Below are 230,686 nucleotides of genomic sequence, written 5' to 3' on the forward strand. Positions count from 1 at the left end.
ATATGATGTGATCTTATTTATATTTTTCATCTTAAAATTTTTAAATACTGTATTGTAGGATTGGGTATTTACTTTAATTAAAGTTTAACCTGTAAACCTAAACTGAAGGTTCTTGGAATTGGAACTGATCCAAAATCGATACCCCTCAAAATGGTGCTTTGGCCTCCTGAGTTCAGTTCAGGATCATATCCTTTGTAATTATCCCATGAAACCAGATTTCGTCCACTTACATTTATGGTCAGATCTTTAAAGAATTTTACACTTCCAATATTGTATCTCAATGATACTTCTCTAAGTTTTACGAAAGAGCCATCATCAATCCGCCACTCTTCAATAGCATATACTCCGGCAACATAACCTCTTGGCAATTCCCCGTTATGCTCCTGTTCTGCTACCTTTCCGTTACCTACTCCCTGACGAGTTCTCCAGTCGGCGTTCCACACATCTACTCCCTGAACTCCATCTAGCTGCAAATGCAATGAAAGTTTTTTGTAGCTGAAGTCATTTATTACAGAAAATGAATAATCAGGATTAGGATCACCGATCACTTTACGTAATGGAGTACCAGTCGGAAGCGGCAAACCATCTGCACCTCTTTGAATAGTGTAATTGGTACCGTTTTGAATACCTCTTTCAATCAAAGGAATACCTGCTGCATTTTTCAATAACTCACCGTTAGCATCTCTTGCGAAAAATGTTCCGTAAAATACACCAATTGGTTCGCCATCAATAATTGCTACCGGAGCTCCTGGATTTGTACTAAATAATCTTAAACCTCCTACGCTTAAAGCTTCATTCTTATTACGATTGTATATTACTGAAGCATTCCAGCTGAATTGTTCACTGCGTACCGGAGTACCGCTTAAAACGATTTCAATTCCTTTGTTTCTTAATGAGCCAACATTATCGAGTAAACTTGAATAACCGGTTGTTGGTGCAACTACTCTCGAAATTAATAAATCAGAAACCTTTTTGTTATACCAGTTAAATTGAAGGCCAAGTCTGTTTTTCAGGAAAGAAAGATCTGTACCAATTTCTAATTCTTCCTGACGTTCGGGCTTTACATTTTCGTTAGCAAGCGTGGCACTTGAAAATAAAGAACTCCGCCCTAAGTATGCCTGTGTAAAATATGCGTTAAAACGATCGTATGGACCGATTCCTGTTAAATTACCTGATTGGCCATACGCCATTCTTAATTTCAAAACATCCCACCACGATGAAAGTCCTGTATTGTTCCAAAAATCTGTTGATGAGATCACATAACTTCCGCTTCCTTTAAGATACGTTTGAGTACGCTGATCTTCCCCAAAAACTGATGACTGATCTACCCGAACCGCTCCCGTTAAAAAGAAATGATCTTTATATTTAAAGTTTTGCTGAAAGTAAGCTCCATTAATCGAATATTCGCTCCGTCCGTCAACACTTGGTAATGCCGTGCTGGCACCGTTTACCGTTTCTACTAATGGGCCCAAACCCTGACCGTTCAGCAATCCATAACGGCCTTTTTCATATTGAAATGAATAACCTAACTGACTTGTTGAAGATATCTGGTCATTAATATTGGCCTGATATGTAGCATTTAACTCATTATTAATTAAAAAAGAAGTATTGCTGGCAGCACTTGCATATCCATTCAAAGCAGGATCTAATGATGGACCACCTCCAAAAAAGCCTGTACTTACATTATATGCAAAAGGCGGAATGTAAGTAGTTCCGTTCTGAGTCGAATTATCAACACCCACTGTATAATCTACAATCAGATTTTTAACAGGGAATAGCTTGAGTGTTGTATTTGCCAGAATACGGTTGGTTTCCTGGCGCTGCTTAATATCTTCGATTACGGAAACCGGATTAACCCGACCTCTTTCTCCTACCGCCCTGATATTACCTAAGGCATCTCTGGTAAATAAGTCATGGAAATTACCAAGTATAGTTACAGAGTTCATTGGTGAAAAGAACGAGTTACCATCGGGTTTTTCATTTGCTGCACTATTTATGTAATTTAAACCAGCACTGAACGAAGCCCACTTAGACACCTGCTGATCTAAATTAGCCCGGAAACTAAATCTTCGGAAATCAGTATTCTTGATAATACCCTCGTTTGAGAAGTATGAAAGAGAGGTGAAATACTTCGTATTATCCTTACCGCCTGAAACCGATATATTATTGTCTGTACCTGTAGCCGACTGGAAAATATAATCCTGATAATCATACCTTGTAACAGGAGTAGTGGTAGTTAAAGATGGCGTTAGAATATCCTGAGTTACTGCATCAACAGAACCTCCAAATTTTACAGGAGATTGGTTCACTTCAACTTTCTTACGTAATTCCCCTAAGGTTAGGTTAGTTGAAAAATTAACAACCGGTGCTCCTGAACTTCCTCTTTTTGTAAAGATTTGTACCACCCCTGAATTGGCTCTTGAACCGTAAATGGCTGCAGCTGCTGCACCGTTCAATACTTCAACCCGGTCAATATCAGCTGGATTTATATCCACCAGTCTATTTTGACCAATGCTTCCTACAAAATTTCCTCCATCATAGTTAGAGGAGGTGTTGGTTACCCTTGTAGTAGAGTTATTAACAATAACTCCATCAATAATATAAAGAGGTTCAGATGATGAGTTTACAGAACTAATACCACGTAACCTGACAGACATTCCCCCTGCCGGATCTCCGTTGTTCTGCGTAATCTGGGCACCTGCGGCTTTTCCCTGTAATGAAGAAAGCACATTTCCGCTGCCACTTCGATTTAAGTCTTCACCTTTTACTGTGCTTACATAATTACCCAATTGCTTTCGGGTAGTTCCCTGAGATGTACCGGTTACAATAACCTCATCCAGGCCAACCATACTTTCAGACAACTCGGCATTTACTACAACCTGCGAGCCTGAGCCAAGTTCTACAGTTTTGGTTTGTGAACTATAACCTAAAAATGAAAAAACAACCTGAATCCTACCGGGATTGAGAGAGGCATTCAAATTAAAATTCCCCTCACTGTTTGATGAGGTTGCGAAAGAAGCATTTTGAATTTTAATTACCACACCAGGCAATGCTTCCTTTGTACGGGCATCTGTTACCCTTCCGGTAATAACATAATTGGTTGTTTGTGAAATGGCCTCTCCGGATAATACAAAAAGGAAGAGAGCAGAAAGTAAAGCTAAATTGAGCTTATACCGTCCAATAGAGTAAATTTTCTTCATAGACTATTTTTGATTTTTATTAAAATTAATGAAACTTACTAATTCGGCAAACATATTTTGCCCATGCAAACTGAGGGAACCTGTAATCTTCCTCCAAAATCAATCGGTCCACCCGCAACAGTTTCATTTGCTAAAATGGCAAACAGGGCCGCTTCCTTGGCATCAGGATTTATATTTAACTCTTCGGTATTGGCGAAACGTGCAAACGGCACCCCATTTTTAAGGTGTTCCACCATTAACGGGTTATGCATTCCTCCACCACTCATATAAATTACAGGCGAATCTTTTTCTGAAAAACTTTCCAGAATAGATTTAACTATACAATCTGCAGAAAATTTACAAAGTGTGGCTAAAATATCTTCATTAGGAAGATGCGGCTGAACTGATTTTTCCATTGCATTTTCAAGGTATTGCAAATTGAATAATTCAGGACCTGTAGATTTTGGAAACCCTGCCCTAAGAAACTCGTGATCTAGCAGTGAAGCTAGTAACCCGAAATTTACTTTTCCGGTACGGGCCAGTTTTGAATCTTCATCATAATACATACCTGGATAATGTTTTTGAATAAACTGATCCATCATGGTATTTCCCGGGCCAATGTCGGTAGAAAAAATATTGGAGGCATCCAAATCAGCCGGAAGGTAAGTAAAATTAGAAATCCCTCCTATATTGAGCATAATTCTGTTTTCTCCTTCTTTAGAGAAAATAAGATAATCGCCATAAACAGCAAGAGGTGCGCCTTCACCACCCGCAGCCAAATGCTTCTGGCGAAAATCGCAAATGGTAATGATTCCAGTCTTTACCGCGATGTGATCTCCGTCCGCAATCTGCAGCGTGGCATTTGGGTAATTTTCAAGGCCGTGAAGTTGCTTTGGGGCATGAAAAATGGTTTGCCCGTGGCTGGCAATCAGATCGAAATCAGAGGGAGAAACGTTCCATTCTTTTAATGTATCAAGAATCATTTCTGCATGCGTAATAGCTATTTGTTCATTTAACAAACAAACTTTCTGCAGATCTGCATCCCTTCTTGAAAAAACACTTTTAATTTCTTCCTTAAATTCTGAGGAAAAAGGAACAGTAGTAAAATTTTGAATTTTTATGCGGCTTGAAGTTCCTGAGCCGGAACAGCTGCACCAGGCAATATCAAGTCCGTCCATTGAAGTGCCAGACATCAGACCAATTATTTGGCGTTCTGATTTTGAGGCAATGGAGAACAATTTTTTAATATTAACATTCATATATGTTATAAATATAACCCGTAATAAATATAGGGGCATTTTATTCAAACCTGCATAAAACTGCAAATTTATTTTTTATCGTGATGATTAACGCATGCTTTCTTTTTTGTAATTATATTTGCCTTTCACCCTAACGATTGACTATCAGATGGCCAGATTAAATTTATTGGAAGAAACACGCTTCGAAAAATTACCTGTAACGGTCTACCCAAATCAGCAAATAGCCGCAAAAAATGTGGCCCGCCGAATTGCAGACCTGATTATCAGAAAACAGAAATCTAATGAAATTGCAGTTCTGGGACTGGCTACCGGGGTAACTCCCATCGGCGTATATGAAGAACTGGTGCGCCTTCACAAAGAAGAAGGTTTGAGTTTTAAAAATGTTATTACATTCAATCTGGATGAATATTTCCCGATGAGGCCAACATCTTCTCAAAGCTATGTAGCTTTTATGAAGGAAAATTTATTCGATCATATCGATATCAATATGGACAATGTGCATGTTCCTGATGGTACGTTGTCAATTGAACAAATCCCTGCCTATTGCCTGGAATACGAAAAAAAGATTAGTAGTTATGGTGGTTTGGATCTGCAGATTCTTGGAATTGGCCGTACCGGACACATTGGTTTTAACGAGCCTGGTTCTGCACCAAATTCGGGTACACGTCTGGTGACTCTGGATGATCTGACCCGTCGGGATGCTTCACGCGATTTTGGAGGAAAAGAAAATGTACCAACCAAGGCTATCACCATGGGAATAGGCACTATCTTCAAAGCCCGTGAAATTATATTAATGGCCTGGAACCGTAAAAAAGCTCAGATCATTAAAAAAGCGGTGGAGGGTGAAATGTCATCAGATGTTCCGGCCACTTACCTTCAGTTATCCGAGAATGTTGAATTCGTTCTGGATCAGGATGCGGCAGCTGAACTTACCCGTTTTGATACTCCGTGGCTGGTTAAAGACTGTGTTTGGGATGATAAACTAATTAAAAAAGCAGTGATCTGGTTATCCAATATCCTTGGAAAACCTATTCTTAAACTTACAGAAGAAGATTATAACAATCACGGAATGGCAGAACTGGCTACTGAAAAGGGCCCGGTTTACAACATAAACATTCATATTTTTAATAAGATACAGCATACCATTACCGGCTGGCCCGGTGGAAAAGCCAATGCGGATGACAGTCAGCGGCCAGAACGTGCGGTACCTGATAAAAAGCGGATCGTCATTTTTTCTCCGCACCCGGATGATGATGTTATTTCGATGGGCGGAACATTTATCCGCCTGGTAGATCAGGGACATGATGTGCATGTGGCCTATCAAACCTCAGGTAATACAGCGGTATGGGATGATGATGCGTTGCGTTTTGTTGAATTTATCCGAGATTTTGGAAAATCCGTTGATATGGATATCACTAAAATTGAAGAGATTTATTCGGATATGCGCTCTTTTATAGAAAGCAAACAACCAAACCAGGTAGACACTAAAGAAATTCAAACTGTTAAAGGACTCATCCGTAAGGGTGAGGCAATTTCAGGAGCCCGTTTTGCCGGACTTACGGATGATCATATTCATTTTATGGCCCTTCCTTTTTATGAAAAAGGAAAAACTCAAAAAAATCCGGTTTCGGAAGATGACATTTTGCAAACGATGGACTTGCTTCGCTCAATCAAACCTCATCAGATTTTTGCAGCAGGTGATTTTGCCGATCCGCATGGAACACATAAAGTATGTTTTGATATCATCATTGCGGCGCTTGATCGTTTAAAAAATGAAGAGTGGATTAAAGACTGCTGGCTTTGGATGTACCGCGGAGCCTGGCATGAATTTGAAACGCATGAAATTGAGATGGCTGTGCCTCTTTCTCCGCAGGAAGTGGAACGCAAACGATATGCAATATTTAAGCACCAGTCACAAAAAGATCACCCTGTTTTTCCCGGAGACGACTCCAGAGAATTTTGGCTTCGGGCTGAAGATCGCACCCGCGAAACTGCTATTGCCTACGATAAATTAGGCATGGCTGAATATGAAGCCATGGAAGCATTTGTGAGATATCGATTTATTTAGAATTTAATCTTTTCTGAATAAATTTAATAAATGAGAAGGCTTTGATTTCCCTCGCGGAAGTTCAAAGCCTTTTTTATTAAAATAAAAAAGCGCAGTTTTATAATTCTTATAGCCATCAAATGTCCGAAGCTTCTATTTTACAAAAGTCCTCTCCCCGTTTATTATCACTGGATGTTTTTCGAGGTTTTACCGTTGCCGCCATGATCCTGGTTAATAATCCAGGCGACTGGGGCCACATTTATGCCCCGTTGAAACATGCAGAATGGCATGGCGCTACACCTACCGATCTGATTTTCCCATTTTTTCTATTCATTGTAGGCGTTTCCATCAGTTATGCATTAGGCACAAAAAAAGAAAACAGCGCAAATCATTCTGATCTGATCTTAACAGCTTTTAAAAGAGCCCTGATATTATTTGGATTGGGTTTATTTCTGTCGCTGTTCCCAAAAATATTTACAGATCCCATAGATGCTTTAAAAAATGTTCGAATTCCGGGAGTGCTGCAACGCATCGCAATTGTCTTTTTTGTTTCAGCAGTCATATTTATAAAGACAAGCGGCAGAACCCAGTTGCGGATTCTGATAGGCCTGTTAGCCGGATATTGGATCTTAATGACATTAATTCCTGTTCCCGGGGTTGGCTACCCCAATCTGGAAAAAGAAACTAACCTTGCCGCATGGTTAGACCGAACCATTTTAACTGAAGCACATGTTTGGAAATCCGCTAAAACATGGGATCCGGAAGGAATATTAAGCACTTTACCTGCAATTGGCAGCGGGCTTTTTGGTGTTTTGATAGGCTCATGGCTTCGAAGAAAAGATCGGGAAGATAGTGTAAAGGTATCCTGGATGTTTTCCGTCGGGGTAATTACAGTACTACTCGGATTACTTTGGGACTTGTGTTTTCCAATAAATAAATCACTGTGGACCAGTTCCTACGTTTTATACTGCGGAGGACTTGCAACTATCGGACTAGCAATATGCTATTGGCTGATCGATGTGCAGGGTTATAAAAAATTAACCACACCATTTGTTGTATATGGCGTGAACGCGATTACTGTCTTTTTCCTATCGGGTTTAATTCCGAGAATATTAAATTTGATTCAGGTAAAAATGTCCGACGGCCGCGAAGTTGGTGCAAAGGTTTGGATGTACGAGACTTTTTATACCCCCTATTTCACTCCGGTAAATGCTTCTTTGGCGGGCGCTGTAACATTTATACTGATTTGGCTTCTAATTTTATGGATCATGTACTCTAAAAAAATTATCATCAAAGTTTAAGCCTATTAAGCAGCAATACTTTATAACTAAAATTAACATCTTAAAAACTATATGAAATCAAATTCAAAATCATTTATTTGGGCCGGCGTTATTGCGCTGGCTGTTTCTGGTTGTGCATCTGTTCAAAAAAACACAACAAATGAAACTACCCAGGTAAGTTCTTCGGTTACAGCATTGCCCCTGGATACCAATATCCGGATTGGAAAACTGTCAAACGGCTTTACTTATTACATCCGCAGGAACACAGAACCCAAAGAACGGGCTCAATTATACCTGGCTAATAAAGTTGGTTCTATTCTGGAAACTGATGAACAGCAAGGATTGGCTCACTTTTTAGAGCACATGAGTTTTAACGGAACCAAAAATTTTCCGAAAAATGACTTGGTTAATTATCTTCAAAAAGCCGGTGTTCGCTTTGGCGCAGATTTGAATGCATATACCAGTTTTGATGAAACAGTTTACCAGTTGCCTATCCCGACGGATGATCCGGAAGTATTTAAGAATGGGCTTCAAATAATGCGTGACTGGGCACAGGACGTTACTTTAGAAGAATCTGAAATTGATAAAGAACGCGGAGTTGTTATAGAAGAAAAACGCTTAGGAAAAGGCGCTCAGCAACGAATGCAGGATAAATATCTACCCATGTTATTTAATAATTCACGCTATTCGAGCCGTTTACCAATTGGTACCGAGGATGTATTAAAGAACTTCAAGTATGAGACGCTTCGCAAGTTTTATACAGATTGGTATCGTCCGGATTTGCAGTCTCTGATTGTAGTTGGAGATGTAAATATTGCAGAGGTTGAGCAGATGATAAAAAATAAGTTCTCGGATTTAAAAAATCCGGATAAGCCAACACCACGCACCCAATACAGCATTCCGTTGACAGGTAAAAATCAATTTGTTGCAGTTACTGATAAGGAATTTCCGGTTACTGTTGCACAGATTATTATTAAACACCCGGAAACTGTTGTTAAAACCACTGCTGATCTTCGCAACAACATGATTCGCTCCCTTTATAACCAAATGACGGCGGCTCGTTTCAGCGAATTAACCAAACAAGCCAATCCGCCTTACTTACAGGGAGGTAGCAGCATTGGCGGCTTTCTCGCAGGCTTAGATGCGGCAACTTCATACGTTGTGGCCAAACCGGGCGAGCTGGAAAAAGGCTTTAAAACAGTATTGACCGAAACAGAACGTATCAAGCGTTTTGGTTTCACCCAAAGCGAACTTGAGCGTGCTAAAACTGCGTTTATGACTGCTCAGGAATCTGCTTATAAAGAAAAAGACAAAACTTCTTCAGAAAGATTTGTGAATGAATATCTTCAGCACTTTTTAAAGGGAGAAGCCAGTCCGGGTATTCAGTACGAATTTGATTTCTATAAAAATAATATTGAAGGCATTGCCGTTGCGGAGATTAACAACATCGCAAAAAAATATATTAGTGATGTTAACCGCGATGTCATCATCATGGGTCCTGAAAAGGATAAAGATAATATGCCCGATGAAGCCACTGTTAACAGCTGGATTACAAGCGTAACAACAGAAAATATTACTGCGTATGTTGATCAGGTATCTGATAAGCCGCTATTATCTTCAAAATTAGTTGCCGGAAAGGTTACAGGTGAAACTAAGACAGAAAGCTTGGGAATTACCGAATTAAAGCTAAGCAATGGAGTTAAAGTAATTTTAAAACCAACCGATTTTAAAAATGATGAAATCAGCTTCAGTGCAATTAGTCCGGGTGGAACTTCTCTTTACAGTAACGCTGATTTTCAATCAGCATCTAATGCAGCAACAATTGTTAGCAGAAGTGGATTAGGAGATTTCAACTCAATTCAGTTAAGCAAATTATTGACCGGTAAGCAGGTTCAGGTTCAGCCAAGCATTAATGAGCGTAACGAAAGTTTGGTTGGTTTCACAAATCCAAAAGATTTAGAAACTGCTTTACAAATGGTACATCTTTATTTTACTCAGCCTCGTAAAGATGCGGAGATATTTGAGGGATACATTACCCAGTTAAAAGGTAGTTTAGCCAACAGAAGCAATGATCCAAACAATGTTTTTGCTGATACTGCTGCTGCCGTTTTAGGTAATTACAATGTTCGCAGAACCGGACCAACTTTGGAGAAAGTTGAGCAGATTAATTTAGATCGTGCATATGCAATTTTCAAAGAGCGTTTTGCAGATGCAAGTGATTTCACTTTTACTTTTGTAGGAAACTTTGATCCTCAGCAAATTAAGCCATTATTAGAGCAATATATTGCAAGCTTGCCTGCATTAAACAGAAATGAGCAGCCAAAGGATTTAGACATTAAAACTCCGGCAGGTAAAATTCAGAAATCTGTATTTAAAGGTCAGGAGCCAAAGGCAAATGTAAGATTGGTATTTAGTGGTGATTATACTTACAATGAAAGCAATAACAATCAATTAGACGCTTTGGCGGAAGTATTAACTATTAAACTTATTGAACGCTTACGCGAAGATGAAGGCGGAGTATATGGAGCCGGCGCTCGTGCCAGTTACAGCAAATACCCGCAGGGCCGTTACAGCATGAATATTTCGTTTGCATGCGCACCCGAAAATGTTGAAAAACTAATTGCCTCTACACTGGATGAAATAAGTAAGGTTAAGAAAAGCGGAGCTCAGTCTGTTGATATTGAAAAGTTTCTTGCAGAGGAACGTCGCAGTACAGAAACTCAGTTGAAAGATAATGGATTCTGGCTTGGATATTTAACCAATGCAGTTCAAAACAATGAAGATCCGAAACAAATATTAAGCTATATGGAATCCCTGCAAAAAATAAAGCCGGAAACTTTAAAAGCTTCTGCCAATCAGTATTTAAGCGGAACAAATTTAGTACGGCTGGTATTATTGCCAGAGAGCAAATAAATTAAAAAATGAATTTAATGCCGTTAAGAGAAATCTTAGCGGCATTTTTATTTGTTCAGATTACCAAAATACATTTCCGGACATCGCAACTTTAACCTAAATGCAAATAACTGCAAATCAATAATTTGTCGCTTTGATAAATATCTTTTTAGAAATCTCACAAAATCAAAAAACTGTTGTTTACTATTAAAATTGATCAAATTGATTTGAATAAAATTGAAACCTAATTAAAAGGTCATCCGTAAAATGTCAATATCTAATTGAAAAACTTTATGTTAGAAAATAACCAGGTTAAAACGAATAAAAATATTCAAAATTCAATTCTGTCATTTTCGAATTTGGCTACTACGGCCTATAGAATGTTTTCGCAAGAGGATTTTTTGAACATGATGTCGGAGATGAGTACAGAGGAAATACAACTCGATATTGAGCGGTTTAAAAATTTAAAGGAAGATGCAATTTGTAAAAAATTAGAATTCGTACTTAAGGAAAAGAAAAATACAGAATTGGTAGACCTCAGTTCATTACTTAAAGTAAATATATAATTAAACTAATATTCGATATTTGAAGCCGGTGATATTTATTACCGGCTTTTTTGTGTTTATAATTTTCAAATCATGGAAAACTATTTCCCCATTTAACCCCAATCTTAAAATGAAAACATACATAATTAGCGGAGCAGGCAGCGGAATTGGCAGAGCAATTGCCACAAATTTAGCATCTCAGGGTAATATATGCATACTGCTTGGTCGTGATCAGAAAAAACTGGAGTTAGCGGCTTCAGCCATCAGCGGAGAGCCTATTATTCTACCAGCAGATATTCGTTCTGCCGAAAGCCTTAGCGTAGCTTCGAAATTTATTTCAGATATTAAAATTGACGGCATTATTGCCAATGCGGGTATAGGCGGCGAAAATCAATGGGGTTTATCAGACAGATGGGAGGATATTATTTCTACCAACTTAACAGGAACTTACAATTTTGTGAACACCTTTTTGCCTCATCTACGCCATTCTGAATCAGCATTTAAACATATCATTCTGACTTCCTCTGTACTTGCCCGCTTAGGAGTTGCCAATTATTCAGCCTATTGTGCGAGCAAGGCAGGCTTATTAGGACTTATGCGCTCATGGGCCGTTCAGTTCGCAGCAGAAAATATACTTGTAAATGCTATTTGCCCGGGTTGGGTAGATACAGAAATGTCGCAGGATGGATTACAGGGAATAGCTGATGGTTTGGGAATCAGCAAAAATGAATTTCATGCAATTGCAATGGAGAGTGTTCCGCTTAGAAAAATGAGCCAGCCAGAAGAAATAGCCAATCTTGTTTCTTACCTGCTTGGACAAAGCTCTATGACCGGCCAAACATTGGATATTAACAATGGAGCTGTAATGAACAGCTAAAAAAAAACCGGCTAACAGAATTAGCCGGTTTTTTAATATTTATTTACCGCCGGTTGTAGAAGTAGAAACTTCAGTAGTTTGAATTCCAACTTTAGCAGAATGATCACTTTCATTTTTTAAGCGATCAATAGCCGTTACAATATAGGTATACCTTTTATTTGGTAAAACCGAATTGTCTTTGAAAGAAGTCTGTTTTGAATCAAATGAAAGTTGCAGAATATTCTTCGGGTCGCTTGTATTAATATCATCGCCTTCATTAAAACGATAAACCACGTAACCGTAAGCTGTTTCACCATCCGATGCTTTAAGTGGTGCCTGCCAGTTCAGATCAACACAATTATCAAATGCTTTTACCTGAACTTCGCGGGGAACATTTGGTGCAATTGGATCCAGCCAAAGCATAGCGGGCTGCAATGCAGGATAGCGGTAAAACTCTGTTCTTAATGAATCATTAACACCTGCCAGATTATCAGTAAGGGATTTAGAACTAAAAAATACACTTCCCTGCACACGGGCATTATTGCGTAAATAACGAATCTGATCAGGAATTTGCTGACGATTTCTCCAGCCTTCCCTATTTTCTGCCGCCCGGTAAGCAGCCTGTCCGATATATAAATGCTTCCCGTATGTATTATTGCTCCACCAATCTACCAGTTTTTCATAAGGCGCAGCAGCATAAAAAAACGGAAAATAGATTTGCGGATTGATATAATCTATCCAGCCTTCTTTGGTCCATTTTCTTGCATCGGCATACAATTTTCCATATCCGTCAAAACCATTACTTTGAGATCCTTCGGGATCCTGAGAAAGATTTCTCCAAATTCCAAATGGACTGATTCCAAATTTCACATAGCTTTTAGAAGCATGAATACTGTCTGATAAAGTTTGAATCAGCGTATCTACATTATTCCGGCGCCAATCAGAGATATCCTGAAATTCAGAACCATATTTCTGATAAGTATCTGTATCGCGGATAACCTGATTTTTTTCAGGATAAGGGTAAAAATAATCATCGAAATGAACACCATCGATATCGTAATTTTTTACCACATCCATAATTACCTGAACGATATATTCTCTAACTTCAGGGATTCCGGGATTAAAAAGCTTCTTACCCGAGAAGGTAAAAAACCATTCGGGTTTTTGTTTAGTAATGTGATTAGGGTTGGTGTGCGAATCTAATAAATCAAAAGTAGCACGGTAAGGATTAAACCATGCATGCAATTCCATACCTCTTTTATGCGCTTCGTCGATGGCAAAATCAAGAGGATCATAATACGGATTTGGAGGTAAACCTTGCTTTCCGGTTAAAAACCTGCTCCACATCTCACGACCTTTTCCATAAAAAGCATCTGTTGATGGTCTGACCTGCAGCATAATGGCATTTATACCACTTCGCTGATGATCATCTAAAATACGCAGTAACTCTTTTTTTTGAATCTCGGAAGATAATCCTGGTTTTGAAGGCCAGTCAATATTTACAACCGTAGCCAGCCAGGCTCCCCTAAATTCCCGCTTAGGCGATGATGGCAGCTGCGAAAACAGATTGTAGGAACTGAAAAGGAATATCAGGGAAAGAAAAAATGCTTTTTTATTCATGAATAAGTATTTGGAAAACTAATATGCAAATATAACTAATCCTGTTAAGTACAAGGACAAGTCTTTGCCCAGTCTTCAGAATCAACATAATAACCGATCGCGATGCTTAAATTGAGAACGCCTGAGTATACGTTTTCTTACCTGACAAGTTCATAGAATGAATGAAAAATATTATTTAACAGTTTGAATCAGATTATCGTAAAAGAAAAAATATTATCAAAAAAATATTACACTTGTGATAAATGCAACAAAAAAATCACAATAAAATCTATTAAAAAAAGTTATAGCTGTATCAAAAAATGCTCTGTTTGGTATATAAACAGGTTTTTTATAAATTTAAATCTAATAAAACTAAATCATCAGCAAAATAGTCTTGTATTCTATAAAATAGTAAAACAGAATATAAACATCTTAGAATTCTATTTTACACGCATCAAAATTTTTGTCGAACTAATAAATTGAATAATTAACAGTAATTTAAAGTATGGAAAACGAAAACTCAGAACAGCAACCACGGAAAAACTCTAATAAAATCTATTTTTTGGTAGCCGTTATACTTGCTCTATTAGGAACAAATGCGTACCTCTTTTTTAAAGAACAAAAATCGAGCGAACGAATTGTAACGATTAGCGATGAAAAATCGAGAATGCAAACTGAAATCGACAAGATTGAGGCCGAACTTGATAATTCTAACAGCAGCAACATCAAATTATCTGAGCAAATGCAGAAAGAGCAAGACCTTGCCCGCCAGAAAATTGCTGATTTGCGTACAGCGCTTAAAAAAGGACAATTAACTCAGGGCCAACTTGCCAAAGCACAGGAAGATATCAAGCAGCTAAGATATTTTGTAACCAAGTATACCGCTGATATTGAAGAACTAAAACAGCAGAATGCCGCATTAACAACTGAGCGTAATACCTTGAGAACTACAGTTGATTCGGTAAGTACAAAAGCGAGTAATCTGGAAAAAGTGAATGAAGAGCTTAGCGTGAAAGTAAAAGCTGCCGCAGCTTTAAAAACCGGAAATGTTTCTATCATCCCATTAAGAGTAAGAAACAGTGGCAAAGAATCGGATGTAACACGTGCAAATACTGCCAAAAAATTGCGTGTTAACTTTACTGTTGTAAATAACGCTGTTGCTGAAAAGGGAATGCATGATGTATATATGCGCATTATTGATCCAAGCGGAAATCTGATCGTTTCTGACAATGGCGGAATGTTTACTGCTGACGATGAAGAATTACAGTATACTTATAAAACCGCAGTTGAGTTTGCAAATGACGGTAAAGCGTATGCTATTGACTGGACCAATCCAGGAAGTTTCCAGAAAGGAACTTATACCATTGTTTTATATGCTGATGGCTACACAATGGGCAAAGGAGAAATTTCTCTGAAATAAACGATTTAAAAACTTAAATAAAAAAGCATTCTGAATAATTTCAGGATGCTTTTTTATTTGGATGCTGTTTACAACAGCTACAAGAATTCACCTTTTAGATTAATCAAAAGCTAATGGAATATTTATATAAAACGTAGTACCAATATCCTGTTCTGTTTTGTAGCTGATATTCCCTCCCATATTTACTAATGCCTGTTTAACAAATGCCAATCCAAGGCCCGTTCCGGAACTTTTCGTAGTAAAATTTGGAGTAAATATGCGGGATCGTAAATTATCTGGTATACCTGAACCGTTGTCGTGAATTTCCAGAAATGCATTTTTAGCAGTATTGTAAAGTTTAATTTTAATTACTCCCCGTCGAATTTCCGGCCTCGCTTCAATTGAATTCTTAATTAGGTTATTAAAGCAGCGAAGCAGCTGATCCTTATCTCCTTTAACAAAAGTTCCCGGAGTAATTGAGTCATTAATAATAATAGTGGTGTGCTCAGAATGACGGTACAATTCTACAGATTGCTGAATAATTTCAGACAGATAAACATCTTCCAAAACAGTATCAGGCATTTTGGCAAAATTGGAAAACTCTGAAGCTATATGTGCCAGACTTTCAATTTGCTCGACAAATGATTTGCTGAAACGCTCAAACTTCTTATCAAAATTAGGATCTTTTTCTTTCCATGATTTCTCCAATAACTGAACGCCAAGCTTTAAGGGAGTGAGTGGATTTTTGATTTCGTGAGCCACTTGTTTTGCCATTTCCCGCCAGGCTGTTTCACGTTCTGAGCGGGCTAGTTTTTGCGTGCTGTCGTCAAGCGCCGAAATCATATTATTATATTCACGGATTAAATTTCCTATTTCATCATTTCTCTTCCAGATAATTGGTTCATTTCTGCGACCTATTTGAGTTTCGCTTAAACTCTTTTGAATCAGGGTTAAGGGATTTGTTATACGGTTTGCTACAAATACCGCAAAAAAACCAATGGCCATAAATACCAGCGCATAGATATTTAGCAGTGCATTAATAAAAATGCCTATGCGTTCTTCATAGTCGCTTTCATTAGAAAAATAAGGCAAACCGAGGTAAGCAATGGCTTCGTTTTTAGTATTGCGAAGGGGAACATAGGCAGTGATAAAATTAAGCCTCCCGATTTCTTCTTCATTAATAAATTCAGCCTTCTGAAGTTTATTTAAATACACATAGGCCAGCGGATTCAGTTTTCGGGCAATCAGATTATTTTCGTAGATCTTAGGCTGAGTGGTCATCATCAAATTGCCGCTGGTATCAAATAAATTAAGATCTGATCCATTCAGGTCAGCAAAAGTATTTAATGCCATTTCTGCCTGCTCATTAGCCATTAAAACGCCGTTTCTGAATAAAGCCATGTCAAAGCCTCTCGCCATTTTATTCACTTTATCCAGGATACTTTGCTCCTGCTGTTCGCGATACTGATTACTTATATTGTAAAATGTAATGATTCCTGTAATTAGGAGCGTAAGAACAACTGCAGAAACCATGGATACCTGAATTCGTGTTTTATACAGCATTCTGCCGGGGTAGAAAAGCGTGTTCCACCGCAAATTGCTGAATCGGATGTCATAATTAATAAAGCTGAACCATATCCATTTAAACAGAAACACCAGGAAAGCAAATAACAGAAGTATTAAAAATATGAAAGACACCGATGCCAGCTGAGGCAATAAGCCCTTTATTTCTTTACTGATAATTACGAGTTTGCTTTGGGTGGGCCGATAGACCAAATGACTGTACTTTACACCGTTCAGGTTAACTTTATTGACAAATACAAAGTCTCTGATTTTACCCGAAAAATCATAATTAGCCAGGTTGTAAATGTATTTACCATGCTGATTAAGCAATCTGCCGTCATTATAAAAGGCGTATGAATAATTTTTTGACTGTAAATTCTCTTTAATCTTTCCATCTATAAGTAGTTCAGGAAATTCTCCCATTTCATTTAATGGTTTGGATTTTAACTCAATTACCAGAGTACCCAGATTTTTATTATTCTGATTAATGGGCAATAGCGCAAAATATTTCTGAAAACCGAATGTATTGTTAACACGATAAAAATAATCTGATATTTTTACCGATCCGGCGAGTACCAGGCTTTTGAAATTAGATAAGTAAACATTCGAATCTCCCCGAAAAAGGTTCTCTCCCCTGTTAAATTCATAACATTTAAATTCATAGCGAGATAAATACCCTGAAAAATAGATTTTCTGCAATCTGTTTAATAAAGGAGCGTGATTTGCAATCGGATTATTGTAATAATCTACTACGGCGCTATCTTTTGAAATCTTCTTTTCTAAATCTAAAAAGAGGAGAACGGCATTCGGATCATCAGAAGAAATGATTTTTGAAACTAATAATTTTCGCGATTCATGCTCCTTTAAATAGTCATATTCAGATAGTTTTAAGGAGGCTATTATCGAAAAAATCAGAATAGCGCCAATAAACATTCCCGCATTAAACAACTTTTTATTATGATAATAAGCCCATCCTGAAATAAACAGAATTGCTCCAAATAACAGAAAATAAATGCTGAATTTACCGGGAAGGGTATTGTATAATGCCGCAATCAATAAAGCGGATAAAAACAAAATTAATCGTTCCGTATGATTAATGTTCAACGTATCGGCAAGTACAAAAACTGAATTTATAAGTAAATAAAGACTAAGTGATGCGAAGCAAAAAATGAGAATCCCCAGCCAGCTTACCCAGTTAAGATTGAGAACATTACTTACATCAAAATTTATTTTCGAATTGCTGACGAGGCCGTAAAATAAATTATCGACTAGAACAGCATAGCCGCAGAGAAGAATGGCGACGATAATAATTATTACAAAGCTTAAAATTCTCCCGGCAGGTTCACGGCTGAAAATTATCCGGAAACGGTAGCTATAGATATAGGCGATCAACCAGGTAAATGACAATACATTTAAAAGCAAGCCACCTATAGACGGAGAGAGATAACTGGCTGCATAATACTTCGGGTTAAATATTTCAATATCAAAATGATTTTGAAACCAGGGACTGGAAAGATCCAGCAACCGAAATCCCAGTAAAAAAAATGCAAGAAATGCGATTGAGGTTTTTACATGTCCGCGACCTGCAATCCAGTTACTCAGATGATTGATAAATATTAACCCAAATACAACTGTCAAAATCCACATCCACAATTCGAACGATGAATAATATACATTTAAGGCTGAAGGCTTCAGCTTAACGGAAAACAAGTATTTGCCTTCCAAATTGCGAATATTATATACTCCTCGATCATTGATAGAAGCTATATCAAGATTGTTTTCTTTGATCAGATCATCTGAAAAAGTATTTTGCAGATATTGATTTTGATACGGATAATCTGATTTGATAGGTATGCAGGCAAGTACAGAAAATTCACCTTCCGTTTTCTTTATAATTTCATACTCACCGTTTTCCCAGGATAAAAATGTGCTGCCCTCCCGTATTGAACTGTCAGAATCAAACAGAATACGGTTTCCGCCCCAGAATAGTAACTTTCCGTTTTTGTAAGTGTGAATGTAAATTTTATGCCGGCCGGCAAATTCAGGTATTAGTTTTTGAGCCCATTCTTCATTTCTATGAATGTTCTTTAGTGAATCAAAAACTGCAGGATCATTCAGAAAATTCTTTATGAATTTTTCTTTTTGCTGAAGACGTTGTTGAATTTGCTGACCATCCAGGCTTAATATCTCTTCTTTTTTAAAAGTATAGTTGAGGGTTAGAGCCGTGAAAGCAAAACCAAGGGTAAGCACGAAAAGAAAAATCCGAATTTTTAAAGCTTCGCTCAACCGCATATTATTTTGGTAAAAATACTAAAAACAACAGGGGCTCAAAAATTGAGCCCCTGCGAAACTAATATTAAAAATAGATTTTAATTTAAAACTGCACTATTTGTTTCCACAGATCTGCTAACCTTTTTTACAAGTCCCTGCAACACAGAACCCGGACCAACTTCTGTGAATGAAATTGCACCATCCTCAAGCATATGGAGGATAGTTTGCGTCCATCTAACCGGACCGGTAAGCTGCGCTATTAAATTATGTTTTATAGATACCACATCGGTATACGCTTTGGCATCAATATTCTGATATATCGGACAGATGGGTTCATTAATTGTTGTAGCTTCTATGGCGGCCTGTAATTCTACCCGTGCAGCTTCCATTAAAGGCGAATGAAATGCTCCGCCTACATTTAATTTAAGAACTCTTTTTGCACCTGCTTCGGTAAGAAGTTCACAAGCTTTATCAATTCCTGCAATAGAACCAGAAATTACAAGCTGTCCGGGGCAATTATAATTTGCCGGAACCACTACATCACTTACCCGCTGGCAAATATCTTCTACTGTAAAATCATCAAGACCTAAAACTGCCGCCATAGTGGATGGTTGTATCTCACAAGCTTTTTGCATTGCATTGGCACGGGCAGCAACCAAACGCAAACCATCTTCAAAAGATAAGGCACCTGCTGCTACCAATGCAGAAAATTCTCCAAGAGAATGACCGGCAACCATATCAGGCTTAAAATCACTACCTAGTTCTTTGGCCAAAATTACCGAATGTAGAAAAATAGCGGGCTGGGTAACGTTTGTTTTTTTAAGATCTTCATCTGTTCCATTGAACATTACATCCGTAATACGGAAACCCAGAATTTCATTCGCCTTTTCAAATAATTCTTTGGCTTTCGCCGAATGTTCGTAGAGATCTTTGCCCATTCCTACAAACTGTGCCCCCTGTCCTGGAAAAATATATGCTTTCATATCTTTAATCTCTGAAAAGAGATCTTAAATGTTTTAATTTATTAACTAAGATTTGCTGTAATTAATCGGAGAAATTCTGCACGTGTTTTTTCATTTACAAATTCGCCTGTAAATGCTGAAGTTGTGGTTACAGAATTTTGCTTTTGAGCACCCCGCATTGACATGCACAAATGGCGGCATTCAATGACCACTGCCACGCCGGCCGGATCTAAAGTATTGTGAATGCAATCCCGTATTTCATTTGTTAAACGCTCCTGAACCTGCAAGCGGCGGGAAAATGCATCAACAACTCTTGGAATTTTACTTAAACCAACAATATGACCATTTGGAATATATGCTATGTGAGCTTTGCCAAAAAATGGCAACATATGATGCTCGCACATAGAATAAACTTCTATGTCTTTTACCACAACCATTTGGCTGTAATCTTCCTTAAACATAGCGCTCCGCAAAATCTCGTCAGGTTTCATATCGTAGCCATGAGTTAAAAACTGCAGGGCTTTGGCAACCCTTTCCGGAGTTTTGAGTAATCCTTCGCGGGAAGGATCTTCGCCCATCTCGGAAAGTATATCTGAATAATGACTGGCTATACGTTGGATCTTACCCGAATTGTATCTGTCAATTTTTTGATAGCCGTCGATTTCGTCCTCGTCCATCAGTTGATTTGTTGCATCAATTTTCATCTGGCTTTATTAGCCCGGGATCAATCGCCCAGGTATTCTACAAAATTATTTTCGGTTTCATAAAGTTTAACCGAGTGCAATTTAGCACCCTGTGCCTCAATATGTGTCTTTAATTGGTCAAATATTTCTACCGCCAGAACCTCTGTAGAAGCCATTTTTCCTTTCATGAAATTTACATCCAGGTTAATATTTTTATGATCCAGTGCGTCTGTAATATGTGTTTGAATGATAGCTTTCAACTCTTTCAAATCAATTACAAAACCGGTGGTAGGGTTTATTTCCCCCTTTACCGTTACAAACAAATCATAATTATGACCATGCCAGTTTGGATTTGAACATTTACCAAAAACTTCACGGTTTTGCTCGTCTGTCCATTCTTCACGAAACAGCTTATGTGCTGCATTAAACCTTTCTCTTCGTGTAATATAAATCATTGAATATTAAAATTAACGGACAAATATACTTAAAGTCCACGCAAGCACTTAATACAAATGACCCGTTTTAATTATCTTCGCCTAATAAGTAATACCTAAAGCTAATTTATTCGCGATGTAAAGCTCTGTTTGATGATGACCACTAATATAAAATTCGCTTTCCTTTAATCAGAATCCTCACATAATAAATTATTTCTAATGAAAATACTGGTGGTTGCCGCAACACATTCTGAAATTGAGCCCCTACATTCCTATTTAGAAAAGTCGGGCTCAAAAACTTCATTTGAAATAAACGGCCATCAGATTGACATCCTGATGAGCGGAGTGGGCATGGTTGCTACAGCATTTTGTATGGGCAGGCATTTAGCTAAAAATTCGTATGATCTGGCAATTAATCTGGGTATTTGCGGCAGCTTTGATTTTGACCTTAATCTGGGTGAGGTGGTTCTCATTACAGAAGATGTTTTTGCTGAACAAGGTGCTGAAGATGGCGATGAATTTATTTCTATTGACAAATTAGGATTTGGTAAAGCGAGCCAGATTTCTCAAACCGAAATTAAGCTGATTTTGCCTACGCTCGAGAAATTGAAAAAAGTTAAGGCAATCACCGTAAACAAAGTTCATGGAAATGAGCTGAGTATTTCAAAAACGCTTTCACACATTAATGCTTCTGTAGAAAGCATGGAGGGCGCAGCATTTTTTTACGCCTGCAATCAAAACCAACTTCCTTCTTTGCAAATCAGGGCAATTTCTAATTTTGTAGAAAGACGCAACCGCGAAAAATGGAATATTGGAAAGGCTATTAAAAATCTTAATAGCTTTGCCTTCGAATTATTTGAATCGATACCCAAATAGAAATATGAAATTATCCCTTGGCTTTTCTCCCTGCCCTAACGATACCTTCATTTTTGATGCGATGATCCATCATAAAATTGATACTGAAGGTCTGGAATTCGATTTTTTTTTTGATGATGTAGAAACTCTGAATCAGAAAGCCTTACGCCGGGAACTTGATATCACCAAATTAAGTTTTCATGCTTATTCTTATGTAACAGATCACTACGTGCTGCTGAATTCGGGCAGTGCATTGGGATTTGGCGTTGGGCCGCTGCTAATATCCAAAAAAGAGATCCTCAATCCATCGGCAGAAATGGAAAAGTTTCATATCGGCATCCCCGGAAAATACACAACTGCTAATTTCCTTTTGTCTCTGGCGTATCCGGAAGCGATAAATAAAACTGAAATGGTATTTTCGGAAATTGAAAATGCTTTAAATCAGGACAAAATAGACGTTGGATTGATCATTCACGAAAACCGATTTACTTATCTTGAAAAGGGATATAAAAAGGTGAAGGATCTGGGTGAATTTTGGGAGGATCTAACAAGCTGCCCGATTCCTTTGGGCGGAATCATGATCAGAAGAGATTTACCTGAAGAAATTAAACAAAAAGTTAACCGGATTATTCGCCGGAGTGTTGAATTTGCTTTTGAAAACCCCAAATCGGGTCTGGATTTTATCCGCTCTCATGCCCAGGAAATGAGCGAAGAAGTAATGTACAAACACATTGAATTATATGTGAATAAATATTCTATAGACCTGGGAGATGAAGGACGCAAAGCCGTAACTGTACTTTTTGAAGCAGCAACAACCCTGGATATTATTCCTAAATCAACAAAAAATTTATTCTTATAAGTCAACCGATATGATCATAATTACAGGCGCCGCAGGCTTTATTGGAAGTTGTCTGGTTCAAAAGCTAAACGATGAGGGATTTACAGATCTGGTATTGGTAGATGACTTTTCAAATCCTGAAAAGAACAAAAACTTTGAAGGAAAGAAATTCTCAAAACTGGTTAACCGCGATGAGTTTGCAGAGTGGTTAAAAGCTGAGCACCTGCATGTTCAGTTTGTATTTCATATTGGCGCCAGAACAGATACTACAGAATTTGACCGCGAATTATTTAACAGATTGAACCTGAATTATACACAGCAGATATGGAATATTTGCATTGAGTATGGTTTGCCGTTTGTGTATGCATCATCTGCGGCCACCTATGGCTTGGGAGAAAATGGGTATGATGATGACGAATCAATAATTCCGCATTTAAAACCTCTTAATCCTTACGGCGATTCTAAAAACGACTTTGATAAATGGGCTCTTCTTCAGGAGAGGAAACCGTATTTCTGGGCGGGCCTTAAATTTTTTAATGTTTACGGACCTAATGAATATCATAAAGGCCGGATGGCTTCTGTTATATATCACACTTTTAACCAGATTAAGGAAACCGGATCGATGAAATTATTTCAATCTCACCATCCCGATTTTGAAGATGGCGGGCAAATGCGTGATTTTGTTTATGTAAAAGATTTACTGAATGTGCTCTATTTCTTTCTGCATCACCGCAAAGATTCGGGTATTTATAATCTGGGCTCTGCCCGTGCAAGAACTTTCAAAGATCTGGCAGAAAATACGTTTAAAGCCTTGGATCTGGATCCCCAAATTTCTTTCATTCCAACACCTGCTGACATACGCGGTACGTATCAATATTTCACAGAAGCAAAAATGGAAAAATTACGGTCAATAGGATACACATTACCATTTCATAGTCTGGAAGAAGGAATCAAAGATTATGTTCAGAATTATTTAAAAGACCATAAATATCTATAAATCGTCTCGCAGGTTTTCAATATGCTTTACGCTTAAACGCGATGAGATTGAGGATGCCATCAGAGATACCAGAATGACCGTACCAAAAACCAATATAAAATCCATCCATTTTAATGTAATCGGATAGGACGTGGTGATGAGATTTGTAGAACCCATTTCAATAAAACCATAGTGCTGCTGCAGCAAACAGAAAGTATATCCAACCAGTAAACCAATAAGGCATCCAATCATGGAAATCATCATTCCTTCGGTGAAAAATATGCCTCTGATTAGTTGTTTGTCGGCGCCCAGACTACTTAAGACTGCTATGTCTTTCTGCTTATCAATAACCAGCATGGTTAGTGAACCTATAATATTAAAAATGGCGATGATGAGCACAAATGTCAGAATCAGAAAAATAGCCCATTTTTCTGACTGAAGAATTTTATATAAGAGCTGATTTTGCTGGCTGCGGTTTTTAACGATAAAGTTACTGCCCAGTTTTTTACTTATTTCTTTCTGATATTCGTCAACAGCATCCGGTGATTTTAAATTTAATTCGATAAAAGAAACCATCTTTTCTTCATTCAGCAGCTCACGGGCAAAACCAATCGGTACAATTACAATGTCATTCATATCCTGCTGCGACTGAATAACGCCTGCCGGATGAATTGCCTTGATATTGAACTCTTCGGCGGGGTTAATTGAATTCTGTGCTCCTTTTTTGGGGGAATAGATTTCGATGTCCCTGAAATCGTCCTTTATATTTACCGATAAATAACTTTGAACAGCAGCTCCAATCACCGCATAATTTTCCTTTTTATCCTGAAGCACAAAATTGCCGTCAAGCATCATACTATCTAAGCTTTTCCCTTTTATGTAGTCGGCCGAAACGCCTTTCACCAAGCCTATAAACTGTCCGGAATCATACCTTAACAATGCTTTCTCCTGTAATATCTCCGTATAATTAGCTACCCGGGAATCTTTTTTAATGCTATTAAAATAGGCTGGCGAAGGATCAAAGGTTTTTCCTTTTGCAGGCTCAATTCTCAGTTCAGGAGTAAACGTATTGTACATTGACAATACCAGAGTTTCAAATCCATTAAAAACAGAAAGAATAATAATCAGCGCCGCACTGCCAACAAAAACACCAAGCATGGAAATTCCTGATATAAAATTAATAGCATTCACCGACTTTTTGGAGAACAGATACCGGCTGGCTATGTAATAGGAAACTTTCATTAATTGGATTTAGATGGAAGTACTAATTTAAAAATGGATTGTTTTCTTTCTCAAACCCAATTGTTGTGGACGGACCGTGGCCGGGATATACTTTACAATCATCCGGAAGGATAAAAAGATTTTCGCGAATGCTTTTTAAAAGCTGCGCATGATTTCCTCCGGGAAGATCTGTACGCCCGATGCTTTGATAAAACAGCACATCGCCGCCAATTACAAACTGATCTGGCGCACTGTAAAAACATAAATGAGCCGGTGAATGGCCCGGAGCAAAAATCAGTTCAAGCTCGCTGTTTCCAAATTTCAGCGTACCGCTTTCTCCTAAATAAATTTCGGGTAGCGGTGAAACTTCATAGCGAATACCCATTTGCGGGGCATATGAAACAACTGCAGACAGCACCATTTTTTCTCCTTCATGAAACTGAGGCAATAAACCGTAGGTTTCATAAATAAACTTATTTCCTAATACATGATCAATATGACAATGTGTATTAAGAAGCAGAACAGGTTTCAATTTATTTTCAGCAATAAATTTAAGTACTGCGTTTTGTTCATCTCCTGAGTACATTCCCGGATCAATAATTACGCATTCATGCGTCTCATCATAAAGAAGATAGGTATTCTCCTGATACGGATTGCAGGTAAAGGATTTCACTTGGATCATAATTGCCGTAAATTTAACAGTATTAAGCAATGAACAATAATGTAAATGTTGTTCAAATGGTTTTAATGCGATGCTTTATATTTGACTGATGATAAAAACCATTGTTTTTTATGACGGAAGCTGCTCCATGTGCATTGGCGTAACTGGTTGGTTAAGCAGAATTGACCATAAAAAACAATTCAGGCTGGAACCTTATCAAAACTCAGAACTCATTTCACAATACCCTCAAATAAATCCGGAGGATTGCAGGAACGAGCTTCACATCATCTCAGAAAGTGGTGAAATATTAAAAGGAGCCGATGCCATTTTAGAAATTTGGAATAAAGCAGAACATTGGAGCAGTTTCATGGCTTTCATCTTTCGTCTTCGGCCTTTTATCTGGATAGCAAGACCGCTATATCGATTAGTTGCCCGCAACCGGAGATGGATTTATAATTGATTTAGAAAAAATCAATTTTCCCATTTAAAGGATTTGATCATTACATCAATATCTTTCTTAACAAAATCAAGAACCGGCTGTATAGAATCCAGGCGTGGCTGCTCGTTAAAATAAAGCGCCCCACGCAAATAATGATTTGTACTGTCTGTTAGAAAAAACTGCACTGAAGAAGCTGTATTACCATCTATTGAATAATAAACTCCATAAACTTTCTTTTCAGGATACGAAATCAGCGCTTCATCTATGGCGGTAGCTTTTACAGTATGTTTAAAAGCAAAGCTACGGGCATCTTCTACAAGCTCATCGAATATTTTCTTTGAACCTATGGTTTGATAACTTAAATGAATGCGACCATTAAATTGGGGATAAGCAATATCAACCCAGCAGGGCTTTGCATCCGCAGCTTTATCTGGCAAAATCTGTGCATACACCGGATAATCAAAACTATAGGCGCAGTCTGACTGATAGGTTTTATAAGCTTTAGCAGGAAGATCTATTTTAAAAAAACCACGGGGTTTTGGGGCATAGTCATTAGAGCAGGATGCTAACAAATTCAGACAAAAAAATATCAGTAAGCATTTTATAAATTTCATTAACTATTCCATATCTCCCAGGCTTTTTCGGCCTGAATGTGTAACATTTCTAAACCGTTTTTGGTAATTGCGCCATGCTCACGGCCACGTTTTAAAAATTCTGTTTCCTCCGGATTATACACCAGATCATACAGAATATGCTTCGATGTCAACGCATCATAAGGGATTTCCGGCGCCTGAGTAATATTGGGATACGTACCAACCGGAGTGGTATTTATGATCAGCAAACGCTCCTTTATCATATCGGGAGTTATCTGTTCATAACTCAACTGCTTTTTTATTGATCTTCTGGAAACACTTTTAAAGCTGATTCCTAATTTGTTAAGTACATATGCTACAGCACGGGCAGCACCGCCTGCACCCAATATAAGTGCTTTGGGATGGTGATTTTTTAACAATGGCTTCAATGACATTTCAAAACCGTAAGCATCAGTGTTATATCCTTCAAGTCTAACCTGCAGGGAAGAAAGCTCGCCCGAAAAAAATGCTTCGACAGGATGTGAGTTTACGATTTTAATGCAGTTAACCGCATCAATTTCTTTGGCCGCCGGATCAATCTTATCCAGGTAATACATCACGCCAATTTTGTGTGGCACCGTAACATTTAAACCGCACAGATCAGGATTTCTTTTTATTAGCTCCGGTAATTCACTTAGATTAGGCATAGGAAAAGCCTCATAGCTAAACTCTTCTTCCAGGCCTTCCTTTTTAAACTTCTCGGTAAAATATTTTTCAGAAAAGGAATGCGTTAAGGGATATCCTATAAGTCCGAATTTTTTCATAAATAATTTATAAAAAGCAATAAATCTGTATGCTTAACCTGTTCAGAATGGTTTTCAAACTGATAAATTAAAGCAAACAGATTTAATGTAATGTAAGACAGCAACAGCTTCGGGGCTATACTTGTTTTAAATCCAGAAAATGAGAGAAAGTATCTCCCCTTAAGCCAATACGCAACGTTTCAACCGGAATTACTTCTGCCGGAGCAATATTTCCAAGGTTTACATTTGTACCCAAAAGTTTGATGAACCAAACCTGCTGAGCTTTCTGTGGAGCTTCAAAAATTATTCTTTCCTGCGGAATTTGAGTCAAAATTTCATCAATTAATCCTTCTCTAACTTCACCAGAATCCCGGTAAATACCGACGTTTCCACCTTCGCGGGCTTCGGCAATTACTTTCCATGATCCTGCTTCAATTTCTGCCTGCATTAATGCGATCCATTTATATGGAGCAAATATTTTAGCCGCATCTTTTGATCCCACCTCAGAGATCACAGTCACCTGCTCGCTTAATTTCCTAATATATTCGCACTTTTCATCATGCGGAATTTCAATAGATCCATCTGAAACCTCGGCGAATTTCATATCGTACTTATCCAGAATTTTACGGTAATCATCAAATTGATCACGAATTACAAATGCTTCAAATAATGTTCCGCCAAAATAAACCGGAATATTGGCATCGCGGTAAATCTTTAGTTTTTCCTCCAGATTTGGTGTTACAAAAGATGTAGACCAGCCCAGCTTAACTATATCAGTATGAGCGCCGGCAACTTCAAGGAAATCATCAACCTGACGCATGCTCAGGCCTTTATCCATAACCATAGTTAAACCATTCTGACGTGGTTTTTCGGTACGTTCAGGAATATTCTTAAGGGTATAATTCATAATAGTGCAAATCTCAAAAAAAAATCCAAAACAGAAAGCTTTGGATTAAGAGTTTTTAGTGGTATAACGGTTTATAATATCAACGATGATCTTATTATCATGCAATTGGGGAAGGTATTCAAATAAGATATAATGTTTTTCGGCGTCTGCATTCAGAGCAGTTTCCAGATATGTTAAAGCTTCATTGTATTGCCCGTCGGCAAAAAGATAAGCCACCATACGATAATACAGTTCGGCAGCATCCGGGTTATTTTTAATCGCATCAGAAATGGTTTCGATAGCCTGGGCAAGTTTATCCTGCTCAAATAATATCGAAGAATAATCCAACCACGCTTCTACATCAATGGGGTTTAATTCAACCACCATCTCGTAAGCCTTTTCAGATTCGTCAAGCTGTTTAAGCTTATATTGAGCATCGGCAATAGCAAACCAGTAATCTGCATTTTTATCATCAATGTCCAGTGCTTTCCTGTAAAAATGCAAAGATTCGAAATAACGCTCTTCAAAATCAAGGGTAACCCCTATTCCGTACCACGCATCAGATTGTTTTGGATCAATTTTAACCGCTTTTTTGTAGAAAGAGCGGGCTTCATCCATATGCTCCAGTTTTTCGTAACATTCGCCGATGGCACAATAGGTTTCGCCATTTGGCGGTTCGTATTCAAAGGTTTGTTTATAAACCTGAATAGCATCTTCGAACCGGTCTAAATGAACCAGTGCATTCCCTTTGTTGAAATAAGCTGAAGCAAAATTATCTTTTATCAGGATGGCATAGTCGTAAGCATCAATGGCCTTTTCAAACATTTCCATCTTATTGAATGCATTGCCTAAATTATACCATGCTGCATATGAATAAGGTTCGTTATCAATATATTGCTCGTAAAAACTGATGCTTTCCTCCTGCTTATCCATTACATCATAACAGAAAGCAAGTTCATATAAAGCATCCTGATTTTCCATATTCTGCTGTAAGCAAAGTTTGAGATACGTTACAGAACTTTCATAATCGCCCAGACTTTGATAAACATAAGAAATATGAAGTAAGATCTCATCAGTAGCTTCAGCGTTTGCAAGAGCCTTTTCATAATTTTCCAAGGCCTCCTGATGGCGCTCCATTCCCTCAAATATATTTCCGCGAATAGTATAAATATCCGCATTTGAAGGTTCCAGAGTTTCTGCTTTGCTTAAAGATTCAAATGCAGTATCCAGCTGATTTGTGGCAACGTATAACTGGGCTTGTTTTATAGGAAATACTGCGGCAAAGGGATGTTGATTAAGGGCATATTCTGCCACCTGTAGTGCCTTGATCGGATCATTTTTCTCTACGTAATAATCTATTATATTTTCAAATGCCGAAGCATCAAAAAAATACTGATCCTGATTACGGATCATCTCCTCATATCGCTCTACCGAAAATCTGGGATCTTCGGAGAAGTCAAATTCAAAATCTTCTTCCATCCTAAAATTACGATCAAGAACGTTCGCCTGGCGCTGTATTAAGCAATCAAATTGCCTGCCAAACTGCAGTTTCAATCAATTTAACCCAAAAAGTCAATTTATCAACTTTTATTTTTCCACATACCAACCTCAGTATAGGTAATTGCCTGAGAATAAATTAAATAAAGTTTTAAAAATTTTAAAGCTCCTTTTCGAGTTTACGTGTTGACCCGCCTTTGTGGAAATGATTAACTTTGGCAAAAATACTAAATATTATGCAAATAGATATTGATCCGATATTACAGCGTTTAGGAATAAAAGCTATAAATGAAGCTAGCAGTACAGGTAAAAACTGGAACAGTGCGGGTACCAATGCCATACATAAAGTTTTTTCGCCGGTAGACGGCAAACAGATTGCTGAAGTAAAATTCGCTTCCGAGGATGATTATGACACTACAATTAAAAAAGCTCAGGAAGCTTTTAAGGTTTGGCGAACATGGCCTTCACCCAAAAGGGGCGAAATTGTTCGTCAGCTGGGAGAAGCTTTACGCGATAATAAAGAAGATTTAGGCAAGCTGGTTTCTTACGAAATGGGTAAGAGTTTGCAGGAAGGTTACGGCGAGGTACAGGAAATGATTGATATCTGTGATTTTGCTGTAGGCTTGTCACGCCAGTTATATGGCTTAACCATGCACTCAGAAAGACCTTTGCACAGAATGTATGAGCAATGGCACCCACTCGGAATTGTAGGAATTATTTCGGCATTTAATTTCCCGGTTGCAGTATGGAGCTGGAACGCGGCATTAGCCATGGTTTGCGGCGATGTTTGTGTATGGAAACCTTCAGAAAAAACACCTTTAACTGCGGTTGCCTGCCAGAATATCATTCAGAAAGTTTTTGAGGCAAATGACGTTCCGGAAGGAGTTTCATGCCTGCTTATTGGAGACCGGACTATCGGAGAGCTGATGAGTAACGATCCCCGGATGGCTCTCATTTCTGCTACCGGTTCAACCCGCATGGGTAAAGCAGTAAGTGCTGCCGTTGGAGCTCGTTTAGGGAAAAGCCTTTTAGAACTTGGCGGAAATAATGCGATTATCATTTCCAAAGATGCCGATCTGGAAACTTCTCTTATCGGAGCCGTTTTTGGAGCTGTAGGCACCGCCGGGCAGCGTTGTACATCTACCAGAAGATTAATTATCCACGAAAGTGTGTACGAAGAATTTAAAAATAAACTGGTAAAGGCTTACGGACAATTAAAAATCGGAAATCCGCTGGATGAGAAAATCCATGTGGGACCGCTGATTGATCAGGATGCGGTTAAATCCTACCTGGAATCTATTGAAAAATGTAAAGCCGAAGGCGGGAACTTTGTTGTTGAAGGCGGCGTACTAGAAGGTGAAGGATATGAATCAGGCTGTTATGTTAAACCATGTATTGCTGAAGCAAAAAATGAATATCAGATTGTGCAGCATGAAACTTTTGCACCGATTTTATATCTGATGAAATACTCCGCACTGGAGGAGGCTATTGCGATGCAGAACGGAGTTCCACAGGGTTTATCATCCGCAATTATGACTTTAAACCTGAGAGAAGCAGAACAGTTTCTTTCTGCAACAGGATCTGATTGCGGAATTGCAAACGTGAACATCGGTACTTCCGGTGCCGAAATTGGCGGCGCATTTGGTGGCGAAAAAGAAACCGGCGGTGGTCGTGAATCTGGCTCTGATGCATGGAAAGTGTACATGCGCCGTCAAACAAATACCATTAATTATTCTGATAAACTACCATTAGCGCAGGGAATTAAGTTTGATTTATAAATAAAATATTCATACATGAAAACCGCCATTCTGAGAAGATGGCGGTTTTTTTATTCTATGAAATTTAAGAGTAGCTATAACTCAATTAATTCTCCAGCAATTTATACCCTTTTCCATGTACATTGATAATCTCTACCCGCGGATCATCTTTTAAATACTTGCGCAGTTTACTTAAAAAAACATCCATGCTTCGGCCGTTAAAATAATTGTCATCATGCCAGATGCTGATGAGGGCTTCTTCCCGGGTTAAAACTTCATTCTTTTTTAAGCATAGCAAACGTAAAAGTTCCGCTTCTTTGGTAGAAACTTTTTGTTGTTTCCCATCATTGGTGATCATTTGTGCGGTATAATCGAAATGATATTTTCCAACATCAAAATTGCTTGGCAGCATTTTACTTTCACCTTTATCCGGATCTGAAACCCGTTTTAAAACGGCATTGATCCGAAGTAATAATTCTTCAATCCTAAATGGTTTGGTAATATAATCATCGCCACCCAGATTAAATGCTTCCGATTTATCTTCGATCATGGTTTTGGCAGTAGCGAAAATAATGGGTACAGTTGGATTAATTTTGCGGATTTCGCGTCCAAGAGTAAAACCATCTTTCTTAGGCATCATCACATCGAGAATGCAAACATCAAATTGGTTTCTAGTAAAGGTTGTTAAACCTTCCTCGCCGTCTTTGCAAAGCACCACAGCAAACTTCCCTTTCAGCTGAAGGTAATCCTGTAACAGCATCCCTAAATTCGGATCATCTTCAACCAATAATATTTTCTTCATATGCTGTTATAAACAAGGTAACACAATCTCAAATTCAGAGCCTTTATCCTTTTCACTTTTTACCCGGATTGTTCCTTTTAATCTCCTGATGATATCATTAACATAACTTAATCCCAGACCAAAGCCTTTTACATCGTGTAAATTACCTGTTGGGATACGATAAAACTGGTCAAATATTTTTGACTGCTGATCGCGGTTCATTCCAATTCCTTTATCGGCTACCCGTATAACCAGATTTTTGCCGGCATTGGAAGTGGTAATTTTTATTTCCGGATCACCTTTGCTGTATTTATTGGCATTATCCAGCAGGTTAAAAATCACATTTGAAAGATGCAATTCATCTCCCAAAACCGTTGCTTTTACAGCATCGAGCTGCAAAACAATGCTTGCATTTCTCTTTTCAAGCTGCAAAGACATGCTGTCTACTATGGCCGAAAGAAGATCGTTCATTTCTACTTCTTTGTATTCAAGCTTTAAATCACCCTTATCTATTTTGGCGATATTTAAAACCCGCTCTATATGGTTGCCCAGACGTACATTTTCATCATAAATAATATTGGCAAGTTTGTCTAAACGGCTTCTGTCTTCCGTTAATTCCGGATCTTTTAAAGCTTCGCTGGCAATCATTATAGTGGCAACCGGAGTTTTAAATTCATGAGTCATGTTATTAATGAAATCGGTTTTCATTTCAGACAACTTCTTTTGCTTTAAGATGGAATGCAGTGTATATCCGAAACAGAAAAGCAGAATCAATAATAACCCACCTGATAAACCCATCATAGCCGTAAGGTTTGATAGAATAATATTGGTTTTTTCAGGAAAAGTAACCGTTAGTAAGCCGGCATCACGAATCATGTCTTTGGGGAACAAAGGCGTTTCGTATGTATTAAAAGGAAGAAACTTAGTTTGGTTAGACGCACTGGTTAATATCAGCGAATCTCTTTTTGCAGATGTTACTTTATATTCAAAATTGCTGCTGATAGCCTGGTTAAGAAATTCGTGACGAAGCATCGAATCTAAAATTAGGGGGTGTATCCGCTGACTTAACGGAACATAAACCTGCTGATATTCTGTGTATAGATCTTTGAATACATCTTTGTTCTGCTCTTTTCCATCGAAATAAGCTTTCACTTTTTTTACATCTTCCACATTTTCTTCCGGTTGCCGCGGAGGTACAGGTCGGGAAATGTTAACCAGCTTTGGTTTTGGAATGGTAATCAGCCGCGGGCCATATTGAGGATCGAAAACCACATATTGCCTTACACTATCGGGCTTAAAGGGACTCATTGCATTCGCTGCAGAATTTCTTCTTTCTCCAAATGCCTTTGTCAATGTTTGCTGCGTTTTCTGATGAATCTGGCCCAGATCATCCTCAAACTGAATAACATCTACCTGAAGTTTATATTCCAGATTTTTAAGGTCAGCGGCAGTAATAGCATCATTAAAAGAGACTGCATTGGGATATCGGATTCGCAGGAGACTATCCCTTAAAGAAAAAATACTGTCCGCCTGTTGCTGCTCCGCTTTTAAAATGGAAGCAAACGTTTCAACCGGTCTTCTTTTTTTCCTTGGCAGGCGATTTCTGTTCTGGACTATCTTAGGGTTTTCATTGACTTTGCTTTCAACTTTTTGAGGAACTTCCACCTTGGTTCTTAAAAACCTGTTGGCATCCAGTTTTTCGAGCTTACTTACAACATTACCTAACGCTTCATTTACATTCTGATCAAACAGTTGCGATTTTAGCTGGTAGGATTGCTTTAAAAAATACAATTGCATCCCCATAACGCCCAGCAATGCCAGGGTCATCAAGCTAATGATCAAAATGATGCTTTTTCTATTCATCCCTCACAAAAATAACGCAACGCCTTGTTAATCAATTTGCATTTAACATATTTTAACAAAGAATTAATTCTACCAAATAGATGAAGAATAATCTAACCCCTTAAAGTACATGTTAAAGAATCTCTCCCACATGCTTGTTAATATTTTCAGCCATTTTCTGCATTGGTAAATCATTGGCATCATTACCAAACGGATCCTCAATTTCTTCGGCTACAAGTTCCATACTGGCCAAAACATAAAATACAAACATGACCATTGGAGCAACATAATAACCAAGTGAAAAAACATATCCAAAAGGAAGTGTCATTACATAAACAAAAATAAATTTTTTAATAAATGCACTGTAAGAGTATGGAATAGGAGTATTTTTTATCCGTTCGCAGGCTCCGCAAATATCTGTAAATGCACTGAGTTCAGCGTTTAAAAAAAGAAGCTGTTCTCCCGTAATCTTTTTTTGCCTGTACAGGTTGTGTATACGCTGCATCATCAGTTTAGCTATCTGATTGGGTACATGTTTCTGCAGGTCTATATCAGCAAGTTCTGGATGAGCCTTTTCATCAAGCATAAATCGTGTACCCTCCGATTGGAGATGCTCTTGCAGGGCGTTAGCATAAAGTGGAATCGTTTTACGAAAAAACAAACGGCTATTTTCATCTTCCAGTATCACATTCAGTTTCATTGCCAGGTTGCGGCTGTTGTTTACCAGGCTTCCCCAGAGTTTGCGGCCTTCCCACCAGCGGTCATAAGCGGTATTGGTACGAAATACCAGTAAGATGGAAATGGCAAAACCAAGAAGACTATGCATTACAGGAATATTTTTCACCCAACTTTTATCGCTTAAATGCAAATATTCGATTTCCCAGTAAGCTACTCCCAGAGAATAGGCGACTACAAAAATCAATAATGGAAATAACTTGCGCAGAGTATCTGATTTGTGAATTCTAAACAGAAAGTGCAGCCAGTCTTTGGAATTATAAATGAGCATGAGAAATAACGATGAGTAGCAAATTTAAGATTTTTGTTCAGGTTACAGTCAGGCTGTAAATGGCTGACAAACCTTTTCTACAATCCTATTTTTTTTAACAGCACATCAAACCTTGGATCGTTTCTTAGGGCATCGAATTTAGGATCTACTTTCAGGCTGCAGAGAGATTCTTCATGCATCTCCCAGCTTTTTTCAAGCCATTCAAAAGCTTTTTCGCTTTCAGCCAATGCCGCATAAACTACCGCCATGCCACGATAGTCATTTCCACTAAGATCAACATCTGTTAAATTTTGAATTATTTTTCTTGCTTCTTCTTTCTTTCCTGCGGCAGCATAAATAGAGGCTAAAGCAACATCAGTTTTGACTTTGTTCCCGGTGAGTTCTCCCCAGCACTCATTTTCTGAAATTGCTTTCTCAAACAAACCTTTGGCCTGATAACTTAAAGAAAGGAGCCGGTGAACCGGTGCAAAATCGGGATCAAGATCAATGGTTTGCATTGCAATATCAATAGCCTCATCATACTGCCTGTTATAATAATAACATATTCCTTTGTCTTTCAGGATGCCCTGAGAAACCGGATCAAGCTCCACCGCTATAGATATTTCCCTGATTGCTTCATTGAAATTTCCTGTAAAAAGCAACCACTCGGCATACCAGTGGTGTCCGGTAGCATAATTGGGGCTCATTTTAATTCCAATCTTAAATTCCTTTTCCGAATTCTCCCAATCCCAATCATTGAGCATTAAGGAAGTAGCCATCGAAATATGCGCTTCCCCCAAATTGGGGTCAATCTTCAATGCCCGGTTTACAGCATCCATTTGCTTTGGAAAAAGTTCTCTTCGCGAAATATTGGTATACTCACCCATCAGGCTGTATGTATCAGCAAGACCCGCCCAGGCCAATGCGTAATCGGGATCTTTTTGAAGGGCTTTTTCAAAAAACCGGCTTGCTGCTTTCAATCCCTCCTCGTTCCTCCGGTTCCAGAAATAACGACCCTGTAAATAGAGATGGTACGCTTCCGTATTTTGCGTATGGGTTTTTGTGATCAGTTCCCTGTCATTCTCCAATAATGTTACTTTTAATTTTTCTGTAATGGCAAAGGCTATTTCATCCTGAATGGCAAATATATCCTCCATTTCCCGGTCATATCTTTCACTCCAGATATGAAATCCGTCTTCTACATTTATTAACTGCGTGATAATTCGGAGACGGTTGCCTTGTCTTCGTATACTTCCTTCCAGAACCGTGCTTACCCCTAATTTCTCTCCCACCTCACGCAAATCCATATTTTTGCCTTTAAACTGAAATGAAGATGTTCGCCCTGCTACTTTTAAATCTTTTAAATGGGATAGTGAATTGAGAATTTCTTCTGCCATTCCATCACTGAAGTATTCCTGCCCCGGATCATTACTCATATTTACAAAGGGCAGAACAGCAATACTCTTTCCGGGTCCACTTTTAAGTTGCTCTTTTGAATTAGAAATTTCCGAATCGGTTATAACTTTATAAATTCTTACCGGTTCTTTTACATTCTTTAAAATCTCCTGCTCCACAAACTGAGTAGCAATATTTTGTTTGTTAAAAACATTATTGCGAACAGATTCAGAAATATAGATTCCACCGGGCATGGCAATAGCTTGTATTCGTGAAGCGATATTTACAGCATCGCCAAATACATCTTCATTTTCAAATACTACTTCTCCCTGGTGGATACCGATTCTCAATAAAAAATCATTTGTTTGCTTGCAGATCTCCTGAATTTTAATCGCGGCATGTACTGCATCGGTCACCGTATTAAAACTGGCCAGTATCCCATCTCCCAATTCTTTTATCCAGCGACCATTAAATTGCTCGATTATGGGTTTTTGAATATCCCTGTTCTTTTTGAGAAGTTCAAACGCCTTTTGTTCGTCATTGCCCATTAATGCCGTATAACCGACAATGTCAGTGAACATAATAGCGGCAAGTTGACGGGACTGTTGCATAAAATTTTATTCATATTAAATTTATCGATTAATAATGTAATCAGGGAGGTTGTGTATATAAATTTCCAGGATCCTAATTGAAATACCTTTAACATATTTTAACAAAGCCTTAACAATAATTGCCTTTCGGCGGATTTAACTTTGATAGAACAAAATTTCAGAGATATGAAAAAGACTATACTTTATGCGTCCACAATTGCCTTTGCGTTGGTGATAATTTTAGGGCCCGGCCGGGTAAGATCTCAGGAGAGAAAAGAAATTCGCAAAACCATTATAATTAATGATGGAGACACAATTATTAACGGAAAAAAAATAAGCGAAGCTTCAAAATCAGAACGTAAAGAACTGATGAAAGAATTTGAAGAGATGAACCAGGATGTTAAAGATCGTGTCATTATTCGCAAGGGCGGAGAAGGAAATAATAAAGAAGTTGTGATCCGCAAAAAGGGAGATAAGAAACCTCACACCTTACGCTGGGAATCATGGGATAGCGGAGACGTTGAATTGAAGAGAGAAGGTCCCGGAAGAATATTTAGATTTAACACCGATAGCCTGGTTATTGCTTTTGAAGGAGATTCATCCATGAAAAGATTTCACTTCAAAATGGATGGTCTGGATAGTAATATGCGCAGCAAGGTCATTACTCTAGACAGGAATATTTCCGGCTTGCCCCGAATGATGGAAAGAATGCAGCCCCGGATTTTTATGGACGGAACAGATCTCTCAGAAAGCCGGATGAGCAACCGGAAAAACTCTCAGAATTTCAGTTATTCAAACACTGATAAAAATGGAATTACAACCCGCATGGATATTCGATTGAGTGAATTAAACAAAGAAGAATCTAAAAAAATATCAGGATCAGAAATAGTTAAAAATGAATTACAGGTAACGGATCTAACTCTATTTCCAAATTTTTCTTCCGGAAAGCTGAGCTTATCATTCAATCTGCCATTCAAAGGAACCGTAGAAGTTAAAATCATGAACAGCGATATGGAACCTGTATTTACCGATAAAGCCATTAATTCAAATGGAAATTATTATAAGCAGATCAGTCTTCCAATGAACGGACTTTATTATATATCCATTCATCAGGGAGGAAAGTCATATAGCAAAAAGCTGATTAAGGAATAGCTCTCAAATAAAAAAGCCGGCAAAACTTTAAAAAGTTTACCGGCTTTTTTTTGATTTTTAAATTTTAGAAAGGCAAATCATCATCATCTGCAGATGAAGTAATATCAACCGGTTTTGCGTATTCAGGCGTTGCAGCCGCAGCAGCCTCGGCACCCAATACATTTACTCTCCAAACAATCATATTATTGAAGTAGGATGTAACTCCATCCTTATTAGTCCATGGACGACCGCGAAGATTGAAAAACACTTCCACGTTGTCACCAACTTTCAGATTATCAAGCATAGAAACTTTATCCTGCTGAGCTTCAAACTTCAGAAACTCCGGATATGTTGGGTTTTCAGCATATTCTACGATCAGTTCACGTTTCTTAAACTTTTCATTCACCTCAATCACCGGTGAAATCTCATGTACTTTTCCTTTTATTTCCATGGCTTTTATATTTTTTTAAATGATCAAACTCAAATCAGCAGGGCCTGAATGCAAATTATTCGGTCCGGGCAGAAAGAAAAATTCCTGCTGCATACAATTTGTAAAAGTATAAAATTAAGGCAGGTTTTAATTGTTAACTTCGCAAATTATTATGCAAGTTTTCCACACAAAGAGCAAAATCGTTATTACCTGCAACAAACGATTATCGCCATACTTACAGCAGGAAGTTGAAGCCCTTGGCTACAAAATTACCAGAAGTTTTAGCACCGGACTTGAGCTTGAGGGTACACTTAATGATTGCATTCCGCTAAATTTAAATTTGCGCTGCGCCAGTCAGGTTCTGTACCTAATCAAAAGTTTCGAAGCGGAAAATCCCGCCAGGCTATATAAAGAAGTTTTAGAAATTGAATGGGAAAAGCTTCTTGACTTTACAGGATATTTTTCTGTTAGCAGCAACGTCGATAACGAAACCATAACCACACCTCTGTTTGCAAATCTTAAAGTTAAAGATGCCATCGTAGACCGTATTAAAGAAATCAAAGGAATTCGTCCGGACACCGGATCTGACGGAAATAAGGCGGTTGTTCATCTCTACTGGAAAGAAGAAAAAGCAGATATTTTTATAGATACCTCCGGAGAAACGCTTGCCAAACACGGTTATCGCAAAATTCCGGGCAAGGCACCAATGCTTGAAGCACTGGCCTGCGGTACCATCATGGCTACCGGCTGGGATAAAAAAAGTCCCTTTGTAGTGCCCATGTGTGGATCCGGAACCCTGGCTATTGAAGCCGCATTAATGGCCACAGATAAATTCCCGGGCCTGTTTCGAATGAACTATAGTTTTATGCACATTTTGGGTTATCAGGAAGAAGTCTTTTTCGAAGAGCGCAGAAAACTTAAGGAAAAAGCCAAAAAGGACATAGATTTTAAAATCGTTGCCACGGATATTTCTGAAGATGCAATAGATATTTCGAAAAGAAACGCCAAAACTGCCGGAGTAGATCACCTGATTGATTTTGATGTTTGCGATTTTGCCGATACCGAAGTTCCTGAAGGTCCCGGCGTTGTTATATTTAATCCCGAGTATGGAGAGCGTTTAGGAGTTCATACCAAGCTGGAAGCTACATACAAACGCATGGGTGATTTTATGAAATCGAAATGCAAAGGGTATCGCGGATATATTTTCACAGGAAATCCTGATCTGGCTAAAAAAATCGGATTAAAAGCTTCCAGAAGAATAGAATTCTATAATGGAAAACTGGATTGCCGAATGCTTGAATATGAATTGTATGAAGGCAGCAAAAGAGAACCAAAAATCAGTGAATAGCAGCAACATCATTTCTGAAACCGCTCAATTTGTTAAAACCGAATTATCAGGAGCAGAAGCAGGGCATGACTGGTGGCACATAAACCGGGTTTGGAACAATGCCAGATTCATCGGTAAAACCGAAACCGCAGATATGTTTGTTGTAGAACTGGCTGCGCTGTTGCATGATATCGCCGATAGCAAATTTAACGACGGAGATGAAGAGATAGGACCGCAGAAAGCCGGAGATTTTCTTAAATCTGTTCATGTTGACGAATCAGTAATTATTCATGTTCAACAGATTATCCGCAATATGTCTTTTAAAGCTAGTTTGGGCTTGATTACTTTCAACTCAAAAGAGCTTGAAATTGTGCAGGATGCTGATCGTCTGGATGCAATTGGCGCAATAGGCATTGCCAGAGCATTTACTTACGGTGGTTTTAAAAATCGCGAATTATATAATCCTGAAGTTCCGCCCGTATTCAATATGAGCAAGGAAGAGTATAAAAATTCCAGGACTCCCACTATCAATCATTTTTATGAAAAGCTGCTCTTGTTAAAAGAAAAAATGAATACGGATACAGGACGGAGAATTGCCGAAGAACGTCACCTCTTTATGTTAACTTACCTGGAACAATTTAAATCTGAATGGAATGGAGAACGATAATTACTTTTATTATTTCGGATATGCCAGCAACCTGAAAACGTCCATTTTAGAGCAACGAACAGGCAGCAAAATTGAAAATTACATCCAGGGCAGGCTTTTAGATTATGGCTTTCGGTTTAACAAAAAGAACCCGGACGGAAGTGCAAGAGCAAACATTATTTCTTCCGAATCTGAAGATGTATTTGGCGTTGTTTACGAAATCGACCTGAAATATAAAGATCTGCTATTAAAAACTGAGCCCGGATATCGGCTTATTGAAGTTACAGTAGAAACCGGACAGGGAAACGTAATGGCTTTTACTTTTGTCTCTGATGCTGATGACGAGGATATTTATCCGGATAAAGAATATTTAAACAGCATTTTATCCGGAGCAAAAGACCATAAACTTCCACAGGAATACACCGATTTTATCCGCTCATTGGCTATATAAAATTCAGTATTGCAAAATAAATCAGCATCATAAAACCACTTAAAAGAGTCATTCTTGACATATTCTTAAAATTTGCTTCTTTCGGATCGCGGTAAACTTTTACAAACCAGTTTAAAAAAAGTATAAAAACGGGTGCTGCAAAGGTCAGAAAAAGCCAAAAATTATTCATCATTTCCAGGCGATACCAGTAAATGAAAAGTAACAGGGAAGAAAGCAAAAAAAGAATAGCTGCAAACCAGAATGATCCGCGGATACCCAACACAATACTCAACGTTATATCTCCCCTTTTGCGATCTTCTTCGTGCTGATATACCTGGGTAAGCGGGTAAGTGGCCCCAATCAGACATGAACAAACCAATCCTGCAATTGTAAAATTCAAATTCCATCCGGTTAAACTGCCGAGACCTGAAACAGCGGCATAAGAACTCCAATAAACCGCTGCGCCCTGAAAAATAAAGACAATCAGGAAACTGATAACAGGATATTTTTTCCATCTGACGGAGGGATGGCTATATAATTTTGAAAACAAGCCGTACACAAGAACGGCTGCAAACAGTATCCAGCTTACCCAAAGCGAAAGAATTATAGCCAGCAAATCCAATATTAGAGAAAAATTATAAAGACTTTTATCAACAGGGGGCGGATTTTCAATCAAAGCAATGCTGCCTTCATCTTTATCAAAATAGCTGTTATACCCGTTACTTGCTGGATAAACAAGCAAATGCCAGATGATAAATGTTAAAACTGCATTCACCCAAATCAGTTGCGGTGCCTGACTGAGAGCAAACAAAAATACCGGCAACAGGAAAAAAGAAAAGGCAAAACGAAGGTGTAACATCGCCGACCGTGTTGGCCAGAAATTCCTGATAAAATTCATTTTACTAAAGTATGATTAATGCAAATTCTTTATAGAATAGTGTTGTATTTTAAAAGCATCAAAACAGGATGAATTAACAGATGTTCATCATTTTATATTTACCAAGAACCATAAACCTAAATAATTAGTACTTTAACCTTACATGAACAGCTGTATAAGTGCGATTGGTACCGCAAACCCTAAATACCGAATTCCGCAGAATGACATTTACGGTTTCATGGTCAAAGCTTTTGATTTAGATGAAAATAATGCTTCGCGACTAAAAAAAATATATGATCATTCGGGCATCGAGCATCGTTATTCGGTAATCCCGGATTTCGGCGAAGCAAATGGTCGCGATTACAGATTTTTCAATAACAGTCCGAATTTCGAACCTTTTCCAAGCACTCAAAATCGCTTGCAGCTTTATCAGCATGAAGCGGCAGAAATTGCTGCAGCTGCCGCAAAAAACTGTATCGACTCGCTGACTGAAGATCTTACACCAAAAATTACACATCTGATAACCGTTAGCTGCACTGGCATGCACGCCCCGGGAATTGATATTGAACTGGTTGAAATACTCGGCTTAAAAAGGAATATTGAAAGAACCTGCATAAATTTTATGGGCTGTTACGGCGCCCTCAATGCTCTAAAAGTTGCTGATTATATTTGCCGGGCGGATACAAACGCCAAAGTTCTGATAGTTTGTATTGAACTTTGCACACTTCATTTCCAGAAAGAAAACACATTGGATAACTGGGTGGCCAATTCACTTTTTTCGGATGGCGCAGCAGCAGTGATTGTAGAAAATAACGATCATCGTACAGGTAATTCCAATAGCCTGACCCTAGATACTTTTTATTCTGAATTTGTACACGAAGCCCGAAGCGAAATGGGATGGTATGTTGGTAATGCAGGTTTTGAGATGAAGCTTACCTCCAAAGTTTCTAAACTTATTAAAAAACATATTTATTCAATTTCTGATCGCTTGCTTGAAAAGGCCGGGCTTGCATTCTCAGATATCGGGCGATTTGCTGTTCATCCCGGTGGCAGAAAAATTCTGGAAGCAGCAGAAAGTGCTCTCGGCTTTTCATCTGCAGCCAATCAGTTCGGATATGAAACTTTAAGAGATTTCGGTAATATGTCATCTGCAACTGTATTATTCGTCCTTAAAAAACTTTTGGATGAACCCAATAGTCCATCCGGAGAAAATATTCTCGGGTTCGCATTTGGCCCGGGCTTAACCGTAGAATCTATGATCCTGAAAAGAAATTAATATGCCTGATTTTAGTCGCCGGAGCACTGAAGAAGAAATGATGGACGATTTTTCGCTTGGCCACGAAATTATCGACCCGATAATGGACGAGCTGGAAGTTGTAAATAAACTCCTTGGCGGATATAATGTGTTTTTCAACGCTTTTAGAAAACTAAAAATCAGCAATGGTATGATCATCAGCGATTGGGGTTGCGGTGGTGGCGATTCATTAAGAGTTATTGCGAAATGGGCCCGATCTAAAAACCTGAAGCTGAAATTAGTGGGAGTTGACGCTACAGAATCGGCCATAGAATATGCACGGGCCAAATCAAAAGATTATCCCGAAATTTCTTATATCCTGGCGGATGTAATGAGTGCAAAATTATATACAAACCAATTCGACATAGTTATATCAAGCCTGTTTACACATCATTTTGAGGATAAAAGTTGGGTAAAACTCATTCAAAAAATGGCCGATTGCGCAAGTGCCTGCGTGGTTATAAACGATCTGCACAGGCACTGGTTTGCGTATCATTCAATCGGTTTATTAACTTCCGCTTTTTCCCGATCAGAAATGGTGAAGCACGATTCTAAGCTATCTGTTCTAAGAAGTTTTAAACGCACAGAAATTGAAGAAATGTTGCGAAAAGGAAATTTTGACAGCTATTCTATAAAATGGAAATGGGCTTTCAGGTGGCAGGTTTGTATCGATTCAAGTTCTTTTAAAAACAGATTAGCGGAATTTAAGCCCAGAGAACAATTAATGCCTTTAATGATGGCTGAATAATGAAAAATGCAATCATTATTGGCGGAGGTTTAGCCGGTTTAACCTGTTCCATCCTTTTACAAAGCAAGGGCTATCAGGTTACCCTGATCGAAAAGAAGAAATATCCTTTTCATCGCGTTTGCGGCGAATATATTTCTAATGAGGTTCTTCCATTTTTAGAATCCTTAAATATCCGGGTTTCTGAGCTTAACCCCGCCCGACTCATCCATCTTTCCGTTACTTCGGTTTCAGGAAAAATCATGGAAACTCCGCTCCCGCTGGGTGGTTTTGGTTTAAGCCGGTACAAATTTGATTTTTTATTATTTGAGCATGCTCAGAAACTGGGAGTGCAATTCATATTTGAAAAAGTTATTGATATCAACTTTACCGAAAACACCTTTAAAATATCTTTATCAAACAATCAAATTTTAGAATCCGCTATCGCGATAGCTGCTTATGGTAAGCGGTCAAATCTGGACCAAAAACTTAAGCGCCAATTTTTTTACCGCCGAAGTCCATATTTGGGAGTAAAATATCATATTAAAACAGACCTGGCCAACAACCTGATCAGGCTGGATAATTTTACAGGCGGATATTGTGGAGTTTGCAAAATTGAAGACGACAAATACAGTCTTTGCTACCTTTCTGAAACGGCCAATCTAAAAAAGTATTCAGGAATTAGTGAAATGGAAGAGCAGATACTTTTTAAAAATCCGCACCTGAAATATCTTTTTAACAATTCTGAATTTATTTTTGAAAAGCCCGAAGTAATAAATGAAATTTCTTTTGAACGCAAAACTTTGGTTGAAGATCATTTACTTTTTTGTGGAGATGCAGCCGGAATGATAACTCCGCTTTGCGGAAACGGAATGGCTATCGCCATTCACTCCGGAAAAATTTTGGCAGAAAGTATTCTTTCCTATACCCACAAAAACTCCGGTTTAAACCGCTTGCTTCTGGAAAAAGAATATATATACCGATGGGAGAAAGAGTTTTCGATACGATTAAAAAGCGGCAGATTAATCCAGAAATTGTTCGGTAATAAACATGTATCTAATCTTTCGGTTAGCGCTTTAAAATCATTCCCCTCAGTGACCCGATTTTTGGTTAAAAAAACCCATGGCAAAGCGTTTATATAGTAAATTGCATTCATGAAATTACGCGTTTTAGTCTTCTTAAATTCCCTTGCGGTCGCTTTAAGCCTTTCTATAATAAATTATTATTTCCAGCAAAATCTGTTGGATATGCTTATAACATTCGGCATTTCATTGGTTACCAGCTTTGTAGTATTTTATTATCTGATTGAAAAATTCGTATACAGCAAAATTAAACTGATCTACAAACTGATTCATAGCTTAAAATTAGGGGAAGACCTGAAAGATGCCTTAGGAGAATATGTAAGTTCTGATCCTATAAATGATGTAGAGCAGGAGGTAAAAGAATGGGCAAAGGATAAAAAAACAGAGATTGATGCCTTGCGGAAGCAGGAAAAGTTTAGACGGGAATTTTTATCAAATATTTCGCATGAATTTAAAACGCCGTTATTTGCCATACAGGGATATGTAGAAGCATTGCAGGACGGAGAGATTGATGATCCGGAAATGTCTCAAAAGTTTTTAGCCAAAGTTGCCAGAAATGCCGAGCGTCTTACGTTTCTTATAAAAGATCTGGATGCTATTTCTAAACTCGAAACTGGCGATTTACCCATCAATTATGAAAAGTTTGATATGACCAAACTGATCAAAGAAGTGATAGAGTCGATGGAATTAAAGGCTAAAAAAAATAACATCAGCCTGATTTTTAAAAGTAAATATGATTATCCAACCTGGGTTAATGCCGACCGTGAAAAAATAAGGCAGGTGCTGGTAAACCTGATTGACAATTCTTTTAAATATGGTAAAGAAAACGGCCAAACTGCTATCAGTGTTTTCTCTTTGTATGAAGAAATTTTAGTTGAAGTAACAGATAATGGAATTGGCATTGAGGAAAAAAATCTGCCTCGGTTGTTCGAACGGTTTTTCCGTACAGATAAAAGCCGATCCAGAGAAATTGGCGGATCAGGCCTAGGACTGGCGATTGTAAAACATATTATTGAAGCGCATCGTCAAACGATAAACGTTCGGAGTACCGAAGGTTTAGGTTCTACTTTCGGGTTCACGCTTGAAAAATATAAGGAATAATTAATCGGGAAAGTTAAAACGAAATCAACTTGCCTCTACTTCTTTTCCTGTTTTTTGGGAGTATGCTTTAACACCTTGGCTTCGATATAAAAAATGATTTCTTCGGCGATGTTTTTAATCTGGTCGCCTACCCGCTCCAGTTTTAAAATAATGGCCATCATGTAAAATGCCTGTTCTAAATCTTCGGGATGTTTTTGCACGTGTTCTGTTAAGCTTTTAATGGCGTTCTTATTAATTTCATCTAAAAACTCATCCTGCTTAAATACCTTTCTTGATATTTGGGTATCCTCCTTTTCAAAGGCATCCTTTACCTCATGAAGCATTAACAAACATGTTTTGAACATCGGCATAATCGAAGCTCTTTCAATTATACGTTCATCAAAATTTTTATCGTACCGGATCACAAATTTTGCAATACCGGAGGCAATATCTCCTATCCGTTCGAGATTCGAATTAATTTTCAAAACTGCAAGCACAAGCCGTAAATCTATAGCCAGAGGATTATATAAAGCCAATAGGTTTTCGCAGTCCCTGTCCAGCTTTAATTCGAATGAATTAACATGATCTTCTATTACAATCACTTCCCTGGAGAGATCTTTATCAAAATCCAACATGGCCTCCTGGCTTTTTGATACCTGACGGATAAGCAGGTTAAACATTTTAACTGTCTCTGCTTTTAACTGATTGATTTGGGTTTCTATCGGACTCATGATGTAATTTACTTAGATATTAAACAAGAATGACAGCAAATCAACCGAACCTTCCGGTGACATAGCTTTGTGTTTTGTCATGCTTAGGACTTGTGAAAATTATTGAGGTTTCGTCATATTCTATTAGTTCTCCCATATAAAAGAATGCAGTATTATCACTAATTCTGCCCGCCTGCTGCATATTATGGGTTACAATCACAATGCTGTATTTTTCTTTAAGCTGCAGGATAAGCTCTTCTATTTTTGCTGTTGAAATGGGATCAAGAGAAGATGCCGGCTCATCCATCAGAATTATGGATGGTTCTACAGCTAATGCCCGGGCAATACACAAACGCTGCTGCTGACCGCCTGATAATGCTAAAGCTGATTTTTTTAAGCTGTCTTTTACTTCATCCCACAAAACCGCCTGCCTCAGAGAACGCTCTGCAATTTCATTTAATTTCTTTTTGTCCTTCTCGCCCCGAATGGTCAGACCATAAACTACATTTTCGAAAATGGTTTTTGGAAAAGGATTGGGTTTTTGAAAAACCATTCCCACCTGCTTGCGCAGATCCTCTACCCGAACTTGTTTATTATAGATTTCATTCCCTTCGATGATTATTTCGCCCTCTTTACGGAATCCGTCGATATAATCGTTCATGCGATTGAACATTCTCAAAAACGTAGATTTACCGCAGCCCGAGGGTCCGATAAATGCTGTAATTGTATGCGGCTTAATTTGTAAATTAATGTTTTTCAGTACATGATTAGTACCGTAATAAGCATTAATTCCATTGGCTTCGAGTATGTGCATCCTGTTTATTTTATTACCATCTGATTTTTTTCTGCCACCTGTTTCGCAGGTAAACCGCTATTCCATTCATCACAAATGTTATAGCAAGCAAAATTATAATTGCGGCCGCTGCATTAATTGCAAAGCCTTTTTGCGGTCTTGAAATCCAGTTAAAAATTTGCATCGGGAGGACCGAAAATTCATCCATGGGAGATTCTGGGGTAAACGGAACGTATGCAAGGGCGCCAATTACAATTAAAGGCGCTGTTTCACCAATAGCTCTTGAGATTGCTAGTATAATTCCTGTTAAGATTCCACCCGCTGCAGCAGGCAACGTAATCTGCCTGATAGTTTGCCATTTCGTAGCTCCCATTCCAAAAGATGCTTCTTTAATAGATTTGGGAACAGTTTTAATTGCTTCTCTGGTTGCCACAATGATGATCGGCAAAATAAGCAATGAAAGCGTTAATGCGCCAGCTATTAAACTGTTTCCCAAATGCATAATCCTGACAAATATTTCGAGTCCCAGTAAGCCGTAAATGATGGAAGGTATCCCGGCAAGGTTAGAAATATTAATTTCCAGAAGGTTTGCCATGCGGCTTTTCTTACCGTATTCTTCCAGGTAAATACCTGCGGAAATACCGATGGGAATAGCAATTATGGCGGTTAAGATCAAAATCCAGATAGTTCCTACAAAAGCAGTTAAAATTCCGGCCCGTTCAGGTATCCTTGATGGAAGTGAGCTTAGAAATGCCCAATCGATCCTGCCGATTCCTTTTATGAGGATATCAATCAGAAAAATTGCCAAAACAATAATTCCAAACAAAGTACAAAACAGACCGATATATTTAAAGGCTCTGTCTTTAATCCGGTTTATTCTCGTGGCGTTACTCATACTTTTCCTGGAATTTCTTTTTAATCCAATAGCTAACCGAATTTAATGTAAATGTAAATATGAACAAGGTTATGCCTGCTGCAAATATGGTTTGATATTCAATGGATCCCTGCGGAACATCTCCCAAACTTACCTGTACAATGTAGGTAGTAATGGTTTCAATAGGCACCAAGGGATTTGCTGTTAAGCGTGGCTGCTGACCCGCTGCAATTGCTACAATCATGGTTTCTCCGATAGCTCTGGAGATTGCCAGAATTACCGAGACCACAATACCGGATGTTGCTGCCGGAACCATTACCTTAAAAGCTGTTTGGAAACGTGTTGCACCCATTCCATACGATGCTTCCTTTAAAGATTTGGGTATGGCATATAAAGCATCCTCACTTAAAGAAGAAATGAGTGGAATAATCATAATTCCCATAACCAAACCTGCTGAAAGTGAGTTAAATCCTGCTAAACCCGGAATAAAGCTTTGAAGAAACGGAGTGACTACCTGTAAAGCAAAAAATCCATAAACTACTGTTGGTACTGCTGCGAGTAATTCTAAAATAGGTTTTATTGTCTTTCTAAAACCCGGATAGGCATATTCATTAAGATATACTGCAATTGTTAATCCGATAGGTAATGCGAACAGAACTGCTATAAAAGTGGTGAGTAAAGTGCCGGCTACCAGTGGAAGAATTCCGAAATGTTTTTCGTCAAAAAGCGGAGTCCATTGTGTGTCGGTCAAAAAATCGATTATGGATACTTTGCCGAAAAACGAAAAAGCCTCCACTAACAACACCCAAAGAATACCTACAGTGGTAAGTATTGTTATTAGAGCGCTTAGCCCTAAACCAAACTCAATTACTTTTTCTTTCGTTTTCAAGTGAGTCAGCTTTAATATTAGAATACTTTAAACAGAAATCAAAAAAACGCTTTTTATCTTCCTCCGTATCTTTTGGTGTCAGGGCAATATATCCTACTTCACGGGCCAGTGTTTTGGTATTGTCCAGATAATAATTCACAAAGATGCGGACATCTTCCCGCTTTACAGATTCACTGCTTACATATATAAATAGGGGCCTGGCCAAAGGAGCGTAGGTTTTATTCATAACTGTTTCTACCGATGGCAATATGGGTCCCTGTCCATTATCCTCTGTTTCATCATCTATTGGCACTAATTTTAATTTATCTCTGTTCTCTTCAAAATAGGCAAAGCCAAAAAATCCCAATGCCAGTTTATCTGTAGAAATGCCCTGTACCAGTACATTATCGTCTTCGCTGGCTGTAAAATCACCTCTGCTCGAATGACTTTTTCCAACTATTGCTTCCGTAAAATAATCATATGTTCCCGACTCTACACCGGCACCATACAAGTGAATTTCTTCATCCGGCCATTCGGGCCGGATTTGATTCCAGCGCATGATTTTTCCCTGCGCCTCTGGCTCCCATATTTTTTTTAACTCGGCTACGGTGAGATAATCCACCCAGGTATTTTTAGGATTAACAACTACAGATAATCCGTCATAAGCTGCTATGAGGTCAACAAAATCAATGTTATTTTTTTTACTGGATTCGATTTCAGTATCCTTTATTGGACGGGATGCATTACTAATATCTATTTCGCCACGACTGAATTTCTTAAACCCACCACCTGTTCCGGATAATCCGACAGAAACCCGTATCCGCGGATATATTTTATTAAACTCTTCCGCAACCGCTTCGGTTATGGGGAAAACAGTGCTGGAACCGTCAATTTTTATCTTCCCCCGTTTGTCACTTTTTTCATCAAAGCGATTACTATCCAAACAGGAGCTCAGTAAAAAGATTAATAATATATATATACAGCTCTTATTCATATTTCAGAAAAAACAAAATTAAGTAAAACTAAGAGCGTGAAGGTTAAATTAATATTAAGAATATATTACCTCTGAATGAATTATAAATCAATGGATTACCTTTAAACAGCTTTTAAAGCTCCGTCAAAAGATTATTGAAATTATGGAAAGAAAAAATAAAACACAAATACTTAAACACTTAACATTAACTTAACATTGAGATAGTAGCTTTGCGGCTCATTGTAAATTATCATGTCTGTAAATAATATTTTTCAATACTTCATTCCAAAGGATAAAAAATTCTTTCCGCTGTTTGAGCAGGATAGTGCAAACCTTATAAAACTGGGAGAAAAATTAGTAGAAGCTGTTAATACCGAAGATCTTACCCGCCGCGAAGAATTATTTAAAGAAATAGAAGCTTTGGAGCATATTGGAGATGAAATTACACACCAGATTCACCTTGAACTGAGCAAAAATTTTATTACGCCTTTTGATCGCGAAGACATTCACCGTTTAGCAAGTGCAATTGATGATATTGCTGATTACATTCATGGTTCTGCCAGCCGGATGAACCTGTACAATGTTACCTTGATTACCGAGCCGATAAAGGAGCTTTCTAATTTAATTCTTCAAGGTTGTCAGGAGCTTGATAAAGCGATCCGCGAACTTCGTAATCTGAAAAATATCCGCACCATTGCCGATTCATGCGTTCGCATTAACAGTATTGAAAATCAGGCTGATTATGTTTTTGATAAAGCCGTGGGACAATTATTTGATAATGAAAAAGATGCTGTTAACCTGATCAAATACAAAGAAGTTCTTTCTGCACTGGAAACAGCAACCGATATGTGTGAAGATGCAGCCAACGTATTAGAATCCATTTTGGTTAAACACGCATAATTAATACCCGCCAAACATGGTTACAACTCTTCTGATAACTGTCATTATACTGGCAGTTGTTTTCGATTATATTAACGGGTTTCATGATGCAGCAAATTCCATTGCTACCATTGTGTCTACCAAGGTATTATCGCCCTTTCATGCAGTATTGTGGGCCGCAATTTTCAATTTTGCTGCTTACTTTTATTTTACTGACCATAAAGTTGCCAATACAGTTGCTAAAACAGTTTCGGAAAACTTTATCACCTTAGAAGTAATTCTGGCAGGATTGATCGCTGCAATTTCCTGGAACCTATTTACCTGGTATTACGGAATCCCATCCAGCTCTTCTCATACCCTTATAGGAGGATTTGCCGGTGCCGGCTTAGCCAATGCCTTATTCTCTGGCGGTACGCTATCCGAAGCACTAAATTACGGACCACTTTTAAAGGTTATTCTGTTTATAGTACTTGCACCAGTAATTGGAATGATCATTTCTTCGATTACAACGCTGCTTATTATAAATATCTCTAAAAATTCAAAGCCATCTACTGCCGAGAAATGGTTTAAAAGATTACAGTTGCTTTCTTCTGCTGCATTGAGTTTTACGCATGGTGGTAATGACGCTCAAAAAGTAATGGGAATTATTTATGTAGCCCTGGTTGCTTCTAATGTATTAACTCAGGGGGCCGAAATGCCGGAGTGGATACCTCTGATTTGTTATACTGCTATTTCGGTAGGTACGCTGACAGGTGGCTGGAGAATTGTAAAAACAATGGGCTCAAAAATTACAAAGGTTACTCCTTTAGAAGGTGTTGGAGCAGAAACTGCCGGAGCCATTACTTTAGGAATTACCGAGCATTTTGGAATTCCGGTTTCAACCACACACACTATTACCGGATCTATTATTGGTGTTGGTTTAGTTAAAAGAGTATCAGCAGTTCGCTGGGGAGTCACAGTAAGCCTTATCTGGGCATGGGTATTAACTATTCCTGTTTCAGGAATTTTAGCGGCTCTTCTCTTTTCAATAATCCACTACATATTCTAAACTGGAGAATATATCTTATCAAAAATCCGGACAGTTTTAGCTATCCGGATTTTTTGGTTTATGAGGAATTTTAAACTTTAGTTCAATCTTATATTTTTAATTTCTATTCTGGATAACTCTTTTAATTTACCCTTTGTAAACAAGCTATCATACTTTATTAAAGGAGTTAAAGAATCGCCTTCGGGAGCTTCATAATTAATATAATCCTGAAAAGTTACTCCTGAAACTTTATGAGATCCCATCACCTGCCGGAAACGGTTGCCACCCGTGCTGTAAGCAAAATGATCCATGCTGTAATCTTCTTTATCAAACCAGTAATAAAAAACATCATCATGATCCTGGCCTCCTCCCTTTTGTTCAAACCTAACTTCCAGTTTATAGTAACTCTTATTTTTAATGCTGCTCTCTCCCAGATACTTTTTAATAACCGATGGATCATTGAGTTTTAGCGGAAGATATACGAAATAGATAACTGAATTTACAGCTTGAGCATACTTAGCTGCCTGTTCGGCATCAAGCTTTAATTCTTTTCCGTTTACCATCCGCTTAAAGCTGTCATTGCTTAAAATATCATGTATCTGCCCGGTTGAATCACTAAAACTTCGTTCGTACACAAATTTACCATTCAACTGCATGGCCTTAAACTTAAAATTTCTGAAATCAAATTCTAATGTTGCATTCTGTAATTTTTCCATATTATAGAAGGCAACACTTTTATCAACAATGGTTTTTGCATCAGGCTTTGAACAACCCGAAATAAAACACATAAAACAAATGATCAGAAAGGCGTATCTCATTTTAGCAACTCGTCAATTGAATTATAGGATACTGAATGATAATTTGGTCTTGCTTTTTGGTAAATATTTTTAGCCCATTGCTTTCCTTCCGATGTTTTTATCATTTCCTTATACAGAGGAGATAAAAACTTGCGTCGCCCCACATCCGTTAGAAATTTTTCAATGGAAGGATATGCCGGTGTGTATTTTTTACGAATTGCCAGGGTGTACCAGGCTGCCTGAATTTCTGAATTACCAGATGAGGTGAATCCAAATTCTTTATCAATAGCAGTCATTTGACTGATGCTGATATCTTCGGGCAAATGCCTGATCAGATAAAGAAGAACATTCGTTGATCGCTTGGATATATTTAAATCAGAAGTCTTACCCGTTTTTTTCCAGGTAGAAATCAAACTGTCAACGGTAGTAAAGTTTACTGAAGAAACTGCCGGAGAGTTGGATGGCAAACCGGGCTGATAGATCCATTCATCAATTTTAAGTTTATCTCTCAGCTGCTTATCCCCTTTAATAAGATTCTTATCCAGATCTGCTAAAAATTCTTCGGTTGTTACCGACTGAAAAGCATGTGAGTTAAAGTAATTTTTTAAAAAAGCGTCCAGTTTTTCACGGCCCACTTCATTTTCAATAGTTCTCAGAAAGGAAAATCCTTTTTCGTAGGCAATATCAGAAACACCTTCATCCGGATCGCGGTCATTAAAATCAGCTTTTAATCTGGTATCAGGACTTTCTTTTCCAAAATCCTCTAGGGTAGCATTTAAATCCTGGAAGCCCAGAACTTCCTGCATTTTAGCTTCATCCTTGCCATACACAGCTTCAATAATTCTCCGCTCAAAATAAACTGTGAAACCTTCATTCAGCCAGAAATCATTCCAGGTAGCATTTGTTACCAAATTTCCGCTCCAGCTATGAGCAAGTTCATGGGCTATTAAACTCACCAGCGAGCGATCTCCGGCAATAACTGTTGGAGTAGCAAAAGTCAGCATTGGGTTTTCCATTCCTCCGAAAGGAAAGCTTGGAGGCAATACCAGCACATCATATCTTCCCCATTTATAAGGACCATAAATATTTTCGGCGGCAGTAACCATTTTACCCATATCGGCAAATTCATAAGATGCCTTTTGAATAGTTACCGGCTCAGCGTAAACACCTGTTCTGCTATCTATGGGTTTAAATTCAATGTCACCTACGGCAAGGGCCATAAGGTAAGAAGGAATTGGATTAGGTTGCTTAAACTCATACACGCCGGCCGCATTTTTAGCCTGCGGATTTTCTGCGCTCATTAATGCCAGCAGCTCTGCAGGAACGGTTACTTTTGCATTATAGGTAAAACGGATGCCCGGACTATCCTGGCAAGGAATCCAAGTTCGGGCCAATATTGCCTGCGACTGTGTAAATAAAAATGGATGCTTTTTACCGGCAGTTTGCTGAGGGTTTAACCATTGAACAGCGGCTGCATCTTTGGAAGTTGTATAGTAAATATTAACTTTTTTTGTCGAATCATTAATTTTGACCTTTAAAGCCTGACCCAAAATTTTCACATTTTCGGCAAGACTGAAAGTAGTTTCGGTTTCATCATCTCCCAGAGTAATTTTTTGAATCTGAAGCTGCCTGGTATCAAATACAATTTCCTCTGATTTTGCAAGATTTTCGATTAACCAGCTTGCTTTTCCGCTGATGAGCTGACTGGTAAAATCAACTTTAATATCCAGATCCAAATGTTTAACTATTGCTTTATGAGGTTCCGAAAAAGAATGAGCGTCCGATTTATTTTCGGTTGCATCAGTTTTTGTGTCGGCGGTTTTTTGCTGGCAGGAAAAAAGAACCAGGATAGGAAATACAAAAAATAATCTTTTCATATTGATTTTCTAATAACAAATTTAGTTTATGCGCTATTGCGCTGAATGCTATATCCAAACCTAAAGTATTATTTAATTAGATTATAATCCACATAAATAATACATCTGTACTGCAAATACAGGCAATAATTAAGTTTTAGAGATGGCGCTTATTGATTTATAACTTTTAAAAGTCAAGGTCTACATGCACTTCCTGAGGTTTGCCGGAAGTGGAAGGCTTCCATTGCGGACCATTCTGGATAATTTTAACTGCCAAAGCATTGACTTCATCAGTTAATCCTTTTAGTATTTTAAAGTTGCTTAATTTACCGTCAACACCCACAATAAACTCCAGCTTAACCAGGCCGTGTGCGTTCACATCAGCTTTAGCGTTTTTAATATTTTGGGCAATATATTTTTTAAATTCCTTCCAGCCATCAGCAGGTTTTGCGAAGCCTGAATTATCTGGATTGAAGCCGGAAACCACAACTTCAGAAAGAGACCGGTTATCAGGATTTAGTGCTATTCTTAATGAATCCCCGGGCATTGTCTTAATTATTTGTGGCTGATAGCCCATATAAGCAACCTGTAAAGTTTCATCTGCAGTTGAACCGCCAAGTTTAAATTCACCTTTCGAATCTGTTTGTGCCGAAATATCCTTCCCTTTTAATTTAACCAAAACTCCCGGCAATGCCGACTGATCATTTGCTGAAATTATTTTTCCAGTGATAAAATTAGACGGGAAAGCTGATTTTTTAGCTGCGATTGTTGCGCTTCTCTTCAAAACAACAGGCTCTGATTCATTCAAAAGCTCAAACTTTCGGGACCTGGCTGAAATGGGGTTTTTAGTGACAGCAATCAAAGGTTCTGATTTAATCTGCTGTTCTGAATTTTCGGTTTCCGTCGCTTTAACAATTGCTTTTTTGCCGGCAGATTCATTCAGCAAGCTATCCATCGGAGTAAGACTTACTTCTGTTTGCCCTGAATTTGCAGCTATCTTTTGATCTGCCGGATGTGAATTCATCCAGAATAAAACTCCTGCCGAGATGAAAAGAACAGCGGCAGCGGCGGCTACACTTAAACGTTGCCAGCTCAGGTAAAAAACCTTTTTATTTTCCTGCTGATGAACAATGCGTTCCTGAAGCTGTCTTTGTAAAATACTTAAACCATGATCTGCATCCGGAGATTGAGCATAGCCTTCCAGCGCATCGGCTAAAAAAGGATCTTCCAGAGCCTTTTTCTCAAGCTGATGCATCAACTTAGCCTCCAGAGTTCCGTTCAGGTATTGCTGGATTATAAGATTATCTGGCCAATTATTCTTCACTATTTTTTTCTATACAGTTTTTCAGATTTCGCTTACCGTTCTGAATATAACTTTTTACTTTATTAAGATCATATCCCGTTAAATCAGCCACTTCCTTATAGCATTTCTGCTCAAGATAAAATAAACTGATGGTATCTTTCTGCTCGGCAGGAAGTTTGTCAATACATTGTTCCATGATGCTTAGTTTGCGCTCCCGGATATCTTCTATATCCAGATGCGTAAAAGCTTCCTTTTCCATAAAATTTTCTTCTATGGGAACAATTGAATGTTTTCCTGATACTCTCAATGCCATCAGGCAGTAGTTGCGAGCCAGAGTATACAGCCAGCTTTTAAAATTACTTACTTCATGAATTCGGAGTTTATCAATCAGCTGTTCAAAAATCTGCATGACCGCGTCCTTACTTAACTCCTCATCTTTAAGATATTTCAGGCAAACTCCGTACAGCAAATGCATGTAGGGTTCGTACAATTTACCAAGCACCTCCAAATTACCGCTTTCACGGTATTCTTTTAAAAGAAATCCTTCATCAGAATTCTTATGATCAGAAATATTTTTAATAAACTTCAAAATCTATTGTCTGCTTGCAATGCTCAAGTATAAAAAAATTAATTGATTATGAACCAGCATCAATCTTTATATGATTTTTGAGATTTTAATATCATAAAGAAATTTAAAACTTGGATATAAGTTAAAAAAATGAAGATTATGGAAAATGTCCCATTTGATCATCCCACTTAAAAATAAATTTTATGAAATCGATATATCTAATTCTTCTTTCTTCTTTTATGCTAATGATTTCGGGTTTTAATTACAGTGCTGACCGGATTATAAGCGGCACAGTAATCGATAAAACTGATCAAACAGGAATTCCCGGGGTAAAAATAATTCTTAAAGGATCAGCAGAAACGAGTATTACTGATCAATACGGTAAGTTTAAACTAAAAGTCCCTCAGGGAAAGGAAATCTTGCAGATTAATTCCATAGGTTATAAAAGCAAAGAAATTAAGTTAGGTAAATCTGACGTAATCCTCGTTCAACTTGAGCCGCTTAACAATACACTGACTGAAATGATCAGCACATCTATGGATGGGAAATTCAAAGTTCCAAAATCTATTTACGGAATAGTTACACCCATTTCAGGAAGTAATGCTCAATTTAAAAGTAAAGAACAGATTTATAATACAGAATCTTATAACGCTATCAACGAAAATCGTTTCTTAGAAGTAAAACAAAATCCCTTATCAACTTTCGGAATTGATGTAGATGTTGCTTCTTACAGTAATATCAGGCGTTTTATAAATAAAGGTGAGATGCCGCCAATAGATGCAGTCCGGATTGAAGAAATGATTAATTATTTTAATTACGATTACCCTCAGCCGCAAACAAACGATCCTTTAAGCGTACATACAGAAATTTCATCCGCTCCCTGGAACGCAAAACACCGGCTAGTTAAAATCGGCTTACAGGGTAAAACCATAGCTACTGATAAGATTCCCGCCAGCAACCTTGTATTTTTAATAGATGTATCCGGATCTATGGATATGCCTGCCAAATTACCTTTGGTAAAATCTTCCATGAAATTAATGGTAGATCAGCTACGTTCGCAGGATAGAGTAGCCATTGTGGTTTATGCCGATGCAGTAGGTTTGGTTTTAAAATCAACTCCGGGAAACCAGAAAGAAATTATTAAAAAAGCCATAGATGGTTTGGAGGCCGGAGGCTCTACTGCCGGAGGAGCAGGCATTGAGCTGGCATACATAACAGCCACAGAAAATTTCTTAAAACAAGGAAATAACCGGGTGATTCTGGCTACTGACGGTGATTTCAATATGGGTGTTTCCAGCGATGCGGAAATGCACCGAATGATTGAAGAGAAGCGCAAAACCGGCATTTACCTTACAGCACTGGGCTTTGGAATGGGCAATTACAAGGACAGTAAACTCGAAACTCTGGCTGACAAAGGCAACGGAAATTATGCTTACATCGATAATATGAGCGAAGCAAGAAAAACATTGGTAAAGGAATTTGGCGGTACAATTTTCACCATTGCCAATGATGTAAAATTGCAGGTTGAGTTTAACCCCGGAAAAGTGCAGGCTTACCGCTTAATAGGATATGAAAACCGAATGCTCAATAAAGAAGATTTTAATAATGATAAAAAAGATGCCGGGGATCTGGGCTCGGGCCATACAGTTACTGCATTGTATGAAATAATCCCAACTGGTGTAAATAGTGACTTTATTGAAAAAGTAGAAAGTCTGAAATATCAGAAACAAAGTGCTGATAACAGGAATTCTAAAAGCGATGAGCTGCTGACAGTTAAAATCAGATATAAAAAACCTGGCCAGGATGAAAGTAAGCTGATGGAGAAACCCGTTGCAGATCAGCAAATTTCATGGAATAACAGTTCAGAAAATTACCGGTTCGCTTCTGCTGTAGCCGCGTACGGAATGATTCTGCGCAATTCTGAATTTAAAAACAAGCTCACTTTTACGGATGTAATTCAATGGGCCGAAGGAGCTCTGGGTAATGATAGAGAAGGCTATCGTGCCGAATTTATAAAGCTGGTGAAGTCCAGCAATTTAATGGCAAAGGAATTGCTATCTGTTTCACAAAAATAATAACATGAAATTATTCAAAATATTCGCTGTAGCTACTTCTGTTCTTTTTTTAAGCAGTTGTGAAACTTTAAACCAGGCGGGACAAATTCTTAATCAAACAGGACTTGTAAATCCCACATCTTCTGAAATCAGTTTAGGTTTAAAGCAGGCCCTGGAATTTGGAACCAATTATAGTTCAGAACGCTTAGCGGCCAAAGACGGTTATTTTGGAAACATGGCTGTGAAAATCCTATTTCCTCAGGAAGCACAAAAAGTAGAGCGTACGCTCCGATCTCTTGGATTAAATTCTCTGGCCGATAATGTGATTTTAAGCATTAATCGTGCTGCCGAAGACGCAGCTCAGGAAGCTAAACCAATTTTCATTTCTGCTATTAAGCAAATGACCATTTCAGATGCTACTAATATTTTACTTGGCCGCCAGAATGATGCGGCAACCGAATATTTTAAACGAGTTACCAGCGATCAGCTTCGGAGTAAATTCCGGCCGATTATCCAGTCCAGTTTAAATAAGGTTGGGGCTACGCGTTACTGGACAGATGTAATTAACCGCTACAATCAAATTCCTTTGGTTAGCCGGGTTAATCCGGATCTTGAAGCGTACGTTACTCAAAAAGCAATTGATGGTTTGTTTATTGAAATCGCTCAGGAAGAACTAAAGATCAGAAATAATATTTCTGCACGTAATACCACACTTTTGCAAAAGGTTTTTGGATATGCCGATCAAAACAGAAAAACATCCGGAGTTTATTAAGACATTAATAGCATTTCGAAAAAGGGCGAAAGTTCAGGAAGACACCTGATTTCGCCCTTTTTTATTTTCCGGTGGTCTATTTTTGCGTGTTTGCCCACACATCCATTTTTTTCTCAATGATCTCCAAAGGCATGCATCCGTCTTTTAAAAATTCATCATGAAATGCGGCAAGCTTAAATTTATTGCCAAGCTGCTGCTGGTATTTATTACGAAGTTCTCTTATTTTTAAAGACCCGATTTTATAAGATAAAGCTTGTCCGGGAATGGCCATGTAACGTTCAATCTCAGCAGTTGCTCCATCCACACCAATAGCTTCATTATCTGTCATGTATTTAATGGCTTCTTCGCGGCTCATGTTTTTGGTATGCATGGCTACATCCACTACAAGCCTGATTGCCCGGTGCATTTCATCGCCCAGAGCTCCCATATATTGATACGAATCTGTATATAATCCAAGCTCCTTACCTAATGATTCAGTATATAAAGCCCAGCCCTCACCATATGCACCATACCAGCTAAATCGTCTGAATTTGGGAAGCTCCTCATTTTCCTGCTGAAGTGAGATTTGATAATGGTGGCCGGGAATAGCTTCATGCAGGAAAAGCGATTCCATTCCTGACGTTGAATTAAACTTTTTAGCGTCCAGAATGGGAACATAAAATATCCCCGGTCTTGATCCGTCCGGCGAGCCCTGATTATATTCCGCACTGGCGGAGGCTGCTCTGAAAGCTTCCGTTTGCCTGACTTCAAATGGAGTTTTTGGGCTGCGGCCAAATATTTTTGAAAGATTTGGTTCTATCTTTTTTTGAATGGCCCGGAAATCATTTAAAACATCTTCGGCAGTTTGATAAGGCATAAACTTCGAATCGTTTTTCATATAATCAAAAAATGAATTTAAATCGCCTTTAAAACCTGTTTGATTTTTAACTTTCTCCATTTCAGCCTTGATCCGTTTTACTTCTGACAAGCCGGTTTGGTAAATTTCTTCAGAGCTTTTGTTGGTGGTTGTCCAGTATTTAATCAGGTAATTGTATGTTTTCTCCCCATCCGGAATTGCTGAAATTCCGGTTGATGTTCTGGCTTTTGGCAAATACTCATTTTTTAGAAACACAGCCAGCTTCTGATAGCTGGGCACCAGTTCATTAAGAATAGCCTGTTTGTACAGACCAGTGAGACGAGATCGGTCGCTTTCTGAAAGCTGATCAGGAAATTTATTTAAAGGACCATAAAACAAGCTTTTTGATGGGTCAGTTACGATCATAGCTTCCATTTGCGGGATCATTTTCTCTACCAGGGGTTTAGGTAAAACTATTCCTGCGGCAATTCCCTTTCTGAAATTGGAAATGGCAGTATCGGTCCAGGCACTAAACCCTTTTACTCTGCCCAGCCAGTTTTCGTAGTCTTTTACAGTTTTAAAAGGCTGATTACCGTCTCCGGATCCCAGTTGCCCCATTGTTAATGGCAGACCCCAGAACTGCTGTGCAGGTATCATCCATAAATTTAACGCAAGTCCTTCCAGCTTGTCCTCCATCTCATATTTAAAAATGTCCATGCTTATTTTATCGTTCTGGTCCAGCTTTTCGCGGTCAAACTGGTTTATTCGATCAAGGTAAGTTTGATAGAAATTTTTTAAGCTGTCGCGGAAGCTCTGAGTACCATCATTGGGAAGCAGGTGATTATATCGGTTGTCGCCCTGGGTAGTTGCATTTAACGGAAAAAATTTCGCGTTTTCTTCCATATAATCTTCAAATACCTTGTCGATATTCTGATTGCTTGCTTTTTCACCATCGGCTAAGCCCTGATTACAGGCATAGAAACCAAATGCAACGAAAACAACAAATAGCATAATCAATAAATTCTTTTTCATTTAATTCAGGTTTATATATAAATCTAGAAAAATTCAGGTTAAAAATTGAGAGCCTTGAAATACTTCCGGCACATTCAAACTAAAGCGCTTGAGCCCTGTTATCCTGAAAACAATTTTAAAAGCCTAATTATGGAAAATACGAATGAAAAATTAATTGATGATTTGAATCATCTTCTTACAATATGCAATGATGGAAAATATGGTTATGAAACAGCGGCAGAAGATGCAGATTCAGCAGCTTTAAAGGGAATGTTTCTGGCATACAGCTTGCAACGAGCTGATTTTGCAAATGTTTTACGTCAGGAAATTACAAAAGCAGGCGGAGATCCGGATAAAGGGGGCGGGCCATTAGGCGCTATACACCGGGCATGGATAGATGTGAAATCTGCACTATCTTCAAAAGATAACAAAGCAGTTCTCGGGGCTTGTGTAACAGGTGAAAAAGCTGCGGTAAGTGCCTATAATGGTGTATTGGAAAATATAGGACTTCATTCAGAACTGCGTTCGGTTTTAAATGAGCAGCGAAGAAATGTAGAAGAGGCATTAACTAAAGTTGAAGGACTTCACAATACCATTGAATCTTAATAAGATAATCCATAAAAAAACTCCCTTAAAAAATTTAAGGGAGTTTTTTTTTACTCATATATTTAAACAAGCAATCTGACAGGTTCTTCCAGCAGAGCTTTAAACGTTTGTAAAAATGCTGAACCGGTAGCGCCGTCAACAACCCGGTGATCACAACTTAAAGTTACTTTCATTACATTTCCCGGTACAACCGCTCCATTTTTAACTACAGGAACAGACTGAATTCCTCCGATTGCTAAGATACATGCATCAGGCGGATTAATAATTGCTGTAAATTCATCGATTCCAAACATCCCCAGGTTAGAAATAGTAAAGGTAGAACCTTCCCAATCTGATGGCTGCAATTTCTTAGCCTTCGCACGCTGTGCAAAATCTTTTACTTCGGCAGAGATATGAGATAATGATTTGCCGTCGGCAAAGCGAACAACAGGAACTAAAAGTCCGTCTTCTACCGCAACTGCCACGCCAATATTCACATGTTCATTATACCGAATCTTGTCACCCAACCATGAAGAATTCACATTTGGATGTTGTTTTAATGCTATTGCCGCTGCTTTTAAAACCAGATCATTAAAAGATATTTTTACAGTAGAAAAATCATTAATCTTTTTACGGGCCTCCATTGCACTATCCATATCAATAGACATGGTAAGATAAAAGTGCGGGGAAGTAAATAAACTTTCGGCTAAACGCTTTGCAATAACTTTTCGCATTTGCGAAACAGGCTTTTCAGTAAATTTCTCTTCGCCAATAAATTGAGGAATAGCTTGCTTAACCTCAGCAGCTTCTTTGCCTGCTGTTGGCTGTGCTGCCGCAGCCTGCTGAACTTCTTTGGTTGAAGGGGTAAAACCTTCCACATCTTTTTTTACAATGCGGCCACCTTCTGCAGTACCTTTAACTTCATTCAGGTTAATACCTTTATCTTTGGCAATTTTACGTGCCAGTGGAGAGGCTTTTACCCTTGAATCTGAATCTGCAAAAGTTTCCTGCTTTTCTTCTGATTTTACAGGAGCAGCAGATTCTGCCTGACCGGCCTTTTTATCTTCAGATTTAACTTCAGCTTTCTTTTCAGGATTTTTCTTTTTTAACAGAGGGCTGATATCAGTACCGGCTTTGCCGACAATAGCAATAATATCATTTACTTTAGCCGCCTGACCTTTTTCTACACCTATATATAACAAAGTGCCGTCTGCGTACCCGTTAACCTCCATAGTAGCCTTATCGGTTTCTACATCTGCCAGAGCATCATCTCCTTTAACAGTATCCCCAACTTTTTTATGCCATTCTGCAATTACGCCTTCGGTCATGGTATCACTTAGTAAAGGCATCCGGATTACGGTTGCACCAATACTTTCAGGATCAACTTCAGCTTCCTCTGATTCTGCAGATGCTTCCTCTTCAGGTTTATCAGCAGAAGATTTAGATTCTGCCGGTTTATCTTCTTTAACTGCTTCTTCCGGTTTTTCCTCTGTCTTCTCAGGATTTCCGGCAGCCTCCAAAGCTGATTTATAATCTTCTCCCTCTTCACCAACTACGGCAATGATGGAATCAACTGGGACAGATGATCCTTCTTCGGCACCTATGTACAATAATGTACCTTCCTGGAAAGATTCAAAATCCATGGTGGCTTTATCAGTTTCAACCTCGGCAACTAATTCTCCCGAGCTAACCTTATCACCTACTTTTTTATGCCATTTAGCGATAACACCTTCAGTCATGGTATCACTCATTTTGGGCATGCGCACTACTTCGGCCATTTTTTAAAAATTAGTGTTATTAGATTATAAGGTTATTATTAGTCGCGGATGTATGGGTAATCATTTTGAATATATACATCATTATATAATTCTTCAGGCTCCGGATAAGGTGACTCTTCCGAGAATTTTACAGATTCATCTACTATGGCTTTTACCTTCTGAGCTATTTCTTCAAACCATGCCTCATCAGCATATTTTTTTGATTCAATGGCTTTCTTAACTTCCTCTATCGGGTCTTTTGCCTTATATCCTTCAACTTCTTCTTTTGTACGATACTTTGCAGGATCAGACATGGAATGGCCTTTATAACGGTATGTACGGATCTCCAGAAATGTTGGTCCTTCAGCCCGGCGTGCCCGCTGAACCGCTTCATCCATTGCATTGTGGACTGCTACCGGATCCATTCCGTCAACAGGAGCAGAGGGCATATCGAAACCTAATCCGATTTTATAAATATCAACCATATTGGTAGTACGGGCTACCGAAGTACCCATGGCATACCCATTGTTTTCGCAAACAAAAATTACAGGTAATTTCCATAGCATGGCCATATTAAAAGTTTCGTTTAAGGCACCTTGTCTTACAGCTCCATCGCCCATATAACACACACAAACATTATCTGTTCCGTTATATTTTTCCGCGAAAGCAATACCGGCTCCTAATGGAATTTGACCTCCAACGATACCATGTCCGCCAAAAAAGCGATGTTCTTTGCTAAACATGTGCATAGAACCACCTTTGCCTTTTGAGCAGCCGGTTACTTTACCGTACAATTCGGCCATCACTTCATTGGCACCCATTCCTTTAGCTAAGGCGTGAGCATGATCGCGATAAGCGGTTATCATAGAGTCTTCAGGTCTGAGAACAGACATAGCGCCTGCCAATACAGCTTCCTGACCAATATATAAATGGCAAAAGCCTCTGATTTTTTGCTGTCCGTATAATTGGCCTGATTTCTCTTCAAACTTGCGCATCAAAAGCATCGACTCATACCACTGCAAATAGGTATCTTTTGTTATTTCAACTGAACTCATTCGTACTAATGTCTGATAAGGACGACAAATCTAACTATATCTTGCTAAAAAAAGAATTAGGTAAGTGTTTTGTTTACACAATCAGCAGGCTCACAATATCCAATATGTTAAAACAAAGTTAAAAAGGTTGGATACAACCAATAATTATTATAGTTTTGAAACATTCTGAAATAATTTCAGGTATAAGGCGTTAATAGTCTTTGTTGTTTAACTATTAAACCAGTACAGAATGGGGAAAAAAATAATTGTGGCTTTGCTGCTTATCATTTCTTTTGTGTCAGTTGAGGCACAAACAACCAAGAATCAAAATACTTTAAAAATTGAAGATCCGGATAATTTAGCTACAGAATATTTCTCTCAAATAATGGGTGTGGCCCTTTCTGCCACCTCAAACCTAAAGCTTTATCAATTTGTTTATGACTGGATTGGAACACCTTACCGTTTAGGCGGGGGTACCAAAAGAGGAATTGATTGTTCAGGTTTTGCTTTTCAGCTGTATAATAAAGTATTTAATACAGTTATCGGAAGTAATTCCCGTAACATTTTCAGCATGGTAAATCCCGTTAGCAAAGACGATCTGAAAGAAGGTGACTTGGTTTTCTTTAAAATTGGCAGCCGTTCTATAACTCATATGGGTGTTTATATGGGTAATAATAAGTTCGCACATGCTTCCAGTAGTAAAGGCGTTATGATCAGCGATCTTGATGAAGCTTACTGGAGAAGATATTATTATAAAGGCGGCCGATTACTTGCTTCTATTCGAGAAAGCATGAATTAGTATTGCTTAATAAGGCAATAAGATTAAAAGGAAGCGTCATGCTTCCTTTTTTTATGCTCCGCTTATTTAGCCTGATCGGTAGTGTTTCTTACTAAAGAAATGCCGGTAAAAAAGAATATTGCTCCTAATACAGCAAAAACAATCAGAGATTTTGCGGCTTCAGAATTTTGCACAAAGCCGATAGCTGCATAGATTAATCCTACAATACCAAGTATTGTTAAAACAAGACCGAAAGTACGTTTTAAGTTCATAATTTAATTTTTTAGGAGCAGATGCAAATTGCCTGCCAAGCTAAAATAAATTAGGAGCAGATTAATTCTTAAGGATAACAAAAACTCCCAAAACAAGCATTATTGCACCAAAAAATCTCATCACATTAACGGGTGTTGTGTAAAGCCAAGCAAACCAAAATGATCTAAGAACAGGGCAAACAATATTTGCCCGGCTACAATAAATCCGGCGGTATTTGCAGCACCAATCTTTGGAGCCACTAAAATTACTCCGGTAACATACATGGCACCAATAATGCCTCCGGTCCATTTATACCAGGCCATTCCATGCAAATTGGGCAATTGGCTAAAACTTTGACGCTGAAAAAGGAGCACATAAATTAGTAGAACAATGCTTCCTGCAATAAATGAAATTAAAGCCGCAAGCACCGGGTTTCCCAAAACAGTTCGAAGTTGCGAATTTATTCCGGCCTGAACTGCCAATATGATTCCGGCCAGAATTGCCAGAAGATAAAATGAGATATTAGCCATCTGATAAGAATTTAGGCAGCAAATGTAATTAAACAGATTTTATGGAATAATGCTTGCATAAAATGATCACTTGATTTTATATTTTTGTTAAACACATAATTATTTGGAAACTCTTAAAGACATAATACTGGGTGCTGGTTACCTCGTTATTTTAATTACATTAATCCCCTTTATAAGACATGATTTTTGGATTTTTCGGGTATTTGAATATCCCAGAATCCAAAAATTAATTCTAAATGTATTCTTGTTTGTTTCATTTGCAGCATTATTCGGACTCGTTACAATACACGATAAAGTTTTCACTACCCTGTTATTAGGCAACATTGGCTACCTAACATTTCAAATCTGGCCGTTTACAAGGCTTGGAAATAAACAATTATTAAAATTAAAAACGCATACACCTGATAAGCAAATTGGCTTATTTATTGGAAATGTTTATCAATATAATAGAAAAGCTACTGATTATCTGAAATGCATCAATTCAAAAGATCCGGACTTAGTAATGCTTGTAGAGACTGATAAATGGTGGGAAGAGAGCATGCATTCTCTCAAAGAAACCTATCCGCATCATCTCCTGGTACCCTTGGAAAATACCTATGGTATGCTTTTATATTCAAAATTTGAACTTGTAGATCCAAAAGTTAAATATTTAGTTGAAGATGGTATCCCTTCCGTTCATGCCTGTATTAAATTACCTTCCGGCGATTTGATCCGATTTCATGGGCTTCATCCAACACCTCCTGTTCCGACTGAAAATCCACGTTCTACCGAGCGGGATAAAGAAATTTTAATGGTTGGCAAGAGCGCCAAAAATAGCAAGCTGCCTGTAATTGTTGCCGGCGATTTAAATGATGTTGCATGGAGTTACACAACAGAATTATTTTCCAGAACCAGCGGTCTGCTGGATCCTAGAAGAGGCCGCGGATTCTTTAATACTTTCCACGCAAAGTATTTATTTATGCGTTTCCCCCTTGATCATGTGTTTTGTTCCAACGATTTTACGCTTATTCATATAGAACGGATGCCGAATTGTGGTTCAGATCATTTTCCAATGTATATCAAACTGCAATATTCGCCGAAGGCTGCAGCTATACAGGAAGAGCCGCATGCAGATCAGGCAGACCTGGAAACTGCTCAGGAAAAAATCAATAAACCAACCTAACATCCTATAGAATTATAACTCATTCAATCCGATTAACCCATTAGATTATTGAGTTTTATATATTTTTTCTTCAGGAAAAAAACCCTAACTTTCTTATAAGCAAATCGCAAATAGAAAGGAGTATATCAATGGGAAAAGTTAGAAACGTATTAAAAGCTAAAAGTAGTTCTACCATCTCCATCAGCCCGGATAATTCAGTATTTGAAGCCCTTGAATTAATGGTCGAAAAAAATATTGGTGCACTTTTAGTAATAGAACAAACCACATTTACAGGCATTTTTACAGAAAGAGACTATGCCAGGAAAATTATCCTGAAAGGAAAAGCTTCTAAGGATACCCCCATCAGGGAGATAATGACTCCAAATCCCATTACAGTAAATCTTGATACTACCATTGAGGAGTGTATGCACATAATGACCAATAAGTTTATTCGTCATTTACCTGTTATGGAAAAAGAAGAATTAATTGGCATTATTTCTATTGGAGATGTTGTAAAGTACATCATTGATGAGCAAAAATTTATTATTCAAAATTTAGAACATTACATTGCCGGAACTTAATGACAATGTTTAAATGTATACACAGCTGAAATTTTACCAATTTCAAACTAAATTTTAATTTGTAATCCATTCTGATTAAAAGGATTTTTAAATGCTATTTCTGGATATTTCTATTCCAGTTTATGCCTCATTTGGAACAAATAGGAATTAATTAAAATACAACTATCTAGTTCAAGATAATTTCTCATATCGCATACTCATTTTAGCAACCCGTTCCTCCATAGTTTCAGTAATTAGTTTTTCTCTGCTTAAACCATCTACCAGAATTGGAAAAGCAAACGGGGTTGGTTGTTCACTTTCTGTAATCACAACTTTTAAGGTTTGCAAACGCTGTAGTGCCGCTCGTAAACGATATTCCTCAAGCTGAAATTGTAAAGCTTCATGATAGGCCTGACGAACCAAAACGTTATCACTTTCATATTCACTAAAAACTTCAAAGAGAAGAGATGTTGAAGCCTGCAAATGCCTGCTCTTCATAGCTTTTCCGGGGAAACCGGTAAATACTAAACCCGCAATATGAGCGATATCTCTGAATCTTCGCCGGGCCATTTCAGTCGCGTTTAAACTTTGCTGAATATCATCAAGTAAATTATCAATTGAAAATAAGTCAGAATCCAGCGCTTGCTGAAGAACCACCTCGTCGTCTGTTAAGAGTTCAAAGCCGTAATCATTCATGGCGAGAGAGAAATTTGCTTTCTTTATTTTAGAAATTCGATACGCAAATAGAGAAGCCATTCCTTCATGAACCAGTCTTCCCTCAAATGGATAGAAAAATAAATGATGCCCATCTCTCGAGGTAAATTTTTCAATTAAGAACTCAGTGTTTCTGGGAATATGCGATAATTTGGTCTGCAATTGAAATAAGGGCTGCAAAGCCTGTACTTCTATATCTTTTTCAACTCCACGGGCAACTTCATCCAATTTCTCGCGAAGCATAGCAGACAACTGAGATGACAGCGGCATTCTCCCCCCCATCCAGCTGGGTATAATTCCTTTCTTTTTTGTCGATTTGCGGACAAATGCGGTCATTTCTTTAACCTTAACTAGCTCTAAGCTTCGTCCTGCAAAATGAAAATTATCCCCAATTTTTAATTTAGAGATGAAGCCTTCTTCAATAGATCCCAAATATCCGCCTGTTAAAAATTTAACCCGCATACTCACATCACCAACGATAGTTCCCATACTCAGCCTATGGCGCATGGCAACCTTGCGACTGTTCACCTTGTATAAGCCATTTTCAATTTCCACTTTCAAAAACTCGTCATATTGCGAGAGCGTTTTGCCCCCCTTAGTTATGAAATCAAGAATTTGATTGAAATCTTTCTGTTCCAGGTCCGCGTATGCATATGTCGTTTTCAATTCTCTGAAAATGGGTTCGGGCAAAAATCCATCAGAAACTGCTAATGTGACCAGGTATTGCATCAGAACATCCATAGCCAATAAAATAGGGTCTCTGCTTTCGAATACCTCCTCGATAATTGCCTGTTTTAAGGCCGCACCTTCCAGCAATTCTAAGGAATGTGTAGGAACAAACCAGGCTTTAGAAGTTGCTCCTGGATGGTGTCCGCTTCTTCCGGCACGCTGCATAAAACGGGCTACACCTTTTGGACTACCTATTTGTACCACCGAATCTACCGGACGAAAATCTACGCCCAAATCAAGACTGGAAGTACAAACCACTACTTTCAAAAGTTCGTTGTGCAGTGCGTTTTCAACCCAGTTTCTCAATTCATTATCCAGCGAACCGTGATGCATAGCAATTATTCCGGCATACTCCGGATATTTTTCCAGAATGGTCATATACCAGATTTCTGTTTGAGATCTGGTATTTGTGAAAATGAGGGTTGTTTTGCTGTTGGCAACAATCTCCATTACTTGCGGCAACAGCTTAATTCCCAAATGTCCGGCCCAGGAAAACTTTTCAATATTTTCCGGGATCACTGATTCAATCAGTATTTTCTTATTCAGTTTAGCCCGGATAAGTTTAATCCCGACTTTTTTAGTATCCACTCCAAGTAAAACTTCTGCAGCCTGATCCAGATTGCCAATGGTTGCAGAAATGCCCCAAATCTGTAACTGTTTAGCCTGAGACGTGGCGGGGGCGAGATTTTTTACCCTGGATAAACCCAGTTCCAATTGAACTCCCCGTTTGGTGCCCAGCAGTTCATGCCACTCATCAATAACTATGGCTTGTAAATTCTCAAAAATTTTAGGGTAATCTTTTAATGCCAGCATTAAGTGCAAACTTTCCGGAGTGGTTAGCAAAACTTCGGGCTGCCGTTTCTTTAATTCCTGTTTTTCCTTTGCAGAAGTATCTCCGGTGCGTGTTCCAACTTTCCATGGAAGCCCGAGATCATCAACCACGGTTTGCATGGCTTTGCGAATATCATTTGTTAGGGCTCTTAAAGGAGTAATCCACAATAACTGCAAACCATTATTTTTACGTGTTTGATAATCTTCAGGATGCTTGTTGATGTAATCAGCGATAAATGGCAAAAACATTGCAAAAGTTTTTCCGCTTCCGGTTGGGGCATTCAGCAAACCTGAATAACCATCCAAAAAAGCCGCTTCCATTTCTTTTTGAAAAGGGAATTGCTGCCATTTTTTAGATTTAAACCAGTCTGAAATAATTTCTTGTCCTATACCCATATTGTGGATGAATCTATTTTCTGCATCATCTTAGCTGGCCAGAAATTATCCGACTGCTAATGCTGCAACTATTGCAGGAATTCTTTTAACGTTTCAATGGTATCCGCGTCTTCAATCTTTTTGTCCTGACGCCAGCGCATGATCCGGGGAAAGCGAAGTGCCACACCTGATTTATGACGGCTGGATTTATTAATTCCTTCAAAGCCGATTTCAAAAACCAAATGAGGCTTAACGGTTCTAACAGGCCCAAATTTTTCAAGCGTATTTCGTTTTACAAAATGATCAACCTGGTTTATTTCCTTATCGGTTAAACCCGAATAGGCCTTGGCAAAAGGCACCAGTTTATCCTGATCCCATACCGCAAAAGTATAATCAGTATATAGGTCTGCCCGTCGTCCATGGCCCTTTTGGGCGTAAATCATAACTGCATCAATCGATAAAGGATCAACTTTCCACTTCCACCAATCGCCACGTTTACGCCCCACCAAATATGGCGAGTCGAGTTTCTTTAACATGAACCCTTCTGCATATTCTTCGCGGGAGCGCTTTCTCATTTCAAATAACTCATCCCAGGAATTGAAATTAACAACAGGCGATAGCCTGAAAATATGCTGATGGCTGCTATTTTTTTGCAGTAACTCCAATTTAGCTCTTCGCTCTTTCATGGGTAAATGCCTTATATCTTCGCCTTCAAACTCCAGGCAATCATAGGCTATGAATGCCATAGGACTTTCGGCCAGGATCTTTTTTGTGAGATTTTTACGTCCGATTCTTGTTTGCAGCACACTAAATGGCAAGGGACAATTATCCGCAAAGCAAATTGCTTCCCCATCCAGAACGGTGCCTTCGGGTAATTCTGATAAGAAGGGATGCAACTCCGGAAATTTATCAGTCGCTAAATCCTCACCCCGGCTCCATATAAAAATCTCACCCTTTCGCTGAATTGCCTGCGCCCTGATTCCATCCCATTTCCACTCAGCCTGCCAGTCTTCAGTATTGCCAAGGGCACTATTAATTTCTTTAGCCGTTTTTGATTGGGAGGAGGTTTCTTGTATCGCGTAAGCAAGATAAAAAGGATAGGGCCTGGAAATATCTTCAGAACCATCCGTCTCCTGAATTAATTGGGAATAGCTGAATGTTGCAGGATCCCAGTTTCCCATAATGCGATGCGTTAAAACCTGAGTTTCAAGTCCTGAAATTTCGGAAAGCGCCTTTATGATGAGACTTTGAGATACACCTACTCTGAAACTGCCAGTTAAAATCTTGTTAAAAACAAAGCGCTCCTGCTGATCCATAGATTGCCAGGCAGAAATCAGCCATGCTTTTTTCTCTGCCTCTGACAAAGGGCTCAACGCATTAATTTCTGCAATCCAATCGCTTAATGATTTATCCTGAGTTTCAATAGCCTGAGGCAAAAGCAAGGCAATGGTTTCTCCCAGATCGCCAACAACCTGATAACTTTCTTCAAAAAGCCAGGCGGGTATTCCTGCCATTTCCATGGCCCAGTTTTTTACCAAAGTTGAATTAATCTGACGTTTAGGTTTTCTGCCGGTAAATAAGGCCAGTGTCTGAATTTTATCTTCATCAGCAACACTGACAAAATATTCTTTTAGAATCTGAACCTTTTGGGTGGTTTTATTAGTTTCATCCAGAGAGCTGAAAAGTTGGGCGAAAATTCTCATAATGCGCCTCCTGCCTTTTTTGCTTTTTTAAGAGCAATAGATTTTTCGGAATCTGATAATACTTTTTGAGGAGTGCTATCCTCCTCAGGCTTCTCTATTACTTCGCCATCCTGATTAACCAATTTTACAGGATCTTCATCCAGCTCGTTAGCTTCATCACCTCCATACAAGGTGTGCGCCTCGTGCGCATCGTAACCTATTTCTGAAAGATAACGTGAAAATGAGGCGGTATAACCATGGGTAAGATAAACAGTTTCGCATTCTGTAGCCTTAATCGCGGATATCAGGCCATCCCAATCGGCATGATCTGATAATACAAAACCTCTGTCGGCAGCACGGCGCCGTTTTGCACCACGCAAAGCCATCCATCCCGAACAATAACCAAAGCTATAAGGATAAAATTTACGCATCCATGGAGTTCCAACAGACGAAGGTGGACAAAGGATCAAACCTTTGCGCATTTCCTCCCGGTTGGTTTCGGGAGTTACACGAATAGTTGGATTTAGCTGCACACCGTTTCTTCTTAAAGCCTCGTTGGTATTTTCAATAACACCATGCGTATACACATTTCCGATTGACATATCCAGTCCCTGCAAAATGCGCTGCGCTTTGCCTAAAGAGTAGCCCACCAGCACTGTGGTTTTACCTTCTTCCAAATTTTGCCTCCACCATTTATTCATTTCCTCATAAATAAACTCCTGTGATTTCCATTTGTAAACGGGCATGCCAAATGTACATTCAGAAATAAATGAATGGCATTTTACAGGTTCAAATGCTTCGCAAATTCCATCATCTTCGACCTTATAATCTCCTGAAACAACCCAAATTTCTCCTTTATATTCTATTCTTACCTGTGCTGATCCAATAATGTGCCCGGCCGGATGAAAAGAAATCTGAACGCCATTGCGGATACATGTCTGACCATAATCCATAGTTTCGAGGTTTATATCTCCTAAACGATATTTTAAAACTTCCCGCGAAAGCGTATGAGAGAGATAATGACTATGTCCCCATTTGGCGTGATCTGAATGAGCATGTGTAATAATGGCATCTTTTACAGGTCGCCACGGATCAATGTAAAAATTTCCCGCTGCGCAATAGATCCCATTATCGTTAAATTCTAAGAGAGGTTTAGAAAGCATACCAGTTGAACCAAATACCGATAAATTGGTTTCAGCAAAAACCCCGGTTTTGGCCGGGGTTTTTAATTTTAATTTTTCAACTGAATAAAATCGGCTATAATGCGGAGACTGGCATCCTGAACAAAATCACTTTCTTCCTTTGGTTTTGTTTCTCCTTTTTTGAGAGGAGCCAAACCGCGGGCAATCCGAATCTGATTTTCACGGGCGAGGTTTTTAGCTTCCTGGTCTTCACGCTCTTTCTTCAATTTTGCTTCATTTAAAGTAATTGAAGTTTCTGAATCACGCTTTCCGAATTGAATAATATCTTCTTTTAAGAATTTATATTCGGGAGAGGTTTGCATACGTTGCTCGTGATTTACTAATAACTGTTTTTTAATAGCCGTAAGATCTCTAACCTGTACATATTTGCTTGGCGGGATTGTATCCCATGGCAATGCAGAAGGTTCTGAGCTTTCTCCATATTTATCTGATGGGAAAACCATTGGGAACTGGATATCCGGCATTACTCCTTTATGTTGCGTACTGCTTCCGTTAATCCGGTAGAACTTGGCCATTGTTAAGTTAATCTGCCCAAACTGAGGTGCCGCATCACTTACCGGTGCAATAACACCTGTTTCGTTGGTTTTATTGGCAGCTAATAATCTTAACTTCTCGGCAGGACCAATTACCCTTGACATATCAATTCCCTGTTGAACCGTTCCTTTACCATAGGTTTGAGTTCCCATAATAATACCTCGACCGTAATCCTGGATTGCTCCGGCGAAAATTTCGGAAGCCGATGCACTGAAACGATCCACCATGACTCCCATTGGACCATCCCAGGCAATGGAAGGATCAGAATCTTCATCCACATCAATACGATTGCGGGCATCGCGAACCTGAACTACAGGACCGGTTTTAATAAATAAACCAGTTAAGCTGATTGCTTCGGGCAATGAACCACCACCATTACTTCGAAGGTCGATCACAATACCATCTACTTTCTGCTGCTTTAATGTATCAATAAGCAAACGAACATCACGGGTAGTGCTTTTATAATTTTTGTCACCTGATTGCATCGCTTTAAAATCTGCATAAAAGGCAGGAATCTGGATAACTCCGATTTTATAGGATTTGCCGTCTGCGGTAACCGTTTTAATGGTTTTCTTAGCCGACTGATCTTCCAATACCACTTTATCACGAACCAATTCTACAATCCGTGGAGTTGCAGAAAGTTCCTGACCGGCCGGTATAATTTTAAGCCTTACAACTGTTCCTTTCGGGCCTTTAATTTTACTGACCGTAACATCAATTCTCCAGCCTACCACATCCACAAATTCGCCATTTTTACCCTGAGCAACGCCTACAATCCGGTCATTTACACTCAATGTTTTAGCTTTAAATGCAGGACCGCCCGGAATAATCTCCATCACTTTTACAACTTCATTATCAACCTGCAAACGAGCACCAATACCTTCAAATGTTCTGGCTAATTCCTCATTAAATTCCTGAGCCTTGTTAGGTACAAAATAATTTGTGTGCGGATCAACAGCTTCGGTAAATGCGTTCATTATAGTTTGAAACACATCCTGATTATTGATTTTAGAGGATTGCGATAATAAATTTTCATATCGCTGCTTAAGTGTTTTAACGTTTTTAGCATCCTCTGTACCTGCTATCTTAAGATTAAGCAGCTCATATTTAACGCGTTTATTCCACAGATCAAGTGCTTCTTTTTCTGTTGCAAACCAGGGAAGTTTTTCACGGTCATAAGTGTATTGATCGTCTTGTGAGAATTCAAACTTATTGCCGATTTGAGAAAGTGCATATTTTAACCGGTCTGTATATCTTTTTTGATAAACATTGAAAATATAAAACGGAGCGCTTAAATCCCCTTCACGCAGATCGTCATCCAGTTTATTTCTGAATTTTTCGAACTCTGTGATATCGCTCTGCAAAAAATAAGCTTTGCCCGGATCTAATGCTTTTAAATACCGGTCAAAAACATCTGACGAAAAAGAATCATTGATAGTTACTTTTTTATAATGATAATTCTCAATAAGGTTAACCAGTTCTTTTGCTACTATAGATTGCTGGATATCCGGTTTCAAGTTTGGAGAACCTTCAACTTCGGTAGATACACGAGGCTCGGCTTTGCAGGAAAGGGCTGCAACCAGAAATAAAGCCAGATATACTTTCTTTAACATTTCTCTAAAAGATTTTAAACTCATTTGTAATAGTATCGTATCTAAATTAATACCAGAATTCTAAAGTAAATAAAAAAGAGGCGAAATATGTGTTGCCTCCCTGTAACATATTTATACGAGTATAAGCTTACAGTAAGTTCCCCGAAGTTCATTTAAACACCGGCAATAATGAAAATATTCATTTATAAAACTGATTAATCTTCATTTAATTACAATAACCGTAGTTTTTGACATAAAGGTGTTAAAGCCGTTTAAATAAAGGACAATCAAAATTACCTTCCTAAAACATAATTGCTTAGGGGATTTTACCATCTCATAATCCAATTACAACATTTTAACAATATTAATTATGTCTGACGATATGGCGTAACAATAAAAAAACTAAAAGAACCGTCTTGAATATCAGCCTTTAAAATAAAAAAACCACCCCGGTGATGGGTGGTTTTGTGATATAAATATTCAAATGTTAAGGGATGAATATTATCTATATTTTATTATTGAGCTTTAGCTTCTTCTTTCAATCTATCATTTGCAACAATTACAATCTCTACACGACGGTTTTGTGCTTTACCAGCTTCCGTAGTATTATCTGCAATAGGCTCTGATTCACCACGACCCTGAGTAGTTAAACGTGAAGAAGAAATTCCCTGAGCTACAGTGTAAGATTTTACAGCATCTGCACGACGCACAGATAAACTTTTATTATAAGCATCAGTTCCTGTAGCATCAGTATGTCCAATAATCAGAATATTTGTTTCTGAGTTATTTTTCATAGAAGTTGCTAAAGATTCGATATTGCTTTTCGCATTTGCTTTAAGCTGAGATTGATTCACGTCAAATAAAATTCCTGAATCAAATTTCACGATGATACCTTCACCCTCACGGATAACTTCTGCATTTGGTACGGTTTGTTTAATTTCTTCAGCCTGCTGATCCATTCTGCGCCCTATATAAGCACCTGCTGATCCACCAATTGCACCACCAATAATTGCTCCTACAGCTGTATTACCTGCTTTTTTACCAATTATTGCACCGATTGTTCCGCCTGCTGCTGCTCCAATACCTGCACCTTTTTGAGTTTTAGTTAATGAGCTACAACCGCTTATTAGAAATGCTGAAGTTGCGACCGCTATCGTAAACGTAGCTATTTTGTTTCTTGAAATTTTCATCTTTGTATAAGTTTAATCTGTTAACACTAATTCAAACTCAATGCCAACTTTGAATTTGTTTCACCAGAACGTAAATTATATAACATAGTGTATGATTAATAATAAAGCCGTAAGTATTTTAGGCTGTGGATGGCTTGGTTTAGAACTGGCTAAGGTTTTTAACAAATATGGCTTTGAAGTTAAAGGCTCTACAACCAATTCGAATAAACTGCCCATTTTGGAATCTCAATGTATTGCCCCCTTTTTAGTACATTTTACAGAAAAGGAAATTTTCATTCCGCAGGAATTTCTCGATTCGGATACATTAATAATTTCTATCCCTCCCGGGAGAAACAGTCCTAATGGAAATGTTGCTTATCAAAATATGGCAGACACACTTATAAAGGTGTTACCTTCGAGCAGAGTTGGTAAGATAATTCTAATAAGTTCTACTTCAGTTTATGGAGATCCGAATAAAATTGTAAGCGAATCTGACGTTGCCATTCCGGATACTGAATCTGGAAAATTACTTTTAAAAGTAGAGAACCAATTTCTTCAATTAAAAGATAAAGAAATTATTGTAGTCAGGCCCGGTGGCTTAATTAGCGAAGACCGATATCCGGGAAGATTTTTTTCAGGAAAAAAAAATATAGAAAACGGACTTACACCCGTTAACCTGATTCATAAGGCTGATATTACCCAAATTGTATTCGAATTGTGTAAATCAAATCATGCATCCGGAATTTACAACGCCGTTGCTCCCCAGCATCCAGTAAAAAAAGATTTTTACACACTTGCCTCAAGTAAGTCCGGTTTAATTCCTGCTGAATTTTTGCAAGAAAAGACTACCTGGAAGATTGTTTCAGGTAAGCGCTTAGATGAAGAGTTAAATTACCAATTTATTTACCCGGATCTGATGGCCTGGCTTACTGATTACCTTAACAAATTGAAAGAAGAAGATATTTAACGCAACAACTGCTTACAAACTTGGCGTTCTGCCACCGTCAACAGGTAAATTTATTCCATTAATGTATGCAGCAGCCGGACTTGCTAAAAATGCAATTGCTGCTGCAACTTCTTCTGCTTCTCCTATTCGTTTTGCCGGAATACTTTCAATCATCTGTTGTTTTATCTGCTCATAGTTAAGGTCTTCATTTTCGGCCCGGCTATTTATAAGTGATTCGAGCCTGGCCGTCATCGTAAAGCCTGGCAAAACGTTGTTAACAGTAATCCCGAAAGGTGCCAACTCTGTTGCCAATGTTTTTGCCCAGCTGGCAACTGCTCCCCGTATGGTATTGGACACGCCCAAACCGGCAAGTGGTGTTTTAACCGAAGTGGAAATAATATTAATAATACGACCAAAGCCCTGCCTTTTCATTGCCGGAGTTACAGCCTGCACCAGAATCTGATTGCAAATTAAATGGCTGATAAATGCCTTTGTAAATTCCTCTATTTTAGCATCAATTGCCTTACCTGCGGCCGGGCCGCCTGTATTATTAATCAGAATATCAATCGCGTGATCTTTTAGATAGTCATCAAGAACCATTTTTAGCTGTTCGGGATAATTAAAATCTGTAATAAGATAATGATGTGATTCTGTGTCATCTGCAGGCAGATGTTCTACAACCGCCTTCAGAGATTCTTCATTTCGGGCTACAAGGGTAATACTTGCACCTAATAATGCCAGTTCCATTGCAGCAGCCCGGCCAATTCCCTGACTGCTTCCGCAAACCAGAGCTCGTTTACCTGTCAGATCTAAATTCATAGCTTATTTTTAAAAGAAAATAAATAGCAGCTTATTGTAAAACCGAAAAGTATTCCTCCAGTTCTAGAAGTGTGTTTTGATTGGTCTCAATATCTTTAATAATCATGCCTTTCTCCATTAATAAAATCCGTTCGCAAACGTCTGTTACATGATTTAAATCATGACTGGATATTATGGTAGTTAAATGCTTTTCGCGATTAATATCGCGGATCATATTTTTAAGCCTGATCTGTGTGCTGGGATCGATATTGGCAAAAGGTTCATCAAGCATCAGCACTTCGGGGTTTTGCAACAAACAGGACGCTACACCAACTTTGCATTGATTTCCTTTAGACAAATCTCGAATGTATTTTCCCCGATTAAGAATTTCTCCGTTAAAAAAATCAGTAAATTTTATTAATTCGCTGTCAATATGAGCCTTGCTTAAATCATGCAAACCACCGGTAAAATAAAAGTATTCCTCTGGAGTAAGGTAATCAATCAGAAAACCTTCGTCGAGAAAAGAAGCCGTATAATCTTTCCATGAATCAGAATTAGCGACATTCTGATCTTTTGATAAAACCTCCCCTTTTTCAGGCCTGATCAAATCAAGCATCATTCTGAATAAAGTAGTTTTTCCTGCGCCATTATTGCCTATCAATCCTACAGTTTCTCCCTGTCTGATATTCAGCTCCGGAATGTTCACTACAACAACTCCGTTGTATATTTTTTGCAAGCTTTGAATTTGAATCATGTTAATAGTCTAAACTCCAAATTGTGATAAATGATGATCAAGATGTTTGTAAAGCATATTATTCCATTCCTGTTTAGATAAAACTCCGAATGAATGAGATTCTTTACCATCAAAATAGGTTTCTCCCAAATGCTGGGTTTTATTGATGTAATTTATTAAACGACTTTTCTCTGTTGCGAAGTCTTTATCGTCTTTTACCAGAAATACCGGAGCAGTTTGCAGATTATGTTTGTAAGGTTTATCACTAACCACCTTATCTTTTACAAGCAGTTTTAAAATCAATTTCATTAAAAAATTAGGTTTCGGATGCTTATTCTCATAAATAAGTTCATACGAAACATTGCAATGAGCAAGCATCTGTGACACGCTCATTTTCCCCCAATGCGCTACTGAATCCGGACTTAGTTTATCAATTCGATTTAACAGATCCTGGGTATCGGCAGAGTTAAATACACTTTTCATGTTTTATAAATTTACGGCTTAACCTTATTTATTTCGGAAACCTTCGGCAATTTGATAACGCTTATTCTTAAAATTTGAGCTCAGAGTTTCAACCCAAAATTTACGTGTGATGATAAAACCCAGTCCAATAATTCCCACCATTGCTATGGCAAGGCTTTCTAACCCCATCCAGTATAATGGAAGGAAGATAATAAATGGTCCTAAAAACAGGGGAATTGACAAAATCCACTGACTGGCTCCAACTCCCTGCCAGTTAAATGATGCACTTTTGGAAAGGTCAATAGATTTAAAATTTCGGTTAGCAAAATACAGAACAAGGGTTGCATTTACTCCTAAATTCCATAGAAACATAGCGGTGTGCATAATCAAAATTCGCCAGCCAAAATATACATAGGGAATAGTGAGAATTAAATTAACTGTGGCAAATAAAGTGAACAGTAAAAATTTGGATTTGAAAAAATCCGAGACACTAATTTTATTTGCCAGCAATCCATCAAAATGACTGCTTTGCCAGCCGAACATAAACTGCCCGTAGTTAACTATAAAAATTCCCGTCATAAGCAGTCCGCAAAATATTGGAGCAAAAATATTGCTCTGGCTGCCTAGCCGGGGATTTGTATAAAACAGTAATCCGTAAAATATAAACAGGAAGCTTTTTATGACCGCAGATTTTGACCGCTTATTTCTGAAAATCAGTTTAAGTTCTGTGGCAGCAAGATCTCCTACAACTCCAAAGCGGTTTAAAAAAGGAATTTCTGAACTCGATTTTTGATTTTCGGTCGAAGAATGCAATTCATCCAGGTATAGATTCTTTTTCAGATAAAAATAATTTACCAGGAAAATACTTGCAAATGGGATCAGTAACAGAAAACTTAAAAGTGAATTTTTAATTATTCCGGAGAATATAAAGTCGGAAAATCCGGATATCGAAATCAGGTGCAGAGAAAAATCTATATATGCTAAACCGCCAATTGATGCCAGAAATATAAGCATGACCCAGGCATTTCCGTTTTCCTTACGTTTAAGCCACAAGCTGAAAAAATGATTAAAAAAAGTTAAAGCAGCTATCGCGATAATAAAACCGGCAAAAACAGAAACACCATACTGAGGAAGTACAATTTTTGCAAGAAAGGGAACTGTCAGTAAAAAAGGCGCCAGATTAAATCCGGACCACAAGGAAATAAAGGACAGATAGTTAATAATCTGGCTTCGCTTAATGGGTAAATGAAGGTACGGCTTTACCCGAAGGGTGGGAAGTTCCTGAAACTGGTATCGCAATATAAGATCGAACAGAAAGTAATACAATAATAACCCGCTAAAGGATGACAAAATATTTTTTCCCGGAAAAATCTCTCCAAGTATTTTATCTAAGAAGAATGAAACTGCCAGCAGATTTATTAAGATATAGAGAATAAATATTCCGAGTATTACCTGGATAAGTATACTCTGACCTGTGTTTTTAGATCTCCAGAACGCTTTCCACTGCTGGCGGATCAGGGTTAATGTCATGGCTGAATGTAAGTAAAATGATCAGTAAAGCAAATTGAATTAAAGTTAATGAGATAACGTGTTCACTCTGAAAATTCTGAACTTATGAAGATTTTAAAAGGATCCAGGATACCGGGAAAATATCAATACTTATATTTCCCTTTCCAGAGGGATCTTAGATAATCACGGAGCTTATTTTCGGAAGCATTTTTTCCGGGCTCATATAAAACGGTTCCGCTTAATTTTTCGGGCAGATATTCCTGTTCAGAAAAACTGTCATCGAAGTTGTGAGAATACTTATACTCTTTACCGTAGCCAATATTTTTCATCAGTTTGGTGGGAGCATTTCTAAGATGCAGCGGAACAGATTGATCTCCCGTTTGACTGACCAACTCCTGGGCTTTATTAATGGCCTGATAACTGGCATTACTCTTGGCCGAAGAAGCCAGGTAAGTTACAGTTTGGGATAAGATAATTCGTGATTCCGGCCAGCCGATTACATTCACCGCCTGAAAACACGTATTAGCCAGAAGCAACGCATTGGGATTTGCATTTCCAATATCTTCTGAAGCAAGGATAAGCAGGCGGCGGGCAATGAACGAAGGATCTTCACCTCCGGCAATCATACGGGCAAGCCAGTATACGGCTGCGTTAGGGTCGCTTCCGCGGATCGATTTTATAAAAGCAGAAATGATATCGTAATGCTGTTCTCCGGCTTTATCGTAAACAGCCATATTTTGCTGAACACTTTTCAAAACCAGCTCGTTACTCAAAACAAGTTCCTTTTTACCGGAGGCATTTATAACCAGCTCTAAAACATTCAATAATTTTCGGGCATCCCCGCCTGATAATCTTAAAAGTACCTCATGCTCTTTAATGGTGATCTTTTTATTAACCAGATGTTCATCCCTTTTCAGTGCATTCTCAATTAGTGAAAGCAACTCTTCTTCTTCCAGGTTTTTTAAAATATAAACCTGGCATCGCGAAAGCAGGGCCGAAATAACTTCAAACGAAGGATTTTCGGTAGTTGCACCAATTAAAGTAACTAGTCCGCGTTCCACCGCTCCAAGCAGTGAATCTTGTTGAGATTTGGAAAAACGATGAATTTCATCAATAAAAAGAATGGGAAGATCTTTGTTTTCCTCTTTCAGTTTCGCCGCTTTATCTATAACCTCGCGAATATCCTTCACCCCCGAGTTTATTGCGCTTAAGCTAAAAAAAGGTCGCTGAAGCTGGCTGGATATAATGAATGCAAGGGTAGTTTTCCCCACTCCGGGAGGTCCCCACAAAATTATAGATGGAAGATTTCCGCTTTCTATGGTTTTGCGTAAAATAGCACCCTGCCCTACCAGATGTTTCTGTCCTACATATTCATCTAAATTAGCAGGTCGCATCCGTTCTGCTAATGGAGCTAATGTTGCCATTTTATTATACTAATTAGGCTGAGAATATGATTAACCCATATTCTCAGCCTGAATTTAAAAGGTTAAATTCCTATTTCCTTATCCTGATAAGATTGAACAAGTTCAACCGCATCAGAAATTGAATCTCCGATAATGGTTGTAAAGGAGCCGTGCTGCGAAGTTTTTATAACGTGTTTCAGAGCATCTTTACCATTATGGATAAATTCTATGTGCATTTCAGGCTTCACTTCATGAATACCTTCCTGAAGTAAACCGATTATGTTTTCGCGGGTTCGTCCACGCAGGTATTTTTCCTGACAAATAATTATCTCATCAAACATCCGTGCAGAAATACGTCCTATTTCCCGCAGATCGTCATCTCTGCGATCGCCGGTTCCGGAAATAACACCTACATGATTGCTTACGTCCAGGGTCTCTAAAAATTCTTTTATACCGTTTAAGCCATCCGGATTATGAGCAAAATCTACCATAATCTTGAAATCCTTAAACTCAAAAATATTCATTCTGCCTGGAGTCTGCGCTGCTGAAGGAATGAACGTTTCAAGAGATAAACGAATATCCTGAATTTTAAAACCCCAGGAAAAGGTTGCCAAACTTGCTGCAAGTGCATTCTGAACCATGAAACTAACCGTTCCGTTAAACGTGATGGGAATATGAGTTACTTTTGCAATGCGAATTTTCCAGTCCCCCTTTTTTATGGTAATAAAACCGTTTTCGTAAATAGCCGCCACTCCTCCTTTACGACAATGATCTTTTACTACCGGATTTTTTTCATCCATGGTAAAATAAGCTACGTGGCAGCGTGCTTTCTTCCCGATTTTAACGCAATGTTTATCATCTGCATTCAAAATTGCCCAGCCTTCATTTTTTACCGATCCAACTACAACTTCCTTAACCCTTGATAAATCATCCAGATTATGAATATCAGAGATACCTAAATGATCTTCCTGAATATTGGTAATAACTGCAATATCACACGAATTAAAGCCTAAACCAGATCGTAAAATTCCTCCACGGGCCGTCTCCAGAACGGCAAATTCTACCGTAGGATCTTTCATGACAAACTCAGCACTTTTTGGACCGGTTGTATCGCCTTTCAGCATCATTGAGTTTTGAATATATACTCCGTCTGAAGTAGTAAATCCTACTCTGTAACCATTATTTTTAACAATATGAGCTATTAAACGTGTAGTAGTTGTTTTTCCATTGGTGCCGGTAATGGCAATTATGGGAATGCGAGCAGATTTTCCGGGAGGATAAAGCATATCCAAAACGGGTGCGGCCACATTTCTAGGAAGTCCTTCGCTTGGAGCAAGGTGCATCCGGAAACCCGGGGCGGCGTTTACTTCCAGAACTACTCCTCCGTTTTCGGTTAATGGCTGGGTTAAGTTATTGGCCATTATATCAATTCCGCATATGTCTAAACCTATTACCCGGGCGATACGTTCGCAAATAAATACATTTTGGGGATGAACCATATCCGTAACATCAATTGATGTTCCTCCGGTACTTAAATTTGCTGTAGATTTTAAGCAGATAACTTCTTTTGCTTTCGGGATACTTTCTAAGGTATAGCCCCTTTTTTCGAGCAGATCCAATGTATCCCTGTCAACAGTTATTTCTGTCAGCACATTTTCATGACCGTAACCTCTCCGCGGATCATTATTTTCAATATCAATTAATTCCTGAATAGTATGCTGTCCGTCGGCAACAACATTTGCCGGAACCCGCTGTGCGGCGGCTACCATCTGGTTGTCAATAACCAAAACTCTGAAATCATGCCCGGTTATAAATCTCTCCACAATAACGCGGTTAGAATATTTTTGAGCGAAGGCGAAAGCTTCTACGGCTTCTTCTTTTGTTTTAACGTTTATTGTAGCTCCCTTGCCATGGTTTCCGTTTAAGGGTTTAAAAACCAAGGGGAAGCCGACTTTAGAAAGCGCTTCTTCCAGACCTTCCTGATTGCTTATGGTTAAGCCTTTAGCTACCGGGATTGCCTGCTCCTGCAGCATCCGTTTAGTTTCGTCTTTATTTCCGGCAATATCTACGGCGATAGAGCTGGTTTTATCCGTCATGGTGGCTCTGAATCTGACCTGGTTTTTGCCATAACCTAATTGAACCAGAGAACTGGAATTTAAGCGGATATACGGAATGCGGCGGGCAACAGCTTCATCTATAATGGAACCGGTACTTGGGCCGAAACGCTCACGCTCACGCATTTTCTTCATGGCCATAATGTCCTGTTCAAGATCATATTCATGCCCGGCAATCAACGCTTCTGCAATTCGTACTGAAGCTTCGGCCGCATAAACACCTACAGATTCTTCCAGATAATTGAAAACTACATTGTAAATTCCACTGGTTTTTGTTTCGCGGGTACGTCCAAAGCCTGTTTCCATACCCGCAAGGGTTTGTATTTCTAAGGCTATATGCTCAATTACATGACCCATCCAGGTTCCCTGATCAATCCGTTCAAATAATCCGCCTTCATAGCCCGGAGAACAACGGTGTTTGAACAGACTTGGCAAAAGACTTTCAATTCGTTCCCGAAATCCTTCTATTTTATTCGTTGGAAACTGCTCCAGCTCTTCCAGATCGAGCCGCATTTGAATTAATTTTTTTCTGCGGATTGACCAGATATTTGGTCCTTTTAATATTTGAATGCCAAGGATTTTCATTTGACTTTAATTTGAAATGTGCGGATGGAAAAAGAAGGTTTATAATGAAGGAGAAATGCAATTTTATTGTTCAATTTTTGTTCATTTTTTTATTGACCCTATTGCAGGGCGTTTTTGGTATAACCTTATTGTTGCTTAATTTTTCATGGATACTTACTGTCTGATGAACAGAAACCATGGCGGGGTTTATTTGTTTTTCCCGGTTATTTTATCTCCTAATTTTCCTGCAAGAATAGCAATTGATTAAACCTAAAATCTAAAACAAGGTCAATATATAAAGTTTTTTGTGGATAAGTTTTAAAAGTAATGTTTAAACTTACTTTTTGTAATTATATATTTGAAATTATTGAAATAAATACACCCTTATGGTTCCAAAAGGCAAACTCGTTATAATAGGAGGAGCAGTTGATCTGGGAAGTTCATTAAGTTTTAACGAAAATATCAGCCATCCGCATTATATTAAATTTTTTGAAAGAGGAATCTTGAAAAGAGTGATTACCGAATCTGCTAAAGCAGAAGATTCGGTAATTGAAGTAATAACAACTGCTTCGCAAATACCGGATATTGTGGGCCCGGAATACATTAAATCTTTTAATCAGTTACAGGTAAATAACGTAAATGTACTACCTATAAAAACCCGCGAAGAGGCTAACAGTAAAGAATATCTCGATCGGCTGGAAAAAGCTGATGCCGTTATTTTTAGCGGTGGTGATCAGTTGCGGCTCAGTTCAATTTTTGGAGGAACTCAGTTTCTGACCACAATGAAAAGAAAATACCAGGAGGAAGATTTCATGGTTGCCGGTACTTCTGCCGGAGCTGCCGCAGCTTCTACCAATATGATTTATCGCGGAAGCAGCAGCGAAGCTTTAATTAAGGGCGAAGTGCAAATGACCGGTGGCCTGGGTTTTTTAGACGGGGTTATCATTGATACTCATTTTGTACAGCGTGGAAGGATTGGCCGGCTGTTTTATGCAGTGGCCAGTAACCCAGGAATGCTGGGAATTGGCTTGGGCGAAGATGCAGGTTTGTTGGTTACAGATGGAAATTGCATGGAAGCAATTGGTTCGGGATTAACTATTCTGGTTGACGGAAGATACATCAGCGAAACCAGTATTTACGATGTGGAAATGGGATCTCCTGTTTCCATTGATAATTTACGGGTACATGTCATGTCAATTTTTGATAAATACGATCTGCATCTGCACGAGCTAAAAATCAATAAGACGATTAAGGTAGAACCCGGAGTATATTTAAAAGTTAGAGACCAGAGCATTGATTAATGAGAACAAAACTTATAATTCACGGCGGATTTTTCAGCGAATCTCATACCAATCAAAGTGTAAAAAAAGCCAAGCAGGATGCTTTGGGAGCTATTGCTACAAAAGCCTATCAATACTTAAGTAATCATTCTGCGCTGGAAACCGTAGTATATGCCGTTTCCTTATTAGAAGATTGCGACCTTTTTAATGCGGGCTTAGGATCTCAGATACAAAGCGATGGCAAGATCAGGCTAAGTGCATCTTTAATGGATGGCTCTTCTAAAAAATTTTCAGGTGTTATCAATATTCAGGATGTTAAAAATCCCATCCAGATTGCAGAAAAATTAATTGGCTATGATGATAGCGTTTTAAGCGATTTGGGAGCGTTAAATTTTGCCCGCGAAAATGGATTTGAATATTTTAATCCCGAGATAGAACAGCGCCGCAATGAATATATGGCCAAACTGGCCCAGGCTTCAAGACTTGGAACAGTTGGTTGCGTGGCTTTTGATGCTGAAGGAAAACTGGCTGCCGGAACTTCTACGGGTGGCAAAGGTTTTGAAATTCCTTCCAGGGTTAGTGATTCTGCCACCGTTGCCGGCAATTATGCTAACAGCTTTGCCGGCATATCCTGCACAGGTGTTGGAGAAGATATTGTCAGCACTGCTTTGGCGGCTAAAATTGTTACCCGCGTAAGCGATGGATTTTCTTTAAAGGATGCAACTGATAAATCTTTTGCCGAGCTGAAGGAAATAGATGGTTTTGCAGGTATAATTGGAATATCGGCCAACGGAGAAGTCTATCATTCAGATTCACATCCTTATATGGTATGGGCGTCTTATGATGAAGAACTGGCAGTTTTTGATTGATTAAGGCCTACTTTTTAAACAGTAAAAATATAACGGGTTTTTTATGCAAATCAGGGACCTGCTTTTTCCAGGCGGCAATTGTTTTAGTTTGCACCATTTCGTCGTTTGCGGTTAAATTACAGGCAATGCACAATCTGCTTTGAGGATTACAGGTTTTCAGAATCTCTTCCAGCATTGGATTATTACGGAAGGGAGTTTCTATAAATAACTGGGTTTGGTTGTTTTTTTCAGCCAGGTTTTCCAGCTCCTTTATTTTCTGGGAACGCTGTACTTTATCAATAGGTAAATATCCATGAAATGTGAAACTTTGTCCGTTAAATCCGGAAGCCATCAGCGCTAGCAAAATAGAACTCGGACCAACCAGCGGAACAACTTTTATTCCTTTCTGATGTGCCAAAGCCACAATTTCTGCTCCCGGATCGGCAATGCCGGGACACCCTGCTTCACTCATTAAACCCACATCTTTGCCTGCCAGTAGTCCGCCAAAAAATTCGTTAAGGTTACCCTCGCGATTGTGCTTGCCATAATCATGAATAATGAGCTCGCTTTGCGGAATTTTTAAACCGGCTTCTTTTAAAAATCGCCTTGCGGTTTTACTGTTCTCAACAATATATTCGTTAATCTGATTAATTGTTTCAGTTAGATACGGGGTAAAGGATTTGGCAGAAGCGTTTTCGGCCAGAGGCACCGGTATGAGATAAAGGGTTCCAAAAGTCATATTGCAAAAATGCCCATTTTTATTAATAAAAAAAGCCCCGCTTATGGCAGGGCTACATATGTTGTTTTCTGAGAAAATCCTATTTCAACTTTTCAAGTGCTGCTTTTAACCGCGGAAGCATTCCCTGAATATCTGCTAGAGAGCAGCCTCCAACAGAAGCTCTGAACCAGTTCATACTGCTATCAGATCCAAATGCAGAAAACGGAACAAAAGCAATTTTTGCTTCTTTTATCAGATAGAAATTCACATCAGCGCTTGACTGAAGCAGATCGCCGTCGGGAGTAGTTTTTCCGGTGTAATCAATTTTCACCGTAAGGTAAATGGCCCCCATCGGGTCAATAGAATCTACCTCAAAACCTTCTGATTTTAACTGCTTTACACCCTGATATAATGTATCCAGACTAAGCTGAAGCTGATTTTTGAAATTTTTCAGATAGGTGTTCAGGTCGGCGGTTTGAGTTAAAAACTTTGCGGTAGCAATTTGCTCTGCTTTTGGTGCCCATGCGCCCACATGACCAAGAATAGAGCGCATTTTACCAATTATATTCTGAGGACCGAAAGCCCAGCCCACCCTTACTCCGGTTGCGGCAAAGCATTTTGATATACCATCAATATAAATTACGTACTCTCTTAATTCAGGTCGTAAAGTAACCGGGTCATAATGTTTTTTATCTGAAAAAGTTAGAAGTGAATAAATCTGATCATATAAAATATAAAGCGGTTTTTCATCTTCCGAACGACTGCTATTTTCTTCGATAACAAGGTCGCAAATCTCTTCCAGGTCTTTTTTAGCAAACATTGTCCCGGTAGGATTTAGCGGGGAACATAAAGCCAGCATGGTTGCTCCTTTTAAATGCGGACGAATATCTTCAGCTCTGGGCATAAAATTATTATCGGCACTGGTTGGAACCGGAATTCCGTTTGCACCAGACAAATGGCAATAATGATTATTGTTCCAGGATGGTGTTGGGTAAACAACTTTGTCTCCCGGATCAACCAAAGCAAGATAGGTGGCATAAATTAACGGACGTGAACCACCCGCTACCAAAACCTCATTTATTTGATAATCAAGATGAAAACGTTCCTTTAAAAATGTGGATATATTTTCTCTTAAAACAGTTACTCCATCCGCCGGAGGATAGTTGGTATGATTTGCATGATAAGCATCGATAATACCATGTTTTAATCCCATTGGAATGGGGTAAATTGAGGGATCAAAATCCCCGATTGTCAGATTAGCAATCTTTTCACCTTTGCGTTTAAGCTCATTAATCTCCCCGCCTATTTTTATAATTTCAGATCCTTTTAAAGTCTGTGCTAATACAGATACACTCATTCCCATTTCAAATTTAAATATGTAAAAACCACCTTGGCGGCTTTCAAGGTACTAATATTATGCCTGTTTTGCAAGCAATGCTTCCAGGGCCCGGTTAACTTTTTCGAAGTTGAACTCTCGAATTGTTGCAGCAAAAATATGGCTTATCTCCTCATTGCACAAATTACCTATACTTCCCTCATGCGTATGCTCCAGTTTTGCAGGTGCCTTAAATTCTCCTGCCTGTATCAATGAGCCTATTTTTTGATACGCTTCACGGAAGGGAACACCTTTTAGAACTTCGGCATTTACAGCTTCTACACTAAATAAATAAGCGTATTTCTCGTCATTTAAGAGGTTATCGCTTACGCAGATATTCTGAAGCATAAACGCGGTCATCTCCAGGCATTCGTTTAAGGATTGAAAAGCAGGAAACAGATTTTCTTTTAGAAGTTGAAGATCTCGGTGATAACCCGATGGAAGGTTTGTGGTCATCATAGCAATTTCATTGGGCAGGGCCTGAATCTTATTGCATCTCGATCGAATCAGTTCAAAAACATCCGGGTTTTTTTTATGAGGCATAATGCTCGAACCCGTGGTCAGTTCATCAGGAAAACTGATAAAAGCAAAATTCTGATTGATAAACAGGCAAACATCCATAGCCAGTTTTGCCAGCGTGGCCGCCACAGAAGACATAGCCTGAGCCAGAATCCGCTCCGTTTTTCCCCGACCCATCTGGGCATACACAACATTGTAATTCAGCGTTTCAAAGCCGAGCAATTCGGTGGTCATGGTTCTGTTCAAGGGAAAAGACGAACCGTAACCTGCGGCAGAACCCAGCGGATTTTTGTTTACAATCTTCCAGGCTGCACGCATTAATTCCATATCATCTGCCAGGCTTTCGGCGTAGGCGCCAAACCACAGCCCAAATGAAGAAGGCATTGCAATTTGTAAATGAGTGTATCCCGGAAGGAGTTTATCTTTATTTTCTTCGCTTTGGCGGATTAACTGCCGGAAAAGCAAGTCTGAATTATGAACCATCTGTTCTATCCGGCTCCTGAAAAATAATTTCAGATCAACCAGCACCTGATCATTACGAGAGCGGCCGCTATGAATCTTTTTACCAGCTTCTCCAATACGTTGGGTCAGCAAAAACTCTACCTGAGAATGTACATCCTCCACGTTATCATCAATGGAAAATTGACCATCCGCTATTTCACGGTAAATATTTTTAAGCTCCTGCTGAATAAGTTTTAAATCATCTGAACTTAGCAGTCCGATGCTTTCAAGCATTTGAGTATGAGCCAATGAACCCAGCACATCAAATGCAGCCATTTGCAGATCAAGCTCACGGTCTTTGCCAACGGTGAATTTGTCTACTGATTTTTCTATTTCTTTATTTTTTTGCCACATTCTGATTTAGGTTTTTAAAATAATCTGATCAATCATTTTCACATATATCCCAATTCCTTCAGTTATCTCATTGATAAAAATATATTCATCAGCCATATGCGATCGGGCTGAATCGCCGGGGCCCATTTTCAGGGATGGAATATCCAGTAATGCCTGATCACTGGTAGTTGGAGAGCCATAGGTTTTTCGTCCCAAAGAAATTCCGGCCTGTACAATGGGATGTCCGGTATCAATAAAAGATGGCTTTAAGCGCAATGATCTCGGTATTACCTCGCAGGATACATGTGTACGAATAATCTTAAGAATTTCTTCGTTTCGATAGGCATCCGTAACGCGTATGTCGACCGTAAATTTACAAAGTGCAGGTACCACATTATGCTGTGAGCCAGCTTCAATAATGGTGACACACATTTTTACAGGTCCGAATAATTTAGATTCTTTTGAAAAGCGGTAGCTGCGAAACCATTCTATATCCATTAAGGCTTTATAAATTGCATTCTCACCTTCTTCGCGTGCTGCGTGTCCCGCTTTGCCTTTTGCCACACAGTCTAAAACCATTAATCCGCGTTCGGCTATTGCTAAATGCATTTCGGTAGGTTCGCCAACAATGGCAAAATCCAGTTCACCCAAATCCGGAATAATAAGTTCAAGGCCATTTCTGCCTGAAATTTCCTCTTCTGCGGTAGCAGCAATACATAAATTATATTTTAAATCTTCCCTGCTGTAATAATAAATGAAGGTAGCGATAAGGGAAACCAAACATCCTCCTGCATCGTTACTGCCAAGTCCATATAACTTACCATCTTCAATTTTTGCTTCGAACGGATCACAAGAATATCCGGAATTTGGTTTAACCGTATCGTGATGTGAGTTTAATAAAATGGTAGGCTTTTTATCATCGAAATACTGGTTAAACGCCCAGATATTATTCAGTTTTCGCTGCGTTTTTATTCCATGCTTCTGCAAAAAAGACTCAATAATTAAAGCAGTTTCATCCTCTTCCTTACTAAAGGATGGAGTAGAAATTAGATTTTTAAGTAATTCAATACTTTCTGCAGCTAATATTTCAATCATCGCTCTTACTCCTTAATATATAATCCGCCGGCCTTAAGTGCAGAAAGCTTAATACCCTTTATCAGTGATGAACTAAAGCCCTGATGCTCCATTTCATTGAGACCGGCAATGGTACAGCCTTTCGGGGAGGTAACTTTATCTATTTCCTGCTCCGGATGACTGTTATGCTGCAGCAAAAGATCAGCGGCTCCTTTAGCAGTTTGAGCAGCCATCTTAAGGGCCTCATCTGCATGAAAGCCAATTTCAACCCCTCCCTGCGAGGCAGCCCTTATCGCCCTCAGAAAAAATGCTATTCCGCAGGCACACAATGCAGTTGCAGCAGTCATCAACTCCTCGTTAATCTGAATTATAGCTCCAACAGTTTCAAACATAGCCTTTACTTCTTCAAGATTTTCGGCCTCTGAATTATCAGATGCAATGCAAGTCATTGACTGGCGGATGGCGATAGCGGTGTTGGGCATTGCTCTTACCACCTGCACTTTATCTCCCAGCTTTGACCGGATATTTTCGCAGGTAACACCCGAAACCACAGAAATAATTAAATGCCTGAGAGGATCAATAGCCAAAGCAATTTCATCCAGCAAACCATTTAATTGCTGAGGTAACACCGCAATAATTATTACAGAGGATTCTTTAACAGCTTCAAAATTTTGATCTGTTACTTTAAAACCCTGCTCTGCCTGGGCAGAAACTTTTTGAAGATTGCGGCGGGTGAGCGTAATGTGATCAGCGGGACAATAGCCTGATGCGATTAATCCTTTTGCAAGTGAGGTGCCTATATTCCCACTACCTAAAATTGCTATTTTATTCGAGCTCTTATCCATAGCCTTATTGAATTAATCTAGTTCCAAAAGAGAGATTTTTGTTTAAAAAAGAGAGTTCAGCGGCTTTGCCGATATATACTTCCCTGACTCCGTTATTTATAGATTGAAATGCATTGTGCAGCTTGGGAATCATGCCGTCAGCAATTATTTTCTTTTCTTTTAATGATTCAAAATCTGATGACCTGATTTCTCTGATAACAGAATCTTCATTCTCTATATTCTCTAAAACTCCCTTTTTATCAAAACAATATACTAAACTGGTTCCATAGTATGGGGATAATGCTACCGCGATGGCAGAAGCAATGGTATCGGCATTGGTATTAAGTAATTGTCCGTTCCCGTCATGGGTGATAGCGGAGAAAACCGGAATAAAACCAGTTTCCAATAACTTTTTAAGGGAGCCTGCCGCGATGGAGTTATTATCCAGGTCGCCTGCAAAACCATAATCAATAGCTTTTACAGGGCGCTTGCTGGCTTTAATCAGATTACCGTCGGCACCGCAAAGTCCAATTGCATTACAATCTTTTGCCTGAAGCTGAGCCACAATTGATTTATTGACCAAACCGGCATAAACCATTGTCACAACTTTTAAGCTTTCAGCATCAGTAATTCTGCGGCCTTCAACCAGTTTTGCTTCGATACCCAGATCGAGGGAAATTCTGCTTGCAATTTTACCGCCTCCGTGGATCAATATTTTATATCCTTCAATAGCGGCAAAATCCTGTAAGAATTGTTCCATATTTCGGGGATCGTCTATTACATTTCCACCAATTTTCAGGACATTTAGTTTTTCCATTTTCTATCTTGTCATTTTGAACGAGAGTAAAAATCATCCCACAGCGTGCAATTGTTAAAGCTTTTCGAGCATTTTTTTCAAGACTACCTGAGCAGCCCACACCCGGTTTCCGGCCTCTTTTATAACCAGTGAATTTGGTCCGTCGAGTATTTCTGAAGAAAGTTCAAGGTCTCGCCGAACAGGCAAACAATGCATTATTTGTGCGTTATTACTGCTTTCTAATTTTTTGTTATCAATCATCCAGCCTTCACCTTCTGACAATATTTTTCCATATTCCCGGTAGGAAGACCAATTCTTTACATAAATAAAATCAGCATTTTCCAAGGCCTCTTCTTGGTTATAGGTTATTGATGCGCCCGCGGTAAACTCTTCAGCTAGTTCATATCCTTCCGGGTGAGTAATTACAAAATCGACCAAGCCTTCCTGCTGCGCCCGGCACATCCATTCTGAAAAAGAATTGGGAACCGCCTGCGGCAAAGACTTTACATGGGGAGCCCATGATAAGACCACTTTGGGTTTCACTGTTTGCTTCTGCTCTTGAATTGTTATCAAATCTGCCAGGCTTTGCAAAGGGTGAAGGGTTGCACTTTCAAGACTTACTACCGGAACGCCGCAAAATTTAACGAATTTACGGAACAGATTTTCGCTGTAATCTTCTGTTCTATCCTCAAGTTTAGGAAAAGATCGCAGCCCCAAAATATCACAATACTCGCCCATTACGGCTGCAGCTTCGCGAATATGTTCTACTGTTGTACCGTTCATAACCACCCCATCGCGGGTTTCTAATGCCCAGCCATCTTTATCCATGTTCATCACCATTACATTCATGCCCAGATTCAGGGCAGCTTTCTGTGTGCTTAGACGTGTACGAAGACTCGGATTTAAAAAAACCAAACCCAAAGTTTTGTTTTTGCCCAGGTTTTGAAAGCCGTACGGATCTTTTTTTAATTCAAGAGCCTCATTTACTAGTTGCTTTAAATCGTTTATATCTTTTACCGAGGAAAATAATTTCATAATTGTGATTAGTGCGATCCTCTAAATTCAGGATGACAATGTTGAATTAAAAGCCTCCAAAAACTGTTCGGCTTGAGATTTAGATAAATTTAATGCCGGGAGCAATCGAATTACGTTTGGTTTAGCTTCGCCGGTAAAAATATGTTGCTTAAACAGCAGATCTTTTTTTACATGAGAAAGTTCTTCCGGTAGATCAATTCCAATCATTAGTCCGCAACCTCTAACTTCCCGAATCTGAGAAAACTTTTTTAGTTCTTCAATCAGATAGGTACCAATACCGGAAGCATTCTCCATCAGATTATCCTCCTTAATTACCTCCAAAACCGCAAGAGCAGCTGCGCATGCCAAGTGATTACCGCCAAAAGTTGTTCCAAGCATACCATGCCAGGGTTCAAATTGCGGGGCGATAGAAATGGCGCCTATCGGGAATCCATTGCCCATCCCTTTTGCCATACTGTATATATCGGCATTCACTCCGGAGAAGTCATGAGAATAAAATTTGCCGCTTCTTCCGTAGCCGCATTGAACGCTGTCTGCTATAAAAACAGAGTTATACTCCGTACAGAGCAATCGGATTTTTCTAAGAAAGATATCAGAAGCAACCCGGATACCGCCTACACCCTGAATTCCCTCAACAATTACTGAAGATATTTCATTGCCAAATTTTGCAAAAGCATTTTCCAAAGCCTCTACATCATTAAAAGGCAGAAAAGTTACATGATCGGTTTCATTAACCGGAGCAACAATTTTAGGATTATCAGTTGCTGCAACCGCCAGAGATGTTCGTCCATGAAAAGCTCCTTTGAAAGCAATAATCTTTTTACGCTTGTTGTAAAAAGAGGCCAGCTTAAAGGCATTTTCATTTGCTTCTGCACCCGAATTACACAGAAATAACCTGTAATCTTCTTTTCCTGAAATCTTCCCCAGCTTTTCGGCCAGTTGCTGTTGTATTGGAATTTGAATAGAATTTGAATAAAACCCAACCTTACTTAACTGGTCAGTTATTCGTTTCAAATAATGCGGATGAGTATGACCAATTGAAATAACAGCATGGCCGCCATACAGATCCAGATATTCTGTTCCCGCTGCATCCCAAACATTGCTGCCGTACGCTTTAACAATATTTATATCGTTGATCGGATATACGTCGAAGAGTTTCACTTTGTAAGTTTTAAATAGTAAGTTTTAAGTGAGAGGTTTTTACGTTTTTTGATTCCTAACCTTATTTATTAAGGATATAAGCATTGCTTTAACTTCATTAATATTTTTATTAAACTAAAACCCTGTTGCTTTCAGTCTCAAACCTGTTGTTTCTTCTATCCCAAACATCAGATTCATGTTCTGAAGAGCTTGACCGCTTGCACCTTTTAATAAATTATCTATAATGGAAATAATAAAAAGCTTGTTTCCATGCTTTTCAAGATAGATAAAGCATTTGTTGGTATTAACCACCTGCTTTAAATCGATATTATTTTTGCTGATATGTGTGAATGGCTGTTCGGAATAAAAATTTTCAAATAATATATAGGCTTCATCTAAACTCAAATCGCATTCAAGATAAATTGAAGCTAAAATCCCTCTGGGAAAATCTCCGCGTTGCGGGATAAAATTTAAAATACCCTGACCGCCCAACTGTGGAATGAAATCGGCTTGTAATTGATTCAAGCTCTGGCTTATTTCATATAAATGCTGATGTTCAAAAGCCTTGTAAACTGATAAGTTATTATTCCTCCAGCTAAAATGCGATGTTGCCGATAAACTTTGTCCGGCGCCTGTTGAACCTGTGGTTGCATTCACATGCACCTCGCGTTTCAATAAGCCCTTGGAGGCAAGAGGCAATAATCCTAATTGTATACATGTGGCAAAACAACCGGGATTTGCAATATTCTTTGCTGATTTTATGGATTCGCGGTTTAGTTCCGGCAATCCGTAAAAAAACTGACGGGTTAGAGGTTTAGGATTCAAATCTGCTTCAGGATTTTGAATAACAAAATCGGAATTGTGATTTAATCTGAAATCCTGACTCAAATCAATAATCTTAATTTCGGAGTCAATCTCATTCGTCTCCAGAAATTTTTTCGAATCGTTATGACCAACACATAAAAATAAAACATCCACATACGTCAAATCTTCGGCAGATCCGAGAGATTTCAAAACTTCATGTCCCGAAAATTTTAAATCTGTATCACCTAATAGATCTTTATGAACCTCAAATACATCATTTCCAGCATTACTGTTACTATGAATAAAGACGATGTCAACCTGCGGATGATTGATAAGCAGGCGAATAAGCTCTCCGCCGGTGTAACCTGCACCGCCAATAATTCCAGCTTTTATCTTATTCATTATTTACCTCCTGTTCTCCTTGCCGGAGCGCTGCGGAGGCATTTACCTTATGCCAGATCATTACCTGGTTGCCAAATATTTTCGAAAAGCCTTTCACATCTTCACCACTCCATGTATTATTCATTTCTCCGTAGCTGCCAAATTTATTCGACATCAGATCATGTTCAGACTCAATTCCAAGGATCTGGAAACGGTACGGATGCAACTCCAAAAAAACTTTACCCGATACTGTTTTCTGAGTATCGGCCAGAAATGCTTCTATATTTCTCATCACAGGATCGTGAAACTGACCTTCATGAAGCCAGTTGCCATAAAAAGAGGCCAGCGATTCTTTCCAGCTTAACTGCCATTTAGTAAGGGTATGCTTTTCTAAGGTATGGTGTGCTTTAATAATAATTACAGGAGCGGCGGCTTCAAAACCAACACGTCCTTTAATTCCGATTATGGTATCTCCAATATGTATATCACGACCAATTCCATAAGGCTGAGCCATGTTTTGCAATTTCTGAATGGCCTGTACCGGAGACATTTTCATCCCATCAATGCCACACAATTCTCCTTCTTCAAATAGCAATTCTACTTTAATAGAATTGGACTCACTTACCTGAGTTGGCCAGGCTTCTTCCGGAAGGTATTCATTAGAAGTAAGTGTTTCCTTTCCCCCAACAGATGTTCCCCACAGACCTTTATTAATGGAGTATTTTGCTTTTTCTGCACTGTATTCAACACCATGATTTTTCAAATACTCAATTTCCGCTTCGCGGCTTAATTTGAGATCACGTATAGGAGTTATAATTTCTACCTCAGGAATCAGGATATTGAAAATCATATCAAAGCGTACCTGATCATTACCGGCACCGGTACTTCCATGCGCCACATAGCCTGCACCGATTTTCTTTACGTAATGAGCAATAGCTGTTGCCTGACTAACACGTTCGGCACTTACAGAAAGCGGGTAGGACGCGTTTTTCAACACATTCCCAAACACCAGATATTTAATACAGTTTTTGTAATAACTCTCCGTTTCATCAACCACTGCGTGGGATGTTACTCCCAAAGCATATGCCCTTTTTTCAATTTCTTTAAGCTCATCTTCAGAAAATCCACCCGTATTTACAATAACAGAATGAACTTCTAATCCCCGGTCCTGAGATAAATATATAGAACAAAAAGAGGTATCCAGGCCGCCACTAAATGCTAAAACTACTTTTTTCTTCATTGGATAATAATTGAGATTATGCGAGGAAATTTGAGGTCCCGAATAATATTAATTTTTTACAGTTGCAGATTTGAAATTAAATCTGCCTTGAACTCATAAACAAAACAGGGAGCAATAATTTAGCCGATTTCTTAACGCTTGCCTCTATACGTTCTAAAAGCGATGCCTTGTGCGAAAGCTTTTTCATCTTCTCTTCAATCTCTTTAGCCTTTTCTACCGGATCCCACAGCATAGCTGTACACATGCAGTTTTTGCGATCCTTGCTTTTAAGAATATCATAGTTAACGCAGCTTTGACAACCTTTCCAAAATTCTTCGTCCTGCGATAATTCAGAATAGGTTACAGGTTCATATCCCAGTTCAGAATTAATTTTCATAACGGCCAAACCGGTAGTTAATCCAAATATTTTAGAATCCGGATATTTCTGACGTGACAGTTCGAAAACTTTGTATTTTATCGCTTTTGCCAATCCACAATTTCTAAACTGAGGGCTTACAATTAAACCGGAATTGGCCACAAATTTACCATGACTCCAGGTTTCTATATAACAAAAGCCGGCCCATGTTCCATCTGTATGCAAGGCGATAACCGCTTTGCCTTCTATCATTTTAAGCATGACGTATTCCGGAGTACGGCGGGCGATACCTGTGCCACGGGCTTTAGCCGATTCGGCCATTTCATCACATATCTGAGATGCGTATTTGGTATGTTCTTCTGTTGCTGGTATAACAACAAACTCGTTTTCTTTCATGTTTTTTGAAGAAAAAATCCGTTTTTGAAGCGGAAAAAAGACTACGTTTTTAGTCTTTACTTGGGTGAAAAAATATTTTAATTGAATTTAAAACCGGGAGATAAGCGGTTTTTTAAGATTTGCCAGAGCTCAAGCCCTTGGCGTAAATCGTCGTCGGAGTGTAAGAAACACGGTTCCGGGGAAAGGACAATTTCCTGATCTATGATCTACCCTGGCCGTTTTAGCGACAGGTGTAGATGAAAGATATGTAAAGGAAATGTTCATTGTTAACAGATGGATTTATTTTTTTTTGCAAAGTATCAAATAAAAATCGAGCTAAACAACACAGAAATCTAATAAAATTGAATTTCTACATTGACGGTATTAACCTGCTATTTTGCGCAGTTTAATAATCCGAAGCATGTGCAATAATCGCATAAATGGATAAACTGGGTCGAATTCAAACCATCTTTTTGCAAAATTCGGACTGTTTGGAAATTTGTGGTGGTTATTCTGGAATAATTCGCCCAGCATCAAAAAATCAAATGGAGTGGTATTTTTTGATTTGTCTTTATTATCAAAATTAGAATATCCGTATTTGTGTCCGCACCAGTTAACAATAGCGCCATGGATTGGCCCCATTAAAAAATGGATCGGCAAAAGTAAAAACATCCACCATTGTGTAGCAAAAAATACGTAAAACAAGGTGTATAAAACGCCAAATCCAATTCTGGAAAATGCGGTGTTGCCTAAAAAATCCATGAATTTCCATTCCGGGTAATTGCCTGTAAAACGCTTCTCAGGAAGATGTTTATACTTCAAAACATTCTGAAAAATATTTTTGGTATGAAAAGTCATTCTAAAAATATCCTTAAAGAAATGAGGTGAATGCGGATCCTGCTCCGTATCGCTATAAGCATGATGCATGCGGTGTAAAATGGCATAGGCCCTGGGATTAAGAAAGGAGGATCCCTGGAAAATATAAGTCATTATATAAAATACCTTCTCCCAACCTTTACTAAAAGTAAACATCTTATGTGAAGCATACCGATGAAGAAAAAAGGTTTGAAAAAATAGAGAGAGAAACCAATGAGCAAAGAAGAAAATTAATATAATCACAATTAAAATTTAATGAGGGGCTAAATTATTAATAAAGTACTGAATTATATAAGATCATTTTCCTGGCCCGTAAAAAATAATTGTGCGTTATAAATCCAATAAATACATATACGAAATATTTACGCATCCGTATTTAAAATTTCGTAAAGTTATGTGTTAATTCACCAATAGCTGTATAAATACGCATAATTATTTCGGGTAAGGGATTTAATCAGAGGATTTTACAGGGAATAATGAAGTTACAGATATGTATTAATTTTTAATTCAGGGTTTACCATCCCTGAAAAGAATGGCCTTACGGAGTTTAATAGGTTTCTGAATATCTATCTGATGTTTCTCTTTACTGATAGAAATTCCCAGTAGTTCAAAATCTTTAGAGGTTTTCTGATTCAGGTTTATAACCTTATAACCATCCTGAGAATTAAAAAAACAAAGGGCAGTTGGAATTACCTCTGTACCTTTCTCTTTTTTAAGATACAAACTGCTTGTAAAATCGCCGGTAGAAGCTATATGCGTATTTTTTGCATCAACAAACAATTTGGTTTGTTCCGGTAGATCAGCTGCAATCTGACCTTGAATTGTCCAGTGTTCGTACAATGAGGATAAATCAGAATTCTGTTTTTTCAGGTTTTCATTTTCTGCAATTACCTTTTCAAGCTGCTTTGAAGTAGAATCATTCATGTATTTTAGGGTAAAAGCGAATGCAATCAGAACCAGGAGAAAATATCCTGCAAAGGCTCCCGACAAATTAATGGTTAATCCTTTAAACGGACCGCTCACGCTGGTTTGCGCCGGCAATGTTTTGTACAATATATAGGCGGGAATTAAAGGAATGAGGAAGCCTGCTAAAAGGTAGAGAATACTTAAGTTCATAACCTTAATTTTCATTAAGTTATGATGATTTAGGGGGAAATACAAATTAAGGAAGGAAGATAGCTAATCCGGAGATTTAAAACACCCACCTTAGATTTGATCCTGGAATACCCCGGTAAAAAAACCTCTGGAACAATTCTCTACCAACCGCTTGACTATTAAAGTAATTAATCTATCTTTGCAGTCCCTAATAAATAGGGGTAATAGAAATTGTTAAATAATTTAAATTCAAGCAAGTGAATACGTTAAGTTACAAAACTGTCTCTGCCAACAAAACGACCGTTAACAAAGAATGGGTAGTTGTTGACGCTCAAGGCGAGATTTTGGGGCGCTTGTCTTCTAAGATCGCAATGATGATCAGAGGAAAACACAAGCCATCGTTCACCCCACACGTAGACTGCGGAGACAATGTGATTGTCATCAATGCAGACAAAATTAAACTGACCGGAAACAAATTCGAAGAAAAAGAATACGTTTCCTATACCGGCTATCCAGGCGGTCAGAAATTCATTTCTCCAAAAGAGTTAATGGCGAAACATCCAACACGTGTAGTTGAAAAAGCTGTTCGTGGTATGTTACCAAAAAATCGTTTGGGCAAAGCTTTGTACAAAAACCTGTTTGTTTATGCAGGTTCAGAACATCCGCATGCTGCGCAAACACCAAAAACCATTAAACCGTAATTAAAGGAGAAAAGAAATGTCAACTACAAACACTTCAGGAAGAAGAAAAACCGCAGTTGCCCGCATTTATTTAACTGAGGGAAGCGGCGTGATTACCGTAAATGGTAAAGATTACAAAGAGTATTTTCCAACATTGCCATTGCAATACGTGGTTACACAATCATTAGAAGTATCTGGTTCAACCGGTAAATTTGATGTAATCGTAAACGTTGCAGGTGGTGGAGTAAACGGACAAGCAGGTGCTGTACGTTTAGCTATTGCCAAAGCAATAGTAGAACTGGATCCGGAGACGAAATCTTCTTTGAGCGCTAAAGGACTGATGACACGTGATAACCGTATGGTTGAGCGTAAGAAACCAGGTCGTAAGAAAGCCCGTAAGAAATTTCAATTCAGTAAACGTTAATCTCAGGAGGATCAGACAATGGCAAGAACAACATATCAGGATTTATTGGATGCAGGTGTACATTTTGGTCACCTTACCCGCAAATGGGATCCGAAAATGGCTCCGTACATTTTCATGGAACGCAATGGCATCCACATTATAGATTTAAATAAAACATTAACAAAGTTAGAAGAAGCTGCTGCTGCGATCAAACAGATCGTAAAATCAGGCCGTAAAGTTTTATTTGTTTCTACCAAGAAACAAGCGAAAGACATTGTAGCTGAGCAGGCACGTTCTGTAAACATGCCTTACGTAACCGAACGTTGGTTAGGTGGTATGTTAACAAACTTCCAAACTGTTCGTAAGTCAATCAAAAAGATGTCTAACATCGATAAGATGACTAAAGACGGAACGTATGATGTTTTATCGAAAAAAGAAAAATTAATGATACAGCGTGAGCGTATTAAGTTAGAGTCTCTTTTAGGAGGTATTGCCGACTTAAACCGTTTACCTGCTGCATTATTTATTATTGATGTTAAGAAAGAGCACATCTCTGTTGCTGAGTCGATGAAATTAAACATCCCGACTTTTGCAATGGTTGATACAAACTCTGACCCTTCTAACATCGATTTCCCGATTCCGGCAAATGATGATGCAACCAAATCAATTACCTTGATTATGGATGTAATTATGAAAGCTATCAACGAAGGCTTAGACGAGCGTAAAGTTGAAAAAGATCAGGAAGCTGATAAAGAAGCTGCAGCTGCAAAAGCTAAAATTGATACCGAAAGTAAGGATGAAGAAGCTCCTGCAAAACGTACCCGCAAGGTTACTGCAGAATCTAATGCGCCTGAAACTGGTAAATCAGAAGAATAAATTTTTTATTGTGGGTTGCAGGTTATGTGTTGAAGTTTACTTCAGCAAATTACTTTCAACCCATAATTTTTACAGATCAAATTAAAAAAAGAAAAATCATGTCTACAGTACAAATTACTGCCGCAGATGTAAATAAATTACGCCAGCAAACCGGAGCCGGTATGATGGATTGCAAAAAAGCATTAACCGAAGCTAACGGAGATTTTGAAGCCGCTATTGATAACCTTCGTAAAAAAGGTGCTAAAGTTGCTGCAAGTCGTTCTGACCGCGATTCTAACGAAGGTGTGGTTATTGCAAAAACTACTGCTGATGGAAAAAGAGGAATCATCGTAGAAGTAAATTGCGAAACTGATTTCGTAGCCAAAAATGCTGATTTTTTAGCATTTGCAAACAGCATTGCTGATCTGGCTATTCAAAACAACCCAGCTTCAGTTGAGGAATTAACAGGTTATGAGCTGAACGGAACAAAAGTTTCTGATCAGATCTTAGATCAAACCGGAAAAATCGGTGAAAAAATCGGCGTTTCTAAATTTGAGAACATTACCGGTGAAAAAGTGATTGCTTACATTCACGGAAACTACCGTTTAGGTGTTTTGGTTGCATTAAGTGCTGATTCAGCAGGAGCTGACGAAGCAGGAAGAGATGTAGCGATGCAAATTGCTGCAATGAACCCGGTTGCAATTGATAAAGATGGTGTGGATGCTAAAACGATTGAGCGTGAGCTTGAAATCGCGAAAGACGTAATTCGTGCCGAAGGAAAACCGGAAGAAATGGTTGAAAAAATCGCTGCCGGTAAATTGAATAAATTCTACAAAGATTCTACTTTATTAAATCAGGAGTTTGTTAAGGATTCGTCTAAAACAATTTCTCAATTTTTAAACGAAGTGGATAAGGGATTAACTGTTACCGCCTTTAAACGGGTTCAGTTAGGAGCATAATTTAATCCCCGCCTTAAAGGCGGGGATTTTTTTTGTCTTCTTTTTAATGAATGAATTTATTTGATCCATTTGATCTGGTCTGATTCCCCCATAAACTAGCCATGAGCAGTCGCACCGCATTTAGCAATGCCCGAATTTTTACAGGAGATGAAATTCTTCTTCACAAAACTCTTTTGATCGAAGGCGATAAGATCAAGGCGATCGTTGATTTTGAAGAAATTCCTGCCGATTACCAGGTCATTGATTTTTCTGATTTGACCATTGCCCCCGGACTTATTGATTTACAGATTTACGGAAGTGGAGGTCAGCTATTTGGGGGTAAACCTACAGTAGAAGCATTGCTTCAAATGGAAACAGACTTTTTGAGTCAGGGTTGTACCGGATTTTTGGCAACTGTAGGTACAAATTCATCCGGGATTGTATTACAGGCAATTGAATCTGCAAAAATCTACAGAAAAAAAACCAAAGGTGCTTTTTTAGGATTGCACCTGGAAGGCCCGTTTCTAAATCCAAAGCGAAGCGGAGCCCATCCCAAAGAATATATTCGCAAAGCCTCTTTAACTGAGGTAAAAAACTGGATAGAACTATCTAAGGGTGAGATCAGAATGATTACCATCGCTCCTGAGCTTCAGGATGCAGAAGTTATTGATTATTTGCTCTCACAAAACATTGTTGTTTCTGCCGGCCACAGTGATGCAACTTATACCGAAGCAGAAAAATTTTTCAACTCAGGTATACATGCTGCAACCCATCTGTTTAATGCAATGCCGCAAATCCATCATCGCGAACCGGGATTAGTTGCTGCCATTTTAAAATATAAACCCTTTACCAGCATAATTGCAGATGGTATTCATATAAGTTTTCCGGTTCTGGAGCTTGCCAAACGTGAACTGGGAAATAAATTATTTTTAATTACGGATGCGGTTACAGAAACCACGGAGGGATTATATCCGCATGTTTTTAACCATGACCGGTATTCAATGCCCGACGGAACGCTTTCAGGATCATGCTTAACCATGTGGAAGGCCGTTAAAAATTGCGTGGAATATGCCGGTATATCAACAGATGAAGCGCTACGGATGGCATCTACCTATCCTTCTCAATTAATTAAAACAGATAAGCGGCAGGGATATATAAAGCCGGGCTTCCGTGCTGATTTCTTTGCTTTTGACACTAAACTAAACGTTCAAAATACTTGCATAGCAGGTGTTTTAGATTGAAATTTTAATACTTTTACAAAATTTATTGCCACATGAAATACAAACGTATCCTATTAAAATTAAGCGGTGAAGCCCTGATGGGAGAAAAGCAATACGGCATTGACATGGACCGTGTGGCTCAATATGCCAAAGATATTAAGGCAGTTCATGACCAGGGAATGGAAATTGCCATTGTGATTGGCGGCGGCAATATCTACCGGGGTTTAAGCGCCGAAAAAGCAGGAATGGACCGTGTTCAGGCCGATTATATGGGCATGCTGGCAACGGTTATAAACAGTATGGCTTTGCAGGATGCTTTGGAAAAAACAGGGGTAAAAACCCGCTTGTTAACAGCAATTAAGATGGAGCAGATCTGCGAACCTTTTATTCGACGCAGAGCAGTACGCCATCTTGAAAAAGGAAGGATCGTAATTTTTGGTGCCGGAACCGGAAACCCCTATTTTACTACCGATACAGCTGCATCTCTTCGGGCTGTTGAAATAAATGCAGATGCGGTTTTAAAAGGTACACGTGTTGATGGTATTTATACTGCCGATCCGGAAAAAGATGCCAGCGCTACCCGTTTTGATGAGATCACATTCTCTGAAGTTTATGAGAAAAACCTCAACGTAATGGACATGACGGCCATCACCCTTTGTCAGGAAAACAATTTACCAATCATTGTTTTTGACATGAATAAGCCGGGTAACTTCATGAAAATTACCAATGGTGAACAAATAGGCACACTTGTAAAAGGATAATTTTATTTCAAAGTATAGAATATTAATTAACAAATCTGAACAGTTTCAGGTGAGTCTTTTTTTATTATTTTTACAGAACGAACGGAAATAACTATGAACGAACTTATAAAGAAACAACTTACGGACGCTAAACTAACTATGGAGAAAGCCATAGAGTATTGCGATAGTGAATTAACTAAAATACGGGCCGGAAAAGCAATGCCAAGCATGCTCGACGGCATAGTTGTAGATTATTATGGTACGCCTACTCCATTAAGTCAGATCGGAACGGTTAATACTCCTGATGCACGTACACTGGTAGTTCAGCCCTGGGAAAAAAATATGCTTATCCCAATGGAAAAGGCAATTAGAGATGCAAATATTGGCTTAAATCCGCAGAATGACGGGATTTTAATTCGCCTGAATGTACCGCCGCTAACTGAAGAGAGACGCCGCGATCTGGTGAAAAAGGTGAAGGAAGAAGCCGAGAGAGCACGCATTGCTATCCGGAACATCCGCAAAGATGCCAACGAAAAGATCAAAAGAACCAAATCAGAAGGTGTATCTGATGACGAGATCAAAATCGGCGAAAGCGAAGTTCAAAAACTGACCGATGCATTTATAGTGAATGTAGATAAGCTGACCGAGATAAAAGAAAAAGACATCATGACAGTTTAATCTTGATGAAGTGTAAAATTACAGGGGAATAGATGCTTGCACTATTCCCTTTTTATTTTTGCGTATAATTAGGAAACGTATTAGGGTGTTTCGCCTGTCTCAATACTCATATTTCAATATCTCTCATGAAAATATTATTTCAATATCTTAAAAATTATAAAGGCTTAATTGTGCTTGCCTTATTTCTGGCAGCCGTTAACCAGATATTTTCATTGCTTGATCCCTGGATTTTTCGTAAGATCATTGATAAATATGTAACCCATTACAAAGATTTTACAACAGAAGAATTTTTTAAAGGAGCCGGTTTGCTCATCCTTGCAGCTATGGGCGTGGCCATGGTATCACGGATCGCCAAAAATTTCCAGGATTATTATGTAAATGTGATTACCCAGCGACTGGGCGCACAAATTTATTCAGATGGATTGCGGCATTCGCTTGAATTACCCTATTCTGTTTTTGAAGATCAGCGAAGCGGCGAAACACTGGGAATACTTCAAAAAGTTCGGACCGATTCTGAGAAGTTAATTACCGCCTTTATCAATATCGTTTTCACGTCTCTTGTGGGCGTTACGTTTGTATTTATTTATGCTATTAACATCCACTGGTCCATTGCGGTAGTATATATTTCTGTCATTCCTGTTTTAGGATTTATTAGTTCGCTGCTTAGTAAAAAAATTAAAATAGTTCAGAAAACCATTGTAAAAGAAACCACTTCTTTAGCAGGTTCCACAACTGAATCATTACGTAACATTGAGCTGGTAAAAAGTCTGGGATTATCCAACCAGGAAATTAACCGACTGAATGAAACCACCAATAAAATTTTAAAGCTCGAACTTAAAAAAGTAAAATATGTGCGAAGTTTAAGTTTTATCCAGGGCACATTGGTAAACCTGCTTCGCAACGGTATCTTACTGCTCATGCTGTATCTTATATTTGCCGGGCGCATCACAGTAGGGGAATTCTTTTCCCTGTTTATTTACTCATTCTTTATTTTCGGTCCTTTACAGGAACTGGGAAACATCATTAATATTTACCGCGAAACAGAAGTTTCATTAGATAATTTCTCAGCTATATTGAATATCCCAAAAGAAAAGAAACCTGTAAATGCCGTCCATCTCGATAGAATTACCAATTTAGATTTTGCAGATGTAAGCTTTAAGCACGCTTCTGCACGCAACAATGCCCTTAATCACATCACTTTCAGTACAAATAATGGGCAAACCATCGCCTTTGTAGGTCCTTCGGGTTCGGGCAAAACCACGCTGGTTAAATTGTTAGTGGGATTATATCCGCCAAACGATGGCGATGTGCTTTACAATAACATTTCAAGTAAAAATATTGATCTGGATCAATTGCGTGAAAAGATTGGTTTTGTAACACAGGACACACAGCTTTTCTCGGGCACCATCCGCGAAAACTTATTGTTTGTAAAGCCCGAAGCAACAGACGAAGATTGTTTGCGTGTTTTAGAACGGGCAGCCTGCCAGAATTTGCTTGCCCGGGCAGATAACGGCTTAGATACCGTTATTGGCGAAGGCGGTGTAAAGGTTTCCGGAGGAGAGAAACAGAGGCTTTCTATTGCCCGAGCCTTGCTGCGCCAGCCCGATATTCTGGTATTTGATGAGGCTACATCCTCACTTGATTCAATTACCGAAGAAGAAATTACGGTTACCATCCGGGATGTATCTGTATTAAAAGATCACATCACCATTCTCATCGCTCACCGTTTATCAACCATTATGCATGCAGACCGCATTTTTGTTTTAGAAAAAGGCAACATTGTAGAAGCCGGTAAACATGAAGAATTAATTGAAGAAAAAGGCCTATATTATGCCATGTGGCGTCAGCAGATTGGTGAAAAATTAGAGGCCGACTTTTGATAATTAATATGAATTATATAGCATTAGGCACTTCAGAAATTTTCATTCTTGTATTCGTTGCACTTCCGCTGATACTGAGCATTTATTGCCTGATAGAAATTTTGCGTTCTAAGGGGATGGATGCGATGTATAAATCCATTTGGATACTTATCGTTTTACTGGCACCCCTATTGGGATCGCTGCTTTATCTTGCTTGGGGCAAAAACCAAAAAAATTATTTAACATGATTTTAACAACATTACTTTTTATCGGGGGCCTGTTCCGTTTTATAATGGGACTAATCTGGTTTATACTGGTTGTAGTAGCCTTATTAGACTTATTTAAACGGAATTTACCAACCAATACCAAATTGCTTTGGCTCATTATCATTCTGATTGCCCCGGTTTTAGGCTCTATCATTTACCTGCTTTGGGGAAAGAACCAGCGGTTTTAGCAGAGAGGTTTTTCTCCTTTTGAGATTAACTTCAAATTTTTGGGCGTGCCCCTGCGGGTCGGGCTTTACGCTGCAATCTTTTTGCCTGAAAGAAGCCAAAAAGGATTTTCGCTCAATCCCTCAAGCAGACAGTAAGATATCAGTACAGTGATTTAAAAGAGATGCCTGTTTCTAGCATAGAGGCCGATTCGCCCTTTTTAAAATCAGTTGAAGGATTCACTGAAAACCTTCTGCCATTCAAATCCCTTTTTCAATCAGTGCGGATGAATTTCTTTCAGGCTTAGCGGCACCAGTCGTTTGGTTTTTAGCCAGGTAACGGCCACCACAATCAGGGTCATGCTGCCGCCAAAGAGTACAGCCGGTATGGTTCCCATTAATTTGGCCGTTGCTCCCGATTCGAATGCGCCGATTTCGTTTGAAGAACCGATGAACATGGAATTTACAGCAGCCACCCTTCCACGCATTTCATCCGGCGTAAGCAGCTGTAAAATGGTTGACCTAATAATTACACTCACGCTGTCAAAAGCGCCTTCAAAAAACAAAAACACCAGTGATAAGTAGAAATTTTTAGAAAGTCCGAAGGCGATAATAGAGAGTCCGAAACCGGTAACCGCAAACAACAGATTCCGCCAGGGTTTTCCCATTGGCGAATACCGGGCCATGGCAAACATGGTAATTACTGCCCCTGCAGCCGGTGCGGCACGCAGCATTCCCAATCCTTCGGCGCCCACTTTTAAAATATCATGTGCGAAAATTGGAAGCAGCGCCACGGCTCCTCCAAAAAATACCGAAAACATATCCAGACTCAAAGCTCCCAAAAGCATCCGGCTATTGAAAACAAACTTAATTCCTTCGCTTAAGCTGGTAATGATGTTCTCTTTCGGTATAAATTGGGGCGGCTGATTCTTCACAAAGAATTTTATAAAAATCATTGCCAGTAGGGTAAATACCAAAATCACAATAAAACAGGCAGTAACGCCGCTAAAACCATACAATAAGCCGCCTGCCGCCGGACCAACGATAGAAGCAATCTGCCAGCTGCCGCTGTTCCAGGTAGAAGAGTTTGGATAGTGCTCTTTTGGAATTATTTGCGCCATTAATGAAAATGCGGTCGGAGAATAAAATCCCCGGGCTACGCCAATACACAGGATCATGATATATATAACCGCAATGGTGAGGCTTTTAGAAAGATTGAAAATATTCTGCGGCATGGTTACCAGAAAGAGGACTGCAGAACACAGAGCCATGGCTGCAATAATCCAGACCAGTAATTTCTTTTTGTCAGACTTATCGGCAACATATCCTCCGTAAAGGGAAATGGATATAGCCGGAATTGCTTCTGCAAGTCCGATCAGTCCCAATGACAGCGGATCTTTGGTGAGCTGGTAAACGTGCCACCCAATAACCACGGCCTGAATTTGATAGGCGAAAGTTAAAAAGAATCGCATGCCGATGTACGAACGAAATTCTGAATAACGCAGGGCGATATACGGATCGGCTTTAAGCAAATCAGCTGGTTTGGTATTCATATAAAAATTGCCCTGGTTTTAAGCGGTTCTTCAAGATCCATTGATCATATGATTTAGCGGGCAATTTAATTAATAAATCAATTCGGATTGCGGGCGCTCTCAATCATATTTTTGAAATACTACAGATCTCAAACAGATTGATTGCCGGAATTGCCGATTAAAAGTTATTCCTCCGAAATCAGGAGATTTTATCCCATGTAATTCCGCTTTGTTTTTTTGCGAAATACGCATGAAGTAAGTGATTTTCCGGAGCATTCAATTCGGGATCGCGTTCAAAAATTTCGATGACTAATGCCCTTGCTTCCATTAAAAGCTGCTGATCTGTGGCCAGATCTGCCAGTTTAAGATCCAATACGCCACTTTGCTGAGTTCCTTCAATATTTCCCGGGCCACGAAGCTGAAGATCTATTTCAGAAATTTCAAAACCATCCGTAGTTCGTACCATGGTATCGATACGTACTTTTGCCTCCTTACTCAGTTTATTGCCCGACATCAGAATGCAGAACGACTGCTCGGCTCCGCGACCCACGCGACCTCTTAACTGGTGCAACTGCGACAAGCCAAATCGTTCGGCATTTTCAATAATCATCACGCTGGCGTTGGGCACATTTACCCCCACTTCTATCACGGTAGTGGCCACCATAATTTGGGTTTCTCCCCTCACAAATCGCTGCATTTCAGATTCCTTATCCTTTGGAGATAGCTTTCCGTGTACAATACTGATGCGATATTCGGGCAAAGGAAATTCATCGGCTATATTTTCAATACCAGCTTCCAGATACAGCAAATCTAATTTCTCACTTTCCTTTATCAGGGGATAGACTACATAAACCTGTCGGCCTTTAGCAATTTCCTCCCGCATAAAGCCGTACATTCTCAGTCGCTGGCTATGATACAAATGGACCGTTTTGATGGGTTTTCTGCTTGCTGGCAATTCATTAATTACCGATACATCCAGATCTCCGTACAGTGTCATGGCCAGAGTGCGGGGAATTGGCGTTGCAGTCATCACCAGAATATGCGGGGGGATGTCGTTCTTCTTCCACAATTTGGCTCGCTGCTCCACACCAAAACGGTGCTGTTCATCAATAACTACCAAACCCAGGTTTGAAAATTTAACCACATCTTCAATCAGCGCATGCGTACCAATTAAAATATCCAGCTGATTATTGATTAAGCGCTCATGGAGCTCTCTTCTCTTTTTCTTAGGCGTAGATCCGGTTAAAATTTCAATACTTACCAGATCATCTCCCAATAGCGTTTTAAGAGAAATATAATGCTGCTGGGCAAGAATTTCTGTTGGAGCCATTAAGCAGGCCTGAAAACCATTATCGATGGCTAAAAGCATGGTCATTAATGCCACCACAGTTTTACCACTTCCCACATCGCCCTGCAACAAGCGGTTCATTTGAATGGGCCGCTGTGTATCGGTTCTAATTTCTTTTATTACTCGTTTTTGTGCCCCTGTCAAATCAAAAGGCAGTTTTTCGGAATAAAAAGAGTTAAACTTATCTCCAACTACACTAAAAACTTGTCCCTTATATTTCTGCGTTCTGAGCAGTTTATTTTTGAGCAGTTTTAACTGGATGAAAAACAGCTCCTCAAATTTGATGCGCCGTTGAGCAGTTTGCAGCAGTTTAAAATCTTCCGGAAAATGAATGTTTAACAGCGCCTGCTGTTTAGACATTAGCGTATGTTTCGAAAGAATGTAGGCAGGTAAACTCTCGTGAATTTCTTTATAAATAATCTCCAATAAGGAGAACTGTAGTTTTTGAAGTCCCTTGCTATCCAGATTAAAAAGCTTTAGTTTTTCTGTGGAACTGTATACGGGCTGAAGCGATAAATTGCCCTGCTTTTTTAGCGAGGGATTGTAAAGTTCCATTTCGGGATGAGAAATGGAAATTCGGGAATTAAAAAAGCCTGGTTTTCCAAAAACAATGTAAACCGAGCCTGGTTTTAGGGCGTTGTCTACCCATTTGATACTCTGGAACCAAACCAGTTCCATGATTCCGGTTTCATCTTTTAAGCGGGCAACCAGACGGCGGGTACGCTTTTCGCCAATAATTTCTTTGGAGAGAATTCTTCCCAGAATCTGTACAGCGGGCAGATCATCATTTAACTCGTTGATTTTATAAAACCGGGTGCGGTCGATATACCTGAAAGGATAAAAATGGAGCAGATCTGAATACGTGTAAATACCCAATTCTTTTTTAAGTACATCTGCCTTTTGGGGGCCTACGCCTTTTAAATATTCAATGGGAGTTTTTAAGATTTGCGCAACCAAATTTGATATTTTCTATTGACTTGATGTTTTAAGCTTGTTATAGTTTTTAACAAACAGGCTACTCAGAATATTCCAGTTAAAAATTATAACAGCGGCCAGTAATAAAGTATAAGCATACACCTGGAATGTATTTATACTTTCATCAAAATAGAAAAACGCTACCGCAAAAGCAACAATAGGATTGATATAGATGATAATTCCCAGAGTGGATGAAGGTAGGCCGATGAGTGCATATAAACTTAAGAACAGAGGAATAATGGTAAATACGACGGCAATAACCAAAATGTTGATCCAAAAGTACACATCGGTAATCAGGGAGTGGTGCTGATACAGAAACAGCGGAAGCATCAAAATAACAGAGATTAAAAGCTGAACACCTAACATATTAAATTTATCAATCCGAGTGATTACCCGCTGAATAATTAAATAAAAGGCATACAAAGAAGCAATGAATACCGACCATAAAACATCGGTTAAGGAGCCTTTTGCGAGCAACAAAATACTTATAACTGCAATCCCGATAGCTATCAGTTTTATGGTTGACAGCTCCTCTTTAAGGATGAAAAATCCTCCCAATGCGGTAATTAAGGGGCATACCATATAAGCAAACGCTGCAGAGGTTAAACTCACCTCGTTTACGGCATATATAAAGGAAAACCAGTTCCCGGTGATAAGCACGCCGGCTAATAAGGTAAGCTTTAAAATTCGGAGCTGGTTTGCCCTGGTTTCTGATTTAAGATAGGTGAAATCTTCGGCCAGATGCTTTCGCCTGAAAATTAAGATGACCAGCCACGTGATGACCAGAGATGCAAATATTCTGTAATATAATATATCTGCAGAGGGAAATGATTTTAAGTTTCGTAACGGAATAGAGAAAAAACCCCAGATTGCTACAGAAATTAGTGCTGCCGAGAAGTATTTAAATCTGTTTGATTTAAACATTTATGATTTATAAGCGGTGACAGATATCTCAACATTTACATTTTTTGGCAGACCTGACACTGCCACCGTTTCTCTGGCAGGAAAGTCACTTGTAAAAAAAGTACTATAGACCGTATTGACAGCTGCAAAATGAGCCATGTCGCTTAAAAAAATTGTTGTTTTTACGATGTCAGAAAATTGATAACCTGCTTCCTTTAATAATTGAGATATATTATGCATCACTTGGCTTGTTTCAGCATTAATATCCTGATTAACTAATTCACCTGTTTCAGCATCAATGCATATTTGTCCGGATACGAACAGCATGCTTCCGGCTTTAACTGCCTGACTGTACGGTCCTATAGGAGCCGGAGCAGATGAGGTGTGAATAATAGTTTTCATTATGATTTGATTGAGAAGGATAAAGGTATGATCTAATGATGCTGATGAGGTTACTTATGAAGAACGAACCAATCCAGCAGCTTATAAATAATTCCTGCCAGAAACATGATAATAGCCGTAGCATTTATATAATGCATAACCTTCAGGTTAAAATTCATGGGCCGGTTCGGATCTTTTTTTCTAAAGAAATACATCATTGCAAAAATATAAAATATAAAAAAAGTCCCGACATAATCGGGACTCTTTTTTCAATATGCTTATATACAATATTGATTATCTTTTTCTGAATTCTACACGACGGTTTTGTGAACGACCAGCTTCAGTTGCGTTAGAAGCAACTGGGCGAGACTCACCGTAACCTCTAGTAGAGATTTTGCTTGCATCAACTCCAGAATTAACTAAGTAAGTTTTTACTGAATTAGCTCTGTCTTTAGATAACTGCATGTTGTATTCTTCAGTTCCTTCAGCAGAAGCATGTCCGTCTAATTGGATTTGCATTGCAGAATTAGCTCTAACTTCAGCAGAAAGTTTATCTAAAGTTGGGTAAGCAGAAGTTCTTAATACAGAAGAGTTGAACTCAAACTGAATGTTGTTGTATCCAGCCATTGTACCAGAAGACATTTCTGGACATCCGTTTAATTCTTCAGTACCTTTTTCTGTTGGACAGCTATCTTTAGAATCAACGATTCCGTCACCATCAACATCTAAAGGACAACCAGAACCATCAACCTTGATACCAGCTTCAGTGTTTGGACATTTGTCTAATTTATCAGCAACACCATCACCATCGCTATCTTTTAACAGATCACTAACAGTAGTTTCGATTGTAGATACACGACCTTTTAATGCTTCAACTTCCTGACGTAATGTAGGATCTTTTAATTCATCATACATCATTGCAACTGGATTAGCCCAATCTAAGTTCGGCTTAGCAGAAGAACCTAAAGAGAATTCTAAACCACCGTATCCGTAAGAGAACTTGTCATTAGTACCTACTGAAGTGTAAGTTCCGTCAAAGTTATCTCCATCTACGAAGTACATGTTGTAACCAAGATCAAAGTTAATACGCTCAGAAACTTTGAATTTGATACCTGCACCTACAGGGATAAACTGCTCCTGAACAAATTTCTCATCTCTGTTTTCACCAGAAACACCGTTCCAGTTGAAAGTAGTTCCGTTACCGTAAGTAACTTCAGGAGAGTAAGCAGCAATACCGTAACCAGCTTTAACGAAGAAGTTTACGTTGTTTTCTCTTTTCAAGAAATCCATAGTTGCCACATTAACCACACCCATGATACTTCCTGAGTAAGCTAATTCTGTAGTAAATTCCTGACGGTTGTTTTTAACACCACCAACAGCATCTGCATTGTTTCCAGAAGCATCACCACGTAAGAAGCCTAATTCTAAACCAAATGCGTGACCTAACTGCTTGCGTAAAGTTGCTCCGTAACCAAGTTTTACATCCCAGTTTGTGAAGTCATTAGAACCACCTAATACGTTAACGGGTGCTAAAACACCAGCGTTAAGGCCAAATGACCAGGTTCTGTACTGTGCTCTTCCACCAAACACTTTGGCGGTAGAACTCATCGTTGTCATTGTTGAATCCTGTGCGGATGCGGCACCTAAGCCAAGCACAGAAACCAACGAAAACACAACGGCTTTCTTAATTGTAGAATAATTCATACTTTGTTGTTTTAAAGGTTAAACAATTTTTAATGTTGTAATTTAGACAAAAATAATCATAAGTTTGATTTCAGCAAACAAACAAATACTGTTCCAATTTCTCTTAGTGGAACATTTGTTTTCAAGAACAGTTTTAAAATCATATCAAATTTCTAAAGTCAATGAAATATTCTTCTATAGATAATAATCTATTCATTAGTAATCGTAAGAACTTCTGTAATCATCTGAAAACAAATTCACTGGCCATTTTCCAGGCTAATGATGAATATCCTAGAAGCGGAGACCAAACTCACACATTTAAACAAAGCGCTGATCTTTTTTATTTATCAGGAATTGATCAGGAACAAACCATTCTGCTGCTATTTCCCGATTGTCCTAATCCATTATACAGAGAAGTCCTTTTTTTAAGACAGACCAATGAGCAGATTGCCGTTTGGGAGGGTCATAAATATACTATTGACGAAGCAAGGAAGTCATCAGGCATCAATAACATATTCTGGATTGATGAATTCTGGAACATTCTGCCATCCATCATACATTATGCTACCACTATATATTTAAATACCAATGAAAATGACCGCTACGATCATCAGGTTGGATATCGCGACTTAAGATTTATTCTAGACCTTAAGCAACGCTATCCATTACATCAGTATGAGAGATCTGCTTTAATAATGCGTGATCTAAGGCCTGTAAAATCAAATGTAGAAATAGAATTGACTTCAAAAGCCTGCAACATTACAAAAGATGCATTTGTAAGAGTATTGAAATTTGTAAAGCCGGGTGTTAACGAATATGAAATTGAGGCCGAAATAATTCATGAATTTATTCGCCAGGGAGCAACAGGTCATGGCTATAATCCAATAATTGCTTCCGGAGTAAATGCAAATATTCTCCATTATACCGACAACAACCAGATTTGCAAGGATGGCGATGTGATTTTATTTGACTTTGGTGCCGAATACGCAAACTACAATGCAGACATGAGCAGGTCTGTTCCGGTTAACGGCAAATTTACACCGAGGCAAAAGAGTGTTTATAATGCGGTGCTCAAAGTAATGAATGAAGCGAAAAAAATGCTGGTAGCAGGCACCATTTGGAATGAATATCACGAAGAAGTTGGTAAAGTGATGGAAAGTGAGCTGATCGGATTGGGTTTACTGGATAAGCACGATGTATCAAAACAAAATCCTGCTATGCCATTATACAAGAAATACTTTATGCATGGTACTTCGCATCATTTAGGATTAGACGTACATGATTTTGCAAGTCGCTATAAGCCTTTTGAAGCAGGGAACATTTTAACATGCGAACCCGGAATTTATATTCAGCAGGAAGGTTTAGGAATACGTTTAGAGAATGACATTTTAATTACTGCCGACGGAAATATTGATTTAATGGCCAACATTCCAATTGAGGCGGATGAAATTGAATCCATTATGAATTCATAAATCTGATTCGATATAGTTATTTACGAAACGATATAAATTAAAATTTTTCAATTCAGAAGCTTCAGCAATATTTTGCTGGAGCTTTTTTTTATCTATATGCTGCATTTTCTTTTGCTGAATCAAGCGCCAGGCTTTTTCTGTTAAAAGAAAAGGCTTTAAACTGAGGGCTTTCCTGCTGTAATTTTTTATAGCAAGCAATAATTCAGAAATACCTTCCGATTTATCAGCAATAGTTTTAAGCACCGGAATTTCGGTTGCTTTTTGATGAACCAGTTTTTTAAGATTATTGGCAAAAGTATCAGCCCCTTCACGATCAGCTTTGTTCACCACAAAAATATCAGCAATTTCCATTAAACCTGATTTGATGCTTTGAATTTCATCTCCGGATTCAGGCACCATCACCACAATAGTAATATCAGCTAATCCCACAATTTCCACTTCCGACTGGCCTACACCAACCGTTTCTACAATGATATAATCAAATCCGCAGGAGCGTAAAACATCTACCATTTCGATGATTTTAGCAGATAAACCGCCTAAAGATCCACGAGTTGCAACAGAACGGATATATACATTTGGCTTATTAAATTGCTCCATCATGCGAATGCGATCACCTAATAAAGATCCCAGATTAAATGGTGATGTGGGATCTACGGCCAAAACAGCAATCAGCTTATTTTCTTCGGACAGGGAATTGATAAGCGCATTTACCAGCGTGCTTTTACCCGCCCCCGGCGGCCCCGTGATTCCGATAATTGCAGCGGATGAATTTAAATTTAAATGATGTAAAATATCCTCAGCTCCATCCAAATCATTTTCTACGAGTGTTAATGCCCGAGCTATTTTTTTATAGTCTTCAGGTTGAATTGGATTCTGAATACGGGGTAAGTGCATCATACAAAAAAGGTGTTTTTATTTCAGATTACAAAGTTTGGGTAAATAAGCAAGATTGACTGCTTTTATTAACTTTGCCTTCTAATTCTCAAATGCTGCTTTAATGAAAGTAACCGGTTTTTCCTTTATATGCAATGCCGTTAAAAACGATTATCCAATTGTTGAAGCCATTACATCTGTTTTACCAATTTGCGATGAGTTTATAGTAGCCGTTGGTGATTCTGAAGATGAAACCTTATCCTTAATAGAAAATATAAATTCGCCAAAAATAAAAATCATCCATACAGTTTGGGATCATTCAATTCGGGAAGGAGGCAGAACTTTTGCCATTGAAACGGATAAAGCCTATGCGGCAATTTCAAAAGATACCGATTGGGCAATATATATTCAGGGCGATGAATGCATCCATGAAAAATATCTTCCGGTGATTCAAAAAGCCATGGAAGAAAACCTGAATATCCCCCAGGTAGAAGGATTGCTTTTAAAATATCTTCACTTTTATGGCTCCTATGATTATACTGCTTCCTCGAGGCGATGGTATCGGAATGAAATACGCGTGTTGAAATTCAGTCATGGAGTTCAGTCCTACCGGGATGCGCAGGGATTCCGTAAAAACGGTCAAAAGATAAAAGTAAAGCCAATTGATGCGTATGTTTATCATTATGGCTGGGTAAAACCCCCTGCCGGACTAGGAAATAAGGTGCGTAACTTCAATAAATTCTACCATGATGAATCCTGGATTCAGGAACGCCTGCCGGATACGTATGAATTTGATTATGGCAACGCCGATCGGTTAGTAAAATTTACTGAAACGCATCCACAGGTAATGCAAAAGAGAATTGAAGCCGGTAACTGGCAGTTTTCTAATGATCCAACAGCACTGAAGAATAAAATGACCTTGCGCCGCCGCCTTCTTCAAAAACTTGAAGATTTAACCGGATGGCGTTTAGGTGAATATAAAAATTACAAGTTGCTGTAATTAGCAGTGTGAAATGCGAAACAATAGTATATCAGTTATAATACCCAATTATAATGGCCGGCATTTACTGCAGCAAAATCTTCCTTCGGTTTTAAGTGCGATAGAAAATACCGGGGTGGATTTTGAAATTATCGTAGTTGATGACTGTTCTTTAGATGATTCAGTAAATTTCCTCAAACTGAACTATCCGGCAATCAAACTGATTATCAGCGAAAAAAATCAGGGATTTTCTGCTTCATGCAATAAAGGAATTGCAATTTCCCAAAAAGAACTTATTCTGTTATTGAATACAGATATTGAGCTAAATTCTGATTTTTTTTCAACTCAGTTTAAATACTTTGAATTACCTGACACTTTCGGGGTTAGCAGTAAAATCATCGGAGCGAAAAAAGGCGAAATTCAGGACACAGCCAGATTTTTCACCTTTTCGGGATTTAAAATCAAGGCAAATTATTTTTTTCACCTTGCTGATGAAAATTTTCTATGTCCAACAGCCTATTTATCAGGTGCAAATGCGCTGATTGATGCACGCAAGCTGAAGATGATGGGAGGTTTTGATGAGATATTCTCTCCCTTTTACTACGAAGATTTTGATTTAGGTTTGCGTGCCTGGCGAACTGGCTGGAAATGCTACTATGATCCCAAAAGCTATTGCATTCACGATCATTCATCAACAACCAAAAATTACCGAACCAGAAATTGGGTAAAAGCAATATTTTTCCGAAACCGGTTTATAGTTCATGCGATTCATTTAAGCAGTATAAAATTTACCGGATGGATTATGCAAATTGTTTTTATAGATCTGCTCTTTATGTGGCTGGGCATGAAATTCTATCTGTATAAAAGTTTCATTATGTTCTTATCAAGCCGGACAAAAATTTTAGAATCTCAACAAAATCTGGCCATTTTAATGAAACAGAATAATAGTCAGAAATCCATTAATGATGTGATCCGGTTAATGACCGAGATGGTTAAAGGGCAGGATATCATCAAGGGCAGAAACTAAATCTCTTGAGCTATCCTGCTGAAATGAATACAAAAAAGACCTATTTTAAAATGATTAAATTGCGCCATAAATTCTATTAATGAAGACTTATTTCCGCCTGTTATCATTTGCAAAACCTATTGAAAAATTCGCTATCCCCTATTTTCTATTTACTACGTTCGCAGTAATCTTCAATACTCTCAATCTTACATTATTAGCTCCTTTACTAAAAACCCTTTTTTCTGCAGAATCCAGTCAGATTGCACTGGTCAAACCCTCCCACTGGACAGATGTAGTCGACTATTTTAATTATTATGCCCAGCTTGCCAACAACAATTACGGGACTTACGGAGCACTGAAATTTGTTTGTGCGGTTATCATGATATCCAATTTACTTGGTAACATTTTTCGCTACCTATCCCAGCGGATTATGGAAAACCTGCGGATTCACACACTGCTTAATCTCAGAAAAACAGTTTTTAATAATGTAATGGATCTCCATCTGGGATACTTTAACAATGAGAGGAAAGGTGATATCATGTCTAAAATTTCAGCCGATGTACAGGTGGTTCAGTTTTCAGTAACCGGAACACTTCAGGTACTTTTTAAAGAACCCCTACAACTGATTGCTTACCTGGTTATGTTATTTTCCATCTCTTTAAAACTAACTGTCTTTTCCATTTTAATCATTCCGGTTTCTGCTTTCGCGATAGCAAGGATTGTTAAAAAATTAAAACAGCAGGCCAGAGAATCACAGCAATCATACGGAAACATGATCAGTTATCTGGATGAAGCTTTATCCGGAATCAAAATTATAAAAGCGTTTAATGCGGTAGATTTTATAAAAGCCAAGTTTAATGCAGAGAATGTTCATTATTCGGGAATTACCCGGTCTATGGCTAAAAGACAGCAGCTTGCATCTCCAGTTTCTGAATTTCTGGGTGTAACTATGGTGGTTGCTATTGTTTTGTACGGCGGCTCTTTAATCATTTATAATGAATCTGATTTAAGTGCAGAAGCCTTTATTGTTTACATCGTTTTATTCTCTCAGATTATGCGTCCCGCCAAGGCTATATCTGATTCATTTAGCAATATAAATCAGGGATTAGCTGCCGGAGAACGTGTTTTAGAATTAATAGACAGTAAACCAGAAATCAGTAATTCAGCTAATGCCCTGGAAATAAAATCCTTTACTGAAAAAATTTCTATAAGAAATATTTCATTCGCTTATGGAGACAGAACGGTTTTGGATGACCTGGCTTTAGAAATTAAAAAAGGACAGAACGTGGCCTTAGTCGGACCATCCGGAGGTGGTAAATCAACATTAATGGATTTGCTTCCGCGATTTATAGAACCACAAAAAGGTATAATTGAAATAGACGGAGTAAACATTCGTGACATAAAAGTAGAATCCCTTCGTTCTAAAATGGGTATTGTAAACCAGGAATCTATTTTATTTAATGATAGTATTTTTAACAATATCGCTTTCGGTAAACCGGATGCTTTGCCAGGGGATGTGGAATCAGCAGCAAGAATTGCCAATGCCCACGAATTTATTCTAAAAACCGAAAAAGGATATCAAACCAATATTGGCGACCGTGGGATGAAACTTTCGGGCGGACAAAAACAGCGGATCAGCATTGCAAGGGCAATTCTCGCCAATCCGGATATTATGCTGCTGGATGAGGCGACTTCTGCATTAGATACCGAATCTGAAAAATTAGTGCAGGATGCTTTAAATAACCTGATGAAAAACCGAACATCATTAATCATTGCTCATCGCTTAAGCACTATTAAAAATGCGGATTTAATAGTGGTGCTTGATAAAGGTAAAATTGTAGAAACAGGAACACATGCTTCTTTAATCCTGGAAAATGGATTATATAAGCGATTGATTGATATGCAAACGTTTAACTAATGAGCTATAGTTTCGTTAAAAGAATTAATCGCCAGGAAGAATTTCAATACAAATTCTCTGTATGCACACTTGTATCAAACTTTCCTGAATATCAGGAAATGTTAGATTCTTACATACGGAAAGGCTTCGACTCAGAATCTTGTGAATACTTATGCATTGATAATTCCCAAAATAATGTCTACGATGCATTTGCCGGGTTAAACAGATTTTTACGTGAGGCAAAAGGGAAATATATAATTCTTTGCCATCAGGATATTTTACTTCATGACCATGATAGAAGATATTTGGAATCCAGAATTGAAGAATTGAATATTCTTGACCAGAATTGGGCAATCCTGGCTAATGCCGGAGGAATAAATCTGAAATATCTTGCAATGCATCTTACACAAAAATCGGGTAACAGATTGCTTGAAAACATATTACCATTAAAGGCTCAAACCGTTGACGAAAACTTTATGGTCATAAGAAATGACGCCAATTTAGCTCTCTCTTCTGATCTAAAGGGATTTCATATGTATGGAACAGATATTTGCCTTATGGCAGATGCTCTTGGCTTTAACGCCTATATTATTGATTTCAATCTTACTCATAAAAGCGATGGAAATGCAGATCAGAGTTTTGATAAACTGAGGATTGCTTTAATGAGAAAATACAGAAAAGCATTTAGAGGCCGCTTTATGTCGACAACCATCACCCGAATGTATATTTCAGGCAATCGCATAGCTTTTCACTTTTTTAATTTGAGACCGGTAATGTTTTTAATAAGGCAGTACTATAAATTCCTTACCAGTAAAGCTGAATACAAGCCAAAAAAGAAGAATAAGTGATCTTTATACCATTTAAGATTTATAACAAAATACATTAAGTGCCATATCAAACGTTTCACAAATTAATTTTTGATCTTCAAACGGACGCTTTCGCTTTGCCGATTCCTTTATATAATATGTAAAGCCTTGCTGCTGAATTAAGGCGAGTAATTCATGCAGAGTTTGCTTCTTTTGAAAGTTATTATGATACTCAAAAAATATATTGTTGATTTTGTGGAGCTCAGAACTGCAGTATTTTAGAACTTCATCTTCAGCACCTTCTATATCCATTTTTAAAAAATCAACATCCTCTGTAATAAAATCCAATAAAGGCACCGCGTCAATCCTGACGGGTTTTTGCTGTGCGTATTGCTGATTTACGCGGCCTCCCATTCCTCCGTCTGAATAAAATTCCAAGGTTTCTGATTTTGTCCACACTGCCTTATTATGTAATGTGACATTTTTCAATTGAAATGTATTGACATTTTCCTGGAGGATATTAAAAATATGCTCTTCGGGTTCAAAGGCAATTATCTGATGCTTTGGATAATTTTGGGCAAAATATAAAACACTTAGTCCCATATTAGCTCCGCAATCAAGAATTATATTAGAATTTTTTGAGGGCTCGAAAAGGTAAATCTGATCTCTAAACAGCTCATCAAATGTGGCTATAAAGCTTGCAGCATCATGAAATTTAAAGGGCCTATCAAAAACCTGAGCGGTTCCAACAGTAAATCTATCCAACAACCTGATTCTCTCTAACTCAAGTTCAATATTTCTACCTTTATATTTATTACTGGCTAATTTGTTGACCAATCGTTTATATGATTTTACAAGACCCACTTTTTTTCAATTAAAATTTAACAACTGAGGAGTCGTGAAATTACAAACAAAAAAAGCGATCCGGAGATCGCTTTATATATTAATATTTATAAAACTTACAATTTAGCTTTTACTTCTACCTGTTCGTATGATTCAACAATATCTCCAACTTCAATATTATTAAAGTTGTGAATATTCAATCCACATTCATAGCCTTTAGTAACTTCCTTAACGTCATCTTTAAATCGTTTTAAAGAAGCAAGTTCGCCGGCAAAAACAACAACACCATCACGTATAATACGGATTTTACTGTTTCTTGTGATCTTACCATCCAGAACCATACAGCCAGCAATAGTTCCAACTTTGGTTATTTTGAATACTTCGCGAATTTCTACGTTCGATGTAATTTTTTCTACGAATTCAGGAGCAAGCATACCTTCCATTGCAGCTTTCACTTCATTGATCGCATCGTAAATAATAGAATATAAACGTATATCAATTTGTTCCTGCTCGGCTAGTTTACGGGCACCTCCCGAAGGACGAACCTGGAAACCGATAATAATCGCATCTGATGCAGAAGCTAATAATACATCAGATTCTGAAATCTGACCTACCGACTTATGAATAATATTAACCTGAATTTGTTCAGTAGAAAGTTTTAATAATGAATCGGATAATGCTTCAATTGAACCATCCACATCACCTTTAACAATGATATTAAGTTCTTTAAAGTTTCCGATAGCCAAACGACGACCGATTTCATCCAGAGTGATATGTTTCTGAGTACGAAGTCCTTGCTCACGTTGTAATTGTAAACGCTTATTAGCAACAGTACGTGCTTCAACTTCACTTTCGAGAGAGTTAAAACGATCTCCTGCGGTTGGCGCACCTTGCATACCCAATACCTGCACCGGTGTAGATGGTCCGGCCTCATTTACTTTTTGTCCGCGGTCATTATGCAGTGCTTTTACCCTACCGCTAAAACAGCCTGCTAGAATAGGATCACCAACTTTTAAAGTTCCTGCCTGAATTAATACTGTAGTAACAATTCCTCGGCCTTTATCCAGAGCTGATTCTATAACTGTACCTACGGCACGTTTATTAGGATTCGCCTTCAGATCTAACATGTCGGCTTCAAGCAAGACTTTTTCTAATAAAGCTTCAACTCCTAAACCTGTTTTACCTGAAATTTCCTGAGTTTGAAATTTACCACCCCACTCTTCAACCATAATATTCATGGTTGATAACTGTTCGCGGATTTTATCTGTATTGGCTCCCGGTTTATCGATTTTACTGAATGCAAATACAATTGGTACGCCGGCAGCCTGAGCATGATTAATTGCTTCTTTAGTTTGAGGCATTACACTATCATCCGCAGCAATTACAATAATTGCAATATCGGTTACCTGAGCACCCCTGGCACGCATCGCAGTAAATGCTTCGTGACCCGGTGTATCCAGAAAAGTAACACTTCTTCCGTTTTCGAGTTTTACTTCATAAGCACCAATGTGCTGAGTAATACCACCTGCCTCACCGGCAATTACGTTTGCTTTACGTACAAAATCCAGTAATGATGTTTTACCATGATCGACGTGACCCATAACGGTAACGATTGGTGAACGGGTGATCAGATCTTCTTCTGAATCTACTTCATCCAGTACACCGATTTCTTCATCTTCCGGTTTTACAAACTCAACTTCGTAGCCAAACTCGTCGGCAACGATAGTTAAAGTTTCTGCATCCAGTCGCTGATTAATAGAAACGAACATTCCCAAACTCATGCAAGTTGAGATGATCTGAGTTACGGGAACATCAAGCATGTTAGCCAGTTCATTGGCTGTAACAAACTCTGTAACCCTGATTATTTTTGATTGCAACTCGCGTTCCATTGCTGCATCTTCTGCAGTTTGGGCAACATCATCCCGCTTTTGACGGCGAAACTTTGCACGCTGAGCAAATTTACCAGACTTACCCGCACCGCTTAAACGAGCTAATGTGGCTTTAATCTGATCCTGAATTTCTTTATCTGTTGGCTCTGCTTTAGGACCATCCGGTGTTCTTGCTTTATTCCTGAAATCAGGTCTTGCACCAGGGCCGCCTGTTTGAGGGCCACGGTTGTTTGGACCGGCATTACCCCGATATGGCTGACGTGCAGCTTGCGGCTGATTTGGACTTCCGGGTGTATTTGGTGCAGCCGGTCTGTTTGGACCTTGGCCGGCAACCCCAGGAGCATTGCCTCCTGTTGGATGATCTTTACGTTTACGTTTGCGTTTATGATCTCCGCCTGCAACATTTGAAGATGAAGCAACCGGCTGACCGCGACGTGCAGGCTGAGTTGGTAATTCAATCTTACCAATTACATTCGGACCTGTTAAACGATCTGTTTTGGTTCTGAATAATTCTGGCGCACCGGTAGAAGAAGCCGGAACATCCGGTTTTTCTTCAGCCTTAACTTCGGGCTTAGGTGTTTCTGGTTTAGGCTTTTCTTCCTGAGCCTTAGGCTTTTCAGGAATAGCAACCGGAACTTCTTCCTTTTTAATTTCAACTATCGGCTCAAGAGCTTTTTTCTCTTCAACAACTGGTTTTTCTTCCTTTTTTACTTCGGGAACTTCCGCTGGTTTTGGAACTTCAACAGGCTTTGCCTCTATAATTTTTTCCGGTTCAGAAACTTTTATTTCCTCAACTTTCACAATTTCTGGAGCAGGAGCAACCGGCTTTTCAGCTTCCGGAGCTTTTTTGTCAGGGCGGGTTTTAGGGTTGAGATCATTTAAATTAATCATACCAACTACCTTAACACCAGGCAAGGATCCTTCAACTGCTTTAGGTTCTTCTGCTTTAGGCTCAGAAACTTCTGGCTTTGGCTTTTCTACCGCAGGAGGAATGAAACTATTTACGTTTTTAATCAGGATCTCTTCCTGTTCAAATTCCTTAGAACGCTGTGATTCTATTCTCTCCGGAGCTACTGGTGTTTCATCCCGACGGATTTTACCAATTACAATTTGCTTGGCTTCTTCCTTAACGATTTTATCACCCTGAAACTCTTTCAAAAGAACATCATACATCTCATCGGTGAGTTTAGTATTAGGTCGGGCTTCAACCTGATGACCTTTTTTTCCTAAAAACTCAACCGCTGTGGATAATCCAATATTCAGCTCTTTTGCAGCTTTAAGTAAATTTGTGCTTTTACCTTCTGACATTTAATATTTAACCTCGCTTATTTTTTTACAAAACTACGTATTTTAACTCATGTTATACGTTTTGAAAATTCGGTTTTGCTATAACCATACTTACTTAATTCTAAAAACCTATAAAATGTAACCCTATTCAAATTCTGATCTTAAAATATCCAGTACATCTTTTACTGTATTTTCTTCAAGATCTGTCCGTTTAACCAGTTCGTCTGTTGAAAGTTCTAAAATAGATTTTGCAGTATCTAAACCTATTTTCTTAAACTCATCAATTACCCAACTTTCAATTTCATCAGAGAATTCTTCAATATCTACATCCTCATCATCTTCCTGCGCTTCGCGATAAACATCAATTTCATATCCGGTTAATTTTCCGGCTAATTTGATATTGTGACCACCGCGTCCGATGGCTAAAGAAACCTGATCTGGTTTTAAATAAACCGCAGCCCGTTTTTCTTCATCATCTAATTTAATCGTGGTGATTTTTGCCGGACTTAAGGCTCTTTGAATATATAACGAAATGTTATTGGTATAATTTATAACATCAATGTTTTCATTTTTTAATTCTCTAACAATTCCATGAATACGGGAACCTTTCATACCCACACAGGCACCAACCGGATCGATACGATCATCGTAAGATTCGACTGCAACCTTTGCCCTTTCACCAGGTTCACGTACAATCTTTTTAATGGTAATCAAACCATCAAAGATTTCAGGAACTTCCATTTCAAACAACCGCTGTAAAAACTCAGGAGCTGTACGGCTAATAATAATTTTAGGATTATTGTTAACCATTTCCACTTTCTCGATGATTGCTCTTACAGAATCTCCTTTTTTGAAATAATCTGCAGGAATTTGCTCCGTTTTTGGCAAGAGAAGCTCATTGCCTTCATCATCTAAAACCAGGGTTTCTTTTTTCCAAACCTGGTATACTTCACCGGTAACAATCTCGCCTACGCGATCTTTATATTTTTTATAAATTTCGTCTTTCTCTAATTCCAGAACTTTAGAAACAAGTGTTTGACGAGCAGCTAAAATTGCACGGCGACCAAAGCTTTCTAAAGTTATCTGTTCAATAAAATCATCACCTACTTCTAATTCAGGATCAATCTTTTTCACTTCGGCCAGTTCTATCTCCAGATCATCATCCTCAGAAAAACCGTCTTCCATTACTGTACGTGTACGCCAGATTTCTAAATCTCCATTATCCGGATTTACGATTACATCGCAATTTTCATCAGTACCGTAACGCTTACGCAGCATACTACGGAACACTTCTTCCAAAACACTAATTACCGTTGGGCGGTCAATATTTTTAAAGTCCTTAAACTCCTGGAATGAATCAATTAAATTTATATTGCTCATCTGTTCTACTTGAATGAAATTAACACCTTAGTTTCAGCTATTTGGTCAAACGGGATAAAATTATTGACCAGTTGTGCCTTCTTCCCTTTTTCTTTTATATTTTCTTCTACAGTTATCCCACTTTCTTCAACCTGTAGTAATTTGGCTTCTTTGCTGTTATTATCTGTTAGTTTAACAGTTACTGATCTGCCTATGTTTTTACTGTACTGACGAATAGATTTAAACGGCGCATCTAAACCGGGAGATGAAACCTCCAGATGATAGGCCAGCTCAATTACATTCTCTTCTTCGAGATAAAAACCAACATGCCGGCTTATTCCGGCACAATCCTGTATTCCAACACCCTGATCACCATCTATTAAAATAGTCAAAAGTCCGCTCGCATGCATTTTTACGTCTACAATAAACAAGTCAGGGCGGTCGGCAATTTTTTCTTCTACTAACTCAATTACCCGTTTTTCTATATCCATCACTATTTAATATTCCGGAATAAAACCGGCAGGTAAAAAAAAGAGCCCCGGTATTAGCGGGACTCTCCTTAGATTATTGCAAATATAGATAAATTCTTTTAGCGACAAAGTGCTCTTTTCAAAATTCACTACATTCCTTCCACCGGTTACATTTATAACTCACTCATAATTAACCATTATGCAAGCTTGAAACTTACGGGATAGAAGTTGATTCTTTAAGCCGACAGCTAAAAATCAAACACTACTTCTTGTACCGAGTTTTTTGAAGGAAGTTTCCCGCTTTTTATAATATCTGCAGGTTCAACAAACAGTTTACGGGCATAACAGTGTACAAAATAGGAATGCTTTTTCTGAAAAAATTCCAGAGGCGTAAAACTTACCATGGAGCCTATAACCTGATACGTTCCTTTTAAGGGGCGCTGGATTTCGCGAAGTTCAGGATTAGCGGGCTCCAAATAAACTGCAAAAAAGCTGTTCCACTCTTTTTCAGTCAGAGAATCAGCCTTAAAATCTGCCAGTACATCTGCCGGAATTCCATGTAATTCTACCGATGAACTATCCTGCGAAAGCTTGATAACCAATAAGGTTGAGTTATCATCAGCTGTTTCAGAAGGTAGACAACCGTTTAATGACAAGAAAATAAATAAAATAATGTAAAACAGATTTTCCACCTTCATGGTTAAGCAATTTTATAATCCTAATCAAACCAAATCAATTATGAGACTAATTATCGAGATTTTATTAATGGGCGCCGCGGTTGCAATTGCAGCATATCTCCTTCCCGGAGTGGACGTTGCAAATTTCTGGAGCGCACTTATCGCCGGTGTTCTTATAGCATTGGCAAACGCCACTATTGGAACCATATTGAGACTGTTAACATTTCCAATTAACTTTCTTACGCTGGGGCTGATGTCATTTATAATAACCGTATTAATGGTTTTATTAGTAGACAGTCTGATGTCCAGCTTCAATACGAACGGATTTTTCTCTGCTATGATTTTTGCAATAGTGCTTGCTCTTATTAAAATGCTGTTTGGAGCATTTTCTAAAGATAGAGCCTAAAAAATTTGCATTTAATTATTGATGAGCCTCATTTGTAGCTTTCACTACACTTGGGGCTTTATCTTGCGCTGTTAATTTAAACACATCCTCATTGTTTTCTGCCGTAAACGCCTTTGCCAGAATTTTTACCGCTGAAGCACGTACATGAGAAACCTCATCCTTAACAGCCATGGTTTTTATTTGCTGATAAACTCCTGCTTTTTCAGCCGGTTCCAATTCATTTACAAATTCTACAGCCAATTGCCTTAACACATAATTTTTATCATTAAGAGCTTTTATAATGGTTTGTCTTGCCAATACTTCTTTTTTCATATTTTCAAGCTTCAATATAGCTTCAAACCTGTCCATGAATAATGGCGCATGGAGATACTGAAAAACATATTCCTGGAGTGTCTTTATTTCTGATTTTTCGGCCAGTAAGTATTTTTCAGCATCTACATTGATTAGCTTTGGAGCAGATGAATACGGGAAATTAAACGTTTGATTTTGTTTTGTTAAAACTATTTCTTTTCGCTCTGTATTATTCTCAGAATAAATGTCAATTGAAATTGGAAGACGATATAAAGGTGTTTGTTCAAAATCCTGTTTTTGCTGAATAGTAATTATAGCCTGCTTGTTAACCTGATCATAACTGGTTTGGATATTTAATACCGGATGACCAGATGCAAGAAACCATTGATTAAAAAACCAGCTTAAATCCTGACCGCTGATCTTTTCAAATGCCAATCGAAGATCGTGCACTTCGGCAGTTTGAAATTTATTGCTTGTTAAGTATAAATTAAGAGATTTAAAAAATGCTTCGTCTCCAACTACTTTGCGAAGCATGTGTAAAATTCTCCCACCCTTTTGATAGCTCACTTCATCAAACATTTGTTCACGATCTGAATAATCAAAACGGATGAGATCTACCTGTTTTTTTCGCGAGCCTGCCAAATAAGCCATCATATCCTCCAAACCTTTAACATCTGCCGTTTCACGTCCGTATTTATATTCATCCCATAAATACTCACCATAGGTAGCAAAGGATTCATTTAGCGGAAGATTTGCCCATGATTCGGCGGTTACCAGATCTCCAAACCATTGGTGAAATAGTTCATGTGAGATTATGTCTTCATGATTTTCATCAAGATATTCGCCGGCAGTCATATTCATTTTTTCAAAAAAGACTGATGCAGACGTATTCTCCATAGCTCCGCTCACAAAATCACGAACTACTATCTGAGAATATTTATCCCAGGGGTATTCTACACCTAATTTTTCAGAAAAGAACTCCATCATTTCCGGAGTTTTGCCAAACACAAGTTTGGCGGTCGGGGCAAACTCGGGCTCGGTATAATAGTTAACTTCCTTATCCCTCCAGGTATCTTTGGTTATTGCAAAATTACCCACCGCAAGCATAGTTAAATAAGTAGAATGCGGCTGTTCTTGCCTCCAGCTATCCGTACGTGTTCCATTTCCATTTAAACTGGAATATTCTAAAGTTCCGTTAGATAAGGTCACGTATTCATTCGGCACGGTAATATTTACGTCCTGGGTCATTTTCTCCTGTGGTCCGTTAATGGTAGGAAACCAGGTTGAATTACATTCTGTTTCACCCTGAGTCCAGATTTGACGGGGCTTGGTTTTATCTTTACCGTCTTTATTGATAAAATAAATACCTCTATCCCCGGCTGAGGCAATATCCTCTCCCGCTTTTAACTTTTCGGGCATAGCGACATATTCAATATAGAGTACAAATTTTTGGTCGCGTTTGTAAATTTTATCTAACTGTATATCGATTTTCTTGCCGTTATAAGTATATCTTAATGGTTTTTTTTCATCCTGGGTAACCAGCGAAATACTATTTAAACGAAAACCGTTAGCATCTAAAATTACATGATCAGAAGGATAAAAATAAGGTCTGGCTGTGATGGTGGCTTTACCAATTACATATGCGCTATCCCAGTTAAAACTCACATCTAGCTTTGTGTGTTCTATATCGGTTAATAGCGGATAACTTCCGCGGTAGTTTACACCTGATGCGTTTTCGGTTACTACCACCGGATCAAGAGTTGTTTTTTGGATTGAAGAACAAGCTGCTAAAAAAAATGCTGCCACTATTGGACAGCAAATGCAATATTTCAATTTCATAACTAATTATTTTCTGCAATCAGAGTTTTAATGGTTTCTTCAAACTCACTTACAAATTCAGTATAATAATTTCCAGTTCCGGGACCGGCAAAGCCTGTATGAATCTTTCTCACTTTACCATCTTTTCCGATAATCATAACTGTAGGAAAAGCAACAAAATTATTTAGCATGGGCAAACTTTTAGCTACTTCGATTTTATCATTGCTGTATCCGGTAATTAACAGATCATAGGTTACATCAAATCTATTTTTCAATCTTTCTACATTTTTTTTCGCCACGTTAAAATCTGTAGATCTCTCATATGCCAATCCAACAATTTCTACTCCTTTATCTTGATATTTTTTATAAAAGGGAGCTAAATATGCTGTTTCATCCATGCAATTAGGACACCATGATCCGAAGAACTGAACTATAACAACTTTGTCCTTGAATTTGTTATCAGAGAGTGAAACCTTTTTGCCATTCAGATCCGGAAAGTTAAAATCAATCGAAGAAGACCCGGCTTTTAAAGCAGTTAGAGAATAAGCATCAGGTAAAAGGGCATGCTCATCTCTTTTAGCAGACCATTTTTCCACTGAAGAAAATCCGGAATAAAATGTTCCCTCCACAAGCGTGCTGTCATTTTGCAATTTTGCAGTAAACAGATAAGCGTTTGAGCCATCAAAACATGAAAGATAAAGTTTATTATCAGAAACGGTTCCTTCCAAAAACCTGTAATCACCAGTACTTGTTAAAAATGTTCCGGTGAGTTTGTTACTATTTTGCTGAAATTCTCCCACAGCAACTGTAGTATCTTTTTTATCTGTACTGATAAAAGAAGCTGACCAGCGACCAGAAATATTTTTTTCTGTAGTTACATTGGTTTTAAAAAATCTCCATGATTCATCCGGCTGTGCCTTAAAAATCATTGCCACATCTTCTGTTGCCAGATGTTTTATCCATTTCCCAACTAAATTATTCCCCTCAAATACAGCTTTTATTTCCGAGTCAAACAGCGGCATTTGAATATAAACTGAATCTTCTTTAATTGTCACTTCATCGACTCTGAATCTTTCTTTACCATTTATAATGTCAAAATGCTTTTTCCCTGCCGAATCTAGAACTTCAAAATTGAATGGAATTTCTGCCCCTAATGCAGTCTTAAGAGTAGCACGCCAAACACCATTTTTTAAATCTGCCTTTTGATTGGTACATGCAGACATTGAAAAAATAGCAAAAGAAATTATTAAAATGGGAAAAATCCTTTTCATGGGCCTGTATAATTATTGACTTAATACTTCTCTTGCGATTACAATCCGCTGTATTTCAGATGTACCTTCATAAATTTGCGTAATTTTTGCATCACGCATTAATCGTTCAACATGATATTCTTTTACAAATCCGTAACCACCATGAATCTGCACGGCTTCTACAGTAGTTTTCATGGCTACTTGTGAAGCATATAATTTTGCCATTGAGCTTGCCTGAGCATAAGGCAATCCCTGATCTTTTAACCAGGCAGCCTTTAAGCATAACATTCTGGCGGCTTCAATTTCTGTAGCCATATCGGCTAATTTAAATTGGATGGCCTGGTGTTCTGAAATAGTTTTTCCGAATGCTTTACGCTCCTTAGAATAATTCAAAGCAAGTTCATAAGCTCCGGAAGCAATTCCTAAAGCCTGGGCAGCAATTCCAATGCGGCCACCTTCCAAAGTCTTCATGGCGAACTTAAAGCCAAAGCCTTCTTCGCCAATGCGGTTTTCCTTAGGAACTTTTACATCTGTAAACATCAGAGAACACGTATCTGAACCTCTGATGCCTAATTTATTTTCTTTGGCGCCAACAGTAAATCCTTCCATGCCTTTTTCAACAATCAGTGCATTGATACCACGGTGGCGTTTTGAAGTATCCGTTTGTGCAATTACCAGATAGGTTGATGCAGTACTTCCATTGGTAATCCAATTTTTTACCCCATTTAGCAAATAATAATCTCCCATATCAATGGCAGAAGTTTTTTGCGAAGTAGCATCAGATCCGGCTTCGGGCTCTGACAAGCAGAAAGCGCCAATTTTCTCGCCTGAAGCTAATGGCTTTAAATATTTTTCCTTTTGAAAATCATTACCATAATTTTCTAATCCATAACAAACCAGTGAGTTATTCACAGAAACTACGACAGAAGCCGAAGCATCTATTTTAGAAAGTTCTTCCATTACCAGAACGTATGAAACAGCGTCAAGGCCGGAACCATTATACTTAGGATCAACCATCATTCCCAAAAAGCCTAATTCGCCTAGCTTTTTTATTTGCTCATGGGGAAATTTCTGATGTTCATCACGCTCAATTACTCCGGGCTTTAATTCATTCTGCGCAAAATCTCTTGCTGCTTGTTGAATCATTACCTGCTCTTCTGATAGTTCGAAATACATATAAAAATCAAGGTTAACTTTGTCCAAAAATAGGATTTAAAATGAATGTTTTACCCTGCTTTAAGGATTTTACGCTTCAGTTACGAAATATTAACGATTGCAGAGAATATAGAGTAAGGAAGTGATTTAAGGGAATTCTTTAATTTGAGAAATATCAGTTGATGAAGCCGGATTATCAAATAAGGGTGATAAACTAAATCTTATAATCCTTTAATTTTTTGCTCAATTAATGATGTTGAATAGCCCGGTAGAAATTCAATTGTTTCTACTCTCCCTCCATTTTCATGAATATAATCAGCACCTATTATTTGATTTATAGAATAATCTGCGCCTTTTACTAAAACTTCGGGATTTATAATCTTAATAAGATCTAAAGGAGTTGGTTCATCAAAAAGAACGACTGCTTCTACAAAAAACAAGGATGCTAATAGGGTAGCACGAGATAATTCATCGGTTATTGGGCGGCCTTCTCCCTTTAAATTATTAGTTGACAAATCTGTATTTAAGCCAACTATTAATCTGTCCCCCAGATCTGCAGCTTTAGACAGGTAGTCAATATGGCCGCGGTGAAGAAGATCGAAACACCCATTGGTAAAAACAACTTTATTCCCCTTAAACTTCCAGATATGAAGCAAAGGAAGTAGTTCCTGGACACTTACTATTTTCCGTTGCAGAATTTCCAGTTTAGTCATTATTTAGACACTAAGTATTAATGCAAAAGCCTGTTATGATCGTCTGGAAAAACCAATAGAGGATTATATGCTTTGGCCTCTTCAAAGTCCATATGAGCATATGACATGATAATAACAATGTCTCCAACTTGCGCTAAACGTGCTGTAGCTCCATTCAAACAAATTATTCCGGATCCTCTCTCGCCCTTAATTACGTAAGTTTCAAATCTTGCACCGTTATTATTATTTACAATCTGAACTTTCTCATTCGCAATAATATTAGCCGCATCCAATAAATTCTCATCAATTGTAATACTTCCAACGTAGTTTAATTCTGCCTGGGTAACTTTAGCTCTGTGGATTTTGGATTTTAAAATCTCAATTATCATGATGCAAAATTAATAAAACTTTCCATATGCCCGTAAATGGCCAAATTTTACAATTTTACCTTAATATAGTGTTGTCTATCAAACGGGTACGACCTACTTTGGCTGCAACTAATGCAACTAAACTCGGGTAATCTTCAGAATTAACCGGCTCTAAATTATCTGCATTGCAGATTTCTAAATATTCCAGTTCAATTCCTTCTGATGATTCTAAAATTTTAGTGGCTTCTTTTTCCAGATTTATTAAGTTTTGAGTTTTAAAATTCTCTTCCAGAAATTTTAGTACCTGGTTTAAAATAAGTGCATCAGCATGCTCTTTAGGGGATAAATGAATATTACGGGAACTCATCGCCAGCCCATCCTGCTCCCGAATTATCGGACACATAATCAACTCAACGTCTAATTTAAGCTGATCGACCATCTTTTTAATAACTAAAAATTGCTGATAATCTTTTTGCCCAAAAAATGCTTTGTCCGGATTTACAGTAGTAAAAAGTTTATTCACAATCTGGGTTACACCCTGATAGTGGCCTGGTCTTATTTTACCTTCCAGCCGTTTATCCAAATCGCCCAAATCAATATGCCATTGCTCTGTTTTATGATACATCTCAGAAACCGATGGTAAAAATAGTACGTCGCAATGGGCAGCTTCCAGCTTGGCAATATCATTTTCAATTGGCCGGGGATAATTATCCAGATCTTTTGAATCAGTAAATTGAGTGGGGTTTACGAAAATACTGCAAACTACCAGATCCGTTTGGTTAGCCGCAATTTCAATTAATGATAAATGGCCGTTATGTAAAGCACCCATGGTAGGCACCAATCCCACCGAAAAATTTGAAGTTTTTTTCGAATTTAAATATGTAGAAAGACCTGAACGGGTATGGAAAATTTTCAATTTGGTAGTTCGTTAATTAACCGTCAAAAATGGGGAAATACTTAATATTCACCAAAACAAGTTTCATAAATCGTTGATATTTCATATTATATGCTTATATTTGCGCTTCCAAATACTTTTCCAAAAATTAAATTAAATCTAATCGGAGATGGCAAAAACGAAGCTTCTGTATATTACCCATGAGATGTCGCCTTTCCTGGAACTAACCAAAATTTCTGAAATTACACGTCAACTTCCCCAGGCAATGCAGGATAAGGGTTTTGAAATCCGTATTTTAATGCCCCGTTTCGGGAATATCAATGAAAGACGTAATCGGTTACATGAAGTAATCCGATTGTCAGGAATGAATATTATTATTGAAGATAATGACAACCCGCTGATTATCAAAGTGGCTTCCATTCCGGCGGCAAGAATGCAGGTTTATTTTCTGGATAATGAAGAATACTTTCAACGTAAATATGTTTTCAGAGATAAAGAGAACAAATTTTATGCTGATAATGATGAAAGAGCAATTTTCTTTTGCAAAGGCGCTTTAGAAACTGTTAAAAAGCTAGGATGGTCTCCTGACGTGGTTCATTGTCACGGATGGATGAGTTCTCTTGTTCCGGCTTATTTAAAAACTTTATACAAGGACGATCCTACTTTTAAAAACGCTAAGGTTATATATTCTGTTTACGAAGATAGCTTTACCGAAAAACTAAGTGATAAGTTTATAGAGAAATCTTTAATGAGCGGTATGAAATCTACCGACATGGATGCCTATAAAGCTTCAGATATTACAGCTTTAAATAACGGAGCTATTACTTATTCTGATGCTGTTGTATTTGCCAGTGATACAATAAACGCAGAAGTGTTAAAGTTTGTTAAAAAAGCAGGTAAACCTACCTTAGACTTCAATTCAACTTCTGATTTCGAAAATTATTCTAACCTTTACGAAGAATTTGCAATAGAAGAACTCGTTTCTGTAGCTTAAAGTAGAGTACACATATGAAATTATATAAACTAGACTTATTGACATTGTTGATAAGTCTTTTCATTTTATCAGCCTGCGAAAATCCGGATAGTATTGGCTTAGATGTAGATCCATCAGATGCAATTACCGGCAATCTAATAGATACGGTTTCAATCAGATCTTTTACAGTGAAAGAAGATTCGATTATAACCAATTCAATGTCAGATTTTCCAATCGGAAATTTAGATGATCCTATTTTTGGCCCAACTACTTCAAGTATTGCGGCATCTTTAAATTTGCCTACTTCTCCTTTAACATTCGGAACTACTCCTGTTCTGGATTCGGCTGTATTAGTTTTAAAATATTCTGATGAGTATTTTGGAGATCCAAATGCATTGCACAAGTTTGAAGTTTATACATTAACGGATAGATTAACATCATCCAGCAATTTCCTTAACACAGCTTTACATACTTACAATCCCGATATTATTGGAAGTAAAACTTCAAAAGTTAATATAAAGGATAGTGTGGAAATTACCGAGATAGTAACAGGGAAACCTGATATTAAAAAAAAGCAGGCTCCGCAATTAAGAATCCCAATAAGCTCGTCTTATATCAGCGATAATTTCTTAAATGGTAATCCTGAATCTTTTAAAGATAACACTGTATTTAATAATTTTGTAAAAGGTCTCTATCTTACAGTTAATAAATCCGCAACAGCGGGCGTTGGAGGCATTGCCTTTCTGGATCTTGGAACCAACGGAAGCAAGTTAGAGCTGTACTACAAAAGCAAAAACGGAACAGCAACAGATACTACAGTTACTTCTTTTGCAATACAAAATTCGGCAGGACCAATTGCAGGCACATTCGTTCACGATTATAGGGGTACTGAAGTTCAAACTCAGTTAAATAACCCTTTAACCTCATATAATTACAATTTTATTCAGCCAATGGCCGGAGTAAAGACCAAACTAAATTTTCCGTTCATTACAAAGCTTAAAGAGTTGGGTAATATTGTAGTGAATAAAGCAGAACTTGTAGTTACAGTTGAAGGTAATTTTGGAATATTTGAGCCTGCACCACGATTATTTTTATACAGTACAGACATTGCTGAGCAACGTGTACTTATCCCTGATGTAAGCGACAGAGATGCACGTGCATTATCTGATACTGACTTTGGAGGATTCTATAACAGTTCACTCAAAAGATATAAATTTGTAGTAACCGCGTATGTTCAGGATTTAATCAATGGAAAATTAAAACAATATGATACTTATATCGCCGCAGTAGATAATAATTCTACTCGCTTAAATGGTATTTTTCCTGCAGGGTCTACTGCAGCCCGGGTAGTAATTGGCTCTGGTCAAAGTTCTACTCCCAACAAAATGAAGTTAAATATTCTATACACTAAAGTGAATTAAAACAATTCTCTTAAGTTTCTATTTTAAACTAGTCTACATATTATGTAGATTAGTTTTCATTTATTTATTATCAGTTAAAATTTATGTGTGGAATTGTTGGTTATATAGGCTATCGCGAAGCCTGGCCTATAATAATTAAAGGCTTACATCGCTTAGAGTATCGTGGCTATGACAGCGCAGGAGTTGCCTTAATGAACGGCGGCTTAAATATTTATAAAAAAGCAGGGAAGGTTAGCGAATTAGAAGATTTTACCCAGGGTGTAAATCTTGGTGGTCATATGGGAATGGGACATACAAGATGGGCCACACATGGTGCTCCATCAGATAGGAATTCTCATCCTCATACTTCCGGAGATGATAATCTGGCAATTATCCATAATGGTATAATTGAAAATTATTCCTCATTAAAAGAAACATTAATCTCCAGAGGTCACACTTTCAAAAGTGATACAGATACTGAAGTGTTAATTCATTTAATTCAGGATATTCAAGAGCAAACTAGTGTTGATCTTCGCGAAGCAGTAAGAATAGCCTTAAACGAAGTTATCGGCGCTTATGCTATTGTTATAATGAGCAAAGATGAACCCGATCAGTTAATTGCAGCCAGAAAAGGCAGTCCAATGGTTTTAGGCGTAGGCAAAAATGAATATTTTGTCGCATCAGATGCATCACCTATTATTGAATATACAAAAAATGTTATTTACCTTAATGATAATGAAATCGCTTATATAAAGAGAGATGAGTTATTAATTAAAAGTATCGATAACATCGTTCAGACTCCCTATATCCAGGAACTTGAATTAAAATTGGAAATGCTTGAAAAAGGCGGCTACGATCACTTTATGCTTAAAGAGATTTACGAGCAGCCCCGATCTATTAAAGATTGCATGCGTGGCCGTATTTACCCATCTGAAGGACAAGTTCAACTGGGTGGTATTAAAGAATATGCTGAAAAACTAAAAAATATTGATCGCATTGTAATTGTTGCATGCGGTACTTCATGGCATGCAGGTCTTGTAGCAGAATATCTGATAGAAGAATGTGCACGAATTCCTGTAGAAGTTGAATATGCTTCTGAATTCAGGTACAGAAATCCAATTATTTCTGAGAAGGATATTGTTATCGCCATTTCTCAATCCGGAGAAACAGCGGATACAATGGCTGCAATAGAAATTGCCAAGCAAAAAGGTGCTACTATATTTGGAGTTTGTAATGTGGTTGGGGCTTCCATTCCACGTGCAAGTCATGCCGGAGTTTACACTCACGCCGGGCCGGAAATAGGAGTTGCTTCAACCAAAGCATTTACAGCTCAGGTAACCGTTTTAACTTTGATGGCTATTTATATGGCGCAACAAAGAGGAACTATCACTCAATCTAAACTGGTTCATTTATTAACCGAGTTAGATAATATTCCTAATCTGATTGAGAAATGCTTGTTATCTAATGAGCACATTCAGGAAATTGCCGAGAAATTTAAAGATTCCAGAAACTTTCTTTTCCTGGGTCGTGGCAGTGGCTTCCCTGTAGCTTTAGAAGGCGCTCTTAAACTAAAAGAAATATCTTACATCCATGCGGAAGGATATCCTGCTGCAGAAATGAAACACGGACCTATTGCGTTAATTGATGAAGAGATGCCGGTAGTTGTTATAGCTACTCAAAATTCTTCTTACGAAAAAGTAATTAGCAATATACAGGAAGTAAAAGCAAGAAAAGGAATTGTAATAGCTATTGTAACTGAAGGTGATACTGAAGTTACGCAAATGGCTGATTATACAATTGAAATTCCGGAAGCTGATGAAATGTTTCTTCCATTATTAGCAACAATTCCATTGCAGTTATTATCCTACCATATTGCAGTTATGAGGGGATGTAATGTAGATCAGCCGCGTAATCTGGCCAAATCTGTTACTGTAGAATAAATCAATTTCATTATAAAAAAAGGGGTAGCTCAAAAATGAGCTGCCCCTTTTTTATTTTTTTAATATTGGTGCTGAGGCATAGATGATGATAATTCTTCAATATTCAACCCTAAACCGTTGGCTATACCCATACCAAGGCTTAAGTCGGCTCTAAACCAATGACATAATTGCCTGTTTAAAATCTCATCTTTCTTAGGACCGGAAACTCCTTTCATAGCTTGCACTATATTGTGAATAGTATTCTTTTTGGCTTCAGTATCCATTAACCGGAATAAATTTCCGGGCTGTGTGTAGTGATCGTCTTCGCCGGGAGAATTTCTATCGTAATGATCAGCTAAAGAATCATCCAGTTGCCATGCAGGTTCTTTATATGATCCATCTGCAATAATATTATCGAAACTATTAGGAAAATAATTAGGACTGGCCCCACCATTTCCATCTGTCCTCATAGCACCGTCTCTCTGATAATTAATCACAAAGTATGGACACCTGTTCACAGGAATATGCTCATAATTCCCACCTAGCCGGTATCTTTGAGCATCAGGATAAGAAAGAATACGACCCTGCAACATTTTATCAGGAGAATAACTGATTCCGTCTACAACATGTGCGGGAGCAAAAGCCGCCTGTTCTACATGCGCAAAATAATTATCCGGATTTTCATTTAATTCAATAACACCAACATCTATAAGTGGAAAATCAGCATGCGGCCAAACTTTTGTGAGATCAAAAGGATTCCATCGATAGGTTTTTGCTTCTTCTTCAGACATAACCTGGATCTTCATTGTCCATTTCGGGAAATCATTTCTCTCTATGGCTTCCACAAGATCACGCTGAGCCCAATCCGGATCTTCACCCTTTTTTAAGCCGGCTTCTTCATTGTTAAAATTTTGAATTCCTTGTTGAGTTATGAAATGAAATTTAACCCATGTCCGTTGATTATCTGCATTAATCATAGAAAAAGTATGACTTCCGAAACCGTGCATGTGCCTGTATCCAAAAGGGGTTCCGCGGTCTGACATTAAAATCAAAACCTGATGCAGGCTTTCCGGATTTAAAGACCAGAAATCCCACATCATTGTGGGGCTTTTACAGTTGGTATGAGGATCCCGCTTTTGCGTGTGAATAAAATCGCCAAACTTTTTCGGATCTTTCACAAAGAAAACAGGGGTATTATTACCTACTAAATCCCAATTTCCATCTTCTGTATAAAATTTCATAGCAAATCCCCGTGGATCCCTTTCCGTATCTGCCGAGCCTCTTTCTCCTCCCACAGTAGAAAACCTAAGAAACATCCGGGTTTGCTTTCCAACCTGATTAAAAACTTTTGCACGGGTGTACTGACTTATATCATTTGTTACTGTAAAAGTACCGTATGCACCAGAACCTTTTGCATGAACTACTCGTTCGGGAATTCGTTCACGGTTAAAATGAGCCATTTTTTCGTGAAGAATGAAATCCTGTAAAAGAATTGGACCGCGTGGGCCGACACTCATTGAATTCTCATTATCGGAATAAGGAATTCCCGATGAAGAAGTCAATTTATTGTTATTATTTTCCATGATTAATTGATTTAGATCAAACTAAAATTAATCATAGTTTTGTAATAGAAAAAATCAATATTATTGATAATAACATAGCAATAAACTATATGACATTGGTACAACTTGAATATATTGTGGCATTGGATACTTACAGAAATTTTGTTTTAGCTGCTGAAAAGTGCTTTGTTACACAACCTACCTTAAGCATGCAGATTCAAAAGCTCGAAGATTCCTTGGGTGTTAAGCTTTTTGACAGAAGCAAGCAGCCTGTAATTCCCACTGATATAGGTTTAGAAATTATTGAGCAGGCACGAATTGTATTAAATGAAAGCTACAAACTCAAAGAAGTTATCTCAGATAGAAAAGGAGATATCAAGGGCGAATTAAAAATTGGTGTAATTCCAACAATTGCTCCTTACCTTTTACCAAAAGTGATTTTAAATTTTATGAAAAAATTCCCTCAGGTACAGCTAATGATCTGGGAATATACTACTGAAAAAATTATCCAGGACCTGAAAAACGGAATTTTGGATTGCGGATTACTTTCCACTCCGCTGGATGATAGTTCATTAAAAGAAATACCTCTTTTTTATGAAAACTTTGTTGTGTATGCTTCCAAATCAAGCAATTTGGCTACTAAAAAAAATATAACATCCAAGGATATTAATCTGGATGAATTATGGCTTCTTAACGAAGGCCATTGCATGAGAAATCAGGTTCTGAATATCTGCAATTATAAAAAAAGCGGATCGGTATTTAAAAATTTTGAATACTATACAGGCAGTATAGAAACGCTAAAAAGAATGGTTGATTTAAATAGCGGCGTGACGATATTACCTGAATTATCATTAGTTGATTTTACGCCACGCCAACTTGAAAGAGTGCATCATTTTAAATCTCCCGAACCTTCACGGGAGATCAGCCTGGTGATTCATAGAAATTTCCTGAAAAGGAATCTAATCAATATTCTTCAGAATGAAATTATGGACATTGTCCCAAAATCATTACGCAGTAAGAAGAAGAAAGAAATTATGGAAATATATTCTTGATTAACCTCTTCCGCGGAAGCGAGAAATAATCCAGATAATAATTGCAATAATGATTACAACTGCAATAATTCCTGTGTAAGCACCTGCTTTAAAAATGCCGCCAATTAAATCACAGCTTGAAAGAAGGGTAACAACTAAAAGGGCTGTTAATGAGTATATTTTTCTCATGATATTAAAATAAAAATGGTGTACTATTAATACACCATTTTATTCTAAATGTTTGCTTGTGACTTTATTTTTTTGCTTGTGCAAAACGATCAGCTACCTCTTTCCAATTAACTACATTCCAGAAAGCAGAAATATAATCCGGACGCTTATTTTGATACTTAAGGTAATAAGCGTGCTCCCATACGTCCATTCCAAGTATAGGAATTCCTTTTACTTCAGCAACATCCATTAAGGGATTATCCTGATTTGGAGTTGAAGAAACTTGAAGTTTGCCTGCAGCATCTACTGTTAACCACGCCCAACCAGATCCAAAACGAGTTGCTCCGGCTTCAGCGAATTTCTTTTTAAAATCTTCGAAAGAACCAAATGCATTATTAATAGCTTCTTCTAAATCTCCGCCAGGATTTCCGCCACCATTTGGAGACATAATTGTCCAATACAAAGTATGATTAAAGTGGCCGCCACCATTATTTCTAACAGCCATAGGATATTGTGAAATGTTTTTTAGAATCTCTTCTATATCCCGTTTTTCCCCATCTGTTCCGGCTAATGCCTTATTCAGGTTATCCACATACGCCTGATGATGTTTGCCGTGATGGATTTCCATTGTCATCTTATCGATATGTGGTTCTAAAGCGTCGGTAGCGTATGCTAACGCAGGTAATTCAAATGCCATGTGCTTATTGTTTAAAGTTTTGTAAAAAATATACTAACACAAATATAAGCTTGTATACAGAGAATTGTTCTATTAAGAATTAAGTTTATTCCGCTTGCTTATAAAAAAATCTTTAATAAGCTGAGAGCATTCCAATTCTAAAATGCCTTTCATAATCTCAGTTTTAGGATGTGTTAATTTTTGATTGATTTGTGAAAAGCCCCGTTGAGGATCAGAAGCACCATAAACAATTTTACTTATTTGAGTCCAGTAAGCCGCCCCTGCACACATTACACAGGGTTCTATAGTAACATATAATGTACAATCTTTTAGATATTTGGCGCCAATATAATTGGCAGCAGCTGTAAAAGCCTGCATCTCTGCATGCGCAGTAACATCGTTTAATCTTTCGGTTAAGTTATGACCTCTACCAATAATCTTTCCATTATGAACAACTACTGCTCCTATTGGGACTTCGTCCAATTCAAGAGCCAGATTTGCTTCTTTTAATGCTTCTTTCATGAAGAATTCATTTGCGAATGCATCATCCTGTTCAAAATTTATATACCTCATCTAAAATTGTATTATTAAAAATGTTAGAAACTGTTTAAATTAACAAAGTACCATTCGGAACAGATTTATCTGTTGAAGCAAGAACAATATTTCCTGCAGAATCCGTGAAACCTGTGATTAAAAATTGGGATATAAAGTTGGCGATTTGTTTAGGCGCAAAATTCGTAACTCCAATAATTTGTTTTCCGGGCAATTCAGCTATTGTGTAATTCTTTGTAATCTGAGCACTGCTCCACCGTATCCCAAAATCTCCGAAATCAACTTTAATTTTATAAGCTCCCTTTTTGGCCTCCGGGAAAGGCTGAACTTCAACTATGGTTCCGGCCCTTAATTCTACTTTTTCAAAATCGGGCCACGTAATGTTTTCCATGGTCAAAGTTAATAATAACTATAAGGCAGGCACAAGTAAGTTTGATTCTCCGGAATATTTAGATTAGCGTTGATTAATAATCGTTCACGCTGACTGTTGATTCTTAAAATTGTATAGTAGCTTTGCGCTATGTATTTGGTAAAATTAAAAAAGGGAAAAGAAAAAGCGGTTAAACAATTGCATCCATGGGTTTTTTCGGGAGCAATAGATCATATTAAAGGCAAACCGGAGAATGGTGAAATTGTAACTGTAGTTGATTATCAAAATGAATTTTTGGCTTACGGATTTTACAATAATCAATCAAGGGTAGCTGTACGTTTATTGGAGTGGAATTCTGAAACAGAAATAAATGAAGAATGGTGGAGAGACCGGATTAGTAAATCGGTTAAAGCCCGGCAGGAACTACAGGAAAATAACAACACCAATACATACCGCCTGATTTTTAGTGAAGCTGATTTTTTGCCCGGCCTGATTGTAGATAAATTTGCCGATTTCTTATCTGTACAAATTTTAACTTCAGGCATTGAAAGATTAAAACCTATCATATTAGATCAGCTTCAAAAATTAGTTAATCCCAAAGGCATATTCGACCGCAGTGATGCTTCTTCCAGGGCCCATGAGGGTCTGGATGATTCATCAGGAGGAATTTTAACCGGAATTCAACCACCGGAGTTTGTGGATGTCCTTGAAAATGGAATTCGATACCAGGTAAATATTGCCGATGGACAGAAATCGGGTTTTTATTGTGACCAACGAGATAACCGCCGCTTAGTTGCAGAGCATTCAAAAGGCAAGCGTGTGTTGGATTGTTTCAGCTATTCAGGGGGTTTTACGCTAAATGCGCTTAAAAATGGAGCTTTAGAAGTGAGTAGTGTAGATAGTTCTGCCTTGGCGCTTGAGACTCTTAAAAAAAATATCGAGCTAAATGGCTTTGGTCAGAGCAAACACCGGGAGTTTCAATCAGATGTAAATAAGCAAATGCGTGTATTCCGCGAAAGCGGTGAGAAATTTGATATAATTATACTTGATCCTCCTAAATATGCGCCTTCACGCTCATCATTAACAAAAGCATCCAGAGCTTACAAAGACCTGAACCGTACCGCCATGCATTTGCTTGAAAGCGGCGGACTTTTAGCAACATTTTCATGCTCGGGGGCTGTAGATATAAGTTTATTTAAACAGATACTTGCCTGGGCAGCATTAGATGCACACAAAGAAGTTCAATTTATAGATCAGTTCTCTCAACCAGAAGATCATCCGGTTAGGTCTTCCTTTCCCGAAGGAGAATATCTCAAAGGATTACTTTGCAGAGTTATCTGATAAATTCACAAAAGAGCTTCATCCCGGAAAAATTTTATTTCAGGATGAAGCTATACTTAGATTATAAGGTTTTCTAAACTTTATGCTCTACATGTTTTGGTTCTGTAGGCACATTGTGCAAATGAACCGGCTTTTTAGATGATTTTTTCATCTTCAGATTGAGCATCTCTACAAGAATAGAAAAAGCCATTGCAAAATAAATATATCCTTTAGGAATATGCTGCTCAAATCCTTCTGCCAATAGAGAAACTCCAATTAATAAAAGGAAAGATAAAGCCAGCATTTTAACTGTTGGATGTTTATTCACAAAATTACTGATACCGCTTGCAGATACCATCATCACTCCTACAGCAATTATTACTGCGGCAATCATAACGCCGATATGATCAGCCATACCTACTGCGGTAATCACAGAATCGAGTGAGAAAACTATATCCAGCATTAATATCTGGATAATTACTCCGGAGAAGGTAACTACACCTCTTGTTTCTACAGTACCATTCTCCCCTTCTAATTTCTCATGAATTTCTGCGGTGCTTTTATAAATTAAAAATAATCCACCGATTATCAGAATCAAATCACGTCCGGATATTTTAAGTTTTTCAAACCAATCGCCGGAAGTTAATCCAACCCAGTCTCCCATACTAAACAGCGGCTTGACAAGGGTCATAATCCATGTTAATGAAAGCAATAGAAGAATACGTGTAACCATGGCTAATGCTAAACCAACCTGCCGGGCTTTTTTCTGCTTATTTTCCGGAAGCTTACTAGCCATTATGGAAATAAATATGATATTATCTATTCCCAATACAATTTCGAGTACAGTTAATGTGATTAAAGATATCCAGATTTCAGGATTTGAGATCCACTCCATATAATTTGATTAATCCCAAAAATACCAAAGAATTTTCCACACATACAACAATAAAAGAAAACCTTTTAGGTTTAGCTAAAAGGTTTGTAAAAAGAAGCTGGAAATATTACAGAAACCGCACACCTCCATAATTGGATTTTATTAGAATTCGGGAATCTGAGCCTTTACCGACACGCCCTTTATAATTTTTAGTAGGATTCCATCCTTTGGTGTTTTCATCAGGAGTTTTGCTGCTGATACTAATTTTTCCATCATCAAAATTAAATCCCGCATAACTTACGGTAACATCGAAATTAAAATCGGCATCATCAGCAAGGCCTAAAGTAACGCCAGAATACGAAGAGTTAATAATCAGATTCTTTACGTTTTTATCCACTTCATCAATTTTAAATCCGCCGGTATATGAAATATCAATATTCCCGCTGTTGGTAAGATGAGTGATTTTGGCGCTGCTGTACCTGATATTGGCATTTAAATTATCCGCATTATTTAGCTTAAGACTTCCGTAGGAAACATCCAGATTACCCGATGAAAATTCTTGTATTGATGCCGAGCCATAACTAACCTTTACCCGGTTAGCGGCATTACTTAAGTTTTGGGCTGTGAATGATCCATACGAACTATTAATATTAACCGGACCGGAAAGCTCAGGAAGCGACGTACTTCCATATTTATTGTTTATATCCAACGGATTTTTTGAAGGCATATAAACCGTGTAATTCACCTGCAGCCCGCGACGTTCTTCTTTTCCATTCTTGGAACGCGACCAAAAAAACTTCATGTTGCTCCTGTCGAATTTGGTTTCGAAACTAATCAGATCAGCGCTACGGGATTCTGAAATAGAAACATTTTCCAATAAATCCTGTGCCTTGTCATCAGAAGCTTCAAATGCTTTAATTTCTACATCTACTTTAATTTCATTTCTGGACCATGTTTTTACAAGCACAGTTCCATACTGATTGCTGATTGAAAGTTTGTCTTTAGAATCAACGGTATATGTTTTATTGATTGTTTTGGTCTTTTCAGATACTTGTTCATATCTATCGGAAACATCAAAAGATGTGTTTAAATTTTCTGACTTAAAGTCCGGATGTGTTTCATCACCTGCAAGTTTAATGGCCTCCCTAATTTCAAATTCAGCCAATTTATTTACATTGAATTGAGGGGGATTTACTTTCTGAAATTGAAAATTAACAACCGATGCTATTTTGGGGTTGATTGTAGAAGCGGGAAATTGCTGTGCAACCAATGTATTGGAACACAAAAACGAAATAGTAATCGCCGAATAAATATTATAAACTATGTGTTTCATTGTCGTTTTCTTTTTTTGAATTATTGATTTCCTGAATGATGGTTAGTTGCTGCGTCAAAACCTGAGTTTGTATTTGCAAATTGCGGATCATTGCTTTTACAGTTTCTTCCTGATTTGGGCTATTGGGCAAATCCTTTTTCAACTTTTGGTAATTTTCATCCATTTTTCTGATTTCAGAATTAAACTCCCTGTATAACTGTGGTTCTGCCTTTTCTATACTTTTTAATTCCATTCGTTTATCTTCAATGAGCGATGCATAATGCATTTGCTGTTTTGCTAGAGCGGGATCTATATTGGCCAGATCTGTAGCTTCATTATATTGATATTGCCAGATTATTAAGCCTGCACACATAACAATTAAAAAAGCTGCGGCAATCTTAAATAACCAGCTTAGTCGGATCAGACGCTCTTTCTTCGGTTGGTTTTTCTGATCTTCATCTAATTGCTTTTCTATTTTATTCCACAAGTCAGCCGGTGGATCAATTACATCGAATTCCTTTTTGTTAACCTTTATAAAATTTTCTAAATTATTCTTCATCGTATCCTCTCCTTAAACCCCCTTTAAAAAGGGAAATATTAGTTATAATGTATTCCCTGATGCTTCAAAATTTCAACAAGTTTTCTGCGAGCCCGCATAAATTGTGTTCTCGAAGTATTTTCACTGATCTTCAGAATATGAGCAATTTCTTCATGATCATACCCTTCCAAAAGATACAGGGAAAGTACCACCCGGTAACCATCCGGAAGATGCTGTATAGCCGCTTTTACCTGTTGAACTTTTAATTCAAGCTCTTCAAAATCATCGGGTTCTGTATCCGGAAGATCTTCAAGATGTGCATCATCAATAGAAACCAGATCCATTTTTCGTTTCCGCAAATGCGAGATCGATTTATTAATAACGATCTGTTTCATCCACAGGCCGAAAGTAGTTTCCTGCCGAAAATCTGCAACCCGCCTGAAAGCATCTATGAAGGCTTCCTGCAAAACATCCGCAGCTTCATCTGCATTGTTTAGTATCCGCAATGCGATATTAAACATGGCTTTTGAATAAAGCTTGTATAAATCGTACTGGGCTTTTCTACTTCCTTTTTTGCAATCAACCACCAGGTCGAAATGCTGATCTACATAAATAGCTTCCAAAATCTCACATTCTGATTAATAGACGCAAGCGTTAATTAAACGTTGCATCAGTGATGACTAATTTTAAAAATGCTAAACTAAATGATTCTAAAAAGGGCTTATGTTAATAGAATGTTAATGCACAAAATTGAGAAGGTATTTTACAATGGGATTTAATTTGAACCCATAAAGTTATCAATTGCAGATATGGCATTGTTTAACCTTTCCTCATCATTTCCCGAAATCAGTAAATAATCTGCATTTAAAGATTTCAATTCCTGATGCCAGATCTGCAAAAAATGTTCCCGTAAATGTGGAAAATCACGCAGAGGATCATCCTGCCAGGGTAAATCAATATTCATCAGCAGATAATAATCATAGCTATGCTGAGGCAGCATTTCTAAAACTTCGGCCGGAGATTTTCCGAAAATATGATCACTCCAAATCTTAACGGTTAAGAATGTGGTATCACAAATCAAAATCTTATTCGCCTGAGGCAGGAGTTTATTTTCGAGCTCTAATTGTCCGTGAAACATATTTATTTCGTCCTGCCAGTTACAGGGTTCTGTCAGGCTGTTACAATAATCCCGTGCAAATTCAGGTACCCAGATAGTATTGTAATGTGAGGCCAATTGTTCGGATATAGTTGACTTCCCCGTTGATTCAGGGCCTACTATGGCAATTTTTTTAATGATTTCCGAAATTTCAACCCGCACAGAATTACTTAACCCGGTCATATGTCTTTAAGTTTTAAAGATAGATGATAGGATTTTTTCCAATCCAAATATCCGACTACAGCGAGGCCGAGAAAAAGGATGTATAAAAGCGTAGTTAGGGCCAAATCCTTATACAGGTATAATGGCACATAGCATATATCAACAATGATCCATAGAATCCAATTTTGCAAAACTTTGCGGGTCATTAAAAATTGAGCTATAAAACTCAGGGATGTGCAAAAGCCGTCGGCATATGGCACATTAGAATCTGTATAGCTATCTAAAATATATCCCATAAATATTGTCAGCAAAGAAACCCCGGCTATAACTTTTAGTATTTCATTAGTATTGAGGCTTACTATAGGTTTGGAATGTTCTTCTTTCAGCTTATGCCAATAATACCAGCCATACGCAGATGTGGCAAGAAAGTAAAGCTGCAAAACTGCATCTCCATATAATTTATACTCGTAAAACAGAAAGGCATAAGCCAAAACGCTGATAATTGCAATTGGCCAGTTCCATATATTTTGCCTGGCAGCGAGATACACACAAATAAAGCCGGTTATGGTACCCAGCCACTCGAGCCAGGAAGTTGCAATAAGCTGTTTAATTATTAATTCCCAAAAAGAGCTTTCCAAATCTGTAATAAATTATTTATAGTAATACAGGTACGCTGCTGTTTCAAATATCTTATTTATTTGTTGAATAGAGCGAGACAACAACCTGAACCTTTAATTATATAAACAAAAAATCCTCCTGCTTCACAGCTGGAGGATCACATTAACCAAACATAATTAAATAAAACTATCGGGTTGCGGGTGCAACGCTAAAACCTAAACTGGCTTTAACACTTGCATCTACATTAATTGACTCTCTTAAAACGTATTCCATACGTACACGTACCGTAGATCCTTTAATATAATCATCTAAAAAACGAGAATTGTCTATATCCAAAACCAGACTGTTCCCGGCTGTAGATGCAATATCAGTTCGTGAAGCGACTAAAACCTCGCTTGAACCGTCTCCTCTTGAAATATACATCTTGATAGATTTAATTACACCTAGGCTTTGGTTGGATGGATTACTTGCTTCAATTTTTGCAGAAGCAATCCGGATTTCTTTAACCGATTCGGTGTTTGAGCCCTGGCCGGTAAAGATCTGATCGAAGCTGTTAGCAGAACTGGTAGCCGACAACGTAGTGCCTGTACGGCTCGAAGCCGGGATAACTAATGTTGAAGTGTATGGAAATGTTGAACGTACTAATGATTGTACGGTTGCACAACCGGTTAACATACTTGCTATGGCAATAAAGCCTATAATGGTCTTTCTCATAATATAATTATTGATTTGCCATAATATGCAAAAGCCGTTCCATGCTTGGTACGATAGAATCTCTTCTTAGTTACAAATTTTTATGCATAGGTACTAATTTGAATAAAGCTTACTTATATTCATCCGAAATTTTAAAACCACTTACCATATTACATGAAATTAAATTTACTGCTTATCTTATTCCTGACGACATCCATTCAAAGCTTTGCCCAAAAAAGAAATATTTACCTTCTTAAAAATGACGGACGCCAGGTTCAATTAAAAGACAGTGCAGATTTTATTCGCATTATCCAGGAACCTGATTCTGGAAGTACTTTTTTTAAGGTTTTAGAATTTTATCCTGATAATTCCCGAAAATTTATTGGCGAAGCCTCCTCATTCGAACCCAAATTGATTTTTGAAGGGCCTACCATACTTTACCATAAAAATGGTAAGAAGTCAGAGAATATTAGCTATTTAAAAGGGGTAAGAAATGGAATGGCCTATTTTTTTTATCCCAATGGCCAGCTAAAAAAAGTACTGGAATATAATACCCCGGATGGAATGACAGAGGCTATTAGTCATAATCAGTCGATAAGATTTAAAGTAATGGAATATTATGATGCCTCGGGGTCACAGCAGGTTAAAGATGGAAATGGGTATGCTGTGATAGATGAGAATGATGGAATACATGAAGAGGGAAAATATTTAAACGGTAGAAAAGATAGCATGTGGAAAGGCTCTCATAAGCTAGACGAAAATACCAGGCACTACCAGGAAAGCTATAACCAGGGCAAATTGATATCAGGAATCCAGACACTACCGGATGGTACTCTTCGAAATTATACTCAGCTCATGGAATTTCCGGAATACAAAGGCGGAATAAAAAATTTCTACGCCTTTCTCGGCAAAAATTTCATGTACCCTTCAGATGCAAGAAAAAATGGAATACAGGGAAAATTAATTTTGGGTTTTATAGTCAAGGCCGATGGTAACATTCAGGATATTAAAGTACATCAATCTGTAAGTCCTTCAATAGACCAGGAAGGAATTAGAGTATTAAAAAAAGCAGGGAAATGGATTCCCGGAAAATTCAGGGGACAGCCCACAAATGTCAGCTATGTAATTCCCCTTAGCTTAAATCTGAACTGATCCGATAAAATATTAAAATAATTTCTGCGGGATCCACATGAAACATATTTTCCTAATCCTGATCAGCCTTTTTGCCTCGGCTCAAAGCTTTTCTCAAAACCAAAATATATACTTTCTAAAAAATAACGGCCGGGAAGTAAATCAGAAAGACAGTGCAGATTTTATTCGTATTATCCGCAAGCCGGATTCTGGAAGTACTTATTTCACGGTTTCTGATTTCTATCCTAACAATATTAAAAAATTTGAAGGTAAGGCTCCCTCAATTGGATTACAGCCACAGTTTGAAGGCCAAACAATAACATTTAATGAAAAGGGACAAAGATCAAAACTCATACCTTATCATAGCGGTATGAAATACGGATTAGGCTACCACTTTTATCCCAATGGGAGATTAAAAATGGCTGTGGATTATCACAGCAATCTGGAAAGAGCTCAGAATGGGGATAATGAATTCAGGGTGATTAATACGTATGATTCAGTAGGCTTTCAGTACGTTAGAGAAGGGAACGGGTTTGCGGTTATAACCCATAATACCGGCATGGTTAAGGAACAGGGAGATTATTTGAATGGGTATAAAAATGGGATTTGGAAGGGTATGTATCAAGAAGCCGGCAGATCTTATGAAGAAATTTATAAAAAGAATAAGTTAGTTTACGGAATTCAGAAAACTTCTAATGGAAACATTATAAAATACACCCAATTAGAAGAAACTGAAAGGCCGGCAGGTATTAAGAGGCATGTCGATCTTTATTTAACATCTATTTTTAAGTATCCTAAAAAATTAAGAAAAGATAAAATTAAAGGATATACAAAAGTATTTTTTGACATTAATACAGACGGTACCCTTTCTAATATACACATACAGCCATCCTTAAATGCCTCAATAGATTTAGAAATAATACGAATTTTAAAAGACACAAATAATTGGATTCCTTTAAAAATCAGAGGTCTGCCGGTTAAATCATCTCGTACGCTTATATTTAATGTCTCACCTTCTGGAACTCGTGTTTCATCTAAGGGCTGGCGGAATAAGCCCATTTAAATAACACGTTAGAAACTTCAGCCCCGCATCCTTCTAAGCTTATCATATTTTTATCCTCAAACTAAGCCCAAAAAATCTATCTTTGCATCCCGACAGACCAGTCGGGATTTTTGTTTCCAAAAGCTTCGGAATCTCGTTGCGAGTCATATAAAATTTTTGACCTTTTTTTCGATTCCCATGCCCAGAGACACCTCCATACACTCCGTACTGATTATTGGTTCAGGCCCCATAATTATTGGCCAGGCCTGCGAATTTGATTATGCAGGTTCACAAGCCGCACTTTCTCTAAAAGACGAAGGCATCAGCGTTTCCATTATCAACTCCAATCCGGCAACAATCATGACGGATAAAGTAATTGGAGACCATGTTTATTTGCTGCCGCTTACCTGCGAAAGCCTGGAGATTATTTTACAGGAACAAAAAATTGATGCGGTTTTACCTACTATGGGTGGGCAAACAGCCTTAAACCTTTGTAAAGAGGCAGAAGAACGCGGCATCTGGGCAAAATATGGTGTCCGCATTGTTGGTGTGGATGTTGCCGCAATAGAAAAAACCGAAAACCGCGAAGAATTCCGCCAGCTGATGGTAGATATTGGCGTTGGCGTTGCAAAATCAAAAATTGCCAATTCTTTCCTCGAAGGAAAAGAGGCCGCTCAGGAAATTGGTTTCCCACTGGTAATTCGCCCTTCGTATACCTTAGGCGGATCCGGAGGTGGTATTGTTTATAAAAAAGAAGATTTTGACCATGCTTTGAGCCGTGGCTTACAGGCCTCACCAACTCACGAAGTATTGGTTGAAAAAGCAGTAATAGGCTGGAAAGAATATGAACTTGAATTACTTCGCGACGGCAAAGACAATGTGATCATAATCTGTTCCATTGAGAATTTTGATCCGATGGGAATACATACCGGCGATTCAATTACTGTAGCCCCGGCTATGACATTAAGCGACCGGTGTTACCAGGATATGCGTAACCAGGCAATCCGCATGATGCGGGCAATTGGCAATTTCGCCGGCGGCTGCAACGTACAATTTTCGGTCGATCCGGCTACTGAGGATATTATAGCTATTGAGATTAACCCTCGGGTTTCCCGTTCATCGGCCCTGGCTTCAAAAGCAACCGGTTATCCTATTGCTAAAATTGCGGCAAAACTAGCTATTGGTTACAATCTCGATGAAATCGAAAATCAGATCACTAAAACTACATCAGCCTATTTTGAGCCTACGCTCGATTATGTAATTGTTAAAATTCCACGCTGGAATTTTGACAAATTTAAAGGAGCCAATACAGAACTGGGTCTGCAAATGAAGTCGGTTGGGGAAGTAATGGCTATTGGAAGAACCTTTATCGAGGCGCTCCAGAAAGCATGTCAGAGTTTAGAAACAAACCGCTTAGGCTTAGGAGCCGATGGTAAACATGCCCGCCATCTGGATGAAATCCTCCACGGACTGGAACATCCAAGCTGGGATCGCCTTTTTCTGATTAAGGATGCAATGAGTTTAGGGGTTCCATTGGAATCCATCCGCAAAATAACGCATATTGATAAATGGTTCCTCACACAGATCCAGGAACTTGTGCAACTTGAAACTGAATTAAAGCGATATTCATTAACAAACATCCCTAAAGACTTTTTCGTTACACTGAAGCAAAAAGGATATTCGGATGGGCAAATAGCTTATTTACTGGGTAACGTTACCGAGGATGAAGTTTATGATCGCCGCAAGGAACTTGGAATTAAGCGGGTTTATAAAATGGTAGATACTTGCGCCGCCGAATTCCCTGCTAAAACGCCGTATTTCTATTCCACTTTTGAAGATGAAAATGAATCAATAGTAAGTGACAAGAAAAAGATCATTGTCTTAGGTTCAGGCCCAAACCGCATTGGTCAGGGTATTGAGTTTGATTATTCATGCGTACATGGTTTGCTGGCTGCCAAAGAAGCCGGTTATGAATCGATCATGATCAATTGCAATCCCGAAACCGTTTCTACGGATTTCAACATGGCCGATAAATTATATTTTGAGCCGGTATTCTGGGAGCATGTTCGCGAAATCATTGAACTGGAAAAACCTGTTGGAGTAATTGTGCAGCTTGGCGGACAAACAGCGCTTAAAATGGCCCAAAAATTCCATGAAAAAGGAATAAAAATTATTGGAACTTCTTTCGATAACATGGATATTGCCGAAGATCGCGGACGCTTTTCTGACCTGTTAAAAGATCTTGACATTCCATACCCTAAATACGGTGTGGCCGAAAGTGCGGAAGAAGCTCTTGTTGTAGCTCAGCAGGTTGGTTACCCGGTTCTTGTTCGGCCAAGTTATGTTTTAGGCGGACAAGGCATGAGCATTGTGATTAATGACGAAGATCTGGAAAAGGCCGTTGTTAACCTGCTTAAAAACATGCCCGGAAACCGCGTTTTAATTGATCATTTCCTGGATCGGGCAGAAGAAGCAGAATCTGATTCCATTTGCGATGGTGATGATGTACACATTATCGGCTTAATGGAACATATTGAGCCTGCCGGGATTCACTCGGGTGATTCATACGCTGTTTTACCTCCTTTTAATTTATCCGCAGAGGTCATTAAAAAAATGGAAGAGCATACCATAAAAATTGCTCATGCACTTAATGTACGCGGATTGCTAAATATTCAATTCGCTATCAAGGATGAAAAAGTATATGTGATAGAAGCCAATCCAAGAGCATCGCGTACAGTTCCGTTTATTGCTAAAGCATACGATGTGCCTTACATCAACATCGCTACTAAAATTATGCTCGGCGCAAACAAACTTAAAGATTTTACTATTGAGCGTAAACTGGATGGCTACGCTATTAAAGAACCTGTATTTTCTTTTGATAAATTCCCTGAAGTTGAAAAGCAATTAGGTCCCGAAATGAAATCGACCGGAGAGGCAATCCGATTTATAAAATCCCTGGAAGATCCTTATTTCAGGCATTTATACAAAGAGAAATCAATGTACCTGAGTAAGTAAGTAAAATATCCCGCAATTACGTAGCGGGATATTTTAGTTCATGTCAGGTTTAAGACACTGAAAAACTCAAACTTTAGTTTCCACTGAACACAAAAAAACCTCATCACCCAAAGTGATGAGGTTTTATATTTTCCTTTTATCTAATCTGCTTAATTCAATACAACTACACCTTTGGCTTCGTAAGCCAGTTCTTTTTTAGGAAGTGTAATCTTAGCAATTTCAGAAGCAGATTTATTGGCATCCTTTGCATAATGCTGCTGATCTTCAACGGATGCGGTATCGGTGTAAGCAAAACCATCTAAAATAACTTCTTTCCCTTCCAGATCTTTCGGAACAAAAATCTTATAGTCTTTAAACGTAATCCGAAGATCTTCACCGTTATCCAATTTCATCAGCATCCAACAGCCTTTTTTTTCGCAAACTTCGTTCACAACGCCTTTAATTTTAAGATCCAGCTTGGATTCATCCTGCATGGCAGTACGCATGGCTGCTAAATCAATTACATTGTCGTTTTTTACCGAGTCGCCATATACGGCAGTTCCTTTGATATTGCTTATTGCCTGAAGTTCAGTTTTAGGTTTTACAGAGCAGGAAGTAAGAATGAACGCTGCCCAAAGTGAAAGTAAAATATTTTTCATAGTAAATTAAATGAGGAACAAATTTGCATAAATTATTTGACCTTGTTTAAAGCAAGCGATCATACCCTTGTAAAAATTTAGTGGATAAAGCCCTGTCTATCCAAATAATAAATGAAATACCTCTTCAACTTTGGCAACCGGAACAATTTCAATCTGATACTTGCTGATATCCAGACCTTTCTTATTGTATTTCGAGATAAATATTTGTTCAAACCCTAATTTCTCTGCTTCCGCGATGCGCTGCTCAACTCTGTTAACAGCCCTGATCTCGCCGGATAAGCCCACTTCTGCAGCAAAGCACACTTTGGTTCCAACCGGCATGTCTTCATGAGAGGAGATAATAGCTACTACAACGGCCAGATCTATAGCCGGATCTTCTACCCGCAGTCCTCCGGCAATATTTAGAAATACATCTTTCGTGCTCAACTTAAATCCGCAGCGTTTTTCTAAAACTGCCAGAAGCATGTTCATCCGTTTTGTATCGAAGCCGGTAGCAGATCGCTGAGGAGTTCCGTATGCAGAAACACTTACCAGCGCCTGGGTTTCAATCAGCATCGGACGCAAGCCTTCCAGCATAGCTGAAATAGTGATTCCGCTCAATGGTTCATCACGCTGCGACAGCAGTATTTCTGAAGGGTTGGAAACTTCGCGTAAGCCGCTCCCCTGCATTTCATAAATTCCCAGTTCTGATGCTGATCCAAAGCGATTTTTTACTGCACGCAAAATTCGGTAAACGTGATGCCTGTCGCCTTCAAATTGCAAAACCGTATCTACCATGTGCTCAAGAATTTTTGGTCCCGCTATCATTCCGTCTTTGGTAATATGACCGATCAGGAATACTGGCGTTCCGCTTTCTTTGGCAAAGCGGAGTAATTCTGCCGTACATTCTCTTACCTGGGAAACGCTTCCGGGAGTAGACTCAATATGTGCCGAATATAAAGTTTGGATTGAATCTACAACCACAAGTTCGGGCTGCAGAATTTCTATTTGTTTAAATATGTTCTGAGTAGATGTTTCTGTAAGAATGTAACAGTTCGCTTTCGAAAAGGACTCTATCCGTTCGGCCCGCATTTTTATTTGCTGATCGCTTTCTTCACCAGATATATATAAAACTTTAAGTCCCGGCAAATTCAGAGCTATCTGAAGCATCAGGGTTGATTTTCCGATACCGGGTTCACCGCCGATCAAAACCATCGAGCCGGCAACAATTCCACCGCCAAGCACCCTGTTGAATTCCTTATCAGGAGTAATTAAACGGCTCTGTTCAGAGTAAGTAATTTCATGGATAGCAGAAGGTTTATTAGAACGCTGCGTACTTGTAGAACCTGCCTTCCAATCAGGAACGGAAGTATTTGCCTTTTCAATAATTTCTTCAACGAATGTATTCCAGGAATTGCATGAGGGACATTTTCCAAGCCATTTGGCAGATTCATAGCCACAGCTCTGGCAAAAATACGCGGATCTGGTTTTAGCCATATTTGATTTTAGATTTTTAAAATTACGATTTACGATTCAGGCTAACAGCTAAAATCGCAAACCGTAAATCTAAAATCATTATTATAATTTTATCTCTTCTTCTTTAGAATTAATAAAATGAAATTCTGTTAAATAATAACTGGCTACAGCTTTCACCTTTACCCATTTATTAAATTTAAAGAACCATTTCCACTGACAGGAAATCAAGCCTTTTTTAATATACGCTTCGATGTACGGATGCACACACAAGGTTATATTTTTTTCGTTTTGCTCATTAAGGATGTAATTGAGGTTGCTTTCAATATCATCCATTAAAATAATACTGGCTTTAATTTCACCGGTACCATCACAAGCAGGGCACTTTTCGTTAGTAATGATATTCATTTCCGGACGAACACGCTGCCTGGTTATTTGAACCAGCCCAAATTTGCTTGGAGGCAAAATGGTGTGTTTTGCACGATCCAAAAGCATTTGTTCTTTCAGATAATCAAAAAGCTCTTTGCGGTTCTGAGGCTTGTGCATGTCGATAAAATCGATCACCACAATACCACCCATATCGCGTAAGCGTAATTGACGGGCAATTTCTTTTGCTGCCTCCATGTTTACCATCAGCGCATTTTGCTCCTGGTTTTCAGGATTAGCTGTGCGATTACCGCTGTTTACATCAATAACGTGCAGTGCTTCGGTATGCTCTACTACTAAATAGGCGCCACCCGGAAGGTTTACCGTGCGGCCAAAAGCAGTTTTTATTTGCTTTTCTACACCGAAATGTTCGAAAATAGGTTCCTTGTGCTTGTATAATTTAACAATCTTTTCAAGCTCAGGAGAAATTTCATGAACATATGAACGGATTTCTTCATAAATAGCTACATCCGAAACATGGATGTTTGTGAAATCTGCATTCAATATATCCCGGAGAATAGTAGAGGTCCTACCCATTTCTCCTAAAATTTTTTTAGATGGCTCTGTATGGGGTAAACGCTTGGTAAAGCTTTCCCATTTATCAACAAGGTCTAACAGATCTTTTTGAAGTTCTGCCACCCCTTTGCCTTCAGAAACGGTGCGAATAATCACACCGAAATTTTTAGGCTTAATACTTTCGACAATCTTTTTTAAGCGGCTGCGCTCTGTGTTACTTTTAATTTTTTTTGATATGGAAATCACATCAGAAAAAGGAACAAGAACCACAAAACGGCCGGCAATAGAAATATCTGAACTCAACCTTGGACCTTTGGTTGAAATTGGTTCTTTGGCAATTTGAACCGGCATGAGCATATTCCGGCTCACGATTTCTGAAATTTTTCCGGATTTATTAATATCCGGTTCCAGTTTAAAACTATTCAGCAGTTTATCTTTATAACTGCCATTCTTTACAATCTTCGTCAGCTTTAAAAGCGACTGAACCTGCGGCCCCAGGTCAAGATAATGCAAAAAAGCATCCTTCTCATAGCCTACATCAACAAAAGCAGCATTTAGCCCGGGCATGATTTTTTTAATCTTGCCCAGATAAATATCGCCAACAGCATAATTGTTATTGACTTGCTCAGTGTTTAATTCTACGAGTTGCTTGTCTTGCAGTAAAGCAATAGTAACCCCATTAGGGGATGAATTGATAATTAATTCCTTTACCAATAGCTACTGTTTATGATGGTGATTTTTGAGTCCACCATGCGTTAAATACAAGTATGAATTAGAAATACAGAGAAAAGCAGTAAACCTCCGTCGCTTTGGAGCGGGAGGTTTACTATATGTCTAAGGTTAAAATGATCTTAGCCGAAGCTGAAAAAGATCGCTCTAAAATGACTGCTTACTATTTTTTCTTATGTCTGTTCTTTCTTAAACGCTTTTTACGTTTGTGAGTAGCCATTTTATGTCTTTTTCTTTTTTTACCGCTTGGCATAACTTTAGTTTTTTAAATGTTTTATAATAATTATTGCTTTAATTCTTTGATTTTACGGTCTACAAACTGACCTAAACTCGGATCGGCGGCAAGCTCCTTGCTTTTAAGGTACGCCATAATCGCATCCTCTTTTAATCCCTGGTTTTCATAGCTTGAAGCAAGATAGAACCAGGCTTCAGGATCAGGCTTTTGAGCTACTACCGTTTTAAAACGATTAACAGCTTTATCAAACTGGCCTGATTTCATTGAAAATAAACCGAGGTTCATATTCGCTTTAATGTTTTGAGGATCTTCTTTAACTACCTCTAATAGCAATTGAATTCCCTGCATTGGGTTTGGCGTTCCGCTAACATACGCAATACCCAGACCTGTTCTGGCATCTAAACTCTTAGCATTAATTTCAAGAGCTTTTTGATACGCAGTGATAGCCTTTTGAACTAAAGCAGGCTGACTTAAAGAATCAGATGTATTCTGATATGCATCTGTAAAAAGATCGCCGGTTTTTAGCCAGTTTTCGTAATTACTTTCTTTACCTGCAATAAACTCGTAATAAAAGGCTGCCGGTGCAGGCTTGTTAACATCATTCCATAATTCTCCAAGCTTCTTGTGCAGAGCCGGTTTCTCACTTTCTGATGCACTTTTTAAAGAATTTTCCAGATCAGAAACCTGCTTAGCAAGATTGGCATTTAAATCCTCCTTCGCGGTAGCTGATACCTGTTCCAGGCTAACATTACTTACTGCAGCAGCCTCTGTAGTTGCAGCATTTGCAGTTCCCGGTTGTTCTTTAGGCTTAACAAGACCCTTAATATCTAAAGAAAGCAATACCGCCATCAGTAATATTACTGAAACAACAACAATTATTTGCTTCTTATTAATCATAAAGGGAGTTTTTAATATTAAGCTTCTGCTTGAGTTTTATTACCTGTTTTAACTTTTTCTACAAATACTTTTGCTGGTTTGAAGCTTGGTACAAAATGTTCCGGAATAATGATAGCTGTGTTTTTAGAAATATTACGTGCTGTTTTTTTAGCTCTCTTTTTTACAACAAAACTACCGAAACCTCTCACATATACGTTTTCCCCACTTACCATTGAATTCTTCACTACTTTGAAGAATGCCTCTACAGCCTCCTGAACATCTACTTTCTCTATACCCGTTTTTGTAGAGATCTCTGCAATAATTTCTGCCTTGGTCATTTTTGTTTTTATTCTATTATTTATCGTAAATACTTAACTGTTTTGGGGTTGCAAAAGTATTGGTTTAAATTGAATTAGGGAAATATATTGACGATTTTTTTAAACCAACTCACTATAAAACAAATAGTAAACTATTTTTGCAGCCGCCAGGTTTATAAAGAGGCGCTGATTATGAACTTTTCCGGGGAAATTATTAACTGGTATCAACTGCATAAACGTGATCTCCCATGGAGAAATACCACTGATCCTTATATCATCTGGCTTTCCGAAATTATTATGCAGCAAACCCGGGTAGAACAGGGAACGCCTTATTTTAACCGGTTTGCAGAAACTTTTCCTACCGTTTCAGATTTTGCTTCGGCAACAGAAGATGAGATTTTAAAGCTCTGGCAGGGATTAGGTTATTATTCACGGGGCAGAAATATGCATCATACAGCACAGATGGTGATGGAAGAACATGCAGGATATTTTCCCAATAAATATTCAGAGCTTTTAAAACTTAAAGGAGTTGGAGAATATACTGCTGCAGCAATTTCTTCATTTTCAAACAATGAAGCTCAGGCAGTGGTTGATGGCAATGTATTCAGACTTCTGTCGAGATATTTTGGAATTGATACCCCCATTAACACCGGAGCCGGCAAAAAACTTTTTACTGTGCTTGCCAATGAGCTGATGGATAAAAACCAGGCCGGAACCTATAACCAGGCTGTAATGGAATTTGGTTCCTTACAATGCAAACCTGTAAATCCGAATTGCTCTGTATGCCCTTTAATTAGTTCCTGCCAGGCATACCAGCAAAGTCGAATTCAGGAACTCCCGGTTAAACTGAAAGCAAAAAAAGTCCGCAACCGCTTCTTCAATTATATTGTACTTAAAAGGGAAGACCAATTTTTAATTCATAAACTTCAGAGTAATGATATATGGCAAAATCTTCATCAATTCCCATTAATTGAAACCGAGTTTGCCACAGATGCAAGTAATATAATTCAATCAGAAAATTTCACGTCGCAATTCGGGAATAAAATCATCTTAAAAAAAGTTCACCAGCCTGTTAAACATCTTTTAAGTCATCAAAAATTACATGCGCAGTTTATTGAAATTGAACCCAACGTTGATTATAAATCCATCCCAAAAAATTATTTTTTCGCTGGAGAGCAGGTTTTGAAGGAACTTGCGCAGCCAAAACTTATATTTGAGTTCCTCAAAAAGTTTTTCTAAATTGAGGGTATCTTATTTATGAAAATCTTATGTCTGGAATTAACAAAGTGATTTTAGTGGGACATCTGGGAAAAGATCCCGAAGTCCGGCACCTCGAGGGAGGTGTTAGTGTGGCCAGCTTTCCATTGGCAACGTCAGAAACTTATAATAAAGAAGGCCGGAAAATTGAGCAAACCGAATGGCACAATATCGTAATGTGGCGTGGCTTGGCTGATGTAGCTTCCAAATATCTTCAGAAAGGGAAACTGGTATATATTGAGGGTAAATTGCGTACCCGGTCTTTCGAAGATAAGGAAGGTCACAAAAAATATACTACAGAAGTAGTTGCAGAAAATTTTACCATGCTGGGTAGAAAAAGTGATTTTGAAAATGGAACTTCCAACAACAATCACACTCCAAATAACGGCCTGAATAAACAAGAAGAACAGCCAATGACGTATGATCAGAATAGTCCAAACGATGATCTTCCTTTTTAAAAAATTTGTTTACTAAAAAAACCTGCTCCAAAAAGAGCAGGTTTTTTTGTTTTTAAATGATATTACTTGACCGACATTTCCATATAATCCAAAGCGAGGTTAGCAAGTGCTTTTACCCCCAAAGTGAATCCACTTTCATCAATAAAAAAATCTGGTGTATGGTGTGATGCCGTCTTTTTAGGATCTTTTCCTTTTGGCATTCCTCCTAAAAAAACATACAGGCCGGGAGATTTTTCCTGGAAATAAGAAAAATCTTCAGCTCCGGTTTCTGCAGGAACTAAAACTACTTTATCTGCTCCCGCTGTGTTTTTCAATGAAGGAAGCATTTTTTCGGTTAAAGCGGGATCATTATACGTAACAGGATACCTTACACTAAACGGAATTTTAACTTCAGCAACAGCACCCGAACTTTCGGCAGTTTTAGTGGCAATGGTCTTTATTCTCTCAATAAGCAGTTTTTCATCTTCAGAACTTAAAGCCCGAATTGTTCCCATCATTTCAACCTGTTCAGGAATAATATTGGAACGGTTGCCGCCATGAATTGAACCAATAGTAACAACGCCCGCATTTTCGGTAACATTTAAATTCCTGCTAACAACAGTCTGTAAATTATTTATTATTTGCGCAGCCGTCACAATCGGATCTACAGAAGCCCAGGGTGCAGCTCCGTGTGCCGATCTTCCCTTAACAATAATCTGCATATCGTTCACACTCGCCATAGTACCTCCTGGGTGGTAAGTAATCTTTCCAACCTCTGTTTGTGCATCTATATGTAAACCGAAAATTGCATCAACCTTCGGATTCTGCATCACCCCTTCTTTAACCATTAAGTCCGCACCACCTTCTTCACCAAAAGGCGGGCCTTCTTCTGCAGGCTGAAAAATAAATTTTATGGTTCCTTTTAAATCCTTTTTCATGGATGACAGAACTTCTGCCACACCCATTAAAATTGCAACATGAGAATCATGGCCGCAGGCATGCATAACCCCAACTTCATTGCCATTGAAAGTACTTTTTACTTTGGATATAAAAGGCAGATCTCCACGTTCAACAACCGGCAATCCGTCCATATCAGCACGCAAAGCTACCACAGGACCAGCTTTACCTCCTTTTAAAATTCCGACAACGCCTGTTTTAGCAACACCTGTTTTAACCTCAATCCCCAATGACTGCAAATGCTTGGCAACAATTCCGGCTGTTCTAAATTCCTGGTTGCCAAGTTCGGGATGTTGATGAAAATCCCGCCGCCAGGCAATTACTTTCTCCTCAACTTTATCAGCAGATTTATTAACCTGAGAATTTAATGCGCTTGTTTGAGCAAATGCTGAAACAGAACATATCATCAAAAGCAACGCCCATAATCTTTTCATAATCCTAATATTTTAATTAAAAATAGGAATATAAATCTCAAATTACGGATGAATACTTAGCGCTTAAGCAGACTTTATTTGATTAGACATCCTTAAGATGCTGTAGATGTGATGCGCCTCGTGAAGCAGGAATAATTCGGTCCACATAATTATTGACAGGTTTCCATATTTGGGATGAAATCCGGCTCTGCTTAGTTCTCCTGAATCCAGAGAAAATAAAATTTCACGCAACTTTTGCCTGCCTTCCTTTAAATAATCCAACAAATTTCTAGCAGACATTTGGCAAGCCAGCAAAAACGCAGGATCGCTTTCAGCTTGATAGGAATCAAATTTTGCATTGAAGGTTCCCATAATGGTTTCAATGCGGTTTAGAAAGATATAATTATAGGAAGATAAATGTGCTAAATGCTGATGAATTGACCACTTTCCCTCATACAATTTCAGGTTCAAATCTTCATTTGTCAAACCTTCAATCAGGTTTTCAATTACCTGGGTTTGATTAACCATCCGGCTCTTGGTGGCTTCGGGTAATTTCATATTATAGTTGTTTAAAGGGAATATCCATCAAATCAAATTGTTTCCAGTCTCTAAAATCAAAATGCCACCATTCATTATAAAGAACAGAAAAGCCGTGTTTACTCATAAGATCTATTAAAAGATCTCGATTTCTAATTACGCGTACTGGAAGATCTTTAAAATCCGGACTGGCTTCGGGAGCAAAGCTATCATAGGACGTTGGCATCTTTAATTCCCTGCCATTTTTCAGTTTAACAATGGTTAAATCTATTGCGCAGCCACGGTTGTGCCTTGAACCATTTTTAGGATGAGCAACAAAGTTTTTATCAGATACAGTTTCGAAAAACTCTACAGTAACAGCATATGGCCGATATGCATCGTAAATTTTTAAACTCAGGCCCTTTTGATTTAATTCCTGCTGGACCAATGCTAAGGCTTTGACCACGGGCAGGCGTGCAAATGCTCTGGCTTGATTATAAACCGCCTTCTTACTAAAATTATTGGTGCCCGCATACCTGATATCCAATTTAATATTGGGAATGTAGTTTTTGATCTCCACTAGTTCATTATCATTATTTTTATGAACTGTTTTTTTATAATCAGCAACATCATCAATAATTGCTAAGCCATATGAATTTATGGATTGAGCCGGGCATATTCCGGCATACAGAAGCATGAATAAAAAGAAGATCTTCCTCATTTATCGGTTAGAAACAATAAGCAGGTTTAAATCCTTGAAAGGAATATTAAATCTTTCAGAAAGATCAATATTGGTTAACTGGCCCTGGTAAAGATAAATAGCATTACGAACACCCGGTTTTTCCCATATAACGTTCATTATGCCACCTTTATCCCCAATATCAACCAAAATAGGAGTTAAAATATTTGTAAGTGCGTACGTAGCAGTCCGGGCTACACGCGAAGCTATGTTAGGAACGCAGTAATGAATAACATCATGCTTTCTAAACGTTGGATGAGTATGATTTGTAACTTCCGAAGTTTCAAAACAACCACCCTGATCTATAGATACATCAATAATAACTGAATCAGGTTTCATTTTAGAAACGGTTTCTTCTGATACAATGCAGGGACTGAAACCATGCTGTGCACGGATTGCTCCGATTGCTACATCGCAGCTCCACAACGCTTTCTGCAAAACTACCGGCTGAATTACCGATGTAAATACGCGGGTTCCTATATTATTTTGCAAACGGCGAAGTCGATAAACGGAACTGTCGAAAACTTTAACCTCTGCACCTAGTGCAATAGATGTTCGGGCGGCATATTCTCCAACGGTTCCGGCTCCCAGAATAACAATTTCTGTAGGCGGAACTCCGGTGATTCCACCCAGCATCAGGCCTTTGCCTTCAAAAACATTGCTTAAATACTCGGCGGCAATTAGCACTGATGTGGCGCCAACAATTTCACTCATAGCCCTTACAATGCTTAACGAATTTCCTTCATCACGCAGGTATTCAAAAGATAGTGCGGTGATCTTTTTCTTCATGAGTGAATGCAGAAATTCAGGCTTTACAATGGCCATCTGTAATGCGGAAAACAGAACCTGGCCGTTCTTCATCATCTCAATTTCATCGCTTGTGGGCGGTGCTACTTTTATAATCAGATCGGCCCGGTAGACTTCTTTTTTATCATAAACTATTTTTGCTCCCTGTTCGCTGTAAGCAGAATCTGAAAAATTTGCTCCTGAGCCTGCTCCGGATTCAATAACTACCCGATGACCGTTGTTAACCAGAAGCGAAACAGAAAGAGGGGTTAGAGCGATACGAGTTTCCTGGAAAGAGGTTTCTTTAGGTATTCCGATATATAGATTGTTCTTTTTGCTTTTCGTTTCCAGCATCGCTTCCTGAGGCTGCAATAAAGCCTGCTTTGCAATGTCAGATAATTCACTCATCATGGGCTCTCAGTAAAGTTTTTGAAATTACAAATTTGACAACGTAAAAATAGCATTAATTCAATTAGTTATCTCTGCAGTTATATTCCTTGAAGTTTCACTTACTACTTCAATCGTCACCTTGACAAATGAATCAGGCCACAAATCCTTAACTTGCTCAGGCCATTCAATAAAGCAATAGTTGCCTGAATATAAATATTCTTCAAAGCCAATATCAAAAGCCTCTTCCTGACTTTTAATCCTGTAAAAGTCAAAATGATAAATTAAACCTTTAGATAAGGGATATTCATTCACCAGAGAATAGGTTGGACTTGATACAGAATCAGTAACTCCCAATTGATGGCAAAGAGCTTTAATCAAAGTGGTTTTACCGGCTCCCATGTCACCAAAAAAAAGAAATATTTTATGATCACCCGCAACTTTCAAAAGCCGGCTTGCCGCTTCAGAAAGTTGCTCAGGGTTTTCGGCTTTAAAATTCATAGAACAAAATTAACATTCTGCCCGATTCAGCAATCTTTTAAAGCAATTTTTTCAACTAACGGGGAGTGTACGTTACAAAAGGAACTATTACCTCCTCTAAAGATATACCCCCGTGCTGGAAAGTAGAATTAAAATAATTCACAAACTGATTATAATTATTTGGATAAACAAAATAGCTGTCTTCCTTAGCAAAAATAAAGCTCGAACTTATATGCAATTTAGGAAGCATCGCATCATGCGGATTTTTAATATGAAAGACGTCCTTGGCAATAAAATTCAGGTTTTTCCCCTGCTTATACCTCAAATTTGTGTTTGTATTTCTATCGCCGATAACCTTACTCGGATGTTTTACGCTAATTGTTCCGTGATCAGTAGTTATAATTAATTTGATCTTTTTTTGCGAAAGCTTCTTCAACGCATCAAGCAATGGAGAATGCTCAAACCAGGATAAGGTTAATGATCTGTAAGCGGCTTCATCATTTGCAAGTTCGCGGATCATGGCCATTTCTGTACGTGCATGCGATAACATATCCACAAAGTTGTAGACAATCACGTTCAGATCATTACTCATCATATTATTAATATTTTCAGTAACATCTTTACCCTGCTCAAAAGTTAAAACCTTATGGTAAGAATACTTACATTCTTTGCGAAGACCTCTTTGAATATGATCTGCCAGGAATTTTTCTTCATGCAGATTTTTTCCTCCTTCATCTTCATCATTCTGCCACATATCCGGAAAACGTTTTTCCATTTCCAGGGGCATTAAACCTGAAAAAATAGCATTTCGGGCATATTGTGTTGCTGTAGGCAAAATGCTGTAATAGCTGTCTTCAGCTTCAACATGATAATATTCGGTGAGGATAGAATTGATCATTTTCCACTGATCATATCTTAAATTATCTATCAAAACAAAAAATACGGGCACATTAGTTTCCAGTAACGGAAACACCTTCTTTTTAAATAATTGATTAGACATTACCGGACCACTTTCCGGATCTTTAATCCAGGAGAGGTAGTTTTTTTCAATGAACTTACAGAACTGAACATTTGCTTCCGACTTTTGCATTGTCAGAATTTCGTGCATGCCGGCATCTTCCAGTTTTTCAAGTGAGAGTTCCCAGTAAACCAATTTCTTATATACATCAACCCATTCAGAAAAGCTCAGATTTTCGTTCAATGTCATTCCCAGCGTTCTAAAATCCTGCTGATAAGCCATTGACGTTTTCTCGCTAACCAGTCGCTTATTATCAATCAGCTTTTTAATGGTTAAAAGAATTTGCTTTGGATTAACCGGTTTGATCAGATAATCATCAATTTTAAATCCGATGGCATCTTCCATCAGATATTCCTCTTCGTTTTTTGTAATCAAAACAATGGGGACATCCGGATTAATGCTTTTGATTTTTGCTAGCGTTTCTAATCCAGTTAAACCGGGCATATTTTCATCCAAAAAAACCAAATCGAATTTTTCTTTCTTGAACAAATCAAGGGCATCATTACCATTGGTAACTGTCTTTAAATTGTATCCCTTCTCGTTTAAAAATAATATATGTGGTTTTAACAGATCGATTTCATCATCGGCCCATAAAATGGTTGTTTCCTGCATTAGTGTAATATTTAAGTATTATAAAGACCAGAATCACGTTTAAATTCATAATCTCATTAAAATTAACAATTTTTGTGCCTTAGCCTTCCACGATTGAATAAGAAAAAAATTATTAATGATCCGGTTTACGGATTTATAACTATTCCTTCTGAATTAATCTTCGATTTAATTCAGCATCCGTATGTTCAGAGGATGCGTTATATCAAACAGCTGGGCATGACTCATCTGGTTTACCCGGGTGCGCTGCATACCCGTTTTCATCATGCTATAGGCGCCATGCACCTTATGGGACTGGCTGTAGAAACACTGCGAAGCAAAGGACATTCTATTTCAGAAGAAGAGGAGGAGGCAGTTACAATTGCTATACTTTTACATGATATCGGCCACGGCCCATTTTCGCATGCGCTAGAGCACACTATTGTTGAAGGAATATCTCATGAGCATATTTCTGCTTTGCTCATGGATAATTTAAACCGTCAGTTTGGCGGAAAAATGGATATGGCTCTGTCAATTTTCAAAAAACGATACCCCAAAAAATTTCTTTACCAGTTGGTTTCCGGCCAGTTAGATATAGATCGCATGGATTATCTAAGCCGGGATAGTTTTTTTACAGGAGTTTCTGAAGGGGTTATCAGCTTCGACCGCATTATCAAAATGCTTGATGTGGTAAATGACCAGCTGGTGGTAGAAGAAAAAGGTATTTATTCAATTGAAAAATTTCTGATTGCACGCCGTTTAATGTACTGGCAGGTTTATTTACATAAAACAGTTATCGCGGCAGAGCAAATGCTGGTTAAAATCCTCGAAAGAGCAAAAGAAATATCCTTAACAGGAAGAGAGTTATTCGCAACACCCTGCTTTGCGCACTTTCTGAACAAGTCAATATCAAGAGAAGATTTTACCAATGACCCCCAACATCTCGAAAAATTTTCGAGACTTGATGATCATGATATATTTACATCCATAAAAGTTTGGGCTAAAGATGAAGATTTGATTTTATCAACCCTTTGTCAGCACCTTATTGACAGGAATCTTTATCAGGTAGAAATAAGTAATGAACAGCCTTTAGCTGAAAATATTGATACTTTAGTAAACTCGGCCGGCATCCAATACAATGTAGATGAGGATGACGCATCTTATTTTGTATTTACCGATACAATTAAGAACAATGCTTACAGCGTAGGTGATGGTAATATTAATCTTTTAATGAAAGATGGCAGTATTCAGGATATTACTATAGCCTCTGACAATTCCAATTTGGAAGCACTTGCCAAGACTGTTAAAAAATATATTTTATGTTATCTGAAAGAATTGAAACAATCAGAATAAATACGTTTCTAAGTAAATAATGCTAACACGGACAAAATTTGTTCGTTAACTAATAACACCTAAATTTGCCGCATGCAATTCACTGCACACCAGATTGGTCTTTTATTGAATGGAACCTTAGAAGGTAATCCGGAGGTGTCAGTTAATCAACTGGCTAAAATCGAGGATGCTCAATCAGGATCACTTACGTTTTTAGCTAATCCCAAATACGAACAATTCCTGTATAATACACAGGCATCTGTGATTATAGTTAATGAAGATCTGGTTCTTTCTCAGCCGGTTCAGGCAACTTTAATAAGAGTTAAAGATGCATACAGCGCTTTTTCGATCTTGTTAGATCAATATAATACCATCAAATTAGATAAGAAGGGAATAGAAGACCATTCTTTCATACATCCCACTGCTATAATTGGCAAAAACACGTATATCGGTGCATTTGCTTACATCGGTCCTAATGTAAATGTTGGAGATAATACCAAAATCTATCCGCATGTATACCTGGGAGATAATGTATCCATAGGAAATAATTCAACTCTTTTTTCTGGAGTAAAAGTATATTTTGATTGCCTTATTGGGGATCATGTAACTATACATTCTAGCACTGTAATAGGTAGCGATGGGTTTGGTTTTGCTCCTCAAAAAGATGGAAGTTTCCAAAAAGTTAGTCAGATAGGTAATGTGATCATTGAAGATCATGTGGAAATTGGTTCAAATACCTGTATTGATCGTGCTACTTTGGGATCGACAATAATTCGCAAAGGAGTTAAATTGGACAACCTGATACAAATAGCTCATAATGTAGAGATCGGATCAAATGCTGTGGTTGCTGCACAAACAGGTATTTCTGGAAGCGCCAAAATTGGTGAAAACTGTGTTATAGCCGGACAGGTTGGTGTGGTTGGTCATATTAATATTGCCAAAGGTTCTAATATAGGGGCAAAATCCGGTGTCAACAATTCCATAAAAGAAGAGAATAAAAATTGGAATGGTGTTCCATTAACAAATTACAGGGAATCTTTAAAAATCCAGGTAATGATGCTTCGCCTTCCGGATATGTACAAAAAAATTGAAGAATTAGAAAAACAGATCTTAGAACTGACAGAAGGAAATAAAAAGCCGGTCTGATTTTAAGGCAAGTACTATTATGAACGTAAAACAAAGAACAATCAAGTCGGAGATTTCTGTTTCAGGTGTTGGACTGCATACCGGCCAGCCGGTAACAATGACATTTAAACCCGCAGCAGAAAATCATGGCTATAAGTTTAAACGAATTGATTTGCCGGAATCTCCTGTAGTAGATGCGGATGTTGACAATGTAACCGATACTTCCCGTGGAACAACTATTTCGCAGAACGGAGCAAGTATCAGTACGGTTGAGCATGTTTTAGCAGGATTAGTTGGACTTGAAGTGGATAATGTTTTAATGGAATTAGACGGGCCGGAAATTCCGATTATGGACGGAAGTGCTCTGATGTTTATAGAAGCCCTTGAAAAAGTAGGTTTTAAAGAGCAGGATGCCGACCGCGAATATTATAATATCCCCAGTAATATTCATTATTCTGAACCAGACCGTAAGGTTGAAATTGTAGCCATGCCATTAGACGATTATCGTTTTACGTGTATGATTGACTATAACTCTCAGGTTTTGGGCAGTCAGCATGCGGCAATTACCACCATATCTGAATTTAAAAAAGAAATAGCTTCCTGCAGAACTTTCTGCTTTTTGCATGAGCTGGAAATGTTGCTGGAGAATAATTTGATAAAAGGCGGCGATCTGAATAATGCAATTGTTGTGGTTGATAAAAAAGTAACTCCCGAAGAACTGAAACATCTGGCTGTTTTATTTAATCGGGATGATATTGATGTTGCACAGGAAGGGATTTTAAACAATATTAAACTGCGTCACCAGAATGAACCTGCCCGTCATAAATTACTAGATATGATTGGAGACCTGGCATTGGTTGGTGTTCCTTTAAAGGGCCATATTATGGCAGCCCGTCCGGGTCATGCGGCCAACATCGCTTTTGCCAAGAAGATTAAAGCCCAGATAAAAAAAGAAAAGAGTAAGAAACATGTACAGGTATACGATCCGAACGCAACACCGGTGTATGATACTGTAGAGGTGATGAATATATTACCTCATCGTCCGCCTATGCTGATGATCGATAAAATTATCGAGCTCACTAAAACCCATGTGGTGGGGGTTAAAAATGTGACTATGAACGAGCCGTTCTTTGTGGGTCACTTTCCGGATGCACCGGTAATGCCCGGAGTCTTACAGATTGAGGCTATGGCTCAAACCGGTGGAATTCTTGTATTAAATACAGTTCCGGATCCGGAAAATTACTTAACTTATCTTCTTAAAATTGAGAATGCCCGGTTCAAAGATAAGGTCCTTCCCGGAGATACGATCATTTTCCGCTGCGATCTGATGGCACCTATTCGCCGCGGTATTGCACAAATGAGAGGTATAGGCATGGTTGGAGACCGAATAGTGGTTGAAGCAGAGCTTATGGCATTAATTTCAAGAGTTGAAGATAAAAAAGAAGCATGATCCAACCTCTAGCATACATCCATCCGCAGGCAATAATTGCCGAAAATGTAGTCATTGAACCTTTCGTAACCATCTATAAAGATGTGGTTATAGGCGAAGGAACCTGGATTGGTTCTAACGTAACTATTATGGATGGAGCACGCATTGGCAAAAATTGCAGAATCTTTCCGGGCGCAGTAATTTCTGCTCCTCCTCAGGATCTGAAATATAAAGGAGAAGCAACTACCGTTACTGTTGGCGACAATACAATAATCCGTGAATGCGTAACCTTAAACCGCGGAACCGCATTAGATAAAAACACGACAACCATTGGCAGCAACTGCCTTTTAATGGCGTATGTACACATCGCACATGATTGCGTGATTGGGAATAATGTCATTATTGCCAACTCCGTTCAGCTTGCCGGACACATAGAAGTGGAGGATTATGCATTTATAGGAGGAGCTTCAGCGGTACATCAATTTGTTTCCATAGGTGCACATTCTATTATTTCAGGAGGATCTCTGGTTCGTAAGGATGTGCCTCCTTATACTAAAGCCGGCCGCGAACCCTTATCCTATGTAGGGATAAATTCTGTAGGATTAAGAAGAAGAGGATATACCTCTGATCAGATTAATGAAATTCAGGATATTTACCGCACTATTTTCTTAAAGAAATTTAATATTAGCAGAGCGCTGGATATTATTGAAACTGAAAGGGAGCCAACCGAAATTCGCGATGAAATTCTCGGGTTCATCCGAAATTCAAATCGCGGCGTAATGAAGGGCTTTGGAAACTCCTGATAAGCTTCTGACTTTATCCTTTTACAGGAAAAATTAATGCAAATAGTTTTAGAGAAAATTGGCCGCAGGTTTAATCGTGACTGGATATTTAAAGAAATTTCCTTTACTTTTAAAATGAATGAGTCGTACGCCATTTTAGGTGCAAATGGCTCAGGTAAATCAACACTGCTTCAAATAATCGCGGGCAATTTAACTTCTTCTGCCGGAACGGTTTCCTATTCAGAAAATGATCGTGCCATCCATATTGAAAATGTATATTCCCATTTAAGTATGGCAGCTCCTTATATGGAGTTAATTGAAGAATTTACTTTACAGGAAATAATCGATTTTCATTTCAGTTTTAAAAGCTACCGCGATGGTATGGATTCAAAAGACTTTCTTGCCCTTCTGGCATTAGATAAAGCACAGCATAAAGCCTTAAAATACTTCTCATCAGGGATGAAACAGCGGGTAAAACTAGCTTTGGCATTTTGTTCCCAAACACCGGTTTTATTATTAGATGAACCAACAGCCAACCTTGACAACCAGGGGATTCACTGGTATTTATCTCTTATTGAAAAATTCTCACTTAATCGCTTAGTCATTGTTTGTTCCAACCAGGAACACGAATATAAATTCTGTAAGCAAACATTAAATGTTGCTGATTATAAGTAAGAACTCCGCTTCACAGATCTAAATTTCTTATACAACTACTGTTTTCTAATTAAAAAAATCATCGTTTAAACAACTGTAATGACGATTTTTCAAATCATCAAAAAATATTTTCACAAATCGTTTTTTTATAGAATAAACAATATATCTTTGCGGCTCGAAATCCGGAACAAATTCAATGGCAAAAGCATCTGATATAAAGAATGGAAATATCCTTCGCCTTAATGGAGAACTGGTAGTGGTAGAGGAATTTATTCACCGCACTCCAGGAAAAGGCGGTGCGTTCTATATAGGCAAGTTGCGCAACATTAAAACAGGCAAAACAGTTGAAGCCCGTATGGGTACTGACGAGCAGGTTGAGATTTGCCGGGTTGAAACAAATGATTATCAGTATTTATACGAAGAAGGTGATTATTATGTAGTAATGGATAATACATCATTCGAACAATTTAACATTCCAAAATCTCTTTTCGGCGAAGCAGCACGCTTTCTTAAAGAAGGAATGAATGTAATTGTTTCTATGGAAAGTGAAGAGCCAATTATGGCGCAGGCACCACAATTTGTAGAATTAGAAGTAACATACACAGAACCTGCAGTTAAAGGTGATACCTCAACAAACGCTTTAAAAAGCGCAACAGTTGGAACAGGCGTTGAAATAAAAGTGCCGATGTTTGTTAATCAGGGAGATAAAGTAAAAGTTGATACCCGTTCCGGGAGTTATATAGAAAGAGTTAAATAGTTTTTTGACTATAAAGATAAGGTTTAGGTTTAGGTTGATTAGTGCGGTCTCAATTAATTTGAGGCCGTTTTTTTTTTGGATTTTTCTCGGCGAAAATTAACAGAGTTTTATACATTGCGATGTGTACAAAGAAACTCTACGTAAAACATATTTAGAGCGAAGAAAGAACTTAAGCCGCTCGCAATATTGGACTTTAAACGAAAACCTGCTGGAGCAGGTAGCAAAAATTAACTGGGATCAGTTTAAATTAGTGCATTTGTTTATGCCCATTAATAAGCATCTGGAAGTTGACACATTTTCCATTCTGGAATATTTTAAAGAGAAAGAGCCTCAGCTAAAAATCGTTATTCCGCGTACCAACTTCGATTTAATTGAAATTGAAAATGTATTATTTGATCCCATATATACCATTCTGGGACGTAATAAATACGATATTCCGGAACCAATTCACGGAAAAATAATTTCATCAAGCCAGATTGACGCCGTTTTTGTTCCCCTGCTGGCTTTTGACCTGAAGGGTAACCGAGTAGGTTACGGAAAAGGATTTTATGATAAATTTTTAAAAACCTGCCGGAATGATGTTCAAAAGATTGGTCTGTCATTCTTTGACCCGGTAGATCAAATCAATGATTTAAATGAATTTGATATCCCTTTAAACGCATGTATAACACCGTCAAAAATTTGGGAATTTTAGATTATCTCAGCTGAGCCTTAACAAAATCACTTATTAAAGTTGCAATAAGCTTCCCGGTAAGCTGATCCTCCCTGCCATCTGTTAAATGAACTGCCCCTTCTGCAATATGCAGATAGAAAAACTGGCGTAATTTAGTTTGAGTGATCATCTCCCGAACCTGTGTAACTGTAAAACCTGTTGGAGAAATAGCACTTGATAAGGCTCCGCCGATACAGTCAAGATCTACTTCTAATCCGCATATGCCTTCCGTAAAATTCATGGCATCCTGAAAAGCACGGTCGTGACTGTCATTTTCTCTGATGAAATCCTCCAAAAAATAGTAGCGTATCTGACTTTTTAAAGCGGTCATTTCATCAACTAATGACTGGGAATTATAATTTTCCTGAAGACCCAAAACTGCATATTTATTCAAAAAATTTTCACGTAAAGCATATCTGAAACCATTTCCGCTATGTCGCCCTTCCATTATCCTGAAATCACTATGCGCATCCAGATTGATTGTGTTTACCGGGCGATTGAATTGCCGGGATAAGGCTCTTAATATTGGATACGAATTATTATGTCCTCCCCCAATTATTATTGGAATTTTCCCGGCATTAAAAATCATTTGTAAAAGCCCGGTTACCCGGTCGTCTATTTTGCTAACCAGGTCACGCATTTGCTCCAAATCGTTTACATGATGTGGATTTAAGTCCTCTGCAGCTTTTAACTCACCTTCAAAATCCAGATGACCTAACACAGCCATCTCTTCGCCGGTAAAGCGTTTTGTGCTTTGAATATTTACCAATGTTTTTAAAGCGGGTTCCCAGGCCGTATGTGCACCACCCAAACCAAAGTTCGCTCTAACTCCAATATCCTCGGGCAAACCCAAAAGAACAAATTTACAAGACAGGCTGGTTAAATTTTCCAGACCGGATACCAGCTGCAGCTTTTCTCCAAGTTTGGTTTCGCCTTCACGGATGGAGGTTAAGGATAGTAAGTGCTCTTTTGTATAAATATGCAATCGTTCCATATTAATAGATTTTACCATTCAGGATTACCTTGTCAATTAAATTTGAACCAAAAGCATAAGGAAGGTACTCTAATGAAGGTACAGTTTTACTTATAAAAAGGTTTGCGATCTTTCCTTTTGTGATACTTCCATATTTATCTGATAATTCCATAGCTGCAGCACCATTTATGGTTGCCGCATTAATTGCCTCTGCCGGAAGCATTTTCTGCCGCATGCAAGCTAGAGAGACTACTAGATTCATATTACCCGAAGGTGTAGAACCCGGATTGTAATCTGATGCCAAAGCGACAGCAATATTTTTATTTATCAGCATCCGTGCATCTGCAAACGGAATTCCCAGGAATAAAGAACATGAAGGAAGAAGTGTGGCAATAGTTTCGGAGTTTGCAAGACTTTGCAAGGCTTTATCATCCATTACTTCCAAATGATCAACTGATAATGCCTGGTGATTTACAGCAACCTGAACAGCGCCCATGGATGATAATTGATTTGCATGGATTTTAGGTTTTAAACCATATTTCGCTCCGGCTTCCAGAATTTTTGCTGTTTCATCAACAGAGAAAAATCCTTGTTCACAGAAAGCATCTATATAATCCGCTAAACCTTCATCAGCCATAATAGGCAAAAGTCGGTCAATAAGAAGTTTTAAATATCCATTGTGATCATTCTTAAACTCTGACGGATAAGCATGGGCTCCTAAAAATGTAGCCTTTACAGGAATAGAGGAATTTTCTTTTAACCTGCGGATGACCCGAAGCATTTTCAGTTCACTTTCTATGGTTAAACCATAGCCACTTTTAATTTCAATGGCTCCGGTTCCCAGCTGCATTACTTCTGATAAGCGTTTCCAGGCACTCTCAAAAAGTTCATTTTCTGATGTATTTCCAAGCTTCCGGGCCGAATTTAAAATTCCGCCTCCTGCATTGGCAATCTCTTCATACGATTGTCCTTTAATCTTCATTACAAATTCCTCTTCCCGGCTGGCGGCAAAAACCAAATGAGTATGAGAATCGCACCAGGAAGGTATTACATACTTACCGGCGGCATTTATTTCCTGAAGTTCAGAACCAAATTCAGGCACAGAATCCATAGATCCCAAATCCCTTACAAGTCCGTTTTCAATGAGAAGCCATGAATTTTCAAGAACAGGGAGATTAGCCATTGCACTTCCGCGAAGAATGCGTAATTCAGGAGAATGAACTCCCACAAGACCTTTAATATGCGATATCAGCAGTAATGACATTCCCGAAGATAAGAATTGCAATTATTCTTTAGAATGCCAGCTCGAGTAAAACGGGACAATGATCAGAATGCCGGGCTTCGGGGAGTATTGATGCCCGTTTTAAATTATCCCGCAAACCTTCTGAAACCATATTATAATCGATACGCCATCCCAGGTTTTTACCCCTAGCTCCTGCCCTGAAACTCCACCAGGTATAATTGTGTGGTTCGGAATTAAAGTACCTGAAAGAATCAATAAATCCACTGTTAATGAATTGCTCCATCCAATCCCGTTCGGCAGGTAAAAAGCCTGATGAATTGGCATTTGATTTTGGATTATGAATATCAATGGCCCGGTGGCAAATATTGAGGTCGCCACAAATTACCAATCTGGGATATTCAAGTTTTAACCGGTCTATATATTCCTGGAAATCATCCAAAAATTTAAATTTAAATTTCTGACGCTCCTCCCCGCTGGAGCCGGAAGGAAAGTAAGTGCTCATAACCGAGCAATGTTCAAAATCTACCCGTATTACTCTACCTTCGCGATCATAATCTTCAATTCCGCATCCATATTCAACGTGTTTCGGCGTATGCTTTGTAAAAATGGCCGTACCGCTGTAGCCTTTTTTAACGGCAGGGTTCCAGTAATGCTGATAGCCCATTTGCTCGAGCAGCAAAATATCAACAAGCTGATCCGGTGTACATTTTATTTCCTGTAAACAAATCACGTCCGCATCGGTAGCTTGCAGCCACCCCAGCCAATTTTTACTGATGGCAGAGCGGATTCCGTTTACATTGTAGGTGATAACTTTCATTAATATTGTCTAGAAACTTAGCGGATAAAAAAGCGTTTGATCCATATTGACTTTAGTTTAAATCTTTCAATGCTGCTATCGCATTTTCATTTTTGGGATTTAACTGAACGGACTTCTCATAATTCTTGATTGCCAGCGCTTTATCGCCCATAGTAGCGTACGTTTCACCAAGACTATCGAATGCATTTGCACTTTGAGGATAAAGTGCAACGTTCAACTTAAATATTTCCAAAGCGTCAGCAACTCTGTTTTGCTTAAGTAGTGTATATCCCCAGTTATTTATTTCGTTTTCATTAAGCTTAAAAGTTGGAGTAGTTTTTCTAATCTTCTTTACCCGGCTGATAGCGTTTTTGTATCCTAATTTGTCGAGTTCGATCTTCAATAGTTTTACAGATGGTGAAAGTCCAAATCCGTTCGCTTCCTTCATATCCGGAATATAAAACCCGGCAAGTTCATCAACAAAAGACTCAGGCTGTGCTCCCATCAAATTGGTCAGCACAATAATAGAAAGGTTATCGTCCGGATAAACAAAAACAGCCGAACGGTTGCCACCAACAGCCGCCGCAGCAGGATGTTCTTCCCTGGCAACAATTGGCCAGCCTACAGCGTAGCCGTTCAAGAAACCGCTAAACCCACCTAATCTACCACCGATTAAACGGGCAGGCGTCCACAAAGCAGCCAGACTTTGGTCTTCTTTTAGAAGCTGTTTGTTTTGCAACGCGATTGTCCAATTTGCCAATTCTTTGGCAGTTGAGCTCATGCCAGCCGCAGTTTGTAGGGATGGCGGCAACCAGAAATACATGTTCGTGTGTTTACCTTTCGTAAACCGATATTCCCGGGCACCGTTTGCTGTCACATCTCTGGAACCACCAAAACCGGCCTTTGCCGTTGTGGTCATCCCCACCTTTTGCAACTGCTCTTTGATAATTAATTCTGTAAAGGGCATACCGCTTAGCTTATCGATAACACGGCCCAGCACTAAATAATTGGTTTGGTTGTAGCTGAATCTTTCGCCAGGCTTAAAATCGTTAGGCAGTGTTTGAACTTTCTTCCAGGATGCTTCTTCGCCTTTTTCTATCAGGTCAGTTTCCTCATCTACAATATCAGGAATTCCGGAAGTATGTGATAACAATTGCTGGATGGTCACGCTTCTCCATACCTCCGGCAAATCATCCAAATAGGTAGAAACAGGTAATGACAAGTTTAATTTACCAGCTTCAACCAATTGCATAATAGCAACTCCGGTAAAAGCTTTGGTAATGGAATTAATGACAAAAACAGTATTCTCCGTTACCGGAACTGAATCCTGAAGATTAGCTACTCCATAATTGCCCAATTTTACAATTTCACCGTTTTTAACAATGGCTATTTGCATTCCCGGAATATTTCGCTGTTGCATTTTGGTTATAAGAAATGCATCAATGTCATCCGTTTGCGAGTAACTGGAACAGGAAAGCAAAATTCCACCGGTGGCAAATACCAGTTTTCTAAACCAGTTTGTCCTGGTTGAAATTCGCCCTGCGAGATTTATGTTCATGGTGTTACAGGTTGATTTTTTAGGTAATTTATTGATTAGTTAATTTGGTGATTATAAGGTATTGTTTTTAAGGCCCAGAGATTTTTCGAGCTTTCGTGCTTCACGCTTTTTTAAAACGGTGATTTCCATTTTAATATCCTCTAAGGGACGATCACCCGGAGCCGTCTTTACGGATGCAATAGAATCCACAAGCTCAATTCCTTTTACAACTTCACCATAAACGGTATAATTCTGATCCAAATGCGGTGTACCACCGAGAGACTTATATACTTCTCTTTGTACTTCCGGAATTTGCCGACCCTGCATCCTGTTTTTTTGAATCTGGTCAAGAGTTTCGTCAGTCCATTTTTTACCCTGCACAATATAAAACTGACTTGCGCTGGATGCTTTTTCCGGATTGTTATCGCGGGCAGCAGCCAATACCCCTTTTTTATGAAATAAGTTCTCTCTAAATTCTGCGTCTACGCGATAACCTAAATCGCCCTCGCCCAAAGCCTGGCCACGCTTAGCGGTTTTAGAATCCGGGTCGCCGCCCTGAATCATAAATTCTTTAATTACGCGATGAAAAAGAGTTCCGTTATAAAACCCTTCTTTGGCCAGCTTCAAAAAATTATCGCGATGAAGCGGGGTTTGATTGTAGAGCATAATAATACATTCTCCCTTATTGGTTTGGACACGTACATACTGATGCGCAGGCTTTGCGGCAAATGCGCCGATGGAAATAAATAACAGGAATAAGGTTATGATTCTTTTCATGAAACAAAATTGATTTAGTTCGAAAATATACTATTTTTTCTCAGACAAGGAGAAATGAGAGAAGAATTACAAATTATCAAAATAGGTAACCATTAAGGATTTCATGACCATTTCCTGTTCAAGCATGGTATAGGCGGGAATGGGTTTTATTAATTTCCAGTGCGGCCAGCCATCCTGATCAAGTCCTTCCAGCTCGTAAAAACCCAGTTCACTGAATAAGCGGCAATTGGCAATATGCATCAGCTCTTCTTTCTGGCGCTTGCTGAATTTCCTTGGCCCCTGGCCCAGTTCCTGAACCCCGATAAGAAAAAGCATTACTTTTAAATCAGGTGCTTCGTTATCAAAATCTTTTGCAATTCTTTGCTGCAATTCTTTCCATTTCTGATTTATTTCTGCTGGAGTCATGGCGCAAATGTAAAAAAAGCAATGCTGGGAATTTTACAAGATTTTAAATGGCCAATTTACTCTGCAGCTTGTGGAAGACTCCATAATTGCTGCTTTACATTCCATGTATTTTCATTCGTTATAAAAACCTGGCCCTGAGGGCCAAAACAAACTGCCTCTACCTGACTGGTTTCATTCACCTTGCCCAGGCTAAACGAATCAACAGAATCAGCAAAAAATAACTGGTCAGAAAAGCCACGAATTTCCCAGAACAATCTGTCGCCCATTCCTAAATATCCAACCATGACCAATCGCTCGTTTAAAGAATCTATTGCTGCCCCGGTAACCTGGCCATTACTTTTAAATTTTTCGATATAAAGAGCTGTTTTCTTGCCCGGTTCTGGCGAAATTGTAAAATGATGAGTTTCAAAAAAGTCTTTTGTAAAAATATGCAATAACCCATTGTACGCTATTAATGCTTCGGCATTGAATTTAACATTCTTGCCATCCATTTCAGGATATTCAAAACGAATGATATCGCAATTTACTGAGCCGCCAGTTTTTGCTTTAGCTATCTCCGCTTTCTTGATGCGATATATTTGTTTTTCCGTTCGTTTAAACTCGTTATCACCTATATCCGCAATGTAAATATAGTTTTGATCTTGTGTCAGCTCTTCCCAGTCTACGTTTTCAGAATTGCTAACCTTGATTTCTGCAATTACAGAGCCATCCTGCGGATCAAGGCGATAAAGCATATTTGAATTTCCACTGTCATTAATGGTCCAGAAAGAATCATTGAAATAAATAAGTCCTGAAGTTTCTATCACTTTATTATCCAGTGTAGTTACTGACTTTGCTTTTATAAAGGGTAAATCGCCTAATGAATTAGTATAAAACCAATTGACACTGCTAAAAAGAAATAGAATTATTGAAAAAAGCATTTGCATTATGGATGTTTCTATAGGAAACGGCAAATATAATCTTTGGGTATTTTTATTATAAGATTTAATAGAATCTATATTTGATTATGCAAAAAGAAATTACAACCGGACTGATGGCTTATGGAATGTCTGGCAAAGTATTCCACGCTCCTTTTCTGGATCAGCATCCGGGGTTTAAATTTTCAGGTGTTTTAGAACGCAATAAAAAATCAGCGCAGAAAGATTATCCCTATATCCGCAGTTTTGATCATTCAGAAGATTTATTGACTAACAGTGATATCGAATTAATCGTTGTAAACACTCCAAATAACACCCATTTTGAATTTGCAAAACAAGCCTTGCTGGCAGGCAAGCATGTTTTGATTGAAAAGCCGGCCGCTACTTCGATTATTGAAGTGAAAGAATTGTTTGATTTGGGAAGAAGTGTAGGCAAAAAGGTAATGATCTACCAAAACAGGCGCTGGTCGAGCGATTTTTTAGCTACCAAAGAAGTTCTGGAAAGCGGAAAATTAGGCCAAATCATTGAAATTCATCTACGCTTCGACCGCTTCCGTAATTTTATCGGACCAAAAGCATTTAAGGAAAATCCGGTTCCCGGAAGCGGAATTTTATACGATCTGGGCGCTCACCTTTTGGATCAGGCAATCAGCCTGTACGGCAAACCTCTTTCGGCACGTAAAACCTTGGGCAAATATCGTCCGGGTTCTCAAGTTGACGACTACGCTCATTTGCATTTAAAATATCCCAACCAGCTGAATGTTTTTATCACTCTGAGTATGCTGGTCGCCGATCCGCAACCCGGAATAATGATCCACGGAACGAAAGGCTCTTTTATTAAATCTTTTTGCGATACGCAGGAAGATCAGCTGATTTCAGGAATGAAACCCGGCGATGCAGGCTTTGGCGAAGAACTGCCAGGCAAAGAAGGTCATTTAACCATCGTAAATGAGAATGGTGAAAAAGAACACGTGCTGGTACCTTCCACTCGGGGCCGGTACATGGATCTTTTTGAGGATGTTTTCCAATGCATCCGGAATGATAAAGATTTCCCGGTGAAGGAAGAAGATATTCTGGCACAATTGGAAATTCTTGAGCAGAAAGCAGACTAAACTACTTCTTCAGGAATTTAGCTTTAGATATTTTTCCTATTCTATTGACTGAAAAATCAATAAAATAACCTCAGGTTATCGCAGCAAAAAGTTGGTATATTTAAAAGATATCAAAGGTTTTCTCTATGGCAATAATATACCTATCGCTCAAATAAAAGAAGAGGCAATACAAGCCAAAATAGTTGCTGATGATGCCTCCAAAAAAATCAAACAGGCGAGATCAAAGATTTATACTAAACTGAATTAATCATGATGATTGGGGATAAACAGGATGGCTAATCCTGCTATTTTAACCTTTCTTTAAGATCTAATTTATACTTTCTTGCTGTATCTAGTGCAATATCATATCCTGCATCCGCATGACGGATTACACCCATTGCCGGATCATTATGTAAAACCCGTTTAATCCTGCGCTCAGCATCCGCCGTTCCGTCGGCTACGATAACCATCCCGGCATGAATAGAATAACCAATTCCTACGCCGCCGCCATGATGCAGCGAAACCCAGCTTGCACCACCGGCAGTATTAATCATGGCATTCAGAACCGGCCAGTCGGCAACAGCATCCGAGCCATCTTTCATAGCTTCGGTTTCGCGGTTCGGGGAAGCTACTGAACCCGTGTCTAAATGGTCGCGACCGATCACAATCGGAGCTTTAACTTTACCCTCTGCTACCAGTTTATTAAAAGCAAGCCCGGCAATTTCGCGTTCACCCAGGCCCAGCCAGCAAATACGGGCAGGCAACCCCTGAAAAGCAATGCGTTCCTGCGCCATTTTTATCCAGCGTTTTAATCCTTCGTTTTCCGGAAATAATTCCAGAATCAGTTTATCGGTTTCGTAAATGTCCTGCGGATCGCCACTTAATGCCGCCCAGCGGAAAGGACCTTTTCCTTCACAAAACAACGGACGGATGTAAGCCGGTACAAATCCGGGGAAATCAAACGCATTTTTTACACCGGCTTCTAAAGCACGGCCCCGGATATTGTTTCCGTAATCAAAAGTAATGGCTCCACGCTTCTGCAGCTCCAGCATCTGCCGAACATGCTTGGCCATGGTGTTATAAGACCGTTTTACATATTCTTCGGGATTTTGCTCACGCAACAGTTTTGCCTGCTCCACACTTAAACCTTCCGGAAAATAACCGATCAGCGGGTCGTGTGCCGATGTCTGATCCGTTAAAGTATCCGGAATTATATTCCTGTCAATCAATCGCTGCAGCAGTTCAACTGCGTTACAAACCACTCCGATGGATAATGCCTTCCCTGCTTTTTTATATTCCAGGGCACGGTCAATAGCGGCATCAATATCCAGTTCAATTTCATCAATGTAACGGGTCTCAAGTCTTTTGTGAATGCGCCACTCTTCTACTTCCGCCGCAAGGCAAACTCCTTCGTTCATGGTAATGGCGAGCGGTTGAGCGCCGCCCATACCGCCCAATCCCGCCGTTACAGAAAGTGTTCCTTTTAAAGAACCGCCAAAATGCTGACGGGCTAGTTCGCCGAATGTTTCATATGTTCCCTGCACAATTCCCTGCGAACCGATATAGATCCAGGATCCGGCAGTCATTTGCCCGTACATCATCAGTCCCTTATCTTCCAGATCATCAAAATGCTGCTGAGTTGCCCATTTGGGAACCAGCTGCGAGTTTGAAATCAAAACTCTTGGAGCATCTTTATGGGTTGGCAAAATCCCAACAGGTTTACCAGATTGAATGAGCAATGTTTCATCGTCTTCCAGATCCTTTAATGCTTTAATAATTAATTCAAGAGATTCAATATTTCGGGCGGCTTTACCGCGACCACCATATACAATCAGCTCTTCAGGTCGTTCAGCAACATCCGGATCGAGATTATTAAGCAGCATGCGCAAAGCTGCTTCCTGAATCCATCCTTTACAATTTAATTCAGTTCCGGTAGGTGTATTTTTTTTGCTAAGATCTATAGAGGATTGTAGGGTGGTCATGATCGGTATTGGTTTTGTTACGATATCAAAATTAATCAATTTACTAAATCAGTTCTCTTTGTATATATTTGCGTTCTCAGGAAATGAAGGGTATTAAAAAAACCATAGGCAAAAGTATAACTATTTTACTGTTACTGTGCTTCTCAGTTACAGTACTGCCGCTTGATGCATTTCATAGCCATTCCGAAGCAAGGATAAGTTGCAGTGATTCAAAATCCGGGCAAACTTGTCAGCATAAGCAGCATATAAGTACTAAAAGTGTTTTTTGCTGGGTATGTTCTGTTCACTACGACAAATCATTTACCGGTCCGACTATACTGGACAAAATAGCTCTTTCACCCGTTTTTTCTTTCTTCTCTGAAAGTGATTTTACAGGTTACTTTATTGAGCAGCTGTTCACTGTTTTAAGGGGTCCTCCTTTACAATAATTTTCATTCTATTCTTTTAATGCTTTGCCAAATGGCGAAAGCATATCTCTTTTTTTGATTATCCAAATCTATCTATAATGAATTTGAAAGTTATTTTAATAGCCCTTTTAATCCTATTATCCAGAAATCTATTTGCCGAGACATTGTTAATTACAGGAAAAGTAATTGATGCTCAAACTAAAGAACCATTACCCGGAGCAACAGTGACATTCCCCGACCTCCGTTTAATTGCCATTACAGATGAAAATGGGGAATTTACTTTTCGGAATATTCCTGAAAGAGGAACTTTCATCATCGAAGTAAAATACCTTGGTTATAAAACCATTACGCAAATGGTGGATTTATCCCTGAGTACTTCGCTTAATTTTTCATTGCAAACCAGTACCATTGAAGCCAGAGAGGTAGTGATTACAGGCTCAGCTTTCAGCAGCGATAACCGTAAAAACAGTACGGCTGTGGCTGCCATCGGCAAAGATCAGCTCATCAACCGTCCTTCCGGAAACCTGATTGATGCAATTGCAAAAGTACCCGGAGTGTCACAAATCACTACTGGCGGCGGAATTTCTAAGCCCGTAATCAGAGGCTTAAGCTCTAACCGGGTAGTTACTTTGGTAGACGGCGCCAAACAGGAAGGTCAGCAATGGGGCGATGAACATGGCATTGAAGTGGATCAGTTTAATGCAGACCGTGTGGAGATACTTCGAGGTGCGGCCAGCTTACTTTATGGTTCTGATGCGCTGGGCGGGGTAATAAACATCCTTGATCCCCTGCCGCCGGCAGACGGGCAGATTCGTGGTGAAATTCTGAGTAACTACTCCGGAAACAACGGCCTGACCGGAAATTCAGCTATGCTGCAAGGCAATAGCAACGGCTTTATATGGCAGGGTCGCGGTTCTTATAAAAATGCGTACAGTTACAATGCGCCGGGTGGCCGCATTGCTAATACAGGATACAATGAAACCAGCCTTAGCGGGATGCTTGGATTAAACAAGCGATGGGGCTTCGCCCATTTAAATTTATCCAGCTTTCGCAATAACATTGGATTACCTGATTTTGAAAGAAATAGCTCCGGGCAGTTTGAGGATGAGGATGGAAATTTATTAACTGATTCTGATCTTAAAAATCGCAACCCATATTTGCCTTTTCAGGATATCCGTCATTACAAAATTGCAGTCAACAGCAATATTATTTTAGGAAATAACAGGCTGAGAAGCACATTGGCCTATCAAAATAACCAGCGCAGGGAATTTGAAGATAACACTACAGATCCCGGACTTTATTTCAATCTGCAAACTTCTTCATACGATCTGAAATATACAATTGCCGAAACTGCGGGTTGGGAACCTGTTCTGGGAGCTTCCGGTTCATTCCAAACAAATGAGAATAAAGCTGAGGAATTACTTATCCCGGATTACAATTCCTCAGAATTTGGTTTTTTTGTTTACGCCAAGAAATCATGGCTAAACACAACCTTCAATTTAGGAGCACGTTACGATACCAAAACAATTTCGGGAATAAGTATGCAAGAAGACGGAATAAGTAAGTTTACTGATTTTAAAAATAGCTTCTCAAACCTGAGCGGAGCTGCCGGTTTTACCCAGGAATTTAACGATTTCTTTAGTTTTAAAGCCAATGCAGGAAGCGCTTTCCGTTCTCCCAACATTGCCGAACTGAGTTCAGATGGTGTTCACGAAGGGACGTTCAGATATGAAATAGGCAATACTAATTTAAAACCTGAAAAAAGCTATTATGCTGATCTTGCTATCGAGTTTAATAATGATAAGATCCACGCCAGCCTGGGTTTATATAATAATTACATAGATAACTATATCTATAATCGTCAAACCAACAACGAAACTATTCTAGCTCAGGATGAAACATTTCCGGTTTACAGGTATGTTCAGGATAATGCCAATTTGTACGGAACAGAGATCGGGCTTGACTTTCATCCCATAGATTTAATTCATCTGGAAAACAGTTTTTCATATACACATGCCAGCAACAGAGAAACCGGCAGAGCTTTGCCATTTATTCCTGCTGCAGTGTTAAGAAATGAGTTGAGACTGGAACCGGTAATTAATGGCCGGGCTAAAAACAGCTATTTTTCTGTTAGTCTTCAAAATGTATTTAAACAAAACCGAATTGATTTTTTTGAAACCGCCAGTAAAGGGTATACACTTGTCAATGCTGCAATGGGAACTACCTTTATGCTTAATAAGCAGCCATTACGAATGAATGTATCGGTAAACAACCTGTTTAATAAGGCTTATTATGACCATTTAAGCAGATTTAAACCGGGTCGTTTAGATGAAAGCAACCCTTCTCAGGGCTATTACAATCAGGGAAGAAATATTTCTGTAGGATTGTATCTTCCGTTTGTATTGAGATAATGTCATCCTGAACGGAAGCAAAGGATCTGCAATTGTCAAATCACAGACAAGAGCAGATCCTTTTTTCTCTTAGTGGGATATAATTAATTTGGTTTCATGGATGCCTATTGCATTGTAATCTTATCTTTTAAATTCACATGTCAAATGTCACTAAAAGCGGATTATGGTCACTGCAGTGTGTCCAGTCGTTGTAAAGTCCAACTTCTACGCTAGTTAATTTTTCAATAAAATCTGCCGAGGCAAAACAATAATCTATATGGTAAGACTTGTCTTGATGCCGATACATATGTAAGGTGGGGTGTTCCTCTTTTCCTTGTTGATGTCCGTAAAACTTATGATAGGTGCTGAAAATTCTTTTAGATTCTAATTTTTCAACAACTGTTGAGTGGTTTCCTTCTAGGTATTTTTTGTCCCAAATAGTATTGCTATTGAAGTCACCGATTAATATTGTTCTATTGTCTAACAAGAAGCTATCGTAGAAATGAATTGCCTTCCAGACTTGGGTTATGTAGTGCCCATCTTTGTCTAGCGGATTGTTAGCCCAAATAGCAAATAATGTAAAATCTACATTTCCGCCAGTAACTGATAATGGGATTATGTTATTAAAGTTGGGATTATGGATTTCTAGCAATTTAAATCTGTACTTACTATAAGAGAAAACTCCAAGTCCTTTGTTATGATTTGTACCGTACCAAAAAATGTCGGTTGGTAGAATTGTTTCCTCTTTAAATTTCAACTTGTCGGGATGTTCGCACTCAGGAACGATTAGAATGTCCGGCTGATATTTGAGAATAAAATCCGCTTTTTTGCGGAAAGCCATATTGCAGTTCCAGGTAATAATCTTCATCAATTATGTTTGTTCATCCTGCATTTATCACTGCAATATTTTACTTCAACCCAAACCTTCTCCCATTTTTTACGCCAGGTAAATGGCCTTTCACAAACTATACATATTTTATGCGGCAGGTTTTGTTTCTGTACTTTTTTCATTCAGTCAATAATTTAATAAACTGCATAGCCAAAAATCTTTATTGTACTGAAAGATTAATTTCAAAAAATCTATCGTTTACTTATCTTATTCATTGTAATCGTTTTTTGAAGACTGCATTTAAACCTGGATATCGAAGAATTTCTTTTTTGTGCATGCTTTTGGCTGATGCCGCTATTCACTCTTTTTCTCCACAAGTTAAAACTGCTCCGCTTCAACTCTTTTCGCATGAGTGTAATTACGTTTGCCTCTGAAAAACCAAATTGTGCTTGAATTGCTTCAAATGGGGTTCTGTCTTCCCAAGCCATTTCAATAATCCTGTCAATATCTTTTTCTTCCATAAATTTGATTTGACTTTATTCCCTAAATCGAAAAGGATTTTATAAAATTTACTGACTCCCGCATATCTGTTGCAAGCAACCGGTCATTTTCATGTACAGGCACTCGTTTTCTATATTCGGAAATTATTTTTTCAAGAATATCAGAGGTTTTCGAAGGTCTTCTGAATTCTAAAGCCTGAGCCGCAGTCATTAATTCAATGGCTAAAATCCGCTCTGTATTATTAAGAACACGTAAACATTTTGTAGCTGCATTGGCGCCCATACTCACGTGATCTTCCTGACCATTGCTGGACACAATAGAGTCGACCGAGGCGGGTGTTGATAATTGCTTGTTTTCACTTGCGATGGATGCCGCCGTGTACTGCGGAATCATCAGGCCCGAATTTAAACCGGCATTTTTTACCAGGAAATTAGGTAAACCCCGTTGACCGGAAATGAGCTGGAATGTTCTGCGTTCTGAAATAGAGCCTAACTCTGCTAATGCGATGCAAAGAAAATCAAATGCAAAAGCCAGCGGCTGACCGTGAAAATTTCCGGCTGAGATAATTTCATCCTCTTCAGGAAATATATTGGGATTATCAGTAACTGAATTCACCTCGATATCAAAAACCGAACTGGCATATTCAATGGTATCCTTACTGGCTCCGTGAACCTGCGGCATACATCTGAAAGAATATGGATCCTGTACCTGCTTAAATCCTTTCTTCTGAAGATCACTGCCTGATAATAAATTAAAAATACGTTCTGCAGTTTTCAATTGTCCTTTATGTGGCCGGATTTGATGACTTAAAGATTTGAAAGGATCAATCCGACAATCGAAGACATCTGCCGATAAAGCGCCAATAACATCCGCCCAATCTGAAAGTACTTTACTTCTTAACAAGATATGAATACCGTAAGCAGCCATAAACTGAGTACCATTGATCAGGGCAAGTCCTTCTTTAGAATGCAATTCTATGGGCTGCAGACTGGCACTTTTTAACCAGTCTTTTGCAGTATGTATTTCGCCGTTTAACCAAACTTCTCCTTCTCCAATTAAAGGCAAAGCCAAATGTGCCAAAGGAGCCAGATCTCCGGATGCACCCAATGATCCCTGCGTAAAAATTACCGGCAATACATTTTCATTATACATCAGCATAAGGCGTTCAACTGTAGAAAGACTAATTCCGGAATTGCCATATGCTAAAGACTGTATTTTCAGCAAAAGCATGATTTTAATAATTTCAAGCGGAACTTTTTCACCGGTTCCGCAAGCATGCGATAATAATAAATTATGCTGCAGCTGAATCAGTTTATCTTCCGGAATAGCTACATTCTGAAGAAAACCAAAACCCGTATTGATACCATAAATAGCACATTTAGTATCTTTTAACTTATTATCCAGAAACTCTCTGCATTTTAGAATAGCATTTTTTGCATGTTCACTCAAGCTCAGGTTAGTTTGTTCAGCTTGAATCTGGTTAAGAAGTGATAAAGAAAGATGTTGAGATCCTATTTTATAATAATTCATTTATGGTTTTTTAATAATCCAAAAATGAAAAAAAGGAGGAATAAAAATTGTTTTTATTTTTCGTAAGGTGAATAACTGAAAGAGGTACTCACTGCAATGGTTTCAGCAATTTTATTAAAAACCAGCTTGGGTACTTTTATTTTATGATCAGTCAGCAATACATTAAAGGTGGTAGTCAACTGCGTGGAGTTTTCCAGGATAGTTAACTTTCCATTAAGGGTTCGTTTTCGGCTAACGCCGTGAATATTTAAAATGCCGCTTGCGCTGACATCATATGTACCTGGTTTTTGAAAATCTATAAGTTCATTTATAAGTCCTTTAAAAGTAGCATACGGAAATTTTTCACTTTCCATGTAGTTTTCATTAAAATGTTGCTGCATTAATTTGTTACGGAATTGAAACTGCCGAATAGGAACTCTGACCACAATTTCGCGGTTGCTGATATTAAGCATTGAAATAACCCGATTGTTTTTTGCCTCAATATCTTCCAGCGGAGCTTTAGAAAAAAAAACGATTTCCCCCGAACTAGTAGATAAAATTGATTTTTGAGCAAATAAGCTGAATTGACTGCAGGACAGAAAAAAAACTAGTAAAACAATCTTTATTTTCATTTCTTTACCCTCCTATTAAAACTGAACGTCCTGGAAATATTAAACCCAAAATGGATATCTCCCTGACCCCACTCACCAATAGTTTCAGTAATAAATTGCCTTTCGACCATTCCGTAGGAATTTGTAAACAATAACTGAAAAACATGCCCTCCTGTTTCTATATCGCAGCTAAATGACAAATTATTGTTGTAAGAATCATCTATTTGATTTGCAAACACATAATTATATTCTCCATTAACAGAAAACCGCTTCGTTAATTTAACCCTCCCCCCAATTCCGCTGGCATAAACCGATTTAGAATCCGAAGCTATGTCTGGCCGTGAGCGATGAATAATTGTGGGCGATAATTGTAAAGACAGCGCTTCTCCAAATTTGCGTGCCAGCAAAATCTGGGCGGTATAACTGCTTCGCTCATTCGATGAAAGTTCGGGCACTGATTTTACCGTTCGTAAAGAATATCCGGTGAAAGCGGTTATAGATAAAGGAATGTTTTTTTTACCTGTGCTTTGCCTGAGGAGTCGGTATTTTCCAAAAAAATCATAATTCTTTTCATAAGAACTTCTGCCGATACCGATCATAATATCTTCTGTAAGTCCATATTCCAGAGCAAGCCGGTTAGTTGCTGCATCCAAACCAAAGAAATCATCAAACCCCCGGTTAAGCCTGTCAAATCGGTGAGAGATGATAAAATCCAGATTATTCCGACCGGTAGTTTCAACCGAATGCCCGTTTATAATTCTGGTAGCCTTGAAGGTGGAATTGCTGACCTGCGTTTCATTAGAATCTATTGCCAATGCCATCAGATCATCCTGGGCAACAGAAGTCAAAGGAATGAGTAGAAACAAAATTGCAGTCAGTTTAGCGAATGGCAGATTACGATTCATAGACCCTTAATGTATTGCCGGTTAATGTAGTATTAAATTTAGCCAGATTCTGAATAGCAGGTCCTTTTAATTTTACGCCATTTGCATCAAACACTGATCCGTGAGCTGCATCCTGCAATGAACAGGGAAAAGTATTGGAACTTGCCTGATAGGTTACCGGATTTTGCTGATGCGTACAAGCAGCGGCTAATGCAATATAATTTAATCCGTTTTTAGCAATGATAACACCGTTTTGAATGGTCCAGCCCTTGCTGTTAATATCCGAATTGGATGATACATCCAGTGTGAAATCGACTTTATTATCGGGTGTGGGGTTGGGACTTGGTGATGGAGAAGGACCGTCACTTTTTCCGCAAGCTCCCAAACATGAAGATATAATTACTGTACCTGCTCCCAAACCAATGAGGGATAAAAAATTTTTTCGCTTCATACTATTAATTTTAAATCGATTTGTATGAAGTACGGCCTTAATTGCAAAATGGTTTATTCAATAATTTTTTTTGGTTAAATATTTTCGTTTATGAAGATATCCAGGTCTTATTTTTTTCTCAAAAGGATGACATTTGCCACTTTTCTTTCTCCCTGGTGATCCCATTTTTTATTATCGCTGGGATAGTTAACCACTTCCGTTTTAGCTTTATCTTTTATCAATAAAGTAGTAGAACCGCCTCCGTCCAAATTAATTCCATCGCTTGCTTTGAGCCATGTTAAAAGTTTTGAAAGTTCAATAAGATTCATCCCTGCAGATTTTTCATTACGCCCGTCGACAGTTAATAGCAGAACACGTTTATTTTTAAGAACAGCGACTGCACTTCGGGGATGCCGGCTGGTATTGAAAGATATAGAATCTAATTTTTCAGGTTTTGAATCAACTATAAGCAAAGGGCCCGTAACCATCAGATCTTCTGCCTTAACTTTTTGTTCCCATCCATCCTGTCCGTTCCATTTTTCTATTGAGATTTTCCCCTCGTTAAAAGCAACCGCTGATTTCTGATGAAAAGTTCGTTTCTTAGTCTCCGAAAGCCGGTTTTCATTAATAACTTTTCCGTCTGATTTTATGAAATCAACTGAACCTCCGTTTTTGATGTCAAAAAAAGTTCCGTTGATCACTGCAATTACGTCATCAGAAGCTGCAAATTCAGTTACACTTTTAAGTGATTTTTCTTCGTAAGCAAGGTCAAAAGCATGTCTGGCCCGCCTTTTTATTTCAACAATACTTACATGTTGACTTGAATTAAAAAGCGAATTATTAAACCAGTATTGCTTCAACTTAACGCCTCTTGAAACTTTGCTCACTTCCCACTTTGCTTTAACCACATTTATTGAATCGCTTTGCGCAAGTGTTATTAGGGTTGCAGATAATAAAAATAGAACAGAAAGTAAAAAACGCTTCATAGAGATTTAAAAAAATAAAAACCCCTGACGGTTTGATGATCAGGGGTTTTCAAATGGTTGATAATTTTATCCTTTCGGATCAAGAATTGTGTTAATACGAACCAGGGCATCTTCTAAATGAGCCTTAATCACCGCATTTCCAAATTTTGGAAGTGAAGTTCTGATCTCTGAAGCTAACAATTTAAGTTCGCGGCGAGCCATTGGGCGGATATCAGATGTTGACGCATCGATAGACGTACCAAAGAATGCAGAAGCAAACTGAGGCGAAACACCAGCCGGAAGTTCCTGCTCCTTAGTCATTAAAAACTCCATTCTCTCGATGTAAGAACGCTGTAAATTACGGCGGTAAGTATCCATATTTGCTCCGGTTTTTAACTCAGACCAAATTCCGCGATGTACGTCAGCAAATAACTCTTCAATGCTGTAAGCGTTTGAATTGTTTTTTACAGAGTTATCAATAACGCGTGCCAAACGGCCAAAATCAAGAATACCATTTAATACACCAACCTGTGTACGACGCAGACGATCTACGATACCGGCATTATCAAATTTATTTAATGTAGTTTGATTTAACATCCATGTTGGAGTTGCAAAAGCCTGCTCATTGATAAATTTCATTGCAGCACGCTGCTTAGCTTCTTGTACATGCGTGTAAACCGGTCCTTTTTGCTCATAGGTTTTATCATTCTGATAAATACCACCAATATTAGAACGTACATGACCCATGTAACGGTTCCATTGTCCTAAAACCTCACCGTATAATTCCTGCAAATTATCATATGGCTTACCTTCTTCATACATCCATTTCTCGATGTTTGGAACAATACGCTTTAAATTTGCAATTCCGTAAGTGGATGCTTTAACGGCATCATCACCTAAATCTTCAGACTGAGAACGAGGATCGATTGGATTTCCTGTTTGACGTCCATAGAAATAAAGCGGATTTCCGGCCTTTTCAACCGTCCATTTATTCAAAATTTTAGCCTCTTCTGCAGGAGTTTGATTATCAAACCAAGTATAACCCCATTTGATAGACCATTTGTCATATTCGCCAACACCCGGATATAATAAAACACCATCATCTCCAGGCTGAGCTATGTAATTAAAGCGGGCATAATCCATAATAGATGGAGCTGTTCCTCCCATACGTTTTGTAAAAGCACCTGAGCGCAGAGAATCTACCGGGAAAGCAACGCTAGATCCGAAGTTATGCGGCAAACCTAAGGTATGACCTACTTCGTGCGAAGACACAAAACGGATCAACTGTCCCATTAATTCATCTTTAAACTTAGGAGTGCGGGAATCAGGATTAATTGCTGCTGTTTGAACGAAAAACCAGTTACGCACCAGGTTCATCACGTTATGGTACCAACCGATGTCAGATTCCATAATTTCGCCTGAACGCGGATCTGAAATATGCGGACCATAAGCATTAGCAATATTTGATGCAAAATAACGGATCACAGAATAGCGTGCATCTTCTGGCGACCAGTCTGGGTCATTTGTTGGTGCCTCCAGACAAGTAATTGCATTTTTAAAACCTGCGGCTTCAAAAGCAACATTCCAGTCTTTAACACCTGCAATTAAATAAGGGCGCCATTTTACGGGAGTTGCCGGATCAATATAATAGATAATTTGTTTTTTAGGTTCTACCAGTTCGCCGCGTTTGTAAGCCGCCGGATCTTTTGGTTCCAGTTTCCAGCGATGAATGTAACGGGTTACTTCGGCACGCTGAGCATCCAAACCGTAATCTGTCTGACTTTGACCAAAATATCCTACTCTGGCATCCATCAAACGTGGTTTGTATGGCACTTTTGGTAAAAGCAACATCGAGTTATGAATTTCCACGGTCATTGATCCCAGGGATTTATCACCCGGAGGATCAATTGCACGGTAGGTTTTTAATGACCGTACTTCAATATTTATCGGGAATGATTTAATGGTATCAACATACGTTCTGCTGTCATCCATTGTACTGATCTTGTATTTGGTACGCAAAGGTTGCGGCAATCCTAATGACTGCACATCTTTAGCATACAAATCTGTAACATCAATAACTACAGAATTTGAATCCTTGTTAAAAGCTTTCACATCAAATGAAGCTAAAACCGCATCCAGGTTTGAGTTTTGAACCGACTCAAACATATCTGTTCCTTTAGCAGCAATGTTATCATACGAAGGTATGCGGATGAAAACCTGTTTTTCTCTTAATTGCCATTTCCAAACCTGCTCATTCAGTTCTTCGCCACCATAAGTGCCGTCTTCCGTTGGGGTTTTTGCATAGCGGGTAACCACAAGCATTTCGCGGTTAAAAAGTGAATCCGGAATTTCATAAAAATACTTTCCGTCCAGGCGATGAACCTTAAACAAACCAAGATCTGTTTTAGCCTTATCGGTAATCACTTCTTTATACGGCTTTACGGCCGTTTTTGAAGCTGCAGCCGGTGCCGGAGCTGTTGTTGTAGCAGGAGCCGGCAGTGCATTTTTTTTCTTTTTAGTTTGTGCTTCTGCAGTATTTAGTCCGCCGGCTAATAAAAGCGCCGTCAATGCTACATACGGCGCACAACGTAATTTTCTACTCATTTTCAATTATTTAGGGTTTTTAGGAATAGTAATCAACAAATTTATAATAAGGAATAACTTTGACCTGCTTTTAACGGGAAAGTTACAAAACTTAAAAACCCGGAATTTCGTCCGGGTTTTTAAAGTTATTTTGATTCTGCTTCGCCATCGGGCTCAGAAGCAGCTTCGGGCTCAAACCCTGATTGGCCCCTGGAACCTTCAGAAATAATTAATGTTTGTTTGCCCGCAGAGCCATTAGCGTGTTTAACCTCTACCAGATATTTACCTGGCTGCAAATAAACTTTGCCGCTATCCGCTTTTTTCAAGGATATGTTTTGACTTTTTTCAAATTCATTCTGGTATGCAGACATTTTACTATCGTTGATACTCAGATCATAATCCGCATAATTTAAACCTGCCTCTGCAGTATCAGTAAATGATTTTAACAGCAAGCCTTTTGCAGTTGAAATGTTAAGGGTAACCTTGCCGGAATTTTTACTGAAATACGGAATTTTGAATTCGGGTTCATAGATAGTATCGAATTTACGGCCCCAATTTGCACTGAAATTTACCGGCTTCAATTCAAATGCCTGCATATCTTTTTGCAGAACGTCGCCGGTTAATTGCTGCAGTTCTTTAATATCCGTCATATATAGTGAACGGCCGTGAGTAGCAATTACCAGGTCATCTTCGCGTGGATGAATAGCCAGATCATGTACAGAAACAGCTGGCAAATCTCCTGAAAAGCGCATAAAATCTTTTCCGCCGTTTAAGGAAATATATAAACCATGATCTGTTCCGGCGAATAACAGGTCTTTATTTTTAAGATCCTGTTTAACCACGTTCACTGGCTCTGCTGGCAAATTGGTCCCAATGCGTGTCCAGTTTTGTCCGTAATCTGCAGACTTATAAATATATGAATTGAAATCATCGTAGCGGTAACCGTTAAGGGAAGCATACACCGTACCTTCTTCAAAATTCGATGCAAAAACCTGTGAAACCCATAAATTCTGCGGAAGTTTATCAGAGATTTTACTCCAGGTATATCCGCCGTCTTTGGATACATGAATCAATCCATCATCACTTCCGGCATAAATTAGTCCGAATTTTAAGGGAGATTCATCAATGCTTGTTAAAGAACCATAAGCAATATCACCGGGTTTTCCGCCTTTTGTTAAATCTCCAGAAAGGGCAATAAAATCTGTTCCTTTATTCAGAGATCGGTGAAAACGGTTGGAGCCAAAATAAATCACATCCTGATTATGACGTGAAATTAACACGGGAGATTCCCAGTTCCAGCGCAGGGGGCGTTCGCCTAATTCATGTTTGGGCTGAAAAGGCATCCGTTCTTTTGTCGTTTTATTAAATCGTCCGTATGCTCCGTATTGCGATCCGGTATAAACCAAATTATTATCGCGGGTGTCTACGGCAACCTGCATTCCGTCGCCACCCCAGATACGCTTATATGGATACTCTCCATCGTCATACCAGCTATAACCGGCAGTATAAGTCGAAGGACCTGTCCAAACTCCATTATCCTGCAATCCTCCATAAATATTATAAGGTTTTGCCATATCTAATGTAACCGAATAAAACTGTCCCACGGCCGGTGTGTTGGCTTTAAACCAGTTTTTTCCATCATCATATGAAATATTAATTCCACCGTCGTTTCCATTAATAATATGACCGTCTTTTTTAGGATCGACCCACAATGCATGGTGATCGGCATGAACATTATCACCGTTGATGTTCTTGAACGTTTTTCCACCGTCATCAGAGCGGTAGATAGGAACTCCCATGATGTAAATCTTGTCTGCATTTACAGGAGAAACCCTGATCTGGCCAAAATAATAACCATAGGTATTATACACTCCTCTCAAATCATCTGTATTGGTTTTCTTCCATGATTTGCCGGCATCATCACTCCGGTAAACTTCGGCCTCTACTATGGCGGTACCGAACATCTGCGTGTTTGCATCTTCCAGATATTCTACCAGAGCTACAGGTTTAATCTTGTCTTCCAAAATATCTTTTTTAACTGAAGCTGCGGTATATTTGGAAGGAAACCGATTGTCTTTCAGAAACTGTGTAACGGCATCATTTTCAAGTTTTAAAAAATCATTTTTAGACATGTTCCTCAAGTCGTCTTTGCTTAACTTTCCGCTTTTTTCAATTTTTCCATCTTCTTTTCTGGCAGATTGATTATCAAGAATAGCATAGATTATATTGGGATTCTGAGGATAGACGGCTAAACCAATCCGGCCAACGCCTTCTCCATTAGGAAATCCGCTTGCGGCGGTAGATATCAAACTCCAGCTTTCGCCGGCATCTGTACTTTTATAGATGCCTGAAGTTTTTCCTCCTTCAACAAAATTCCAGGCCTGACGCTCACGTTTCCACATGGTGGCATATAACACTCCGGAATTTTTAGGATCTGAAACCAGGTCGACTGCACCGGTGGAATCATCTATAAATAAGGTTAATTTCCAGGTTTTGCCACCATCGGTTGTTTTGTAAACTCCTCTTTCTTTATTTGCAGAATACAGGTGACCCAAGGCTGCAACCCAGGCCGTGCCTGCATTGTCCGGATCCAAAACTATGCGACCTATATGGTGCGATTCAGGTAAACCCAACCATTCCCAGGTTTTACCACCATTGGTGCTTTTATAAATTCCGTTTCCGGCATACGAAGAACGGCTTGAATTATTCTCTCCGGTTCCTATCCAAATGATATTATTTTTCCAGTCAACCGCAATATCGCCAATGGTCATGCTGGCTTCCTGATCAAATACCGGTTCGAATGAAATTCCATTATTCACAGTATGCCATAGTCCGCCGGAAGCGTAAGCTGCATAAAATTCGGTAGGATCATTTTCATTGACATCCACATCGGTAATCCGGCCGCTCATAACCGTAGGGCCCACCGATTTAAATTTTAGATTTTTAACCAGGGATTCCTGATCTAATTTTTGGCGCTGTTCAAATCCTTTTAAAACTGTAGCTGCGGATGTTGGCTGAGGAACTGAACTTGTTTTTTGTGTCTTTTGTGCATTTACAAGATGCGTTGAAAAGCAAAATACGAGGAAAAAAGTTAGGGTTCTTTTCATTAATTTATTATTCTGGATGAGAATTGAAGAGGGTTTTATTTATGATCAGGATTAATTGTGTTTTAAATTCTTCTTTGTAAGGTTAGGATTACTCGCTCTCTTTCTTTGCTGCCTCTTGGAACTACCTCTAAAATAAAGCTGCGATCGTTACGTGAGCGGAAAAGATTATCAATTTCCTGCATGGTCATATCCGTTACCGATTTAAAATTTATACTTAAAATTTCATCATCCTTATTTAAACCTACTTCTTCTGCCGGAGAAGAGGGTTCAATTCGCGTAATAATTACCCGCTTGAAATCTTTTCCTCCCGAAGCCAGTTCCATCCCACTCATATCGTGCTCAAATGGTTCTTTTAAAAATGATGAGGGCTTAATATACATTGACTGGCGGTGATAATCAAATACCACATCAAATCTTCTCAAAATATTATTTCCCACGCTTCCGTTGCGTTGTATGGAACGTACTTTTGAACCTACATCCTCGTAAGAGGGATAAGCAGCAATCACGTTCTTAAGTGTAAATTTTCCAATTTTAACTGATGGGATCCGGCCAATATATCCCTTAATTGCACCCATCAACCCAATTCCTAAATTTGCGGCAATATTTACCTGCGGTACTTCAAAAGGTTTCCCTTCAAAGCTTTCCAGCGATATGGGATGACCGGCACCTGTATCAATTATCAATTTGGCAGATACTTTTTGGCCCGTACTTAAAACCAGTTCATTAACCATATAAGGCTTATGTTCTTCGATGGTAATTGGAATCCGGGTACCTTTACGCGGTATATAGAATTGATCTGGTCGGTAAATGGTAATGGAGTTTAAAGAATAGCTGATTCGAACGGTAAAACTGTTAAAAAATTCATACCCTATTAAACCATGAATAGGCATCCCGGCAAAACTGGAAAGCTCAAAAACATCTTTCTTCAAAATAGCTGCCGCGATGGATTTAGCTTTGGCGGAGCCTATATCAACCTCCAAAGATGGGGCAACAAACGCACTTAGATCTTCTCCTTTACCAAAGCCGCTTATTTTTATACTCCGCAAATTTTCTATATGAATAGAATCTACCAAAGCGGGATCTGTAATTAGAAACAGCCCTACGCCGGTATCTAAAACAAAGTTGTAAGGACCACTTCCGTTAATTTTTAAAGGAATAACCATCAGGTTTTTTACCAGCTGAAAAGGTATATTTTCGCGATTGCGATTCCCTGTAAACTCAAATTGCGCATACGCAGAATTGCATACAATTAAAAGGCCTGTAAAAATGAACAGGACTTTTTGTAAACAATTTGCAATGGTTAATTTGCTTGGCATTTAAAATTAAATTACAGTTATTAATTACAATTTCAGATTAAAAATAGAATATTGTAAGTTGACTCTTGCAAAAGACCCGAAAATCAAATAGTTTCTTAAAATATGAAATTCCGTATTTACACCCTACTTCTGTCTGTCATAATTATTCAAAGTTCTTGCTCCTCTGTAATACGTCCCAGAAAGATACAGAAACTTATTGAGCGTTCTGAAGTATTAAGTGGTCACTTCACCGGCTTTGCTCTTTATGATCCCGCGGATAAAAAAATGATCGCAGAACAATTCAGCGATAAATATTTTACACCTGCTTCCAATACAAAATTATTTACATTCTATACCGGGTTAAAACTTCTAAAAGATTCTATTCCTGCTTTAAAATATATTGAAAAAGGTGATTCGCTGATTTTTTGGGGAACAGCAGATCCGACTTTTTTACATCCTGATTTCAAACAAACCGTACTGAGCAAACTTGCGCAAAGCGGTAAAAAATTATTCTGGGCAAATGGAAATTACACCGGAGATTTTTATGGTACAGGATGGTCATATGATGATTACAATGAATATTATCAGCCCGAGATTTCGGCTTTGCCTGTTTATGGAAATATTATCCGCAGCAGTGTAATCAATGGAAAAATTACCGGCTCACCTGCTTTTACCGACAGTACATTTGTTCTGACTACAGACAGCAGTAAACAAACAGGCAGGTTTAGAATTAAGAGACAAATTCTTAATAATATTTTTACGCAACCCGCCATTCAGCCAGCTGCTTCTTTTACACAGGAAATTCCTTTTAAAACAAGCGACAATTTGCTGAACAAAATATTGAAATCAAATCTTCCCAATTATGTTGGAATGATTACTTATACGAAACCTGAAATCACCAAAACTTTTTATAATACACCTAAAGATTCGGTAATTAAACATATGTTATTGCCAAGCGATAATTTTATCGCCGAACATTTATTGTTGAATTCTGCGGCCGAAAATAACTGGGAGATGAATACCGATACCGTTATAAAATTCATGGTAAAAAACTACTTAAGCGATCTTCCTGATAAACCGCAATGGGTGGATGGATCGGGATTATCCAGGCAAAATTTGTTTAGCCCGAGAGATATGGTTCATTTATGCCAAAAGCTATATGAAACTGCAGGATCAGAAGAAAGACTGTTTAATTTATTGCCGCAAGGCGGAAAATCAGGAACGCTGAAAAGCTATTTTAAGTCTGAAACTGCGCCGTTTGTATTTGCAAAAACAGGCACCCTTTCAAACAATGTAAACCTAACGGGATATTTAAAAACAGAGAATGGCAAAACACTAATATTTTCTTTTATGAATAATAATTACGTGCGGCCAACAACTGAAATCCGTAAAGAAATGGAACGGATTTTAACCATTATTCACCACAAATATTAGGCTTACATAATGATGAGATTTGATATTTTTTCTAAGAAGTTTAACACGCTCACAATCCTGTTAAAACCGCATAAAATTAACACGTACATTGGTGTATTATTTTTATTGATAAGCGCTCCGGCTTATGCTCAGGATACACTCATCTATAAATCAGAATATTTATCAAAGCCGGATACCGTTCTAATATTTAAGCCTCAAAATTTTTCACCGGCAAAAAGCTTACCATTGGTTTATTTATTACACGGATATGGCGGCAATTACAATCAATGGAACAGTATTATTGATGCACAAAAGCAGGCGGATAAGTATGGTTTCATCCTTGTTTGCCCGGATGCAAATCTAAACAGCTGGTATATTAACAGTCCGGTTAAAAGCAAAAGCCAGTTCCAGAATTTTTTCTTTTCAGAACTGTATCCTGATATTCTTAAAAAATATCATCCCAATCAAAAACAAATATTCATCAGCGGCTTAAGCATGGGCGGCCAGGGAGCATTGAATTTATTTATCCAAAAACCCGAATTATTTTTAAGTGCCGGCAGCAGCAGCGGCGTAATGGATTTAAAAAAATCAAGCGATAAATACGGACTTACATCCCTTATAGGACCATCTACAGAAGCTGGCTTATGGGATGATTTTTCTGTTCTGAAGTTGGTTGAAAAATTAAAAGGTTCTGAAAAGCCTTTCATTTTTGATTGCGGAACACTGGATCCCTTTCACAGGGGAAATGTAGATCTGATGGAAAAATGCGCCACCCTTAATCTGGCGGCTACATTTATTTCACAACCTGGAAAACACGACCGGCAATACTGGAAAAAATCAATTGAAAAGCATTTTGATTTTTTTACAGCACTTATCAAATAGTTATTTCGTCTTCTCGTTTTCCTCTATATTTTCATGTTCCTGGGGCGGTAAAACTTTCACAACTTTTTCTTCCTCTGTTTGAATAATATGAACTGCGTAGGTTGCAGGTCTTATTTTACCGCCATAGCAATCTGCGTAAACCTGTGTAAATTCTGCACCGAAATACAATATTGCAGATGTATAATATACCCAAACCAGAATGACAATAATTGATCCGGCTGCACCGTAAGCCGAGCCAGGACCAACTTTTTGAATATATAAACCAATCAGAAATTTTCCTAAAATAAATAGTGTTGCAGTAAAAAATGCTCCGATCCGTACATCTTTCCAGCCTATTTCCACATCTGGTAAAAACTTAAAAATAATCCCGAACAAAGCAGAGATGATAATAAATGTCAGGCCCAGATTAAAGGCATTGATAACAAGAATGGTCATATCCGGAAAATATTGGCTTAACCGATCACTCAAGGCCAGAATCAAACCGTTAATAATCAGAGAAGCCACCAGGAGAAATCCCAAACTAATGATCATGGAAAAAGATAAGACCCGGTTAACCAGCATTTTTTTCCAGCCTTTTTTGGGCTTGGCTTTTACACGCCAAATTTGGTTAATAGAATCCTGCATTTCAACAAATACACCGGTTGCTCCTATAAATAAGGTAATCACTCCTAATATTACTGCGAAAGTGGAATCTTTTTGAAGAGTAATCTGACGGATAATTTCCTGAATTTGCAAAGCTGCATCATTCCCTACCAAGCCGTTAATTTCAGAAAACAGCTTTCTGTGAATTGCATCTTCGCCATAAAAAATACTTGCAAGGAAAATTAGCATTATAAGTAAAGGCGCCATTGCAAAAACGGTGTAGTACGCTAAAGCAGCACTCATTTTTAAGGCCCGGTCTTCAATAAAAGCATCGAAAGATGCATACAACAAACTGCCGCTTTTCTTCAGCACTTTTAAAATATCCTTTACATTCATTGCAAATCTTTATTTTTAAAAAGTTTTTCAAACTCAATGTGTTTGAAAAAATTATTTTTTATTAGTTATTATGAAATTCAAACTGCTCTTTATTATTTTATTTTTCGGATTAGCATCTTTTATATCCGCAGATAAATTTTCAAAGGAAACCGTTATCTATATCGTCCGTCACGCTGAAAAAGATGTGTCTAATAAAAGTAATTCTGATCCGGTGTTGAATGCTCAGGGCAAAATAAGAGCCAAAGATTTGGTGATTGCTTTGAAAAAAGAAAAGTTTGACGCGGTTTTTAGTACTGCTTACAAAAGATCGATGGAAACAGGAGCGCCAACCGCACAGAGATCAGGCCTGCCTGTATTAAATTATTCGGATATAAAGGAGCTGGTTAATACTGTTAAAAACACTTATACCAATAAAACCATCTTAGTGGTAGGGCATTCAAATACCATATTAGATATTGCGAAAGCTTTTGATACACAACCTCCAATGGAAACACTTCAGGATGATGATTATGATTTTCTTCTGAAAGTAACCATTAACAAGCATGGAAAGTCTGAACTTAAAATCTCCCGCTACGGACAACAACATCATTCAACAAAAATTTCAAAATAATAAAACACGTAATATCAGAGATTAGACTGATAAAACAAAGACCAAACAATCCTGTTAATCCCATCAACATTTAATACATACAACTATGCGCTGGCTTGGAAGACGCGGAAGCGGAAATATTGAAGATCGCCGGAGTGGCGGAGGTAAAGTTGCACTGGGCGGAGGTGCACTAGTAGTTGCGATTATCCTTGGTTTGATTACGGGAAAAAATCCACTGGAAATGCTCGATATGGTTCAATCCGGAGGAGCACCTCAGGAACAAACCACACCAACATCTGCCCCAACAGATGAAGAAGGAAAATTTGTAGATGTGGTATTAGCAGATACGGAAGAAGTTTGGGGGGCTATTTTCAAAGAAAACGGCTCAACGTACCAGGAACCAAATCTGGTTCTGTTTCGCGGAAGCGTAGCTTCGGCATGTGGTTCTGCAAGTGCTGCAACCGGACCATTTTATTGTCCTACCGATCAGAAAGTATATATCGATCTTTCGTTTAAAGATGATCTGACCAAGCGTTTCGGTGCCGGCGGTGATTTCCCGATGGCGTATGTTATAGCACATGAAGTTGGGCATCACATTCAAAACCTGATGGGTACTTCGGATAAAGTACAGGCCATGCGTGGACAGGTAAGTGAAACAGAGTACAACCGCTTATCAGTTAAGCTGGAGTTACAGGCTGATTTTTATGCAGGCGTTTGGGCAAATCATGCTCAAAAAATGTTTAATAGTATTGAAGATGGCGATATTCAGGAAGCATTAACTGCTGCCGCTGCCATTGGTGACGACCGTCTTCAAAAGCAATCTCAGGGAGAAATTGTTCCTGATGCTTTTACCCATGGTACCTCAGAACAAAGAATGCGCTGGTTTAAAAAAGGATATGAAACCGGCGATATAAATCAGGGCGATACATTTAATGCCAGCAGTTTGTAGTTAAACTGTATTGATTTATAGGTGATCTCACCTTTTAGGTATTTAAATTCTGTTTTATGTTTAAAAATACATTTATGGATAAAGAAATGAAGCCTGCATACGCTAGGCTTCATTTCTCAATATCTCAAGCGGCGGTTTATTTAAAATGCTCCGGCTGTTAAACATTCCTATAATTACTGTAAGGGATGAAATAAACAGGAAGATGAGCAATACCGGTAAAAATTGCGGCTCGAAGGAGGTTTCAAAGCTAAAACGTGCCAAAGCCCAGCTTGAAGCCAATGCTAGTATAATTCCGCTGGCGGCTGCAAGAGCACCCAGAAAGAAATATTCAAGTGCCGTAATGACCAATATTTGTTTACGGCTTGCGCCTAAAGTTCGCAGTAGCACACTTTCCTGAATGCGCTGATATTTACTGATTAATACCGAAGCAACCAACACTATTAATCCGGTTATGATGCTGAATCCAGCCATAAAACGGATCACGAAACTAATTTTATTCAGTATTTCATCTAACACGCTTAATACCAGGCCCAGATCAATAATTGAAATATTCGGAAAGCTTTTTACTATGGTTTGCTGAAATTCCGCAGAGCCTTTTGCCGACGGAACCTTGGTAATTAACACATGAAACTGGGGTGCATCTTCTAAAACTCCCTTTGGGAAAATCACCAGGAAATTTGTTTGTATACGGTTCCAATCTACTTTTCTGAAACTTCCAACAACCGTTTGAACAGGAGCACCCTGAACGTTAAATAAAAGTTTATCCCCAAGTTTAACATCAATTCGTTTTGCATAACCTTCCTCAATAGAAATCTCCGCAGGCTTATTTCCGGTAGCAATACCGGTCCATTTTCCTTCTGTTATGTTTTCGCTTTCTGTTAAAGAATCACGGTAGGTAACCCTGTATTCTCTTTCAAATGCCCTGTTTAAACTTCTGCTGCTATCTTTTTTAGCCTGTACAGCGGTTTTACCGTTGATAGATTCAAGTCGCATGGTTACCACAGGAACCTGCTGCATTACCGGAAGACCCATACTTTTGGTTAGATTTGCAACTTTTTCTTTTTGATTGGATTGGATATCAAATAAAACCATATTTGGCTGATTGCCACTTGCCGAGAGATTAACCCTGTTAAGCAGAATATCCTGGACAAAGAAAAGAGTACAGATAAATGCAGTACCCAACCCGATTGAGGTAATCAGGATCAGCGTTTGATTATTGGGTCTGAACAGATTGGCAAAGCCCTGTCTCCATAGGTAATTCCAGGAAGAAGGAAAAAATTTCCGGGCCATCCACATTAACAATCCGGCCATAGCCGCAAGAATTAAAAAAGAACCCAATACTCCAATAGTAAAAAACAGCGTTTGCTGCCAGTCTCTTAACTGCAAAAAACTAAAGGAGAATACAAAAAGAACAATCAGAAAGTAAACCAGCCATTTTAGCGGGTCTTTAAAAAGATGCGTCTCTTCAAATGAAATTCTTAAGGTGTTTAAGGGCGAAATATTCCGCACAGAAACCAGCGGCAACAACGCAAATAAAACTGAAATAATTATCCCTAAACCAATACCCTGAAATATGGCCGGCCAGGAAATTACAGCGGTTATTTCTATTGGCAAAAAATCTTTAAGAACCGCAGGCAAAACCTGCTGAATAACGGTTCCGAGGATTGCGCCTGCAATAGAACCTATGAAACCTATTCCTACAATCTGGATGAGGTATATGATAAATGCTTGTTTTGAACTTAAGCCAAGGCAGCGAAGAATGGCAATTGTACTTATCTTTTCGCGGATATAAATATGAATAGAGCTGGCTACACCAATACATCCCAATAACAAGGCAATAAAACCAACAAGTGATAAAAATTGGGTGAGATCTTTAAAAGATCTTCCCGTGTTTTCCTTACGTGATTCTACTGTTTCATAATCAAGTTCTGACTTATCGAGCCGCGGCTCCATTCTTTTAACAAAGCGATCAACCTGGCCAGGATCATTAAATTTGTAAAAAAAGTTATACGTAATGCGGCTGCCCTTTTGAGATAATCCTGATTCTTCAAGATATTGCAGAGGAATATAAACGATAGGTGCCACGGCTGCCGAAAACCCTGTCTGACCCGGCGCTTTGTTTAATATGCCGGCAATTTTAAAACTAACGTTTCCTAATTTTACTGAATCGCCAATGGCGGCGTTATATTGCAACATTAGGGTTTTATCTACCAGCGCCTGTTTGTTATCCCGAAAAGATTTACCTGCAGAGGCAGGGCTGGTTTCAATCTCTCCGTAATAAGGAAACCGGCCTTCAATCGCTCTTACCTGGACTAAACGTGTTCCCTGGTTTTTTGTGAAAAGAACCATAGAAGCAAAACTTCGTTCCTGTGATCGTTCATCTCCCAAAGACTTGAGCCAGTCTTCGACTCCGGGCTGCAGGGTTTTATTTGTTTCTATAACCAGATCGGCACCAAGCAATGTTTTGGCCTGATCATCAATATCCCGGTTGAGATTATTTCCAAAAGAATATATGGCTACCAAAGCGGCAATTCCCAAAATAATTGAGGAAATAAATAAAAATAGCCGGGAGCGATTTCGTCGGCTATCACGCCAGGCCATTTTTAACAGCCACTTAAAGTTTAAAGGCACTGTTGGAAATGATTTGCTTTGCGGTAAATTATTCTTTGACATACCCTACCTCGTTCAATTGTTCTGCACCTGTATTTTCATCAGAAATCATGAGTCCACCTTTTAAGCGAATAATCCGCTGGGTTCTGGAAGCAAGTTCGAGATTATGGGTAACCAAAATCAATGTGGTTCCGGCCTCGGTATTTAAATCGAATAATAATTTTTCAACTTTATGACTGGTTTCCGCATCCAGATTACCGGTGGGCTCATCTGCGAATAATATCTTCGGGTGGTTTGAAAAAGCCCTTGCTAAAGAAACCCGCTGCTGCTCTCCGCCCGAAAGCTGGGTTGGATAATGATGCATTCGTTCGGTCAAACCCACTTTATCAATCAGATCCATGGCGTGAGCACGGATGTTTTTTTCTCCCCGGAGTTCCAGCGGGACCATTACATTCTCGAGGGCTGTAAGCGTTGGCAATAACTGAAAATTCTGAAATATAAAACCAACATACTGGTTACGAACCTGTGCCCGCTGATCTTCATTTAAATTATCCAGACGAATTCCATTTAATTCAACTATTCCGGAAGTGGATCTATCCAAACCTGCGCATAAACCCAATAACGTAGTTTTTCCGCTTCCCGAAGGACCTACAATAGATACGGTAGAACCAGATTGAATAGAAAAACTGATTTTATCAAGAACTGTCAGCGTATGTCCGGCACTTTGATACGTTTTGCTTAAATCATTTACAGTCAGTATATTTTCCAGCATAAGTTTATTATTAGATGTAGTTTAGTCGCAGATGTTTCAAAATCCCTGTTGGTCCTAAAGTAGCAGAATAGCCAAACTTAAGTGTCATCAATATGTTTAAACATCTTTAATATGCGTTAATATTTAAGCAATGCACAAACTAAATTTACTTCTTTTTCCTATTTTATTTACGATTGTATGCTCTTGCGGCGATCCGAAAAAACCTTCTGAAGATACCTCTCAAAATAATACAGACACTCAAACACCGGCAACAGATGAAAGTGTAAAAACGATCATTTTTTTCGGGAACAGCCTGACAGCAGGTTATGGAGTTGAACCCTCGGAAGCTTTTCCGGCCCTTATTCAGCAAAAAATAGATTCACTTAACCTGGATTATACTGCGGTAAATGCAGGCCTTAGCGGCGAAACATCATCGGGCGGAAAAAGCCGCATAAGCTGGATTCTAAAAAACAGATGTGATATTTTTGTGCTTGAACTTGGAGCAAATGATGGATTGAGAGGAATTCCGGTTCCAGAAACTACAAAAAATTTGCAGAACATTATTGATCAGGTTAAAGCAAAAAACCCGAAAGTTAAAATGGTTCTTGCCGGAATGGAAGTTCCGCCTAATATGGGACCAAAATATGCCTCCGATTTTAGAAATATGTTTCCTGCACTTGCTAAAAAAAATAACATGTCGTTTGTACCCTTTCTGCTTGAAGGCGTGGCAGGAATAAGTGATCTGAACCAGTCTGATGGAATTCACCCCACGGTTGAAGGACAAAAAATTCTGGCTGAAAATATCTGGAAAGAATTACAACCTCTACTATAAACAATATAGAAATTAGATAATTTATAAAATTAAATATGAGCAGGGAATTAAATTTTGTTGGAATTAGTGGAAGTCTCAGAAAAGGATCATTAAATACGATGCTTTTAAATGCTGCAGCCAAACTATTGCCGGAGGGAGTACATATGACTCTGGTTTCTATCAAAGATATTCCGCTGTACAACGGAGATTTGGATCTGCCGGAAACAACTGAAAGGCCTGAAGAGGTAGAAATTTTCAGGAAAGCTCTTGCCAAAGCAGATGCACTTGTTTTAGTATCTCCTGAATATAATTATTCTATTCCGGGTGTTTTAAAAAACGCGATCGACTGGGCTTCACGTGGCGATGATTCGCCGCTTCTTAATAAAGCTGTAGCTTTAATGGGAGCCACTCCGGGTATGTGGGGAACGGTTCGGATGCAAACAGCTTTTCATCCTGTTTTTCAGTTTTTAAATATGACACCTGTTCAAAAACCCGAAGTATTGTTGGCGAAAGCAAATACAAAATTTGCTGAGGATGGAAAATTATTGGATGAATTTGCTGCGGAGCTGATACGGAAGAAACTCCTTGCTTTGAAGGATTTGTGTATTAAACTTCAATAAGCAGCCTATTTAAGCGGATCAATTTCCAGAAGCTCAAATGTAAATGCTTTTTTTACGGGCCTGATCGGCTTATCATAAACATCGCTCAGTATTTTTACAAAGCAGCCTCCATAATAAAAAATCAGAGCGGAGTAAAATACGAACAGCATAATCAGTACAATTGATCCCGAAGCGCCATAAATGGTTCCGATTTTGCTCAGGGCAAGCATATACCGTACAATAATTTTTCCGGCGGTAAATAAAATAGCCGTGAAAAAACCTCCTGCAAAAGCCAGTTGCCATTTAGGCCGGCCGGCTGTTAAAAATCTAAACAGTGTAGTAAACCAAATAGTGACAATAATGATAAACATAATTTCATTCACTGCACGACTTGCAAAAATTCCTGCTCCCGGCCATAAGTCTTCTATATAATTTCCTAAAAAAACCTGAAGACCTTCGGTTACAACTCCTATAAAAAATAAAATACCTGCCAATAAAATTATTATCAATGATCTTAACCGGCTTTTTAGTTTAAATACTACACCGGCATGCGGCCTAATGCCGATATTCCATATCTGATCAAGAGAATTTTTTATCACTGCAAAAAGTGTGGTGGCAACAAACATTAAGAAAACGAAACCCAGCAATGTTACATACCAGTTCTGACCCAATGAACGAAACGCTTCGAGGGTAATTTTAATTTGCTGAGCGCTGGTATTGCCTAAAACGTTTGACAGCCGATCAATCAATTCTGAACTTACTTTATTTGGATTTACAAATAACCCTAAAAGCTGAATGATGATTATCAGAATGGGTGGCAAAGCAAATGTTGCGAAAAATGCGGTCGCCCCGGCCATACGCAAAGGGTCATTTAAGCGTAACTCCTTTAAAGACCTTTTCATTAAATAAACTAAATGAAAAATATGGAATTTACGGGGACTGATGTGATGTGTTTTATTCGCCAAGGCGCTAAGGTAATAAATCTTTGAATCTCATTTTTTTACCTGGCATTAACGACTTAAATGCAATCACGCCGACAGCAATCCAGGAATTAATCTGTCAGGATAATAATCTTTGTCTGAGCAAAAACTCAAGCTGTTCATTTGAAGTAACCAGTTTACCGTTAAGTGTTTTTACTTCCAGATTCTGCTGATAAAGCTCGAATGCTTTAGCTATTGTTTCATCAAGCACTTTTTCATCCCAGGGCTTAGTAAGATAATGGTATATTTTCCCCTTATTAACAGCATCTACAACTGCATTCATATCAGAATATCCGGTTAAAAGAATTCGGATAGGATCGGGATATTTTACAAGAACTTTTTCTAAAAACTCAATACCGGTCGTGTTCGGCATTCTCTGATCTGTGATAATAATCTCAATGGGATTTTTATCCAGTATTTGCATGGCCTCGTCTGCACTTAACGCAATTTTAATATTGTATTTTAAGCGAAATGTGGCCTTAAATGAAAGCAGGTTGTTTTCTTCATCATCCACATAAAGTAAATTGATCTTTTGTTCAGACATTTGCGTATACAGCTTTGTAGCAAGCAAAAATAGTATAAAGATTCCAAGATGTTCAATATGACACATGGATCGATAAATTAAATTTCTATAATTATAAAATGGAGCATCAAACAACACTTTCTTCAGAAACATTTAAACCTCAATTTTATCGCTTAAGCAACGAATCTGATAAAGCAGATTTTAATGTTTTGAAGAACTTACCTTATGTGGAGATATATGATGAAATAGAAGGCCAATTAACCGAATTGATTAAAAGTTTAAATCCTTCTGAAAGGATTGTTGCATCCGAATACCCGGATCGTATTTTAAAGCATTTAAACGGTCAGCCGATTTCTGAATACGGTGTATGGGTATACTATCCCTGGAGCAAAAAGTTAGTTCATTTACTTGATGAGCATGAATTTATAGAAGTAAGAACCAACCGGAACCGGAATAAAATAACTCGTGAGGAACAAGAGAAATTAAAAACGAAGAAAATTGGAATTATTGGCCTTTCGGTGGGGCAATCCATTGCTTTAACCATTGCCATGGAAAGAACCTGCGGAGAACTGCGGCTGGCTGATTTTGATACTGCCGAGCTGAGCAATTTAAATCGGTTAAGAACGGGAGTGCATAATCTGGGTTTAAAAAAAACCATTATTGCCGCCAGAGAAATTCTTGAAATAGATCCTTTTATAACCGTTAAGATTTTCAATGAAGGATTGAACGATGAAAACATAGCTGATTTTTTAACCGCAGACGGGAAACTGGATCTGCTGGTAGAAGTATGTGATGGTCTGGATATTAAAGTGAAAAGCAGACTTAAATCACGGGAATTTGAAATACCGGTTTTGATGGATACAAATGATCGCGGCATGCTGGATATAGAGCGCTTCGACCTGGAACCTGACCGTCCGCTTCTGCATGGTTTATTGGGAAGAATCAATCCCGAAAAGATTAGCAGCTTGTCCAATACAGAAAAAATGGAACTGATCTTTCGAATAGTCGGATCAGAAACTATTTCACAAAGATTGAAGGATTCGGTTCCTGAGTTGGGGAAAACGCTTAACAGTTTACCGCAACTTGCTTCTTCGGTGGTTTTAGGAGGAGCGATCAGCACAGATGCAGCCCGCCGGATTTTACTTGATCAGTTTCAAGCATCAGGACGTTTTTATGTAGATACTGAAGAGTTAATAAAAGAGGATCAGGTATTCATCTAAATTTTTAAGTAATGAAAGAATTTATTTGAAAAATGCTTTTCAAATATTTATTTAAAAGTGAATTTATAAAGATTACAGGTTTATATTTGCCTCAGGGGAGAAAAATTGAATCAATATAGTGCATCCGCACACATGAAATTTACAACCTGTATTTAATTATTCTTAAACAAAAGGTCATATGCCTTACGCTGATGACCAATTTATAACTATAGAAAATAACACGGATGAAAAGTTTCTTCCACATGGCAGATTATACCGTCAAACAATCAATTAAATCCGCAGAATTGATTTTACTGAACAGCATATGATAACAATCAGAGCTTTCAGAGCTATTGATGATTATGATGCTTGTGAAAAATTTATGTGGGGGCACCGCAAAGTATTAGAAAATATTGGGGTGAAAAAGTTAACCTCGTCTAAAGACGAGTGGATGACTAATCCGGCTGCTTTTGTAATTATTGTCGAAACCGAGGATCGCTCAAAAGTTTATGGAGGCGCCCGTGTAAATGTAGCCGGCGGAACACAGCAATTGCCCATTGAAGAAGCTACAGGCTATTTAGATGATTCTATTTATAAAATAGTTAAAGAACATGCAATTACGGGAACCGGGGAAATTTGCGGGTTATGGAATTCACGGGAGGTGACGGGCATGGGTATTGGAAGCGTTTTTTTAACTCGTGCCTGCGTTGCCATTTGCAAATTTATTGGCCTGCAGACCCTATTCGGGCTTGCAGCACCTTATACAGTAAAAATGGCACAGGATGTTGGTTATCAAATACTCGATACAATTGGTAATAACGGGACTTTTTATTACCCAAAACTGGATCTTGTTGCCACCGCCCTTGTTCTAAATGATGTAAATACTATTATGCTAGCCGAACCTTTTGAAAAGGAACGCATTTTCAGCTTACGCGAAGATCCTAATCAGCTTTCGGTAGAAATTTTAAGAAAAAAAGAATTAGAAATACAATACTACCTTCAGTTACCCAATATAGAAAGTTGGTATAATTCAGGGATTATTGAAAGAATTATCAGGTAATGAAGCATCGGCTAAAATATTTAATACTGTGCATTTTTCTTTCCACAACAGGATTTATAAGTCTTGCTCAATCGCCAATTATTTTTGATTCTGATAACACTCAAAAATATATCGGGAAACAGGTTTCTGTTTTCCAGGATAGTACGGGTACACTAAACTTTGAGGAAGTTGCTCAGAAACCTGATCTATTTAAAAAATCACAAAATGATGTTCCTAATCTTGGAATCACTGAGTCCAATAACTGGGTTCGGTTTAATGTAAAGAATCAGTCGTCATCTGATAAAATCATTATAAATCTGGCAGCACCATCCATAGATAAGGCAACTTTATACGTGCTTCATGCCAATAACAAAGTTGACAGCAGTTCAGTTTATATCAATACCCCTATTAAAAACCGAACATATAAACACCAGTTTTTACTTTTTGATGCAGCGTTACAGCCTTCGGAAGAGGTAGTCTGCTTTTTAAAAATTAAAAGTTATAAGCAAATTCTTGCTCCCATTACTCTGGAAAACCCTCAAAGTATTTTGAACGAGATAAGTAAAACGGACACTCTGGCGGGAATATATTTCGGAATTATGCTGGCCATGCTTTTATACAATCTGTTTATCTATTTCTCTGTTCGCGATAGCAGCTATTTGGTATATGTTAATTATATATTTTGGGTTACACTAACTCAGGCCGCTTTACTAGGTTACTCCAACCGGTTCTCCTGGGGAGAAAGCATCTGGCTTAGTCCCTATTTGATAACTATCAGCGGAGCACTGGTAGGAATTGCTACGGGCAGCTTTTCTAAATCTTTTCTGCGAACCACTACTTATTTGCCAAAAATAAACCTCTTTATTAATTTGATTATAGGAGCCGATGTTCTGGCTATCATTTTGATTATTGCAGGATTTCCCATTATCAGTTATAATATTGTTAACGCCGCAGCTGCCTTGGGCTCCATAATAATCTTATTTGCGGCTTACAAGGTTACACTGAAAAACTATAAGCCAGCCAAGTTTTTCTTAATCGCATGGTCTGTATTTTTGTTATCGGTAGTATTATTTGTATTGAAAGATTACGGCATTTTGCCTTATAATTTCATAACCGTTCACAGCTTGCAGCTGGGTTCTGCAATAGAAGTATTCCTTTTATCAATAGCGCTTGCAGACCGTATTAATATTCTTAAAAAAGAAAAAGAAATTTCCCAGGCCGAGGCTTTACATGCTGCAAATGAAAATGCCCGAATTATTCGTGAGCAAAACATTATACTTGAAGCCAAAGTGCAGGAAAGGACTGTGGAGTTAAGTGTTACCAATGTTGAATTGCACAACGCAATGATAGATTTGAAAGAAGCTGAAGCTCATTTAATTGAGTCAGAAAAAATGGCTTCTCTTGGTTTACTCACAGCAGGAATAGCACATGAAATTAACAACCCGATAAATTTCGTTACCTCTAATATAAAACCATTAAGGCGTGATGTCGACCAGCTATTAGAATCAATCAACTGGCTTCAGGAAATTTGCTGTTCCGATTTAAGTATTGAACAAAAGCAGCAACAAATAGAAGAACATAAAGATGAAATTGATTTTGACTATCTTAAACTCGAAATAGACCAGCTATTGAACGGTATTAAAGAAGGTGCATCACGTACAGAAGAAATTGTAAAGGGCTTGCGTGTGTTTTCACGCCTGGATGAAGATGATTTGAAAAAAGCTGATATGAACGAAGGGCTTAATTCAACTTTGACTATCGTGAATAATCTCTTAACCAATAAGATAACACTTCAAAAAGTATATGGGGAAATTCCATTGATAGAATGCTACCCCGGAAAATTAAACCAGGTTTTTCTTAACATTATTACAAATGCGATTTTTGCCGTCAAACAGAAATTTAAAGAGGAGCCAGGAGGTAATATTATTATTACAAGCAACTATCGGGACAACCGTGTGTTTATAAAAATTCAGGATAATGGAACCGGAATGGATGAAAAAACCCGTAAAAAGATATTTGAGCCCTTTTTTACAACTAAAGATGTAGGCGAAGGTACCGGACTGGGTATGTCTATTGCGTATAATACTATCCGGAAACATCATGGAGAAATTTCCGTAAACTCCACTCCCGGAGTAGGAAGCGAATTTATTATTGAACTACCTCTTAACCTGGAATAGCTACATGGTGAACCAATTAGAAAAACCCAAGAAAATAAAATTACTGTATGTAGATGACGAAGTTAATAACCTCACCGGGTTTAAGGCTTCGTTTCGGTTAATGTATAATGTGTTAATTGCTAATAATACTACAGAAGCTCTTGAACACTTAAATAATCATCCTGATATACAGGTTATTTTTTGTGACCAGCGAATGCCCGACAAAACAGGCGTTCAGTTTTTTGAAGAAATCAGAAGCACTTTTCCGGATCCGATACGCATATTAATTACCGGATTTACGGATATAGAAACGGTTATTGATGCCATTAATATTGGAAATATTTTCAGGTACATTAAAAAACCATGGTCAGAACCTGATATTATAACCGCTGTTAATGAGGCCAACCAATTTTACGTTGCCAATAAATTAATGGAAACCAAAAATGCGGAGCTTCAAAAGGCGTATATAGAACTGGATAAGTTTGCCTACAGTGTAACTCATGATATACGCGGACCGCTTTTGAGTATAATGGGAGCAATTGATGTTGCCCAGTATATGGATACCATTGATGAAGTCAAAGAGATGCTTGTGCTGATGAGAGAATCTGTTAATAATCTCGAAGGCTTTATCCAGAGCATTCATGATTATCATAATGTACAACGTGGAGCACTGGTTATTTCAGAGCTTAATTTCAATGATCTGGTACAGGAACAAATTGTTACCCATCAGCTTACCGCAAAAATGAATCATGTGGAGTTTAAAACTGATGTAACCCAGACTGAAGTTTTTAGGGGTGATAATATGTCTATGAAAATTATCCTTAACAATCTCTTGTCTAATGCTTTCAAATACCAGCAAAAATATAACGAAGAGAAACTGGTCGAACTATCGGTAAAAGTTGAAAAAGGTTTCGCTATTATTGAAGTTAAGGATAATGGTATTGGTATTGCCGGAAACCATATTGGAGAAATATTCAACATGTTTTTCAGAGCAAGTTCACAGGAATCAGGCTCAGGTTTTGGTCTTTATAACGTTAAAGATGCACTGCTAAAATTAAACGGAGAGATAAAAGTAGAATCGGCACTCAACCAGGGAACCACTTTCCAGGTAAAAATACGTAACAAATAAAATCAGGAGTACGTATTAATTGTATAATGCAAAAAATAAGCCCTGAATTTATAATCATAGACGATAGTAAGTTAGATTGTTTTATAGCCGAAAAAATTATTCAGAATACAGGTCAGTATAAAGTTCAAACATTTATGCAGGCCGGCTTAGTGATTGATTTAATAAAAAATACACTTTCTTTTAACGACTCCAGAACGATTATTCTGCTTGATATTCAAATGCCATTGATGAATGGATTTGAGTTTGCTGAGGAATTTGAAAAATTTCCATCTTCAATTAAAAACAGATTTCATATTTTCATGATATCATCTTCTGTAAACGATTCAGACCGCAATCGGATAAATGATTTCCCATCCATTATTAAGCTGTTTTGTAAGCCTTTAACAAAATCAATGGTTACTGAAATGACTGATCACGCTATTGCGTATCTTTCACATTCTGCATAAAAGGTTTCATAAAATCTATCGGCACAGGAAAAATTGTAGTCGAATTATTTTCAGTAGCTATTTCCCGCAAGGTTTGTAAATACCGCAAAGTTAGAGCACTTGGTTGTTCTGCCAGAATTTTGGCTGCATCTGCCAGCCGTTGTGAAGCCTGGAATTCACCTTCTGCTGAAATAACCTTCGATCTCCTTTCACGTTCTGCTTCGGCCTGTTTAGCCATTGCCCGCTGCATTTCCTGTGGGAGATCTATCTGTTTAACTTCTACCGTAGAAACTTTTATCCCCCAGGGTTCGGTATTAGTGTCGATTATTTGTTGCAATTTATGATTGATTTTTTCCCGTTGCGACAATAGATCATCTAATTCTGATTGTCCCAAAACACTTCTTAATGTCGTTTGAGAAAATTGCGAAGTGGCCATCAAATAATTTTCGACTTCAATAATTGCTTTTTGCGGCTGTATAACCCGAAAATAAATTACTGCATTCACTTTTATAGATACATTATCACTTGTAATTACATCCTGCGGCGGAACATCCATTACAACCGTTCGAAGGCTCACTTTAACCATACGATCGATAAAAGGAATCAGCAATATTATTCCCGGTCCTTTAACTCCTCCTTCCAATACACGGCCCAGTCTGAAAACTACCCCCCGCTCATATTCATTCAGAATTTTTATTGCACTGGATAAGAATATTATAGCAAATACGGCAATAACGACGAAGGTAATCGGAAACTGTTCCATAGTTAATAATTTAATGAATTATTAAGATACCTATTATTATGATAAAACCCGGATAATTAAAGCTCCGGATTTCTGAGTTTTTCTACAAATAAAGTCAGATTCCGGATAGCTGTTACTTTGATTTTCTCTCCTTTTTTTATAATGCCGGTTTTGGATTCGGCATTCCAGATCTCACCGTGTACCTGTACATTTCCAACAGGATTGAGCAGGCTCAGGGATTCGCCGGTTTCACCTATTATTCCTTCTTCACCGCTCAAGGGTTTGGCCCGCTGAGCCTTTAAACCCATCGAAATAATCACCAGAAAAAATAAGGCACTAAAGAGTGTCGCAGTAATAATTACGCCGGCAGAAATACGGATAAATTCCAGAGACGAGCTTTTCTCAAACAGCATCACTGAACCCAAGGCCATAGCAATTGCACCACCAAGTCCCAGAAGGCCCTGACTAACTATTTTTATTTCAAGAAAGAAAAGGATTATACCGAACAAAATAAGCGCTAAACCCGCATAATTAACCGGCAATGTATGAAGTGAGTAAAACGCAAGAATTAGACTGATTACTCCTACCACGCCGGGTACAATTGCTCCGGGACTATATAATTCGAATAAAATCCCATAAATCCCAAGAAGCATTAGAATATAAGCCACACTCGGATCGCTTATCAGGTTGAGTATTTTTTCTGAAGCGGTCATTTCGAGTTCTACTATTCGGGCGTCATTTGTATTTAAAACTTTCGAACCGCTATTTAATGTAATGGTCCTGCCATCCAGCTTTTCTAGCAAATCCAATTCAGAATTGGCAATCAGGTCGATAACATTCTTTTCTAATGCTTCATTTCCGGTTATGGAAATACTTTTACGTACTGCTTCTTCTGACCAATCTAAATTGCGGCTACGTTTCTGGGCAATACTCCTTATAAATGCTGCAGCATCATTAGTAGCTTTTTCATTCATGATAGTATCTGATTTGCCGTCTAAATTTACAGGATGGGCAGCACCAATATTAGTTCCGGGAGCCATTGCCGCCACATGAGCGGCCAGAGTAATAAACACCCCTGCAGATCCTGCGTGTGCTCCTTCCGGGAACACAAATACAACAACCGGAACTGTTGAGCTAAGTATATCGCTCACAATGGCCCGGGTGGATTTTAACAATCCACCTGGAGTATTTAAACTGATAAGCAGACACTCTGCTTTTTCAGTTTTAGCTTTCTCAATTCCCTTATGTATAAATGATGCTGTAAGAGGACTAATCGGCCCATCAACATGAAGACTTACAACAGTTTGAGACCGACCGGCAAAAGGAAGCAAAAGAATAAATACATTAAATATGATTCGCAGTACCATTGATTCTAAGCTTGGTTAAAATCCTGAATAACTATTTAAATCTTAATATACTGATTTTAAGAAGTATTGGCAACAGTTAGGGCAGATTGAGGAAAGCACCTTGCAACATTACAACCTGCAAAACAGACTCTAATTTTTAGGTATTAAAAAATATTTTAAAAAAATTAAAAAATTCATGTTGTCTTCATCTTGTCCCAACATATTTGTATCAATAAGTTATAAGGATTTAATAAACCAAAAAATATAGATCATGAAAACCAAATTATTAGCCGCAGCAGCATTATTATTTACGACCTCCGCATTTGCACAAACAACAGAGAATACTAAAAAAGAACATGGAACTGCTGTAAGTACCAGCGCCAAATCTCAAACTGAAGCCGGCGTAAAGGGTTCTGAAATAAGCATTTTAGCTTCTTCAAAATCTCAGGCATCGCTAAACAGAAAAAATCAAACAACAGATGAACGTCAAAAAAGCAAAGCAGAACGTGTAGAAGCCCGAAAGGCGAAAAAGCAGGAGCAGAAAGCAATGATAGAAGGCATCAAATCTGAAAATAAAATCAGATCAGAAGCAAAGCTAGGAGAAGTTAAATCTGAAATTGACGCTCGCAAGGAATTATTAATTGAGAAAAAGAAAGAAGCAAAAGCAAAAAGAGCTGTTTCTGAAGATGGAATTTTGAAAGCAGAAACTAAGTCAAAGTCAAAAATTGATAAAGCCTCCCGCAAAACTGAAAAGTCTAATCGCCCGGAAAAAATTAAAACCGGTGTAAGAGCAGGAGCAGATGTTAAATTGGGTCGCCCAGGTATTAAGAAAAAAGTTCAGGGTTCCGCCGGCCTTGGTCTTGGCAATTTGTAATCGGCTTCACTATATAGTAGTTTTTTTTAGGAAGTTTGTCGCACGCAGCGTCAAGCTTCCTTTTTATATTTGTCATCTGAATGAATAAGTTACTTATTTTAAAATCTTTATTTTATATCTGCTTGATTATCCTCGCATCATCATCAGCTTTTGCAAAAAAAATTATTTCCGTACCTGCAAAAACAATATTTACATTATCGGCTGACTCAACCATCAAAAAACAACCTGCTTCAACCGATAAGAAGAAAGAAGAAGTTAAAGATGAAATAAAGAAACCAGAGATTAAAGAAGTACCTAAATCCAGGCGTCAGCTAAAACCCATCGCTGTTAAGCCTAAAATTAAAACGCCTGTTAAAATAAGGCCCGTAATTAAAAGGCCTGCAGGATTAATCCGGAAAACTTTAGGAAGATAATCCAATTTGCAAAGAAAGAGCATGAAGTATTTATACATATTATTAATATGTGGAGGGCTTGTTAAATCAAGCTCTGCACAGCAGGATTCTACAGCTAAATCATCCCTAACACTTGCCGCCATATACGGAAACACGGCCAATTATTTCGGTCAGACTACAGAAGAAAAACTGCCTTACGTGCTTTCCTATGGAGCCTATAAACTTAAAAGCGGAATATATTTTTCGGCAAGTGCGCTAAATTTATTAAACAGTTCCAGTATTGCATCAGCTGTTGACCTTTCTGCCGGATACGGGTTTAATTTACTTAAAAATGTACCGGCAAGTATTAGTTATACACGTTCCTTTTACGAAAAAAATTCCCCTTTAATACAAACATCCAATGAAAATAATATAAATGGAGAGTTATCTTTTACTCATTTTCTCAAAACCGGTATAAGTGCTGATTATGCATTTGGCCAGCAAAATGATGTGTTTGTTTCTTTAAGTAATTCGAAATTAATTGACCTGGGAAGCCTTTTTAGTGATAAAGATTTTATCTCGCTTGAACCAGGCATTAGCATAATAGCCGGATCTCAGCGTTTTTACCGATCCTATACCACAGAGAGAGAAAAAAGGAAAAAATTGCTTGATCCCCTGTTTCCGGGCCAGCGGCCGGAACCAGTTACCACTACCGTAGAATCAACAAGTTTTAACGTAATGGCATATATGCTCAGTGTACCTCTGGCTTACAACCGAACCAATTACAGTATTGAAGCCGCTTACCAGGCGAGTTTGGCCAGCAAAAATATTGAGAATGCATCTGATAAGCCGGTTTCAATTTTTAACTTGGGTTTTTATTACATGTTTTAAGCCGAAGTTTTGAAGGTACTTATAGTTGAAGACGAAAAAACCCTTGCCTTTGAAGTTGAAGCTTTTCTGAAAAAAGCATTTTACATTTGCGATAAGGCTCATACAGGTAAAAAAGCATTAGAAATGCTTGATTTGAATTTGTATGACTTTGTTCTTTTAGATCTGGGTCTGCCGGATACAGATGGCCTGACATTATTAACAGAAGCCCGAAAATTAAATCCGGATGCTGCCTGTATTATTCTTACCGCAAGAGGAAATATTGAAGACCGGATTAAAGGATTGGATTTGGGTGCTGATGACTATCTGCCGAAGCCATTTTCACTGCCAGAACTTCAATCCCGGATGCAGGCAATCTCCCGCCGAAAATATGGGATCAAAAATGAGTGCATCCCGATAGGAGAATTTGAAATTGATTTGCAAAACCGAACTTTATTTAAAGGAAAAGATCAGGTTGATTTAACCAAAAAAGAATTTGACTTGCTAAGTTATATGCTCCTGCATAAAAACAGAGTATTAACACGTATGCAATTAAGTGAACATATTTGGGGAAGTTTTACCGATTATGACTCTGACTCGAATTATATTGATGTTCATATTAAAAACATCCGCAAAAAAATGGCGAATTACGCCGCGGTTGACTGGCTGGAAACTGTGCGTGGCGTAGGATATAAAATTAAGAAGCAAGCGTGAAATTATTAACCAAGCTGACGCTTTTCATAACCACTTCAAAGCTGGTTATTGTGCTATTGTTTGTATTGAGTCTTCCTTATTTAGTAGAACAAATCGCTTCTGAGTTTACCAATAATTACCTGAGGCAACAGCAGCTGAAAGTAAAAGAAGTAATCAGTAAAAATGGCATTGATTTCTATCTGGAAGGAAGCAACTCCTACGGAAGTTATACCTTGTTAAAAGAAGAATACATAGCGCTCGAAGCTATCGATAAAGATTTCTCGATTGATACTATCGAAACCACGCAACGAATTATAGAAGCCGACACGCTGCATTACCGGGTGCTGATGCATACATTTTCTATTAATAATAATCAATACCTGCTCGAAATTGGCAAAAGCACATCTACTATAAGTCAGTACAATAAACCCTTGCAGCGTATTGCTTCTTATGTACTTATCGGCTTAATTGTTATTTCGCTTATTGCAGATCTGATCTTTACCCGATTTTTACTTCAGCCATTGGGGATGATTATTAAAAGCAAATTGATTAACAGAAAATTTCCCTTCCGGGATAATAATCCCCCGGTTAAAACCTCCACTTCTGATTTTAAATTTCTGGATAATTCCCTGATTCTGCTCATGGAACAAATTCATGATGCTTTTGAAAAAGAGAGAGAATTTACCGCCAACGCTTCGCATGAACTGATGACTCCGATCAGCATTTTACAGAATAAGATCGAAAATCTGATGGACGATTCTGCTGTGGATGAAGAATTGATGCAGCGATTAGTGGACATGCAAAAGACATTAAACCGATTAAAAAAAATTGTCAGATCCTTATTGCTGATTTCACGCATAGAAAATGAGCAGTTTAGTCGTTCTGAAACCTGGAATGTGCAGGAACTGTTCATTTCTATAATGGAAGAAATTAATCACCGTATGGAAGAACGTAAAATCAGCATTCAACTGGATATAAGCGCCCATACAGAATGGAAAAATCTGAACCGCGACCTGATCTTTCAATTGATTTACAATTTGATTAATAATGCCATCAAGTATAACAAAGACAAGGGAAGTATCCGCGTAAGCGAAGTTAAAACAACAGGAAAACCCTATGAGTTGATTATTGAAGATTCCGGAATTGGTATTGCAGATGATGATCTGCCTTTAATATTTAACCGATTCAGAAAGGTTAAATCAGGAGAAAGCGAAGGATACGGTTTGGGACTGTCTATTGTAAAAAGTATAGCAGATTATCATGATATTTCTATTTCAGTATATTCTGAATTAGGGAAAAAATCAAGATTTACCTTATTGTTCCCAGAGGAAATCGCAGGAAATTAAAAAGCAATTTAACGATCAATCGATCCGCTAATTCTTACTTTCAAATTGTTCAAACAAAAAACATTCAAATTTCATTATAACCTAACATAAACAGACAAATTGAGGCTTAAGGAAACTGTTTTTATTTTGAAGTATTAGAAAAGAAATTATATGAAATTATTATCCTCGTTAACAGGTGGTTTAGCAGGCGCCATTGCAGTTACCCTGCTTCACGAAATTATTAAAAAGTACGATCCGGAAGCGCCAAGAATGGATCAAATGGCTATGAGTGCTATTTCTACAGGCTTTAAAAAGGCAGATCAGCCGGTACCGGATAAAAAAGAATTATATAAATATTCATTGGTTGGAGACTTGATAAGCAATACCATGCTCTTTAGTTTAGCTGGCGGCAAAGGCGGCGTTAAAAAGGCTCTCTCAAAAGGATTAATTTTAGGATTAACGGGCGGTTTCAGTGCGGTATTTGCGCCAAAACCTCTTGGTTTGAAAGCTGAAGCAACAAATAAAACCCATAAAACTCAGGTAATGTCTGTGGCTTATTACCTGGTTGGCGGATTGGTTGCAGGAGCGGTTGCAAAAATGGTTGAAAAGAAATCAACAGCCGAAAGAATTCAACTACATTAAAATAATAAAGAAAAAGCAGGCCGGCATTTATCTATGCCGGCTTTTCTATTTTATGGGTATGTTTTGTTAAGTATGTAAAAAGCCATTTTCCGGCAAATAGAAACATACTCTGTAAAATATCGTTAGATTCTTTATGAACAAATTCCTTTATTTTTTATTCATTTCCTTTCTCTTCGCTTCCTGCAATTTAAATAACCAGGCCAAACAAGTTAATGCACTTGAGAAATGCACTTATGAAATTACTTCTGCAGATAGTGTATATGTAGCGGGCAAAAATGTCAGTAAGTTAATTCAAAACAATAGCATCGATATTAATAACATGCCCGAACTGGCAATTGCTTACATGAGGCAAAATATCCCGTTTAAGGCAAAGTTGAATTTACAGATTAAAAACCCAACACAAAACAAGGCTTCGATCAATCAGTTTGAATACATTGTATTATTAAAAGATCAGGAACTTGCCCGAGGAACTGTAGATCAAAAGGTTAGTGTTGAACCCGGCGAAACAACCCGCGTGCCCGTAAATGTAAAAGGGAATATATATCAGATACTGTCTAACGGCAAGACCATGAAAGATATAGTTGAATTTTTGAAGGGAACGAAAGCGGTTGGAGGACCAGAGAAAAAAGGCATTGTAACCTTAAAGATAAAGCCAACTATCGAGGTGGGAAATAAGCTGGTTGCCTATCCCGGCTTTATCACAATCAATAAAGAAATCAGCAGCAATATGTTATTTTAAATTGCCGTCCTGAGTGAAGAATTATGGAATAAATTATCCGATAAATCTTTTCACTCAGGATGACAATGCTATATTATTTCTTGGCAAAAGAATACACTATATAACCTGTTTTGCCGTCGTATTGTACCGGCGCCTTTAAAGTCAGATTACTGCCATCGGCCGATGCCACAACCATTTTATATCCGGCTGCTACATCCTTTGCCTTAACACCATCAGCAAGTTTCTTAAATTGAAAAGTCGGCGTCATACCATCGTTTATATATGACCAGTAAATAGGCTGAACGCTTCCATTTGCAAGAGAGTAAGAACCTTGTCCGTTATTACTTAGCTGCCACGTACTTCCCTGGAATTCAGCTACCGGTCCCTGATCAAATACAGTTTGTACTGCATTTTCTACAATACCTTCATAATTAATACTGTTAAGAGTCCAGGTCCCAGAAATTTTACCACGGCTAAACGTATTGGATTCGGCCACTTTAGTACTTGAGCAGGAAGTTAATACAGTGAATGCTGTAAATAAAATCGCTATTGAATAAACTATTTTTTTCATAATTTTTAGATTTTTATTACCCTTTTCATGCAGATATCCTGCCAATAAATAATCTGAGAAGGTGGATTTAGATCAGAATTTCAGTTCAGAAACACAAACAGCCCGGCGATGATGCCGGGCTGTTAAACTATTTGAATAATACTCTGTATTAATTTACACCGCCTTTACGTGTTGGCGATCTTTGAACCGGCCACTGACCCGGTTCTCCGGTGCGTGAGTTAACCGGTAAAACACTTTTTTCGCGGGATGTTCTTTCCGGATCTTCGCTGGCCATGTACGCTAAAATTGCTGTCAGGATTGCATTACTGCGCACGTCATCAAAAACAATTTTATCATATGTGTCGCGATTGGTATGCCAGGTGTAATTTCCATATGACCAGCTCAAAGAGCTAAGAGAAAATGCCGGAGCACCTGCAGCTACAAATGAAGCAAAATCAGATCCGCCACCGCCAGGAGAACCCGGGAATGAAGTTTGAATTTGTCCGCTGATTTCTTTTGGTACCTGAGTTAACCATTTCCCTAGATAATTGTAAGAATGAAGAAATCCCTGTCCCGAAAGGTTTACAACTCTTCCGGTTCCGTTATCCTGGTTAAAAACTGCCTGGATATTTTTTACTATTTCCGGATGATCTTCCACGAAAGCTCTTGAACCATTTAATCCCTGCTCTTCGCTTCCCCAATGTCCGACAAGAATTGTTCTTTTAGGGTTAGGATAAACCTTTTTCAGGATACGCATAGCTTCCATCATGGTAATTGTTCCGGTACCATTATCAGTTGCACCCGTTCCGCCATCCCAGGAATCAAAATGAGCAGACAGAATCACATATTCTTCGGGCTTTTCAGTCCCTTTGATTTCTGCAATGGTATTAAATGTTGGCACCATTCCTTTTTCCTTTGAATCAACTTTTACGCTGATTTTAGGATTATTGCCTGATTCTACCAAACGGTATAACAATCCATAATCTTCCAGAGCGATATCTACAGTTGGGATTTTCATTGTATTAGCACCGAAAATTTTATTCACTCCAAATCCTGCTGACCAGTTAGAAGCAATAATACCGGCAGCGCCTGCTTTTTCTAATGCAAGGGCCATTGCTTTTGCATTTAATCCGCTCTTGCTGATGCGTTTGCGCCAGGCATCCTGCTGCGCAGAACGCTCTTTTTTCATATTTTCAAATGATTCTTTGGTAGCAAACTCTTCCCAGTTATAATCCGGGCGACCAGTTGGCTGCTGCATAGAAACCATCACAAATTTTCCTTTTACTGATGGAAGCCAGTTTTGAAAAGCTATTGAATCGGCTACATCAGGAATGATGATCAGGCCGCCATTTACATTTTTACCTTTTGTTGAAGGACTCCATGCCAGTGCTGTTCCTTCTAATGATTTTACTCTTGGCGATGTCATAGTGATTTGGGAAGCTCCGCGTTCCCATCCCCGCCATTCGCCCCATTTTTCATTTTTTGCTAAAATTCCCCATCCGGAATATTTATTGACAGCCCAGTCATTTGCCTCTTTCATTTGCGGAGAGCCCACCAAACGTGGACCAATTCCATCCATTAATTCATGAGCCAGAATTTCCAGCTTTGAATTTTCACTGGCTTCTTTAATAATGCTTTCTACAACAGTATTCTTTGTTTGCGCAATGTTGGCAGAACCAGAGAATACTAATGAGATAAATAAGATCTTCCAGGTATGCTTCCTGAGAATAAGTGTTGAAGTTCTGTTTTCTTTCATATTGCTAATATATTAAAATGAGGCTGAAGCAGAACACTTTGGTAGAATCTTAAGCTTTTGTAACAGATTTAATAGCTGCCGGATTTATTAAAAAGAGGCAGCAATCCAAAAAACTGTATATAAAACGGATCTCTGATCCTTAAAAACTACTTAATTTAAAGTACCCCAGATTTATTTCATCATCAGCAGCACCTTCATTCTCTGTTAGCTGAATTTGGTATTTTGATTTTAGTTCAGGCGTTAGAATTTCTTCTATCTGATGCAGATCATCTACATCAATACCAAACTTATCATCTATATGCGACTCCGCTCCAGGAAAATTTACATGCTTATAAAATGCAGTTTGCTTGCCCTGCCTGATCGCTTCTGCTTTATCAGTTGCCGGTAGCAGCAATTTATAGTGAAACTCATCAAATTCATTTTCTTTATAGCCACCAAGGTTGATGAAAAATAATTTATTTTCCGAAGTTTCAACATGTTCATTTTCCTTGATATTAACGCTAACCTTAAATTTCCCTGCCTGATTTACTTCACGCCAGGCATCTACATGCATTTTTCCCGCGGCCTCTGGCCAGAACTTAATTATTTCAGGCAACAATTCTTTCATGCTGTTTCCGATACTAAAAAAAATGTCGTGTTGTTCCGTATTTCGTCCCTTGGGCGTACAGCCAATCAGAATCATAAAAAGCTTAGGATTTTCCATGCTTAAAAACTGTTTTTAATTTGTGAAGATGCAAAAGTAATTGAGACTAATATTAAGCAAAGAACTTAAATTTAAATCCGGAATTTGTAAGTTGATTATGCATGGATTTTTTTGTTAAAAAAGACTCAATAGTTAGGCAAATTTGGGGAAATGCTGATACCATTCTTTTAATTTTTGCCGGAGCGTCTGCAGAATTTGCTTTAAATAAAGCTGTTGACTGGCTATATTTTACCGGATCATTACCCTCCGATCCGCTGGCAAGGTTATTTTCAACAGTTGCTTACGCTCAAAAAATTGTTTTCTCGGAAAAAGAAAAAGCGCTTTCAGCTATCGATCAGATCACAGCAGTTCATCAATCTGTAGAAGCCAGCCGAAATGCTAAAATACCGGATTGGGCCTACCGGGATGTTCTATTTATGCTGATTGATTATTCCATCAGGTCTTTTGAATTGCTGGAAAGAAAACTCGATGATGCTGAAAAAGAAGAAGTATTTGATGTATTTTACCGTGTAGGCAAGCGGATGGGTTTGAAAGGATTACCTGAAAATTACTTCGATTGGTTAGTTATGCGGGTAGATCACATTCAAAATAACCTCATGAAAAGCGAATTTACAGTAGACCTGTTTACACAATACCATAAACATTTGGGATTAATAAGGTATCAAATTTTACTGGAAACCCAGGCCCTGGTTTTACCCGGAAGAGTCAGTAAATTATTAAATTACAGAAACCTTTCGTGGATGCAACCTATTTTATATTTCTATAAATTTAGTCGAAAATTAAAATTGGAGTATCTGATAAAATCGATTATTCTTCCCTCAGCTTATCAAAGCAGAATTAAGGCATTAGATTTGACTAAGGATTTGTGATTTGATATACCTCCCAGATTAAGGCACGTATTGATTAAGAAAAATTAATGAAAGAATTACCTATCACTGTTAAACGTTCTATTGAATTATTGGGTCTTTTTCTGGCTGGAGCCCTCATTGTTATTGGCAATTCTATTCTGATGCCCGTATTAATGGCCTTTTTTATCAGCATTATGCTGCTTCCGATATATCGGTTTTTTAAACGAAGAAAATTTCCGGAAGTACTGGCAATTTTTCTGCCTATCCTTTTTGTATTACTCTTTGCTGCCGGTTTAATCTGGTTCTTCTCGGCTCAGGTAGGATCTCTTGTGTCCGATTTTCCGCAGATCAAAGAAAACGTAAGCAAGCACCTGGATTCATTAAGCAACTGGATTAACCAGAGTTTTCATTACTCTAATTCTCAGCAACTGAAATTTATTGACGACCAAAGTAAAAAACTGCTGAGCTCTGCGGGCAATATTCTGGGCGGCGCTGTAGGATCATTATCGGGTGCATTTGTGTTTTTCGGCTTATTGCCGATTTATATATACCTGATGCTGTATTATAAAAATCTGTTGCTTCGATTTATTTTCATGTGGTTTACGCCAGATTCTCACAAAAAAGTGGAAGAAGGACTAAGAGAAACCGAGGTAATGATTAAAAGTTATTTGGTAGGCTTGCTAATTCAAATCACATATATAACTATTTTGCTTGGGGGTATTTTGATGATTATCGATATTAAACATGCATTGCTTATAGGAGTAATATTCGCATTGCTAAACCTGATCCCCTATATCGGAGCTTTAATTGGCAACGTAATCGGGGTGATGCTGACGCTCACTTCTTCGCAGGAATTGTGGCCAATCTTTACCGTTCTCGGAACCATT

The 230,686-nt window shown here is 38.4% G+C and carries 212 protein-coding genes and 1 pseudogene (2 of these 213 running past the window's edge); 85 read left to right on the forward strand and 128 right to left on the reverse strand.

Translation table 11 applies throughout. From position 1 onward, the window contains the following. The 3 genes in view from G521_RS0102845 to G521_RS0102855 are tightly spaced (at most 47 nt apart) and all read right to left on the reverse strand, a layout consistent with a single transcriptional unit that may run on beyond the window. Nucleotides 1-30, reverse strand: partial view of a RagB/SusD family nutrient uptake outer membrane protein gene (locus G521_RS0102845; RefSeq protein ID WP_026897169.1) — the 5' portion only. The gene continues 1,269 nt to the left of window position 1, outside the view; the window shows 30 of its 1,299 coding nt (coding positions 1-30); it begins with the start codon at nt 28-30; its stop codon lies off the left edge, out of view. Nucleotides 31-77: 47 nt separating this feature from the next. Further along, nucleotides 78-3,200 (reverse strand): SusC/RagA family TonB-linked outer membrane protein, encoded by a 3,123-nt coding sequence (locus G521_RS0102850; RefSeq protein ID WP_036678045.1) that lies wholly within the window; start codon nt 3,198-3,200, stop codon nt 78-80. A gap of 38 nt (nt 3,201-3,238) precedes the next feature. Then, entirely contained in the window at nt 3,239-4,438 is a 1,200-nt protein-coding gene (locus G521_RS0102855; RefSeq protein ID WP_026897171.1) for an anhydro-N-acetylmuramic acid kinase, read from the reverse strand. Between the two features lie 148 nt (nt 4,439-4,586). Between G521_RS0102855 and nagB the strand changes: the two genes are divergently transcribed. The 5 genes from nagB (at nt 4,587) to G521_RS0102880 (ending at nt 12,079) form a co-directional block, all read left to right on the forward strand. Then, complete coding sequence (nagB, locus tag G521_RS0102860; RefSeq protein WP_026897172.1) at nt 4,587-6,506, forward strand: glucosamine-6-phosphate deaminase; 1,920 nt, start codon at nt 4,587-4,589, stop codon at nt 6,504-6,506. Nucleotides 6,507-6,625: 119 nt separating this feature from the next. Then, a complete protein-coding gene (locus G521_RS0102865) occupies nt 6,626-7,786 on the forward strand; it encodes an acyltransferase family protein (protein ID WP_026897173.1) in 1,161 nt (386 codons plus the stop codon). A gap of 51 nt (nt 7,787-7,837) precedes the next feature. Then, the gene (locus G521_RS0102870) at nt 7,838-10,678 is read left to right on the forward strand and encodes a M16 family metallopeptidase (protein ID WP_026897174.1); all 2,841 of its coding nucleotides are present in this window, start codon (nt 7,838-7,840) and stop codon (nt 10,676-10,678) included. 272 nt (nt 10,679-10,950) lie between these two features. Further along, on the forward strand, nt 10,951-11,223 hold the full coding sequence (locus G521_RS0102875; protein WP_026897175.1) for a hypothetical protein: 273 nt from the start codon (nt 10,951-10,953) through the stop codon (nt 11,221-11,223). 109 nt (nt 11,224-11,332) lie between these two features. Then, nucleotides 11,333-12,079 (forward strand): SDR family NAD(P)-dependent oxidoreductase, encoded by a 747-nt coding sequence (locus tag G521_RS0102880; RefSeq protein ID WP_026897176.1) that lies wholly within the window; start codon nt 11,333-11,335, stop codon nt 12,077-12,079. 39 nt (nt 12,080-12,118) lie between these two features. On the opposite strand, the gene G521_RS0102885 is transcribed toward G521_RS0102880, so the two are convergent. Next, a complete protein-coding gene (locus G521_RS0102885) occupies nt 12,119-13,678 on the reverse strand; it encodes a glycoside hydrolase family 10 protein (RefSeq protein ID WP_026897177.1) in 1,560 nt (519 codons plus the stop codon). Between the two features lie 484 nt (nt 13,679-14,162). Between G521_RS0102885 and G521_RS0102890 the strand changes: the two genes are divergently transcribed. Beyond that, complete coding sequence (locus G521_RS0102890; protein ID WP_026897178.1) at nt 14,163-15,077, forward strand: hypothetical protein; 915 nt, start codon at nt 14,163-14,165, stop codon at nt 15,075-15,077. Nucleotides 15,078-15,176: 99 nt separating this feature from the next. Here the strand turns inward: G521_RS0102890 and G521_RS0102895 are convergent, their stop codons facing one another. The 4 genes from G521_RS0102895 to G521_RS0102910 all read right to left on the reverse strand — a co-directional run bounded on the left by G521_RS0102895 (nt 15,177) and on the right by G521_RS0102910 (nt 20,990). Next, on the reverse strand, nt 15,177-18,911 hold the full coding sequence (locus G521_RS0102895) for a sensor histidine kinase (protein ID WP_026897179.1): 3,735 nt from the start codon (nt 18,909-18,911) through the stop codon (nt 15,177-15,179). 77 nt (nt 18,912-18,988) lie between these two features. Continuing rightward, nucleotides 18,989-19,873 (reverse strand): ACP S-malonyltransferase, encoded by an 885-nt coding sequence (gene fabD, locus G521_RS0102900; RefSeq protein WP_026897180.1) that lies wholly within the window; start codon nt 19,871-19,873, stop codon nt 18,989-18,991. 41 nt (nt 19,874-19,914) lie between these two features. After that, the gene (folE, locus tag G521_RS0102905) at nt 19,915-20,556 is read right to left on the reverse strand and encodes a GTP cyclohydrolase I FolE (RefSeq protein WP_185095040.1); all 642 of its coding nucleotides are present in this window, start codon (nt 20,554-20,556) and stop codon (nt 19,915-19,917) included. 20 nt (nt 20,557-20,576) lie between these two features. After that, nucleotides 20,577-20,990, reverse strand: a complete 414-nt coding sequence (locus G521_RS0102910; RefSeq protein WP_026897182.1) for a 6-pyruvoyl trahydropterin synthase family protein — start codon at nt 20,988-20,990, stop codon at nt 20,577-20,579. A gap of 198 nt (nt 20,991-21,188) precedes the next feature. Here G521_RS0102910 and mqnB point away from each other — a divergent pair, with 198 nt between their 5' ends. From mqnB to rfaD, 3 genes are read left to right on the forward strand one after another with little or no spacing between them, the layout of a single operon-like run. Next, a complete protein-coding gene (mqnB, locus tag G521_RS0102915) occupies nt 21,189-21,845 on the forward strand; it encodes a futalosine hydrolase (RefSeq protein WP_026897183.1) in 657 nt (218 codons plus the stop codon). A 4-nt stretch (nt 21,846-21,849) separates the two neighbouring features. Then, on the forward strand, nt 21,850-22,683 hold the full coding sequence (locus G521_RS0102920; protein ID WP_026897184.1) for a menaquinone biosynthesis family protein: 834 nt from the start codon (nt 21,850-21,852) through the stop codon (nt 22,681-22,683). 10 nt (nt 22,684-22,693) lie between these two features. Further along, a complete protein-coding gene (gene rfaD / locus G521_RS0102925) occupies nt 22,694-23,659 on the forward strand; it encodes an ADP-glyceromanno-heptose 6-epimerase (protein ID WP_026897185.1) in 966 nt (321 codons plus the stop codon). On the opposite strand, the gene G521_RS0102930 is transcribed toward rfaD, so the two are convergent. Both G521_RS0102930 and G521_RS0102935 read right to left on the reverse strand, forming a co-directional pair. Further along, complete coding sequence (locus tag G521_RS0102930; protein WP_026897186.1) at nt 23,654-24,880, reverse strand: FtsX-like permease family protein; 1,227 nt, start codon at nt 24,878-24,880, stop codon at nt 23,654-23,656. The two genes, rfaD and G521_RS0102930, sit on opposite strands and share 6 nt — an antisense overlap. Before the next feature lie 22 nt (nt 24,881-24,902). After that, entirely contained in the window at nt 24,903-25,541 is a 639-nt protein-coding gene (locus G521_RS0102935) for an MBL fold metallo-hydrolase (RefSeq protein ID WP_026897187.1), read from the reverse strand. An 88-nt stretch (nt 25,542-25,629) separates the two neighbouring features. Between G521_RS0102935 and G521_RS0102940 the strand changes: the two genes are divergently transcribed. Beyond that, nucleotides 25,630-25,980 (forward strand): thiol-disulfide oxidoreductase DCC family protein, encoded by a 351-nt coding sequence (locus tag G521_RS0102940; protein ID WP_026897188.1) that lies wholly within the window; start codon nt 25,630-25,632, stop codon nt 25,978-25,980. 11 nt (nt 25,981-25,991) lie between these two features. On the opposite strand, the gene gldD is transcribed toward G521_RS0102940, so the two are convergent. From gldD to G521_RS0102965, 4 genes are all read right to left on the reverse strand, one after another. Continuing rightward, nucleotides 25,992-26,573, reverse strand: coding sequence for a gliding motility lipoprotein GldD (gldD, locus tag G521_RS0102945; RefSeq protein WP_026897189.1), 582 nt, complete (start codon nt 26,571-26,573; stop codon nt 25,992-25,994). Then, on the reverse strand, nt 26,573-27,355 hold the full coding sequence (locus G521_RS0102950; protein ID WP_026897190.1) for a shikimate dehydrogenase family protein: 783 nt from the start codon (nt 27,353-27,355) through the stop codon (nt 26,573-26,575). The genes gldD and G521_RS0102950 overlap by 1 nt, the downstream gene beginning before the upstream one ends. A gap of 115 nt (nt 27,356-27,470) precedes the next feature. After that, the gene (locus tag G521_RS0102960) at nt 27,471-28,241 is read right to left on the reverse strand and encodes a phosphosulfolactate synthase (RefSeq protein WP_026897191.1); all 771 of its coding nucleotides are present in this window, start codon (nt 28,239-28,241) and stop codon (nt 27,471-27,473) included. A gap of 45 nt (nt 28,242-28,286) precedes the next feature. Beyond that, complete coding sequence (locus G521_RS0102965) at nt 28,287-29,699, reverse strand: tetratricopeptide repeat protein (RefSeq protein WP_026897192.1); 1,413 nt, start codon at nt 29,697-29,699, stop codon at nt 28,287-28,289. 254 nt (nt 29,700-29,953) lie between these two features. Between G521_RS0102965 and amaB the strand changes: the two genes are divergently transcribed. After that, nucleotides 29,954-31,495: an L-piperidine-6-carboxylate dehydrogenase gene (gene amaB, locus G521_RS0102970; RefSeq protein ID WP_026897193.1), complete on the forward strand. Its 1,542-nt coding sequence runs from the start codon at nt 29,954-29,956 to the stop codon at nt 31,493-31,495. Nucleotides 31,496-31,580: 85 nt separating this feature from the next. On the opposite strand, the gene G521_RS0102975 is transcribed toward amaB, so the two are convergent. The 4 genes from G521_RS0102975 to G521_RS16360 all read right to left on the reverse strand — a co-directional run bounded on the left by G521_RS0102975 (nt 31,581) and on the right by G521_RS16360 (nt 37,088). Continuing rightward, the gene (locus tag G521_RS0102975; RefSeq protein WP_026897194.1) at nt 31,581-32,276 is read right to left on the reverse strand and encodes a response regulator transcription factor; all 696 of its coding nucleotides are present in this window, start codon (nt 32,274-32,276) and stop codon (nt 31,581-31,583) included. Between the two features lie 6 nt (nt 32,277-32,282). After that, nucleotides 32,283-34,118, reverse strand: coding sequence for a sensor histidine kinase (locus G521_RS0102980; protein ID WP_026897195.1), 1,836 nt, complete (start codon nt 34,116-34,118; stop codon nt 32,283-32,285). A gap of 112 nt (nt 34,119-34,230) precedes the next feature. Continuing rightward, a complete protein-coding gene (locus G521_RS0102985) occupies nt 34,231-35,103 on the reverse strand; it encodes a bestrophin family protein (RefSeq protein WP_026897196.1) in 873 nt (290 codons plus the stop codon). 77 nt (nt 35,104-35,180) lie between these two features. Next, the gene (locus tag G521_RS16360; RefSeq protein WP_051189413.1) at nt 35,181-37,088 is read right to left on the reverse strand and encodes a tetratricopeptide repeat protein; all 1,908 of its coding nucleotides are present in this window, start codon (nt 37,086-37,088) and stop codon (nt 35,181-35,183) included. A gap of 165 nt (nt 37,089-37,253) precedes the next feature. On the opposite strand from G521_RS16360, the gene G521_RS0102995 reads away from it, so the two are divergent. Further along, on the forward strand, nt 37,254-38,219 hold the full coding sequence (locus G521_RS0102995) for a T9SS type A sorting domain-containing protein (RefSeq protein ID WP_026897197.1): 966 nt from the start codon (nt 37,254-37,256) through the stop codon (nt 38,217-38,219). A gap of 64 nt (nt 38,220-38,283) precedes the next feature. Here G521_RS0102995 and G521_RS0103000 read toward each other — a convergent pair whose 3' ends face one another. Beyond that, entirely contained in the window at nt 38,284-38,649 is a 366-nt protein-coding gene (locus G521_RS0103000; protein WP_026897198.1) for a DUF3127 domain-containing protein, read from the reverse strand. Between the two features lie 151 nt (nt 38,650-38,800). Between G521_RS0103000 and G521_RS0103005 the strand changes: the two genes are divergently transcribed. From G521_RS0103005 to G521_RS16365, 3 genes are read left to right on the forward strand one after another with little or no spacing between them, the layout of a single operon-like run. Next, the gene (locus G521_RS0103005; RefSeq protein WP_026897199.1) at nt 38,801-39,976 is read left to right on the forward strand and encodes a THUMP domain-containing class I SAM-dependent RNA methyltransferase; all 1,176 of its coding nucleotides are present in this window, start codon (nt 38,801-38,803) and stop codon (nt 39,974-39,976) included. Next, nucleotides 39,939-40,622 (forward strand): HD domain-containing protein, encoded by a 684-nt coding sequence (locus G521_RS0103010; RefSeq protein ID WP_051189415.1) that lies wholly within the window; start codon nt 39,939-39,941, stop codon nt 40,620-40,622. Before G521_RS0103005 ends, G521_RS0103010 begins: the two co-directional genes overlap by 38 nt. After that, the gene (locus G521_RS16365; protein WP_036678051.1) at nt 40,609-41,052 is read left to right on the forward strand and encodes a gamma-glutamylcyclotransferase; all 444 of its coding nucleotides are present in this window, start codon (nt 40,609-40,611) and stop codon (nt 41,050-41,052) included. Before G521_RS0103010 ends, G521_RS16365 begins: the two co-directional genes overlap by 14 nt. Here the strand turns inward: G521_RS16365 and G521_RS0103020 are convergent. After that, nucleotides 41,045-41,929, reverse strand: coding sequence for a UbiA family prenyltransferase (locus G521_RS0103020; protein ID WP_026897201.1), 885 nt, complete (start codon nt 41,927-41,929; stop codon nt 41,045-41,047). The two genes, G521_RS16365 and G521_RS0103020, sit on opposite strands and share 8 nt — an antisense overlap. Before the next feature lie 142 nt (nt 41,930-42,071). Here G521_RS0103020 and G521_RS0103025 point away from each other — a divergent pair, with 142 nt between their 5' ends. Genes G521_RS0103025 through G521_RS0103040 form a run of 4 tightly spaced genes read left to right on the forward strand, consistent with a single transcriptional unit; the run spans nt 42,072 to nt 46,109 of the window. Beyond that, the gene (locus tag G521_RS0103025; protein ID WP_026897202.1) at nt 42,072-43,184 is read left to right on the forward strand and encodes a type III polyketide synthase; all 1,113 of its coding nucleotides are present in this window, start codon (nt 42,072-42,074) and stop codon (nt 43,182-43,184) included. Nucleotide 43,185: 1 nt separating this feature from the next. Continuing rightward, nucleotides 43,186-43,950 carry a methyltransferase domain-containing protein gene (locus tag G521_RS16370; protein WP_081675007.1) on the forward strand — a complete coding sequence of 255 codons (765 nt, stop codon included), beginning with the start codon at nt 43,186-43,188 and terminating at the stop codon, nt 43,948-43,950. Further along, a complete protein-coding gene (locus G521_RS0103035) occupies nt 43,950-45,068 on the forward strand; it encodes an NAD(P)/FAD-dependent oxidoreductase (RefSeq protein ID WP_026897203.1) in 1,119 nt (372 codons plus the stop codon). Before G521_RS16370 ends, G521_RS0103035 begins: the two co-directional genes overlap by 1 nt. A 12-nt stretch (nt 45,069-45,080) precedes the next feature. Beyond that, nucleotides 45,081-46,109 (forward strand): sensor histidine kinase, encoded by a 1,029-nt coding sequence (locus G521_RS0103040; RefSeq protein WP_026897204.1) that lies wholly within the window; start codon nt 45,081-45,083, stop codon nt 46,107-46,109. A 35-nt stretch (nt 46,110-46,144) separates the two neighbouring features. On the opposite strand, the gene phoU is transcribed toward G521_RS0103040, so the two are convergent. From phoU to G521_RS16375, 5 genes are read right to left on the reverse strand one after another with little or no spacing between them, the layout of a single operon-like run. Further along, nucleotides 46,145-46,819 carry a phosphate signaling complex protein PhoU gene (gene phoU / locus G521_RS0103045; RefSeq protein WP_036678054.1) on the reverse strand — a complete coding sequence of 225 codons (675 nt, stop codon included), beginning with the start codon at nt 46,817-46,819 and terminating at the stop codon, nt 46,145-46,147. A gap of 40 nt (nt 46,820-46,859) precedes the next feature. Then, nucleotides 46,860-47,612, reverse strand: coding sequence for a phosphate ABC transporter ATP-binding protein PstB (pstB, locus tag G521_RS0103050; protein ID WP_026897206.1), 753 nt, complete (start codon nt 47,610-47,612; stop codon nt 46,860-46,862). A gap of 13 nt (nt 47,613-47,625) precedes the next feature. Beyond that, nucleotides 47,626-48,486, reverse strand: coding sequence for a phosphate ABC transporter permease PstA (gene pstA / locus G521_RS0103055; protein WP_026897207.1), 861 nt, complete (start codon nt 48,484-48,486; stop codon nt 47,626-47,628). Beyond that, nucleotides 48,479-49,354 carry a phosphate ABC transporter permease subunit PstC gene (gene pstC, locus G521_RS0103060; RefSeq protein WP_026897208.1) on the reverse strand — a complete coding sequence of 292 codons (876 nt, stop codon included), beginning with the start codon at nt 49,352-49,354 and terminating at the stop codon, nt 48,479-48,481. Before pstC ends, pstA begins: the two co-directional genes overlap by 8 nt. After that, nucleotides 49,329-50,276: a PstS family phosphate ABC transporter substrate-binding protein gene (locus tag G521_RS16375; RefSeq protein WP_245580823.1), complete on the reverse strand. Its 948-nt coding sequence runs from the start codon at nt 50,274-50,276 to the stop codon at nt 49,329-49,331. Before G521_RS16375 ends, pstC begins: the two co-directional genes overlap by 26 nt. A gap of 282 nt (nt 50,277-50,558) precedes the next feature. On the opposite strand from G521_RS16375, the gene G521_RS0103070 reads away from it, so the two are divergent. Further along, the gene (locus G521_RS0103070; RefSeq protein WP_026897209.1) at nt 50,559-51,206 is read left to right on the forward strand and encodes a DUF47 domain-containing protein; all 648 of its coding nucleotides are present in this window, start codon (nt 50,559-50,561) and stop codon (nt 51,204-51,206) included. A gap of 16 nt (nt 51,207-51,222) precedes the next feature. Continuing rightward, nucleotides 51,223-52,233 (forward strand): inorganic phosphate transporter, encoded by a 1,011-nt coding sequence (locus G521_RS0103075; protein WP_026897210.1) that lies wholly within the window; start codon nt 51,223-51,225, stop codon nt 52,231-52,233. Between the two features lie 77 nt (nt 52,234-52,310). Here G521_RS0103075 and G521_RS0103080 read toward each other — a convergent pair whose 3' ends face one another. The 4 genes from G521_RS0103080 to G521_RS0103095 all read right to left on the reverse strand — a co-directional run bounded on the left by G521_RS0103080 (nt 52,311) and on the right by G521_RS0103095 (nt 56,757). Further along, entirely contained in the window at nt 52,311-53,030 is a 720-nt protein-coding gene (locus G521_RS0103080; RefSeq protein WP_036678057.1) for a DUF6503 family protein, read from the reverse strand. Beyond that, nucleotides 53,027-54,886: a M1 family metallopeptidase gene (locus tag G521_RS0103085; protein WP_026897212.1), complete on the reverse strand. Its 1,860-nt coding sequence runs from the start codon at nt 54,884-54,886 to the stop codon at nt 53,027-53,029. Before G521_RS0103085 ends, G521_RS0103080 begins: the two co-directional genes overlap by 4 nt. Before the next feature lie 166 nt (nt 54,887-55,052). Beyond that, the gene (locus tag G521_RS0103090; protein ID WP_026897213.1) at nt 55,053-56,189 is read right to left on the reverse strand and encodes a carboxypeptidase-like regulatory domain-containing protein; all 1,137 of its coding nucleotides are present in this window, start codon (nt 56,187-56,189) and stop codon (nt 55,053-55,055) included. After that, entirely contained in the window at nt 56,179-56,757 is a 579-nt protein-coding gene (locus tag G521_RS0103095) for an RNA polymerase sigma factor (protein WP_026897214.1), read from the reverse strand. Before G521_RS0103095 ends, G521_RS0103090 begins: the two co-directional genes overlap by 11 nt. Nucleotides 56,758-56,939: 182 nt before the next feature. On the opposite strand from G521_RS0103095, the gene G521_RS0103100 reads away from it, so the two are divergent. Both G521_RS0103100 and G521_RS16380 read left to right on the forward strand, forming a co-directional pair. Continuing rightward, on the forward strand, nt 56,940-58,811 hold the full coding sequence (locus G521_RS0103100; RefSeq protein WP_026897215.1) for a vWA domain-containing protein: 1,872 nt from the start codon (nt 56,940-56,942) through the stop codon (nt 58,809-58,811). A gap of 4 nt (nt 58,812-58,815) precedes the next feature. Next, nucleotides 58,816-59,562, forward strand: coding sequence for a DUF4197 domain-containing protein (locus G521_RS16380; RefSeq protein WP_036678061.1), 747 nt, complete (start codon nt 58,816-58,818; stop codon nt 59,560-59,562). Nucleotides 59,563-59,638: 76 nt separating this feature from the next. Here the strand turns inward: G521_RS16380 and G521_RS0103110 are convergent, their stop codons facing one another. Then, nucleotides 59,639-61,429 carry a DUF885 domain-containing protein gene (locus G521_RS0103110; RefSeq protein WP_026897216.1) on the reverse strand — a complete coding sequence of 597 codons (1,791 nt, stop codon included), beginning with the start codon at nt 61,427-61,429 and terminating at the stop codon, nt 59,639-59,641. 129 nt (nt 61,430-61,558) lie between these two features. Between G521_RS0103110 and G521_RS0103115 the strand changes: the two genes are divergently transcribed. Then, nucleotides 61,559-62,014 (forward strand): ferritin-like domain-containing protein, encoded by a 456-nt coding sequence (locus G521_RS0103115; protein ID WP_026897217.1) that lies wholly within the window; start codon nt 61,559-61,561, stop codon nt 62,012-62,014. Nucleotides 62,015-62,076: 62 nt separating this feature from the next. Here the strand turns inward: G521_RS0103115 and G521_RS0103120 are convergent, their stop codons facing one another. Together G521_RS0103120 and pdhA are read right to left on the reverse strand one after the other, a co-directional pair. Beyond that, complete coding sequence (locus G521_RS0103120) at nt 62,077-63,771, reverse strand: pyruvate dehydrogenase complex dihydrolipoamide acetyltransferase (protein WP_026897218.1); 1,695 nt, start codon at nt 63,769-63,771, stop codon at nt 62,077-62,079. Nucleotides 63,772-63,809: 38 nt separating this feature from the next. After that, the gene (gene pdhA / locus G521_RS0103125) at nt 63,810-64,805 is read right to left on the reverse strand and encodes a pyruvate dehydrogenase (acetyl-transferring) E1 component subunit alpha (RefSeq protein WP_026897219.1); all 996 of its coding nucleotides are present in this window, start codon (nt 64,803-64,805) and stop codon (nt 63,810-63,812) included. A 229-nt stretch (nt 64,806-65,034) separates the two neighbouring features. Here pdhA and G521_RS0103130 point away from each other — a divergent pair, with 229 nt between their 5' ends. After that, the gene (locus tag G521_RS0103130; RefSeq protein ID WP_026897220.1) at nt 65,035-65,583 is read left to right on the forward strand and encodes a C40 family peptidase; all 549 of its coding nucleotides are present in this window, start codon (nt 65,035-65,037) and stop codon (nt 65,581-65,583) included. Nucleotides 65,584-65,645: 62 nt separating this feature from the next. On the opposite strand, the gene G521_RS0103135 is transcribed toward G521_RS0103130, so the two are convergent. Together G521_RS0103135 and G521_RS16385 are read right to left on the reverse strand one after the other, a co-directional pair. Then, nucleotides 65,646-65,834 (reverse strand): hypothetical protein, encoded by a 189-nt coding sequence (locus tag G521_RS0103135; RefSeq protein ID WP_026897221.1) that lies wholly within the window; start codon nt 65,832-65,834, stop codon nt 65,646-65,648. 120 nt (nt 65,835-65,954) lie between these two features. After that, a complete protein-coding gene (locus G521_RS16385; RefSeq protein ID WP_051189419.1) occupies nt 65,955-66,344 on the reverse strand; it encodes a DMT family transporter in 390 nt (129 codons plus the stop codon). A 103-nt stretch (nt 66,345-66,447) separates the two neighbouring features. On the opposite strand from G521_RS16385, the gene G521_RS0103145 reads away from it, so the two are divergent. Then, nucleotides 66,448-67,506, forward strand: a complete 1,059-nt coding sequence (locus tag G521_RS0103145) for an endonuclease/exonuclease/phosphatase family protein (RefSeq protein WP_081675010.1) — start codon at nt 66,448-66,450, stop codon at nt 67,504-67,506. A gap of 128 nt (nt 67,507-67,634) precedes the next feature. Further along, on the forward strand, nt 67,635-68,066 hold the full coding sequence (locus G521_RS0103150; protein ID WP_026897223.1) for a CBS domain-containing protein: 432 nt from the start codon (nt 67,635-67,637) through the stop codon (nt 68,064-68,066). Between the two features lie 171 nt (nt 68,067-68,237). Here G521_RS0103150 and G521_RS0103155 read toward each other — a convergent pair whose 3' ends face one another. From G521_RS0103155 to G521_RS0103175, 5 genes are all read right to left on the reverse strand, one after another. Continuing rightward, nucleotides 68,238-70,715, reverse strand: coding sequence for a ligase-associated DNA damage response DEXH box helicase (locus G521_RS0103155; RefSeq protein ID WP_026897224.1), 2,478 nt, complete (start codon nt 70,713-70,715; stop codon nt 68,238-68,240). A 68-nt stretch (nt 70,716-70,783) separates the two neighbouring features. Further along, nucleotides 70,784-72,397, reverse strand: a complete 1,614-nt coding sequence (locus tag G521_RS0103160) for an ATP-dependent DNA ligase (protein WP_026897225.1) — start codon at nt 72,395-72,397, stop codon at nt 70,784-70,786. After that, nucleotides 72,394-73,539 carry a ligase-associated DNA damage response exonuclease gene (locus tag G521_RS16390; protein WP_081675011.1) on the reverse strand — a complete coding sequence of 382 codons (1,146 nt, stop codon included), beginning with the start codon at nt 73,537-73,539 and terminating at the stop codon, nt 72,394-72,396. The genes G521_RS0103160 and G521_RS16390 overlap by 4 nt, the downstream gene beginning before the upstream one ends. Before the next feature lie 68 nt (nt 73,540-73,607). After that, entirely contained in the window at nt 73,608-75,725 is a 2,118-nt protein-coding gene (locus tag G521_RS0103170; protein ID WP_245580824.1) for a carboxy terminal-processing peptidase, read from the reverse strand. A gap of 494 nt (nt 75,726-76,219) precedes the next feature. Continuing rightward, nucleotides 76,220-76,894, reverse strand: a complete 675-nt coding sequence (locus tag G521_RS0103175; protein ID WP_026897227.1) for an OmpA family protein — start codon at nt 76,892-76,894, stop codon at nt 76,220-76,222. Nucleotides 76,895-76,985: 91 nt separating this feature from the next. Between G521_RS0103175 and G521_RS16395 the strand changes: the two genes are divergently transcribed. Further along, nucleotides 76,986-77,840 (forward strand): Rossmann-fold NAD(P)-binding domain-containing protein, encoded by an 855-nt coding sequence (locus G521_RS16395; RefSeq protein ID WP_036678065.1) that lies wholly within the window; start codon nt 76,986-76,988, stop codon nt 77,838-77,840. Nucleotides 77,841-77,852: 12 nt separating this feature from the next. Here G521_RS16395 and G521_RS0103185 read toward each other — a convergent pair whose 3' ends face one another. From G521_RS0103185 to cphA, 6 genes are all read right to left on the reverse strand, one after another. Continuing rightward, the gene (locus G521_RS0103185) at nt 77,853-78,638 is read right to left on the reverse strand and encodes an SDR family oxidoreductase (protein ID WP_026897228.1); all 786 of its coding nucleotides are present in this window, start codon (nt 78,636-78,638) and stop codon (nt 77,853-77,855) included. Between the two features lie 31 nt (nt 78,639-78,669). Next, on the reverse strand, nt 78,670-79,371 hold the full coding sequence (locus tag G521_RS0103190) for an ABC transporter ATP-binding protein (RefSeq protein ID WP_026897229.1): 702 nt from the start codon (nt 79,369-79,371) through the stop codon (nt 78,670-78,672). A 9-nt stretch (nt 79,372-79,380) separates the two neighbouring features. Further along, on the reverse strand, nt 79,381-79,833 hold the full coding sequence (locus tag G521_RS0103195; protein ID WP_026897230.1) for a DUF1569 domain-containing protein: 453 nt from the start codon (nt 79,831-79,833) through the stop codon (nt 79,381-79,383). Nucleotides 79,834-79,857: 24 nt separating this feature from the next. Next, entirely contained in the window at nt 79,858-81,342 is a 1,485-nt protein-coding gene (locus tag G521_RS0103200; RefSeq protein ID WP_026897231.1) for a DUF5687 family protein, read from the reverse strand. 122 nt (nt 81,343-81,464) lie between these two features. Next, nucleotides 81,465-82,745, reverse strand: coding sequence for a replication-associated recombination protein A (locus tag G521_RS0103205; protein ID WP_026897232.1), 1,281 nt, complete (start codon nt 82,743-82,745; stop codon nt 81,465-81,467). Nucleotides 82,746-82,807: 62 nt separating this feature from the next. Further along, the gene (cphA, locus tag G521_RS0103210) at nt 82,808-85,423 is read right to left on the reverse strand and encodes a cyanophycin synthetase (protein ID WP_026897233.1); all 2,616 of its coding nucleotides are present in this window, start codon (nt 85,421-85,423) and stop codon (nt 82,808-82,810) included. A gap of 365 nt (nt 85,424-85,788) precedes the next feature. Between cphA and G521_RS0103220 the strand changes: the two genes are divergently transcribed. Together G521_RS0103220 and G521_RS0103225 are read left to right on the forward strand one after the other, a co-directional pair. Further along, nucleotides 85,789-86,703, forward strand: coding sequence for a cyanophycinase (locus G521_RS0103220; protein WP_026897234.1), 915 nt, complete (start codon nt 85,789-85,791; stop codon nt 86,701-86,703). Continuing rightward, nucleotides 86,703-87,551, forward strand: a complete 849-nt coding sequence (locus G521_RS0103225) for an isoaspartyl peptidase/L-asparaginase (protein WP_026897235.1) — start codon at nt 86,703-86,705, stop codon at nt 87,549-87,551. The genes G521_RS0103220 and G521_RS0103225 overlap by 1 nt, the downstream gene beginning before the upstream one ends. A gap of 7 nt (nt 87,552-87,558) precedes the next feature. Here G521_RS0103225 and G521_RS0103230 read toward each other — a convergent pair whose 3' ends face one another. From G521_RS0103230 to G521_RS0103290, 13 genes are all read right to left on the reverse strand, one after another. Beyond that, a complete protein-coding gene (locus tag G521_RS0103230) occupies nt 87,559-88,269 on the reverse strand; it encodes an SAM-dependent methyltransferase (RefSeq protein ID WP_026897236.1) in 711 nt (236 codons plus the stop codon). A 79-nt stretch (nt 88,270-88,348) separates the two neighbouring features. Further along, nucleotides 88,349-89,605 carry a pyridoxal phosphate-dependent aminotransferase gene (locus G521_RS0103235; RefSeq protein WP_026897237.1) on the reverse strand — a complete coding sequence of 419 codons (1,257 nt, stop codon included), beginning with the start codon at nt 89,603-89,605 and terminating at the stop codon, nt 88,349-88,351. A gap of 57 nt (nt 89,606-89,662) precedes the next feature. Beyond that, nucleotides 89,663-91,003, reverse strand: coding sequence for an argininosuccinate lyase (argH, locus tag G521_RS0103240; protein WP_026897238.1), 1,341 nt, complete (start codon nt 91,001-91,003; stop codon nt 89,663-89,665). Beyond that, complete coding sequence (locus G521_RS0103245) at nt 91,004-92,071, reverse strand: M20 family metallo-hydrolase (RefSeq protein ID WP_026897239.1); 1,068 nt, start codon at nt 92,069-92,071, stop codon at nt 91,004-91,006. It abuts the gene before it with no gap. 5 nt (nt 92,072-92,076) lie between these two features. Further along, nucleotides 92,077-92,895: a pyrroline-5-carboxylate reductase gene (gene proC / locus G521_RS0103250; protein ID WP_026897240.1), complete on the reverse strand. Its 819-nt coding sequence runs from the start codon at nt 92,893-92,895 to the stop codon at nt 92,077-92,079. A 4-nt stretch (nt 92,896-92,899) separates the two neighbouring features. Further along, nucleotides 92,900-93,691, reverse strand: a complete 792-nt coding sequence (gene argB / locus G521_RS0103255) for an acetylglutamate kinase (RefSeq protein WP_026897241.1) — start codon at nt 93,689-93,691, stop codon at nt 92,900-92,902. A 54-nt stretch (nt 93,692-93,745) separates the two neighbouring features. Further along, nucleotides 93,746-94,705: a Rossmann-fold NAD(P)-binding domain-containing protein gene (locus G521_RS0103260; RefSeq protein WP_026897242.1), complete on the reverse strand. Its 960-nt coding sequence runs from the start codon at nt 94,703-94,705 to the stop codon at nt 93,746-93,748. 27 nt (nt 94,706-94,732) lie between these two features. After that, nucleotides 94,733-95,866 carry an aspartate aminotransferase family protein gene (locus tag G521_RS0103265; protein ID WP_026897243.1) on the reverse strand — a complete coding sequence of 378 codons (1,134 nt, stop codon included), beginning with the start codon at nt 95,864-95,866 and terminating at the stop codon, nt 94,733-94,735. A gap of 114 nt (nt 95,867-95,980) precedes the next feature. Beyond that, nucleotides 95,981-97,051: an N-acetyl-gamma-glutamyl-phosphate reductase gene (gene argC, locus G521_RS0103270; RefSeq protein WP_026897244.1), complete on the reverse strand. Its 1,071-nt coding sequence runs from the start codon at nt 97,049-97,051 to the stop codon at nt 95,981-95,983. Then, on the reverse strand, nt 97,044-98,270 hold the full coding sequence (locus G521_RS16400) for an argininosuccinate synthase (protein ID WP_051189421.1): 1,227 nt from the start codon (nt 98,268-98,270) through the stop codon (nt 97,044-97,046). Before G521_RS16400 ends, argC begins: the two co-directional genes overlap by 8 nt. A gap of 76 nt (nt 98,271-98,346) precedes the next feature. Further along, nucleotides 98,347-99,021: an N-acetyltransferase gene (locus G521_RS0103280; protein WP_026897245.1), complete on the reverse strand. Its 675-nt coding sequence runs from the start codon at nt 99,019-99,021 to the stop codon at nt 98,347-98,349. A gap of 363 nt (nt 99,022-99,384) precedes the next feature. Then, a complete protein-coding gene (locus G521_RS0103285) occupies nt 99,385-100,119 on the reverse strand; it encodes an acyl-CoA desaturase (RefSeq protein ID WP_026897246.1) in 735 nt (244 codons plus the stop codon). A 264-nt stretch (nt 100,120-100,383) separates the two neighbouring features. Further along, a complete protein-coding gene (locus G521_RS0103290; protein WP_026897247.1) occupies nt 100,384-101,007 on the reverse strand; it encodes a hypothetical protein in 624 nt (207 codons plus the stop codon). A 221-nt stretch (nt 101,008-101,228) separates the two neighbouring features. Here G521_RS0103290 and rplM point away from each other — a divergent pair, with 221 nt between their 5' ends. The 10 genes from rplM to G521_RS0103340 all read left to right on the forward strand — a co-directional run bounded on the left by rplM (nt 101,229) and on the right by G521_RS0103340 (nt 108,798). Further along, complete coding sequence (rplM, locus tag G521_RS0103295; protein WP_026897248.1) at nt 101,229-101,672, forward strand: 50S ribosomal protein L13; 444 nt, start codon at nt 101,229-101,231, stop codon at nt 101,670-101,672. A 16-nt stretch (nt 101,673-101,688) separates the two neighbouring features. Then, complete coding sequence (gene rpsI, locus G521_RS0103300; RefSeq protein WP_026897249.1) at nt 101,689-102,075, forward strand: 30S ribosomal protein S9; 387 nt, start codon at nt 101,689-101,691, stop codon at nt 102,073-102,075. Between the two features lie 18 nt (nt 102,076-102,093). Further along, nucleotides 102,094-102,930: a 30S ribosomal protein S2 gene (gene rpsB / locus G521_RS0103305; protein ID WP_026897250.1), complete on the forward strand. Its 837-nt coding sequence runs from the start codon at nt 102,094-102,096 to the stop codon at nt 102,928-102,930. Between the two features lie 98 nt (nt 102,931-103,028). Continuing rightward, entirely contained in the window at nt 103,029-103,868 is an 840-nt protein-coding gene (tsf, locus tag G521_RS0103310; protein WP_026897251.1) for a translation elongation factor Ts, read from the forward strand. Nucleotides 103,869-103,969: 101 nt separating this feature from the next. Then, nucleotides 103,970-105,088: an N-acetylglucosamine-6-phosphate deacetylase gene (gene nagA, locus G521_RS0103315; RefSeq protein WP_026897252.1), complete on the forward strand. Its 1,119-nt coding sequence runs from the start codon at nt 103,970-103,972 to the stop codon at nt 105,086-105,088. Between the two features lie 32 nt (nt 105,089-105,120). Continuing rightward, nucleotides 105,121-105,828, forward strand: a complete 708-nt coding sequence (pyrH, locus tag G521_RS0103320; RefSeq protein ID WP_026897253.1) for a UMP kinase — start codon at nt 105,121-105,123, stop codon at nt 105,826-105,828. A gap of 93 nt (nt 105,829-105,921) precedes the next feature. Next, complete coding sequence (frr, locus tag G521_RS0103325) at nt 105,922-106,485, forward strand: ribosome recycling factor (protein WP_026897254.1); 564 nt, start codon at nt 105,922-105,924, stop codon at nt 106,483-106,485. A 125-nt stretch (nt 106,486-106,610) separates the two neighbouring features. Continuing rightward, on the forward strand, nt 106,611-108,365 hold the full coding sequence (locus tag G521_RS0103330) for an ABC transporter ATP-binding protein (RefSeq protein WP_026897255.1): 1,755 nt from the start codon (nt 106,611-106,613) through the stop codon (nt 108,363-108,365). A gap of 8 nt (nt 108,366-108,373) precedes the next feature. After that, on the forward strand, nt 108,374-108,592 hold the full coding sequence (locus G521_RS0103335) for a PLDc N-terminal domain-containing protein (protein ID WP_036678075.1): 219 nt from the start codon (nt 108,374-108,376) through the stop codon (nt 108,590-108,592). After that, on the forward strand, nt 108,589-108,798 hold the full coding sequence (locus G521_RS0103340) for a PLDc N-terminal domain-containing protein (RefSeq protein ID WP_026897257.1): 210 nt from the start codon (nt 108,589-108,591) through the stop codon (nt 108,796-108,798). The genes G521_RS0103335 and G521_RS0103340 overlap by 4 nt, the downstream gene beginning before the upstream one ends. A gap of 254 nt (nt 108,799-109,052) precedes the next feature. Here the strand turns inward: G521_RS0103340 and G521_RS0103345 are convergent, their stop codons facing one another. The 6 genes from G521_RS0103345 to G521_RS0103370 form a co-directional block, all read right to left on the reverse strand. Beyond that, on the reverse strand, nt 109,053-110,327 hold the full coding sequence (locus tag G521_RS0103345; RefSeq protein WP_026897258.1) for an MFS transporter: 1,275 nt from the start codon (nt 110,325-110,327) through the stop codon (nt 109,053-109,055). A 178-nt stretch (nt 110,328-110,505) separates the two neighbouring features. Next, nucleotides 110,506-112,611 (reverse strand): ATP-dependent DNA helicase RecG, encoded by a 2,106-nt coding sequence (gene recG, locus G521_RS0103350; RefSeq protein WP_026897259.1) that lies wholly within the window; start codon nt 112,609-112,611, stop codon nt 110,506-110,508. 12 nt (nt 112,612-112,623) lie between these two features. Then, nucleotides 112,624-113,553, reverse strand: coding sequence for an EamA family transporter (locus G521_RS0103355; protein ID WP_026897260.1), 930 nt, complete (start codon nt 113,551-113,553; stop codon nt 112,624-112,626). Next, nucleotides 113,554-113,934: a RidA family protein gene (locus G521_RS0103360; protein WP_026897261.1), complete on the reverse strand. Its 381-nt coding sequence runs from the start codon at nt 113,932-113,934 to the stop codon at nt 113,554-113,556. 50 nt (nt 113,935-113,984) lie between these two features. After that, the gene (locus tag G521_RS18465) at nt 113,985-114,131 is read right to left on the reverse strand and encodes a DUF6728 family protein (RefSeq protein WP_309425073.1); all 147 of its coding nucleotides are present in this window, start codon (nt 114,129-114,131) and stop codon (nt 113,985-113,987) included. 76 nt (nt 114,132-114,207) lie between these two features. Then, the gene (locus G521_RS0103370; protein WP_026897262.1) at nt 114,208-115,617 is read right to left on the reverse strand and encodes an OmpA family protein; all 1,410 of its coding nucleotides are present in this window, start codon (nt 115,615-115,617) and stop codon (nt 114,208-114,210) included. 161 nt (nt 115,618-115,778) lie between these two features. Between G521_RS0103370 and G521_RS0103375 the strand changes: the two genes are divergently transcribed. Beyond that, nucleotides 115,779-117,068, forward strand: coding sequence for an aminopeptidase P family protein (locus tag G521_RS0103375; RefSeq protein WP_026897263.1), 1,290 nt, complete (start codon nt 115,779-115,781; stop codon nt 117,066-117,068). Here the strand turns inward: G521_RS0103375 and meaB are convergent. Continuing rightward, on the reverse strand, nt 117,063-117,965 hold the full coding sequence (meaB, locus tag G521_RS0103380) for a methylmalonyl Co-A mutase-associated GTPase MeaB (RefSeq protein ID WP_245580825.1): 903 nt from the start codon (nt 117,963-117,965) through the stop codon (nt 117,063-117,065). The genes G521_RS0103375 and meaB overlap by 6 nt on opposite strands. A 100-nt stretch (nt 117,966-118,065) precedes the next feature. Between meaB and G521_RS0103385 the strand changes: the two genes are divergently transcribed. The 4 genes from G521_RS0103385 to G521_RS0103400 all read left to right on the forward strand — a co-directional run bounded on the left by G521_RS0103385 (nt 118,066) and on the right by G521_RS0103400 (nt 122,671). Continuing rightward, nucleotides 118,066-118,941, forward strand: coding sequence for a glycosyltransferase family protein (locus G521_RS0103385; RefSeq protein ID WP_026897265.1), 876 nt, complete (start codon nt 118,066-118,068; stop codon nt 118,939-118,941). A 13-nt stretch (nt 118,942-118,954) separates the two neighbouring features. After that, complete coding sequence (locus G521_RS0103390; RefSeq protein WP_026897266.1) at nt 118,955-119,947, forward strand: glycosyltransferase family 2 protein; 993 nt, start codon at nt 118,955-118,957, stop codon at nt 119,945-119,947. A gap of 79 nt (nt 119,948-120,026) precedes the next feature. Beyond that, nucleotides 120,027-121,844, forward strand: a complete 1,818-nt coding sequence (locus G521_RS0103395) for an ABC transporter ATP-binding protein (RefSeq protein WP_026897267.1) — start codon at nt 120,027-120,029, stop codon at nt 121,842-121,844. Then, the gene (locus G521_RS0103400; protein WP_026897268.1) at nt 121,844-122,671 is read left to right on the forward strand and encodes a hypothetical protein; all 828 of its coding nucleotides are present in this window, start codon (nt 121,844-121,846) and stop codon (nt 122,669-122,671) included. The genes G521_RS0103395 and G521_RS0103400 overlap by 1 nt, the downstream gene beginning before the upstream one ends. 12 nt (nt 122,672-122,683) lie before the next feature. On the opposite strand, the gene G521_RS0103405 is transcribed toward G521_RS0103400, so the two are convergent. The 5 genes from G521_RS0103405 to G521_RS0103425 all read right to left on the reverse strand — a co-directional run bounded on the left by G521_RS0103405 (nt 122,684) and on the right by G521_RS0103425 (nt 129,175). Continuing rightward, nucleotides 122,684-123,493 carry an FkbM family methyltransferase gene (locus G521_RS0103405; protein ID WP_051189422.1) on the reverse strand — a complete coding sequence of 270 codons (810 nt, stop codon included), beginning with the start codon at nt 123,491-123,493 and terminating at the stop codon, nt 122,684-122,686. A gap of 95 nt (nt 123,494-123,588) precedes the next feature. Then, complete coding sequence (gene infB, locus G521_RS0103410; RefSeq protein ID WP_026897270.1) at nt 123,589-126,669, reverse strand: translation initiation factor IF-2; 3,081 nt, start codon at nt 126,667-126,669, stop codon at nt 123,589-123,591. Nucleotides 126,670-126,792: 123 nt separating this feature from the next. After that, complete coding sequence (gene nusA, locus G521_RS0103415; RefSeq protein ID WP_026897271.1) at nt 126,793-128,028, reverse strand: transcription termination factor NusA; 1,236 nt, start codon at nt 128,026-128,028, stop codon at nt 126,793-126,795. 5 nt (nt 128,029-128,033) lie between these two features. Then, nucleotides 128,034-128,498 carry a ribosome assembly cofactor RimP gene (gene rimP, locus G521_RS0103420; RefSeq protein ID WP_026897272.1) on the reverse strand — a complete coding sequence of 155 codons (465 nt, stop codon included), beginning with the start codon at nt 128,496-128,498 and terminating at the stop codon, nt 128,034-128,036. Nucleotides 128,499-128,725: 227 nt separating this feature from the next. After that, a complete protein-coding gene (locus tag G521_RS0103425; protein WP_026897273.1) occupies nt 128,726-129,175 on the reverse strand; it encodes a hypothetical protein in 450 nt (149 codons plus the stop codon). 40 nt (nt 129,176-129,215) lie between these two features. Between G521_RS0103425 and G521_RS0103430 the strand changes: the two genes are divergently transcribed. Beyond that, on the forward strand, nt 129,216-129,560 hold the full coding sequence (locus G521_RS0103430) for a phage holin family protein (RefSeq protein WP_026897274.1): 345 nt from the start codon (nt 129,216-129,218) through the stop codon (nt 129,558-129,560). Between the two features lie 15 nt (nt 129,561-129,575). Here the strand turns inward: G521_RS0103430 and G521_RS0103435 are convergent, their stop codons facing one another. From G521_RS0103435 to panC, 6 genes are all read right to left on the reverse strand, one after another. Beyond that, nucleotides 129,576-131,690 carry a M1 family metallopeptidase gene (locus G521_RS0103435; protein ID WP_026897275.1) on the reverse strand — a complete coding sequence of 705 codons (2,115 nt, stop codon included), beginning with the start codon at nt 131,688-131,690 and terminating at the stop codon, nt 129,576-129,578. 2 nt (nt 131,691-131,692) lie between these two features. Next, the gene (locus G521_RS0103440) at nt 131,693-132,940 is read right to left on the reverse strand and encodes a peroxiredoxin family protein (protein ID WP_026897276.1); all 1,248 of its coding nucleotides are present in this window, start codon (nt 132,938-132,940) and stop codon (nt 131,693-131,695) included. Nucleotides 132,941-132,952: 12 nt separating this feature from the next. Then, a complete protein-coding gene (locus tag G521_RS0103445; RefSeq protein WP_026897277.1) occupies nt 132,953-134,095 on the reverse strand; it encodes an acyl-CoA dehydrogenase in 1,143 nt (380 codons plus the stop codon). Between the two features lie 200 nt (nt 134,096-134,295). Further along, complete coding sequence (locus tag G521_RS0103450) at nt 134,296-134,787, reverse strand: adenylyltransferase/cytidyltransferase family protein (protein WP_026897278.1); 492 nt, start codon at nt 134,785-134,787, stop codon at nt 134,296-134,298. A 17-nt stretch (nt 134,788-134,804) separates the two neighbouring features. After that, the gene (gene panD / locus G521_RS0103455) at nt 134,805-135,155 is read right to left on the reverse strand and encodes an aspartate 1-decarboxylase (protein WP_026897279.1); all 351 of its coding nucleotides are present in this window, start codon (nt 135,153-135,155) and stop codon (nt 134,805-134,807) included. Between the two features lie 55 nt (nt 135,156-135,210). Continuing rightward, complete coding sequence (panC, locus tag G521_RS0103460) at nt 135,211-136,050, reverse strand: pantoate--beta-alanine ligase (RefSeq protein WP_026897280.1); 840 nt, start codon at nt 136,048-136,050, stop codon at nt 135,211-135,213. Nucleotides 136,051-136,198: 148 nt separating this feature from the next. Between panC and G521_RS0103465 the strand changes: the two genes are divergently transcribed. The 3 genes from G521_RS0103465 (at nt 136,199) to glmS (ending at nt 140,342) form a co-directional block, all read left to right on the forward strand. Beyond that, nucleotides 136,199-137,023 carry a glycogen/starch synthase gene (locus G521_RS0103465; RefSeq protein WP_026897281.1) on the forward strand — a complete coding sequence of 275 codons (825 nt, stop codon included), beginning with the start codon at nt 136,199-136,201 and terminating at the stop codon, nt 137,021-137,023. Between the two features lie 14 nt (nt 137,024-137,037). Further along, nucleotides 137,038-138,423, forward strand: coding sequence for a DUF4270 domain-containing protein (locus G521_RS0103470; RefSeq protein ID WP_081675012.1), 1,386 nt, complete (start codon nt 137,038-137,040; stop codon nt 138,421-138,423). A gap of 83 nt (nt 138,424-138,506) precedes the next feature. Next, nucleotides 138,507-140,342: a glutamine--fructose-6-phosphate transaminase (isomerizing) gene (gene glmS / locus G521_RS0103475; protein WP_026897283.1), complete on the forward strand. Its 1,836-nt coding sequence runs from the start codon at nt 138,507-138,509 to the stop codon at nt 140,340-140,342. Between the two features lie 59 nt (nt 140,343-140,401). Here the strand turns inward: glmS and G521_RS0103480 are convergent, their stop codons facing one another. Next, nucleotides 140,402-141,904, reverse strand: a complete 1,503-nt coding sequence (locus tag G521_RS0103480; RefSeq protein ID WP_026897284.1) for a catalase — start codon at nt 141,902-141,904, stop codon at nt 140,402-140,404. Nucleotides 141,905-141,993: 89 nt separating this feature from the next. Here G521_RS0103480 and G521_RS0103485 point away from each other — a divergent pair, with 89 nt between their 5' ends. After that, nucleotides 141,994-142,935, forward strand: coding sequence for a hydrogen peroxide-inducible genes activator (locus G521_RS0103485; protein WP_026897285.1), 942 nt, complete (start codon nt 141,994-141,996; stop codon nt 142,933-142,935). Here G521_RS0103485 and G521_RS18240 read toward each other — a convergent pair whose 3' ends face one another. The 4 genes from G521_RS18240 to G521_RS0103505 all read right to left on the reverse strand — a co-directional run bounded on the left by G521_RS18240 (nt 142,936) and on the right by G521_RS0103505 (nt 144,701). Further along, nucleotides 142,936-143,103: a hypothetical protein gene (locus G521_RS18240; protein WP_169447818.1), complete on the reverse strand. Its 168-nt coding sequence runs from the start codon at nt 143,101-143,103 to the stop codon at nt 142,936-142,938. Nucleotides 143,104-143,167: 64 nt separating this feature from the next. Continuing rightward, nucleotides 143,168-143,779 carry a superoxide dismutase gene (locus tag G521_RS0103495; protein ID WP_026897286.1) on the reverse strand — a complete coding sequence of 204 codons (612 nt, stop codon included), beginning with the start codon at nt 143,777-143,779 and terminating at the stop codon, nt 143,168-143,170. A gap of 72 nt (nt 143,780-143,851) precedes the next feature. Further along, a complete protein-coding gene (locus G521_RS0103500) occupies nt 143,852-144,331 on the reverse strand; it encodes a nucleoside deaminase (protein WP_026897287.1) in 480 nt (159 codons plus the stop codon). A 34-nt stretch (nt 144,332-144,365) separates the two neighbouring features. Continuing rightward, a complete protein-coding gene (locus G521_RS0103505) occupies nt 144,366-144,701 on the reverse strand; it encodes a tRNA-binding protein (RefSeq protein WP_026897288.1) in 336 nt (111 codons plus the stop codon). Between the two features lie 129 nt (nt 144,702-144,830). Here G521_RS0103505 and G521_RS0103510 point away from each other — a divergent pair, with 129 nt between their 5' ends. Beyond that, nucleotides 144,831-146,021, forward strand: coding sequence for a class I SAM-dependent rRNA methyltransferase (locus G521_RS0103510; RefSeq protein WP_026897289.1), 1,191 nt, complete (start codon nt 144,831-144,833; stop codon nt 146,019-146,021). 73 nt (nt 146,022-146,094) lie between these two features. On the opposite strand, the gene G521_RS0103515 is transcribed toward G521_RS0103510, so the two are convergent. From G521_RS0103515 to G521_RS0103545, 7 genes are all read right to left on the reverse strand, one after another. Continuing rightward, nucleotides 146,095-146,895 (reverse strand): TerC family protein, encoded by an 801-nt coding sequence (locus G521_RS0103515; RefSeq protein WP_026897290.1) that lies wholly within the window; start codon nt 146,893-146,895, stop codon nt 146,095-146,097. 106 nt (nt 146,896-147,001) lie between these two features. Further along, entirely contained in the window at nt 147,002-148,207 is a 1,206-nt protein-coding gene (locus tag G521_RS0103520) for a DUF4097 family beta strand repeat-containing protein (protein ID WP_026897291.1), read from the reverse strand. Continuing rightward, complete coding sequence (locus G521_RS0103525; RefSeq protein ID WP_026897292.1) at nt 148,188-148,745, reverse strand: hypothetical protein; 558 nt, start codon at nt 148,743-148,745, stop codon at nt 148,188-148,190. Before G521_RS0103525 ends, G521_RS0103520 begins: the two co-directional genes overlap by 20 nt. A gap of 38 nt (nt 148,746-148,783) precedes the next feature. Continuing rightward, complete coding sequence (locus G521_RS0103530; RefSeq protein WP_026897293.1) at nt 148,784-149,347, reverse strand: RNA polymerase sigma factor; 564 nt, start codon at nt 149,345-149,347, stop codon at nt 148,784-148,786. Nucleotides 149,348-149,499: 152 nt separating this feature from the next. Beyond that, on the reverse strand, nt 149,500-150,063 hold the full coding sequence (locus G521_RS0103535) for an AAA family ATPase (RefSeq protein ID WP_169447819.1): 564 nt from the start codon (nt 150,061-150,063) through the stop codon (nt 149,500-149,502). After that, nucleotides 150,060-150,680, reverse strand: a complete 621-nt coding sequence (gene pnuC / locus G521_RS0103540) for a nicotinamide riboside transporter PnuC (protein ID WP_036678085.1) — start codon at nt 150,678-150,680, stop codon at nt 150,060-150,062. Before pnuC ends, G521_RS0103535 begins: the two co-directional genes overlap by 4 nt. A gap of 166 nt (nt 150,681-150,846) precedes the next feature. After that, the gene (locus G521_RS0103545; RefSeq protein ID WP_036678088.1) at nt 150,847-151,374 is read right to left on the reverse strand and encodes a hypothetical protein; all 528 of its coding nucleotides are present in this window, start codon (nt 151,372-151,374) and stop codon (nt 150,847-150,849) included. 153 nt (nt 151,375-151,527) lie between these two features. On the opposite strand from G521_RS0103545, the gene G521_RS17660 reads away from it, so the two are divergent. The 3 genes from G521_RS17660 to carB all read left to right on the forward strand — a co-directional run bounded on the left by G521_RS17660 (nt 151,528) and on the right by carB (nt 156,541). Next, the gene (locus G521_RS17660; RefSeq protein ID WP_026897297.1) at nt 151,528-152,505 is read left to right on the forward strand and encodes an energy transducer TonB; all 978 of its coding nucleotides are present in this window, start codon (nt 151,528-151,530) and stop codon (nt 152,503-152,505) included. A gap of 37 nt (nt 152,506-152,542) precedes the next feature. Then, the gene (locus tag G521_RS0103555) at nt 152,543-153,547 is read left to right on the forward strand and encodes an energy transducer TonB (RefSeq protein ID WP_026897298.1); all 1,005 of its coding nucleotides are present in this window, start codon (nt 152,543-152,545) and stop codon (nt 153,545-153,547) included. 177 nt (nt 153,548-153,724) lie between these two features. Further along, nucleotides 153,725-156,541, forward strand: coding sequence for a carbamoyl-phosphate synthase large subunit (gene carB, locus G521_RS0103560; protein WP_026897299.1), 2,817 nt, complete (start codon nt 153,725-153,727; stop codon nt 156,539-156,541). A 149-nt stretch (nt 156,542-156,690) separates the two neighbouring features. Here carB and G521_RS0103565 read toward each other — a convergent pair whose 3' ends face one another. From G521_RS0103565 to G521_RS0103585, 5 genes are all read right to left on the reverse strand, one after another. After that, nucleotides 156,691-157,179 carry a DUF4920 domain-containing protein gene (locus tag G521_RS0103565; RefSeq protein WP_026897300.1) on the reverse strand — a complete coding sequence of 163 codons (489 nt, stop codon included), beginning with the start codon at nt 157,177-157,179 and terminating at the stop codon, nt 156,691-156,693. A gap of 96 nt (nt 157,180-157,275) precedes the next feature. Beyond that, nucleotides 157,276-158,655 (reverse strand): DNA repair protein RadA, encoded by a 1,380-nt coding sequence (radA, locus tag G521_RS0103570; protein ID WP_026897301.1) that lies wholly within the window; start codon nt 158,653-158,655, stop codon nt 157,276-157,278. 81 nt (nt 158,656-158,736) lie between these two features. Continuing rightward, nucleotides 158,737-160,287: an Rne/Rng family ribonuclease gene (locus G521_RS0103575; protein ID WP_026897302.1), complete on the reverse strand. Its 1,551-nt coding sequence runs from the start codon at nt 160,285-160,287 to the stop codon at nt 158,737-158,739. 298 nt (nt 160,288-160,585) lie between these two features. Then, nucleotides 160,586-161,434: a tetratricopeptide repeat protein gene (locus tag G521_RS0103580; protein WP_026897303.1), complete on the reverse strand. Its 849-nt coding sequence runs from the start codon at nt 161,432-161,434 to the stop codon at nt 160,586-160,588. 17 nt (nt 161,435-161,451) lie between these two features. Beyond that, nucleotides 161,452-161,751 carry an HU family DNA-binding protein gene (locus G521_RS0103585; RefSeq protein WP_026897304.1) on the reverse strand — a complete coding sequence of 100 codons (300 nt, stop codon included), beginning with the start codon at nt 161,749-161,751 and terminating at the stop codon, nt 161,452-161,454. Between the two features lie 171 nt (nt 161,752-161,922). Here G521_RS0103585 and mutY point away from each other — a divergent pair. Both mutY and G521_RS0103595 read left to right on the forward strand, forming a co-directional pair. Continuing rightward, nucleotides 161,923-162,960, forward strand: a pseudogene (gene mutY, locus G521_RS0103590) (A/G-specific adenine glycosylase); the annotation flags it as partial. A 38-nt stretch (nt 162,961-162,998) separates the two neighbouring features. Continuing rightward, complete coding sequence (locus G521_RS0103595) at nt 162,999-163,445, forward strand: single-stranded DNA-binding protein (protein WP_026897306.1); 447 nt, start codon at nt 162,999-163,001, stop codon at nt 163,443-163,445. A gap of 62 nt (nt 163,446-163,507) precedes the next feature. Here the strand turns inward: G521_RS0103595 and G521_RS0103600 are convergent, their stop codons facing one another. From G521_RS0103600 to porX, 6 genes are all read right to left on the reverse strand, one after another. Further along, nucleotides 163,508-164,815: an amidohydrolase gene (locus tag G521_RS0103600; protein ID WP_026897307.1), complete on the reverse strand. Its 1,308-nt coding sequence runs from the start codon at nt 164,813-164,815 to the stop codon at nt 163,508-163,510. 63 nt (nt 164,816-164,878) lie between these two features. Further along, entirely contained in the window at nt 164,879-165,352 is a 474-nt protein-coding gene (locus G521_RS0103605; protein ID WP_026897308.1) for a DinB family protein, read from the reverse strand. Between the two features lies 1 nt (nt 165,353). Then, nucleotides 165,354-166,031: a M15 family metallopeptidase gene (locus G521_RS0103610; RefSeq protein WP_026897309.1), complete on the reverse strand. Its 678-nt coding sequence runs from the start codon at nt 166,029-166,031 to the stop codon at nt 165,354-165,356. After that, nucleotides 166,032-167,243 (reverse strand): alanine dehydrogenase, encoded by a 1,212-nt coding sequence (locus tag G521_RS0103615; protein ID WP_026897310.1) that lies wholly within the window; start codon nt 167,241-167,243, stop codon nt 166,032-166,034. Nucleotides 167,244-167,303: 60 nt separating this feature from the next. After that, the gene (tsaE, locus tag G521_RS0103620) at nt 167,304-167,723 is read right to left on the reverse strand and encodes a tRNA (adenosine(37)-N6)-threonylcarbamoyltransferase complex ATPase subunit type 1 TsaE (RefSeq protein WP_026897311.1); all 420 of its coding nucleotides are present in this window, start codon (nt 167,721-167,723) and stop codon (nt 167,304-167,306) included. A gap of 55 nt (nt 167,724-167,778) precedes the next feature. Continuing rightward, complete coding sequence (porX, locus tag G521_RS0103625; RefSeq protein WP_026897312.1) at nt 167,779-169,332, reverse strand: T9SS response regulator signal transducer PorX; 1,554 nt, start codon at nt 169,330-169,332, stop codon at nt 167,779-167,781. A gap of 93 nt (nt 169,333-169,425) precedes the next feature. Between porX and G521_RS0103630 the strand changes: the two genes are divergently transcribed. From G521_RS0103630 to G521_RS0103660, 7 genes are all read left to right on the forward strand, one after another. Then, a complete protein-coding gene (locus G521_RS0103630) occupies nt 169,426-170,661 on the forward strand; it encodes an HD domain-containing protein (RefSeq protein ID WP_026897313.1) in 1,236 nt (411 codons plus the stop codon). A 72-nt stretch (nt 170,662-170,733) separates the two neighbouring features. Further along, nucleotides 170,734-171,786, forward strand: coding sequence for a UDP-3-O-(3-hydroxymyristoyl)glucosamine N-acyltransferase (lpxD, locus tag G521_RS0103635; protein ID WP_026897314.1), 1,053 nt, complete (start codon nt 170,734-170,736; stop codon nt 171,784-171,786). A 19-nt stretch (nt 171,787-171,805) separates the two neighbouring features. Continuing rightward, entirely contained in the window at nt 171,806-173,215 is a 1,410-nt protein-coding gene (locus G521_RS0103640) for a bifunctional UDP-3-O-[3-hydroxymyristoyl] N-acetylglucosamine deacetylase/3-hydroxyacyl-ACP dehydratase (protein ID WP_026897315.1), read from the forward strand. Continuing rightward, entirely contained in the window at nt 173,212-173,997 is a 786-nt protein-coding gene (lpxA, locus tag G521_RS0103645) for an acyl-ACP--UDP-N-acetylglucosamine O-acyltransferase (protein ID WP_026897316.1), read from the forward strand. Before G521_RS0103640 ends, lpxA begins: the two co-directional genes overlap by 4 nt. A gap of 36 nt (nt 173,998-174,033) precedes the next feature. Beyond that, the gene (locus tag G521_RS0103650; RefSeq protein ID WP_026897317.1) at nt 174,034-174,651 is read left to right on the forward strand and encodes an ABC transporter ATP-binding protein; all 618 of its coding nucleotides are present in this window, start codon (nt 174,034-174,036) and stop codon (nt 174,649-174,651) included. A gap of 175 nt (nt 174,652-174,826) precedes the next feature. Next, nucleotides 174,827-175,387 carry an elongation factor P gene (gene efp / locus G521_RS0103655; protein WP_026897318.1) on the forward strand — a complete coding sequence of 187 codons (561 nt, stop codon included), beginning with the start codon at nt 174,827-174,829 and terminating at the stop codon, nt 175,385-175,387. Between the two features lie 121 nt (nt 175,388-175,508). Then, nucleotides 175,509-176,081: a 5-formyltetrahydrofolate cyclo-ligase gene (locus G521_RS0103660; RefSeq protein WP_026897319.1), complete on the forward strand. Its 573-nt coding sequence runs from the start codon at nt 175,509-175,511 to the stop codon at nt 176,079-176,081. 1 nt (nt 176,082) lies between these two features. Here the strand turns inward: G521_RS0103660 and G521_RS0103665 are convergent, their stop codons facing one another. The 7 genes from G521_RS0103665 to G521_RS0103695 form a co-directional block, all read right to left on the reverse strand. Continuing rightward, complete coding sequence (locus G521_RS0103665) at nt 176,083-177,093, reverse strand: arginase family protein (RefSeq protein ID WP_026897320.1); 1,011 nt, start codon at nt 177,091-177,093, stop codon at nt 176,083-176,085. Nucleotide 177,094: 1 nt separating this feature from the next. Continuing rightward, nucleotides 177,095-178,336 carry an imidazolonepropionase gene (hutI, locus tag G521_RS0103670; protein ID WP_026897321.1) on the reverse strand — a complete coding sequence of 414 codons (1,242 nt, stop codon included), beginning with the start codon at nt 178,334-178,336 and terminating at the stop codon, nt 177,095-177,097. A gap of 28 nt (nt 178,337-178,364) precedes the next feature. Continuing rightward, a complete protein-coding gene (locus G521_RS0103675; protein ID WP_026897322.1) occupies nt 178,365-179,132 on the reverse strand; it encodes an exodeoxyribonuclease III in 768 nt (255 codons plus the stop codon). Nucleotides 179,133-179,184: 52 nt separating this feature from the next. Beyond that, a complete protein-coding gene (locus G521_RS0103680; protein ID WP_081675013.1) occupies nt 179,185-180,669 on the reverse strand; it encodes a serine hydrolase in 1,485 nt (494 codons plus the stop codon). A 51-nt stretch (nt 180,670-180,720) separates the two neighbouring features. Beyond that, complete coding sequence (locus G521_RS0103685) at nt 180,721-181,425, reverse strand: peptidylprolyl isomerase (protein ID WP_026897324.1); 705 nt, start codon at nt 181,423-181,425, stop codon at nt 180,721-180,723. Nucleotides 181,426-181,491: 66 nt separating this feature from the next. Beyond that, nucleotides 181,492-181,830 carry a hypothetical protein gene (locus tag G521_RS0103690; RefSeq protein ID WP_026897325.1) on the reverse strand — a complete coding sequence of 113 codons (339 nt, stop codon included), beginning with the start codon at nt 181,828-181,830 and terminating at the stop codon, nt 181,492-181,494. 56 nt (nt 181,831-181,886) lie between these two features. Beyond that, complete coding sequence (locus G521_RS0103695; protein ID WP_155975653.1) at nt 181,887-182,750, reverse strand: hypothetical protein; 864 nt, start codon at nt 182,748-182,750, stop codon at nt 181,887-181,889. A gap of 86 nt (nt 182,751-182,836) precedes the next feature. Between G521_RS0103695 and G521_RS0103700 the strand changes: the two genes are divergently transcribed. Next, nucleotides 182,837-183,859 carry a Gfo/Idh/MocA family oxidoreductase gene (locus tag G521_RS0103700; RefSeq protein WP_026897327.1) on the forward strand — a complete coding sequence of 341 codons (1,023 nt, stop codon included), beginning with the start codon at nt 182,837-182,839 and terminating at the stop codon, nt 183,857-183,859. A 284-nt stretch (nt 183,860-184,143) separates the two neighbouring features. On the opposite strand, the gene hutU is transcribed toward G521_RS0103700, so the two are convergent. Next, nucleotides 184,144-185,820, reverse strand: a complete 1,677-nt coding sequence (hutU, locus tag G521_RS0103710) for a urocanate hydratase (protein ID WP_051189425.1) — start codon at nt 185,818-185,820, stop codon at nt 184,144-184,146. A 505-nt stretch (nt 185,821-186,325) separates the two neighbouring features. On the opposite strand from hutU, the gene G521_RS0103720 reads away from it, so the two are divergent. Beyond that, nucleotides 186,326-188,638 carry a TonB-dependent receptor gene (locus G521_RS0103720; protein WP_036678093.1) on the forward strand — a complete coding sequence of 771 codons (2,313 nt, stop codon included), beginning with the start codon at nt 186,326-186,328 and terminating at the stop codon, nt 188,636-188,638. A 133-nt stretch (nt 188,639-188,771) separates the two neighbouring features. Here the strand turns inward: G521_RS0103720 and G521_RS0103725 are convergent, their stop codons facing one another. The 11 genes from G521_RS0103725 to G521_RS0103775 all read right to left on the reverse strand — a co-directional run bounded on the left by G521_RS0103725 (nt 188,772) and on the right by G521_RS0103775 (nt 201,352). Then, nucleotides 188,772-189,485, reverse strand: coding sequence for an endonuclease/exonuclease/phosphatase family protein (locus G521_RS0103725; RefSeq protein ID WP_026897331.1), 714 nt, complete (start codon nt 189,483-189,485; stop codon nt 188,772-188,774). Continuing rightward, nucleotides 189,485-189,628, reverse strand: a complete 144-nt coding sequence (locus G521_RS18400) for a DUF2256 domain-containing protein (RefSeq protein ID WP_081675014.1) — start codon at nt 189,626-189,628, stop codon at nt 189,485-189,487. Before G521_RS18400 ends, G521_RS0103725 begins: the two co-directional genes overlap by 1 nt. 69 nt (nt 189,629-189,697) lie before the next feature. After that, complete coding sequence (locus G521_RS0103735) at nt 189,698-189,967, reverse strand: TIGR03643 family protein (protein ID WP_026897332.1); 270 nt, start codon at nt 189,965-189,967, stop codon at nt 189,698-189,700. Between the two features lie 22 nt (nt 189,968-189,989). Next, nucleotides 189,990-191,477, reverse strand: coding sequence for a histidine ammonia-lyase (hutH, locus tag G521_RS0103740; RefSeq protein WP_026897333.1), 1,488 nt, complete (start codon nt 191,475-191,477; stop codon nt 189,990-189,992). A gap of 53 nt (nt 191,478-191,530) precedes the next feature. After that, entirely contained in the window at nt 191,531-192,088 is a 558-nt protein-coding gene (locus G521_RS0103745) for a YceI family protein (RefSeq protein ID WP_036678096.1), read from the reverse strand. After that, nucleotides 192,085-192,972 carry a DUF5777 family beta-barrel protein gene (locus tag G521_RS0103750; RefSeq protein ID WP_036678099.1) on the reverse strand — a complete coding sequence of 296 codons (888 nt, stop codon included), beginning with the start codon at nt 192,970-192,972 and terminating at the stop codon, nt 192,085-192,087. Before G521_RS0103750 ends, G521_RS0103745 begins: the two co-directional genes overlap by 4 nt. Beyond that, the gene (locus G521_RS0103755) at nt 192,962-193,402 is read right to left on the reverse strand and encodes a QcrA and Rieske domain-containing protein (protein WP_026897336.1); all 441 of its coding nucleotides are present in this window, start codon (nt 193,400-193,402) and stop codon (nt 192,962-192,964) included. Before G521_RS0103755 ends, G521_RS0103750 begins: the two co-directional genes overlap by 11 nt. Before the next feature lie 107 nt (nt 193,403-193,509). Then, entirely contained in the window at nt 193,510-194,367 is an 858-nt protein-coding gene (locus G521_RS0103760; RefSeq protein ID WP_026897337.1) for a phosphodiester glycosidase family protein, read from the reverse strand. A gap of 66 nt (nt 194,368-194,433) precedes the next feature. Beyond that, nucleotides 194,434-196,950, reverse strand: a complete 2,517-nt coding sequence (locus tag G521_RS0103765; RefSeq protein WP_026897338.1) for a zinc-dependent metalloprotease — start codon at nt 196,948-196,950, stop codon at nt 194,434-194,436. 125 nt (nt 196,951-197,075) lie between these two features. Next, nucleotides 197,076-200,036, reverse strand: a complete 2,961-nt coding sequence (locus G521_RS16410) for a WD40/YVTN/BNR-like repeat-containing protein (protein ID WP_155975655.1) — start codon at nt 200,034-200,036, stop codon at nt 197,076-197,078. A 62-nt stretch (nt 200,037-200,098) separates the two neighbouring features. Then, nucleotides 200,099-201,352, reverse strand: a complete 1,254-nt coding sequence (locus tag G521_RS0103775) for an aspartyl protease family protein (RefSeq protein ID WP_026897339.1) — start codon at nt 201,350-201,352, stop codon at nt 200,099-200,101. 102 nt (nt 201,353-201,454) lie between these two features. Between G521_RS0103775 and G521_RS0103780 the strand changes: the two genes are divergently transcribed. Both G521_RS0103780 and G521_RS0103785 read left to right on the forward strand, forming a co-directional pair. Beyond that, nucleotides 201,455-202,765 carry a D-alanyl-D-alanine carboxypeptidase/D-alanyl-D-alanine-endopeptidase gene (locus G521_RS0103780; RefSeq protein WP_026897340.1) on the forward strand — a complete coding sequence of 437 codons (1,311 nt, stop codon included), beginning with the start codon at nt 201,455-201,457 and terminating at the stop codon, nt 202,763-202,765. 9 nt (nt 202,766-202,774) lie between these two features. Next, a complete protein-coding gene (locus tag G521_RS0103785) occupies nt 202,775-203,626 on the forward strand; it encodes an alpha/beta hydrolase (protein ID WP_051189428.1) in 852 nt (283 codons plus the stop codon). Here the strand turns inward: G521_RS0103785 and G521_RS0103790 are convergent, their stop codons facing one another. Then, a complete protein-coding gene (locus G521_RS0103790) occupies nt 203,627-204,604 on the reverse strand; it encodes a YihY/virulence factor BrkB family protein (protein WP_026897342.1) in 978 nt (325 codons plus the stop codon). 70 nt (nt 204,605-204,674) lie between these two features. Between G521_RS0103790 and G521_RS16415 the strand changes: the two genes are divergently transcribed. Both G521_RS16415 and ypfJ read left to right on the forward strand, forming a co-directional pair. Beyond that, complete coding sequence (locus G521_RS16415; RefSeq protein WP_051189429.1) at nt 204,675-205,214, forward strand: phosphoglycerate mutase family protein; 540 nt, start codon at nt 204,675-204,677, stop codon at nt 205,212-205,214. 85 nt (nt 205,215-205,299) lie between these two features. Next, nucleotides 205,300-206,142 (forward strand): KPN_02809 family neutral zinc metallopeptidase, encoded by an 843-nt coding sequence (gene ypfJ, locus G521_RS0103800; protein WP_026897343.1) that lies wholly within the window; start codon nt 205,300-205,302, stop codon nt 206,140-206,142. A 102-nt stretch (nt 206,143-206,244) separates the two neighbouring features. On the opposite strand, the gene G521_RS0103805 is transcribed toward ypfJ, so the two are convergent. Both G521_RS0103805 and G521_RS0103810 read right to left on the reverse strand, forming a co-directional pair. Next, nucleotides 206,245-208,815 carry an ABC transporter permease gene (locus tag G521_RS0103805; protein ID WP_220096041.1) on the reverse strand — a complete coding sequence of 857 codons (2,571 nt, stop codon included), beginning with the start codon at nt 208,813-208,815 and terminating at the stop codon, nt 206,245-206,247. Further along, on the reverse strand, nt 208,802-209,524 hold the full coding sequence (locus G521_RS0103810; RefSeq protein WP_036678102.1) for an ABC transporter ATP-binding protein: 723 nt from the start codon (nt 209,522-209,524) through the stop codon (nt 208,802-208,804). The genes G521_RS0103805 and G521_RS0103810 overlap by 14 nt, the downstream gene beginning before the upstream one ends. Before the next feature lie 130 nt (nt 209,525-209,654). Here G521_RS0103810 and G521_RS0103815 point away from each other — a divergent pair, with 130 nt between their 5' ends. Both G521_RS0103815 and G521_RS0103820 read left to right on the forward strand, forming a co-directional pair. Then, a complete protein-coding gene (locus tag G521_RS0103815; RefSeq protein ID WP_026897346.1) occupies nt 209,655-210,335 on the forward strand; it encodes an arylesterase in 681 nt (226 codons plus the stop codon). Nucleotides 210,336-210,370: 35 nt separating this feature from the next. Then, a complete protein-coding gene (locus G521_RS0103820; protein ID WP_026897347.1) occupies nt 210,371-210,934 on the forward strand; it encodes an NADPH-dependent FMN reductase in 564 nt (187 codons plus the stop codon). A gap of 5 nt (nt 210,935-210,939) precedes the next feature. Here G521_RS0103820 and G521_RS0103825 read toward each other — a convergent pair whose 3' ends face one another. Next, a complete protein-coding gene (locus tag G521_RS0103825; protein ID WP_051189431.1) occupies nt 210,940-211,815 on the reverse strand; it encodes a YihY/virulence factor BrkB family protein in 876 nt (291 codons plus the stop codon). A 157-nt stretch (nt 211,816-211,972) separates the two neighbouring features. Next, complete coding sequence (locus G521_RS0103830; protein WP_026897349.1) at nt 211,973-212,437, reverse strand: response regulator; 465 nt, start codon at nt 212,435-212,437, stop codon at nt 211,973-211,975. Between the two features lie 98 nt (nt 212,438-212,535). On the opposite strand from G521_RS0103830, the gene G521_RS0103835 reads away from it, so the two are divergent. The 5 genes from G521_RS0103835 (at nt 212,536) to G521_RS16425 (ending at nt 218,385) form a co-directional block, all read left to right on the forward strand. After that, complete coding sequence (locus G521_RS0103835) at nt 212,536-213,636, forward strand: Rv1355c family protein (RefSeq protein WP_026897350.1); 1,101 nt, start codon at nt 212,536-212,538, stop codon at nt 213,634-213,636. Nucleotides 213,637-213,940: 304 nt separating this feature from the next. Then, entirely contained in the window at nt 213,941-214,675 is a 735-nt protein-coding gene (locus tag G521_RS16420; protein ID WP_036678105.1) for a hypothetical protein, read from the forward strand. After that, entirely contained in the window at nt 214,675-216,831 is a 2,157-nt protein-coding gene (locus G521_RS18405; RefSeq protein WP_026897351.1) for a sensor histidine kinase, read from the forward strand. The genes G521_RS16420 and G521_RS18405 overlap by 1 nt, the downstream gene beginning before the upstream one ends. Then, a complete protein-coding gene (locus G521_RS0103855) occupies nt 216,806-217,939 on the forward strand; it encodes a hybrid sensor histidine kinase/response regulator (RefSeq protein ID WP_245580826.1) in 1,134 nt (377 codons plus the stop codon). Before G521_RS18405 ends, G521_RS0103855 begins: the two co-directional genes overlap by 26 nt. Nucleotides 217,940-217,965: 26 nt before the next feature. After that, entirely contained in the window at nt 217,966-218,385 is a 420-nt protein-coding gene (locus G521_RS16425; RefSeq protein WP_051189436.1) for a response regulator, read from the forward strand. Here the strand turns inward: G521_RS16425 and G521_RS0103865 are convergent. Continuing rightward, nucleotides 218,357-219,127, reverse strand: a complete 771-nt coding sequence (locus G521_RS0103865; protein WP_026897353.1) for a slipin family protein — start codon at nt 219,125-219,127, stop codon at nt 218,357-218,359. The two genes, G521_RS16425 and G521_RS0103865, sit on opposite strands and share 29 nt — an antisense overlap. A gap of 56 nt (nt 219,128-219,183) precedes the next feature. Then, nucleotides 219,184-220,473, reverse strand: coding sequence for an NfeD family protein (locus tag G521_RS0103870; protein ID WP_026897354.1), 1,290 nt, complete (start codon nt 220,471-220,473; stop codon nt 219,184-219,186). Nucleotides 220,474-220,723: 250 nt separating this feature from the next. Here G521_RS0103870 and G521_RS0103875 point away from each other — a divergent pair, with 250 nt between their 5' ends. The 7 genes from G521_RS0103875 to G521_RS0103905 all read left to right on the forward strand — a co-directional run bounded on the left by G521_RS0103875 (nt 220,724) and on the right by G521_RS0103905 (nt 225,963). Further along, a complete protein-coding gene (locus tag G521_RS0103875; RefSeq protein ID WP_026897355.1) occupies nt 220,724-221,326 on the forward strand; it encodes a hypothetical protein in 603 nt (200 codons plus the stop codon). Nucleotides 221,327-221,406: 80 nt separating this feature from the next. After that, nucleotides 221,407-221,739 carry a hypothetical protein gene (locus G521_RS0103880; RefSeq protein WP_026897356.1) on the forward strand — a complete coding sequence of 111 codons (333 nt, stop codon included), beginning with the start codon at nt 221,407-221,409 and terminating at the stop codon, nt 221,737-221,739. Between the two features lie 21 nt (nt 221,740-221,760). Next, nucleotides 221,761-222,588, forward strand: coding sequence for a hypothetical protein (locus G521_RS0103885; protein WP_051189438.1), 828 nt, complete (start codon nt 221,761-221,763; stop codon nt 222,586-222,588). A gap of 9 nt (nt 222,589-222,597) precedes the next feature. Further along, on the forward strand, nt 222,598-223,278 hold the full coding sequence (locus G521_RS0103890) for a response regulator transcription factor (protein ID WP_026897358.1): 681 nt from the start codon (nt 222,598-222,600) through the stop codon (nt 223,276-223,278). Continuing rightward, the gene (locus G521_RS0103895; protein ID WP_026897359.1) at nt 223,275-224,603 is read left to right on the forward strand and encodes a sensor histidine kinase; all 1,329 of its coding nucleotides are present in this window, start codon (nt 223,275-223,277) and stop codon (nt 224,601-224,603) included. Before G521_RS0103890 ends, G521_RS0103895 begins: the two co-directional genes overlap by 4 nt. Before the next feature lie 150 nt (nt 224,604-224,753). Continuing rightward, entirely contained in the window at nt 224,754-225,224 is a 471-nt protein-coding gene (locus G521_RS0103900) for a hypothetical protein (protein ID WP_026897360.1), read from the forward strand. Nucleotides 225,225-225,357: 133 nt separating this feature from the next. Further along, nucleotides 225,358-225,963, forward strand: a complete 606-nt coding sequence (locus G521_RS0103905; protein WP_026897361.1) for an NDR1/HIN1-like protein — start codon at nt 225,358-225,360, stop codon at nt 225,961-225,963. A 73-nt stretch (nt 225,964-226,036) separates the two neighbouring features. Here the strand turns inward: G521_RS0103905 and G521_RS0103910 are convergent, their stop codons facing one another. The 3 genes from G521_RS0103910 to G521_RS0103920 form a co-directional block, all read right to left on the reverse strand. Then, nucleotides 226,037-226,513 carry a lipocalin family protein gene (locus tag G521_RS0103910; protein ID WP_026897362.1) on the reverse strand — a complete coding sequence of 159 codons (477 nt, stop codon included), beginning with the start codon at nt 226,511-226,513 and terminating at the stop codon, nt 226,037-226,039. 148 nt (nt 226,514-226,661) lie between these two features. Further along, complete coding sequence (locus tag G521_RS0103915; RefSeq protein WP_051189441.1) at nt 226,662-228,248, reverse strand: M20/M25/M40 family metallo-hydrolase; 1,587 nt, start codon at nt 228,246-228,248, stop codon at nt 226,662-226,664. 139 nt (nt 228,249-228,387) lie between these two features. Then, nucleotides 228,388-228,951 carry a DUF1543 domain-containing protein gene (locus G521_RS0103920; protein ID WP_026897364.1) on the reverse strand — a complete coding sequence of 188 codons (564 nt, stop codon included), beginning with the start codon at nt 228,949-228,951 and terminating at the stop codon, nt 228,388-228,390. Nucleotides 228,952-229,052: 101 nt separating this feature from the next. Here G521_RS0103920 and G521_RS0103925 point away from each other — a divergent pair, with 101 nt between their 5' ends. Together G521_RS0103925 and G521_RS0103930 are read left to right on the forward strand one after the other, a co-directional pair. Further along, on the forward strand, nt 229,053-229,820 hold the full coding sequence (locus G521_RS0103925; protein ID WP_026897365.1) for an oxygenase MpaB family protein: 768 nt from the start codon (nt 229,053-229,055) through the stop codon (nt 229,818-229,820). Between the two features lie 47 nt (nt 229,821-229,867). Further along, nucleotides 229,868-230,686: the 5' portion of an AI-2E family transporter gene (locus G521_RS0103930; RefSeq protein WP_026897366.1), read on the forward strand. 297 nt of this gene lie beyond the right edge of the window; 819 of the gene's 1,116 nt are visible here — the first part of the coding sequence; it begins with the start codon at nt 229,868-229,870; the stop codon falls past the right edge of the window.

The sequence above is a fragment of the Daejeonella oryzae DSM 19973 genome (assembly GCF_000422945.1).
Taxonomy (GTDB): domain Bacteria; phylum Bacteroidota; class Bacteroidia; order Sphingobacteriales; family Sphingobacteriaceae; genus Daejeonella; species Daejeonella oryzae.

Coding starts and splice junctions, on each gene's coding strand:
- panD (WP_026897279.1), bottom strand. CDS start 135,155: ATGATAATTGAGATTTTAAAATCCAAAATCCACAGAGCTAAAGTTACC.
- folE (WP_185095040.1), bottom strand. CDS start 20,556: ATGAAAATTGATGCAACAAATCAACTGATGGACGAGGACGAAATCGAC.
- G521_RS0103765 (WP_026897338.1), bottom strand. CDS start 196,950: ATGAGTAGAAAATTACGTTGTGCGCCGTATGTAGCATTGACGGCGCTT.
- G521_RS18240 (WP_169447818.1), bottom strand. CDS start 143,103: ATGAGAAAAATATACTCATTAACAGCCCTTTTAGTTGTTACCCTTCTT.
- G521_RS0103515 (WP_026897290.1), bottom strand. CDS start 146,895: ATGGAGTGGATCTCAAATCCTGAAATCTGGATATCTTTAATCACATTA.
- G521_RS0103450 (WP_026897278.1), bottom strand. CDS start 134,787: ATGACTAAACTGGAAATTCTGCAACGGAAAATAGTAAGTGTCCAGGAA.
- hutI (WP_026897321.1), bottom strand. CDS start 178,336: ATGTCATTACTGCTGATATCGCATATTAAAGGTCTTGTGGGAGTTCAT.
- pstB (WP_026897206.1), bottom strand. CDS start 47,612: ATGCACATACTCGAAGCCAATGGAATTAATGCTTATTACGGTACTAAT.
- G521_RS0103835 (WP_026897350.1), top strand. CDS start 212,536: ATGGAGCATCAAACAACACTTTCTTCAGAAACATTTAAACCTCAATTT.
- G521_RS0103905 (WP_026897361.1), top strand. CDS start 225,358: ATGAACAAATTCCTTTATTTTTTATTCATTTCCTTTCTCTTCGCTTCC.
- G521_RS0103700 (WP_026897327.1), top strand. CDS start 182,837: ATGCAAAAAGAAATTACAACCGGACTGATGGCTTATGGAATGTCTGGC.
- pdhA (WP_026897219.1), bottom strand. CDS start 64,805: ATGAGTTCAGTTGAAATAACAAAAGATACCTATTTGCAGTGGTATGAG.
- G521_RS0102865 (WP_026897173.1), top strand. CDS start 6,626: ATGTCCGAAGCTTCTATTTTACAAAAGTCCTCTCCCCGTTTATTATCA.
- G521_RS0103760 (WP_026897337.1), bottom strand. CDS start 194,367: ATGAAGCGTTTTTTACTTTCTGTTCTATTTTTATTATCTGCAACCCTA.
- G521_RS0103480 (WP_026897284.1), bottom strand. CDS start 141,904: ATGGAAAATAATAACAATAAATTGACTTCTTCATCGGGAATTCCTTAT.
- G521_RS0103080 (WP_036678057.1), bottom strand. CDS start 53,030: ATGAGATACGCCTTTCTGATCATTTGTTTTATGTGTTTTATTTCGGGT.
- rpsB (WP_026897250.1), top strand. CDS start 102,094: ATGGCAAGAACAACATATCAGGATTTATTGGATGCAGGTGTACATTTT.
- hutH (WP_026897333.1), bottom strand. CDS start 191,477: ATGAATTATTATAAAATAGGATCTCAACATCTTTCTTTATCACTTCTT.
- G521_RS0103725 (WP_026897331.1), bottom strand. CDS start 189,485: ATGAAGATTATTACCTGGAACTGCAATATGGCTTTCCGCAAAAAAGCG.
- G521_RS0103500 (WP_026897287.1), bottom strand. CDS start 144,331: ATGAGGTATATAAATTTTGAACAGGATGATGCATTCGCAAATGAATTC.
- G521_RS0103600 (WP_026897307.1), bottom strand. CDS start 164,815: ATGAAAAGATTATGGGCGTTGCTTTTGATGATATGTTCTGTTTCAGCA.
- G521_RS0103915 (WP_051189441.1), bottom strand. CDS start 228,248: ATGAAAGAAAACAGAACTTCAACACTTATTCTCAGGAAGCATACCTGG.
- G521_RS0103085 (WP_026897212.1), bottom strand. CDS start 54,886: ATGAAAAGATTATTTTTTGTATTTCCTATCCTGGTTCTTTTTTCCTGC.
- G521_RS0103100 (WP_026897215.1), top strand. CDS start 56,940: ATGAAATCGATATATCTAATTCTTCTTTCTTCTTTTATGCTAATGATT.
- G521_RS0103880 (WP_026897356.1), top strand. CDS start 221,407: ATGAATAAGTTACTTATTTTAAAATCTTTATTTTATATCTGCTTGATT.
- G521_RS0103465 (WP_026897281.1), top strand. CDS start 136,199: ATGGCAAAAACGAAGCTTCTGTATATTACCCATGAGATGTCGCCTTTC.
- G521_RS0103280 (WP_026897245.1), bottom strand. CDS start 99,021: ATGAAAGAAAACGAGTTTGTTGTTATACCAGCAACAGAAGAACATACC.
- G521_RS0103150 (WP_026897223.1), top strand. CDS start 67,635: ATGGGAAAAGTTAGAAACGTATTAAAAGCTAAAAGTAGTTCTACCATC.
- G521_RS0103020 (WP_026897201.1), bottom strand. CDS start 41,929: ATGAATTTTATCAGGAATTTCTGGCCAACACGGTCGGCGATGTTACAC.
- carB (WP_026897299.1), top strand. CDS start 153,725: ATGCCCAGAGACACCTCCATACACTCCGTACTGATTATTGGTTCAGGC.
- G521_RS0103810 (WP_036678102.1), bottom strand. CDS start 209,524: ATGCTGGAAAATATACTGACTGTAAATGATTTAAGCAAAACGTATCAA.
- G521_RS0102875 (WP_026897175.1), top strand. CDS start 10,951: ATGTTAGAAAATAACCAGGTTAAAACGAATAAAAATATTCAAAATTCA.
- nagA (WP_026897252.1), top strand. CDS start 103,970: ATGAGCAGTCGCACCGCATTTAGCAATGCCCGAATTTTTACAGGAGAT.
- G521_RS16400 (WP_051189421.1), bottom strand. CDS start 98,270: ATGAAGAAAAAAGTAGTTTTAGCATTTAGTGGCGGCCTGGATACCTCT.
- G521_RS0103115 (WP_026897217.1), top strand. CDS start 61,559: ATGGAAAATACGAATGAAAAATTAATTGATGATTTGAATCATCTTCTT.
- G521_RS16390 (WP_081675011.1), bottom strand. CDS start 73,539: ATGCTTTCTAAACCTCTCTTAGAATTTAACGATAATGGGATCTATTGC.
- G521_RS0103805 (WP_220096041.1), bottom strand. CDS start 208,815: ATGTCAAAGAATAATTTACCGCAAAGCAAATCATTTCCAACAGTGCCT.
- G521_RS0103815 (WP_026897346.1), top strand. CDS start 209,655: ATGCACAAACTAAATTTACTTCTTTTTCCTATTTTATTTACGATTGTA.
- G521_RS16370 (WP_081675007.1), top strand. CDS start 43,186: ATGCCTGATTTTAGTCGCCGGAGCACTGAAGAAGAAATGATGGACGAT.
- G521_RS0103395 (WP_026897267.1), top strand. CDS start 120,027: ATGAAGACTTATTTCCGCCTGTTATCATTTGCAAAACCTATTGAAAAA.
- nusA (WP_026897271.1), bottom strand. CDS start 128,028: ATGAGCAATATAAATTTAATTGATTCATTCCAGGAGTTTAAGGACTTT.
- rimP (WP_026897272.1), bottom strand. CDS start 128,498: ATGGATATAGAAAAACGGGTAATTGAGTTAGTAGAAGAAAAAATTGCC.
- G521_RS0102930 (WP_026897186.1), bottom strand. CDS start 24,880: ATGAAAGTTTCCTATTACATAGCCAGCCGGTATCTGTTCTCCAAAAAG.
- G521_RS16420 (WP_036678105.1), top strand. CDS start 213,941: ATGATAACAATCAGAGCTTTCAGAGCTATTGATGATTATGATGCTTGT.
- G521_RS0103290 (WP_026897247.1), bottom strand. CDS start 101,007: ATGAAAATTAAGGTTATGAACTTAAGTATTCTCTACCTTTTAGCAGGC.
- G521_RS0103160 (WP_026897225.1), bottom strand. CDS start 72,397: ATGAGAATTTTCGCCCAACTTTTCAGCTCTCTGGATGAAACTAATAAA.
- G521_RS0102885 (WP_026897177.1), bottom strand. CDS start 13,678: ATGAATAAAAAAGCATTTTTTCTTTCCCTGATATTCCTTTTCAGTTCC.
- G521_RS0103735 (WP_026897332.1), bottom strand. CDS start 189,967: ATGGAAGAAAAAGATATTGACAGGATTATTGAAATGGCTTGGGAAGAC.
- G521_RS0103535 (WP_169447819.1), bottom strand. CDS start 150,063: ATGACCGGGTTAAGTAATTCTGTGCGGGTTGAAATTTCGGAAATCATT.
- G521_RS0103355 (WP_026897260.1), bottom strand. CDS start 113,553: ATGTTTAAATCAAACAGATTTAAATACTTCTCGGCAGCACTAATTTCT.
- G521_RS0103495 (WP_026897286.1), bottom strand. CDS start 143,779: ATGGCATTTGAATTACCTGCGTTAGCATACGCTACCGACGCTTTAGAA.
- G521_RS0103445 (WP_026897277.1), bottom strand. CDS start 134,095: ATGTATTTCGAACTATCAGAAGAGCAGGTAATGATTCAACAAGCAGCA.
- G521_RS0103205 (WP_026897232.1), bottom strand. CDS start 82,745: ATGGCAACATTAGCTCCATTAGCAGAACGGATGCGACCTGCTAATTTA.
- G521_RS0103235 (WP_026897237.1), bottom strand. CDS start 89,605: ATGAGTGTATCTGTATTAGCACAGACTTTAAAAGGATCTGAAATTATA.
- G521_RS0103775 (WP_026897339.1), bottom strand. CDS start 201,352: ATGCCAAGCAAATTAACCATTGCAAATTGTTTACAAAAAGTCCTGTTC.
- radA (WP_026897301.1), bottom strand. CDS start 158,655: ATGGCTAAAACCAGATCCGCGTATTTTTGCCAGAGCTGTGGCTATGAA.
- phoU (WP_036678054.1), bottom strand. CDS start 46,819: ATGAGTCCGATAGAAACCCAAATCAATCAGTTAAAAGCAGAGACAGTT.
- G521_RS0103685 (WP_026897324.1), bottom strand. CDS start 181,425: ATGAAAAGAATCATAACCTTATTCCTGTTATTTATTTCCATCGGCGCA.
- G521_RS16415 (WP_051189429.1), top strand. CDS start 204,675: ATGAAATTCAAACTGCTCTTTATTATTTTATTTTTCGGATTAGCATCT.
- glmS (WP_026897283.1), top strand. CDS start 138,507: ATGTGTGGAATTGTTGGTTATATAGGCTATCGCGAAGCCTGGCCTATA.
- cphA (WP_026897233.1), bottom strand. CDS start 85,423: ATGAAAATCCTTGGCATTCAAATATTAAAAGGACCAAATATCTGGTCA.
- G521_RS0102985 (WP_026897196.1), bottom strand. CDS start 35,103: ATGCTCATTTATAATTCCAAAGACTGGCTGCACTTTCTGTTTAGAATT.
- G521_RS0103245 (WP_026897239.1), bottom strand. CDS start 92,071: ATGATTGAAATATTAGCTGCAGAAAGTATTGAATTACTTAAAAATCTA.
- G521_RS0103385 (WP_026897265.1), top strand. CDS start 118,066: ATGAAAGTAACCGGTTTTTCCTTTATATGCAATGCCGTTAAAAACGAT.
- G521_RS0103680 (WP_081675013.1), bottom strand. CDS start 180,669: ATGAACATAAATCTCGCAGGGCGAATTTCAACCAGGACAAACTGGTTT.
- proC (WP_026897240.1), bottom strand. CDS start 92,895: ATGGATAAGAGCTCGAATAAAATAGCAATTTTAGGTAGTGGGAATATA.
- G521_RS0103345 (WP_026897258.1), bottom strand. CDS start 110,327: ATGAATACCAAACCAGCTGATTTGCTTAAAGCCGATCCGTATATCGCC.
- G521_RS0102975 (WP_026897194.1), bottom strand. CDS start 32,276: ATGAAGAAAATATTATTGGTTGAAGATGATCCGAATTTAGGGATGCTG.
- G521_RS0103830 (WP_026897349.1), bottom strand. CDS start 212,437: ATGTCTGAACAAAAGATCAATTTACTTTATGTGGATGATGAAGAAAAC.
- G521_RS0103545 (WP_036678088.1), bottom strand. CDS start 151,374: ATGAGAAAGACCATTATAGGCTTTATTGCCATAGCAAGTATGTTAACC.
- G521_RS0103755 (WP_026897336.1), bottom strand. CDS start 193,402: ATGAAGCGAAAAAATTTTTTATCCCTCATTGGTTTGGGAGCAGGTACA.
- G521_RS0103870 (WP_026897354.1), bottom strand. CDS start 220,473: ATGGTACTGCGAATCATATTTAATGTATTTATTCTTTTGCTTCCTTTT.
- efp (WP_026897318.1), top strand. CDS start 174,827: ATGGCAAAAGCATCTGATATAAAGAATGGAAATATCCTTCGCCTTAAT.
- G521_RS0103225 (WP_026897235.1), top strand. CDS start 86,703: ATGAGAACAAAACTTATAATTCACGGCGGATTTTTCAGCGAATCTCAT.
- G521_RS0103640 (WP_026897315.1), top strand. CDS start 171,806: ATGAACGTAAAACAAAGAACAATCAAGTCGGAGATTTCTGTTTCAGGT.
- G521_RS0103330 (WP_026897255.1), top strand. CDS start 106,611: ATGAAAATATTATTTCAATATCTTAAAAATTATAAAGGCTTAATTGTG.
- G521_RS0103070 (WP_026897209.1), top strand. CDS start 50,559: ATGTCTGTAAATAATATTTTTCAATACTTCATTCCAAAGGATAAAAAA.
- G521_RS0103745 (WP_036678096.1), bottom strand. CDS start 192,088: ATGAAAATAAAGATTGTTTTACTAGTTTTTTTTCTGTCCTGCAGTCAA.
- G521_RS0103675 (WP_026897322.1), bottom strand. CDS start 179,132: ATGAAAGTTATCACCTACAATGTAAACGGAATCCGCTCTGCCATCAGT.
- rpsI (WP_026897249.1), top strand. CDS start 101,689: ATGTCAACTACAAACACTTCAGGAAGAAGAAAAACCGCAGTTGCCCGC.
- G521_RS0103910 (WP_026897362.1), bottom strand. CDS start 226,513: ATGAAAAAAATAGTTTATTCAATAGCGATTTTATTTACAGCATTCACT.
- G521_RS0103340 (WP_026897257.1), top strand. CDS start 108,589: ATGATTTTAACAACATTACTTTTTATCGGGGGCCTGTTCCGTTTTATA.
- G521_RS0103200 (WP_026897231.1), bottom strand. CDS start 81,342: ATGACATTAACCCTGATCCGCCAGCAGTGGAAAGCGTTCTGGAGATCT.
- tsaE (WP_026897311.1), bottom strand. CDS start 167,723: ATGAATTTTAAAGCCGAAAACCCTGAGCAACTTTCTGAAGCGGCAAGC.
- G521_RS0102960 (WP_026897191.1), bottom strand. CDS start 28,241: ATGAATTATACCCTTAAGAATATTCCTGAACGTACCGAAAAACCACGT.
- G521_RS0103520 (WP_026897291.1), bottom strand. CDS start 148,207: ATGAAACACATAGTTTATAATATTTATTCGGCGATTACTATTTCGTTT.
- G521_RS0103610 (WP_026897309.1), bottom strand. CDS start 166,031: ATGAGGAAGATCTTCTTTTTATTCATGCTTCTGTATGCCGGAATATGC.
- ypfJ (WP_026897343.1), top strand. CDS start 205,300: ATGCGCTGGCTTGGAAGACGCGGAAGCGGAAATATTGAAGATCGCCGG.
- G521_RS0103360 (WP_026897261.1), bottom strand. CDS start 113,934: ATGAAAACTATTATTCACACCTCATCTGCTCCGGCTCCTATAGGACCG.
- G521_RS0103110 (WP_026897216.1), bottom strand. CDS start 61,429: ATGAAAAAGAATTTATTGATTATGCTATTTGTTGTTTTCGTTGCATTT.
- G521_RS0103370 (WP_026897262.1), bottom strand. CDS start 115,617: ATGAATTATTCTACAATTAAGAAAGCCGTTGTGTTTTCGTTGGTTTCT.
- G521_RS0102855 (WP_026897171.1), bottom strand. CDS start 4,438: ATGAATGTTAATATTAAAAAATTGTTCTCCATTGCCTCAAAATCAGAA.
- frr (WP_026897254.1), top strand. CDS start 105,922: ATGAACGAACTTATAAAGAAACAACTTACGGACGCTAAACTAACTATG.
- G521_RS0103035 (WP_026897203.1), top strand. CDS start 43,950: ATGAAAAATGCAATCATTATTGGCGGAGGTTTAGCCGGTTTAACCTGT.
- G521_RS0103430 (WP_026897274.1), top strand. CDS start 129,216: ATGAGACTAATTATCGAGATTTTATTAATGGGCGCCGCGGTTGCAATT.
- G521_RS0103615 (WP_026897310.1), bottom strand. CDS start 167,243: ATGAGTGAATTATCTGACATTGCAAAGCAGGCTTTATTGCAGCCTCAG.
- G521_RS0103790 (WP_026897342.1), bottom strand. CDS start 204,604: ATGAATGTAAAGGATATTTTAAAAGTGCTGAAGAAAAGCGGCAGTTTG.
- fabD (WP_026897180.1), bottom strand. CDS start 19,873: ATGAAAGCATATATTTTTCCAGGACAGGGGGCACAGTTTGTAGGAATG.
- G521_RS0103865 (WP_026897353.1), bottom strand. CDS start 219,127: ATGGAACAGTTTCCGATTACCTTCGTCGTTATTGCCGTATTTGCTATA.
- G521_RS0102940 (WP_026897188.1), top strand. CDS start 25,630: ATGATAAAAACCATTGTTTTTTATGACGGAAGCTGCTCCATGTGCATT.
- G521_RS0102935 (WP_026897187.1), bottom strand. CDS start 25,541: ATGATCCAAGTGAAATCCTTTACCTGCAATCCGTATCAGGAGAATACC.
- G521_RS0103780 (WP_026897340.1), top strand. CDS start 201,455: ATGAAATTCCGTATTTACACCCTACTTCTGTCTGTCATAATTATTCAA.
- G521_RS0102965 (WP_026897192.1), bottom strand. CDS start 29,699: ATGGAAGAAGATTTTGAATTTGACTTCTCCGAAGATCCCAGATTTTCG.
- G521_RS0103220 (WP_026897234.1), top strand. CDS start 85,789: ATGGTTCCAAAAGGCAAACTCGTTATAATAGGAGGAGCAGTTGATCTG.
- G521_RS0102920 (WP_026897184.1), top strand. CDS start 21,850: ATGAAATTATCCCTTGGCTTTTCTCCCTGCCCTAACGATACCTTCATT.
- porX (WP_026897312.1), bottom strand. CDS start 169,332: ATGCAGGAAACAACCATTTTATGGGCCGATGATGAAATCGATCTGTTA.
- G521_RS0103605 (WP_026897308.1), bottom strand. CDS start 165,352: ATGAAATTACCCGAAGCCACCAAGAGCCGGATGGTTAATCAAACCCAG.
- rfaD (WP_026897185.1), top strand. CDS start 22,694: ATGATCATAATTACAGGCGCCGCAGGCTTTATTGGAAGTTGTCTGGTT.
- G521_RS0103120 (WP_026897218.1), bottom strand. CDS start 63,771: ATGGCCGAAGTAGTGCGCATGCCCAAAATGAGTGATACCATGACTGAA.
- G521_RS16385 (WP_051189419.1), bottom strand. CDS start 66,344: ATGGCTAATATCTCATTTTATCTTCTGGCAATTCTGGCCGGAATCATA.
- G521_RS0103135 (WP_026897221.1), bottom strand. CDS start 65,834: ATGAACTTAAAACGTACTTTCGGTCTTGTTTTAACAATACTTGGTATT.
- G521_RS0103390 (WP_026897266.1), top strand. CDS start 118,955: ATGCGAAACAATAGTATATCAGTTATAATACCCAATTATAATGGCCGG.
- G521_RS0103470 (WP_081675012.1), top strand. CDS start 137,038: ATGAAATTATATAAACTAGACTTATTGACATTGTTGATAAGTCTTTTC.
- pstA (WP_026897207.1), bottom strand. CDS start 48,486: ATGAGTAACGCCACGAGAATAAACCGGATTAAAGACAGAGCCTTTAAA.
- G521_RS0102910 (WP_026897182.1), bottom strand. CDS start 20,990: ATGATTTATATTACACGAAGAGAAAGGTTTAATGCAGCACATAAGCTG.
- G521_RS0103400 (WP_026897268.1), top strand. CDS start 121,844: ATGAGCTATAGTTTCGTTAAAAGAATTAATCGCCAGGAAGAATTTCAA.
- G521_RS18405 (WP_026897351.1), top strand. CDS start 214,675: ATGAAGCATCGGCTAAAATATTTAATACTGTGCATTTTTCTTTCCACA.
- G521_RS0103130 (WP_026897220.1), top strand. CDS start 65,035: ATGGGGAAAAAAATAATTGTGGCTTTGCTGCTTATCATTTCTTTTGTG.
- G521_RS0102850 (WP_036678045.1), bottom strand. CDS start 3,200: ATGAAGAAAATTTACTCTATTGGACGGTATAAGCTCAATTTAGCTTTA.
- G521_RS0103425 (WP_026897273.1), bottom strand. CDS start 129,175: ATGAAGGTGGAAAATCTGTTTTACATTATTTTATTTATTTTCTTGTCA.
- meaB (WP_245580825.1), bottom strand. CDS start 117,965: ATGATGCACTTACCCCGTATTCAGAATCCAATTCAACCTGAAGACTAT.
- G521_RS16380 (WP_036678061.1), top strand. CDS start 58,816: ATGAAATTATTCAAAATATTCGCTGTAGCTACTTCTGTTCTTTTTTTA.
- G521_RS0103175 (WP_026897227.1), bottom strand. CDS start 76,894: ATGAAAATTTCAAGAAACAAAATAGCTACGTTTACGATAGCGGTCGCA.
- argB (WP_026897241.1), bottom strand. CDS start 93,691: ATGGAAAAACTAAATGTCCTGAAAATTGGTGGAAATGTAATAGACGAT.
- gldD (WP_026897189.1), bottom strand. CDS start 26,573: ATGAAATTTATAAAATGCTTACTGATATTTTTTTGTCTGAATTTGTTA.
- G521_RS0103580 (WP_026897303.1), bottom strand. CDS start 161,434: ATGATTAATAAGAAGCAAATAATTGTTGTTGTTTCAGTAATATTACTG.
- G521_RS16410 (WP_155975655.1), bottom strand. CDS start 200,036: ATGAAAAGAACCCTAACTTTTTTCCTCGTATTTTGCTTTTCAACGCAT.
- G521_RS0103025 (WP_026897202.1), top strand. CDS start 42,072: ATGAACAGCTGTATAAGTGCGATTGGTACCGCAAACCCTAAATACCGA.
- G521_RS0103505 (WP_026897288.1), bottom strand. CDS start 144,701: ATGGAAAACATTACGTGGCCCGATTTTGAAAAAGTAGAATTAAGGGCC.
- G521_RS16360 (WP_051189413.1), bottom strand. CDS start 37,088: ATGCAACAGTCCCGTCAACTTGCCGCTATTATGTTCACTGACATTGTC.
- tsf (WP_026897251.1), top strand. CDS start 103,029: ATGTCTACAGTACAAATTACTGCCGCAGATGTAAATAAATTACGCCAG.
- G521_RS0103375 (WP_026897263.1), top strand. CDS start 115,779: ATGAAATATTCTTCTATAGATAATAATCTATTCATTAGTAATCGTAAG.
- G521_RS0103260 (WP_026897242.1), bottom strand. CDS start 94,705: ATGAAATTATTTTCCTCGGTAAAAGATATAAACGATTTAAAGCAACTA.
- G521_RS0103885 (WP_051189438.1), top strand. CDS start 221,761: ATGAAGTATTTATACATATTATTAATATGTGGAGGGCTTGTTAAATCA.
- G521_RS0103695 (WP_155975653.1), bottom strand. CDS start 182,750: ATGCTTTTTTCAATAATTCTATTTCTTTTTAGCAGTGTCAATTGGTTT.
- G521_RS0103785 (WP_051189428.1), top strand. CDS start 202,775: ATGATGAGATTTGATATTTTTTCTAAGAAGTTTAACACGCTCACAATC.
- G521_RS16365 (WP_036678051.1), top strand. CDS start 40,609: ATGGAGAACGATAATTACTTTTATTATTTCGGATATGCCAGCAACCTG.
- G521_RS0103230 (WP_026897236.1), bottom strand. CDS start 88,269: ATGACTTTTGGAACCCTTTATCTCATACCGGTGCCTCTGGCCGAAAAC.
- G521_RS0103920 (WP_026897364.1), bottom strand. CDS start 228,951: ATGGAAAATCCTAAGCTTTTTATGATTCTGATTGGCTGTACGCCCAAG.
- G521_RS0103190 (WP_026897229.1), bottom strand. CDS start 79,371: ATGATTCAAATTCAAAGCTTGCAAAAAATATACAACGGAGTTGTTGTA.
- G521_RS18465 (WP_309425073.1), bottom strand. CDS start 114,131: ATGATGTATTTCTTTAGAAAAAAAGATCCGAACCGGCCCATGAATTTT.
- G521_RS0103825 (WP_051189431.1), bottom strand. CDS start 211,815: ATGAAAAGGTCTTTAAAGGAGTTACGCTTAAATGACCCTTTGCGTATG.
- G521_RS0103075 (WP_026897210.1), top strand. CDS start 51,223: ATGGTTACAACTCTTCTGATAACTGTCATTATACTGGCAGTTGTTTTC.
- G521_RS0103750 (WP_036678099.1), bottom strand. CDS start 192,972: ATGAATCGTAATCTGCCATTCGCTAAACTGACTGCAATTTTGTTTCTA.
- G521_RS0103595 (WP_026897306.1), top strand. CDS start 162,999: ATGTCTGGAATTAACAAAGTGATTTTAGTGGGACATCTGGGAAAAGAT.
- G521_RS0102895 (WP_026897179.1), bottom strand. CDS start 18,911: ATGCGGTTGAGCGAAGCTTTAAAAATTCGGATTTTTCTTTTCGTGCTT.
- G521_RS0103690 (WP_026897325.1), bottom strand. CDS start 181,830: ATGACTCCAGCAGAAATAAATCAGAAATGGAAAGAATTGCAGCAAAGA.
- infB (WP_026897270.1), bottom strand. CDS start 126,669: ATGTCAGAAGGTAAAAGCACAAATTTACTTAAAGCTGCAAAAGAGCTG.
- G521_RS0102890 (WP_026897178.1), top strand. CDS start 14,163: ATGGAAAACGAAAACTCAGAACAGCAACCACGGAAAAACTCTAATAAA.
- mqnB (WP_026897183.1), top strand. CDS start 21,189: ATGAAAATACTGGTGGTTGCCGCAACACATTCTGAAATTGAGCCCCTA.
- hutU (WP_051189425.1), bottom strand. CDS start 185,820: ATGACCACCCTACAATCCTCTATAGATCTTAGCAAAAAAAATACACCT.
- G521_RS0103720 (WP_036678093.1), top strand. CDS start 186,326: ATGAATTTGAAAGTTATTTTAATAGCCCTTTTAATCCTATTATCCAGA.
- G521_RS0102870 (WP_026897174.1), top strand. CDS start 7,838: ATGAAATCAAATTCAAAATCATTTATTTGGGCCGGCGTTATTGCGCTG.
- G521_RS0103195 (WP_026897230.1), bottom strand. CDS start 79,833: ATGAAAAGTGTATTTAACTCTGCCGATACCCAGGATCTGTTAAATCGA.
- pyrH (WP_026897253.1), top strand. CDS start 105,121: ATGAAATACAAACGTATCCTATTAAAATTAAGCGGTGAAGCCCTGATG.
- G521_RS0102880 (WP_026897176.1), top strand. CDS start 11,333: ATGAAAACATACATAATTAGCGGAGCAGGCAGCGGAATTGGCAGAGCA.
- lpxD (WP_026897314.1), top strand. CDS start 170,734: ATGCAATTCACTGCACACCAGATTGGTCTTTTATTGAATGGAACCTTA.
- amaB (WP_026897193.1), top strand. CDS start 29,954: ATGCAAATAGATATTGATCCGATATTACAGCGTTTAGGAATAAAAGCT.
- G521_RS0103155 (WP_026897224.1), bottom strand. CDS start 70,715: ATGGGTATAGGACAAGAAATTATTTCAGACTGGTTTAAATCTAAAAAA.
- nagB (WP_026897172.1), top strand. CDS start 4,587: ATGGCCAGATTAAATTTATTGGAAGAAACACGCTTCGAAAAATTACCT.
- G521_RS0103585 (WP_026897304.1), bottom strand. CDS start 161,751: ATGACCAAGGCAGAAATTATTGCAGAGATCTCTACAAAAACGGGTATA.
- G521_RS17660 (WP_026897297.1), top strand. CDS start 151,528: ATGAAATTAAATTTACTGCTTATCTTATTCCTGACGACATCCATTCAA.
- G521_RS0103485 (WP_026897285.1), top strand. CDS start 141,994: ATGACATTGGTACAACTTGAATATATTGTGGCATTGGATACTTACAGA.
- G521_RS0103510 (WP_026897289.1), top strand. CDS start 144,831: ATGTATTTGGTAAAATTAAAAAAGGGAAAAGAAAAAGCGGTTAAACAA.
- G521_RS0103040 (WP_026897204.1), top strand. CDS start 45,081: ATGAAATTACGCGTTTTAGTCTTCTTAAATTCCCTTGCGGTCGCTTTA.
- G521_RS16425 (WP_051189436.1), top strand. CDS start 217,966: ATGCAAAAAATAAGCCCTGAATTTATAATCATAGACGATAGTAAGTTA.
- G521_RS0103435 (WP_026897275.1), bottom strand. CDS start 131,690: ATGAAATTGAAATATTGCATTTGCTGTCCAATAGTGGCAGCATTTTTT.
- G521_RS0103335 (WP_036678075.1), top strand. CDS start 108,374: ATGAATTATATAGCATTAGGCACTTCAGAAATTTTCATTCTTGTATTC.
- argC (WP_026897244.1), bottom strand. CDS start 97,051: ATGAATAAGATAAAAGCTGGAATTATTGGCGGTGCAGGTTACACCGGC.
- G521_RS18400 (WP_081675014.1), bottom strand. CDS start 189,628: ATGAAAAAAGTACAGAAACAAAACCTGCCGCATAAAATATGTATAGTT.
- G521_RS0102995 (WP_026897197.1), top strand. CDS start 37,254: ATGAAAAAGACTATACTTTATGCGTCCACAATTGCCTTTGCGTTGGTG.
- G521_RS0103900 (WP_026897360.1), top strand. CDS start 224,754: ATGAAATTATTATCCTCGTTAACAGGTGGTTTAGCAGGCGCCATTGCA.
- G521_RS0103665 (WP_026897320.1), bottom strand. CDS start 177,093: ATGGAACGATTGCATATTTATACAAAAGAGCACTTACTATCCTTAACC.
- G521_RS0103170 (WP_245580824.1), bottom strand. CDS start 75,725: ATGTTAAAGAAAGTATATCTGGCTTTATTTCTGGTTGCAGCCCTTTCC.
- G521_RS0103185 (WP_026897228.1), bottom strand. CDS start 78,638: ATGAATTTAGATCTGACAGGTAAACGAGCTCTGGTTTGCGGAAGCAGT.
- G521_RS0103440 (WP_026897276.1), bottom strand. CDS start 132,940: ATGAAAAGGATTTTTCCCATTTTAATAATTTCTTTTGCTATTTTTTCA.
- G521_RS0103820 (WP_026897347.1), top strand. CDS start 210,371: ATGAGCAGGGAATTAAATTTTGTTGGAATTAGTGGAAGTCTCAGAAAA.
- G521_RS0103525 (WP_026897292.1), bottom strand. CDS start 148,745: ATGAAGAATAATTTAGAAAATTTTATAAAGGTTAACAAAAAGGAATTC.
- G521_RS0103650 (WP_026897317.1), top strand. CDS start 174,034: ATGCAAATAGTTTTAGAGAAAATTGGCCGCAGGTTTAATCGTGACTGG.
- G521_RS0102950 (WP_026897190.1), bottom strand. CDS start 27,355: ATGAAAAAATTCGGACTTATAGGATATCCCTTAACGCATTCCTTTTCT.
- G521_RS0103555 (WP_026897298.1), top strand. CDS start 152,543: ATGAAACATATTTTCCTAATCCTGATCAGCCTTTTTGCCTCGGCTCAA.
- G521_RS0103010 (WP_051189415.1), top strand. CDS start 39,939: ATGAAGGCAGCAAAAGAGAACCAAAAATCAGTGAATAGCAGCAACATC.
- G521_RS0103000 (WP_026897198.1), bottom strand. CDS start 38,649: ATGGAAATAAAAGGAAAAGTACATGAGATTTCACCGGTGATTGAGGTG.
- G521_RS0103005 (WP_026897199.1), top strand. CDS start 38,801: ATGCAAGTTTTCCACACAAAGAGCAAAATCGTTATTACCTGCAACAAA.
- lpxA (WP_026897316.1), top strand. CDS start 173,212: ATGATCCAACCTCTAGCATACATCCATCCGCAGGCAATAATTGCCGAA.
- G521_RS16395 (WP_036678065.1), top strand. CDS start 76,986: ATGATTAATAATAAAGCCGTAAGTATTTTAGGCTGTGGATGGCTTGGT.
- G521_RS0103565 (WP_026897300.1), bottom strand. CDS start 157,179: ATGAAAAATATTTTACTTTCACTTTGGGCAGCGTTCATTCTTACTTCC.
- G521_RS0103925 (WP_026897365.1), top strand. CDS start 229,053: ATGGATTTTTTTGTTAAAAAAGACTCAATAGTTAGGCAAATTTGGGGA.
- G521_RS0102980 (WP_026897195.1), bottom strand. CDS start 34,118: ATGAATAGAAAAAGCATCATTTTGATCATTAGCTTGATGACCCTGGCA.
- G521_RS0103875 (WP_026897355.1), top strand. CDS start 220,724: ATGAAAACCAAATTATTAGCCGCAGCAGCATTATTATTTACGACCTCC.